The sequence below is a fragment of the Saccharopolyspora halophila genome (genome assembly GCF_039531955.1).
Classification (GTDB): domain Bacteria; phylum Actinomycetota; class Actinomycetes; order Mycobacteriales; family Pseudonocardiaceae; genus Saccharopolyspora; species Saccharopolyspora halophila.
On record NZ_BAAARA010000005.1, the window covers coordinates 1 to 176,445 of the forward strand.

162 protein-coding genes are annotated in these 176,445 nt (G+C 70.5%); 69 read left to right on the plus strand and 93 right to left on the minus strand.

Features of this window, described 5'->3' with window-relative positions:
• Positions 1-178: 178 nt before the first annotated feature.
• On the minus strand, positions 179-1,099 hold the full coding sequence (locus ABD289_RS10225; protein WP_344129241.1) for a DMT family transporter: 921 nt from the start codon (positions 1,097-1,099) through the stop codon (positions 179-181).
• Between the two features lie 73 nt (positions 1,100-1,172).
• Here ABD289_RS10225 and ABD289_RS10230 point away from each other — a divergent pair, with 73 nt between their 5' ends.
• Positions 1,173-1,742, plus strand: coding sequence for a TetR/AcrR family transcriptional regulator (locus ABD289_RS10230; RefSeq protein WP_344129243.1), 570 nt, complete (start codon positions 1,173-1,175; stop codon positions 1,740-1,742).
• Between the two features lie 46 nt (positions 1,743-1,788).
• On the opposite strand, the gene ABD289_RS10235 is transcribed toward ABD289_RS10230, so the two are convergent.
• Positions 1,789-2,343 carry a TetR/AcrR family transcriptional regulator C-terminal domain-containing protein gene (locus ABD289_RS10235; RefSeq protein WP_344129700.1) on the minus strand — a complete coding sequence of 185 codons (555 nt, stop codon included), beginning with the start codon at positions 2,341-2,343 and terminating at the stop codon, positions 1,789-1,791.
• A gap of 86 nt (positions 2,344-2,429) precedes the next feature.
• Here ABD289_RS10235 and bioB point away from each other — a divergent pair, with 86 nt between their 5' ends.
• The 4 genes from bioB to bioD are packed head-to-tail and all read left to right on the plus strand — an operon-like array spanning position 2,430 to position 6,557.
• Positions 2,430-3,491, plus strand: coding sequence for a biotin synthase BioB (gene bioB, locus ABD289_RS10240; RefSeq protein WP_344129245.1), 1,062 nt, complete (start codon positions 2,430-2,432; stop codon positions 3,489-3,491).
• A complete protein-coding gene (locus tag ABD289_RS10245; RefSeq protein ID WP_344129247.1) occupies positions 3,491-4,750 on the plus strand; it encodes an adenosylmethionine--8-amino-7-oxononanoate transaminase in 1,260 nt (419 codons plus the stop codon). The genes bioB and ABD289_RS10245 overlap by 1 nt, the downstream gene beginning before the upstream one ends.
• Positions 4,747-5,883 carry an 8-amino-7-oxononanoate synthase gene (locus ABD289_RS10250; protein ID WP_344129249.1) on the plus strand — a complete coding sequence of 379 codons (1,137 nt, stop codon included), beginning with the start codon at positions 4,747-4,749 and terminating at the stop codon, positions 5,881-5,883. Before ABD289_RS10245 ends, ABD289_RS10250 begins: the two co-directional genes overlap by 4 nt.
• Complete coding sequence (gene bioD, locus ABD289_RS10255; protein WP_344129251.1) at positions 5,880-6,557, plus strand: dethiobiotin synthase; 678 nt, start codon at positions 5,880-5,882, stop codon at positions 6,555-6,557. The genes ABD289_RS10250 and bioD overlap by 4 nt, the downstream gene beginning before the upstream one ends.
• A 564-nt stretch (positions 6,558-7,121) precedes the next feature.
• On the opposite strand, the gene gcl is transcribed toward bioD, so the two are convergent.
• From gcl to ABD289_RS10270, 3 genes are all read right to left on the minus strand, one after another.
• The gene (gene gcl, locus ABD289_RS10260; RefSeq protein ID WP_344129253.1) at positions 7,122-8,825 is read right to left on the minus strand and encodes a glyoxylate carboligase; all 1,704 of its coding nucleotides are present in this window, start codon (positions 8,823-8,825) and stop codon (positions 7,122-7,124) included.
• Positions 8,826-9,046: 221 nt separating this feature from the next.
• The gene (locus tag ABD289_RS10265; protein WP_344129255.1) at positions 9,047-9,925 is read right to left on the minus strand and encodes a 2-hydroxy-3-oxopropionate reductase; all 879 of its coding nucleotides are present in this window, start codon (positions 9,923-9,925) and stop codon (positions 9,047-9,049) included.
• Between the two features lie 20 nt (positions 9,926-9,945).
• Positions 9,946-10,743, minus strand: coding sequence for a hydroxypyruvate isomerase family protein (locus ABD289_RS10270; protein ID WP_344129257.1), 798 nt, complete (start codon positions 10,741-10,743; stop codon positions 9,946-9,948).
• Positions 10,744-10,908: 165 nt separating this feature from the next.
• On the opposite strand from ABD289_RS10270, the gene cmtR reads away from it, so the two are divergent.
• A complete protein-coding gene (gene cmtR / locus ABD289_RS10275) occupies positions 10,909-11,238 on the plus strand; it encodes a Cd(II)/Pb(II)-sensing metalloregulatory transcriptional regulator CmtR (RefSeq protein ID WP_344129259.1) in 330 nt (109 codons plus the stop codon).
• Entirely contained in the window at positions 11,235-11,921 is a 687-nt protein-coding gene (locus ABD289_RS10280; RefSeq protein ID WP_344129261.1) for a cation efflux transmembrane domain-containing protein, read from the plus strand. The genes cmtR and ABD289_RS10280 overlap by 4 nt, the downstream gene beginning before the upstream one ends.
• A gap of 43 nt (positions 11,922-11,964) precedes the next feature.
• Here ABD289_RS10280 and ABD289_RS10285 read toward each other — a convergent pair whose 3' ends face one another.
• From ABD289_RS10285 to ABD289_RS10295, 3 genes are all read right to left on the minus strand, one after another.
• Entirely contained in the window at positions 11,965-12,237 is a 273-nt protein-coding gene (locus ABD289_RS10285) for a hypothetical protein (protein WP_344129263.1), read from the minus strand.
• Between the two features lie 20 nt (positions 12,238-12,257).
• Positions 12,258-13,925 carry a sodium:solute symporter family protein gene (locus ABD289_RS10290; protein WP_344129265.1) on the minus strand — a complete coding sequence of 556 codons (1,668 nt, stop codon included), beginning with the start codon at positions 13,923-13,925 and terminating at the stop codon, positions 12,258-12,260.
• Between the two features lie 135 nt (positions 13,926-14,060).
• Positions 14,061-15,095 carry a LacI family DNA-binding transcriptional regulator gene (locus ABD289_RS10295; protein WP_344129267.1) on the minus strand — a complete coding sequence of 345 codons (1,035 nt, stop codon included), beginning with the start codon at positions 15,093-15,095 and terminating at the stop codon, positions 14,061-14,063.
• 349 nt (positions 15,096-15,444) lie between these two features.
• Here ABD289_RS10295 and ABD289_RS10300 point away from each other — a divergent pair, with 349 nt between their 5' ends.
• Both ABD289_RS10300 and ABD289_RS10305 read left to right on the plus strand, forming a co-directional pair.
• Positions 15,445-17,445: an alpha-L-arabinofuranosidase C-terminal domain-containing protein gene (locus ABD289_RS10300; RefSeq protein WP_344129269.1), complete on the plus strand. Its 2,001-nt coding sequence runs from the start codon at positions 15,445-15,447 to the stop codon at positions 17,443-17,445.
• Positions 17,446-17,502: 57 nt separating this feature from the next.
• Entirely contained in the window at positions 17,503-18,534 is a 1,032-nt protein-coding gene (locus tag ABD289_RS10305; RefSeq protein ID WP_344129271.1) for a glycoside hydrolase family 43 protein, read from the plus strand.
• A 236-nt stretch (positions 18,535-18,770) separates the two neighbouring features.
• Here ABD289_RS10305 and ABD289_RS10310 read toward each other — a convergent pair whose 3' ends face one another.
• Together ABD289_RS10310 and ABD289_RS10315 are read right to left on the minus strand one after the other, a co-directional pair.
• Entirely contained in the window at positions 18,771-21,542 is a 2,772-nt protein-coding gene (locus ABD289_RS10310; RefSeq protein WP_344129274.1) for an FAD-binding and (Fe-S)-binding domain-containing protein, read from the minus strand.
• A gap of 189 nt (positions 21,543-21,731) precedes the next feature.
• Positions 21,732-21,929, minus strand: a complete 198-nt coding sequence (locus ABD289_RS10315) for a hypothetical protein (protein ID WP_344129277.1) — start codon at positions 21,927-21,929, stop codon at positions 21,732-21,734.
• A gap of 254 nt (positions 21,930-22,183) precedes the next feature.
• Here ABD289_RS10315 and ABD289_RS10320 point away from each other — a divergent pair, with 254 nt between their 5' ends.
• Positions 22,184-23,857 carry an ABC transporter ATP-binding protein gene (locus ABD289_RS10320; protein WP_344129280.1) on the plus strand — a complete coding sequence of 558 codons (1,674 nt, stop codon included), beginning with the start codon at positions 22,184-22,186 and terminating at the stop codon, positions 23,855-23,857.
• Positions 23,854-25,593, plus strand: coding sequence for an ABC transporter ATP-binding protein (locus tag ABD289_RS10325; protein ID WP_344129284.1), 1,740 nt, complete (start codon positions 23,854-23,856; stop codon positions 25,591-25,593). The genes ABD289_RS10320 and ABD289_RS10325 overlap by 4 nt, the downstream gene beginning before the upstream one ends.
• A 22-nt stretch (positions 25,594-25,615) precedes the next feature.
• On the opposite strand, the gene ABD289_RS10330 is transcribed toward ABD289_RS10325, so the two are convergent.
• The 4 genes from ABD289_RS10330 to ABD289_RS10345 all read right to left on the minus strand — a co-directional run bounded on the left by ABD289_RS10330 (position 25,616) and on the right by ABD289_RS10345 (position 29,727).
• The gene (locus tag ABD289_RS10330; protein WP_344129287.1) at positions 25,616-26,437 is read right to left on the minus strand and encodes an oxygenase MpaB family protein; all 822 of its coding nucleotides are present in this window, start codon (positions 26,435-26,437) and stop codon (positions 25,616-25,618) included.
• Positions 26,438-26,562: 125 nt separating this feature from the next.
• Positions 26,563-27,321 carry a pectate lyase gene (locus ABD289_RS10335; RefSeq protein WP_344129290.1) on the minus strand — a complete coding sequence of 253 codons (759 nt, stop codon included), beginning with the start codon at positions 27,319-27,321 and terminating at the stop codon, positions 26,563-26,565.
• A gap of 84 nt (positions 27,322-27,405) precedes the next feature.
• The gene (locus ABD289_RS10340) at positions 27,406-28,842 is read right to left on the minus strand and encodes a sugar porter family MFS transporter (protein WP_344129293.1); all 1,437 of its coding nucleotides are present in this window, start codon (positions 28,840-28,842) and stop codon (positions 27,406-27,408) included.
• 108 nt (positions 28,843-28,950) lie between these two features.
• Positions 28,951-29,727, minus strand: a complete 777-nt coding sequence (locus tag ABD289_RS10345) for a glucose 1-dehydrogenase (protein ID WP_344129296.1) — start codon at positions 29,725-29,727, stop codon at positions 28,951-28,953.
• Positions 29,728-29,971: 244 nt separating this feature from the next.
• Here ABD289_RS10345 and ABD289_RS10350 point away from each other — a divergent pair, with 244 nt between their 5' ends.
• The 3 genes from ABD289_RS10350 to ABD289_RS10360 all read left to right on the plus strand — a co-directional run bounded on the left by ABD289_RS10350 (position 29,972) and on the right by ABD289_RS10360 (position 32,985).
• A complete protein-coding gene (locus ABD289_RS10350; protein WP_344129299.1) occupies positions 29,972-31,018 on the plus strand; it encodes a LacI family DNA-binding transcriptional regulator in 1,047 nt (348 codons plus the stop codon).
• Between the two features lie 72 nt (positions 31,019-31,090).
• The gene (locus ABD289_RS10355; protein ID WP_344129302.1) at positions 31,091-32,179 is read left to right on the plus strand and encodes a mandelate racemase/muconate lactonizing enzyme family protein; all 1,089 of its coding nucleotides are present in this window, start codon (positions 31,091-31,093) and stop codon (positions 32,177-32,179) included.
• Positions 32,180-32,208: 29 nt separating this feature from the next.
• Complete coding sequence (locus ABD289_RS10360; protein WP_344129305.1) at positions 32,209-32,985, plus strand: enoyl-CoA hydratase-related protein; 777 nt, start codon at positions 32,209-32,211, stop codon at positions 32,983-32,985.
• A 90-nt stretch (positions 32,986-33,075) separates the two neighbouring features.
• Here ABD289_RS10360 and ABD289_RS10365 read toward each other — a convergent pair whose 3' ends face one another.
• The gene (locus ABD289_RS10365; RefSeq protein ID WP_344129308.1) at positions 33,076-34,125 is read right to left on the minus strand and encodes an NAD(P)-dependent alcohol dehydrogenase; all 1,050 of its coding nucleotides are present in this window, start codon (positions 34,123-34,125) and stop codon (positions 33,076-33,078) included.
• 105 nt (positions 34,126-34,230) lie between these two features.
• On the opposite strand from ABD289_RS10365, the gene ABD289_RS10370 reads away from it, so the two are divergent.
• The 4 genes from ABD289_RS10370 to ABD289_RS10385 all read left to right on the plus strand — a co-directional run bounded on the left by ABD289_RS10370 (position 34,231) and on the right by ABD289_RS10385 (position 38,469).
• A complete protein-coding gene (locus ABD289_RS10370; protein ID WP_425564650.1) occupies positions 34,231-34,830 on the plus strand; it encodes a TetR/AcrR family transcriptional regulator in 600 nt (199 codons plus the stop codon).
• 385 nt (positions 34,831-35,215) lie between these two features.
• Positions 35,216-35,359: an SGNH/GDSL hydrolase family protein gene (locus tag ABD289_RS10375; protein ID WP_344129314.1), complete on the plus strand. Its 144-nt coding sequence runs from the start codon at positions 35,216-35,218 to the stop codon at positions 35,357-35,359.
• Positions 35,360-35,427: 68 nt separating this feature from the next.
• Positions 35,428-37,371 carry an aconitate hydratase gene (locus ABD289_RS10380; RefSeq protein ID WP_344129317.1) on the plus strand — a complete coding sequence of 648 codons (1,944 nt, stop codon included), beginning with the start codon at positions 35,428-35,430 and terminating at the stop codon, positions 37,369-37,371.
• Positions 37,372-37,713: 342 nt separating this feature from the next.
• The gene (locus tag ABD289_RS10385; RefSeq protein ID WP_344129320.1) at positions 37,714-38,469 is read left to right on the plus strand and encodes an IclR family transcriptional regulator domain-containing protein; all 756 of its coding nucleotides are present in this window, start codon (positions 37,714-37,716) and stop codon (positions 38,467-38,469) included.
• Between the two features lie 102 nt (positions 38,470-38,571).
• Here the strand turns inward: ABD289_RS10385 and ABD289_RS10390 are convergent, their stop codons facing one another.
• The 3 genes from ABD289_RS10390 to ABD289_RS10400 all read right to left on the minus strand — a co-directional run bounded on the left by ABD289_RS10390 (position 38,572) and on the right by ABD289_RS10400 (position 41,340).
• Positions 38,572-39,423 carry a glycine/sarcosine N-methyltransferase gene (locus ABD289_RS10390; RefSeq protein ID WP_344129323.1) on the minus strand — a complete coding sequence of 284 codons (852 nt, stop codon included), beginning with the start codon at positions 39,421-39,423 and terminating at the stop codon, positions 38,572-38,574.
• Between the two features lie 314 nt (positions 39,424-39,737).
• The gene (locus ABD289_RS10395; protein WP_344129326.1) at positions 39,738-40,385 is read right to left on the minus strand and encodes a response regulator; all 648 of its coding nucleotides are present in this window, start codon (positions 40,383-40,385) and stop codon (positions 39,738-39,740) included.
• Positions 40,386-40,389: 4 nt separating this feature from the next.
• Positions 40,390-41,340 (minus strand): sensor histidine kinase, encoded by a 951-nt coding sequence (locus ABD289_RS10400; RefSeq protein WP_344129329.1) that lies wholly within the window; start codon positions 41,338-41,340, stop codon positions 40,390-40,392.
• Positions 41,341-41,617: 277 nt separating this feature from the next.
• Here ABD289_RS10400 and ABD289_RS10405 point away from each other — a divergent pair, with 277 nt between their 5' ends.
• Complete coding sequence (locus tag ABD289_RS10405; protein ID WP_344129332.1) at positions 41,618-42,691, plus strand: acyltransferase family protein; 1,074 nt, start codon at positions 41,618-41,620, stop codon at positions 42,689-42,691.
• Positions 42,692-42,721: 30 nt separating this feature from the next.
• Here the strand turns inward: ABD289_RS10405 and ABD289_RS10410 are convergent, their stop codons facing one another.
• The 3 genes from ABD289_RS10410 to ABD289_RS10420 form a co-directional block, all read right to left on the minus strand.
• Positions 42,722-44,221, minus strand: coding sequence for an amidase (locus ABD289_RS10410; protein ID WP_344129335.1), 1,500 nt, complete (start codon positions 44,219-44,221; stop codon positions 42,722-42,724).
• Positions 44,222-44,605: 384 nt separating this feature from the next.
• Positions 44,606-45,139, minus strand: coding sequence for a lytic transglycosylase domain-containing protein (locus tag ABD289_RS10415; RefSeq protein ID WP_344129338.1), 534 nt, complete (start codon positions 45,137-45,139; stop codon positions 44,606-44,608).
• A gap of 405 nt (positions 45,140-45,544) precedes the next feature.
• The gene (locus ABD289_RS10420; RefSeq protein WP_344129341.1) at positions 45,545-46,003 is read right to left on the minus strand and encodes an RrF2 family transcriptional regulator; all 459 of its coding nucleotides are present in this window, start codon (positions 46,001-46,003) and stop codon (positions 45,545-45,547) included.
• A 160-nt stretch (positions 46,004-46,163) separates the two neighbouring features.
• Between ABD289_RS10420 and ABD289_RS10425 the strand changes: the two genes are divergently transcribed.
• Both ABD289_RS10425 and ABD289_RS10430 read left to right on the plus strand, forming a co-directional pair.
• The gene (locus ABD289_RS10425; protein ID WP_344129345.1) at positions 46,164-47,282 is read left to right on the plus strand and encodes an NADH:flavin oxidoreductase; all 1,119 of its coding nucleotides are present in this window, start codon (positions 46,164-46,166) and stop codon (positions 47,280-47,282) included.
• 73 nt (positions 47,283-47,355) lie between these two features.
• The gene (locus ABD289_RS10430; RefSeq protein ID WP_344129348.1) at positions 47,356-47,673 is read left to right on the plus strand and encodes a putative quinol monooxygenase; all 318 of its coding nucleotides are present in this window, start codon (positions 47,356-47,358) and stop codon (positions 47,671-47,673) included.
• A gap of 125 nt (positions 47,674-47,798) precedes the next feature.
• On the opposite strand, the gene ABD289_RS10435 is transcribed toward ABD289_RS10430, so the two are convergent.
• The 5 genes from ABD289_RS10435 to ABD289_RS10455 all read right to left on the minus strand — a co-directional run bounded on the left by ABD289_RS10435 (position 47,799) and on the right by ABD289_RS10455 (position 50,812).
• The gene (locus ABD289_RS10435) at positions 47,799-48,230 is read right to left on the minus strand and encodes an acyl-CoA thioesterase (protein WP_344129351.1); all 432 of its coding nucleotides are present in this window, start codon (positions 48,228-48,230) and stop codon (positions 47,799-47,801) included.
• Between the two features lie 28 nt (positions 48,231-48,258).
• Positions 48,259-48,705: a MarR family winged helix-turn-helix transcriptional regulator gene (locus ABD289_RS10440; RefSeq protein WP_425564642.1), complete on the minus strand. Its 447-nt coding sequence runs from the start codon at positions 48,703-48,705 to the stop codon at positions 48,259-48,261.
• Positions 48,706-48,714: 9 nt separating this feature from the next.
• Positions 48,715-49,557 carry a p-hydroxycinnamoyl CoA hydratase/lyase gene (locus tag ABD289_RS10445; protein WP_344129358.1) on the minus strand — a complete coding sequence of 281 codons (843 nt, stop codon included), beginning with the start codon at positions 49,555-49,557 and terminating at the stop codon, positions 48,715-48,717.
• A 180-nt stretch (positions 49,558-49,737) separates the two neighbouring features.
• Entirely contained in the window at positions 49,738-50,037 is a 300-nt protein-coding gene (locus ABD289_RS10450; RefSeq protein ID WP_344129361.1) for a thioesterase, FlK family, read from the minus strand.
• A 121-nt stretch (positions 50,038-50,158) separates the two neighbouring features.
• Positions 50,159-50,812, minus strand: a complete 654-nt coding sequence (locus ABD289_RS10455) for an alpha-ketoglutarate-dependent dioxygenase AlkB family protein (RefSeq protein WP_344129364.1) — start codon at positions 50,810-50,812, stop codon at positions 50,159-50,161.
• Positions 50,813-51,304: 492 nt separating this feature from the next.
• Here ABD289_RS10455 and ABD289_RS10460 point away from each other — a divergent pair, with 492 nt between their 5' ends.
• Complete coding sequence (locus ABD289_RS10460; protein WP_344129367.1) at positions 51,305-52,204, plus strand: MerR family transcriptional regulator; 900 nt, start codon at positions 51,305-51,307, stop codon at positions 52,202-52,204.
• Positions 52,205-52,629: 425 nt separating this feature from the next.
• Here the strand turns inward: ABD289_RS10460 and lexA are convergent, their stop codons facing one another.
• From lexA to ABD289_RS10490, 6 genes are read right to left on the minus strand one after another with little or no spacing between them, the layout of a single operon-like run.
• Positions 52,630-53,280 (minus strand): transcriptional repressor LexA, encoded by a 651-nt coding sequence (lexA, locus tag ABD289_RS10465; protein WP_344129370.1) that lies wholly within the window; start codon positions 53,278-53,280, stop codon positions 52,630-52,632.
• Positions 53,281-53,340: 60 nt separating this feature from the next.
• The gene (locus ABD289_RS10470) at positions 53,341-54,363 is read right to left on the minus strand and encodes a Gfo/Idh/MocA family protein (RefSeq protein ID WP_344129373.1); all 1,023 of its coding nucleotides are present in this window, start codon (positions 54,361-54,363) and stop codon (positions 53,341-53,343) included.
• Complete coding sequence (locus ABD289_RS10475) at positions 54,360-55,079, minus strand: ThuA domain-containing protein (RefSeq protein ID WP_344129376.1); 720 nt, start codon at positions 55,077-55,079, stop codon at positions 54,360-54,362. The genes ABD289_RS10470 and ABD289_RS10475 overlap by 4 nt, the downstream gene beginning before the upstream one ends.
• Positions 55,080-55,093: 14 nt before the next feature.
• Positions 55,094-55,894, minus strand: coding sequence for a carbohydrate ABC transporter permease (locus ABD289_RS10480; RefSeq protein ID WP_344129379.1), 801 nt, complete (start codon positions 55,892-55,894; stop codon positions 55,094-55,096).
• A complete protein-coding gene (locus tag ABD289_RS10485; protein WP_344129382.1) occupies positions 55,895-56,782 on the minus strand; it encodes a carbohydrate ABC transporter permease in 888 nt (295 codons plus the stop codon). It abuts the gene before it with no gap.
• A gap of 9 nt (positions 56,783-56,791) precedes the next feature.
• Positions 56,792-58,012, minus strand: a complete 1,221-nt coding sequence (locus ABD289_RS10490; RefSeq protein ID WP_344129385.1) for an ABC transporter substrate-binding protein — start codon at positions 58,010-58,012, stop codon at positions 56,792-56,794.
• Positions 58,013-58,232: 220 nt separating this feature from the next.
• Here ABD289_RS10490 and ABD289_RS10495 point away from each other — a divergent pair, with 220 nt between their 5' ends.
• From ABD289_RS10495 to ABD289_RS10510, 4 genes are all read left to right on the plus strand, one after another.
• Positions 58,233-59,264 carry a LacI family DNA-binding transcriptional regulator gene (locus ABD289_RS10495; protein WP_344129388.1) on the plus strand — a complete coding sequence of 344 codons (1,032 nt, stop codon included), beginning with the start codon at positions 58,233-58,235 and terminating at the stop codon, positions 59,262-59,264.
• Between the two features lie 33 nt (positions 59,265-59,297).
• Entirely contained in the window at positions 59,298-60,458 is a 1,161-nt protein-coding gene (locus tag ABD289_RS10500; protein WP_344129391.1) for a Gfo/Idh/MocA family protein, read from the plus strand.
• A gap of 10 nt (positions 60,459-60,468) precedes the next feature.
• On the plus strand, positions 60,469-61,476 hold the full coding sequence (locus ABD289_RS10505) for a sugar phosphate isomerase/epimerase family protein (protein WP_344129394.1): 1,008 nt from the start codon (positions 60,469-60,471) through the stop codon (positions 61,474-61,476).
• A gap of 647 nt (positions 61,477-62,123) precedes the next feature.
• Positions 62,124-63,131, plus strand: a complete 1,008-nt coding sequence (locus tag ABD289_RS10510; protein ID WP_344129397.1) for a glycoside hydrolase family 43 protein — start codon at positions 62,124-62,126, stop codon at positions 63,129-63,131.
• Positions 63,132-63,238: 107 nt separating this feature from the next.
• Here the strand turns inward: ABD289_RS10510 and ABD289_RS10515 are convergent, their stop codons facing one another.
• Both ABD289_RS10515 and ABD289_RS10520 read right to left on the minus strand, forming a co-directional pair.
• Positions 63,239-64,207, minus strand: a complete 969-nt coding sequence (locus tag ABD289_RS10515) for a hypothetical protein (protein ID WP_344129400.1) — start codon at positions 64,205-64,207, stop codon at positions 63,239-63,241.
• 119 nt (positions 64,208-64,326) lie between these two features.
• Positions 64,327-65,208, minus strand: a complete 882-nt coding sequence (locus tag ABD289_RS10520; protein ID WP_344129403.1) for a LysR substrate-binding domain-containing protein — start codon at positions 65,206-65,208, stop codon at positions 64,327-64,329.
• Positions 65,209-65,312: 104 nt separating this feature from the next.
• Between ABD289_RS10520 and kdgD the strand changes: the two genes are divergently transcribed.
• From kdgD to ABD289_RS10540, 4 genes are all read left to right on the plus strand, one after another.
• On the plus strand, positions 65,313-66,230 hold the full coding sequence (gene kdgD / locus ABD289_RS10525; RefSeq protein WP_344129406.1) for a 5-dehydro-4-deoxyglucarate dehydratase: 918 nt from the start codon (positions 65,313-65,315) through the stop codon (positions 66,228-66,230).
• The gene (locus tag ABD289_RS10530; protein ID WP_344129409.1) at positions 66,227-67,807 is read left to right on the plus strand and encodes an aldehyde dehydrogenase (NADP(+)); all 1,581 of its coding nucleotides are present in this window, start codon (positions 66,227-66,229) and stop codon (positions 67,805-67,807) included. Before kdgD ends, ABD289_RS10530 begins: the two co-directional genes overlap by 4 nt.
• Positions 67,808-67,825: 18 nt before the next feature.
• Positions 67,826-69,154 (plus strand): enolase C-terminal domain-like protein, encoded by a 1,329-nt coding sequence (locus tag ABD289_RS10535; RefSeq protein ID WP_344129412.1) that lies wholly within the window; start codon positions 67,826-67,828, stop codon positions 69,152-69,154.
• A 281-nt stretch (positions 69,155-69,435) separates the two neighbouring features.
• Positions 69,436-70,884 carry a GntP family permease gene (locus tag ABD289_RS10540; RefSeq protein WP_344129415.1) on the plus strand — a complete coding sequence of 483 codons (1,449 nt, stop codon included), beginning with the start codon at positions 69,436-69,438 and terminating at the stop codon, positions 70,882-70,884.
• Between the two features lie 46 nt (positions 70,885-70,930).
• Here ABD289_RS10540 and ABD289_RS10545 read toward each other — a convergent pair whose 3' ends face one another.
• Positions 70,931-71,977, minus strand: a complete 1,047-nt coding sequence (locus tag ABD289_RS10545) for an NADH:ubiquinone reductase (Na(+)-transporting) subunit F (RefSeq protein ID WP_344129418.1) — start codon at positions 71,975-71,977, stop codon at positions 70,931-70,933.
• Positions 71,977-73,197 (minus strand): cytochrome P450, encoded by a 1,221-nt coding sequence (locus tag ABD289_RS10550; protein ID WP_344129421.1) that lies wholly within the window; start codon positions 73,195-73,197, stop codon positions 71,977-71,979. The genes ABD289_RS10545 and ABD289_RS10550 overlap by 1 nt, the downstream gene beginning before the upstream one ends.
• 354 nt (positions 73,198-73,551) lie before the next feature.
• On the opposite strand from ABD289_RS10550, the gene ABD289_RS10555 reads away from it, so the two are divergent.
• Positions 73,552-74,508, plus strand: coding sequence for an AraC family transcriptional regulator (locus ABD289_RS10555; RefSeq protein WP_344129424.1), 957 nt, complete (start codon positions 73,552-73,554; stop codon positions 74,506-74,508).
• Between the two features lie 123 nt (positions 74,509-74,631).
• A complete protein-coding gene (locus ABD289_RS10560) occupies positions 74,632-75,012 on the plus strand; it encodes a hypothetical protein (protein WP_344129427.1) in 381 nt (126 codons plus the stop codon).
• Positions 75,013-75,028: 16 nt separating this feature from the next.
• On the opposite strand, the gene mftD is transcribed toward ABD289_RS10560, so the two are convergent.
• Positions 75,029-76,198 carry a pre-mycofactocin synthase MftD gene (gene mftD, locus ABD289_RS10565; RefSeq protein WP_344129430.1) on the minus strand — a complete coding sequence of 390 codons (1,170 nt, stop codon included), beginning with the start codon at positions 76,196-76,198 and terminating at the stop codon, positions 75,029-75,031.
• A gap of 363 nt (positions 76,199-76,561) precedes the next feature.
• On the opposite strand from mftD, the gene mdo reads away from it, so the two are divergent.
• From mdo to mftM, 4 genes are all read left to right on the plus strand, one after another.
• Positions 76,562-77,854 carry an NDMA-dependent methanol dehydrogenase gene (mdo, locus tag ABD289_RS10570; protein WP_344129433.1) on the plus strand — a complete coding sequence of 431 codons (1,293 nt, stop codon included), beginning with the start codon at positions 76,562-76,564 and terminating at the stop codon, positions 77,852-77,854.
• A 91-nt stretch (positions 77,855-77,945) separates the two neighbouring features.
• Positions 77,946-79,130 carry an AAA family ATPase gene (locus tag ABD289_RS10575; RefSeq protein ID WP_344129436.1) on the plus strand — a complete coding sequence of 395 codons (1,185 nt, stop codon included), beginning with the start codon at positions 77,946-77,948 and terminating at the stop codon, positions 79,128-79,130.
• A 21-nt stretch (positions 79,131-79,151) separates the two neighbouring features.
• On the plus strand, positions 79,152-80,669 hold the full coding sequence (locus tag ABD289_RS10580; protein WP_344129439.1) for a VWA domain-containing protein: 1,518 nt from the start codon (positions 79,152-79,154) through the stop codon (positions 80,667-80,669).
• Positions 80,666-81,571 (plus strand): mycofactocin oligosaccharide methyltransferase MftM, encoded by a 906-nt coding sequence (gene mftM / locus ABD289_RS10585; protein ID WP_344129442.1) that lies wholly within the window; start codon positions 80,666-80,668, stop codon positions 81,569-81,571. Before ABD289_RS10580 ends, mftM begins: the two co-directional genes overlap by 4 nt.
• A 51-nt stretch (positions 81,572-81,622) precedes the next feature.
• Here the strand turns inward: mftM and ABD289_RS10590 are convergent, their stop codons facing one another.
• Positions 81,623-82,066, minus strand: a complete 444-nt coding sequence (locus ABD289_RS10590; protein WP_344129445.1) for a MarR family winged helix-turn-helix transcriptional regulator — start codon at positions 82,064-82,066, stop codon at positions 81,623-81,625.
• Between the two features lie 95 nt (positions 82,067-82,161).
• Here ABD289_RS10590 and ABD289_RS10595 point away from each other — a divergent pair, with 95 nt between their 5' ends.
• Positions 82,162-82,695, plus strand: coding sequence for a phenolic acid decarboxylase (locus ABD289_RS10595; RefSeq protein ID WP_344129448.1), 534 nt, complete (start codon positions 82,162-82,164; stop codon positions 82,693-82,695).
• A 95-nt stretch (positions 82,696-82,790) separates the two neighbouring features.
• Here the strand turns inward: ABD289_RS10595 and ABD289_RS10600 are convergent, their stop codons facing one another.
• From ABD289_RS10600 to exaC, 5 genes are all read right to left on the minus strand, one after another.
• On the minus strand, positions 82,791-83,471 hold the full coding sequence (locus ABD289_RS10600; RefSeq protein WP_344129703.1) for a MadR family response regulator transcription factor: 681 nt from the start codon (positions 83,469-83,471) through the stop codon (positions 82,791-82,793).
• Between the two features lie 17 nt (positions 83,472-83,488).
• Complete coding sequence (locus tag ABD289_RS10605) at positions 83,489-84,847, minus strand: MadS family sensor histidine kinase (RefSeq protein WP_344129451.1); 1,359 nt, start codon at positions 84,845-84,847, stop codon at positions 83,489-83,491.
• Between the two features lie 14 nt (positions 84,848-84,861).
• Entirely contained in the window at positions 84,862-86,106 is a 1,245-nt protein-coding gene (locus ABD289_RS10610; protein ID WP_344129453.1) for an iron-containing alcohol dehydrogenase, read from the minus strand.
• Between the two features lie 217 nt (positions 86,107-86,323).
• Positions 86,324-86,704 carry a DUF779 domain-containing protein gene (locus ABD289_RS10615; RefSeq protein ID WP_344129455.1) on the minus strand — a complete coding sequence of 127 codons (381 nt, stop codon included), beginning with the start codon at positions 86,702-86,704 and terminating at the stop codon, positions 86,324-86,326.
• Complete coding sequence (gene exaC, locus ABD289_RS10620; protein WP_344129457.1) at positions 86,704-88,227, minus strand: acetaldehyde dehydrogenase ExaC; 1,524 nt, start codon at positions 88,225-88,227, stop codon at positions 86,704-86,706. Before exaC ends, ABD289_RS10615 begins: the two co-directional genes overlap by 1 nt.
• Positions 88,228-88,421: 194 nt before the next feature.
• Here exaC and ABD289_RS10625 point away from each other — a divergent pair, with 194 nt between their 5' ends.
• Positions 88,422-89,924: a helix-turn-helix domain-containing protein gene (locus ABD289_RS10625; protein WP_344129460.1), complete on the plus strand. Its 1,503-nt coding sequence runs from the start codon at positions 88,422-88,424 to the stop codon at positions 89,922-89,924.
• A gap of 27 nt (positions 89,925-89,951) precedes the next feature.
• Here ABD289_RS10625 and pqqE read toward each other — a convergent pair whose 3' ends face one another.
• The 4 genes from pqqE to pqqB are packed head-to-tail and all read right to left on the minus strand — an operon-like array spanning position 89,952 to position 92,894.
• Positions 89,952-91,043 (minus strand): pyrroloquinoline quinone biosynthesis protein PqqE, encoded by a 1,092-nt coding sequence (gene pqqE, locus ABD289_RS10630; RefSeq protein ID WP_344129463.1) that lies wholly within the window; start codon positions 91,041-91,043, stop codon positions 89,952-89,954.
• On the minus strand, positions 91,040-91,315 hold the full coding sequence (pqqD, locus tag ABD289_RS10635) for a pyrroloquinoline quinone biosynthesis peptide chaperone PqqD (protein ID WP_344129466.1): 276 nt from the start codon (positions 91,313-91,315) through the stop codon (positions 91,040-91,042). The genes pqqE and pqqD overlap by 4 nt, the downstream gene beginning before the upstream one ends.
• Positions 91,315-92,010, minus strand: a complete 696-nt coding sequence (gene pqqC / locus ABD289_RS10640; protein ID WP_344129470.1) for a pyrroloquinoline-quinone synthase PqqC — start codon at positions 92,008-92,010, stop codon at positions 91,315-91,317. The genes pqqD and pqqC overlap by 1 nt, the downstream gene beginning before the upstream one ends.
• A complete protein-coding gene (gene pqqB, locus ABD289_RS10645) occupies positions 92,007-92,894 on the minus strand; it encodes a pyrroloquinoline quinone biosynthesis protein PqqB (protein ID WP_344129473.1) in 888 nt (295 codons plus the stop codon). Before pqqB ends, pqqC begins: the two co-directional genes overlap by 4 nt.
• A gap of 479 nt (positions 92,895-93,373) precedes the next feature.
• On the opposite strand from pqqB, the gene ABD289_RS10650 reads away from it, so the two are divergent.
• Positions 93,374-94,285, plus strand: coding sequence for a LysR family transcriptional regulator (locus tag ABD289_RS10650; protein ID WP_344129476.1), 912 nt, complete (start codon positions 93,374-93,376; stop codon positions 94,283-94,285).
• Positions 94,286-94,398: 113 nt separating this feature from the next.
• Here the strand turns inward: ABD289_RS10650 and ABD289_RS10655 are convergent, their stop codons facing one another.
• Complete coding sequence (locus ABD289_RS10655; protein ID WP_344129479.1) at positions 94,399-95,346, minus strand: helix-turn-helix transcriptional regulator; 948 nt, start codon at positions 95,344-95,346, stop codon at positions 94,399-94,401.
• A gap of 90 nt (positions 95,347-95,436) precedes the next feature.
• On the opposite strand from ABD289_RS10655, the gene ABD289_RS10660 reads away from it, so the two are divergent.
• Positions 95,437-95,796 (plus strand): VOC family protein, encoded by a 360-nt coding sequence (locus tag ABD289_RS10660; protein WP_344129482.1) that lies wholly within the window; start codon positions 95,437-95,439, stop codon positions 95,794-95,796.
• A gap of 31 nt (positions 95,797-95,827) precedes the next feature.
• Here ABD289_RS10660 and ABD289_RS10665 read toward each other — a convergent pair whose 3' ends face one another.
• Positions 95,828-96,865 carry an L-idonate 5-dehydrogenase gene (locus tag ABD289_RS10665; RefSeq protein ID WP_344129485.1) on the minus strand — a complete coding sequence of 346 codons (1,038 nt, stop codon included), beginning with the start codon at positions 96,863-96,865 and terminating at the stop codon, positions 95,828-95,830.
• Complete coding sequence (locus tag ABD289_RS10670) at positions 96,862-98,205, minus strand: MFS transporter (protein WP_344129488.1); 1,344 nt, start codon at positions 98,203-98,205, stop codon at positions 96,862-96,864. Before ABD289_RS10670 ends, ABD289_RS10665 begins: the two co-directional genes overlap by 4 nt.
• Positions 98,206-98,300: 95 nt before the next feature.
• Here ABD289_RS10670 and ABD289_RS10675 point away from each other — a divergent pair, with 95 nt between their 5' ends.
• Positions 98,301-99,011: a GntR family transcriptional regulator gene (locus ABD289_RS10675; protein WP_344129492.1), complete on the plus strand. Its 711-nt coding sequence runs from the start codon at positions 98,301-98,303 to the stop codon at positions 99,009-99,011.
• A 1-nt stretch (position 99,012) separates the two neighbouring features.
• Here the strand turns inward: ABD289_RS10675 and ABD289_RS10680 are convergent, their stop codons facing one another.
• The 3 genes from ABD289_RS10680 to ABD289_RS10690 form a co-directional block, all read right to left on the minus strand.
• Positions 99,013-99,537 carry a flavoprotein gene (locus ABD289_RS10680; RefSeq protein WP_344129495.1) on the minus strand — a complete coding sequence of 175 codons (525 nt, stop codon included), beginning with the start codon at positions 99,535-99,537 and terminating at the stop codon, positions 99,013-99,015.
• 219 nt (positions 99,538-99,756) lie between these two features.
• The gene (locus ABD289_RS10685) at positions 99,757-100,620 is read right to left on the minus strand and encodes a DUF6807 domain-containing protein (protein WP_344129498.1); all 864 of its coding nucleotides are present in this window, start codon (positions 100,618-100,620) and stop codon (positions 99,757-99,759) included.
• Positions 100,605-101,705, minus strand: a complete 1,101-nt coding sequence (locus ABD289_RS10690; protein ID WP_344129501.1) for a Gfo/Idh/MocA family protein — start codon at positions 101,703-101,705, stop codon at positions 100,605-100,607. The genes ABD289_RS10685 and ABD289_RS10690 overlap by 16 nt, the downstream gene beginning before the upstream one ends.
• Positions 101,706-101,895: 190 nt before the next feature.
• Between ABD289_RS10690 and ABD289_RS10695 the strand changes: the two genes are divergently transcribed.
• The 11 genes from ABD289_RS10695 to ABD289_RS10745 all read left to right on the plus strand — a co-directional run bounded on the left by ABD289_RS10695 (position 101,896) and on the right by ABD289_RS10745 (position 116,082).
• Complete coding sequence (locus ABD289_RS10695) at positions 101,896-103,272, plus strand: MFS transporter (protein WP_344129504.1); 1,377 nt, start codon at positions 101,896-101,898, stop codon at positions 103,270-103,272.
• Positions 103,273-103,353: 81 nt separating this feature from the next.
• Positions 103,354-104,361, plus strand: a complete 1,008-nt coding sequence (locus ABD289_RS10700) for a LacI family DNA-binding transcriptional regulator (protein ID WP_344129507.1) — start codon at positions 103,354-103,356, stop codon at positions 104,359-104,361.
• A 141-nt stretch (positions 104,362-104,502) separates the two neighbouring features.
• Complete coding sequence (locus tag ABD289_RS10705) at positions 104,503-105,651, plus strand: Gfo/Idh/MocA family protein (protein ID WP_344129510.1); 1,149 nt, start codon at positions 104,503-104,505, stop codon at positions 105,649-105,651.
• Positions 105,648-106,805 (plus strand): dihydrodipicolinate synthase family protein, encoded by a 1,158-nt coding sequence (locus tag ABD289_RS10710; protein ID WP_344129514.1) that lies wholly within the window; start codon positions 105,648-105,650, stop codon positions 106,803-106,805. Before ABD289_RS10705 ends, ABD289_RS10710 begins: the two co-directional genes overlap by 4 nt.
• 5 nt (positions 106,806-106,810) lie before the next feature.
• Positions 106,811-107,644, plus strand: a complete 834-nt coding sequence (locus ABD289_RS10715; RefSeq protein WP_425564651.1) for a sugar phosphate isomerase/epimerase family protein — start codon at positions 106,811-106,813, stop codon at positions 107,642-107,644.
• A 185-nt stretch (positions 107,645-107,829) separates the two neighbouring features.
• Positions 107,830-108,636, plus strand: coding sequence for a glucose 1-dehydrogenase (locus ABD289_RS10720; RefSeq protein WP_344129519.1), 807 nt, complete (start codon positions 107,830-107,832; stop codon positions 108,634-108,636).
• Between the two features lie 101 nt (positions 108,637-108,737).
• Entirely contained in the window at positions 108,738-109,226 is a 489-nt protein-coding gene (locus ABD289_RS10725) for a SixA phosphatase family protein (protein WP_344129522.1), read from the plus strand.
• A 116-nt stretch (positions 109,227-109,342) separates the two neighbouring features.
• Positions 109,343-110,140: a thioesterase family protein gene (locus tag ABD289_RS10730; RefSeq protein ID WP_344129525.1), complete on the plus strand. Its 798-nt coding sequence runs from the start codon at positions 109,343-109,345 to the stop codon at positions 110,138-110,140.
• Between the two features lie 189 nt (positions 110,141-110,329).
• On the plus strand, positions 110,330-112,522 hold the full coding sequence (gene helR, locus ABD289_RS10735; protein ID WP_344129528.1) for an RNA polymerase recycling motor ATPase HelR: 2,193 nt from the start codon (positions 110,330-110,332) through the stop codon (positions 112,520-112,522).
• A gap of 258 nt (positions 112,523-112,780) precedes the next feature.
• Complete coding sequence (locus tag ABD289_RS10740) at positions 112,781-114,385, plus strand: GMC family oxidoreductase (protein ID WP_344129531.1); 1,605 nt, start codon at positions 112,781-112,783, stop codon at positions 114,383-114,385.
• 164 nt (positions 114,386-114,549) lie between these two features.
• Complete coding sequence (locus tag ABD289_RS10745; RefSeq protein ID WP_425564646.1) at positions 114,550-116,082, plus strand: UxaA family hydrolase; 1,533 nt, start codon at positions 114,550-114,552, stop codon at positions 116,080-116,082.
• 198 nt (positions 116,083-116,280) lie between these two features.
• Here the strand turns inward: ABD289_RS10745 and ABD289_RS10750 are convergent, their stop codons facing one another.
• Both ABD289_RS10750 and ABD289_RS10755 read right to left on the minus strand, forming a co-directional pair.
• Complete coding sequence (locus tag ABD289_RS10750) at positions 116,281-117,603, minus strand: MFS transporter (protein WP_344129537.1); 1,323 nt, start codon at positions 117,601-117,603, stop codon at positions 116,281-116,283.
• 143 nt (positions 117,604-117,746) lie between these two features.
• On the minus strand, positions 117,747-118,892 hold the full coding sequence (locus ABD289_RS10755) for a CaiB/BaiF CoA transferase family protein (RefSeq protein WP_344129540.1): 1,146 nt from the start codon (positions 118,890-118,892) through the stop codon (positions 117,747-117,749).
• Between the two features lie 129 nt (positions 118,893-119,021).
• Between ABD289_RS10755 and ABD289_RS10760 the strand changes: the two genes are divergently transcribed.
• The 4 genes from ABD289_RS10760 to ABD289_RS10775 all read left to right on the plus strand — a co-directional run bounded on the left by ABD289_RS10760 (position 119,022) and on the right by ABD289_RS10775 (position 123,545).
• A complete protein-coding gene (locus ABD289_RS10760) occupies positions 119,022-119,744 on the plus strand; it encodes a GntR family transcriptional regulator (RefSeq protein WP_344129543.1) in 723 nt (240 codons plus the stop codon).
• A 69-nt stretch (positions 119,745-119,813) separates the two neighbouring features.
• Positions 119,814-120,959, plus strand: a complete 1,146-nt coding sequence (gene solA / locus ABD289_RS10765) for an N-methyl-L-tryptophan oxidase (RefSeq protein WP_344129546.1) — start codon at positions 119,814-119,816, stop codon at positions 120,957-120,959.
• Positions 120,952-122,391 (plus strand): sodium:solute symporter family protein, encoded by a 1,440-nt coding sequence (locus ABD289_RS10770; RefSeq protein ID WP_344129549.1) that lies wholly within the window; start codon positions 120,952-120,954, stop codon positions 122,389-122,391. Before solA ends, ABD289_RS10770 begins: the two co-directional genes overlap by 8 nt.
• A complete protein-coding gene (locus tag ABD289_RS10775) occupies positions 122,388-123,545 on the plus strand; it encodes an NAD(P)/FAD-dependent oxidoreductase (protein WP_344129552.1) in 1,158 nt (385 codons plus the stop codon). Before ABD289_RS10770 ends, ABD289_RS10775 begins: the two co-directional genes overlap by 4 nt.
• Here ABD289_RS10775 and ABD289_RS10780 read toward each other — a convergent pair whose 3' ends face one another.
• From ABD289_RS10780 to ABD289_RS10795, 4 genes are all read right to left on the minus strand, one after another.
• Positions 123,546-124,235: a dienelactone hydrolase family protein gene (locus ABD289_RS10780; RefSeq protein WP_344129555.1), complete on the minus strand. Its 690-nt coding sequence runs from the start codon at positions 124,233-124,235 to the stop codon at positions 123,546-123,548.
• A 108-nt stretch (positions 124,236-124,343) separates the two neighbouring features.
• On the minus strand, positions 124,344-124,736 hold the full coding sequence (locus ABD289_RS10785; RefSeq protein WP_344129558.1) for a VOC family protein: 393 nt from the start codon (positions 124,734-124,736) through the stop codon (positions 124,344-124,346).
• Between the two features lie 24 nt (positions 124,737-124,760).
• Positions 124,761-125,126: a DoxX family protein gene (locus ABD289_RS10790; protein ID WP_344129561.1), complete on the minus strand. Its 366-nt coding sequence runs from the start codon at positions 125,124-125,126 to the stop codon at positions 124,761-124,763.
• A gap of 103 nt (positions 125,127-125,229) precedes the next feature.
• Positions 125,230-126,315, minus strand: coding sequence for a J domain-containing protein (locus ABD289_RS10795; RefSeq protein ID WP_344129564.1), 1,086 nt, complete (start codon positions 126,313-126,315; stop codon positions 125,230-125,232).
• A gap of 401 nt (positions 126,316-126,716) precedes the next feature.
• On the opposite strand from ABD289_RS10795, the gene ABD289_RS10800 reads away from it, so the two are divergent.
• The 4 genes from ABD289_RS10800 (at position 126,717) to ABD289_RS10815 (ending at position 130,086) form a co-directional block, all read left to right on the plus strand.
• The gene (locus tag ABD289_RS10800) at positions 126,717-127,196 is read left to right on the plus strand and encodes a cation:proton antiporter regulatory subunit (RefSeq protein ID WP_344129567.1); all 480 of its coding nucleotides are present in this window, start codon (positions 126,717-126,719) and stop codon (positions 127,194-127,196) included.
• 4 nt (positions 127,197-127,200) lie between these two features.
• On the plus strand, positions 127,201-128,337 hold the full coding sequence (locus ABD289_RS10805; RefSeq protein ID WP_344129570.1) for a cation:proton antiporter: 1,137 nt from the start codon (positions 127,201-127,203) through the stop codon (positions 128,335-128,337).
• Between the two features lie 77 nt (positions 128,338-128,414).
• Positions 128,415-129,311: a dihydrodipicolinate synthase family protein gene (locus tag ABD289_RS10810; protein WP_344129573.1), complete on the plus strand. Its 897-nt coding sequence runs from the start codon at positions 128,415-128,417 to the stop codon at positions 129,309-129,311.
• 1 nt (position 129,312) lies between these two features.
• A complete protein-coding gene (locus ABD289_RS10815; protein WP_344129576.1) occupies positions 129,313-130,086 on the plus strand; it encodes an SDR family oxidoreductase in 774 nt (257 codons plus the stop codon).
• A gap of 131 nt (positions 130,087-130,217) precedes the next feature.
• On the opposite strand, the gene ABD289_RS10820 is transcribed toward ABD289_RS10815, so the two are convergent.
• From ABD289_RS10820 to ABD289_RS10830, 3 genes are all read right to left on the minus strand, one after another.
• Positions 130,218-130,580 carry a hypothetical protein gene (locus ABD289_RS10820; RefSeq protein ID WP_344129579.1) on the minus strand — a complete coding sequence of 121 codons (363 nt, stop codon included), beginning with the start codon at positions 130,578-130,580 and terminating at the stop codon, positions 130,218-130,220.
• 262 nt (positions 130,581-130,842) lie between these two features.
• Complete coding sequence (locus tag ABD289_RS10825; RefSeq protein WP_344129582.1) at positions 130,843-131,268, minus strand: hypothetical protein; 426 nt, start codon at positions 131,266-131,268, stop codon at positions 130,843-130,845.
• Between the two features lie 142 nt (positions 131,269-131,410).
• Positions 131,411-132,418 (minus strand): Acg family FMN-binding oxidoreductase, encoded by a 1,008-nt coding sequence (locus ABD289_RS10830; RefSeq protein ID WP_344129585.1) that lies wholly within the window; start codon positions 132,416-132,418, stop codon positions 131,411-131,413.
• Positions 132,419-132,874: 456 nt separating this feature from the next.
• Between ABD289_RS10830 and ABD289_RS10835 the strand changes: the two genes are divergently transcribed.
• The gene (locus ABD289_RS10835) at positions 132,875-133,285 is read left to right on the plus strand and encodes a VOC family protein (protein WP_344129587.1); all 411 of its coding nucleotides are present in this window, start codon (positions 132,875-132,877) and stop codon (positions 133,283-133,285) included.
• Positions 133,286-133,480: 195 nt separating this feature from the next.
• Here the strand turns inward: ABD289_RS10835 and ABD289_RS10840 are convergent, their stop codons facing one another.
• Together ABD289_RS10840 and ABD289_RS10845 are read right to left on the minus strand one after the other, a co-directional pair.
• The gene (locus tag ABD289_RS10840; protein ID WP_344129590.1) at positions 133,481-134,290 is read right to left on the minus strand and encodes an SGNH/GDSL hydrolase family protein; all 810 of its coding nucleotides are present in this window, start codon (positions 134,288-134,290) and stop codon (positions 133,481-133,483) included.
• Between the two features lie 357 nt (positions 134,291-134,647).
• A complete protein-coding gene (locus ABD289_RS10845) occupies positions 134,648-135,049 on the minus strand; it encodes a hypothetical protein (RefSeq protein ID WP_344129593.1) in 402 nt (133 codons plus the stop codon).
• Between the two features lie 769 nt (positions 135,050-135,818).
• On the opposite strand from ABD289_RS10845, the gene ABD289_RS10850 reads away from it, so the two are divergent.
• The gene (locus tag ABD289_RS10850) at positions 135,819-136,280 is read left to right on the plus strand and encodes an STAS domain-containing protein (RefSeq protein WP_344129596.1); all 462 of its coding nucleotides are present in this window, start codon (positions 135,819-135,821) and stop codon (positions 136,278-136,280) included.
• A gap of 325 nt (positions 136,281-136,605) precedes the next feature.
• Complete coding sequence (locus ABD289_RS10855) at positions 136,606-138,165, plus strand: aldehyde dehydrogenase family protein (RefSeq protein WP_344129600.1); 1,560 nt, start codon at positions 136,606-136,608, stop codon at positions 138,163-138,165.
• 37 nt (positions 138,166-138,202) lie between these two features.
• Here ABD289_RS10855 and ABD289_RS10860 read toward each other — a convergent pair whose 3' ends face one another.
• Positions 138,203-138,730, minus strand: coding sequence for a GNAT family N-acetyltransferase (locus ABD289_RS10860; RefSeq protein ID WP_344129603.1), 528 nt, complete (start codon positions 138,728-138,730; stop codon positions 138,203-138,205).
• A 501-nt stretch (positions 138,731-139,231) separates the two neighbouring features.
• On the opposite strand from ABD289_RS10860, the gene idi reads away from it, so the two are divergent.
• The gene (gene idi, locus ABD289_RS10865; protein ID WP_344129606.1) at positions 139,232-139,807 is read left to right on the plus strand and encodes an isopentenyl-diphosphate Delta-isomerase; all 576 of its coding nucleotides are present in this window, start codon (positions 139,232-139,234) and stop codon (positions 139,805-139,807) included.
• A gap of 87 nt (positions 139,808-139,894) precedes the next feature.
• On the opposite strand, the gene ABD289_RS10870 is transcribed toward idi, so the two are convergent.
• The 7 genes from ABD289_RS10870 to ABD289_RS10900 form a co-directional block, all read right to left on the minus strand.
• Positions 139,895-141,178: a GNAT family N-acetyltransferase gene (locus tag ABD289_RS10870; RefSeq protein ID WP_344129609.1), complete on the minus strand. Its 1,284-nt coding sequence runs from the start codon at positions 141,176-141,178 to the stop codon at positions 139,895-139,897.
• A 159-nt stretch (positions 141,179-141,337) separates the two neighbouring features.
• Positions 141,338-141,976 carry a class II aldolase/adducin family protein gene (locus ABD289_RS10875; protein ID WP_344129706.1) on the minus strand — a complete coding sequence of 213 codons (639 nt, stop codon included), beginning with the start codon at positions 141,974-141,976 and terminating at the stop codon, positions 141,338-141,340.
• Between the two features lie 11 nt (positions 141,977-141,987).
• Complete coding sequence (locus ABD289_RS10880) at positions 141,988-142,461, minus strand: ribose-5-phosphate isomerase (protein WP_344129612.1); 474 nt, start codon at positions 142,459-142,461, stop codon at positions 141,988-141,990.
• Positions 142,458-144,176: a dihydroxyacetone kinase family protein gene (locus ABD289_RS10885; protein WP_344129615.1), complete on the minus strand. Its 1,719-nt coding sequence runs from the start codon at positions 144,174-144,176 to the stop codon at positions 142,458-142,460. The genes ABD289_RS10880 and ABD289_RS10885 overlap by 4 nt, the downstream gene beginning before the upstream one ends.
• On the minus strand, positions 144,173-145,639 hold the full coding sequence (locus ABD289_RS10890; protein WP_344129618.1) for an FGGY family carbohydrate kinase: 1,467 nt from the start codon (positions 145,637-145,639) through the stop codon (positions 144,173-144,175). Before ABD289_RS10890 ends, ABD289_RS10885 begins: the two co-directional genes overlap by 4 nt.
• Positions 145,636-146,694: a 2-hydroxyacid dehydrogenase gene (locus ABD289_RS10895; RefSeq protein ID WP_344129621.1), complete on the minus strand. Its 1,059-nt coding sequence runs from the start codon at positions 146,692-146,694 to the stop codon at positions 145,636-145,638. Before ABD289_RS10895 ends, ABD289_RS10890 begins: the two co-directional genes overlap by 4 nt.
• Positions 146,695-146,721: 27 nt before the next feature.
• Positions 146,722-147,408, minus strand: coding sequence for an HAD family hydrolase (locus ABD289_RS10900; RefSeq protein ID WP_344129624.1), 687 nt, complete (start codon positions 147,406-147,408; stop codon positions 146,722-146,724).
• Between the two features lie 122 nt (positions 147,409-147,530).
• Between ABD289_RS10900 and ABD289_RS10905 the strand changes: the two genes are divergently transcribed.
• The 3 genes from ABD289_RS10905 (at position 147,531) to ABD289_RS10915 (ending at position 152,279) form a co-directional block, all read left to right on the plus strand.
• Complete coding sequence (locus tag ABD289_RS10905) at positions 147,531-148,319, plus strand: DeoR/GlpR family DNA-binding transcription regulator (RefSeq protein ID WP_344129627.1); 789 nt, start codon at positions 147,531-147,533, stop codon at positions 148,317-148,319.
• Between the two features lie 181 nt (positions 148,320-148,500).
• Positions 148,501-149,856 carry an MFS transporter gene (locus ABD289_RS10910; protein WP_344129629.1) on the plus strand — a complete coding sequence of 452 codons (1,356 nt, stop codon included), beginning with the start codon at positions 148,501-148,503 and terminating at the stop codon, positions 149,854-149,856.
• A gap of 350 nt (positions 149,857-150,206) precedes the next feature.
• The gene (locus tag ABD289_RS10915) at positions 150,207-152,279 is read left to right on the plus strand and encodes a S9 family peptidase (protein ID WP_344129631.1); all 2,073 of its coding nucleotides are present in this window, start codon (positions 150,207-150,209) and stop codon (positions 152,277-152,279) included.
• A 70-nt stretch (positions 152,280-152,349) separates the two neighbouring features.
• Here ABD289_RS10915 and ABD289_RS10920 read toward each other — a convergent pair whose 3' ends face one another.
• From ABD289_RS10920 to cmk, 5 genes are all read right to left on the minus strand, one after another.
• Positions 152,350-153,420 (minus strand): sensor histidine kinase, encoded by a 1,071-nt coding sequence (locus ABD289_RS10920; protein WP_344129634.1) that lies wholly within the window; start codon positions 153,418-153,420, stop codon positions 152,350-152,352.
• Complete coding sequence (locus ABD289_RS10925) at positions 153,417-154,091, minus strand: response regulator (RefSeq protein WP_344129637.1); 675 nt, start codon at positions 154,089-154,091, stop codon at positions 153,417-153,419. The genes ABD289_RS10920 and ABD289_RS10925 overlap by 4 nt, the downstream gene beginning before the upstream one ends.
• Positions 154,092-154,188: 97 nt before the next feature.
• Positions 154,189-155,634, minus strand: a complete 1,446-nt coding sequence (gene der, locus ABD289_RS10930) for a ribosome biogenesis GTPase Der (protein WP_344129640.1) — start codon at positions 155,632-155,634, stop codon at positions 154,189-154,191.
• Complete coding sequence (locus ABD289_RS10935) at positions 155,631-156,302, minus strand: lysophospholipid acyltransferase family protein (RefSeq protein ID WP_344129643.1); 672 nt, start codon at positions 156,300-156,302, stop codon at positions 155,631-155,633. The genes der and ABD289_RS10935 overlap by 4 nt, the downstream gene beginning before the upstream one ends.
• Positions 156,299-157,012: a (d)CMP kinase gene (gene cmk / locus ABD289_RS10940; protein ID WP_344129646.1), complete on the minus strand. Its 714-nt coding sequence runs from the start codon at positions 157,010-157,012 to the stop codon at positions 156,299-156,301. The genes ABD289_RS10935 and cmk overlap by 4 nt, the downstream gene beginning before the upstream one ends.
• Before the next feature lie 207 nt (positions 157,013-157,219).
• Between cmk and ABD289_RS10945 the strand changes: the two genes are divergently transcribed.
• Positions 157,220-157,702, plus strand: coding sequence for a cation:proton antiporter regulatory subunit (locus ABD289_RS10945; RefSeq protein ID WP_344129649.1), 483 nt, complete (start codon positions 157,220-157,222; stop codon positions 157,700-157,702).
• A gap of 152 nt (positions 157,703-157,854) precedes the next feature.
• Positions 157,855-159,036, plus strand: coding sequence for a cation:proton antiporter (locus tag ABD289_RS10950; protein ID WP_344129652.1), 1,182 nt, complete (start codon positions 157,855-157,857; stop codon positions 159,034-159,036).
• A 107-nt stretch (positions 159,037-159,143) separates the two neighbouring features.
• Here the strand turns inward: ABD289_RS10950 and ABD289_RS10955 are convergent, their stop codons facing one another.
• The 16 genes from ABD289_RS10955 to ABD289_RS11030 form a co-directional block, all read right to left on the minus strand.
• Positions 159,144-159,908, minus strand: a complete 765-nt coding sequence (locus ABD289_RS10955) for a pseudouridine synthase (protein ID WP_344129654.1) — start codon at positions 159,906-159,908, stop codon at positions 159,144-159,146.
• Complete coding sequence (scpB, locus tag ABD289_RS10960) at positions 159,898-160,785, minus strand: SMC-Scp complex subunit ScpB (protein WP_344129657.1); 888 nt, start codon at positions 160,783-160,785, stop codon at positions 159,898-159,900. Before scpB ends, ABD289_RS10955 begins: the two co-directional genes overlap by 11 nt.
• Positions 160,782-161,681 carry a segregation and condensation protein A gene (locus ABD289_RS10965; protein ID WP_344129660.1) on the minus strand — a complete coding sequence of 300 codons (900 nt, stop codon included), beginning with the start codon at positions 161,679-161,681 and terminating at the stop codon, positions 160,782-160,784. The genes scpB and ABD289_RS10965 overlap by 4 nt, the downstream gene beginning before the upstream one ends.
• Positions 161,678-162,040: a hypothetical protein gene (locus ABD289_RS10970; RefSeq protein ID WP_344129663.1), complete on the minus strand. Its 363-nt coding sequence runs from the start codon at positions 162,038-162,040 to the stop codon at positions 161,678-161,680. The genes ABD289_RS10965 and ABD289_RS10970 overlap by 4 nt, the downstream gene beginning before the upstream one ends.
• Positions 162,037-162,972: a ParA family protein gene (locus tag ABD289_RS10975; RefSeq protein WP_344129666.1), complete on the minus strand. Its 936-nt coding sequence runs from the start codon at positions 162,970-162,972 to the stop codon at positions 162,037-162,039. Before ABD289_RS10975 ends, ABD289_RS10970 begins: the two co-directional genes overlap by 4 nt.
• 185 nt (positions 162,973-163,157) lie before the next feature.
• The gene (xerD, locus tag ABD289_RS10980; protein WP_344129669.1) at positions 163,158-164,105 is read right to left on the minus strand and encodes a site-specific tyrosine recombinase XerD; all 948 of its coding nucleotides are present in this window, start codon (positions 164,103-164,105) and stop codon (positions 163,158-163,160) included.
• Complete coding sequence (locus ABD289_RS10985) at positions 164,102-164,749, minus strand: NUDIX domain-containing protein (RefSeq protein WP_344129672.1); 648 nt, start codon at positions 164,747-164,749, stop codon at positions 164,102-164,104. The genes xerD and ABD289_RS10985 overlap by 4 nt, the downstream gene beginning before the upstream one ends.
• A gap of 127 nt (positions 164,750-164,876) precedes the next feature.
• The gene (gene pyrG / locus ABD289_RS10990; protein ID WP_425564648.1) at positions 164,877-166,577 is read right to left on the minus strand and encodes a CTP synthase; all 1,701 of its coding nucleotides are present in this window, start codon (positions 166,575-166,577) and stop codon (positions 164,877-164,879) included.
• A gap of 241 nt (positions 166,578-166,818) precedes the next feature.
• Complete coding sequence (locus ABD289_RS10995; protein ID WP_344129678.1) at positions 166,819-167,754, minus strand: copper transporter; 936 nt, start codon at positions 167,752-167,754, stop codon at positions 166,819-166,821.
• Positions 167,751-168,935, minus strand: coding sequence for a putative cytokinetic ring protein SteA (steA, locus tag ABD289_RS11000; protein ID WP_344129681.1), 1,185 nt, complete (start codon positions 168,933-168,935; stop codon positions 167,751-167,753). The genes ABD289_RS10995 and steA overlap by 4 nt, the downstream gene beginning before the upstream one ends.
• Positions 168,936-169,151: 216 nt before the next feature.
• Positions 169,152-170,927 (minus strand): DNA repair protein RecN, encoded by a 1,776-nt coding sequence (recN, locus tag ABD289_RS11005; protein WP_344129709.1) that lies wholly within the window; start codon positions 170,925-170,927, stop codon positions 169,152-169,154.
• A 100-nt stretch (positions 170,928-171,027) separates the two neighbouring features.
• Positions 171,028-171,924 carry an NAD kinase gene (locus ABD289_RS11010; protein WP_344129684.1) on the minus strand — a complete coding sequence of 299 codons (897 nt, stop codon included), beginning with the start codon at positions 171,922-171,924 and terminating at the stop codon, positions 171,028-171,030.
• A 31-nt stretch (positions 171,925-171,955) separates the two neighbouring features.
• On the minus strand, positions 171,956-172,786 hold the full coding sequence (locus tag ABD289_RS11015; RefSeq protein ID WP_344129688.1) for a TlyA family RNA methyltransferase: 831 nt from the start codon (positions 172,784-172,786) through the stop codon (positions 171,956-171,958).
• A gap of 4 nt (positions 172,787-172,790) precedes the next feature.
• The gene (locus ABD289_RS11020) at positions 172,791-173,018 is read right to left on the minus strand and encodes a hypothetical protein (protein WP_344129691.1); all 228 of its coding nucleotides are present in this window, start codon (positions 173,016-173,018) and stop codon (positions 172,791-172,793) included.
• A gap of 70 nt (positions 173,019-173,088) precedes the next feature.
• Positions 173,089-174,084, minus strand: a complete 996-nt coding sequence (locus ABD289_RS11025; protein ID WP_344129694.1) for an HAD-IIA family hydrolase — start codon at positions 174,082-174,084, stop codon at positions 173,089-173,091.
• Positions 174,084-174,920: a tetratricopeptide repeat protein gene (locus ABD289_RS11030; RefSeq protein ID WP_344129697.1), complete on the minus strand. Its 837-nt coding sequence runs from the start codon at positions 174,918-174,920 to the stop codon at positions 174,084-174,086. The genes ABD289_RS11025 and ABD289_RS11030 overlap by 1 nt, the downstream gene beginning before the upstream one ends.
• Positions 174,921-176,445: the final 1,525 nt, after the last annotated feature.

A 176,445-nucleotide genomic window follows, 5' to 3' on the forward strand; every position in this document is an offset into this window, starting at 1 on the left:
CGCCGACTCCAGCGTCATGGACCTCATCTCCAAGGGACTCAACACCTCCAGCGACGACTGACCGGTCGAGACAGACCCCGCCACAGGCGAGTGGCCAGGACGGCAGGACCGTCCTGGCCACTCGTGTTCGAACCGGCAGTCGCGCAGAGCCGTCGGGGCTTCCGCGAGCGGCAGGCACCTAGCTCGCGGTGTTCGCGGCGGGTCGGCGTTGCGCGCAGCTGCGATCGCCGCGGGCAACCGGCCTCGGCCGCAGCGCGATCACGCCGGCCAGGGCCAGCAGGAACCCGGGAACTGCGGTCACCTGCAGCGGCTGATCGAGCGCGGCGGCGCTCCAGGCCGCGGCCACGGACGGGGTCAGGAACAGCAACGCGCTGACGGCCAACGAGCCGGAGCGGTCCAGCACGAGCAGGTAGGACCCGTACCCGCCCACGAACGACACGACGACCAGCAGGACCTGCGTCACCCAGAACCCCGACCCGGCCGGCGGTGCTACCTCGCCACCGGCGACGGCGACGATCGCGAAACCGGCCAGCGCGGCGCCGGACTGCACGGTGAGCGAGTCCAGCAGGTCGTAGCCTGACGGGCGCGGACGCCGATCACCCAGCAGGGTCGCCAGGGCGAGCCCGGCCATACCCCCGACGACGACCAGAACGCCGAGCGGACCGCCTCCGGTACCGACGTCGGTGGCGACCACGATGGCGACCCCGCCGAAACCGGCCAGCAGCCCGAGCGCGCGGCGAGCGCCCAGCGGTTCGCGCGCCATCCGGCTGGTGATCACGGCCACGACCACCGGCTGCAACGAGGCGATCAGCGCGCTGGTGCCGGCGGGAACGCCGAGCGTGGCGCCGTGGAAGACTCCGGAGAGGTAAACGGCCTGGCCGAGCACGCCGAGGACGATCTCGCGGGCGAGGAACGCCCGGCCGTAGCGGCGACCGCGCGCCACCGCGATGACCAGCAACAACGCCGTGGTCATCGCATAGCGCCAGAACAAGGTGGTGTTGGCGGCTGCTCCGGTTTCCGCGGCGAGGCTGGCACCGACGAAGCCGGAGCTCCAGCACACGACGAAGGCAACGGGCAGGAGCGCGGAGAGAACTCGCATATCACGAAGTAACCACACCGGTAGGTATACTCGCAGTATCCACTTTGCGGACCCGGCCGACGGAGGAGCGACGATGGTGCGAGCACCGAATCCGGACACGCCTGCGGGCAGGAGGATCCTCGAGGTCGCCGGGACCCTGTTCTACGAGCGCGGCATCGGCGCGGTCGGCGTCGACCTGATCGCCGACGAGGCGGGCACCACCAAGAAGACCCTCTACGACCGATTCGGCTCCAAGGACGCGCTGGTCGCCGCCTATCTGCGCGACCGCGAGCAACGCTGGGAACGGTTCCTCGACGAGTGGTTCCGCACCCGCGCTCCCACGCCGGGACCGGAGCGGGTGGTTGCGGTGCTCGACGCCGAGGAGGCGTGGTGGGCGGGCAGCCGCCGGGGCTGCGCGTTCGTCAACGCCTTCGCCGAGCTGGGCGAGGAGGACCATCCGGGACGCGCCGTGCTGCGCGCGGGCAAGCAGCGGGCGCGCGCGATGTTCATCGCGCTGCTCACCGAAGCCGGCGTCGCGAACGCCGAAGCGCTCGGGGCGCAGGTGCACCTGGTCTACGAAGGAGCGATGGTCAACCTGACCGCGGGCGGCATGGACAGCGCCTTCGACGAGGCCAGAGCGGCGATCCGCGCACTGGTGGGCTGAATCGGCCGCGCCCGAGAGCCCCGTCGCGGCGAGCACCTCGGCACCTTCAGCCGGTCACCCGGCTGCGCAGGCCGTCGAGGACGAGCTGGATGCCGCGTTCGAAGTCGGCGGGCCCTCCTGGGGCGCGCTCGATCGCGCCCGCGCTCGCGGCCTGCAACGCGGTCTGCTCCTCGGCGGTGTGGCCGAAGACGAGGTGCAGCAGGGCCCGGGTGCCCACCCCGACCAGCTCGTCGGGCAGGCCGCCGTCGCGCAGCGCCTCGCGCAGCTCTTCGGCGGGTTCGCCCGCGCCGAGACCGAAGGTGTGCGCGGTGACGACCACCTCGGCGCCGTCGCGGTAGGCCAGCATCGCGTCGCGCAGCTCGCCGCAGACCTCCAGGACCCGCTGCTCCCACGCCCCCGCCCGGCGCGGGCGACGGCCGCGCGCCAGGATCTCGTCCGCGATCGCGGCCAGCAGCGACTGCTTGTTCGGCACGTGGTGGTAGAGCGCGCTCGGCTGCACCCCCAGTTCGGCGGCCAGCCGCCGCATGGTCAGCGACTCCAGCCCGTACTCGTCGAGCACCGCGATCGCGCGGTCCACGACATCGCTGCGGTGGTAGCGCACCCCTGCCCCTCTCATGTTGACCGATCTACCGACCCAGTCTATCTTGAACAGCGTTCAGGTGAACAGTGTTCAGGTAGGGAGCGACGATGGGCGGTACCTTTCAGCAGATCGCGGATCGGGTCCTCGCGGGGACACCGGCCACGCCCGAGGACGCGCTGGCGGTGCTGCGCGCGCCCGACGACGAGCTCATGTCCGTGGTGGCCGCCGCGGCCGAACTGCGCCGAGCGCACTTCGGCAACACCGTTAAGGTCAACTACCTGGTGAACCTGAAATCGGGACTGTGCCCGGAGAACTGCAACTACTGCTCGCAGGCGCTGGGTTCGAGCGCGCCGATCCTGAAGTACTCGTGGCTCTCGCCCGAGGAAGCTCTCGAGCAGGCAGGCGCCGGGCTCGGCGGCGGGGCGAGCCGGGTGTGCCTGGTCGCCTCCGGTCGCGGTCCGTCCGACCGGGACGTCGACAAGGTCACGTCGATCGTCGGCGAGCTCAAGGAGAAGCACCCCGGCGTGGAGGTCTGCGCCTGCCTGGGACTGCTGGGCGAAGGTCAGGCCGAACAGCTGGAGCGAGCCGGGGTGGACGCCTACAACCACAACATCAACACCGCCGAGAGCAACCACGAGAACATCGTCCAGACGCACACCTACGACGACCGCGTCGACACGGTGCAAAAGGCCAAGAGCGCGGGCATCTCACCGTGCTCGGGCCTGATCGCGGGCCTGGGCGAGACCGATGAGCAGCTCGTCGAGGCGCTGTTCGCGCTCAAGGAGCTCGACGCGGACTCGATCCCGGTCAACTACCTGATGCCCTTCGAGGGCACGGCGTTCGAGAACACCTGGGAGCTCACGCCCGCCCGCTGCGTGAAGATCCTGGCGATGGCGCGGTTCGTGTGCCCGGACAAGGAGGTGCGCATCGCCGGAGGCCGCGAGATGCACCTGCGGTCGCTGCAATCGATCGCGCTGCACGTGGCCAACTCGATCTTCCTGGGCGACTACCTCACCTCGGAGGGCCAGGACGCCGAGGCCGACCTGGCGATGATCCGGGACAACGGCTTCGTGGTGCTGGGTTCCGAGGAGGAACTGGCGCAGCGGGACCACCGGGACCCGGCCATCCGGCGCCGCGGCGCGGGCACCGATCTGCTGCCCAACGCCTGATGAGCACCGCGGACCCGCTCGCCTTCGACCGCGAGCACCTCTGGCACCCGTACACCTCGATGACCGATCCGGCACCGACGCGCCTGGTCACCGGCGCATCGGGCAGCCGGATCACGATCGACGGCGTGGGGCCGGTCGTCGACGGGATGGCGTCGTGGTGGTCGGCCATCCACGGCTACCGGCACCCCGTGCTCGACGATGCGCTGCGCGATCAGGTCGAGAACATGGCGCACGTGATGTTCGGCGGGCTCACCCACCGACCGGCGGTCGAACTCGCCCGGCGACTGGTCGAGGTGACTCCCGAGGGCCTCGATCGCGTGTTCCTGGCCGATTCCGGTTCGGTGAGCATCGAGGTCGCGATGAAGATGGCGCTGCAGTACCAGCGCGGTGCCGGTCGTCCCGGGCGGACCCGGTTCCTCACGGTCCGCGGCGGCTATCACGGCGACACGTTCGACTGCATGAGCGTCTGCGACCCGGCCGGCGGAATGCACTCGATGTGGTCGGACGTGTTGCCGCAGCAGGTCTTCGGCGAGCGACCGCCTCGCGAGAAGTCCGAAGTCGCGGCGTGGGCCGAGGGATTCCGGGAATTGGCCGCGTCGCAGGCGGATCAGCTCGCCGGGCTCGTCGTGGAGCCGCTGCTGCAGGGCGCCGGTGGGATGCGTCCGTACCCGGCGGAGTGCCTGCGGGTGTTCCGCGAGGTCGCCGACGAGCACGGCCTGGTGCTGGTCTTCGACGAGATCGCCACCGGATTCGGCCGCACCGGAACGTTCTTCGCCGCCGAGGCCGGTGGGGTGAGCCCCGACGTGCTCTGCGTCGGCAAGGCGTTGACCGGTGGCTACCTGACGCTGGCGGCGACGCTGTGCACGCCCGAGGTCGCCCGCGGCCTGTCGGACAGCGATTCCGGGGTGCTCATGCACGGGCCGACCTTCATGGGCAATCCGCTGGCCTGCGCGGTGGCTTCGGCCAGCATCGATCTGCTCGTCAACTGCGATTGGGCCGCCGAGGTCGGCCGGATCAACTCCGGGCTGCAGGCGCTGCACGATATCGACGCCGCCGACGTGCGCGTGCTCGGCGCGGTCGGCGCGGTCGAGCTCGATCACCCGGTGGACGCGGCGAAGGCCACCGAAGCCGCACTGGCGCACGGGGTTTGGCTGCGCCCGTTCCGCAACCTGATCTACACGATGCCGCCCTACGTGTGCAGCGACGCGGACGTCGCCACCATCTGCGCGGGCATCGCCGCCGCCGCGGAGGCGGGATGAGCGCCTGGGCCGAGTGGTTCACCGCGCAGCGGGCCGAACGCGAGGAGGCCGGCCTGCAGCGGACGTTGCGCCCCCGGGCGGCCGACGAGCAGGTCATCGACCTGGCGAGCAACGACTACCTGGGGCTGAGCGCTCATCCCGAGGTGCGCCGGGCTGCCGCGGACGCCGCGCTGACCTGGGGCGCCGGATCGGCCGCGTCCCGGCTGGTCACCGGTACCACCACGCTGCACGCCGAGTTGGAGCGCGAGCTGGCCGAGTTCACCGGGCACGAGGCGGCGCTGGTGCTGTCCACGGGCTATCACGCCAACCTCTCAGCGGTGACGGCGTTGGCCGGCAAGGACGCGCTGATCGTCTCCGACGCGCACGTGCACGCCTCGCTCATCGACGCCGCCAGGCTCTCGCGGGCTTCGATCGAGGTCGTCGCGCACAACGACGTGGCGGCGGTGCGCTCCGCGCTGGCCTCCAGCGGTAAGCGGGCGATCGTGCTGACCGAGTCGGTGTTCTCGGTCCTCGGCGACGCCGCCCCGCTGGCCGAGCTCGCCGGGGCGTGCGCCGATCACGACGCGCTGCTGCTGGTCGACGAGGCGCACGGGCTCGGCGTGCGCGGCGCGGGTGGCCGAGGGCTGGTGCACCAACTCGGCCTGGCCCGGCACCCGAACGTCGTGGTCACCGCGACGTTGTCGAAGTCCCTCGGGGCGATGGGCGGCGCGGTGCTCGGCTGCCCGGACCTGGTCGACCACCTGATCAACCGAGCGCGCCCGTTCATCTTCGACACCGCCCTCGCCCCGCCGGCAGCGGCGGGCGCGCTGGCCGCGCTCCGGCAGCTGCGCTCAGATCCCGCACTGCCGCGGCGGGTTCACCACCGCGGCGAGCGTCTCGCCGCCCGGCTGCGGGTTCCCGGATCGGCGGGCGCGGTGTTGTCGGTTCCGATGCCCGCTCCGCAGGTGGCCGTCGCCGCGCAGGCCGAGGCACTGGCCGAGGGCGTCCGAGTGGGCTGCTTCCGGCCTCCGTCGGTGCCCGATGACGTCTCGCGCTTGCGCATCACCACCCAGGCGGGCCCCGACGAACAGCGCTGGAACGAGGCCGTCGAGATCCTCGCCCGCGTCATCGAGGAACACCGGAGCCAGCAGTGATCACCATCGTCACCGGAACCGACACCGGAGTCGGGAAGACCATCGCGACCGCGGCGCTCGCGGCCACGTCCGGACCGGAAACGCTCGTGGTCAAGCCCGCTCAGACCGGGGTCGGCCCCGATGTTCCCGACATCTCGGTGGTCGAGCGTCTGGCCGGGTGCGCGGTCGCGGAGTTCACCCGGCTCGAGGACCCGCTCGCCCCGGACACGGCGGCTCGACTGCGCGGCGTCGAGATCCCGTCGATCGCCGAGCACGCCGCGCGGATCCGCGAGCTGGCCCGCACCCGCGACTCGGTCATCGTCGAGGGCTCCGGCGGACTCCTCGTCCGCCTGGACACCGCCGGGGGCACGCTGCTGGATCTCGCTCGCGAGCTCGCCGGGGAACAGCGCCTCGAGATCCAGGTCGTCACGCGCCCCGGCCTGGGAACGCTCAACCACACCGAGCTCACCGTCGCCGCCCTGCGCGCCCGCGGCCTCGAACCGGCGGGCCTGATCCTCGGCGCGGTCCCGCGCTCGGTCTCCCTCGCCGAAGAGCAGAACCGCACCGAACTCCCCCGCCTCACCGGACTACCGCTCACCGCGGCGATCCCCGAAGGCGCGGCGACCCTGGCACCGGACGTGTTCCGCAAGGCCGCGGCCAGCTGGATCACCGGTCGCTGTGACAGTTTTGCCTAAGGGGTGCTTGCAGAATGCGGTGGGGCCGCTGGTTCAGGTGGGGACTCAGCCTGCGCCGCCGCGGGTTCTCAGACGTCGTCGGGCGAGGACAGCCGCGGCGCCGCGCAGGTGGCTGCTCGAGCAGCGGATCCCGCAGCCCGGCGGCGTCTGAGGTTCCGCTCCCGGCACCGCCACGCAAACCGCAAACTGAAATGTCCCCAAAAACTGTCCGGGCAAAACGGACGTGCTCGCGGGGTCTCCGCGGGGGTCGCACCGCGGAGCGTTCGGGGTTCGCCGGGTGAGGTGTCCTCCGCCGAGGCGTCCGGCAGCGCGCGCTCGGCGGAGGACACTGGAGCGCCGGAACCCAGCGCCCCGGCCTGTCCCCGGTCGTTGCGTGCCTGCGCGAGGCCAGAGCCGGCCCTGCACGAGCAACCGACACCGCAACGTGTTCCGGCACCCGCACCAGCACGCAGCGAGCACGGGGACAGGTGTTCGGGGCGAGGTGCGCTCGCCGGGGCGTGATCCGGCGAGCGCACCTCCGTCGGACCGCGGGTCCGTTCCCGGCTTCCGGACCCGCGGCCCCGCTCAGGGGTTGGCGACCGGTTCCGGCTCGATCAGGGCGTCGATGCTGGTGCCCCGCGCCGTGGACGCCTCCCGTTCGATCATCACCTCGACCAGCACCGGACGGCTGGTGTTCACGGCCTCCTTGCGGGCCCACTCGATGGTCCCGCGCAGCTCACCGGGTTCGAACACGCGAGCGCCGGTGCAGCCGTAGGCTCGCATGAGAGCCACGTTGTCCGTGCCGTTCTCGTCGTAGTGGATGTCCACTTCGGTGTTCATGCCGAACCCGTCGGCCTCGGCCTGGCGGATCAGCCCGAGGTACTCGTTGTTCAGCATGATGATCACGAACGGCACGTCGTACTGCGCCGCGACCGCCAGTTCCTCGACGAGGAACTGGAACGAGTAGTCCCCGACCACCGCGACGACCTCGGCGTCCGGTTCCGCCGACTTCACCCCGATCGCGGCGGGGATCTCCCAGCCCAACGGCCCGGCCTGCCCGCACACCTGGTAGTGCCGGGGCAGCTGCGCCCGCTGGAACTGCCCGCCCCAGATCTGGTAGAGGCCGATTGCGGTGGTGAAGTAGGTCTCCGGCGGGAAGATCTCGTTGATCTCGCGGTACACCCGCGGCGCCTTGATCGGCACCGTGTCGTAGTCGTCCGGCCGGGTCAGCGTCCGCTTCAGCTCGCCGACGCGCCGCACCCACTCGTCGAAGCCCCGGTGCGCCTCGCGCTTTCGCGCCGCGTCGAGCAGCGCCTCCAGGAACAGCCGGGCGTCCGAGACCACCCCGAGGTCGGGGCCGAAAACCCGGCCGATCTGGGTCGGTTCGACGTCGACGTGGATGAACCGGCGTTCGCCGCGGTAGACGTCCAGCGCACCGGTGTGCCGATCGCCGAAGCGAGCACCCACGGCCAGCACCAGATCCGATTCCAGGAACGACCGGTTGCCGTAGCGCTGCGAGGTCTGGATCCCGGTCATCCCGGCGTAGAGCTCGTGATCCTCCGGGAAGGCCCCCTTGCCCATCAGGGTGACCTGCACCGGAACGCCGAGCAGTTCGGCGAGTTCGCGCACCTGCCCGGACGCCTCGGCGCCGATCACGCCGCCACCGGCCAGGATCAGCGGGCGTTCCGACTCGAGCAGCATGTCCAGCGCCCGCTCCACGCGCGGCGGGTGCGGTTCGAGTCGCTGCACCGGCAGTGGGGCGTCCAGCTCGGGATCCCACTCGATCTCCTGCTTCTGCACGTCCAGCGGCAGGTCGATCAGGACCGGGCCGGGCCTGCCCGAACGGGCGATCCGGAAGGCCTCGCGGAAGATCCACGGTGCCAGCGCGGCTTCCTTGACCTGCACGGACCACTTGGTGACCGGCTTGGCCACCTCGACGATGTCGACCGCCTGGAACGCCTCCTGGTGCAGCTTCGAGGACACCGCCTGCCCGGTGATGCACAGCATCGGGATCGAATCGGCCTGCGCGGTGTACAAACCGGTGATCATGTTCGTGCCGGCGGGCCCGGAGGTGCCGATGGCCACGCCGACGTTGCCGTTGGTGCGCGCCCAGCCGTCGGCCATGTGCGTGGCGCCCTCTTCGTGCCGCACGATCAAGTGCCGGATCCCGCTGTCCTCCATCGCCTCGTACAGCGGCAGGATCGCCGCTCCCGGGCACCCGAAGGTCACGTCGATGCCCTCGGATTCGAGCAGCTCGACAACGGCCCGCATGACAGGAACTCTGGCCATGATGTAAGACTTCCTCTCGGGTGCGCGCCTCTCGGGCGCGCACCAAGTTGGGAACGGGTCGGCGGCGTGGTTGCTTGGCGGCGCTAAGCCGCCGGCCCGTGACCGTCTTCGCCGGGGGTTGTGCTGGTCGATACCTCCTTCGAACCGCTCCCGCCCGCGGCGAGGCCGAGGTGCGTCCCCGGCCCGCGCCGCCGGGCGGAACCGGCCCGTCGCAGGAGCGGTCAGGAACTCGCGTTGAGCGCGGTGATCTGACGCAGCAGGCCGGAGTGGTCCAGCGACCCGTCGCCCTGCGCCACGGCGGCGGCGACCAGCTGGCTGACCAGCGATCCGAGCGGAATGCTCAACCCGGCGTCGCGCGCGGCGGACTGGACGATGCCGAGGTCCTTGTGGTGCAGCTCCAGGCGAAAGCCCGGGGCGAACTCCCGGTCGCGCATCTTGCCGCCCTTGGCGTCGAGCACCGCGCTGCCCGCCAGGCCCCCGCCGAGGACCTGCAGGCCCGCTTCGGTGTCGACGCCGTGGCTTTCCAGGAACACCAGCGCCTCGGCGAGCAGACCGATGTTGCCCGCGACCATCAGCTGGTTAGCGGCCTTGACCGTCTGACCGGCGCCTGCGGGACCGACGTGCACGATCGTCGCGCCGACCGGCTCCAGCACGTCCCGGGCGGCCTCCACGTCCTGGTCGGAGCCGCCGAGCATGATCGACAGCGTGCCGTCGATGGCCTTCGGCTCCCCGCCGCTGACCGGTGCGTCCAGCGCGCGGACCCCCTTCGCCGCGGCGGCCTCGGCCACGCGGCGCGAGACATCGGGACGGATCGTGCTGCAGTCGATCAGCAGCGTTCCCGCAGCGGCGTGCGCGAGCACACCGTCGTCGCCGAGCACGACCTCTTCCACGTCCGGCGAGTCCGGCAGCATGGTGAACACGACCTCGGCCCCGGACACCGCCTCGGCCACGGTGCCCGCGCCCTTGCCACCCGCCTCGACCAAGCGGTCGATCTTGGGCTGGCTCCGGTTGAAACCGGTGACCTCATGACCGGCCTTGACCAGGTTGGCCGCCATCGGACCACCCATGATGCCCAGTCCGACGAAACCGATCTTGCTCATTCGTCACCTCCGCGAAGTGTTCAGCGCCCGATCCAGCCGAAGCTGTCCGCACTGGCGCCGGTGGGTTTGTACTCGAGTCCGATGGGGCCGGTGTAGCCGACCGCATCGAGCTTGTCGAAGTAGTGCGCGAAATCGATGTCGCCGCTGCCGGGTTCGCCCCGGCCGGGGACATCGGCGATCTGCACGTGCCCGATGACCTCCGGGTGCTGCGCGAGCAGCGCGTCCGGATCGTCGCCGTTGGCCACCAGGTGGTAGATGTCGAACAACAACGCCAGGTTGTCGGCTCCCTCGGCGCGCACCCGGTCGATGACCGCCAGCGCGTCCCCCGCGGTCTTGAGCGGGTAGGCGTCCACGCCGCTGATCGGTTCGATCAGCACGGTTCCGCCGATGCGTCCCGCGGTCTTCGCCGCGCGCACCAGGTTCTCCGTGGCCAGCCCGTCCTGCGCGGCCGGATCGAGGCCGTCCACGCGATTGCCGTATAGCGCGTTGAACGCTCGGCAGTCCAGCCGCTCACCGATGCCGACCGCCACGTCGAGGTTGTCCACGAACTCGCTCGCCCGCTTCGGATTCGAGAGCACGCCGCGATCACCCGAAGGCAGGTCGCCACCGAAGAAGTTCAACCCGACCAGCGAGACCCCGGCGTCCTCGACCGCGCGCACGAACCTGTCCACGTCCCGGTCGCCGGGCACCGGCTCGGGGAACGGCCACCAGAACTCCACCGCGTCGAACCCGGCCGCCTTGGCCGCTGCCGGGCGTTCCAGCAAGTCGAGCTCAGCGAACAGGATCGAGCAGTTGACCTCGTACCGACTCGGGTCCATCGACACCGCCTCCGGATTTTCGTATCGCGAAAGTATTATTTCGTATAGCGGCACATTAGCGAGCCCGTGGTGATGTAGTCAAGGTCTCACCAGTGATTTTCAACAGAATGTTGATAGCGAAGCATGGGCTTCCAACAGTTCAGCCACGGCTGTACTGTTGGGCGCATGCTGACCTGTGAGACGCGCGAAGCCGCCATCGCCCGGCTCGGGCGGGCGATGGCCGACCCGACGCGCTGCCGGATACTGGTAGCCCTGCAAGAAGGGCCCGCCTATCCCGCGCAGCTGGCCGAGCGGCTCGGATTGTCCCGGTCGAACGTGTCCAACCACCTGTCCTGCCTGCGCGGCTGCGGGCTCGTGGTCGCGACCTACGCCGGCCGCAAGGTCCGCTACGAGCTCTCCGACATCCACCTGGCACACGCGCTCGACGAGCTGCTCAAGGTCGTCCTCGCCGTGGATCCGGGTCAGGAGTGCATCGACGACGAGGTGGCGACATGAGCGAGGAGACCCGACCGGTGAACACCACGGACGGCTGCGGCGACGACTGCTGCTCCGGCAGCTCCGCGGTCGCCGCCGGAGGAACCACCGATGCGCGACGAGGCGTGCTCGCCCGCAGGATTCGCCTGCTGGTCGCGGCCACCATCATCTACAACGTCGTCGAAGCGATCGTGGCCATCGGGGCGGGAGCCGTCGCGTCCTCGACCGCGCTGATCGGATTCGGCCTGGACTCGGCCATCGAGGTCGCCTCGGCCACCGCGGTCGCCTGGCAGTTCTCCGGGCGCGACCCGGAATCGCGAGAACGCGTGGCACTGCGCGTGATCGCGGTGTCGTTCTTCGCCCTCGCGGCCTACGTCACCGTCGAGGCGGTGCGTTCGCTGCTGGGCGCGGGCGAGGCGAGCCACTCCACCATCGGCATCGCCCTGGCGGCGTTGTCCCTCGTGGTCATGCCCGGCCTGTCCTACGCGCAACGCCGCGCCGGGCGCGAACTCGGCTCGGCCAGCGCCGTGGCCGACTCCAAGCAGACGCTGCTGTGCACCTACCTGTCCGGTGCGCTGCTGATCGGCCTGCTGCTCAACAGCCTGCTCGGCTGGTCGTGGGCCGACCCGGCGGTCGCACTGCTCATCGGTGTCGTCGCCGTCGTCGAGGGCCGCACGGCCTGGCGCGGCCAGCACTGCTGCTGATCACGGGTGCGGCCCGGCGAACCGCCGGGCCGCACCGGTGTCGTCAGTTCTCCGGGCGCAGCGGCCGGAGCTTGAGCCACAGGAAGAACACGGCACCGACGGCCAACATGCTCACCCCGGTCCACAGGTTGATGTTGACTCCCTGGGCCTTCTGGATGTCGGCGTCGCTGGCGAACACACCGATCAGTCCGATGAGGACCCCGTAGAACACGAAAAGCCCGCCGATCACGGCGCGAATATCGAACAGGCTCGAGGCCGTGCCGGAGCGCCGCTCCAGGTCGTCGAAGCGGGGCTCGTCCATCTTGCCTTCGGACATCGTCAGTCTCCTCCCGGCGATCACAGCGAGAACGGGACGTAGCACAGGGCCGCCAGCACGATGGCCCCCCAGCCCAGCAGTGCCGGGCTGCGGTACCACGCCTCGTCACCAGCGGAGTGCTCTCCCGTGGCCCGCACGGCACTCCGGGTGTAGACCAGGCCTTCCAGCTCGGCGTCGGTCTTCGGCGCGGTGGCCAGCGCGATCGGCACGCTGACCGCCACGTCCACCGCGAAGGCGATGATCGAGGCGACCATGTTGGCGCCCTGGTCGGTGCTGATCGCCACCAAACCCGTCTGGTAGGCCACGTAGAACGAGATCGGCGCCAAGGTGCCCAGGAGCAGTCCCCAGAAACCGGCCTTCGCCGTCATCCGCTTCCAGAACAGCGCCAGGATGAACGTGGCGAACAGCGGGACGTTGAAGAACGAGAACAGGGTCTGCATGTAGTTCATGATGTTGCTGAAGGACGCGGCGATGAACGCCGTGCCCATGCCGATCACCACGCCCACCGCGGTGATCACCCGCCCGACCGTGAGGTAGTGCCCGTCGGGCATGTTCGGCTTGATGTAGGCCTGCCAGATGTCGGTGGTGAACACCGTGTTGAAACTGGAGACGTTGGCCGCCATGCCCGCCATGAACGAGGCCATCAAACCGGTGACGGCCAGCCCGAGCACACCGTTGGGCAGCAGGTCGCGCATCAGCATCGGGATCGCGTCGTTGTAGTCGAAATCGCTGCCCGGCTTGCCGATCGTCGGCTCGATCAGCAGCGCGATGATGCCCGGCAGCACCACGATCAGCGGGATGAACATCTTCGGGAACGCCGCGATCAGCGGAGTGCGCCGGGCCGCCGAGAGGTTCTTGGCCGACAGGGAGCGCTGCACCTCGGCGAAGTTGGTGGTCCAGTACCCGAACGACACCGCGAAGCCCAGACCGAGGGTAATCGTCAGCCAGTTCGCACCGAGCGGGTTGTCCTGCCCGAAGCCTGTGTTGCCCCAAGCGGTCAGGAATTCGGGCCCGGGGCCGGTGGTGATCTTGTCGATGAGCCCGTCGAAACCGCCGATCCTGATCAGGCCCAGCACGGTCAGCGGCACCAGCGCGGCGACGATCACGAAGAACTGCAGCACCTCGTTGTAGATCGCCGAGGAAAGCCCGCCGATGACGATGTAGGCGAGCACGAAGACCCCGGCCACCACGATCGACGTCGCCAGCGGCCACCCGAGCAGGGCGCGCAGCACGATCGCCAGCGCGTAGAGGTTCACCCCGGCGATCAGCACCGAGGCCACGGCGAAGATCACCGCGCTGAGCAGGTGCGAGGAGGGGCTGAACCGCAGCAGCAGGAACTCCGGAACGCTGCGCACCTTGGAGTTGTAGTAGAACGGCATCATCACCAGACCGAGGAACACCATCGCCGGAATGGCCCCGATCAGATACCAGTGCACCGTGTAGGCGCCGTACTGGGCGCCGTTGGCGGCCATGCCGAGGATCTCGGTGGCGCCCAGGTTCGCCGACACGAACGCCAGCCCGGTGACCCACGCCGGCAGCGAGCGCCCGGACAGGAAGAAGTCCAGGCTGTTGTTCACGCTCCGCTTCGCCGCGAACGCGATGCCCAGCACCACGGCGAAGTAGGAGCCCAGGATGACGTTGTCCACCCAGTTCATGGACAGGCGTAAAGATTCCGCGTAGATGTGCATGCGTGTTCCCCGGAGTAGCAACAAGTCTTGCGAGAACGGGTTTTCCACAATCGGGCGAGGCGCGCCCCTCCCGGTGCGTTACGCGAGTCGTCCCGATGCTCTCCTCTCGTCGTCGAGTGAAGACCTGGCCGCGGTTCAGACGCTGCGCGGCCCCGTGCTCTCCCGGACGATCAGCTCCGCGGGCACCACGGTCCGCTGCTCGACCCGCTGACCCTCTATGCGGCCGAGCAGCTGGCCGAAGGTCTGCTTGCCGAGAGCGATGAAGTCCTGCCGCACCGTGGTCAACGGCGGGCAGAAGTAGGCGGCCTCGGGGATGTCGTCGAATCCGACCACCCGCACGTCGTCGGGCACCGCCACGCCCGCCTCGGAGAAGGCCCGCAGCACGCCGAGGGCCATCTGGTCGTTGGCCACCAGCACCGCCCCGACCGGATCGGGGTCGTGCAGCAGCTCCCAACCGGCGAGATAACCCGACTGCGGACTCCAATCTCCGCGCAGAACCGGGAACTCGGCCGCACCGCGAGCGGTGACCACGTCGCGCCAACCCGCCTCGCGGGAGCGCGACTCGTGCCAGCCGTGCGGACCGGCGACGTGCCGCACCGTCTCGTGCCCCAACGCGAAGAGGTGCTCGGTCGCGCGCCGCGCACCGTCCCGGTGGTCCACCGTGGACACCGGGACCGGTGATCCCTCGGCGTCGGCGACGGCGACCAGCGGCACGTCCTGCGAGACGTCGCGCAGCGCACGCGCGGTCGCCTCGTGCGGGGCGATCACCACCACGCCCTCGACGCCCTGCCCGCGCAGCCGGTCGAGCGCGCTGCTGATCTGCGCGTGCTCGGGAGCGTTGACGCTGGTGATCGAGACCGCGTAACCGGCGTCGCGGGCGGCGTTCTCCAGCCCGTAGAGCGTGCTCGCCGGACCGTAGAGCACCGAGTCCAGAGCAACCACGCCGAGCGTGCGCGAGCGCCCGGTGGCCAGCCCCCTGGCCAGCGAATTCGGCCGATAGCCGAGCTTCTCGATCGCTTCCAGCACGCGCAACCGGGTCTCGGCGCGCACCGCTCCGCTGCCGTTGACCACCCGCGAGACGGTCATGTGCGAGACCCCGGCCGCCGCAGCGACATCGCTGAGCCCGGGCTGCCTGCCGGACCCGGCCGCGCTTTCCGCTCGCTTCGCCATCCGGCACCTCGCTTCATCGACGACCGAACGGAGTGTTAGCGATAACACAACTGCCGTCAACCCCCGATTTGCGACGAACCGGGTTGGTTGCCGAAACGTCACCGGAACCCGATGCGGGCTTCCGTTGAGCGACAGCGAAACCGGCCATCCGGGTGGCCCCCGCCGGAGTCCGGGTTGACCGGATCGGGACCCGTCCGTACCTTCCGATCTCGGTCGCGCTGTTAGCGCTCACTTCGCACCACCCCGCCAGGTCGGCGACATCCACCCGATCGCACCCCGTGCCGCAGGCCTGACGAAGATTTCGCACGTTGTCCGAAATATCGAACACAGCCGTTCCGAGGAGATCAGGATGACGAGAGCGTTACCCTCCCGACGCGCCGAGAAGCGAAGGCGCGGACGGCGCTCCGCGCTGGCGCTGGCCTTGACCGGTTCCCTGGCCATCGTCCCGCAAGCCGCGGCGCAGTCCGCCGACTACGACCTCACCATCGAGCCCGGCCGCGAGGGACCCGCCATCTCCGACGAGATGTACGGCGTCTTCTACGAGGACATCAACCGCGCCGCCGACGGCGGGCTCTACGCGGAGCTGGTGCAGAACCGCTCCTTCGAATACGCCCCGGTGGACAACCCCGACTACACACCGCTGACCGCCTGGCAACCCGCGCAGCAGGGCGGATCGGCCGAGGTCGTCGACGACGCGGGCAGGCTCAACGAGCGCAACCGCAACTACCTCCGGCTCACCGCCGACGGCCCGCAGGGCTACGGCATCACCAACACCGGCTACAACACCGGGTTCGCGCTGCGGGAAGGAGCGAAGTACGACTTCTCGGTGTGGGCGCGCACCGACCAACCCGCGGGTACCGCGCTGACCGCGATGCTGCGCGACCCCTCCGGAGCCCCGCTTTCCCAGCCCTTGGAGGTCAACGTCCGAGGCGACGGCTGGGCGAAGTACACCGGCACGCTCACCGCCACGAGAGCCGACACCCGTGGTCGCCTGGAGGTTTCGGCCGCCGGGCCGGCGACCCTCGGGCTGGACATGATCTCGCTGTTCCCCCGGGAGACCTTCAAGGGCCGTCCCAACGGGATGCGCGCGGACCTGGCCGAGAAGATCGCCGCGCTGAACCCCGGATTCCTGCGCTTCCCCGGCGGCTGCCTGGTCAACACCGGAAGCCACCGGGCCTACGAGGCCCCGGATTGGGAGCGCGAGCGCTCCTACCAGTGGAAGGACACCATCGGCCCGGTCGAGCAGCGCGCCACCAACGCGAACTTCTGGGGCTACAACCAGTCCTACGGCCTGGGCTACTTCGAGTACTTCCAGTTCGCTGAGGACGTCGGCGCGATGCCGCTGCCGGTGGTGCCCGCGCTGGTCACCGGCTGCGGGCAGAACCAGGCCACCGACGACCCGGAGCTGCTGCAACGCCACATCCAGGACACCCTGGACCTGATCGAGTTCGCCAACGGCCCGGTGACCTCCACCTGGGGCGCCAAGCGCGCCGAGATGGGCCACCCCGAGCCCTTCGGCCTCACCCACCTCGCGGTGGGCAACGAGGAGAACCTGCCGGACGAGTTCATGGAGCGGTTCGTGCAGTTCCGCGACGCCATCCAGGCGCGGCACCCGGACATCACCGTCATCAGCAACTCCGGCCCGGACGACAGCGGCCAGGTCTTCGACCGCGCCTGGGAGCTCAACCGCCGGCACGGCGTGGACATGGTCGACGAGCACTACTACAACGACCCCGCCTGGTTCCTGGCCAACAACCACCGCTACGACTCCTACGACCGCAACGGCCCGGAGGTCATCCTCGGCGAGTTTGCCTCCGAGGACAACAAGTTCCACAACTCGCTGGCGGAGGCCGCCTACATGACCGGGCTGGAGCGCAACGCCGACGTGGTAAGGCTCGCCTCCTACGCCCCACTGCTGTCCAACGTGGACTACGTGCAGTGGAGCCCGGACATGATCTGGTTCGACAACGCCCGCTCCTGGGGAACGACCAGCTATCAGACCCAGAAGCTGTTCATGAACAACGTCGGCGACCGGGTGGTGCCCAGCACCGCCACCGAGGACCAGGCGTTCCGGCAAGTGGTCACCCGCGACGAGCGTACCGGCGAGCTGATCGTCAAGGTCGTCAACGCCCAGTCCTCGCCCGCGCGAACCCATCTCGACGTCGGAACGGACGTCGAACCCACCGCCAGGGTGACCACCCTGCAGGGCGACCCGGAGGCGGAGAACACCGCCACCGAGCAGCCCATCCGCCCCGTCGAAACCACCCTCGACAGCGCTGCCCGGGAGTTCGACCACACCTTCCCGGCCAACTCGATCACCTTCCTGCGGCTGCGCCCCGCGCAGTCCTGAACCTCCGGGGGTGCCGGGCGCACCACGCGCGGCACCCCCGGATCCTAGGAGGAACTGATGCAGGCACGGATCTCGCGCCGCACCGCGCTGGCCGCCGGCGCGCTCGCGCTCGGCGCCACTACCATCCCGGCCACGGCGACCGCAGCATCGGCGCGCTACGCCAATCCGCTCGTCCGCCAGCGGGCCGATCCGCACATCACCCGGCACACCGACGGCTTCTACTACTACACCGCGACCGTTCCCGAGTACGACCGCCTCATCCTGCGCCGCGCCCGCACCATCGGTGGCCTGACCGACGCCGAGGAGGTCGTGCTGTGGCGCCAGCACGCCGACGGACCGATGGGTGCGCACATCTGGGCTCCCGAGCTGCACCACGTGGACGGGCGCTGGTACATCTACTTCGCCGCAGGCGACGCCGAAGACGTCTGGCGGATCCGGATGTACGTGCTGGAGAACGCCGCCGCCGACCCGTACACCGGCGAGTGGGTGGAGAAGGGCCAGATCGTCACGCCCTGGGACAGCTTCGCCCTGGACGCCACCACGTTCGTCCACGGTGGAACCCGGTACCTGGCGTGGGCCCAGCAGGAACCGGGAATCGACAGCAACAGCAACCTCTACCTCGCGCCGCTGACCGATCCCTGGACCATCTCGGGGCCCCCGGTGCGGCTGTCGCGACCGACTTACGACTGGGAAACCCGCGGGCACGAAGTCAACGAAGGGCCGGCGGTCATCCAGCGCAACGGGCGGGTATTCCTGTCCTACTCGGCCAGCGCCACCGACGCGAACTACTGCCTCGGTCTGCTGACCGCCTCCGCCGACGCCGATCTGATGGATCCCGGGGCGTGGGCGAAGTCGGCCGACCCGGTCTTCCGCAGCAGTGCGGCGAACAGCCAGTACGGGCCGGGGCACAACAGCTTCACCACGGCCGAGGACGGCCGCACCGACCTGCTCGTCTACCACGCGCGGCAGTACCGGGAGATCGACGGCGAACCGCTGCTCGACCCCAACCGCCACACCCGCGTCCAAGCGCTGGGCTGGAAACCCGACGGAACCCCGGACTTCGGAGTTCCAGTGCCCGACAGCCGCTAACGGGTCCTTGCATCACGCGGCGGAGCCGGATGCGGTGCGGGACTCAGCCTGCGCCGCCGGCGGGTTCTCGGACGGCGCGGACAGCCGCAGCGCCGTGCATCGCCCACGCTCAAGTCGAGGATCCCGCAACCCGGCGGCGTCCGAGAACCACTCCCGGCACCGCCGCGCAAACCCGAACTGAAACATCTCGCGAACCCGGTCGGGGCGCCCGCTCTCGAACGAGGGGCGCCCCGCCGTCACAGCCGGGAAGCGAGGAGTTCGGCCAGGTGCACCGACGGGACCCCGGCGAGGTCCTCGAGCTGATGGCTGCAGGACATGCCATCGGTGAGCACGACCGCGCCGGGGTGCTCGCGCACCGCGGGCAGCAGGTGCGTCTCGGCCACGGCCTTGGAAACGTCGTAGTGACCGTTCTCCATGCCGAAATTGCCCGCCAGCCCGCAACATCCGGACACCTTGGTGACCTCCGCCCCGGCGTCGGCCAGCAGTTTCTCGTCGGCGGACCAGCCCAGGACCGAGGCGTGGTGGCAGTGCGGCTGGGCGACCACCTCGACACCGGTCAGGTCCGGCGGCGTCCAGTCCGTCTCCGCGAGGAGTTCGGCGAGCGTGCGCACTCCGCCGGCCACCGTCGCGGCCCGCGGATCGTCGGTGAGTTCCGTAGCGTCGGAGCGCAACGTCGCCAGGCAGGACGGCTCCAAGCCGATCACCGGCACGCCGGACTCGACGTACGGAGCGAGCACCGCCGCGCTCTGCTCCACGATCGCGCGAGCGTCGTCGAGCTGACCGGTCGTCACCCAGGTCAAGCCGCAGCAGGCGTCCTGCTCGATGACCCTGGCCCGCAGCCCGGCCGCTTCCAGCAGCCGGATGGCGGCGTGCCCGCGATCCGGCAGGAAGTGATCGGTGAACGAGTCGGCCCAGATCCACACGTCCGGCTCGATGCGCGAGTAGTCCCGCGCGCCCGCGCGCAGCGTCTTCGGGGCGAAGGCCGGGATCGAACGCCGCTGATCGATGCCCGCGACCGCGCGCGCGACACCGGCGAGCGGTGGCAGTTTGAGCATCGCGTTGGCCACTTTGGCCAGCGGGGCGGTGAGCTTGGCCCAGCGCGGCAGCCTGCCGAGCGTGTAGTGGCTGCGCGGGCGCCGCTTGCCCCGGTAGGTCTGGTGCAGCGCCTCGGCCTTGTAGGTGGCCATGTCCACGCCGGTCGGGCAGTCCGAGGCGCACCCCTTGCAGGACAGGCAGAGGTCGAGCGCGTCGTGCACGGCCTGGTCCCCCAGCCCGTCGACGACCGAGCCGTCGAGTGCCTCCTGCAGCACGCGGGCGCGTCCGCGCGTCGAGTCCTTCTCCTCGCGAGTGGCCAAATAGGACGGACACATCACGCCACCCGTCTTGGGCGCCACGCACTTCCCGACACCGGTGCAGCGGTGCGCGGCCTCGGACAACGACCCGCCGTCGTGGATCAGGCGCAGCCCCGGGGTGATCGACCGGCTGGGCCGGTTCGCCCGGACGTCGTCGTCGATCGGCGCCGGGTCGACCAGCACTCCCGGATTGAGCGCGTTGCGCGGATCGCAGATCTCCTTGACCGCGCCGAAGAGCCGGATGGATTCCTCGTCGTACATCATCGGCAGCAGCTCCGAACGCGCCCGTCCGTCACCGTGCTCCCCGGACAACGAGCCCCCGTGCGCGCCGAGCCTGCGCGCGCAGGCCGTCATGAACTCGCGGAAGACCGCATTGCCCCGCGGATCTCCCGGTGCGAAGGGGAAGTCGATGCGCACGTGCACGCAGCCGTCGCCGAAGTGCCCGTACGGCACGCCGTGCAGCCCGTGCTCGACCAGCAGTTCCTCGAACTCGCGCAACCAGGCGCCCAGCCGCGGCGGCGGCACCGCGGCGTCCTCCCAACCCGGGTAGGCCGGGCTCTCCAGGCTGCGCGCGGCGAGCCCGGCGCCGTCCTCGCGGATGCGCCACAACGCGGCGGCCTCGCCGGGTTCGATGACCTCGCGGTGATCCAGCGCCTCGGACGCCTTGATCACGTCGCCTGCCAGGGAAGCCGACTCGGCGCCCGCCACTTCGACGAACAACCAGCCGCCACCGTGCGGCAGCGCCGGGACCAGGGTGCCGTTGGCCTTGGCGAGGTCGACGATCCGCGCGTCCAAGCCTTCGCAGGCGATCAGCCGTCCCGGAGCGGCGTCGAGGATCGCCGGTACGGCGTCGGCGGCCTCCGCCATCGACGGATACCCGAGCACCACCAGCCGCCGATGCGGTTCGTCCTCGACCAGCTCGACCGTCGCCTCCTGGACCATGCCCAGGGTCCCCTCGGAACCGACGAGGAACCGCTCGAGCCGTCGCCCCTGTTCGGGCAGCAGGTGCTCCAGCGAGTACCCGCTGACCTGCCGGGAGAACTGCCCGAACGCGGTGCGGATGTGCGCGAGGTGGTCGTCGGCGAGCGCTTCCAGTGCCACGCGCACCTTGGAGTGCTCGCCGGTGCGCGCGATCTCACCGGTGCCGAACACGACCCGCAGATCGGTGGTGTTGTCCGCCGTCCGGCCGTAGCCCAGTGCTCGGGACCCGCACGCGTTGTTGCCGATCATCCCGCCGACGGTGCAGCGGGTGTGCGTCGAGGGATCGGGACCGAAGCGCAGCCCGTGCGGCGCCGCGGCGCGCTGCAGCTGTGCGTGCACGACCCCGGGTTGCACCGTGGCGGTGCGGGACTCGGGATCGATCGTCAGGATCTCGTTGAGGTGGCGGTGCGTGTCGACCACGATGCCCGGTCCGACGGCGTTGCCCGCGATCGAAGTTCCCGCGCCCCGCATCGTCACCGCGATCCCCAGCTCGCGCGCGGCCTCCAGAATCGCGGGGAGCTCATCGGGATCGCGCGGTCGCGCCACCGCCTGCGGCACGACCCGGTACAACGAGGCGTCCGAGGAGTACAGCGCCCGCGTCAGGCTCGCATCCGACGCGTCCTCGACCCCGCGCCGCCGCAGCTCGCCCAGGATGTCGGTCGATTCCACGCCCATCACATGCTCCGCTCACGACGTCCGACTGCGTTTCCGGCCAGCAACGGCGCTGCCATCGCGAGCTTCGACGTGCGCGATTTTCCGCCGCACCTCGAACGTACGCATGACACCCGCGCCGAACGGGCCACGGCACGACTCTAGATCGACATTCGCGCAAGCGGGAGGGCGACGGCGATCAGGTGCGGTCGGTCAACTGCCGGGGTCGACTTCCTCGTCGGACCTGCGGTGCCGCCCCGGCTTCGGAACGACCGTCTCGGCCGGCGCGCCGCGGAGGGCTTGCCAGGCCTTGCTCTCGGGCATGCCGAGGTCGCCGGTCTGCAGCCAGGGCCGGACGTTGCGCGCCGCCACGAGGGACTCCGAGATGACGCCGCGACGGGAACTACTCATGCTGATCATGGTTCACGACCGCATCGCGCACCTGCCAGTACGACACGTCATCCGGTCGGATGATCTCTGCAGCTCGCGGCCGTCCTGGCCGACCTGCGCGGTTCGAATCGATTTCACTCGACACTGAAGCGATAGCTGGCACAAAGCCGTTTTGCGGCCCTCCTGGGTGAGCGGATCGGCCGCTCCCGGTCGACGTAGCCTTACCCGTCGGCACCGGGGCATCCCGGTCCGGGAGCGCGGAAGGACGAGAACCGATGGCGGCAGGAGCGCGGCACGGGGCGCTCGGCAGCGCGATCCGCGGGCAGTGGCGGCGGGTGAGCGCCAGCGCCGTGCTGTCCGCGCTGCACCAGGCGACCGAGGCGCTGGTCCCGGTGCTGATCGGGCTCGCCCTCGACGAGGCCGTGACCACCGGCTCGCTCGCTCGATTCGGGTCGCTGATCGTCGCCCTGGGCGCGGTCTTCCTCGGGATCGCGCTGAGCTTCCGATACGGCGCGCGGTTCGGCGAGCGCGCGTCATACCTCGCCGCCCACGAGTTGCGGATGGACCTCGCCCGGCGGGTGCTCGATCATCGGGGCGGCGCCGAATCCGGGAGACTGCCCGGCGAACTGGTCAACATCGCCACCAACGACGCCAAGCGCGTCGGAGCCGCCAACCTCGTCCTGCCGATCGGGCTGGCCGCCTGCTGCGGACTCCTGGTCGCCGCCGGCGCGCTGCTCCGGATCTCCCCGCAACTCGGATCGATCGTGCTGCTGGGCACTCCGCTGCTGCTGATCGTCGCGCACCTGCTGGGCAAACCGCTGGAACGGCGCAGCGACTCGGAGCAGGAACGCGCTGCGCAAGCCTCCGGGACGGCCGCCGACCTAGTCTCCGGGCTGCGCGTGCTCAAAGGCATCGGCGCGGTTTCCGCCGCGGTGGAGCGCTACCGCGACACCAGCAGGAACTCGCTGCAGGCCACCGTCCGGGCGGCGCACGCCAAGGCGTGGCACGACGGCGGCATGCTGGTGCTGACCGGCGTGCTGATCGCCGTGATCGCGCTGATCGGCGGCCGACTGGCCGCCCGGGGCGAGATCAGCGTCGGCGAGCTGGTCGCCGCCGTCGGACTGGCGCAGTTCCTGCTCGGTCCGCTGCAGACCTTCTCCTTCGTCAACGGCGAACTCGCCCTCGCCCGCGCTTCCGCCAAGCGCATCGACGCGGTCGTCGGCTCGCGGGCCGCCGTTCAGGCGGAGGAGGCCGCGCTGCCCGAGCTCCTTCGCGGCCATCTGCGGGTGCGCGACCTCACCGGCGGGCCGCTGCGCGGGATCGGCTTCGAAGTCGGGCCGGGCACGCTCACCGGCGTCGTCACCGGCGACCCGCGCGTGGCGAACGCCCTGGTGGACTGCCTGAGCCGCGAGGCCGATCCCGCGTCCGGTTCGATCGAGCTCGACGGCCGCGACATCACCACGCTCGACATCCCGCAGTTCCGCGCCGCGGTGCTCGTCGCCGCCCACGACGCCGACCTGTTCGAGGGTTCCCTGCTGGACAACGTCACCGCAGGCGAGCAGCGCTCGGGGATCGAGGCCTCGCTGACCGCCTCGGCTGCCGACGAGGTCGTGCGCACCCTGCCCGAGGGAGCCGACACCGCGCTGGCCGAACGGGGCCGCTCGCTGTCCGGCGGACAACGCCAGCGCGTCGCGCTGGCACGGGCGCTGGCCGCCGAAGCGCCCGTGCTCGTGCTGCACGACCCGACGACCGCGGTCGACGCGGTCACCGAAACCCGCATCGCCGATGGCATCCGGAGCGTTCGGTCCGGTCGCACCACCCTGCTGGTCGCCACCAGCCCGGTCCTGCTCGCCGTCACCGACTCCGTCGTGTTCCTGGACGACGGCGCGGTCGCCACGCACGACGAGCTGCTGGCCGACGAGCGCTACCGGTCGGTGGTGCTGCCGTGAGCCTGCTGCCCACCGCTGGCAACGAGCGCGCCCGCGCGGCCGTCGCCGACCTGCTGCGCCCGCAACTCCGGGTCGTGCTGCGCGCGTTCGCCCTGCTGCTGGCCGCCACGGGTCTCGGACTGCTGATCGCACCGCTGCTGGGACGGATCATCGACGTGGTCGCCGAAGGAGGCGAACCTGCGGCCATCACCGCGCCCGTCCTGCTGATCCTGTTCGCCGTGCTCGCCCAAGGCGTGCTCACCGCGCGCGGGCTCACGCGGGTCGCCGAGTTCGGCGAGTCCGCGCTGGCGACGTTGCGCGAGAAGTTCGTCGAGCGCGCGCTGGGGCTTCCCCTGGAACAGGTCGAACGAGCCGGTTCGGGAGATCTCACCTCGCGCGTGGCCAACGACGTCGGCACCGTCGGCCAGGCGGTGCGCTTCGCGCTGCCGGAACTCGCCCGCTCCGGGTTGACCATCGCGCTGACGCTGGTCGCGCTGGCCGTGCTGGACTGGCGGTTCGCCCTGGTCGCGCTGGTGGTGGCTCCGATCCACGTGGCGACCGTGCGCTGGTACCAGCGACGCGCGGCGCCGCTGTACGCCGAGCAGCGGGTGGCCACCGGGGCCCAGCAGCATCAGCTCCTGGACACCGTCGGCGGTGCCCGCACGGTCCGGGCGTTCGGTCTCACCGCGGCGCACCAGGAGCAGGTGCGCGGGCGTTCCCGGCGAGCGGCCGAGTTGATGCTGCGCGGCGTCGACCTGCTGACCGGGTTCTACAACCGGCTCAACCTCGCCGAGTTCATCGGGCTGGCGACCGTGCTCACCACCGGGTTCCTCCTGGTCTCGAACGGACTCGCCACGATCGGCACGGCCAGTGCCGCCGCGCTGTACTTCCACAACCTGTTCAACCCGATCAACGCCGCCCTGCGGCTGATCGACGATGCGCAGGTGGCGCTGGCCAGCCTGGTGCGCCTGGTCGGGGTCGCCGACCTCCCGGAAGAGCCCACGACTTCCGCGAGCGCGCCGCGCGCGGACGGCTCGATCAAGATCGCGGAGCTCGGGCACGAGTACCGCGGCGGCCACCCCGCGCTGGAGAGCGTCGACCTGGAAGTCCGGCCCGGTGAGCGGGTGGCGCTGGTCGGCGCGAGCGGCGCGGGCAAGACGACGCTGGCCAAGCTGATCGCCGGAGTTCACCTCCCGACGAGGGGTTCGATCCACATCGGCGGTATCGGTCTGGACGAGCTGGGCCCGGCCGTCGGCCGCGAGGTCGCGCTGCTGAGCCAGGAAGCTCATGTGTTCGCCGGTCCGCTGGCCGAGGACCTCCGGCTCGCCCGCCCGCAGGCGACCGAGCCGGAGCTGCGCGCGGCGCTGCACCGGGCAGGCGCGCTCGACTGGGCCGATGCGCTTCCCGACGGGCTCGAAACCGTGGTCGGCGACGGTGGGCACCGGCTCACCGCCGCGCAGGCCCGGCAACTCGCCCTCGCCCGGCTGGCGCTGAGCGAGCACCCCATCGCGATCCTGGACGAGGCCACCGCCGAAGCTGGCAGCGCAGGCGCCCGGGAGCTGGAGGCCGCTACCGAGCGGGTCCTCGGCGAGCGGACCGCGCTGGTGGTCGCGCACCGCCTCAGCCAAGCCGCCGCGTGCGACCGGATCGTGGTGCTCGACGCCGGACGCGTCGTCGAGGACGGCACGCACGCCGAGCTCGTCGCCGCCGATGGCCGCTACGCCCGGCTCTGGCGGACCTGGACCGACGCCCGCTGAACCGAATGCGCCCGCGGCCCGCTCAGACCAGCGGCAGGCCTGCGCGAACGCGGCGCCGCAGGTCCCAGAGGAAGAAGTTGAAGGGGAAGCGCCGCAACGGCCCCGGCAGCCGCAGCACGACGGCGCCCACGGCCCTGGTCGCCCGATCGAATCGGCGCTGGTCCCGCGCCGTCCAGGGCAGCCGCATCTGCTCGCGGAAGACGGGTGGCAGGAAACCCGTGCTGAGGAAGCGGTTCAGCCGCGCGAACGGGACCCGCAGCGGCGCGGGCAGGAAGCGCAGTTCGACGACTCCCACGAGATGCCTGCGCACCGGCTCGTCGATCCGGACCCGGTCGAGCTGCTCGTCCCAGTACGCGGCGAACGACGCGCGGTCGGCCGGCCAGACCTCCGGCCGCACTTGCAGCGTCGTGCCCAGCGAGGCCGCGTCCGCGTAGACGGCCTCCCGGTGCTCCTCGGACAACCGGCGCCCGAGCAACGCCTCGTAGCCGTCCTCGAAGCCCTTGTACAGGCACGCCGCGACCCACAGCTGCAGCTCGCGATCGAAAGCGCTGTACTCGACCGGGCTGTCGGCGCCGGAGCGGACGTGGGCGTGCGAGCGGTTGACGGCGCGCCGGTAGGCCCGCTTTTCCTCCTCGGTTCCCATGGTGGCCACCGAGAGGTAGGTGAAGGTGGTGCGCGCGCGTTTCCAGGGATGCAGGAAGAGATTCCCGGAGTCCACCGTGCTCTCCACGACCCCGTGCCCGACGCCGGGGCGGGCCAGCTGCATGACCACGTTCGCCGCGCCCGCCATCAGCCCGGCACCGACGATCACCTCGTCGAACGCGCGCGTCCCGCGCCGGGTCATGACAGCCTCCCCGACCTCGTCGTACCTGGTCAGGCTACCAAATCCGGCGCGATCGAGATCGGTCCCGAACCGGGCCGGCCCCCGGAGCATCCGTCCGAAGACCGGCCTGCCGATGCGCTACCCGATCACTCGTACCGGATCTCGGCGGGATCGTAGCGGCACTGATCGCTGGGACCGCTGCCGATCTCCCCCGGTTCGCCGTCGGTGACGCCCTCGTACCAGACGCAGATGTCCATCCCGCTGTCGCCGACGACGGTGATGTCGTCGAAAGTGGCCGTGTCGCCGTAGTTGACGTTGATCCCGGCGAGCGCGGTGCCGGGCGCGGTGGCCGTGATCCCGGAGAGCTCCACGTGCCGTTCGGTCGGGTTGCTGCTGCAGTTGCCGCACGAGCGGTAGAGCTTGCCGAAATCGGACACCTCGAAGTTCCGGATGATCATCGTTCCGGGACCGTTGTGCTGGAACACCTTGTCGTCGGCGGCCGCGGCGCTACCGCCTTCGACGGTCATGGTCGCGGCCGGATCATCGGCGGCGAACGTGGCCGCGTCCTCGCCCACGTCCTCCCACACCACGTTGCTCAGCGTGCAGCTGCCCAGGCAGTGCACCCCGTCAGCCGCGGGCGCCCCGAGCACCACATTGGACAGTCGAGCGCCATCGGCGAGCTCGAAAATCGGCCCCTGGTCCTCGCCCTGGCCACCATCGCCGAGGTCGCCGGTTCCGTAGTAGCGCTCCCCCGCGCCGTCGAAGGTCTCCCCCGCCGCGACCTGGATCGTCTCGCCCACCGGGTGATCGGCTCGCGAATCGGCGGACGCGGTACCGGCGGCGGTCATGGCCAACCCCAGTGCGGCGAAACCCGCCACCAGCCGTCGAGAAAATCTACCGGACATCATCGTCCTCCCTGTAGAACAGCCAACCCGATCAACCTAGGAAAGCGCTATCCATCAGGTCAACACACCAATGGCGCAACGTCTTCACCGGACGGCATCGCGACCGCTATCGATCGCACCCCTGGAGACCTCGTCCAGGTTCGCCTTGAACCGGCCACGCCGCAGCAACGCCCGCTCGATCTCCTCCAATCCGCGACCGTTGGTCTCCGGCACCAGGAAGTAGACGAAGACCCAGCACAGCACGTTCATCAATGCGTAGATCGCGAACAGGCCGGTCCGGCCGATGGCCTCGATGGTGCTCAGCGCGGTCAACGCGATCAGGAGATCGAACACCCAGACGGTCACCGACGCGAGGCTCATCGCCAGCCCTCGCACCGAGAGCGGGAACACCTCCGGCCCGATCAGCCAGACCACGACCTGAATGCTGCCGCCGTTGAACGCGATGTAGGCGAGCAGGCCGATCACGACCACCCATTGCATCTCCGGTGAGAGCCCCGGCGACAGGAACGCCGATGCGAGCACCGCCATGCTCATCGCCGAACCCGGCAATAGCCACAGCAGGATCCGCCGCCGCCCGAGCCGGTCGACCAACAGCGTGCCGAGCGCGGCCGAAACGACCAGCGCGATGCCCACGCCGATACCGGTGAGCAGCGCAGCCGAGTCACCGAAGCCGGCATCGGTGAGCATCGTCGGCGCGTAGTAGACCATCGCGTTGATCCCGGTCAGCTGCGAGAACATCGCGATGCCGAAGCCGACCACGAGAGCCGGCCGCACCCAGCCCTTCAGCAATTCACGTCGCCCGCCATCGCCTTCGTTGCGTTCGATCTCCCGAATCTCACCGAGCTCCGCCTCGGTGTCCGCGTCCTCCGCGCGCACACGGGCGAGCACGCGGCGCGCTTCGTCGACCCGGCCCCGTTTGATCAACCACTGCGGTGTTTCCGGGAGGAAGAGCATCCCGAGGTAGAGCACGACCGCGGGGATCGCCGCCAGCGCGAACATCCAGCGCCAGCCCCCGTTCTCGGCCAGCCCGTAGCCGACCACGTAGGAGAGCAGCTGGCCGACGGCGACCATGAGCTGGAAAAACACCATGAGCCCGCCGCGGATGCGCGCCGGGGACAGCTCCGCGATGTAGACCGGAACCATTCCGGAAGCTCCGCCGACGGAAAGTCCGAGCACGAAACGGACCAGGATCAGCGATCCGACGTTGGGCGCCAGGGCCGCGAACACCGCGCCCGCGGCGAACACCACTGCCACGGCGAACAGGATTCTCCGCCGCCCGAACCTGTCCGCCAATCCGCCCGCGACCAGCGCCCCGACGATGGCGCCGACCAGGATCATGCTGGTCACGAGCTCTTTCATCTGCGCGTTGAGCGCGAAGTCCTCGCTGATCACCAACAGCGCGCTGGAGATGATGCCGGTGTCGTAGCCGAACAGCAGACCACCCAGCGCCGAGACCCCGGCGATCAGGTAGACGATGGGATTGCCACTGGCCGGACCGTTTCCGCGATCGGTCGGGGGCATGTCGAGATCCTTTCCGGCTGCATCGTTGAAGCCAGGGGCCGCGCGGCCGTCGGAACCCGCAGGCAGCGGGTTCCGCTCAGGAGCGAAACTCGTAGCTGCACGCCCGCTTCACGAAGTGACCAAGCCGCCGTCGACGTTGTAGGTCTGACCGGTGATGTAGTCCGAGCCCTCTCCCGCGAGGAAAACCGCCAGCGGCACCACGTCGGCGGGCTGCTCCGCCCGGCCGAGCGGAATGCTCTCGGACACGTCGGCGAAGTGCTGCCCGGGTTCCTTGCCGAGCAGCTCGCCGAACTGCCGATCGACGTCCTTCCAATACGGCGTGTCGACCACCCCGGGCGCCATCGCGTTCACCTGAACGCCGTGCGGCGCGGCGGCCAGAGCGACCGACTGGGTAATCGAGATGACCGCGGCCTTCGAAGCGCAATAGGCGGCGACCAACGCCTCGCCGCGACGTCCGGCGATGCTGGCCAGGTTGACGATCTTGCCGCGGCCCTGCCGCCGCATCGGCTCAAGGGCGGCCTGACTGCAGAAGAACAACCCGGTGACGTTGATCGAGAAGATCCGTTCCCACTCCTGCTGAGTGGTCTCCCACACCGGCTTGATCAACCCGACCCCGGCGTTGTTGACGAGCCCGTCGAGACGCCCGTGCTCCTCGACCACGCGCGAGACGAGATCTCTGGAGTCGGCCGGGTCGGCCACGTCGAGCCGTTCGGCCTGAGCACTGCCGCCCGACGACTCGATCTCCTCGACGACTCCCGCACCGCCGCGCTCGTCGAGATCGGCGACAACGACGTGCGCTCCCTCCGCGGCGTAGCCGAGCGCCATGGCCCGGCCCATGCCGGAAGCCGCGCCGGTGATGATGGTGATCTTGCCCCGCAGCTGCATGGCCTTCTCCTCGGTAGTCGACGTCGATGAACCGCAGCGCCGCGCGGTCGAGATGAGCGCTCCGCCCGAGTTCAACTTGTGAGCCCGGTCTCACCGGGCCCGTCGGGACGGCAGTAAACGATGGAAAACAGCCGGCCCGCAAGACCCCTGCGGGCACTTTTTTCCATCGTTTACTGAAGCACGAGGTAGAGTGGGCGCATCAGTGGATCCGCTCGCCGCGGGTCTGGGCGACAGGAGTACGCGCGTGTCAGATCCCGAGCCCCGGCCGAACGGGGATTCCGGAGCGGTGGCGACCAGCCTCAAGGACGTCGCCGCGCGGGCCGGTGTCTCGATCAAGACGGTGTCCAATGTGCTCAACGACCGCCCGCACATCTCCGCCGGTACGCGAGAACGCGTGCAGCAGGCGGTCACCGAACTCGACTACCGCCCGAACCCGGCCGCCAAGCTGCTCAAGAACGCGCGGACCGGGATCATCGCCCTGGCCGTGCCCGACATCGAGCTCCCCTACTTCGCCGAGCTGGCCGCCGCCGTGCAACGCGCCGCCGAGCGAATCGGGCGCACGGTCCTGCTGGACCAGACCGGCGGCGACCCGGAGAAGGAGCTGATGGCTGCCAAGGGCTTCCGGGCACACCTGATCGACGGCTTGATCCTCAGCCCGCTGGCGCTGCAGCCCGAACAACTGCGCGAGTGCGCGAGTTCGCGGCCAACGGTGCTGCTCGGCGAGCGCTTCTACGACGCGGCGGTCGACCACATCGCCATCGACAACATCACCGCGGGCAGGCAAGCCGTCCAGCACCTGCTCTCGCGAGGATTCCGCCGGATAGCGATGATCGGCGAGGACGACTTCTACCGAGGCCCCGTCGCACTGCGCAAGCAGGGCTATCTCGAGGCCCTGACTGCCGCGGGTATCGAGCCGGACCCGGTGTTGATGCGTCCGGCGGGCCATTTTCGGCGGTTTGACGGGATGCGCGCCATGGACGAGCTGCTGGCTGCAGGAACGCCGTTCGACGCGGTCTTCGCGTTCAACGACACGCTCGCGCTGGGCGCCATGCGATCGCTGGCCGACCACGGCTTGCGCGTGCCCGAGGACCTGGCCGTGGTCGGGTTCGACGACATCGAAGAAGGCCGCTACAGCACACCCCGGTTGACCACCGTCTCACCCGACAAGACCGGCATCGCCGAGTTGGCCCTCGAGCGTCTCGCCGGTCGGTTGTCCGGGGATCTCACTGCCGAGCCCGGCTTCGTCCCCGCAGCCCACCGATTGGAGGTGCGGGAGAGCAGCGGGGGTTGACGATTCGCCTTCGAGGCCGGAGCCTTCCGCAAAACTGCTTTGCCCCAAGCATTTCCACTGCAGGAGGTGGCCATGGCCGGTATCGAGTCCGTCCGCGCGGACCTGTACCGCATCCCGCTGTCGACCGCGCTCACCGATAGCACCCATGGCTCGATGGTCGACTTCGAGCTGATCGCGGTCCGGGTGCGCGACGAAGACGGCGTCGAAGGGCTCGGCTACACCTACACCGTGCACACCGGTGGCACCGCGATCCGCGCGATGATCTCCGACTACCTCTCCCCTGTCCTGCGAGGGCGGGATGCAGATCTCGTCGAACGCCGGTGGCAGGACATGTGGTGGGCGCTGCACTACGCGGGACGCGGCGGTCACGTGACCTCGGCGATCTCAGCGGTGGACATCGCGTTGTGGGATCTCAAGGCGATCCGCGCATCGGTTCCGCTCTGGCGACTGTTCGGCGGTTACGACCCGCAGGTGCCCGTCTACGCGGGCGGAATCGACCTGGAACTCCCGCTGCCGGAGTTGCTGGCGCAGTCAGATCGATTCCAGGACGACGGTTTTCGGGCGATCAAGATGAAGGTGGGCCGCCCCGATCTGCGCGAGGACGTGGCGCGGGTGGCCGCGATGCGCGAGCACCTCGGCGCGGACTTCCCGCTGATGGCCGATGCGAACATGAAGTGGACCGGCCAGCAGGCGGTGCGCGCCGCTCGCGTGCTGGAACCCCACGACCTGGTCTGGCTCGAGGAACCGACGGTTCCCGAGGACTTGGAGGGACACGCGCGGGTCGTGCGCGAGACCGGCTGCGCGGTCGCCAGCGGCGAGAACCTGCACACGCTCGACGAGTTCCGGCGAACCATCGAGGCCGGAGCGGTGACGCATCCGGAGCCGGACGTGAGCAACTGCGGCGGTTTCACCGTCTTCCGCCGGATCTGCGCGCTGGCCGAGGCCCACCAGCTTCCGGTGACCTCGCACGGCGTGCACGACCTCACCGTGCACGCCCTGGCCGCGGCGCCCAACCGGACCTACATGGAGGCCCACGGCTTCGGCCTCGAGGACTACCAGGCGCAGCCGCTCCGTCCCCGCGACGGCGTGGTGCAGGCGCCGGAACGCCCGGGACACGGCGTCGACCTGGACTTCGATCGCCTGGAGGCGCTCCGAACGTGACCCGGCGTTCGCGCTAGTACGGTGCGGGCATGGGTGACTACGCGCACATCCTGAGCAAGCGCGACGAGGACGTCGTCACGATCACGATGAACCGGCCGAGCAGGCGGAACTCGCTGTCCGAGGAGCACCTGTCCGAGCTGCTGGCCGCTTTCCGCGAGGCCGGCGAGACCGATGCCGCGGGAATCGTGCTCGCCGGCGAAGGTCCGGTTTTCTCCGCAGGGCACGACTTCGGTGACGTGGCCGAGCGCGATCTCGCCGGGGTGCGGGAGCTGCTCGAGCTGTGCACCGCGCTGATGGACGCGATCCAGTCCGCTCCGCAGGTGGTGCTCGCCCGGGTGCACGGGCTGGCGACCGCAGCGGGCTGCCAGCTGGTCGGCGCGTGCGATCTCGCGGTCGCCGCCGAGTCGGCCGGTTTCGCGCTGCCCGGCGGCAAGGGCGGGTGGTTCTGCCACACCCCATCGGTTCCGGTCGCTCGGAACATCGGCCGCAAGCGGCTCATGGAGATGGCGCTGACCGGCGATGTCATCGATGCGGCCACGGCACTGGAGTGGGGACTCGTCAACCGGGTCGTGCCCGATGCCGACCTGGACGACGCCGTCACCGAGCTGCTCGGGCGCGCCACCCGGGGCAGCCGAGCCAGCAAGGCGCTGGGCAAGCAGACCCTCTACGCCCAGCTCGGCCGCCCCGAGCGGGACGCCTACGCCATCGCCGTGGAGGTCATGGCGGAGGCTTCGCAACTCGCCGACGCGCAGGAGGGCATGGCCGCGTTCCTGGACAAGCGCCAGCCCGAGTGGCCGCAGAACTGACGTGGCCGCGGGCCCGGAAGGACCCGCGGCCACGAGCGCATCGCGGGCGGATCATCCGCACCGCTGCCCCGCGCCCGGGGGACGATCAGCTCACGCGCCGATGGTGGCGGTGTCGATCACGAACCGGTACCGCACGTCGCTGTTGGTGACGCGGTCGTAAGCGGTGTTGACCTGGTCGGCCGAGATCTTCTCGATCTCCGCGCCGATGCCGTGCTCGGCGCAGAAGTCCAGCATCTCCTGGGTCTCCGGCAGAGCACCGATCATCGAACCGGCCAGGGTCTTGTTGCCTGCGATCAGCGAGAAGGCGCTGTAGGACAGCGGCTCCCCGGGAGCGCCCACGTTGACCATGGCGCCACCCGGACGCAGCATGCTCAGGTAGGCGTCGACCGGCAGCTGGGCCGAGACCGTGTTGAGGATCAGGTCGAAACGGCCCTTGTTCTCGGCGAAGGTCGCCTCGTCGCTGGTGGCGAAGTAGTCCTCCGCACCGAGCTTGAGACCGTCCTCCTGCTTCTTGAGGCTCTGGCTCAGCACGGTGACCTCGGCGCCCATCGCGCTGGCGATCTTGACGGCCATGTGGCCGAGTCCGCCCAGGCCGACCACGGCGACCTTCTTGCCCGGGCCCGCACCCCACTGCTTCAGCGGCGAGTAGGTGGTGATGCCCGCGCACAGCAGCGGAGCCGCGACGTCGAGCTCGATGCCCTCCGGGATGCCGCAGACGAAGTTCTCCTGCACCACGACGTGCTGGCTGTAGCCGCCGTAGGTGTTCTCGCCGTCGAAGCCGACGCCGTTGTAGGTCTGGACGTTGCCCTTGACGCAGAACTGCTCGGTACCGGCCTGGCAGTACTCGCACTCACCGCACGAGTCGACCATGCAGCCCACGCCCACGCGGTCGCCGACCTGGTACTTCTCCACGTCCTCGCCGACGGCGGAGACCACGCCGGCGATCTCGTGACCCGGCACCATCGGGAAGATCGCCGACCCCCAGTCCTCCTTGACCTGGTGGATGTCGCTGTGGCAGATGCCCGCGAACTTGATGTCGATCAGCACGTCGTTCGGCCGCAGGTCACGTCGCTCGATCGTCGTCGGCGCCAGGGCTGCCCCCGGCGACTGCGCGGCGATAGCGTGCGTGATCGTGCTCATGAACCCTCCAAGGAAACGGACAACGGGCCATATGTGTAAGAACCCTCTTACATTGGAACGGGAGAGCACGCTTACGCATTCCCAACGACGAATGTGAGCCAGCACATGGGCGGCAAGTACCACCACGGCGACCTTCGCGCGGAGCTCGTGCGCGTCTCGCTCGACCTGATCGCCGAACGCGGCCTGGACGGGTTCTCGGTCGCCGAGATCGCGCGGCGGGCCAAGGTCAGCACCGCGGCCCCCTACCGGCACTTCGCCGACCGGGAAACCCTGCTCGCCGCGGTGGCGACCGACCTCGCCCAGCAGCTCGCCGACGAGGTCACCGAGGCGGCCGAGCAGCACGACGACCCGGTCGAAGGGCTGGCCGCGGCGGCCGGCGCGTACACCGCCAGCCTCATCCGCCGCCGCGCGGGCATGGAACTGATCAACGCCGAGCCGCTGCAGGGCGCGAAGTACGCCGAGCTGCACGACCAGACCCGCAGGCTCACCGACCAGTTCCTGCTCCGCTGCATGCAGGTCGCCACCCCGCCCCAAGCCCTGGAACTGATGGAGCAGCTGTTCACCCAAGCCCACGGCTACGGCACCTTCTGGCTCAACGGCGTCTTCACCAAACACGGCTACACCCCGGACCTGGTAGTCCGGAAATCCACCCAAGCTGCCAGGACCACCACCACCGGCCACCAAACCACTGACAGTTTTGCCTGAAACTGTCCGGACAAATCGGGCGCGAGGTCTCACAGTTTTAGGCAAAACTGTCAGCCCCCGCGCAGGACAGCGTCATCTAGCACCACAGGGACGTGGAGTGGTTGGCGGCGAGGGCCTCGATGCGGGCGATGAGGTCGCCGCGCAGCTCTCGACGAAGTCGATCGCGGCAGCCGTTTGCTCGCCGGAGACCGGCAGAACCACCAGCTGAGTGGGTGAGAGCCAGGGCGGGAAGGCGCCCGCGTGCTGTTCGACGAGATGAGCGACGGCGCGCTCGACGCTGGCCGGTGACAGTTTTGCCTGAAACTGTTGCGTGCGTTTGTCCGGACAGTTTTAGGCAAAACTGTCGCACCTCCGCTGGCGCCGCACCCACGGCCGGTTCGATGGCGTGACCGACTTCGACGCCGCCGTCCGCGACCCCTCGGCACCGGATCGCCTGGCCCCCGCCGCCGACGACGGAGATCACCTGCACCTCAACCCGAAGGGGTACGGCTTGCTCGCCGACGCCGTGCCTTCGCGATGGTTCCGGTGAGCGCGTGTTTGGGTGATCGGGTGCAGGGGTAGCCCGGTGGGCTGGCGGTATGCGATAAGGAGGCGTCCATGGCGCGGAATCTGGCGCACAAGCTCATCGCTTCGCACCTCGTCGAGGGCGAGATGTCGGTGGGAGAGCCCATCGGGTTGTCGATCGAGCAGACGCTCACGCAGGACGCGACCGGAACGCTGGTGATGCAGGAGCTCGAGTCCCTCCAGCTGGACCAGGCGCGCACCGAGTGCAGCGTGCAGTACGTCGACCACAACCTGCTGCAGGCCGACGAGCGCAACGCGGAGGACCACGAGTACCTGCGCACCGCGTGTCAGCGCTACGGCATCTGGTTCTCCAAGCCCGGCAACGGGGTCTCGCACCCGACGCACATGCAGCGCTTCGGCATCCCGGGCAAGGCGATGGTCGGCTCCGACTCGCACACCTGCGCGGCCGGCTCGCTGGGGATGCTGGCGATCGGGGTCGGCGGACTGGAGGTCGCGCTGGCGATCGCGGGCGAGCCGCTGCGGATCCGGATGCCGCAGATCTGGGGCGTGCGGCTGACCGGCGAGCTCCCGGAGTGGGTCTCGGCCAAGGACGTGATCCTGGAGATGCTGCGCCGCCACGGCGTCTCCGGCGGCGTCAACCGGATCATCGAGTACCACGGGCCGGGCCTGGCTGACCTGTCGGCGATGGACCGGCACGTCATCGCGAACATGGGTGCCGAACTCGGTGCGACGACGACCGTCTTCCCCGCCGACGACGCGGTGCGCGGATTCCTGCGCGCCGAAGGCCGCGAGCACGATTTCGAGGAGTGGCAGGCGGATCCGGAGGCGGAGTACGACGTCACCGACGAGATCGACCTGTCCGCTCTGGAGCCGCTGATCGCGAAGCCGTCAGCGCCGGACAAGGTGGTGCCGGTGCGCGAGGTCGCGGGTGAGCCGATCGGGCAGGCCGTCATCGGCTCGTCGGCCAACCCGGGGCTGCGGGACTTCGCGATCGCCGCCGCGATGGTCCACGACCGGCACAGCGCGCACACGGTGAGCTTCGACGTGAACCCGACCTCGCGGGAGATCCTGTCGGACCTGACCAAGATGGGGGCGACGTTCGACCTGATCGCCGCGGGCGCGCGGATCCACCAGTCCGGCTGCATGGGCTGCATCGGCATGGGGCAGGCGCCTGCATCGGGAACGAACTCGCTGCGCACGTTCCCGCGCAACTTCCCAGGCCGATCCGGTACGCCGGAGGACTCGGTGTGGTTGTGCTCGCCGGAGACCGCGACCGCGTCCGCGCTGACGGGCGTGATCACGGACCCGCGCGAGTCCGACCGGGCGTACCCGAAGCCGGATCTGCCGGCGCAGGCCTCGATCAACACCGCGATGCTGGTGCCCCCGGAAGCAGCCGAGCGGGCGCGCCAGATCGAGCCCGTCAAGGGCTCGAACATCTCGGCGTTGCCCGAGCTCGATCCGCTGCCGACGAGGATCGAGGCACCCGTGCTGCTCAAGACCGGTGATGACGTGTCGACCGATGAGATCTCCCCCGCCGGGGCTCGAGCGCTGCCGTACCGCTCGAACATCCCGAAGCTCGCGGAATTCAGCTTCACGCGGCTCGACCAGCACTACCCGCAGCGCGCCCGCGAACCGCACGTCGTGGTCGGCGGCGAGAACTACGGGCAGGGCTCCTCGCGGGAGCACGCCGCGATCGCCCCGCGCTACCTGGGGCTGCGGGTGGTCATCGCCAAGTCGTTCGCGCGGATCCACTGGCAGAACCTGGCGAACTTCGGCATCGTCGCGCTGACCTTCGCCGATCCGGCGGACTACGACGCGATCGAGCGCGACGACGTGCTCGTGCTGGAGAACCTGCCGGAGGCGTTGCGCTCCGGAACCGAGCTGGACGTCCGCGACGAGACCCGCGGTTTCCGGTTCCGCGCGCGGCACGCACTGTCCAACGACCAGGTCGAGTCGGTGGTGGCGGGCGGCGTGATCCCGAGGCTGGCGGCGGAGCGGGCGTCATCCCAGCGGTGATCGGTGCGGACGCCCCGCGCTGCGGGCGTCCGCGCTGGCGCACGACTCCCCCACCCGACAAAACCGCCGCCCGAACGGGCCCCGCACGGGTCTTGAACGGGCACAAGAGGTCCATGCGGTTTGCGGCGGCAGCCGCCGTCTCAAGTGCGGGACTCGACCGGCACCACCGCGGGTTCTGACGCGTCGTGTGGCGAGGACAGCCGTGACGCCGCGGTGGCTACTCGAGGAGCGGATCCCGCAGCCACGCGGCGCGTCAGGTCCGCTCCCGGCACCGCCACGCAAATCTCAAACCAGATACCTCCTAAGATCGCTGTTCACGAGAACCTACGTGGGGAGTGTCGAGTGCGTTCGGTGGAGCGGACCCTGGCGGTGCTGCGGGCGTTCTCCGCCGAGCGGGCGGAGCTGACGCTGACCGAGGTGGCGCAGGCCAGCGGGCTCGACCGGGCGGGCGCGCGGCGAATCCTGCTCGCGCTGGTCGACCTCGGCTACGTGCGGCACGAGCAGCGCCGCTTCGCGCTGACCCCGCAGGTGCTGGAGTTCGGGCACGCCTACCTGTCCAGCCGATCGTTGCCGCAGATCGCCGAGCCGCACCTGCGGCAGCTGACCTCGGAGCTGCGCGAGATGACGGCCCTGGCCGTGCTCGAGGACACCGAGATCCGCTACGTGGCGCAGGTCCCCAGCCCGAAGCTGCTCGGAGTGGAGATCCCGGTCGGCACTCGGTTGCCCGCGCACGCCACGTCGATGGGCAAGGTGCTGCTCGCCGCGGTCGCCCCGGAGCGACTGGAAGCGGGGTTGCGCACGGCGGAACTGCCCGCTCTCACCCAGCACACGGTGACCACCCGCAGGGAACTGCTGGCCGAGCTGGCCCAGATCCGCAAGCAGGGCTATGTGATCGCCGACGACGAGCTCGAGGAAGGACTGCGCGGCGTGGCGGTGCCGGTGCACGACGCGGACGGCCGGGTGTGCGCGGCGGCCAACGTGTCGCTGGACGTGCGCTCCTCCACCGAGGACGGGGTGCGCCGGGAGATCGTGCCGCTGCTGGCGGAGACGGCTGCCCGGATCGAGGCTGACCTGCAGCTGAGACCGCGGCACCGGTGAGCACACCGGCGCCGCGGTCTCGGACGGAGCGGGCGGTCACGTCGGTTGCCGCCCCTTGATCACGCGCGCCTGGCCCGATCGGATCGCCGAGCGCGCGAGCGCTCAGTCACCGGGTTCCTCGACGTAGCGCTTCTCCGCGACGTGGATGTAGAAGTCGGGCTCGTGCTCGGTGGCGGTCTCCTGGAAGTCGCCGTAGGTGTCGATGCGCTGGAAGCCGACCTCGTGCAGCAGACCGCGCACGTAATCGCGCCGCAGCGGGTACATGTTCAGGAAGTACTCGCCGCCGTCGTCGAAGGTGTACTTGTAGCGGGCCAGCCCGTCGTCGACGTGGTCGGGAACCGCGTTGACCTCTTCGCCGCAGTAGTAGTACGTGCTCTTGCCGGTGGCCTTGCCGTCGAGCAGCGCGTCGTAGTTGCGCTGGTCGAGGATCAGCACCCCGTCGTGCTTGAGCATCGCGTAGAACTCGGCGAGCGCCTTGCGCCGGTCGAGCTCGGAGAACAGGTGGGTGAACGAATTGCCCAGGCAGATCACCGCGTCGAACTCGCCGTGCACGTCGCGGTTGAGCATGCGCCAGTCGGCGTTGACCACGCGGAGGAGGTGACCGCCGTTCTCCAGGCCGTTGCGGAAGGCCTTGGCCAGCATCTGCGGGCTGCCGTCGACGCTTACGGTCTCGAAACCGGCTTCCAGCAGCTGCACCGAGTGAAATCCGGTACCGGTCGCGGCGTCGAGAACTCGGCGCGCACCGCGGGACTTGAGCTGATCGACGAAGAACCGACCCTCGCCTTCGGCACGCCGCGGCCAGTCGATCAGATCGTCCCACTTGTCGACGATGCCGCCGACGTACTCCTGGGCGTAGTGGTCGCTCTGCCGCACCGCGATCGGGTCGTCACCGAATTCCTGCTCGCGAACCTCGAATAATTCGTTCGCGCTCTCGACCTGAACGTCTTTCAACATGTCCCTTTCCTCGAATCGCTCGAAAATCGGCCGCGCGCTGCCGGGAAATATTCCGCACCGGAATTCCGACGTCGCGAACGACACTAATCGCGAGAAGGAACGGGGCAAGGCCTCGAAGCGCACCGAACCGCTGCCGAAGCCACCGGGCGCGCACCACCGGCGCGCTCGCCGCGGCGCGGTTGACCAGTGGAAAGCACCCTCCCGGCGAGCCCTCGGACCGCGCTCGAATCCATCCGCCGCCTCGTTCCCCGGGCGAACCCGGGTGTCGCTGAGCGAACAGGACGTGTCCCGCGCCCGATCGCGCGCACGGGCGGTCAGGGCTCGATGAGCCCGGCGCGAATGGCGTAGCGGGTGAGCTCGAGTCGGTCGCGCATGCCGAGCTTGGTCATCAGGTTCGCGCGGTGGCGCTCGACGGTCTTGACGCTGATGAACAGCAGGTCCGCGATGTCCTTGGAGGAGTTGCCCTCGGCGACCAGCTTGAGGATCTCCTCCTCGCGGTCGGTGATCGCCTTGTCCGGGAGCTCGCCCTGGGTCGCCCGGTCGACGTAGCTGCGGATCAAGGCCGTCACCGCCGCCGGGTACAGGAACGGCTCACCGCGCATCGCCGCCCGGCAGGCCTCCACGAGATCGCGGTCGGCCACCGACTTGAGGACGTATCCCGAGGCGCCCGCCTTGAGCGCTTCGAACAGGTACTCCTCGTTGTCGTACATGGTCAGGATCAGGATCCGCAGCTGCGGCAGCCGCTGGGACAGCTGTCGAGCCGCCTGCAGGCCGGTCAGCCGCGGCATGGCGATGTCCAGGATCGCCAGGTCCGGCGGGTCCTCGGTGGCGATGTCGATGACCTCGGCGCCGTCGCCCGCCTCGGCGACCACGGTCAGGTCCGGCTCGTTGTCGAGGATCATCCGCACGCCGCGACGGACCAGCGCGTGGTCGTCGGCCAGCAGGATCCGGGTCTCGGACATGGGTTCAGGCGCTCCTGTTCGGCAGGTGGAGGAGAACTTCGGTGCCGCCGTCCGGAGCATCGCCGATGGTCAGCTCGGCGCCCACCAGCAACGCGCGTTCGCGCATGCCGCGGATGCCGGCGCCCTCGGGTGCCTCGCCGATACCGCGACCGTCGTCGCGGACGCGCAGGCGGATTCCGTGCTCGTCGCTGCGCAGCAGCACGTCGAGGTGGACTGCGCCGGAGTGCCGGGTGGCGTTGGTGATGCTCTCCTGCGCCACCCGGTAGATCACCAGCTCGGCCGAGTCGTCCAGCCCGGGGAGTTCGCCGTCGACGCGGCATCGCGCGGCCAGTCCGGCGTGATCGCGGGCCTCGACGGTCAGCGACTTCAACGCGCTGGCCAGGCCGAGCTCCTCGAGGACACCGGGCCGCAACCGCCGCGCGATGCGGCTGATCTCGTCGAGGCTGTCGCGGGTGATCTCCTGCACCTGGTGCAGCGAGGTGGCCACCGCCCCCGGGGCCTCGTCGGCGACGTGCTTGAGCTCCAGCAGAACTGCGGTGAGGCTCTGGCCGACCTCGTCATGCAGCTCGCGCGCGATCCGGCGGCGCTCGGCCTCCTGCGCCGACAGCGCGCGGGCGTTGCTCGTGGCGCGTTCGGTCTCCAGGCGGTCGAGCATCGCGTTGAACGCGGAGATCAGCGCGGCGACCTCGCCGTGCCCGCTGACCGCGGGCCGGGAGGCGCCCGGCCGGAGCAGGTCCACCGAGGTCATCGCCCGGATGAGCCTGCCGAGCGGCCGAAAGCCGATGCGCAGCAGCACCAGGTTGGCCACCAGCATCGCCATCAGCCCGACCAGCACGACCACGACCTCCGCCGAGGAGACCGGGGCCGAGATGGTGGCCGGGCTGAGCATCAACACCGCAGCCGCGGCCACGAACACCGCCGCGTTGAGCAAGAAGATGCGCCAGAACAGCGACACCGCTTATCAGCCTCCTCCGCACGTCGTCGGGACAACTATCGCTGCGCCCCGACCGCCCGGAAGACCCGCCCCCGCGATCTAGGGGCCGACCCCAGATCGAAATGGGTGCTGCCACCGATGCGATACGTCCTCCGTTCGGGTGAGGATGGCGCGAGGGCGCCGGACGCGCGCCTGGTTTCGGGGGGCCGGACGCACGTCCGGCCTTCTGCTGCCCTGCGGACGGTGTCGTTCGTGCGCACGCCGCCGTGGGGACTTTGGGCACGGAGGACGAACGCAAGTGGCGAGCAGTCGTCGGAAGATCAGCTGGGACCTGGTACGCGCAGGCTGCGTGGTGCTGGTGATGCTCTACCACTCGACCAGTTTGAGCACCTGGCTGCACCCGGAGTTCGATCCGCGGCCCCTCACCTTCCCGTTCCAGGTCGGAGCCAGCATGCTGCTGGTGGTATCGGCCTACTTCGCCTGCGTGACCATCGGGCGCGGCTCGATGCTGAAGTACTGGTGGGGACGTGTCGCCCGGCTGCTGCCGTCGTTCCTGGCCGCGGTCGTGGTGATCTTCCTGCTGCTGCGGCTGTTCCCGATCGACGGCTGGTTCTACCCGGAGCTCCGCGATCTGCGGGCGAACCTGCTGATGCTGTGGCACTGGAAACCGCAGGACTACTGGTTCATCGACGGCTCGCACTGGACCGTGCCGCTGCAGCTGATGGGCTTCACGGCGGCGAGCCTGCTGTACGCGAGCCGCTGGGGGCACGGCAAGCGGATGATCGCCGTGATGTGGACGGCCGTGCTGCTGCCGCTGCTGCAGTGGCCGATCCGCGTGGACACCCCGCCCGAGACCTACCGGATGCTCGTCGACGGGTTCGGACTGCACAGATGGCACCTGTTCATCGCAGGCGTGGCCATCTGGATGTGGTCCACCCGGCGCATCGGCGACGGCCACTTCGCCGGGCTGCTGGTGGCGTGCATGACCGCGCAGGCGTTCCACAACTACGCCAACACCCCGGACGGCCTGGTCGCGGACTGGGGATCCACGATCGCGGTCTGGATCGGCATCTGCGTGCTCGCCGTCGTGGCGCGCGGCCCGGACTGGGACCGCGTCATCCCGCTGCGCGCCCAGCGCGCCGTGACCTGGTTCGCGGGCATCTCCTACGGCGTGTTCCTGATGCACCAGGCGGTCGGCTACGTCGTGATGCGCAAGCTGCAGGACCACGGCTTCGGCCCCGGGTTCCAGGTGCTCGGCATGCTGCTCGTCGGCACGTTGCTGGGCTGGGCCCTGACCAAGGTCGTCGAGAAGCCCGCGCACCGGTTCCTGATGAAGCCCTTCCAGCCCAAGCCCGACCGCGTCGCGGCCTGACCCGGGCGGAAGGCAACTTCGACCGAACGATCAGGCCGACGAGGACGTCGTGCCCCGCAAGCCCCCGGACAGCCCTCGCCACGGCGCGGCCCGCTCCAGCTGCGCGGCCAAGCGCAGCAGCAGCGACTCGCCGCGCAGCGGACCGACGAACTGCACGCCGAGCGGGAGGTCATCTGCCGTTCGGTAGAGCGGGAGGCTGATCGCGGGCCGGCCGGTGAGGTTGGCGAGCTGGGTGAACGGCACCCACGCGAGGTTGCGTTCGACGACCTGATCCACCACGCCGAGGTGCTTGAGCAGCTTCGTCGTGCCGGTGCGGAGGGCCAGCCTGCCCCCGGCCTGCTGCGCGGCGAGCATGTCCAGCGCACCGACGCGGATCGGCGGCTCGGACAAGGTCGGGGTCAGCAGCAGGTCGTAGGTCTCGTGGAAGGCGGCCAGCGCGGCGGTGTGCTCGCCGCGGCGCTCCTGCGCGGACTGCAGCTCGACCCCGCCGATGGACCTTCCCAGCGCCGCGAGCAGCAGGGTTTCCAGCTCGAAGCCCTCGTCCCCGGCACCGGTCTCGTGCTTGGCGCGGGCCACCTCGATGGCCTGGCCGACCATCCAGATGGTCAGGAAATCCCGGCCGAGCTGCCGGTCGTCGTGCGGTGGTGCGACCTCTTCGACCTGGTGGCCGAGTTCGGTGAGCAGCTCGGCGCTGCGCTCGACCGCGCGGACCGCTTCCGGGTGCGGGTCCGGGCGCAACGCGCAGCGCGTGGTGTAGCCGATGCGCAACCGGCCGGGCGGCACGTCGAGGCCACCGAGCAGCGAGTCGGGTCCGGCGGCGGCGTAGGGGCTCTCGGGCTCGTCGCCGATGATGGCGTCGAGCAGGGCCGCGGTGTCGCGGACCGTCCGGGAGATCACGCCGTTGGTGGCCAGGCCGCCGAGCGGCTCGCTGTCGCCCGGCCCGGACGGCACGAGTCCGCGTCCGGGTTTGAGACCGACCAGCCCGGTGCAGGCCGCGGGGATCCGGATCGAGCCGCCACCGTCGCTGGCCGCGGCCGCGGGCACGATGCCTGCCGCCACGGCCGCCGCGCTCCCGCCGGAGGAGCCGCCGGGAGTTCGCTCGAGATTCCACGGGTTGCGGGCCGCGCCGAGGAGATCGGACTCGGTGACGCCTTTGACGCCGAACGCGGGCGTGTTGGTCTTGCCGAAGATCACCAGCCCAGCGTCCAGCCAGCGCTGCACCACGGTGCTGGTCCGCTGGACGGGCCTGCCCTCGAACGCCCGGCACCCGTTCGAGGTCGGGAACCCGGCCAGGTGCTGGTGCAGGTCTTTGAGCAGGAACGGTACGCCCGCGAACGGGCCGGACAGGGATTGCGCGGCGCGCTGATCGGCGTGCTCGTCGAGGTGGCTGACGATGGCGTTGAGCTGCGGGTTCACCTCGCGGGCGCGTGCCCGGGCCGCGGCCAGCGCCTCGGCCGCGGTGACCTCGCCGCCGGCGATGAGCTCCGCAAGCCCGAGGCCGTCGTGCTCCAAGTATTCATCGACATCCACTGAGCCGTCTCCTTCGAAGTCGCGTCTCCCTCGATGCACAACGACCCGCGCGCGGCCGAGTCACCACCACTTCCCACGTCCTCGACGTCGTGGTGGGCTCGGTGGTGGAATCCGGGCTCTCCCCGGTGGAGGTCGGCGGCGGTTCGCTCGGCGAGGACGTCGATTCGGGCGGAGGTTCCGACGACGACGGCGGCTCGGATGGCGACGGCGGAGGCGTCGACCGCGACGAGGACGGTGGCTCCGCAGGTGGTGGCGGCGCCGGGGCGGGCTGCTGCGGCGGAGGAGGCTGCGCGGGTGCGGGCGCCGGTGCGGGCACCGGCGCCGGTGCAGGTGTGGGTGGGCGCGGCGGTGCGCCCGGGCCGGCCGGTGCCGGTCCCGCCGCGTTCAGCGGGGTCCCGGGTGGCACGTCGAGCAGCGAACCTCCCGGATCCGGACTTCCCGGCGGCAGCCCTTCGGTCGGCACACGCCGCGCGCGTAGCGATCGGCCCACGCCAGCACGGCGCTCGCGTACGCCTCGGACGGGTTGTAGCGGAAGACCGCGGCCGCCAGCCGCGCGCGATCGCGCAGGTTCGCGCCGCCGGCGCACAGATAGCGACCGGATACCAGCGACGCGTCGAAGACGTTGTGCGGATCGGCCCGGCTCGAGGCGTAGTCGCGCCAAGTGCTCGGGATGAACTGCATCGGCCCGACCGCGCGATCCCACACCGCGTCGCCGTCCAGCAGGCCGTTCTCGGTGTCGGGGATGGCCGCGATGCCCGGGCCGCCGTCGAGCCGCGGGCCCAGGATCGGCGAGAACGTCCGCCCCGAGCCGTCGACCTGACCCCCGGGCGTGGTTGGACTCGATCCGCCCGATGCCCGCCAGCACCGACCAGTGCAGCCCGCATCCCGGGTCGGGGGCCGCGAGCGAGTTAGCCGCAAGCTGATAGGCGGCCAGCGCGATGCCGGGAATCCCCAGCGTTCCCTCCGGCACCTGTCCGAGCCGCCCGGCCGAGCGCTCGAGGCCTCCTCGTTCCAGGTCGTCGTAGAACCCGGGGCTCAGCGCCCCGTCCTCGGGCAACCGTCCGTTGACACCCGGTTCGCGCGGGACCTTCGACGCCGGGCTGCCGGGCCGGGAGGGCTCGCCCTAGTCCTGCGGCTGGAGCGCGGTATCACCTTCGATCGCCATCATCGGCAGCAGCACGAGGGTTCAGCTGGTCACGGCGGTGAACCGTTCGCCGGTGAACATCGCCAACCCGCACCTCCCGCAGCACGACCACGGGACGGCAGCATTCGATCTTGAACGCGCCACCGGCGCCGCCATTCGGCGGAGCGCCCGTCAGCCGCTCACCGCGCGGAGAAACCGGAATCGGCGGAGTCGGCGTCGATCGAGCGGAACTCCCGGACGCTGTCGGCCAGCGTGCGGTCGCCGAGCGAGGCCAGCACGGCCTGTTCGGCTTCGGCGGTGAGACCTGCGAAGTAGCGGGTGGCGTTGGCGGTGGTCTCGCAGACGTGCTCGCAGTCGGGCGAGGCCCACAGCGGCTTGTCCCCGACCGCGCAGCGGTAGATCTCGGCGAGGGTGATCTCCTCGGGCGGGCGAGCCAGGCGTGCCCCACCGCCGCGCCCCTTGGTGCTGACCACCAGGCCGCCGGCCGTCAGCGGCACGAGGAGCTTGCGCACCAGGCTGGGATTGGTGCCGAGTTCCTCGGCGAACCGGGTGGAGCTGAGCACGGGCGATTCGCCCTCGGCGGCCATCGCCAACCGGATCATGACCTGCAACGCACGGCAGAACCGGATATCCAGCACGTTTCTCCACCCCCTCCCAGGACGGCGCGCAGTGTAGCAAGCCAGCCCACTCATAATAGCAACAGACACAGTTGCACTTCCTCAACCGATATCTGTACGTTTGTCATGCACACTTTAATGTCCGGGGCGCACCTGGACCGCACGACAGGAGACCCACGAGGTGACCACCCGCGCTTCGCAGGCATTGGCCCGCCCGTTCGAGCTCGGCAACATCACGCTGCCGAACCGGATCGTCATGGCTCCCATGACCCGCATGATGTCCCCCGGTGGCATCCCCGGCGAGGACGTCGCCGCCTACTACGGCCGCCGCGCGGCCGCGGGCACCGGCCTGATCATCACCGAGGGCACGCTCATCGATCACCCGCCCGCCGGGTTCAGCCCCGACATCCCGCGCTTCCACGGTGAACAGCAGCTCGCGGGCTGGTCTCGCGCCGTGGAGGCGGTGCACGCCGAAGGCGGCAAGATCATGCCGCAGATCTGGCACGTGGGCATCCAGCGCCCGGCCGGATCCGGCGCCTACCCGGACGCCCCGACCATCGGCCCGTCCGGCGTGGGGCTGGACGGCACGCCCGGTGCCGGTGCACCGATGACCCTGGGCGATGTCGACGACGTCATCCACGCATTCGCCGAGGCCGCCGCGCAGGCCGAGCGGATCGGGTTCGACGGCGTCGAGCTGCACGGTGCGCACGGCTACCTGATCGACCAGTTCCTGTGGGAGCGCACCAACCGCCGTACCGACGCCTACGGCGGTAACGCGGTGGAGCGCACCAAGTTCGCCGCCGACGTCGTGCGCGCCGTCCGCGAGCGCGTCGCCGCGGACTTCCCGGTGGTGCTGCGGTTCTCCCAGTGGAAGGCCGACAACTACGACGCCAAGCTGGCCGAGGGGCCCGAGGAGCTGGAGGCGCTGCTGTCCCCGCTGGCCGAGGCCGGTGTGGACTCCTTCCACGCCTCGGGCCGTCGCTACTGGGAGGCCGAGTTCCCGGAGGCCGACCCGGAGCTCAACATCGCGGGCTGGACCAAGAAGGTCACCGGCAAGCCGGTCATCACCGTCGGCTCGGTCGGCCTGGACCTGGCCTTCGACCCGGCGGCCGGCATGGGCTCGGGCGCTGGCGTGCAGAGCATCGAGCGACTGCTCGAGCGGTTCGAGAACGACGAGTTCGACCTGGTGGCCGTCGGCCGCGCTCTGCTGGCCGACCCGCAGTGGGCCGACAAGGTGCTCAACGACCGCCAGCAGGAGCTGGTGCCGTTCACCAAGGACGTGCTGAAGACGCTGCACTGACTTCTCGGCGCGGCTGCGTCCGGGCCTGTGCTTGACTGGCGGACGCAGCCGCATCCGCTCGGAAGGAACAACGATGCCGCGAGAAGTGGTCGTCACCGCCTTCTTCACCCCGATCGAGGGCAAGCAGGACGAACTGGTCGAGGTGCTGGCCTCGGTCATCCCGGACGTGCACGGCGAACCGGGATGCCAGTACTACGCGCTGCACGACGCGGGTGACGGCAAGCTCGCGCTCATCGAGAAGTGGGACTCCCAGCAGGCGCTGGAGGTCCACCAGCGCGCCGAGCCGATCAAACGGCTCAACGCCAAGGCCCAGGGCCTGCTCCAGGAGCCGCCGAACGTGACGGTCATGAACGCGCTGCCCCACGGCCACAGCGACAAGGGCAGTCTCTGAGGGCTGCTGCTGCGACCGGGGTTTGCGCTGCGGCGCCGGAGGACTCCGGAGGCAGCCGGCGGTATCCGCCGGCTGCCTCCGGAGATGCGTCGGTTTGCGGTGCGGGTGGCGGGACCGCGGACGGCTCAGTCCCGCACCAGGGTTTCCAGCGCCTCGCGGACGGAGTCCGGAACGGGTGTCGGGCGGCGGGTTTCGGCGTCGACGTAGACGTGCACCCACTTGCCCTCCGCCGCGCAGATCCCGTCCGCACCGAACAGGCCCAGCGCGTAGGTGACGCTGCTGCTGCCCAGCCGCGCCACCCGCAGCCCGAGCGTGACGTCGGACGGGAACCCGACCTCGGCGAAGAACCGGCACCCGGACTCGGCGACGACGTTGACCACCTCGCCCGCCGTCGGTTCCACCGCGGCGTTGGCGGCCAGCCAACCGTTGATCATGGTGTCGAACAGCTGGTAGTACACCGCGTTGTTCAGGTGGCCGTACATGTCGTTGTCGGCCCACCGAGTCGCGTAGACCTTGGTGGCCGGGAAGTCCTCGACTCGGGGCTGCGCTGTGCTCACCGCGCCATCTTCACACGAGCAGCCTCGCCTACCCCCGCCCGCTGAGCGCGTCGTGCGCGGCCTCCAGCCCCTGGCGGAAAACCGCCTGCTCGGACTCGGGAATCGCGCCGAGCAGCTCGGCCTCGATCTCGGCGACCACCGGATCGCAGCGTTGCAGCAGGTAGCGGCCGGAGTCGGTGAGGCTGATCAGCAGCACCCGGCGGTTCGCCGGATCGCGGTGGCGTTCGATGTGCCCGCGTTGCTCCAGCCAGCGCACCATCTCGTTCATCGTCTGCGGGGTGACGAACGAGCGGCGGGCCAGCTGCGCCGACGAGAGCCCCGCTCGCCTGCGCAGCACGGTGAGCGCGGTGAACTGCGTCGCGGTCAGGCCGAACGAGCGCAGCGCCTCGTCCATCCTCGCCCGGATCACCAGCTCCAGTCGTTTGACCAGGTACAACGTCAGCGGGGCATCAGACACGCCACCATCATCGCGCATCCCCGAGCATCAGTCGCGGGTGTAGGACGACAAGCCCGGGCGGAACGACTTCTCGTCCAGGAACTGCTGCATCCCGCGGCGCCTGGCCTGCTCGGTGTCCAGGAACTGGGCCTGCTCGAACTTCGCGTAGAGGTAGTCCTCGGCCTGCTCCCACGGCATCTCCTGGGCCACCTTGTAGCCGACCTTCGCCGCGCGCAGCACCTCCGGGTTCGTGGCGGCGAGCTTGGCCGCCAGCTCGCGGGTGCGCTCACGCAGCCGTTCGGCCGGAACCGCCTCGTTGACCAGCCGCATCTCGGCGGCGCGACGACCGTCGAAGGTCTCGCCGGTCATGATGAAGTACAGCGCGTCGCGCTGGCTGACGGTGGCGGCCAGCGCCCGGCTGACCACGCCCCCGGGCGGGATGCCCCAATTGATCTCGGAGAGCCCGTACTGCGCCCGCTCGTCGGAGATCGCCAGGTCGCAGGCCACCAGCGGGGTGAACGCACCGCCGAAGCACCAGCCGTTGACCATCGCGATGGTCGGCTTGGACCAGTTCGCCAGCCGCTTCCACTGCCACTCGGCGCTGGCGCGGCGCACCCGGGTCTGCAGCGATGGGTCGTGCGACTCGTCGACCTCGCGGAAGTACTCCTTGAGATCCATGCCCGCCGAGAACGACTCCCCCGCCCCGGTGAGCACCAGGACCTTGCAGCGCGGGTCGGCCTCGAGGGCGTCGAGGGTGCGCACCATCTCGTCGTTGAGCGCCGGGTTCATCGCGTTGCGCTTGTCCGGGCGGTTCAGCGTCACCCAGGCGATGCCCTCGTCGAACTCGACGAGGACGCTGTCTCCCCAGGAGCTTTCGTTGTGCGCGGGCATCCGGGCCTCCCATTAATCAGGTTTCCTGATTGTTTTCCGGAATGCTCGGCGGCCGAACGCGAACCGCGCAAGGGGTGGAGACCCACATCACCCCGCTTCGCCGCGCGGGAAGCGCGGGGGCGACGCTGGAGGACCCGCTCGTAGCCGTGCGCGAGCAGGCCGCACCAGGCTCCCCCTCGATCAGCGGCCGAGCCGCCGGTAGAAGCGATCGCGATCGACGACCGCGACCTCGTGGCGCAGCACCCCGGCCTGCTCACCGGTGTCCACGTTGACGGCGCGCGCCGTCCAGGTCGGCCGCCCGCTCACGGGATGCTGCCCCCGCTCCACCTCGATCCGAACCTGCTGGCCGGGCAGCGTCGGCGCGGTGTGCTCGTAGGTCCCACCGCGCCCCAGCATCGCGAACCCCTCGGGCACGTTCGGCGCCACGACCTCCCAGGTGGCGTCCTCGAGCATCGCGATGAGCGAGGCGGTCGCCCACACCGGTTCACCAGACCAAGATCAAAACTGAAGTGGACAATGGGAATCATTGCCATATGATCACCCGGCAGGTGGTGGCCCTTCGCTCCGGCGTGCGAGCTACGGCCTCCACAGTGGACCGGGTTCAGTCCATACCGGACTCCCGCAGCGTGATGTTGAGCCTGCCCGCGGCCAGCCCGATCGCCGGATCGGCGGTGCCGGGCCAGGTTCTCGGCACCCCGTGGTAGGCCATCCGGGACCGGCCGCCGAAGACGAACAGGTCACCGGAAGCCAGCTCGACGTCGTGCCACGGCCTGTTCCGGGTCTCGGTGTTGCCGAGGCGGAAGACGCACTCGTCGCCCAGGCTCAGCGAGACGACCGGCGCCCTGCTGACCTCGTCGCGATCCTGGTGCATGCCCATCCGGGCGTCCGAGTCGTAGAAGTTGACCAGCGCGACGTCCGGGCGGTACGCCTCGCCCGCAGCGGGATCGGCGTAGGCGTCGGAAACGGCCTGCCGCCCGAGCTCGGCGAGCCAGGACGGCAGCGGTTTCACCGGTGAGCCGTCGCCGTCGTCCACGGTTCTCGAGTAGCGGTACGGGTACCAGTGCCAGCCGAGGCAGACGGTGCGCACCGACATCCGCGCACCACTGGGCAGCCGGGCGGCGCGCAGCCCGGCAGGCGGTTCGGCCCACTCGCGGCATTCCCGCACCAGCCGCCGCTGCCACTCCGGCGACAACCAGCCGGGCACGTGCACCGCTCCGGGCGCGATCTCGGCGCGCGGACGCGGGAAGAGCTCCATCGGTGACGAGATTACTGCTCAGGAGCGCAGGAAGGACACCACGTCCTCGGCCCGCCCGGTGACCGAGCGCCCGACACCGGGCAGCACGCGCACCGAGGCCTGCGGAACCGACGCGGCAACCGTCGCACGGTCTCGGCGGTGTCGAACATGACGTCCTTCTCGCCGGCGATGACCAGCACCGGAATCCGAAGTCCGCGCAGCTGTGCGGCGGTGAACACCGGCAGTGGCTTCGTGCGCGGTTCGAACTCGGCGAAGACCGTGACCAGGTGGCCCAAGTACGGCCCGGCTCTTCCGGCGTCCAATCCTCTCAGTACGACCGCGAACAGCACCACGCATCCTTCCGTAAACTTCCCTATTGTTACATCCTTCCGTAGGGATCAGGGTATCGAGCGCGGTAGCTGCGGCTTGCGTGGAAGACGCCGGGTGATGCCCCGCACTCCCCGCAAGAATGGAGTTGAGTCTCCACCCGCTGGAGGGTTGATCGTGGTCGACGTGAGCGATCGGACCGAACTGTTCAGCATCGGCGAGCTGTCCCGGCGAACCGGGCTGGCGGTGCGCACCATCCGCTTCTGGTCGGACAGCGAGGTCATCGCGCCCGCCGGGAGATCGGCCGGGGGCTACCGGCTCTACGACTCCGCGTCCGTGGCCCGCGTCGAGCTCGTCCGGACGTTGCGCGAGCTGGGACTCGACCTCGACGCGGTGCGTCGGGTGCTGACCAGCCGGGACACGGTGCAGGACGTCGCCGAGGCGCACTTGGAGGCCCTCGACACCGAGATCCGCACCCTGCAGGTGCGCAGGGCGGTGCTGCGGTGGGTCGCTCGACGTGGAAGCACGACAGAGGAGCTGAGATTGATGAACGACGTGGCGCGCATGTCCGCCGACGAGCGGCAGCGCATCATCGACGACTTCGTCCGCGAGACCTTCGAGGGCGTCGAGGAGGCGGCACCGGGCTCGGAGATCGCCGAGGCCATGCGGACGATGCCGGCGCAGTTGCCCGACGACCCGAGCGCCGAGCAGGTCGAGGCGTGGGTGGAGCTGGCCGACCTGGTCGGCGACACCGGATTCCGCGATCGGGTGCGCGAGATGGCCGTGGCCGGTGCGCGAGGCGGCGGAGGGCCTTCCGTCGACCCGCAGCTGGTCTTCGACAACGTGCCCGCCGCGATGGCGGCCGGCATCGACCCGCGATCGGCCGAAGGGCGGGAGGTCCTGCATCGGATCATCGCTCCGGATACGCGGGCCGCGCGGCGCGCCGAGCTGGCCGACGAGCTCGCGACCTTCACCGACGAGCGGGTCGAGCGCTACTGGCAGCTGCTCGGCGTGCTCAACGGCTGGCCGGGAGCGCCCGCGCGGGTCCCGGCCTTCGAGTGGCTGATCGCGGCGCTGCGCGACTAACGGGTCCTTGCCGGACGCGGCCGAGCCGCTGCGGTGCGGGGACTCAGCCCGCGCCCCGGCGGGTTCTCGGACGCCGCCGGGCGAGGACAGCCGCAGCGCCGCGCAGGTCGCTGCTCGAGTCGCGGATCCCCCAGACCGGCGGCATCGGAGATTCCGCCACGCAACTCCCGAACTGGATATCTACTAAGGGGTCCTTGCAGGATGCGGCGGAGCCAAACGCGGTGCGGGACTCAACTCGCACCGCGGCGGGTTCCGCCGCGTCGTGCGGCGAGGACTACCGCGACGCCGGGTAAGACGGCTGCTCAAGAAGCGGATCCCGCAGCCACACGGCGGGTCAGAACCCGCCACCGGCACCGCCATGCAAGCCCCAGGCTGAACTACCTCCCAAGCGCCGGGCTGTCCTGCGCGCCGGGCTGTCCGCGACCTCAGACGTTGCGCAGGACCGAGACCACCGTTCCGAGGACGGCGGCTTCGTCGCCGTCGATGACCTCGTAATCGGGGTTGCGGGGCTCGAGGAACACGTGGCCGTTGCGACGGCGGTAGACCTTGACGGTGGCCTCCTCGTCGATCATCGCGGCGACGATCTGCCCGGAATGGGCCTCGGACTGCTGGCGGACCACCACGATGTCGCCATCGCAGATGGCGGCGTCGACCATGGAGTCGCCGCGCACCCGCAGGCCGAAGACGTTGCCCCGCCCGGTGAGCTCGCGCGGCAGGGTGAGCACGTCGTCGACGTGCTCCTCGGCAGCGATGGGCGCACCGGCGGCGATGTCGCCGACCACCGGAACCGGGACCGACGACTCGCGGGCCTCCTGCTGCGGTTCCTGCAGGAACAGGCGCACGTCGATGGGCTTGGACAAGGTGTTGCTGCGGCGCAGGAACCCCTTCTCCTCGAGCGCGGCGAGGTGGCGCGACACCGACGACGAGGAGCGCAGCCCGACGGCGTCGCCGATCTCGCGGCTGCTCGGCGCGTAGCCGTACTTGACCACGAAGTCCCGGATCACCACCAGGATGCGCTGCTGGCGCTCCGGGAGGACCGAGGTGTCCAGGTGCTCGAGTTCGTCGAATGCGGTCACCCGCGAAATGCTAACCGCCGCCCCCGAGCACCCCGCACCACGGTCCACAACGGACTCCCGTCAGGCCCCGGCGTCTCGCAGCACCTCCTCGACGCGCACCCTCGTGCGGCTCTCGGCGGAGGCGATGGCCGCGTGCACCATCGCGAGGCTGCGCAGGTTGTCGTGGCACTCGCCCATCGGCGTATCTCCGGTCCGCAGCGCGTTGACGAACTCGGCGAGCGATCCCTGCAGATCATCGCCAGGATAAGCAGCGGTGCCCGCGGGCTCCGCACCCTCCCGGAGCACTTCGGTCTCGGGTTCTCCCCCGCCGTCCCAGGTAGCGGTACCGTGCTCGGCCGACACCCGCCAGTTGCTGTTCCAGGAGGTCTCCAGCCCCGGACTGCACCAGGATCCGGTGTAGATGAAGCGGATTCCCCCGGTCATCTCGAACACCGCGGTGGTCGCGGCGTCGCCCGCGTACCAGCTCCAAGACGGGTTGAACTCCTCGCAGTACACCGCGATCGGGTCGGCATCGAGCACGAATCGCGCCGCGTCGAAGTTGTGGATGGCCATGTCCAGCACCAACGGGTGATCCATCTCCTCGCGGAACCCGCCGAAGTGCGGCGCCTTGAAGAACTCGTGGGTCAGGATGCCCACCCGACCCAGCCCGGCCGCCATCCGCTTGAGTCGCCAGAGGCCGGGATGGAAGCGGCGGTTCTGGCTGACCATGAACAGTTCGCCCGCGTCCTCCGCGGCCCGGACCAGCTTCACGGCCTCGGGCAGCGTCGCGGCCAGCGGCTTCTCGCCGAGCACCGGCAGGCCGAGTTCCAAGGCCTCCAGCGTGACCGGCAGATGTGCCACCGGCGCGGTCACGTCCACCACGGCATCGACCGCGCACCCCCGCGCGACCTCGGTCAGGGAGGTGCCGGTGACAACGCCATCCGGAGCGGCCGCGCGCGCCGCCGCTTCGTCGGCGTCGACGACGCACCGCACCTCGGCCAGTGCGCTCCGCTGGATGGCCTGCAGCCAGGCACGCCCCATCTGCCCCGCTCCGACGACCGCCAGCCGCAGGGGGCCGTCGTCGGCGATGGTCCGGAAGCTCACTCGAACCACCCCGCGGGCCGGTTCCGCAGCACCGGGCTCCGGCGCTCACCGGTCGGCACGGCCCAGCGCACCCCGTTGGCGATCACGCGCCGCACGTCCGGATGGTGGTAGACCGGGAACGCCTGGTCACCGGGACTGAAGAAGAAGATGCGCCCGTTCCCGCGGCGGAAGGTGCAACCGGACCGGAAGACCTCGCCACCGGTGAACGAGCTGATGAAGATCAGCTCGTCGGGTGCCGGGATGTCGAAGAACTCCCCGTACATCTCCTGCCGGTCGATCACGATGGGGTGTGGAACACCCTCGGCGATCGGATGTTGCGGGTCGACGGTCCAGACCACCTCCCGGTCCTCGGCGCTGCGCCAGTTCAGGTTGCAGGTGGTGCCGAGCAGCTTGCGGAAGATCTTGGACAGGTGCCCGGAGTGCAGGACGACCAGGCCCATCCCGGACAGCACGTGCCGCTGCACGCGCTCGACCACCTCGTCGTCGACGTCCTCGTGCGCCTTGTGCCCCCACCAGGTGAGCACGTCGGTTTCCTCCAGCACCGCCTCGCTGAGGCCGTGCTCGGGCTCGGCCAGGGTGGCCGTGCGCACCCGGGCGCCGGGATGGTGCTCGGCGACCGCCGCGGCGACCGCGCCGTGAATACCGTCCGGGTAGCGCTCGGCGACGTCGTCCTCGGTGGTCTCGTGGACGTTCTCGTTCCACACCGTGACCCGCATGGATGTTCCCTCCCTCATTTGACTGACCCTCCGCTGATCCCGGAGACGATGTGCCGCTGGGCGAAGACCAGCAGAACCGCCGCCGGCAGCGATGCCAGGACCGCGGTGGCCATCACCGCGCTCCAATCCGTGGTGTCGACGCCCAGGTAGTCGTAAATGCCCAAGGTGACCGGTTTGACGTCGTCGGTGGTGTTCAGCGTCAGCGCGAACAGAAAGTCGCTCCAGGCGAACAGGAATGCGAAGACACCGCCGGTGATGAGCGCGTTGCGGCACATCGGCAGCACCACGGAGATGAACGTGCGAAAGCGGTTGGCTCCGTCGACCATCGCGGCCTCGAGCACCTCGCCGGGCAGTCCGGCCATGAACGCGCGCATCAGCACCGTCACGAACGGGACGCCCAACGCCGCGTCCGCCGGGATCAGCCCCAGGTACGAATTGACCAGGTGCAGATCCACGTAGGCGTTGTAGACCGCGTTCGCCACCACGATGTCGGGCACCATCTGCGCCACCAGCGCGCCGAAGAGCACCAAGTGCATCCCCGGCAGCCGAAAGCGGCCGAGGGCGTACGCGGCGGGTGCGGAGATCGCCAGGCACAGCGCCGCCGCACCGAACGCGACCACCAGGCTGGTCAGCATCGCGCCGCCCTGGTCGCGCAGCGCCGCGACGAACCCGCCGAATCCGGCATCGGTGGGTACCGCGCTCAACGCGGCGAGGCCGCTGCCCGGCTGGAGCGCGATGTTGAGCATCCAGTACAGCGGGAACAGCAGCACGGCCACGATTCCCAGCCCCACGGCGGTCGAGGTCGCCGATCGCATTCAGCTCACCTCCTTGCGATTGGTGCGCAGGTAGATCACCGCGAAGACCAGGCAGGCGCCCATCAGGACGTTGCCCACGACCGCGCCGCGGCCGAAATCGAGGTTCATGAAGGAGTTCTGGAAGACCTGGGTGCTCAGCGACTCGGTCGAATTGGCCGGGCCGCCCCCGGTGAGCACCAAGATGATGTCCAGGACCTTCACCGTGGCGATGAAGCCGAGCAGCAGGACCACGGCCACCACGGGACGCAGCATCGGCCAGGTGATGCTGCGGAAGGTGCGCCACCGGCCCGCGCCGTCGATGGCCCCCGCCTCGTAGAGGTCGCTCGGGATCTCCTGCAGACCGCCGTAGAGGATCACCATGTTGAACGGGATCCCGATCCAGATATTGACCAGCACCACCGAGAGCAGCGCGACCTGCGGACTGCTCAACCAGGGGATGTTCTGGCTGATCAGACCGGTGGCGTGCAGGAACTCGTTGAGCACCCCGCCTTCCTGGTCGAGGATCTGGCGCCACACCATGCCCGCGGCCACCAGCGGAACGAGCCACGGAAGCAGCAGCAGCGACCGCAGCAACCGGGAAAGCGGGAAGTTGCGGCGGAAGTACAGGGCCAGCAGCAGTCCGATGCCGAACTGCCCGACCAGCGACCCGACGGTGAAGAGCACCGTGTTGACCGCAGCTCGACCGAAGACCGGGTCGGCGAAGACCGCTCTCCAGTTCGCCCACCCGACGAACGGGGCCTCCCCCGTGAAGAACGTGGCGGCGGTGTAGTGCTGGAAGCTCATCACCACGTTGTTGATCAGCGGATAGCCGAAGAACGCGGCGAGGTACACGATCGCCGGGAGCAAGAACGCCCACTTGGCGAGGCGGGAACGCGCGCGGACCGTCATGACGCCACCTCACGATCCCGAATCGACGTGCTGCTGGGCGCGTTCGAGCGCCTCCTCCGGCGTGGCGTTGCCCGAGATCGCCGATTGGATCGCCGTCCAAAGCGCGCGGGCGATGTCCGGCCAGCCGGTACCGATGCGCTCGGTGCGCGAACGGGCCGCCGGAGCGGTGTCGTAGAAGACCCGCAGGTCCGGAACCTCAGGCCGCAGCTCGGCGGCCGCGTCCGGCCGGCTGGGCACGCGGTTGGCGGCATGGGCAACGGCGATCTGGGCCTTCTTGGTGTTCATGCAGCGCGCCAGCTCGGCGGCCTTGCGTTCGCGCCACGGCTCGCTCTTCGGGATGGTCATGACCTCCCCGCCGAGAGCGGTCGCGGGCGGCGCGCCCGGACGCGGCACCGGGATCGGAACGACTCCCCAGTTCAGTCCCGGAGTCTCGCGGACCTCGGCGGCCTGCCAGCTCCCGTTGACCATCATCGCGAGCCGTCCGGCGGTGAACTGGTTCTTCACGTCGCCCTGTTCCCAGTTCATCACCGCCTGCGGGGCCGAACCCGAGCGCACCAGGTCCGTCCACAGCTGCAGCGCGCCGATCGCCTGCGGCGAGTCGAGCTCGCGTTCGTCGCCGCCGTTGGGCCACAGGAAGGCCAGGAACTGGTAGGCGCCCTCGAAGGAGGCGTACGCGCTGAACCCGATCCCCCGGTGCTGGGCGGTGGTGAGCTCGCGGGCGGCCGCGCGCAGTTCGTCCCAGGTCTTCGGTGGTCGCACCCCGGCCTGATCGAGGATGTCCCGGTTGTAGTACAGCGCCAGCGTGTTGACCGTGGGCGCGATGCCGTAGAGCTCGCCGCGGTACCGGCCGGTGGCGGCGATGTTCGGGGCGATCCCCTCGGCGCTGATGCCCAGGTCGTTGAGCGACCGCAGCGCCTGCGTGTCCGCGAACTGCGGCAGGTCCGGGTTGTCGAGCATCAGGACGTCCGGCATCGATCTCGACGAGGCCATGCGCAGCGCTTTGGGCACCAGCTGGTCGCCGCTCACGCTGTAGTGCCGCACCTTCATCCCGATCTGATCACCGCAGTCGTCGAGCTGCGCGGTCATCGCCGACCGCATCGGCTCGTCGCCGTGGTAATCCATGAACGTCAGCTCGGTCGGGTCCGGAGCCGCCGCGCAGCCGGAGGCCAGCAGCCCGCACAACGAGGCGGCCAGCCACGTTCGTCTTCGGATTCGCGCCTGCGGTATCAAACCGTCCTCCTGTTGCCTCGTTGCAATAGGGACTGAGTCAATCGAAGCGTTTCGATAGCCGCCGTCGAACACTTCGACGGATTTCCGGCTGGACGGCTGCGAATTCTGCGGAGCGAATAGCCCCCGCGTCAACACTTTTCGCGACCCGAAGGCTCGAATAGACCAGTACGCTTGCGCCAGCGGCTCAACGACCATAGCCTTCCAAGCCAACTGGTTTTCGATGCGCTTCGACTGGGAGCGGGAGGCACGCATGGTGTCGATCTCCGAGGTCGCCAAGGATGCCGGGGTCTCGGCCAGCACCGTGTCCTACGTGCTGTCCGGCAAGCGGTCGATCTCGGCGGAGACGCAACGTCGCGTGGAGACCAGCATCCGGCGGCTCGGCTACCGCCCGCACGCCGGTGCGCGCGCGCTGGCCAGCAGCCGCACGAACGTGCTGGCACTGGTCATGCCGCTGCGCACCGACATCCACATGCCCGCGATGATGCGGTTCGTGACCTCGGTGGTCACCGCCGCGCGCGAGCACGACTACGACGTTCTGCTGCTGACCAGCGACGAGGGCCCGGCGGGCCTGCGCCGGGTGGCCGACTCGGCGATGGCCGACGCCTTCCTGGTCATGGAGGTCGAGTCCGACGACCCGCGGATACCGGTGCTGCGGGAGCTCTCCCGGCCATCGGTGCTGATCGGCGTTCCCGACGACCCCGGGGGTCTGGCCTGCGTGGATCTGGACTTCGCGGCCGCGGCCAGGCGCTGCGTGGCCGAGCTGGCCGAAGCCGGCCACCAGGACATCGCGCTGATCGGTTCGCCACCGGTGGTCTACGAGCGCGGCACCAGCTTCGCGCAGCGCTTCCTGCGCGGATACGACGACGCGACTCGCGAGCACGGACTGCGCGCCGCGACGCGCGCGTGCGCGCCCGACTACGACGCGGTGGGCGAATGCCTCGAGGACCTGCTCACCGAACGTCCCGAGTTGACCGGGCTGGTCGTGCACAACGAGGCCGCCCTCGGCACGGTGCTGGCCGAGCTGCGCAACCGGGGCAGGAAGGTGCCCGAGGACATCTCCGTGGTCGCCGTCGGCCAGGACGCGGCGGCTCATCGCGAGGTACCGCTCACGACGATCCCGCTGCCGACCGAGGACATGGTGCGCATCGCCGTCGAGCTGTCGATGCGCGCGCTGAACGGATCGAACACGCCCGAAACGCGGTTGCTCAGACCGCAGATCAGCCCGGGCGAGAGCGTCGCGCAGCGGCGCTGACTCGCAATGCGGCGAGTGGAAGGGACACCAGAGATGCAGCCCAGCAAGCCCGCGCTCGGTGTGGGGATGATCGGCTACTCGTTCATGGGCCGGGTGCACTCGCACGCCTGGCGCAGCGCGGGTCGGTTCTTCGACCTGCCGATGGACGTGGAGATGAACGTGCTCGCCGGCCGGGACACGGTCAAGGTGGCCGAAGCCGCGAGGACGCTGGGCTGGCGAGCGTCCGAGGCGGACTGGCGACGCGTGCTCGACGATCCCGGGGTGCAGCTGGTCGACATCTGCACCCCGGGTTCCTCGCACGCCGAGATCGCAATCGCGGCCCTCGAGGCCGGAAAGCACGTGCTGTGCGAGAAACCGCTGGCCAACAGCGTGGACGAGGCCCGCGAGATGGCAGCTGCCGCGCGACGGGCGGTGCAGCGCGGCGTTCTCGCCGCGGTGGGGTTCAACTACCGGCGGCTGCCCGCCACGACTCTCGCTCGCCGCTTGGTGGAGCAGGGCCGCATCGGCGAGGTCCGGCACGTGCGTGCGCAGTACCTCCAGGACTTCGTGGCCGATCCCGATTTCCCGCTGGTCTGGCGGTTGCGGAAGGACCAGGCCGGTTCCGGCGCGCTCGGTGACATCGGTGCGCACATCGTCGACCTCACCCAGTTCATCACGGGCGAGCGCCTGACGAAGGTCTCCGGCACCACCGAGACCTTCGTGCGCAGCCGGCCGCTGCCGGACGGTTCGGGCCACGGCGAGGTGACCGTCGACGACGCCGCGCTGTTCCAGGCCCGGCTCTCCGGTGGCGGGCTGGCGAGTTTCGAGGCCACCCGCTTCGCCACCGGGCGCAAGAACGCGTTGCGCATCGAGATCAACGGCAGCGCGGGAAGCCTGGCCTTCGACCTGGAGCGGCTCAACGAGCTCGAGTTCTACGACGCCACCGAGGACGCCACCACTGCCGGGTTCCGCCGCGTGCTGGTCACCGAACCCGACCATCCTTACCTGGAAGCGTGGTGGCCGCCGGGCCACGGACTCGGCTACGAGCACACGTTCACGCACGAGATCACCGACCTGGTGCGCTGCCTGGCCGCCGAGGAGCAGCCGCGTCCTTCGTTCGACGACGGCCTGCGGGTGCAGCGGGTGCTCGACGCGGTCGAGCGGAGCGCCCACGACGACGGGCGTTGGACCGCCATCGCCGATGACGAGCAGTGAGGAGCGCACGATGCCGAAACCGGTCACCTTGTTCACCGGTCAGTGGGCCGATCTCCCCTTCGAGGAGGTCTGCCGCCTGGCGGCCGAGTGGGGCTACGACGGACTCGAGATCGGCTGCCAGGGCGATCACTTCGAAGTCGATCGCGCCGTCGCCGAGGACGACTACGTCGCGGGCAGACGCGAGATCCTGGACCGGTACGGCCTCCAGGTCTGGACGATCTCCAACCACCTGGTGGGCCAGGCGACCTGCGACCACCCGATCGACGAACGGCACCGCAACATCCTGCCCAAGCGGATCTGGGGAGACGGCGATCCGGAGGGAGTGCGCCACCGCGCGGCGGAGGAGCTGAAGAACACCGCGCGCGCCGCCCGCAAGCTCGGTGTCTCCACGGTGGTCGGCTTCACCGGCTCGTCGATCTGGCACGCGGTCGCGATGTTCCCGCCGGTGCCACCGGAGATGATCGAACGCGGCTACGCCGACTTCGCCGACCGCTGGAACCCCATCCTCGACGTCTTCGACGAGCACGGCGTTCGCTTCGCCCACGAAGTGCACCCCAGCGAGATCGCCTACGACTACTGGACGACCCACCGCGCGCTGGAGGCGATCGGTCATCGCGAGGCGTTCGGGCTGAACTTCGACCCGAGCCACTTCGTCTGGCAGGACTTGGATCCGATGACGTTCCTGTGGGACTTCCGGCACCGCATCTACCACGTGGACTGCAAGGAGTCGGTCACCCACTTCAACGGCCGCAACGGTCGCCTCGGTTCGCACCTGCCCTGGTCCGACCCGCGGCGCGGCTGGGACTTCGTCTCCACCGGCCACGGCGACGTGCCGTGGGAGCCGATCTTCCGCACGCTCAACTCGATCGGCTACGACGGCCCGATCTCGGTCGAGTGGGAGGACGCGGGCATGGACCGCTTGCAGGGCGCGCCGGACGCCTTGCAGTTCGTCCGGCGCCTGGTCGCCATCGAGCCCCCGGCCGAGTCCTTCGACGCGGCCTTCCGGACGGCGGACTGAGGAGCTATTCCGGTTCGCGGTGTGCGTGGCGGCGCGGGCAGCAGCGCACGCGGATATCGCCGCTTACCGAAACAACCCCCGAACGCCGCGCCGTCCCGCTCGGAGCGTTGTTCGCTGGGCGACAGTCGTTGTCGCCCAGCGAACCGGGCGCGCCGGGCGCTACGCGGTTTCGCCGCTCCGGATTCAGCGCGCTGAACGGCGAGTTCGCCGCTGCGCACCGGCGTGGACGACCACCGCATGACGCACGTCCCGGAGAGCGCGTTGTGGTCGGGCTTACGCTCCCGCCCAGTCCGGCCACCCCGCCGAGCGCGGTGGCCGTTCGACCTCGACGCGGCGGGAGGACGGCGACATGACCGGGCGCATTCGAAACCGAGCTCTGGCGGCGAAGGTGATGGATGCCGACGCCGCGGCGGCAGGCACACCCCGCACCTGCTGGGCGAGGCACCGTCCTGGCACCAGCGATTCGTGGCCACCGGAACGATGCGCCCGTGACCACCCGGACGGACTACAGCTTCGAACGCAACGCCGAATCGCCGGGATAGAACCGCTTCCGCTCCTCCGCCACCCACTGTGGACCGCGACGGATCCGCACGCGGGGAGGAGCGGCGCAGGTGGTCGGCGATGATGCGACGAATCGGCCTGGTGCGATGAGCCGGCGCTGGGTGCTGACCGGAATGCTGGTCGCCGGCGCGGCGCTGGCCACCGGCGGACGGGCCGGGGCGGCCGAGCACGCGAACCCGATCGCGTGGCGAAGGGCCGATCCGCACGTCCACAAGCACTCGGACGGCCACTACTACTTCACCGCCACGTTCCCCGAATCGGATCGGATCATCCTGCGCGCGTCCCGCACGCCGCAAGGCTTGCGCACGGCCGCTGAGCACGTGGTCTGGCGCAGCCGCGACAGCGGTGAGCTGAGCTCGCACGTCTTCGCGCCGGAGATCCACCGCATCGGCGGCTCCTGGTACATCTACTTCGCGGCCGGAGACGGCTCGGGACTGGGCAGCATCCGGATGTACGCGCTGGTCAACCCCTCCCCCGACCCGCTGACCGGGACGTGGACGGCGCGAGGGCCGATCGATACCGGGTGGTCGACGTTCTCGCTGGACGCGACCACCTTCACCCACCGCGGCAAGCGCTACCTGGCGTGGGCCCAGCACGACCGCGACATCGACAGCAACACCAACATCTACCTGGCACCGATGTCCGATCCGCTGCACCTCGCGGGACCGGCGGCGATGCTCTCGCGACCGACCTTCGACTGGGAACGGCGCGGGCACGCGGTCAACGAGGCCCCGGCGATGCTCTCGCGCGGCGACCGCCTGTTCCTGACCTACTCGGCCAGCGCCACCGACAGCAACTACTGCCTCGGGATGCTCAGCGCCGATGCCGACGCGGACCTGATGGATCCGGCGTCGTGGACGAAATCGCCCGACCCGGTGTTCGCGAGCAGCGACGTCACGGGCCAGTACGGACCGGGGCACAACTGCTTCACCGTGGACGAGGACGGCCAGACCGACCTCCTCGTCTACCACGCCCGGCCGTACGAGCAGATCGAAGGCGAACCGCTGCTGGATCCCAACCGGCACACCCGGATCCAGCAGCTGCACTGGAACCCGGACGGGACACCGCACTTCGGCATCCCGGTGCCGGACTGAAGCGCGCGGGAAGGTGCGAGCGCACGACCGGAGCAGCCCGCGAAGCAGCGGACACCGAACGAGCAGCTGCGCATCCCGTCGCCGCCTGCCCGCCGACCGGTTCTGGATCACGACCGGACCTCGGCCGAACCGGACCGGCCGTCGTGGAACGGGATTCGGCCCACATCGGTCACCGCCAGGGCGCAGATGGTCATCGTCCCGGCCGCGGCCAGGATCAGCGCACCGGCCACCGGCAGCACGCGCGCGAGCATCGGTGCCGCGCCGAGCGGATCGATGCCCACCAGGGTCGCGACGACCACGCTCACCGCGAAGGCGCCATAGCCCGCGCAGGCCAAGCGCACCAGGTTCAGCCGGGTGCGTTCGGAGCGGTCGGTGAAGCGCAACGACCAGGCGATCGCCGGGAGCACGAGCACGCCGTGCATGGTCGCCGCGTGGCCGGGCTTGAGCGTCGCGGTGAACGCGAAGGCTCCGCTGACCTCGCCCTGGGCCCGGGTGAGCACCTGCCCACCGGCCAGCATCAGCACACCGATCACCATGGCCGCCAGCAGCGACAGGAAACCGACCCGCAGCGCCAGGCGCATCCCCCGCTCGAGCTCGTCGTTGCGCCGCAGCGCACGCGCGGTCGCGAAGACGACCACCGCCACGATCACCACCGCGCCGGAGGCGGCGGCCACGGCCGAGAGCACGTCGAGCCCGGTGACCCGGTCCGGCGGGAGGAAGTGCGACGGCACCCGCCGCCAGGCCTGCATGGTGATGCCCGCGACCTCGACCACGCAGGCGGTGCCGAACGCCGCGAGCAGCCGCGAGCGGACGCGCGGGCGCATCGGCAGGAACGACAGAACCCAGGTCAGCGTGGCCAGCGTGAGCCCGAACGACAGGCCGAAGGTCATCGGTTTGCGCCAGGACAGCGGGCCGGTCCACTGCCCACCGGTCGCCAGCAGCACTCCGAGGTGGAAGACCCCGACCACCGCCAGCACGACCGCGACCCGATAGCAGGCGCGCTCGGCCCGCGAGCCGTCCCGGTACGCCGCGGCCAGGTCGGCACCGATCAGCGCCACCGCGGAAGCCCCGCGCATCTTGATCACCACCTGCGGGTCGCCGGATCTCGCCCTGGAGGGTTCCAGCGGTGGCGCTCGCCGACATCGGCCCGCGCGCGACGACCGGACTACGCACCACGACGTAGCCGGACTCCCGGCTACCCGTCTTCGCGCATCAGGTCCAGGAAGGTGTGCAGCGCCGGGTTGTTGTTGGTCTCGCGCCACGCCAGGTGGAGCTCGACGGGATTCGGGACGGGCAGGTGGACCGGGCGCAGCACGACGCCCTCCACGCGCAGCCGGGCCGCGGTGGCCGGGACCAGGGCGATGCCCAGTCCGGCTTCCACCAGGGCGAGGACGGTGTGCACCTGGTCGGCGTACTGGACGTAGGCCGGGCGCACACCGGCTTCGTGGAAGGTCACCGCCAGCAGGTCGTAGAAGTAGCGGGCTTCGAACGGCGAGTAGCCCACCACCTCGGCCTGGTGGAACGCCGAGAGCTCCAGCTCGCTCTCGGCGGCCAGCGGGTGCTCGGCTGGCAACGCCGCCAGCAGCGGCTCCGAGCGCAGCGCCCGCGAGTCGAGACCGGGCGGGACGGGCGGGCGCACCAGCCCGAGATCCAGCGAATCGGCCGAGATCCGCTCCAGCTGGTCGCGGGTGACCAGTTCGTGCAGCACGACCTCCACGTGCGGCAGGTGCTCGCGCGCGGTGCTCAGCAGGCCGCCCAGCAGCCCGTAGGCCGAGGTCGCGGTGAAACCGAGCCGCAGCACACCGGATCGGCCGCCGGTCACCCGGCGCACCGACTGCGCGGCCTCCTCCGCGTCGTGCAGCAGCCTGCGCGCGTCGTGCAGGAACGCGCGCCCGGCCGGGGTGAGGCGGATCGTGCGGCTGCCGCGGTCGATCAGGTCCACCCCGAGTTCGCGCTCCAGCTGCTGGATCTGCCTGCTCAACGGGGGCTGGGTCAGGTTCAGCCGCTGCGCGGCTCGGCCGAAGTGGCCTTCCTCTGCGACCGCGACGAATCCGGTCAGCTGGTTGATCGTGAACATCGATGCCGTTCGGGTATCAGTGGATGCGGTATCGGAGTTGGACGTGCATTGAATCTCGACTCTACCGTCACCTCCAACCGCTGAACGGATCTGGAGGAGAATCGATGCCCCGCTTCACGCCACCCGATGTCGCCGAACGACTCGCAGGCGGCTTGCTCTCGTTCCCGGTGACGCACTTCCGCGACGACCTCGGCTTCGACGAGTCCGCCTACCGGAACAACCTCGGCTGGCTCGGAGGTTTCGGCGCGGCTGGACTGTTCGCCGCGGGAGGCACCGGCGAGTTCTTCTCACTGACCCTGGGCGAGGTCGAGCAGGTGGTGACCGCCGCGGTGCAGGAGGCACCCGCCGGGGTGCCGGTGATCGCGCCCGCCGGGTACGGCACCGCGACCGCGACCGAGATGGCCCGCTCGGCCGAGCGCGCCGACGCGGACGCGCTGCTGCTGCTTCCGCCGTACCTGACCGCCGCCACGCAGGAGGGCCTGTACGCCCACGTGCGCGCGGTCTGCGAGGCCACCGAGCTGGGCGTGATCATCTACAGCCGGGCCAACGCGATCTACGACGACACCACCGTGGCGCGGCTGGCCGAGGACTGCCCGAACCTCATCGGGTTCAAGGACGGCGTGGGCGACATCGAGAAGATGACCCGCGTCTACTCGCGCGTCGGCGACCGGCTGACCTACGTCGGCGGGCTGCCCACCGCGGAGACCTTCGCGCTGCCGTACCTGGAAATGGGTGTGACCACCTACTCCTCGGCGATGTACAACTTCGTGCCCGAGTTCGCGCTGCGCTTCTACGACGCGGTTCGGCAGCGCGACCGGGCCACCGTCTACCGCTACCTCGACGAGTTCGTGCTGCCCTACTGCGACATCCGCAACCGCGGCGCGGGGTACGCGGTGAGCATCGTCAAAGCGGGCATGCGTTCGATCGGGCGCCCGGCCGGACCGGTGCGAACCCCGCTGACCGACCTGACCGCCGCCGAGCAGCAGATGCTCACCGAGCTGATCGAGAAGGTGCCCCGGTGACCGAACCGAGCGGAACGATGATCATCGCGGGTTCCCCCGTCACCGGATCGGGCGCGACGATCCGCGCGATCGACCCGAGCACGGGTGCGGCGCTCGAGCCCGCGTTCGCGCACGGCGACGCCTCCGACGTCCAACGCGCCTGCGCCGCGGCCGCCGCGGCCTTCGGCGACTACCGGCGGACTCCGCTGCAACATCGCGCGGAGTTCCTGGAACGCATCGCGGACAACATCGAGGCCCTCGGCGACGGACTCGTCGAGCGGGCGCATGCCGAGACCGGACTGCCGATCGCCCGGTTGACCGGGGAACGCGGCCGCACGACCGGACAGCTGCGGATGTTCGCGAAGCTGCTGCGCGACGGCGACCTCGAGGTGCCGCGCATCGACCCCGCGCTGCCCGAGCGCACACCGCCGCGCGCCGACATCCGCCAGCGGTGGGTGCCGCTGGGCCCGGTGGCGGTGTTCGGCGCGAGCAACTTCCCGCTGGCGTTCTCGGTGGCAGGCGGAGACACCGCCTCGGCGCTGGCCGCGGGTTGCCCGGTCGTGGTCAAGGGCCACGACGCGCACCCGGGAACCTCCGAGCTGGTCGCGCGGGCGATCACCGACGCGGTCGCCGAATCCGGGCTGCCCGCCGGGACGTTCTCGCTGTTGTTCGGCGACGGCCCGGATCTGGGCACCCGGCTGGTGACCGATCCGCGCATCGAGGCGGTCGGGTTCACCGGGTCCAGGTCCGGCGGGCTGGCGCTGGTGGCCGCCGCGCAGGCCCGGCCGAAACCGATCCCGGTCTACGCCGAGATGAGCAGCACCAACCCGGTGTTCCTGCTGCCCGGCGCCTTGGCCGAGCGGGCCGAGGAGATCGCCTCCGGATTCGTCGCGTCGATGACCTCCGGGGCGGGACAGTTCTGCACCAATCCCGGTGTCGTGGTGGCCGTGGAGGGCCCGGAGCTGGATCGCTTCCTCGCCTCCGCCACCGCCGCGGTGACCGGCGCAGCGGCGACCACCATGCTCACGCCCGGTATCGCCCGCGCGTACGCCGACGGCGTCGGCGCCCTGTCCGAGCACTCGGCGGTGCGAGTGCTGGCACGGGGGCCGGAGTCCGAGCTCCCGGTGGCCTGCCGACCGGCGCTGCTGGCCACCGACGCGGACAGCTACGTCGGCTCGGAAACCCTCCGGCAAGAGGTGTTCGGGGCTTGCTCGATCGTGGTCCGCTGCCGGGACGTGTCCCAGCTGCACGCGGTGGCCGAAGCCCTGGACGGGCAGCTGACCACCACTGTGCACGCCGCCGGGAGCGACCGCGCCGCGGCAGGCGAGCTGCTGGAAGTCCTGGAGCTCAAGGCCGGTCGGGTGCTGTTCGACGGTTGGCCCACCGGAGTGGAGGTCGGGCACGCGATGGTCCACGGCGGACCATATCCATCCACATCTGACTCGAGAACGACGTCGGTGGGCACGCGCGCCGCGGAGCGATTCCTCCGCCCGGTCGCCTACCAGGACGTGCCCACCGCACTGCTGCCGAGCCCGGTGCGCGAGGGCAACCCGGAAGGGCTGCTGCGGCGCGCCGACGGCGAACCAGGTAGGAACTGAAGCCCGGAGGCGACAACCATGACATCCGCTCCCGTGATCTCCGGCATGCGCGTGATCCCGGTCGCCGGGCACGACGGCATGCTGCTCAACCTCAGCGGCGCGCACGCGCCCTTCTTCACCAGGAACCTGGTGGTGCTCACCGATTCCGACGGCCGAACCGGGGTCGGCGAAGTGCCCGGCGGCGAGCCGATCCGGGGCACCCTCGAAGAGGCCGCCGATCTCGTCGTCGGCGAACCGGTCGCGCGCGTCCGGTCGGTGCTGCGCGAGGTGCACGCGCGCTTCGCCGACCGCGACTCCGGAGGCCGCGGCGCGCAGACCTTCGATCTGCGGATCACCGTGCACGCGGTGACCGCCATCGAATCGGCCATGCTGGACCTCCTGGGCAAGCACCTGGGCGTTCCGGTCGCCGAGCTGCTCGGCGACGGGCAGCAGCGCGAGCACGTCCCGGTGCTGGGCTACCTGTTCTTCATCGGCGACCGGAACAAGACCGATCTGCCCTACCGCAGCGAGCCCGGCGGGGATGACTGGCAGCGGTTGCGGCACGAGGAGGCGCTCACCCCGGAGGCGGTGGTGCGGCTGGCCGAGGCCGCCCGCGAGCGCTACGGGTTCCGCGATTTCAAGCTCAAGGGCGGCGTGCTTCCCGCGCACGCCGAAGCCGAGGCGGTCACCGCGCTGGCACGCCGATTTCCCGACGCTCGCATCACCCTCGATCCCAACGGCGCCTGGCGGCTGCCCGAGGCCGTCGAGATCGGACGCGGACTGCGCGACGTGCTGGCCTACGCCGAAGACCCCTGCGGCGCCGAGGAAGGTTATTCGGGGCGCGAGACGATGGCCGAATTCCGCCGCGCGACAGGTCTTCCCACCGCCACCAACATGATCGCGACCGACTGGCGCCAGCTCGGGCACGCGGTGCGCGCGGGCGCGGTGGACATCCCGCTCGCCGACCCGCACTTCTGGACGATGAGCGGGTCGGTCCGGGTGGCCCAGTTCTGCCACGACTGGGGTTTGACCTGGGGATCGCACTCCAACAACCACTTCGACGTCTCGCTGGCCATGTTCACCCACGTCGCGGCAGCGGCACCCGGTGAGATCACCGCCATCGACACGCACTGGATCTGGCAGGACGGCCAGCGGCTCACCCGCGATCCGCTGCGCATCGACGGCGGACTGCTCCCGGTTCCGGACCAGCCCGGGCTCGGCGTGGAGCTCGACGAGCAGCGCGTCGCGGAGGCCCACCAGCTCTACCTGGAACGCGGGCTCGGGGCCCGGGACGACGCGGCCGCCATGCGCTACCTCGTCCCCGGCTGGACCTTCGATCCCAAACGTCCAGCGCTCGACCGGGAGTGACGCCCGAGGCGATGGTCTCGACTCGCGGTGTGCCTGGCGGTGCGGGCAGCGAGCGCGCCCGCACGCGGCGCCGCGGCCGTCCTCGCCGGACGACGTCCGCGACCCCGCCGCGGCGCCCGCCGAGTCCCACACCGCCCGCGGCTACCACCGCACCCCGGAACAACTCGTAGAACAACTCGAAAACGCGCGGCCGCCGCCTTGTTCGCGGCCGCGAGAACACCGATCAGCGAACGGGCGGAGCCCGTCCGCCCGGCACCTGGCGCCCTGAACAGGAGGCAACGATGCCTACCGGATCGATGGATGTGTTGAACGCGGCCGCACTGGCGGCCGACGACCCGGCGACCGCGTGGTCGTTACCGCCGTGGGCACTGCTGGTGCTCGTCGTCGGCGGGATCGCCCTGCTCCTGCTGCTGGTCATGAAGGCGAAGCTGCACGCCTTCCTGGCCCTGCTGGTGGTCAGCATCGTGGTGGCGGTGGTGGCGGGCATCAGCCCGGCGGACATCCCGGAACTGCTCGAGGAGGGCATGGGCGAGACGATGGGCGAGATCGCCATCATCGTCGCGCTCGGCGCCATGCTCGGCAGGCTGATCCAGGAGTCCGGCGCCGCCGAGGTGCTCTCCGAGCGGATGCTCGCCGCCTTCGGGGAAAAGCGATCGCCGCTGGCAGTCGGGATCACCGCACTGATCTTCGGCATCCCGGTGTTCTTCGACGTCGGGTTCATCATCATGCTGCCGCTGATCTACTCGGTCGCGCAGCGCTCGGGTCGCTCGGTGATCAGCCTCGCGCTACCGGCCGCGGGCGGCCTGGCGATCATGCACGCGGTGCTGCCGCCGCACCCCGGCCCGGTGGCGGCGGCCGGCCTGCTGGGCGCCAACCTCGGCTGGGTGGCGATCATGGGCGTGGTCTGCGGGCTTCCCGCGTGGTTCATCGGCGCCTACCTCTTCGGTACGCGCATCGGCGACCGGCTCGGCACGCCGGTTCCCGCGCAACTCATCGGCGAGGCCCAGGAGCAGTCCGGCTCGCGCAGCGGTGGAGGCGTCGGCACGCAGGCGCGACCGTCGCTGGGCGTGACGGTATCGGTGATCTTGCTACCGGTGCTGCTGATCATGCTCAACACGTTCGCCGAGATCGTCTTCCCGGAGGGCGCTGTTCGCGAAACGCTGCAGTTCATCGGCGCCCCGGTGATCGCGCTGACCGTGGCCACCCTGCTGTCGTTCTGGGTCCTGGGCCTGCGCGGCGGGTTCGGCATGGAGCGCATCGAGAAGGCCGCATCGGCCTCGCTGGGCCCGGTGGCACTGGTGCTGCTCGTCACCGGGGCGGGCGGTGTCTTCGGCGCGGTGCTGGAGCAGAGCGGTGCCGGTGACGCGCTCGCCGACATGCTGGCGGGAACCTCGCTCCCGGTCGTCGTGCTGGCGTTCCTGATCGCGACCGCGCTGCGCGTCGCACTCGGCTCCAAGACGGTGGCCATCGTGACCACGGCGCCGATCGTCGCGCCGCTGATCACGGAGATGAACCTCTCGCAGCCGGAGACCGCTCTGGTGGTGATCGCGATCGCCGCGGGCGGCACAGTCCTGTCGCACGTCAACGACTCGGGCTTCTGGCTGTTCAACCGCTACATGGACCTCGACATCCGGGACACGCTCAGGAGCTGGACGCTGATGGAGACGTTCATGGGCGGCAGCGCGTTCGCGATCGCCGCGGCGATCAGCGCAGCGCTGGCGTTGACCTGACGGGGTCGGTGGTGCGCCCGGAGGGAGCCGGGCGCACCACCGTTGGTCACGGCGCCGCCGTGGCCGCGTGGGAGGCGTCGAGGAACTCCTCGCGGTGGATCCTGCGCGGTGCCATGCGGCGGCGTTTGAGCGCCTTGACACCGGCTTCGATCATCGCGGGTGGTCCGCACAGGTAGGCGCTCAGCCCCCGGCAGGACGGGAAGTCCTGCAGCACGACGTCGGTGACCATCCCGGTGGCACCGTCCCAGTCCTGTTCGGACAGGCAGGGCCGGTAGGTGAACCGGTCGTGCTCGCGCTCCAGGTCCCGGAAGAACTCGACGTCGTAGAGGTCTTGCTCGGTGCGCCCGCCGTGGTACAGGTGCAGCTCCGGCGCGAGGTCGTGCGTCAGCGCGTGCCGCACGATCGACTTCAGCGGCGCCAGCCCGGTGCCACCACCGATCAGGATCGCCGGTTCCTCCTGCACCACGGGCATCCCGAAATCACCGAGCGGTCCCTTGAGCTCGATCCGGTCGCCCAGCCCGAGGCTCCGGAACATCCAGCCGTCGGTGGCGACGCCACCCGGTGCGCGCCGGATGTGGAACTCCAGGCGGGAGGTCTCCGACGGCGGGTTGGCCATCGAGTACTGCCTGGCCACGTCCGAACCGGGAACCAGGATCTCGGCGTACTGGCCGGGATTGAACTCCATCGGTTCGTCGAGTTCGACGACCAGCAACCGGATGTCGCGGGCGATGTCGTCCAGCGCCACGACGGTGCCGACGTGGTCGCGCAGCTGGTGCCGGGGAACGCCGTCGTCCGGGTCGAACTGCTCGACCGGTTCCAGCACCAGCGGCGAGCGAGGCGTGGCCTGACAACCGAGCGCGATCCCGGCGGCGCGTTCCTCGGTGGTCAGCGTGTACTCCGAGGAGTCGTTGTGCGCCACCTCGCCGTCGAGGACCTTCATCTTGCAGCTGCCGCAGGTGCCCTGGGTGCAGGAGTGCGGCAACCAGATGTCGTCGCGCAGGCACGCTTCCAGGATCGACTGATCCGCCGGGCAGTTCGTGGTGCGCTCCAGCGATTGGATGCGCACCTGGTGGGAATCGGTCGGCGCGGACATCAGACCTCCCACTTGGCGTGCAGTTCCAGCGGGCCGCGGAAGCCCCAGCCCCAGAAGTCGACCTCGTGGTCGGGGTCGAACTCCAGGTTCGGGATCGCCTCGAACAGCTCTTCCAGCGCGATGCGCACGACCTCGGTGGCGAAGTAGGTCCCCGCGCAGGCGTGCTTGCCCGCGCCGAAGGCGAGGTTGGGCACCGGGGTGCGATCCAGGTCGAATGCGGCGGGCGAGGCGTAGTCGTTCTCGTCGTGATTGGCCGAGCCGTAGGACATCATCACCACCGAGCCCGCGGACAGCTCGATGCCGTCGATGGTCATGTCCTGGTGGTTGCGCCGGGCCACCGCCGACCAGATCGGCGAGGTCCACCGGACGCCCTCGGTGATCGCCTTGCGCACCAGCGACGGCTCGTCGATGACCCGTTCCAGCTGGTCGGTCCGGGTGAACAGGCCCGCGATGGTGGAGGCCATCGCGTGCCCCGGCTCCTGCATGGCGCCGAGCAGGAACACGAAGACGTTCGGGTAGATGACCTCGCGGTCGCGCACCTGGCCGGGCGGCATGCCGTCGTGCAACCAGTGCGACAGCGCGCTGTCATCGGGTTCCACCGCCCACTTGTCCAGCAGCGGATCCACCACGGCGCGGATCTCGGCCTTGGCCTCGTCGCCCGGGGTGAAGCCGTCCGGGTTGGCCCAGTCGCCGTTCTCGTCCACCCCGGCGTTGGTGAACGACACGCTGAGCTTGCGGAACCACTCGCGCAGCTTGTCCGAGCTCACCGACTGCAGCCCCATCAGGTCGCCGAGGCTGCGCACGCTCACCGGCTCGCAGTACTGCGCCACCAGGTCGGCCTTGCCGTCCTCCTCGAACTCGGCGAGGAAGCGGCGCGCGATCGGGCGCGCCAGATCGTCGACGTAGCGGTCGACCTCGCTGGGCTGCAGCCCGGGGTCCACCATCGCGCGCAGGTCGTCGTGCTCGGCCCCGTTGGCGTCCAGCACCGCCGGGTCGCCGAAGGTGCGCCGCCCGGCCGGGGCGATGACGCCCTCGAAGTCGCTGTCATCGGTCCCGGCGATGCGCTTGCACATCTCCTTGGTGGAGGCCACCCAGCAACCCAGCGCGGGCACGTAGGCCAGCGGGGCCTCGGAGCGCAACCGCTCGTAGAACGGATAGGGGTCGCGCTCCAGCTCCTCCATGGTCACGTCTGCGATCCAGCTCGGGGTCGTCATCGTCATCGCAGGTCTCCTCCGTCGAATTTCCGGTCGCGCCGGCCCCCGCTCGCAATTCGCGCGCAGGCGCGAATCGAACGCGGAATGGATTTCAGAACGTCTCAATCGGCCCGGATTCATAGCCGATTCGTTTGGTGGTCTCGAGAACGTCCGCAGCGGATCCGGGATCGCCGTCCGGTGTGACACCTGGGACGACACCACGAGCAGCGGGAGGCGTCGAGCCACCGAGCGCGGGTCCGGGACGGATTGCGCGACGAAATGGCCGTTCGCGTCCAGCGGTGCTTAACCTTTCGGTCGTCGACCGGTTTAATTCTCCGCAACCGAAGGAATCCGCAGCCGCCGGCTCAACGAGGAGGCGACATGGCTACCGGAACGTCGGCGAACGTCGTCCACCGGGCGGCGACGCGTGACTGGGGCGAGGCGATCCGCGCGGTCACCGGCGCCTACTTCCCGCACGAACTGCGGCCCGTGAGGCCCGCCGAACGACTCGACCTCGCGATGCACACGGTCGACCTCGGTCCGGTCACCGTCGGCCGGATCGGCTGGGGTGCCGACGTGGCCATCGAGTGCGCCTACCCGGACGCCTACGAGGTGAACATGCCGCTTTCCGGCAGCCTGCGGTCCCGGCACGGCGCGGACACCGTCGTCTCCACCGACGGCACCGGCACCATCTTCCCGCCCGACCGCACCACGCCGATCACTCGCTGGTCGGCCGACTGCACGGTCGTCGGCGTGAAGTTCGACCGCGCCCGCCTCGAACGCGAGGCCGAGCGGGTGCTGGCCACCTCGCTGCCCGGCGGGCTGAACCTGCCCAGCCAGATCGACCGCCGCAGCGCAGCCACCCGCGGCTGGCTGCACTTCGCGCGCACCCTGTCGGCCGATCTGCAGGGCATCAACGCGCTGCTGCGCAGCGACCTGCTGACCGCACAGCTGTCCAGCGCGCTCATGACCGGGTTCGTGCTGGCCATGCATCCGGACCAGGGCGCTTCCACCCCGGCGCGGCCCCGCATCGTCAATCGCGTCCTGGACCGGCTGCACGCCGATCCGGGCCACCCGTGGACGGCCTCCGAGATGGCCGGGATCGCCGGGGTGAGCGTCCGACGGCTGCAGGAGGGATTCCGCGAGTACGTGGGGGCGACCCCCTCGGCCTGCCTGCGCGACATCCGGCTGGACCGCGCCCACCAGGAGCTGCTGGCCGCCGAGGCGGTCACCGTCGCCGAGGTCGCGGCCCGCTGGAACTTCACCAACACGGGCCGGTTCGCGGCCGCCTACCGCCGCAAGTACGGCCACTCCCCTTCGGAGACCCTGCAGCGCTGACGAAGCCCGTCCGCAGCGGTGGGTCGGCGTTCAGGTGAGCCCACCGGGGGCGGCCAGCACGATGCTGCCAGAATCCCGGGCAGGCCGACCCGGGGGCAGGACCGTCAGGCATCGTGGGAGTTCGTGTTGCGCAAATTGATTCCGGGATTCGTCCTGGCGGCCGCGCTGTTCGGCCTGGCCGTGCTCATCGGCCCCCGGCTCACCTTGCACAGCGAGGTGCTGCACCAGGAGGCCTCCGCTGACGCGGGCGTGACCTACGGGCCCTCCGGAAGTCGACGGTCCAGCGACCTCCACCTGGTCAAGCTCTGGAACGTCACCGGTGCGCACTACGAACTCCACCTCGGTCCCGGGGCGAAGCACTACTACTATCCCGTCGAGGTGGGCTTCGGCTCCGCGGATCCCCGGATCCGCGAGGTCAGCTGGCAACCCGGCGGGGTCACAGTCACCTTCACCACTGCCGATTCCGTCCACGTGCCCGCGGACAACTTCAGCAGCGTCCGCTGATGGCCACGGGACTGGTTCAGGCCACCGGCACGGTGCGGGTGAAGCCCTCGGGAACGATCACGTCCTCCGGCGCCAGCTCGGCCACCGACGACTTGCCCAGCGCCATCAGCCCCGAGTCGATGCCGTCGCGGAAGATGTCGAGCACGTTGCGCACTCCCGCCTGTCCCTCGGCGGCCAGCCCCCACAGGTAGGCGCGCCCGATCAGCACCGCCTTCGCGCCCAGGGCCAGCGCCTTGACCACGTCGCTACCGCGCCGCACGCCGCCGTCGAGCAGCACCTCGACCTGGTCGCCGACGGCGTCGACCACCGCGGGCAGCAGGCGGATCGAGGCCGGTGTGGAGTCAAGGTTGTTGCCTCCGTGGTTGGACACCGAGATCGCGTCGGCTCCCACGTCCACCGCGCGGCGCGCGTCGTCCGGGCGCGTGATGCCCTTGATCGCCAACGGCCCGTCCCAGCGCTCCCGCAACCAGGCCAGGTCCTCCCAGGTGGGCGGCGGGGTGAACATCCACTCCCCGTAGGCGCCGAAGAACGTGGGCGCTTCCGCACCGGGCGGCACCATGTTCGGGGTGGTCAGGTCCGGCAGGCCGTGCCGCACGAACCCGTAGAGCCACCGCGGGCGCAGCAGGCCCTGCGGGGCGAAGCCGAGCTTGGTCCGCAGGTCCATCTTCTCCGGGATGGGCGGACTGCCCCAGTCGCGGCTGTGCGCGAAGCACCAGTCCAGGGTCAGGATCAGGCCCTTGGCGCCGGCCTTCCTGGCGCGCTCGGCGCGGGCCAGGACGCGCTCGCGGTCACCGACCCAGTACATCTGGAAGAAGGTCTCCTCGTTCGCCTCGATCACGTCTTCGATCGACCGGCTGGCGAACGAGGACAACCCCATTCCGACTCCGGCCTCCGCGGCCGCCCGCGCCACGGCGACCTCGCCGTCGGGATGCACGGCCTGCACGCCGGTCGGCGAGATCAGCACCGGCGAGGACAGCCGTCGACCGAGCACCGTGGTGCTCTGATCGCGCTCGGCGGGCAATCCCGCTATGTGCGGCGCGAAACCCAGTTCGCCGAAGGCCGCGATGTTGTCCTGCAGGGTGCTTCCGCGCTCGCTGCCCGCGACCAGCGCCTTGTAGACGGACTTCGGCAACCGCTTGCGGGCGCGCCGATGCGCCTCCGCGACCGTTTCGAACCACTGCGACATTGCGGGCTCTCCGTTCATCATCTCGGGCCTGTTCCAGCTCGGGCAGGTGAGCGCGCGGCCCAGCGTCCTCAGTGGCCCACACGCTAGGCGGCACCGCCACCGGGAGACGCCCTGCGACCGGGTTCGCCCGCCCCGTCCGTTCGAACAGGTGTGGTGCACCGACCTGTCCGATCGGTCAGGTACCGCCCCTCCCCGATCGTTCCGACCTGGCTACCGGAAGACCGGTCCTGCCCTCGCGCCGGTTCTCGCCGACGGTGCACCGCCGTAATTTTCAACACAACCGGATCCAACGCCGACGCCGACCGGAACCGGCCGGGAGACCGGAGACCAACGTGCAACGCCGCGCGTGGAAAGGACTGCCACATGCAGGTCGATGAGCTGCTCAAGCCGTTCCCGATCAAGGAGTTCCACCCGTTCCCGCGTGCCCTGATGGGGCCCGGGGCGCACGAGATGATCGGGCCCGAGGCGCTGAACCTGGGCTTCACCAAGACGCTGGTGATGACGTCGGGCCTGCGCGGTACCGACATCGTGCACAAGATCGTCGAGTCGATGCGCTACCACGGGCTGGAAGTGGTGGTCTACGACCAGGTGGAGTCCAATCCGAAGGACTACAACGTCATGGACGCCGTGACGATGTACCAGGACAACGCCTGCGACTCCTTCGTGTCCATCGGCGGCGGCTCCTCGCACGACGCGTGCAAGGGCGCGCGGATCGCGGTGGCCCACGACGGCCGCAACGTCAACGAGTTCGAGGGCTTCAACAAGTCGGAGAACCCGAAGAACCCGCCGCACATCGCGGTGTCCACCACGGCGGGGACCGGTTCGGAGACCTCCTGGGCCTACGTCATCACCGACACCACCACCGATCCGGACAACCCGCACAAGTACGTGGCCTTCGACGACAGCTCGGTGGCCACGCTGGCCGTCGACGACCCGGTGCTGTACTACGAATGCCCGATCGACTACACCGCGCAGTGCGGCTTCGACGTGCTCGCGCACGCCTCCGAGCCCTACGTCTCGCGGCTGGACTTCGCACCGTCGCTGGGCAACGCGCTGCACGCGGTCAAGATGACCGCGCAGAACCTGCGGCTGGCGGTGTGGAACGGCCAGAACCTGTCCGGCCGCGAGGGCATGATGTACGCGCAGTACATCGCCGCGCAGGCGTTCAACTCCGGTGGCCTGGGCATCATCCACTCCATCTCGCACGCGGTCAGCGCCTTCTACGACACCCACCACGGGCTGAACAACGCCATCGCGCTGCCCCGCGTGTGGGCCTTCAACATGCCGGTGGCCTACAAGCGCTTCGCCGAAATCGCCGAGGCGATGGGCATCGACACCCACGGCATGACCGATCCGCAGGCCGCCGACGCCGCGCTGAACGCCGCGATCCGGCTGCTGCGCGACGTGGGCATCACCGAGCGGTTCGTCGACATCGGAACCGACACCTACTCCAAGAACCGGCTGGGCAAGGGCCCGACGGAGTACTACGAGCGGCACAAGACGATCACCGGCGACGCCGCCGACGTCGATCGGATCACCAAGCACGTCCTCGGCGACGCCTGCACCCCGGGCAACCCCAAGGAGTGCACCTTCGACACCGTCCGTCCGGTGGTCGAGCACTGCATGACCGGTGATCTGGACGACCTGACCACCTGAACCTCCCGAGTCGCCGTGGCGCCACGCCTCCGACCTGCGTGGCGCCACGGTTTCCCACTCCAGCAACACTTCTCATCGGTGGAGGTGCGCAGTGCAGCAGGACGCCACGACCCAGCAGCCCGGCGACAAGCCCTTCGGTTCGGTCGAGGAGGTGAGCACGGGCTTCGCCGAGCACGGCTACATCACCGACCGCAGGCTGGCCACCACGGTCTACCTGCAGTCCAGATTGGACAAACCGCTGCTGCTCGAAGGACCTGCCGGAGTGGGCAAGACCGAGCTGGCCACGACGCTGGCCGAGGTGACCGGCCGAAAGCTGCTGCGGCTGCAGTGCTACGAGGGCCAGGACGAGAGCAAGGCGCTCTACGAATGGGATTACGGCAAGCAGCTGCTCTACACCCAGATGCTGCGGGACAAGATCAGCGAGATCGTCGCCGATGCCCCGGATCTGAGCACCGCCATCGACCGCATCGGCGAGCAGGACAGCGTGTTCTTCTCCGACCGCTTCCTGGCCGCCCGGCCGCTGCTGGAGGCCATCCGCGGCGAGGAACCCGCGGTGCTGCTGGTCGACGAGGTCGACCGCGCCGACGAGGCGCTGGAGGCGGTGCTGCTGGAGTGCCTGGCGGAGTTCCAGGTATCGGTGCCCGAGATCGGCACCTACACGGCCTCGACGGCCCCGTACGTCGTGCTCACCTCCAACAACACCCGTGATCTCTCCGCTGCGCTGAAACGCCGCTGCCTGCACCTGTTCCTGGACTACCCCGATCACGAGCGCGAGCTCGAAATCGTGCGGTCCAAGCGCACCGGGCTGCCGGAGAACCTCGCCGATCAGCTGGTCACCGTGGTCCGGCAGCTTCGCGAGCTCAAGCTGCGCAAGGCGCCCAGCATCTCGGAGACCATCGACTGGGCACGCACCCTGGCCGTGCTCGGTGCCGAGGAGCTCAACGCTCCCGTGCTCTCGGAGACGGTCAACGTCGTCGTCAAGTACGAGCGCGATCTGCAGCACGCGCTGGACGCGATCGGCGAGCTCACCGACCCCAACCGCCACGTGCCGGAACGCCTGCCCGGCAACGGGCATGGTCACGGACACGGACACGGGCACGGGCATTCGCACGACGACGAACACGTCGACGGGCGCGAGGTGCGGGCGGCCAAGGATCGACCGGGCAGGCACGACGAGGCCTACTACGGCTCCGCGAAGGGCGCGGGCGCCCCCGCGCAGCGCACCGGTGGCCAGGGGCAGCGCTCGTTCACCGCCGTCACGCGGCGCCAGTCGTAGGCCCACGGCAGGAGGCAGGCCATGGAATCCGCCCTGCACCGGTTCGTCCGGCTGCTTCGCCTGCACGGCATGCGCATCTCGGTCTCCGAGGCCACCGACGCGATGCGCTGCGCCGCCCAGCCCGGAATGCTCGACGACCGCGAGGCCCTGCGCGACGCGCTCAAGGTCGCGATGGTCAAGGACCGCCGCGACGAGGAGATCTTCGACGAGGTCTACGACGCGTTCTTCACGCTGCGACCCGTGATCGACGCCGACGAGGCGCACGAGCACGGCCACGAGCACGACGACCTCTCCGACACCGGGGATCTGCAGTCGCTGACCGCTTCTGAGGAACCCGCCGACACCCCGCAGAAGGGGCACAACCACGACGAACCGGTCGACATCCGGGACTACTTCGACCCGGACGACATGGCGCAGCAGTACAACCTGCACCAGGAGAGCAACAAGGTCGATCTCGCCTCGATGACCGACGAGATGGTGTTCTCCAAGGAGAACGAGCAGGGCGCCGGTTCGGTGCCCTCGGTGCAGCTGGAGACCGAGCAGCTGCACAACGCCGGAACTCCCGGGTCGCTCGCCGAGCACACCGGCAAGCGCATCGACACCCGGCTGACCATCGCCGAGGAGCAGACGCTGCTGGACTGGCTCTCCGACGAGGACGAGGACGCAGCCGAGTCCGGCGGCGGGCGTCCTGCGGCCGTTCTGGAGAACCTGCCGGAGATGCTCAAGCAGCACCTGGCCAAGCTCGCCGAGCTGGAGGACGCCGCGAAGGAGTCCCGCGAGGTCACCACCAGCAGGAAGGACCGCGTCGACGAGGGCGAGCGCCAGCAGCTCGAGGAGTCGTTGCGGCGGATCGTGCACAGCCTGCGGGGCGCGCCGACCAGCAAGCGGCGGAACACCCCGCGCGGGCGGGTGCATCCGGCGCGCACCATGCGGCGGAACATGCGCTACGACGGCGTTCCGTTCCGTCCGGTGACCGTCACGCGCGCCGAGGACAAGCCGCGCTTGGTGGTGCTGGCGGACGTGTCGTTGTCGGTGCGCTCCACCGCGCGCTTCACCCTGCACCTGGTGCACGGGCTGCAGGCGCTGTTCGCGCAGGTGCGCACCTTCGCGTTCGTCGACGACCCGGTGGAGATCACCGAGCTGTTCGCCGACCACCCGCTGGAGCGCGCGCTCGGGCTGGTCTTCGACGGCCTCCCGCAGGGCGGTGTGCTCGACGTCGACGGGAACTCGGATTACGGCGCCATGTTCGCCGGGTTCCTGGAGGCGTTCGGCAACACCCTCAACCGGCGCACCACGGTGCTGGTGCTCGGCGACGGGCGCGGCAACGGCAACGATCCGAACGTCGAGGCGCTCGCCGACATCTCGCGCCGCGTGCGAGAGACCATCTGGCTGACCCCGGAGCCCCGGTACTCCTGGCGCCTCGGCCGGTGCGATCTGCCGGACTACGCCGAGCACTGCGACCAGGTGCGCGTGGTGCGCGACCTGCCCGGGCTCGCGCACGCGGCGGAGACCATCTCGACCGGGGTGACCGGACGGTGAGCGCGTCCGAGCGCGTCGCGCCGCAGCACATCGATCCGCTGTCGCCCGCCTGCCGGGACCGGGCGGTGACCGTGCGCAGGCACGGCGTCACCTGCACCGGGAACGCGCAGGTGACGCGCACCCGGCACTTCTGCCTGCACCGGCGCGAGCGCCGCATCGAGATCACCCACTGGCTGCGCCCGGAGCAGCTGGACAACAACCTGTCCGGAATCCTCGCCGAGGAGCTGTTCGCACCCGGCTGGCTCAGCGGTGTCGAGATCTTCGAGCGGGTGTTCACCGGCGTGGTGCAATCGGCGCTCGACGATCCGCTCCGCGCCTGGACGATCTTCTACGACAACACCCTCGCGCGAATCGGCGAGTGCTGGACGCGGCCGGACGAGCGCGCCCCGCACTCCTCGATCGCCGACTTCGCCCCCGTCTACCGGCACGTGCTCGACCTCGCGCCGCCCGGCCGCGTGCTCGATCTCGGCTCCTGCTTCGGGTTCCTGCCGCTGCTCTTCCTCGAGAAGGGCCGGCACGACGTCATCGCCTCGGACCTGGCCCCGGGCAGCATGCGGCTGCTGGAGACCATCGCCGCTGCCCGCGGCCGACGAATGCACACCCTGGTGTGCGACGCGGGCCAGGTCCCGCTGCCGGACGGGTCCGTGGACACCGTCACCGCGATGCACCTGCTGGAACACCTGGAGCCGGCGCGCGGGGAGCAGGTCCTGGCCGAGGCCGTCCGCCTCGCCCGCCGCCGAGTGATCATCGCGGTGCCCTTCGAGGACGAACCGACCTCGGCCTTCGGCCACGTCCGCACCTTCACGACGGGGGACCTGGCCGACCTCGGGCGCCGCAGCGGCCACCCGCACGAGGTCACCGAGCACCACGGCGGCTGGCTCGAAATCCGGCTCGGCCGTTGACCTCTCGGCATCCGGACGGACGCGGGACCCGCGCTTGATCCGGCCCCGTCCTCATCCGCCGCGGCCGGATTCGAGTTCGGCGGTGAGGCGCCGCAGCACCGGGACGGCCTCGGCCATGATCGCGCGGTCGTCGGGTGACAGCCGGTCGATGGCCTCGGCCAGAGCGGCGGAGCTGGTCCGGTCGTAGCGGTCCAGCAGGTCGAGGGCCGTGTCGGTGGGCGCCAGCAGTACGCCGCGGAAGTCGCCGGGTGCCTGCTCGCGGCGCACCAGGCCGGAGTTCGTCATCGCCTTGACCAGGTTGCTCACCGTCGAGTTCGCCACGCCCAGCCGGCGGGCCGCCTCGCCCGGGCTCAGCGGGCCCGCGGCCACGAGGGCGCGCAGCAGCTCGATCTGCGCTTCCGGGAGATCGGGCAGTCCTTCGGCGTTCCGGGTGGCGCGGAGAACGGACCGGCGCAGCGGCCCCAACAGTCGGCTGAACTCGGCTGCGGTTTCCATGACCGACATCATAGCCCGTTCATTTTTGTCTCAAAATAGTTTTGTGGCAAACTCGAGGCGTGAGCGAACGCAACACGCACCCGAGGACCGATCCGATGAGCACACCGACATCCGTCGCCCGTCCCGTCCCGCCGCAAGACCTCTCCGGGCTGGTCGGCCACCGGTTCATCTACACCTACGCCAACGGCTGGCAGTACGAGATGTACGTGAAGAACGCGGAAACGATCGACTACCGCATCCACACCGGTCACGTCGGCGGCCGATGGGTCAAGGACCAGGAGGTCGACCTCGTGGCGCTGACCGAGGGCGTCTACAAGATCTCCTGGACCGAGCCCACCGGAACCTCGGTCGCGGTGAACGTGGTGCCCGCCGAGCGCGTGCTGCACGGCGTGATCTTCTTCCCGGACTGGATCCGCACCCACGGCGAGCGCACCGTGCTGTTCCAGAACGACCACCTCGACGAGATGCGCGCCTACCGCGACGCGGGCCCGACCTACCCGATCTACGTCGTCCCGGAGTTCGCCAGGATCACCCGCTTCGAGCACGTCGGCGAGAACGACGAGGACGTCATCTCCGTCGCACCCGGCGACCTCCCCGCGGGCTGGGCCGACCGCACCGAGCAGCGCTGAGCGGCGGAGCTCGAACCGACGGCGGATCCCGGAACCCGGCAGCGTCCGAGTTTCCGCCACCCGCACCGCCGCGCGCGGCGAACTGGAACAGCTGCTCAGATCAGCCGGAGCTTGCTCGCACCGTAGACGGCCTCCGCCCGGCTGGTCGCGCCCAGCTTGCGCATGATGTTGCGGACGTGGAACTTCACGGTGGTCTCGGAGATGAACAGCTTCGCACCGATGTCCCGGTTGCTCAGCCCGTGCGCGAGCTGGCGGAGCACGTTGAGCTCGCGCTCGGTCAGCCGGGGCTCGCTGCTCGGCGAATTCATCGACTCCACCATCGCCGCTGCGGAGCGGGAGTCGAAGGAGCTCTCCCTGCGGGCCACCGCGCGGATCGAGCGGACCAGCTCGGTGGTGTCCACGTCCTTGACGACGTAACCGCGCGCGCCGCGGTGGATGGCGTCGACGACCAGACCTCCGTCGAGGAACGTGGTCAGCACCAGCACGCCGAGATCCGGGTGCAGTTCGGTGAGCTGCCCGCACAGCTGCATGCCCTCGGTGTTGTCGCCGGTGGACAGCTTGAGGTCCAGCAGCACTATGTCCGGCTCGGCGCCGGACACGACGGCCAGCGTCTCGGCCGCCGTGGCGGCCTCCCCGACCACCTGCAGGTCGTCCTCGCGCTCGAGCACCGAGCGCAGGCCGTGCCGGACGATGGCGTGGTCGTCGACCAGCACGATGCGCACCTGGCCGGTCTCCGGCTCGCGCGGCCCGGGAACCGAGCCCGCCTGCGCGGCCATCTCGTTGCCGATACCGGTCATGACGCCACCTCCGGGGACGGCGACAGCGGAACTCGCAGCTGCAGCGTGACGCCGCCCAGCCGGGAGCGGCGAATGTTCAGCGTGCCGCCGAGCTCCGCTGCCCTGGCCGACATGTTGGCCAAACCGCGATGCCTGCCGGCCAGGTCCGTCGCCGAGGCCAGCTTCAACGAGCGCCGCAGCTGCGCCGGATCGCCGTTGCCGTCGTCCGAGACGGTCAGCCGCAGCTGCTCGGGCTGGTAGACCAGCTGAACCACGGCGCGGGTGGCCTCGGCGTGCGAGACGATGTTGAACAGCGCTTCGCCGGTCAGCCGCAGGATCGAGCTCTCGTCCTCCGGCGGCAGCGGCGCGGGGCTGCCCGCCACCCGCACCTCCACCTGCAACTCGCTGGACAGGTGCGCCGTGGACAGCTGCTTGAGCAGCACCGGCAGCGATCCCGGCGGTTCCTCGTCGCCGTGGTGCAACGCGTAGATCGCCGCGCGCAACCGTTCCACGGCCTGCTGGGTGAGTCCCTTCGCCGGGGCCAGCTTCTCGGCGACCTGCGCGGCCTCCGGGCCCATCTCGGCGAGCTCGGCGCGGCAGACCTCCACGGTCATGCCCGCGCTGAGCACGTACTGGGTCACGGTGTCGTGCAGCTCGCGCGCGATGCGGTGGCGCTCGTCGTCCAGCGCCTGGCGCTGCATCGCCTCGACCAGCCTGCGCTGCGTCTCCTGCAGTTCCGCGTTGCGGGCGGCCAGATCCCTCGCGTGCTTGGCCGCGGCCTCGGAGAGCTGTTCGGTTCGTCCGCGCAGCTGCGCGGCGGCGTGGAACAGGAAGGAGTTGTGCACCGCGACGGCGGCCTGGTTGGCCAGCACGCGCAGGATGGCCAGATCGGTGTCGGCGACCTGGACCCCGCTTCCGGGCCAGCCGACGATGCCGCCCACGGGTTCGCCGTCGAGCGTCATCGGGGCACGGACCCAGTCCGCACCACCGGGTTCCGTCTCGACCTCCCACGGGCGGGTGCGCACCGCGTCGAGCTGCTCGCGCGCCTCCGGCGGCAGGTCGGCTTCGTCGTCGATGAGTTCACCGCGGTGCAGCAGCAGGAAGCGCGGCCGGGCGGCCCGCAGCGCGCCGTCGGCGATGGCCAGCAGCAGCCGGTCGGCCTGCAGGTGCTCGGCGGCCGCTCGCACCACCGCCTCGACCAGCGTGCGCGGGCCCTCGACGGTGCGAACCAGCGCACCCGAGATCCGGTCCAGCGCCTGCACCGCGCATTCGAGCCGCTCGGCGGAGCGCAAGTACTCCGGGTAGAACGACCGCTTGCCCGAACGCAGCCCGGTGAGCACCCCGAGGTCGTCGCCGAAGTCCCCGTTGGCCGGCATCGCGGCACCGCCGTTCACAGCGCGGCCCGGAACAACCGGGCGATGTCGGCGGCGGTCGCGTCGCGCGGATTCGTGGTCAAGCAGGCGTCCTTGAGGGTGTTGCGGGTCAGCAGCGGGATGTCGGCCTCGGTCACGCCGAGCGAGCGCAGCGTCTTGGGCACCCCGACCACGTCGGCCAGCTCGCGCACCCTGTCGGCGAGTGCGCGCGCGATCTCCGGCGCGGGCACGCCGACCGTCTCGATGCCGATCGACTCGGCCAGCGCGATGTAGCGCTCGGCCTCGGTCTCGGCGTTGAAGCGGATGACGTGCGGGAGCAGGATCCCGTTGATCACCCCGTGCGGGGCGTCCAGCAGCCCGCCGACCTGATGGCTCATCGCGTGCGTGGCGCCGAGGATGGCGTTGGTGAAGGCCATGCCCGCCTCCAGCGCGCCCTGCGCCATCGCGATCCGGGGCTCGGCCTCGGTGGGCCGGAACAGGGTGCGGGCCAGGTTCGCGGTGATCAGCCGCGCGGCGTGCAGCGAGTACTGCTCGGTGAGCCGGTTGTGCGCGCGGGAGACGTAGGACTCGATGGCATGGGTGAGCGCGTCCAGCCCGGTGGCCGCGTTGAGCCAGTCCGGCATGGTGATCAGCAGCCGGGGGTCGACGACCGAGATCTCCGGGACCAGGGTGCGGCTGAGTATGGTGATCTTGGTGATGTGCTCGGTGTCGGTGATGATCGCGAACTGCGAGACGTCGGCACCGGTCCCGGAGGTCGACGGGGCCATCACCAGCGGCGGGATCGGGTGCACGACCTGATCGACGCCTTCGAAGTCGAGGATCCGCCCGCCGTTGCCGGACAGGATCGCCACGCCCTTGGCGGCGTCGATCACCGAACCGCCGCCGATGCCGATGATCACGTCGGCGCCGGACTCGACGTAGCGCCGGTGGGCGGCTTCGACCTCGTGGTCCTTGGGGTTGGGGGTGACCGCGTCCCACACGATCGCCGACAGGCCGACCTGCTCGAGGTGGCCGACGGCTTCGGCGACCCAGCCCGCTTCGGCGAGTCCGCCGTCGGTGACCAGGAACGGACGTCGCGCGCCCAGGCGGCGCGCGCAGTGCCCGAGCTCGGCCAGCGCGCTCGGGCCGAACACGATCTCCGGGACGTGGAACTTCGCGAGCCGGGACGGCTCGCACTCCGGGGACGCGACCTGCGGCCCCGGCAGCTCGGCCGCGGTGAGCTCCTCGTCGCGGGAGCTGGGCACCCGGCTTCGCACTGTCATCAGGCATCCTCCAGGCACCGGTGCGGGGACTGCGCTGCGCGCGCCTCTCGCCGGTCTCATCGGTGGGCCGCTCGGAATCCATCCTAGCCCGGAAAGTGACACGAACCACAGCAAGAGCCCCGGTTGTGTCCTGCATTCGCACCAACCGGGGACGGGCGTGCGGGGGCCGCCCGGCGGCGGACCCCGCAGTCGCCCCGGTCCGCGCGAACCCGGCGGATCACACGAGGCCGAAGGCCTCCAGCTCCCCGTCGGTGAGCAACCGGGAGCGGATCAGGAAGCGGACGCCCTCGGGAGCTTCCAGCGAGAACCCGCTACCGCGACCGGCCACCACATCGATGGTGAGGTGGGTGTGCTTCCAGTACTCGTGCTGCGCCGCCGACATCCACACGCCGATCGGCTCGGGCACGCCGTCCACCTCGAGGTCACCGAGGTGCACGTCGGATCCGCCGGTGCGGAACTCCCCGGCCGGGTAGCACATCGGCGCGCTGCCGTCGCAGCACCCGCCGGACTGGTGGAACATCAGCGGCCCGTGGGTGTCCCGGAGGCTGCGCAGCAGTTGCGCGGCCTCCGCGGACACCGCGACTCGCTCGAAGCCCATCAGAACAGGCCCAGCTTGTCCGGCGAGTAGCTGACCAGCAGGTTCTTGGTCTGCTGGTAGTGCTCCAGCATCATCTTGTGGTTCTCCCGGCCGATACCGGACTGCTTGTAGCCGCCGAAGGCCGCGTGCGCCGGGTAGGCGTGGTAGTTGTTCGTCCACACCCGGCCCGCCTGGATCTCGCGACCCGCGCGGTAGGCCGTGTTGGTGTCGCGAGACCACACCCCGGCGCCCAGGCCGTAGAGGGTGTCGTTGGCGGTCTTGATCGCGTCGGCGTAGTCGTCGAAGCGGGCGACCGACACGACCGGGCCGAAGATCTCCTCCTGGAAGATCCGCATCTTGTTGTGCCCCTCGAACACCGTCGGCTGCACGTAGTAGCCGCCGGAGAGCTCACCGCCGAGGTCGGCCTTCTCGCCACCGGTGAGGACCTTGGCGCCCTCCTGCTTGCCGATGTCGATGTAGGAGAGGATCTTCTCGTACTGGTCGTTGCTGGCCTGCGCACCGATCATCGTCTCGGTGTCCAGCGGGTGGCCCTGCTTGACCGCCTGGGTGCGCGCCACCGCGTCGCCCAGGAACCGCTCGTAGATCCCGCCCTGGATCAGCGCGCGCGACGGGCAGGTGCAGACCTCGCCCTGGTTCAGCGCGAACATCGCGAAGCCTTCCAGCGCCTTGTCGTAGAAGGCGTCGTTGCTGGCGGCAACGTCGTCGAAGAAGATGTTCGGGCTCTTGCCGCCGAGCTCCAGCGTGACCGGGATGATGTTCTCGCTGGCGTACTGCATGATCAGCCGGCCGGTGGTGGTCTCACCGGTGAAGGCCACCTTGCTGATCCGGTCGCTGGCGGCCAGCGGTTTGCCGACCTCGACGCCGAAGCCGTTGACCACGTTGAGCACACCGGGGGGCAACAGGTCGCCGATGATGCTCAGCAGCACGTGGATCGAGGCCGGGGTCTGCTCGGCGGGCTTGAGCACCACGGCGTTGCCCGCCGCCAGCGCGGGTGCCAGCTTCCAGGTGGCCATCAGGATCGGGAAGTTCCACGGGATGATCTGCCCGACGACGCCGAGCGGCTCGTGGAAGTGGTAGGCCACCGTGTTGTCGTCGATCTCGCCGAGGCTGCCCTCCTGCGCGCGGATCGCACCGGCGAAGTACCGGAAGTGATCGATGGCCAGCGGGATGTCCGCCGCCAGGGTCTCCCGGACCGGTTTGCCGTTCTCCCAGCTCTCCGCGACCGCGAGCGCCTCCAGGTTCGCCTCCATGCGATCGGCGATCCGGTTGAGCACCGCGGCGCGCTCGCCCGCGGACGCGCGTCCCCACGCCGGGGCGGCCCCGTGCGCGGCATCCAGCGCGCGCTCGACGTCGTCGGCCGTGCCGCGCGCCATCTCGGTGAAGGTCTCACCGGTCACCGGCGTGGGGTTGGCGAAGTACTGGCCCTTCGCCGGGGCCACGTACTCACCGCCGATGTAGTGGTCGTAGCGGGACTCGTAGGCCACCACGCTGTCCTGCGTACCCGGCGCTGCGTACTTGGTCATGCGCTGCCTCCTGCTCGTGGACGTCTGCCGTCCGCAGCAGCCTGACCCGCCCGACGTTGCAACGGGGTTGCACGCATCACACCGCCGATCGATGGCCTGATCGAACGGACGGTATTGCGCGCGCGGCCTTGTTCCCGCCCGAATCCGTGGTCATCATGACCGCGTCGACGCCGACGTCGAACAGTGGAGGCAGAGTGGAGCTCGACGAGGAGTGCCCTACCGCGACCGTGCTCGCGGATCCGCTCGAATACGCGTCCTTGCTGCAGCGCGTCTGGGACGCGGTGCTGCGCGGGGATCGCGCGCCCCGCTCCCCGAGGGAACTGGTCTCGGCGTCCTGGGAGCGGTCGCTGGCCGCCGACGTCAACCCGGACTCCTGCGAGGCGCCGGTGGTCTGCGAACGCGACCAGGTGCGCGACCTGCGCACCGAACACCCCCTCGCGGAGGCGATTCCGGTGCTGCGGCAGACCGTGCTCGACGTCGCCGACGAGGCGATGCACGTGATGATCGTGACCGATCGGGACGGGCTGATCCTGTGGCGCGAGGGCAACGCGGACGTGCAACGGCGTGCCGACCGCGTCCGGCTCAGCGAAGGCACCCGGTGGGCGGAGGAGGCCATCGGCACCAACGCGATGGGAACCACCCTCGCCGTCGGCAAGCCGGTGCAGATCTACTCCGCCGAACACCTGGTGCGCACCTACCACGACTGGACCTGCGCGGCGAGCCCGATCCACGATCCCGACAGCGGTGACGTGCTGGGATCGGTGGACATCAGCGGTCCGCTGCGCACCGTGCACCCGGCGATGGTGTCGCTGGTCAGCGCCGCCGCCCAGCTCGCCGAGAGTCACCTGCGCGCCAGGATGGCCGCCCGCGACGAGCGGCTGCGGGCCAAGAACATGCCGCACCTGCGGGCACTGCGCGGCGAGGCGGGGGCGCTGCTGACCGGAACCGGCCGGGTGCTGGCCGTCGAACCCGGGACCGCGGTGCGACTGCCCGAACGCGTCGACATCGCCGACGAGCGGGTCACCCTCGGCGACGGCCGGGAGGCCGTGCTGGAGCGGCTGGCCGAGGGCTTCCTGCTGCGGCTGCCGGGAACGACCACCACGCGGTCGCGGCCCCGGCCGGTGCTGTCGCTGTCGTTCCTGGACGCCGCGGGTCCGCGGGCGGTGCTGGACGGCCGCGAGATCCCGTTGTCGTTGCGGCACGCGGAAATCCTCACGCTGCTGGCGATGCGCCCCGCCGGCCTGACCGCGGACCGGCTGGCCCTGCAGCTCTACGGCGAGCGGGGCAACCCGGTCAGCGCCCGCGCCGAGATCCACCGGCTGCGCGCGCAGCTGGGCGAGCACGTCATCTCGACCAAGCCCTACCGGCTGCACGCCGAGGTCGACGCGGACTTCCTGACCGTGCGCGGCGCGCTGCGCGAGGGCGACGTCCGCGCGGCCGCCGAGTCCTACCGCGGACCGCTGCTGGAGGACAGCGAGGCGCCCGCCATCCGGGACGTGCGCGAGGAGCTGTTCGCCTCGGTGCGCAACGCGGTCCTCGACCGCGGGGACGTGGAGGCGCTGTGGTCGCTGTTCGACAGCCACCCCACCGAGGATCTGGAGGTGCTCGGGCAGCTGGCGCACCGGCTGCCGCACCACGACCCGCGCCGCCCGCTGGTCACCGCGCGGATGGCGCAGGTGCTCGCCGTCGAGCAGTGATCCGGGGCCGGCCGGGCGCGAACGGGCTCACCCGGGCGGTCGCCCGCGCCCGCGGTAGGCGGGTTCCGGGGCCGGCGCATCGCTGTTGGCCCGTTCGACGGCCGTGCGGATCAGATCGTGGTCCGGCGAGTACACGCAGACCGGATCGGTGCGCGCGGCGTCGCCGGTGAGCGCGAACGCCTGGCAGCGGCAGCCGCCGAAGTCGATCTCCCGGCGATCGCAGCTGCGACACGGGTCGGGCATCCAGTCGGTGCCCCGGAACGCCTGGAACGCGGGGGCTTCCTCCCAGATCCAGGCCAACGAACTGCTGCGCACCGAGGGGAACGACAGGGAGTCGATGTCCGCAGCGACCGGGCACGGGTAGACCATTCCGTCCGGTGCCACGGTGAACGCGCTCTGCGCCCAGCCGCCCATGCACGGTTTCGGGTAGGACTCGTAGTAGTCCGGCAGGATCCACAGCAGTTCCATCCGGCTCGCGAGCTCCTCCTTGCGGCGGCGGTAGACCGCCTCGGCCCCGGCGAGCTGCTCCCGGCTGGGCAGCAGCAGGTCGCGGTTGCGCAGGCCCCAGCCGTAGTACTGCGTGTTGGCCAGCTCCAGGCGCTCGGCGCCCCAGGCGTCGCACAGGTCGATGATCGCGTCCAACCGGTCGAGGTTGAGCCGGTGCAGCACCACGTTCATGTTCAGCGGCAGCCCGGCGTCGCGGATGATCCGGGCCGCCAGCGGCTTCTTGTCGAACCGCTTGCTGTCGGCGATCCGCTCGGTCGATTCCGGGGTGTCGCCCTGCACGCTGAGCTGGGCGCTGTCCAGCCCGGCGGCGACCAGTCCCTTCGCCCGGACCTCGGTGAGCCCGAGCCCGCTGGTGATCAGGTTCGTGTAGAGGTCGAGACCGGCCGCTTCGGCGACGAGTTCCTCCAGGTCGCCGCGCACCAGCGGTTCGCCGCCGGAGAAGTGCACCTGCACCACGCCGAGATCCGCGGCCTCGCGGATGACGCGCACCCAGTCGGCGGTGTCCAGCTCCTCCTCCCTGGCGCGCAGTTCCACCGGGTTGGAGCAGTACAGGCAGTGCAGCGGGCACTGATGGGTCACCTCGGCCAGCAGGCCGTACGGAGGGTTGGTCATACCGTCACCACCCAGCCACGTTCTCGCGCGTCGCGCAGGAACCCCAGCACGTCGTCGGCGAGTCCCGTGGTGTCGAAGTCGTGCTCCAGCTGCGCGATGATCTCCGCGGTGGTGCGGGTGCCATCGCACAACCGCAGGATCGCGGCGCTGGAGGTGTTGAGCTCCACCACCCGCTCGGGCAGCAGCAGCATGTCGGTCTCGCGGACCTTGTCGTAGCGGAGCTTGCCCTTGGGCACCAGCCGCGGCGTGGCGGTCGAGTTCGGCTCGGTCATCACGAACTCTTGCCGAAGGCGAGTTGCACGGAATCCAGCAGGCTCCACAGGACGTCGCACTTGAACTCCAGCGCCCGCACGCACGCCTCCTGCTGCTGCCGGGTCTCGGCGTTGTCGAGCACCAGGCCCAGCAGGTGCTCGATGTCGGCGGGCTGCTGGGTCAACCGCGTGCGGAAGTACTCCAGGCCCGCGTCGGAGATCCACGGGTAGTGCTCGCTCACGTCGGTGATCCGGCGGCTGAGCAGGTCCGGGGCGAACAGCTCGGTCATCGCCGAGGCCACCGCCTCCAGCCAGGGCTTGTCCCGGCAGAACTCGACGTAGGCGTCGACGGCGAACCGGACTCCGGGCAGCACGGTGCGGGTGTCGTGCAGCTCCGCGCGGGTGAGCCCCACCGCCTCGCCGAGCCGCACCCAGCGTTCGATCCCGCCCTCGGTGGTCTCGGTGCCGTCGTGATCGGTGATCCGCTTGATCCACTTCCGACGGTGCTGCGCCCCGGGGAGCTTGGTGAGGATGAAGGCGTCCTTGATCGGCAGGTTCAGCTGGTAGTAGAAGCGGTTCCGCACCCACCCGCGGAACTCCTCCTCGGTCAGGTCACCGGCGTGCATCCGCTCGTTGAACGGGTGCAAGTGGTGGTAGCGCTGCTCGCCGACCGCCCGCAACTCCGCCTCGAACTCCGCAGTCGTCCACGGTTTCAAAGCTCGACCTCCAAACCGGCGTAGCCCACCTCGATGCCCAGCTCCGCCAACCAGCGGTGTTCGGCGGTGTTCTCGTCGAGGATCGGGTTGGTGTTGTTGACGTGGATGTAGGTCTTTCGGCCGGGCAGCTCGGCCAGGCGCCGCGCGGAGCCGCCGGAGCCACCGACCGGCATGTGGCCCATGGACAGCCCCGGCTGAGAACCGGTGCCCTGGTGCCGCATCTCGTCGTCGGTGAAGAAGGTGCCGTCGCAGAACACGCAGTCGGCCTCGGCCACCTGCTCGGCGAACGCCTCGTCCCAGCGCGGGACCGTCGGCGCGTACACCGCGGTGCCGCCGGTGACCACGTCCCGCAGCAGGTAGCCGAGCTCCCACTCGGTCAGTTCCGAATCGCCCACGTAGCGCGGGGGTTTGCCGCCGGTCACGAACGGGGTCGCCTGCAGGCGCTCGTCCAGGTCGATCGGCTCGCCCGGTTTGACGGCGACCCAGTCGATCGTGGCGTAGTCCGACAGCAACCCCTGCACCGGGAAGTGCCGTTCGAGCGCTTCCAGCGCAGCGGACGTGCCGTGCACCGTCAGGTGCGATCCTTCGCGCAGCATCAGCAGGCCGATCGTGTGATCGAACTCCGCGTCGGTCAGCAGCACCCCGCGCACCGGGGTATCGCGCGGCCCCGGTCCCGGATGCAGGCTCGGGTCCGCGGCGATCTGGTGGTGCACGTCCGGGGTGGCATTGATCAGGAACCAGCGCTCCCCCGTTCCGGAGACCGCGAGCCCCGCGTGCATCGAGGACCGTCCCGGAGCGTCGCGGGCCCGGCGGCAGCCGCCGCAGGCGCAGTTCCACTGCGGGTAACCGCCGCCTGCGGCGACTCCGAGGCAATGCAGCAGCACCGGTCAGCTCCGGTGGAAGTAGCCGGTGGCCTCGGCGCAAACCTCGACGACGGTGTATTCAGGCTTTTCCCAGGTCATGCGATCCTCCCTAGATCGGCGTAGATGCTTCGAGCGTCATTGATCAGCGCTTTCGGTGACAACCCATCGGCAACCAGCGGGCGCCGATCACCGACCAGAGGTGTCGTTTCCGAGATGAGCGGTCGCCCTCCGCGAAGCGGACCGAATGCGTTCCGCATCGACCAATCGCAGGCCGACTCCGGTACGCACCACCGGAAGCGGATCTTCCGCTCTGCATTTCCCTCACCTGCACACTGTGCGCCTCGCACGGGCCCGCAGCGACCGCACGCGGCCACCGCGACCGGCGTTCGCCCGCTTCGCGGCCCGCGTTGATCTCGGTTCGGCGATTCCGGTGACGAATTCGCATTCCGCCCACCGATTCGAGGGATCTGCGCGAGCGCCACGACGATTAGCATTCCGCCATGCTGCTGCGGCAACTCGAATACCTCACGACTCTCGCTCGCGAGCGCCACTTCGCCCGCGCCGCCGACGCCTGCTACGTCTCGCAGCCCGCCATGTCCGCGGCGATCCACAAGCTCGAGGCCGAGCTGGACGTCCAAATCGTGCAGCGCGGCAACCGCTTCATCGGTTTCACCCCGGAGGGCGAACGGATCCTGCAGTGGGCCTACCGCATCCTGGCCGAGCGGGACGCCCTGATCGACGACGTCGGCACCATGCGGGAAGGCCTCAGCGGGCGGTTGCGCATCGGCAGCATCCCCACCGCGCTCTGCGTGGTGCCGATCCTGACCTCCCTGCTGTGCCAGGCCCAGCCGCACGTGCGGATCATGGTGACCTCGCAGACCTCGATCGAGATCCAGCGCGGCCTGTCGCAGTACGGTCTGGACGCCGGGGTCACCTACATCGACAACGAACCGCTGGCCAACGTGCGCACGGTCCCGCTCTACCCCGAGCGGTACCTGCTGCTCGCCGACGAGAACCAGCTGGCGGGCCGCACGAGCGCGACCTGGGCCGAAGCCGCCGAGTTGCCGCTGTGCCTGCTGACCGAGGACATGCAGAACCGCCGCATCCTCAACTCGGTCTTCGAGCAGGCGCTCGTCAACCCGCAGCCGGCGGTGGAGACCGACTCCATCAGCGCGCTCTACTCGCACGTGAAGGAGGGACCGTGGGCGACGGTCCTGCCGCACACCTGGCTGCTGCGCTTCGGCGTCCCGGACGGGATGCGCGCGGTCCCGCTCGCCGAACCGGACATCCGCAAGACCATCGGGATCGTCCTGCACGAGCGCGACCCGGAACCCATCCTGGCCAAGGCGCTCATCGACACCGCCCAGCGCATCGATCTGCAAGCGATACTCGATCTGCCAATGCACGACTAGGGGCTGTTCGGGGATCGCGCCCGTCGCGGTACGGGCCTCGGCCTCGCGCGGAACCCCCGACGTCTTCGCGGAGCACCGAGGCGCCGCAGCGCGAGCCGGTTTCCCCAGGGGTGCTAGGTCTGCGAATACCGGTCGAGGAGCTCGGCGGCGAGTTCCCGGATCCGGTCGCGCGCCTCGGGCGGATCGGTCACCGTGAGGTTGCCCGCGAACGGCAGCAGCTGGCGCACGTCCTCGAGCTCGCGGCACGCCACCGCGATCGCGACCCGGTCACCTCCGCCGGAGTCCCGCACCGTCAGGCGCGAACCGAGGATGCGGTGGGCGCGGTCGAGCTGATAGGCGTCGAGTACCGCGTGGATCTCGAAGGAGTCGAGCTCCTCCCAGCGCGCGGTCAGCTCCCGCGCCACGCCCTCGAGGGTCCGCCCAGATCGGAGCCGCCGCGGCACCCTGGTCGCCCGCCAATCGACGAGCCGTTCCAGCGAGTACAACCGCGCGACCCCGGAGCGGTCGGCGACCAGGTACCAGCGGCCCGCCTTGGCCAGCAGCCCGTAGGGATCTACCAGCTGCCAGACCGGTACGGCCGCTTCGGACCGCCGGTAGCGGACCCGCAGCCGCACGCCCCTGCGCACGTCACCGATGAGCGCGCTCGGTTCGGTTCCCCGGCGCTCGGGACCGAACCAGGGCCGGTTGTCGGTGGTGACGACGGCGCTGATCGGCAGCGGCGTCGCGGAGTTCCTGCGCGCCGCGATCTTCTCCCGCGCTCGACGAGCGTCGCTGGCCGCGCCCAGCTCGAATCGCTGCTCGTCGTCGAGCCCGTTCAGCGAGAGGTGGTCCCGATCGATCGGCGTCAGCCGTGACGTGTCCAGCGACCCCCCGGGCAGCAGCCGGACCCCTCCCCGGCGTCCGCGCTGGACCACCAGCGGGAAGCCCGCCTCCTGCAACCACTGGAGATCGCGCAGCGCGGTGCGCACCGACACTCCGGCCTGATCGGCGAGCTCGCCAGCGGTGAGCACTTCTCGGGACTGCAGCGCCAGCAGCAGGGCGAAGAATCGATCGGGGGTCACCTGCCAACCGTCCCATGAAACACGACGGGATCCGTCATGTTTGCCCGGCAGTCTTCGCGCGTCGCATCCGCAACGACCCGAGGAGTCCGCGTGCCGGTCCCGAACATGTTCATCGTCCACGTCGCCGACGTCGCGGCGTCGGCGCGCTTCTACTCGGACCTGTTCGACATGTCGCCGAGCTTCGAAAGCCCCCGTTTCGTCACGTTCGGCCTCGGCGGCGGCGTCGAGCTCGCGCTGTGGAGCGGGGCCTCGCAGGAGTCGGTTCCCTCGCGAACCGGCGAGGTGTGCCTGAGGCTGCCGGACGGGGCCGATCGCATCGACCGGTGCCACCGGGAGTGGACCCGCAAGGGAGTCGAGACCGTGCGCGAACCCCACGACGAGGTCTTCGGGCGCACGTTCGTCGTCGCCGATCCCGACGGCAACCTGATCCGGGTGGCACCGGTCGACTGATCCGCAGTCCGGCGCGCGGACGGGCGCTCGGCTAAGCGGCCGTGCACCCGTCCAGCCGCAGCATCACCTTGCTGCTGCCGGTGGCGCGGTCGGCGGCCGTACCCAGGGCCTCCTCCACCGCTTCGAGCCCGAAGGTGTGCGTGATGAGCGGTCCGACGTCCAGCCCGTCGCGCATCAGCTCCAGCGCCGCGGTGATCTCGTCGACGAAGCGGTACGAACCGATCCAGGTGAGCTCGCGGGTGACCAGGTCGCCGAGCGCGGCAGGCGCGGGATCACCCGGGAGGTTGCCCACCTGCACGACCGCGCCGCCGCGGGCGGTGGCGCGCAGCACCGGGCCGATGGCCGCGGGCACGCCCGAGGCCTCGAAGGAGAGGTCGGCATCGGTGGGCAACTCCTGCCCCGAGGACAGGTCGCGGGTCTCATCGGCGCCCATCCGCTCGGCGATGCCCAGCGAGGTGGCCGCGAGATCGCTCGCGATCACCACCGCACCCCGCCGCTTGGCCGCGGCCACCACGAGCGCGCCGATCGGCCCGCATCCGTTGACCAGCACGGTTCGTCCCCGCAGCTCGCCAGCTCGGTTGACGGCGTGCAGGGCCACCCCCAGGGGCTCTGCCAGCGCGCCGTGCAACGTCGAGACGCCCCCCGGCAGCGGCCGGATCTGCTCGGCGGGCACCGCTCGGTACTGGCTGAACCCGCCGTCGGTGTGCGGCTCGAACGCCGCCGAACCGAAGTAGCGCACGTGCGAGTGCAGGTTGCTGCGCCCGGCGATCCGCTCCGGTAGCGCCGGGTCGCCGACCAGTTCGGCCGGGTGCGCAGTCACCGCGTCACCGACCTCCAGGCCGGAGACCCCCGGGCCGACGGCGGCGATTCGTCCGGCGACCTCGTGGCCGAGCACCATGGGGTGCCGCAGCACCGCGGTCCCGGTGCCGCCGTGGCGCCAGTAGGAGATGTCGGATCCGCAGATGCCGCCCCACTCCATCGCCACCAGCACTTCACCGTCCCCGGCGACGGGATCCGGTACCTCGGCGACCCGGACGTCCCCCGCTGAGTGCGCGACTACGGCCTTCACAGCGCATCCTCCAGTCGAACCAGGTCGCGGCCACGCGTCTCGGGTGCCAACCAGGTGGCCACGAAGGTGATCAGCGAGTAGGCGATGAGCATCGCCGCGATCGGCCACCAGTGCTGGGTCCAGGCGGTGAGCCCGGCCGCCATCACCGGTCCCACCGCGGTCGCGAGCGTGCCGCCGATCTCCTTGGCCACGGCCAGCTGGGTGAACCGGTTGCGGGAGCCGAACAGCTCGGCCATCGTGACGCTTTCCACCGAGAACAGGCCCAGCACACCGATGTTGAGTCCGAGGATCATCGCGATGGTCAGCGCGATGACGTTGCCGCTGGCGATGGTGGCCATCATGGGCACCGCCAGCACCGCGGTGAGCAGGCTCAGCGCCAGGTAGGTGGGCCTGCGGCCGACCCGGTCGCCGAGCATGCCGACCAGCGGGACGGTGGCGAAGCCGAGGATCGAGCCGTAGACCACGGCGTTGGTCGGCACCGATCGTTCGATCAGCAGCGTCGAGGCGACGTAGCCGACCAGGAACGTCTGCACCAGACCCGAGTTGCCGGCCTGCCCGAAGCGCAGGCCCAGCGCGATCAGGAAGGAACGGCCCTTGCGCTGCTTGAACCCGGCCTCGATGGCATTGGAGGGCGCGTCGTCCTCGCCGGCCGCCTCGGTCCGCTCCTCGAAGACGGGGCTCTCCCGCAGGTTCGACCGCATCCACACGCCGAAGAGCAGCAGCACGAAGCTGAGCAGGAACGGCAACCGCCAGCCCCACGCGACGACCTGCTCCTCGGAGAGCACCGCGAGCAGCACCGCCCACAGCCCGGAGGCGGCCAGCGTGCCCGAGTTGGTGCCCAGCGACACCAGCGAGGAGACCAGTCCGCGTCGCTTGACCGGCGCGTACTCGACGAGCATCACGGTCGCGCCCGCGATCTCCGCGCCGGCTCCGAATCCCTGGATCAGCCGCAGCACGACCAGCAGGATCGGAGCCGCGATGCCGATCGTCTGGTAGGGCGGCAGCACGCCGATCAACGTGGTGGAAGCACCCATGATCGTGATGGTCAGGAACAGGACCTTCTTGCGCCCGATCCGGTCGCCCATCCGCCCGAAGTACACGGCCCCGATCAGCCGTGCCACGTAGCCGACGCCGTAGGTGGCCATCGCCGCGATCAGCCCGATCGCCGGGCTGACGTCCGGGAAGAAGATCTTGTTGAACACGATGGCGGCCGCCAGCGAGTAGAGCTGGAAGTCCATGAATTCCATCGCCGTGCCCAGCCAGCCCGACACGGCCGCCTTGCTCAGCTCGCGCGTGCTGCGACGCGCCGCACCCGGCGGCGACTGGGTGCTGTCGACCATCGTGGCTCCTTTGCTGCACGATCAAACTGCTATGTCAGTGCTGGTATACAAGCACTGATCCACCAGCCCGGTCAAGGTTGGATATGATTCGTCCCGTGGCCGATTCCAACAAGCAGTCCAACCGCCGCGTCATCTACGAGACGCTGCGCCGCAAGGTGCTGACCCTGGAACTGCGACCGGGCGAGTCGCTGTCCGAGAAGGATCTCGCCGCGGACCTCGGCGTCAGCCGCACCCCCGTGCGCGAGGGCCTGATCCTGCTGGCCGAGGACGGGTTGGTGCAAGTGTTCCCGCAGATCGGCTCGTTCGTCTCGCGCGTCGACATGCAACGCGTCACCGACGCCCAGTTCCTCCGCGAAGCCGTCGAGCTCACCGCGCTGGAGGACGTCCCGGAGAGCCCGGACGCCGGCCTGCTCGACGAGCTCGACGAGAACCTCGCCGCGCAGCGCTCCGCGGGCGAGGACGTCGAGGAGTTCTTCACCCTCGACGAGCGGTTCCACCACACGCTGCTGCGACTCTCCGGGCACGAGAGGGCCTGGCCAACGGTCGTATCGGCCAAGGGGCACCTGGACCGGGCCCGCAGGCTGGGCCTCTACGAATCCAGCAGCCCGCGGGTGTTCGCCGACCAGCACGTCGAGATCCTGGAAGCGGTCCGCCACCACGACCTCGCGCTCGCCCGCACGACCATGCGCCACCACCTGCGCGAGGTCTTCGCCGACGTCGAGCGCATCCGCGCCCGCAAGCCGGAGCTGTTCGCCTCGGAAGCCGGCACCGCCCCCGTGCGCAAGACCGTCACGGTCTGGGAGTGATTCACCCGGTCCGGCCGGAAACCTCGTCCACGACGTCGAGGACCGCGTTCCACGGCAAGTCCGAATCAGGGCCCGCGAGCACGTGGACCCCCGCGCCCCGCAAGGTCTCGACGTGCGAGCTCCACGCGGGATGCCGCGCGTGCGCGGCGTTGATCCGCGGGAACACCACGACGGGAACCGCCTGCTCCCCGACCGCCTCGCAGGCCGCGGTGAGCGCCTGGTTGTCCGCGATGCCGAGGGCGAGCTTGGCGACGACGTTCGCCGAGGCCGGGCACACCAGGTAGCAGTCGGCGGGTGGATGCGGGCGCGGCTCCGTCGGCAGCCGGGCAGCGACCCGGCACGGCAGACCGGTGACCCGTTCGATCTCGTCGCGCTCTCCGCAGTGCTCCAGCCAGCTCCCGGCCGTGGGTGTCAGAGTCACGGCCACTCGCCAGCCGCGAGCGAGCGCCGGTTCGACCAGCGACCGGCGGAGGCTCTCCACACCACCTGCACCGGAACCGATCAGCGCCAGATCTCGCGTGTGCACGCCTCGTTCCTCTCCACCCGGCTCAGAACTCCCGCGGGATCGTCGCGGTCACCGCCGGCCGAGCGGAAGCGGTCGATGGTCGGGAGTGCCGCGCCGCTCGCGGTCGGCCCCCGCGAGCGGCGCGGCGATCGTCACGGCGCCTCGTCCGCAGCGCGCGGCCACGGCACGCCGCGGGCCGGCCCGTCGATCCACCGAGGAAACCCCTCCGGACAGCAGAAATCAGGTGACATCATCGGTCTTCGAGCCCGGTCGTGCGGCTTCGGCCCAGGACGCGACCCGCTCCGCGTCCAGGACGCCGTCGGCGACGAGCGCTCGCAGACCCCGGGTCAAGGACTCGCCCGCGCCCAGCCGCACGGGCGCCACCGGAGCCAGCTGAGAGCCCACCCCGGGGTAGCCGTCGACCCGGACGAACCACGGATCGGCGCGGGTGGCGGTATCCGTCCCGGTCAGCGCCAGGGTGTAGTCGCGGTCGGTCCAGGCCACCCACGGGCTGACCGATCCGTGGATCTCGGACTCCCCGGCCGCCGTCGCGGCGAACACGCGTGGTTCGGCCACCGGGGGAAGCCGCCAGAACATGCCGCCGTAGCCCGCTCCGGTCCGGCCGTTGGTGGCCGGGCTGCCGAGCGCGATCTCGCGCTCGGTCGCGTTCGCGAGCGTGGTGGTCAACGACAGCTCCCAACCGGAATCGACGGGGCGGGCCAGCACGCTGCGGGATTCGTCCAGCAGCACCTCCCCGGCTCCGGAGCGCCAGCGCAGGCGTTCCTCGAAGCCGTCCGCGCGCATCACCGGAAACGACGCGTGCTCGATGCGCCCGTGGTCGTCCAGATCCACGTAGCCGCGGTCGCGCACGAAGGTCCGGCCGCCCCAGAAGTTCCAGCCGTCCACGTCCTGCAGCGCCACCGACAGCCCCAGGTGCCACGGGTGGTCCTCCGGATGGACGTCGGTGATCACTCGCCCGGCCAGCGTGCGAACGGGGTGCAGGTGGGGGCGGGGCCCCAGGTGCTCCGGAAGGTCGGCGCCGTCCGCGTGCTCGACGACCGCGACATCGTTGACCCGCAGCGGATCCATCATCGTCCCATCCATGCCAAATCCATCGTGGACAGTGCTGTCAGCTCGTGCGCGACCCGGACCACGGCTTCGGTCGCACCCGGAACGACGTGCAGCGGATGCTCGCGATCCCGTTCGACCCGCCGGTAGCGCGGAGCGATCTCCCGCGGCTCCGGAGCCGACCGCACGGCTTCCAGCACCCGCATGAACGGCCGCGTCGCTTCCGGCGGAACCAGCAACCGCGCACCCTCCCGGACGTGCGCGACGAGGTTCTCCAGGAGATCGGTGCTGCCGTGCTCGGTGCGCACTACCCCCTCGTCCGTCTCCAGCCGCACCCTCCCCCGGCGGTACTCCAGGACGATGCGGCCGCGCGCGCCGTGCACGATGACGTGCGGCTCCACCTCCCGCTCGGCGCACAACGTCGCCGCCACCGCGATCGGCGTGCCGCGCGCGGAGACCAACCGCAGGCAGGAGGTGTCGTCGGCCTCGATGTCGTTGGCCCGGTACAGCTCCACGTCGAGCTCGCGCGGTTCTCCGGCGCTCCCGTCGATCGCCAGGGCGTTGGCGATGGCGTGCGCGAACGGATTCGTCAGCGCGCCGTCGACAACGGGAATCCCGTCCAAGGTGCGGCATCCCGCCCAGCGCGCCCTGCCGTAGTAACCGGTGTCGCGCTGCCAGGCGCCCGCCGCACCGATGCCGCGGACCGCTCCGATCGCACCCTCGTCGATCAGCGCGCGCACGTGCGACAGGGCGTGCGAGCCGAGGCTCTGGAAACCGATCTGGCAGACCCGGTCGGTGGCTTCGAAACCCGCTGCCAGCCGCTCGAATTCGGCCAGAGTCGGCGCGGGCGGCTTCTCCAGCAGCACGTGCGAACCGTGCTTCGCCGCCGTCAGCGCCAGATCCACGTGGGTGTGGATCGGCGTGCACACCACGGTCACGTCCGGCCGCACCCGCTCGAGGAGCTCCTCCAGGTCCGCTGCCGTGGGCACGTCGGTCTCAGGCGGCCGCAGATCGCAGATCCCCGCCAGCCGCGCGGCCGGACTCAACCGCTCCAGATTGCGCAGATGCCACCGCCCGTGCCCGTGCACCCCGGCCAGCACGACGCTCGTCGCCTCGGTCATCGTTCCTCGCAAGTCCTCGGATCGTCGCGATCCTACCGAGCGGGAAAGCGCATTCCAAGGGTTCCGGGAAACCAGCGCCCGAGCGCCGTCGCGGTGTTGACAGGGGCGCCCACCCGGCTGCTCAATGGAAAGCGCTTACCCAAGCACCGGTATCGGGACAACGACGTGACCGCATGGCCGAGGAGCGACATTGACAAGCGAAACCGGGGAATCCCCACCCCGTTCCAGCGACGCCGCCCAGACCCGCAAAGCCGCCGCCAGCGGCTGGATCGGCAGCGCCCTGGAGTACTACGACTGGTTCGTCTACGCCCAGGCGGCCGCGCTGATCTTCCCGACGGTGTTCTTCCCGGAGGGCAACGCCACGGTCGCGCTGGTGTCCTCGCTGGGCACCTACGCGGTCGGTTACGTCGCGCGGCCGATCGGCGCGCTGGTCTTCGGGCACTGGGGTGACCGCCGGGGCCGCAAGAACGTGCTGGTCCTGGCGATGCTGATGATGGGCCTGTCCACGTTCGCGGTGGCCCTGCTGCCGACCTACCACCAGGTGGGGCTGCTGGCCCCGGTGCTGCTGGTGCTGCTGCGGTTCGTGCAGGGCTTCGCCGTGGCCGGCGAGCTCAGCGGCGCCAGCGCGATGATCGCCGAACACGCTCCGTTCGGCAGGCGCGGCTTCTACGTGAGCTTCAGCCTGCACGGCACCCAGGCCGGGCAGGTCATCGCCGCCGCCGTGTTCCTGCCGCTGTCGGCGGTGCTGTCCGACGAGGCGTTCAACTCCTGGGGATGGCGGATCCCGTTCCTGCTCAGCGCGGGGGTCGTGTTCGCCGGGTACCTGATCCGGCGCAAGGTCGACGAGACCCAGACCTTCTTGGAGAACACCGAGAAGCCCGCTCGCCCGCCGGTCGTCGAAGTGCTGCGCACCAGCGGCGCCGACGTGCTGCGCGCGATCTGCATGACCATGGTCAACGTGATCGGCGTGGTCGTGTCGGTCTTCGGCGCCGCCTACGCCACGCAGCCGGGCTACGGCATCGAGATGGACCGGAGCATCTACCTCTGGATCCCGGTGGTGGCCAACTTGGTGGCGTTGCCGTTCATCCCGTGGTTCGGCTCGCTGTCGGACCGCTTCGGCCGCCGTCCGATGATGATCACCGGCGCGCTGGGTTCGGGCCTGCTCTCGCTGGTCTACCTGTGGTCGGTCAGCCACGGATCGGTGCTGCTGACCATCGTGCTGGCGATCTTCACCTGGGGCATCTTCTACCAGATCTGCAACGCGACCTTCGCGTCCTTCTTCCAGGAGTTGTTCCCCGCGCGCACCCGCGTGACCGGCTTCGCCATCGCGCAGAACGTCGGCCTCACCCTCACCGCCTTCCTGCCCAGCATCTTCACCCTCGTCGCTCCCCCGGGTTCGGCGAACGTGCCGCTGGTCGTCGGCGGGCTGTGCCTGGGCATCACGGTGCTGGCGGCGGTGGCGGCCTGGACCGCCAGGGAGACGCACCGGGTCCCGCTGGAACAGCTCGGCGAACCGGACGCGGTCCCGCTGCCGCGCGAGGAGTTCGAGCGGCTGCGGGCCGGCTGACGCCACAGTGGACCGCGCGCCTGCCCGGGCGCGCGGTCCTGCCGTTATCCTGGGGCTCCGCAAACCCCAGGAAGGAGCGGTGTGCCCGCACGAGCAGCGACCCTTACCGATGTCGCCAAGGAGGCGGGGGTCTCCCTCGCCACCGCATCGCGCGCGCTCAACGGCAGCGACCGGGTGGTACGCGCCGAGCTGCACGCCCGCGTGCTGGAGGCCGCCAACCGGCTCGGCTACACCCCGAACGCCCAGGCCCAGTCGATGGCGCGCGGCTCCAGCGATCTGGTGGGACTGCTGGTCAACGACATCGCCGACCCGTACTTCTCCACCATCGCCGCAGGGCTGGCATCCGCCGCTGAGGAGCAGGGCCTGCTGGTGATGCTGTGCAGCACCGGCGGCGACCCCGGTCAGGAACTGGAACTGCTGGCCGCGCTGCGGCGTCAGCGGGGTCGCGCGATCGTGCTCGCGGGCAGCCGCATCGACGACCGCGCCCACCTGCGGAAGCTTTCCGAGCAGGTGGATCCGTTCATCGAGGCGGGCGGCCGCGTGGCCGCGATCAGCGAGCCGAAGCTGCCGGTGGACACCGTGGTGGTGGACAACAAGCGCGCCGCCCGCGATCTCGCGGTGCGCATCGGCGAACTCGGCTACCGGCGACCGGCCGTCCTGACCGGCCCGGACGAGCTCCTGGTCTCGCGCAACCGCCGCGACGGGTTCGCCGAAGGCTGGACCGGCGACGCACCGATCGTCGTCGCCGACGAATTCAACCGCGACGGCGGTTTCAACGCGATGCAGCGTCTGGTGGATTCCGGACCCGAGGTCGACTGCGTCTTCGCGGTCAACGATCTGATGGCCATGGGCGCCATGGCGGCCTGCCGCGACCGCGGCATCGAGGTCCCCCGGGACCTGGCGGTGGCCGGGTTCGACGACATCTCGACGCTGCGCGATGTCACCCCCGCGCTGACCACCGTCCGCCTGCCGCTGACCGAGATGGGCCGGATGGCGCTGGAGATGGTCCTCAACGATCCGGTCGCCAAACCCCGGCGGCGCAAGGTCCAGGGCGAGGTCATCGTCCGGGAGAGCACTCCGGCGCGCTGACCGCTGCGCCGTCGTCCCAGCGCTGCGGTTCGCACCTCGCCCGGCACCGGGATCCGGAACCTCGCGCGCGACCAGGCTTGTGTTGGCTCGTGGCTTGCGGCTACCGTTTTGGTAAGCGCTTTCCTAAGGAGCTGATGAGTCATGGCCGAGCGACGGTTGGGCGTCGTGATGAACGGCGTTACCGGGCGGATGGGTTACCGGCAGCACCTGGTGCGCTCGGTACTGGCGATCCGGGAGCAGGGTGGCGTCGAGCTCAGCGACGGCACTCGCGTGCTGCCCGAGCCCGTTCTGGTGGGACGCAACGCGGAGAAGCTGGAGGACATCGCCAAGCAGCATGGCGTGGAACGCTGGAGCACCGATCTGGAAACCGCGCTGTCGGGGACCGAGGAGATCTACTTCGACGCGCAGCTGACCTCGGTGCGCGAGTCGGCGATCCGGGCGGCCATCGCGGCGGGCAAGCACGTCTACACCGAGAAGCCGGTCGCCGAAGACGTCGACGGGGCGCTGCGCCTGTCCCGCCTCGCCGCCGATGCCGGCGTGAAAACCGGTGTGGTGCACGACAAGTTGTACCTGCCCGGACTGCTGAAGCTGCGCAGGCTGGTGGAATCGGGCTTCTTCGGGCAGATCCTCTCGGTGCGCGGCGAGTTCGGCTACTGGGTGTTCGAGGGCGACACCCAGCCGGCCCAGCGCCCCAGCTGGAACTACCGCGCCGAGGACGGCGGCGGGATGACCAGCGACATGTTCCCGCACTGGAACTACGTGCTGGAGAACCTGTTCGGCCGGGTCGAGGCGGTCACCGCGAAGATCGTCACGCACATCCCGCAGCGCTGGGACGAGCGGGGCGAGTCCTACGACGCCACCGCCGACGACGCCGCCTACGGCATCTTCGAGCTCGCGGGCGGGATCGTCGCGCAGATCAACTCCTCCTGGGCGACCAGGGTGCACCGCGACGAGCTGGTCGAGTTCCACGTCGACGGCACGCACGGCAGCGCGGTCGCGGGCCTGCACAAGTGCGTGGCCCAGCAGCGGATGCAGACACCGAAGCCGGTGTGGAACCCGGACCTGCTGGAACCGACCCCGTTCCGGCAGCAGTGGTACGACGTGCCGGACAACCAGGAGTTCGACAACGGCTTCAAGGCCCAGTGGGAGCAGTTCCTGCGCTTCGTCTGCGACGACGGCGAGCATCCCTACGACTTCGCGGCCGGGGCGCGCGGTGTCCGGCTGGCCGAAGCAGGGCTGGCCTCCTCGCGCGAAGGCCGCCGGATCGAGCTCGGTGAGGTGACGTCGTGAGCGCACTGCTGCTGCCCCGCTCCGACGGCACGTTCGTGGAGCACGCGGTCTCCGCGCCGCGCGACTGGCCGAAGCCGGAGGGTCCGCTGCGCAGCCGGGTGGCCTACGCCGCCGCGCACGTGGTTCCCCGGGTGCTCGGCGAGAACGTGCCCGGTGCCGCCGCCGACATCGACTGGGACGCCACGCTGGCCTACCGGCACCGGCTCTGGGAGTACGGCCTCGGGGTCGCCGAGGCGATGGACACCGCCCAGCGAGGCATGGGGGTGGGCTGGGAAGCGGCGGCCGAGCTGATCCGCCGCTCGGCCGCCGAGGCCCGCGCGGCGGGCGGCCGCATCGCCGCGGGAGCCGGCACCGATCAGCTCGCCGAGTGGACCGACGTGGAGGCCGTGCTGGCCGCCTACCGCGAGCAGTTCGAGGTCGTCGCGGGCAGCGGCGCCCGGGTGATCGTGATGGCCTCGCGCGCGCTGGCGCACGTGGCGCGTTCTGCCGAGGACTACGCGCGGGTCTACGGCACGCTGCTCGACGAGGCCGACGAGCCGGTGATCCTGCACTGGCTGGGCCCGATGTTCGATCCCGCGCTCGCCGGGTACTGGGGCAGCGCGGACATCCCGACCGCGACCGGGACGTTCCTGGACATCATCCGGGCCCGCCCGGACAAGGTCGATGGGGTGAAGGTCTCGCTGCTCGACGCCGAGCACGAAGTGGCGCTGCGCCGCGAGCTGCCCGAGGGCGTCCGGCTCTACACCGGGGACGACTTCAACTACCCCGAACTCGTCGTGGGCCAGGGCGCCGATCACTCGGACGCGCTGCTGGGCATCTTCGCGGCCATCTACCCGGCGGCCTCGGCGGCGATCCAGGCGCTCGACCGCGACGATCCGGCCGCAGCGCTGTCCATCATGGACAGCACGAAGGAACTGGGACGACACATCTTCCAGTCCCCGACCTACTACTACAAGACCGGTATCGCGTTCCTGTCCTGGCTCAACGGTCAGCAGCCGGGCTTTGCGATGGCGGGCGGTCTGCACTCGGGGCGTTCGGTCCCGCACCTGGCCGAGGTGTTCCGGCTGGCCGATCGAGCCGGGCTGCTGGTCGATCCCGATGCCGCGGTCGAGCGGATGCGCGGGTTCCTCGCGGTGAACGGGGTGGCGCAGTGACCGATCTGGGCAGGTTGTCGCTGAACATCGCGACCACCAAGAAGCTGAACCTGGCCGAGGCCGTCGACGGCGCCGCTCGCGCCGGGCTGCCCGCGGTCGGGCTCTGGCGCGACCGGGTGCACGAGGTCGGGCTGGACGGCGCGGCGAAGCTCGTCCGGGACGCGGGCCTGCGGGTCTCGACGCTCTGCCGGGGCGGGTTCCTCACCGCGGCGGACCCCGCCGGGATCGAGGCCGCGATGGAGGACAACCGAGCTGCGCTCGACGAGGCCGCGGCGCTGGGCACCGACTCGCTGGTCATGGTCGTGGGCGGCCTGCCCGAGGGCGATGTGGATCTCGCCGCCGCTCGGCGACGGGTCGCCGACCGGATCGCCGATCTCGTGCCGCACGCGCGGGATCGCGGGGTCCGGCTGGTGCTGGAACCGCTGCACCCGATGTACGCCGCCGACCGCGCGGTGATCTCCACCTTGGAGCAGGCGCTGGACCTGGCCGCCCCGTACCCGGCCGATGAGGTCGCGGTCGTGGTCGACACCTTCCACGTGTTCTGGGACCCCGCGTTGCCCCGCGCCGTCGAGCGCGCGGGCAGGGAGGGGCGCATCGCCTCCTACCAGGTCTGCGACTTCAACCTGCCGATCGCCGCCGACGCGCTGCTCTCCCGCGGCATGATGGGCGACGGCGTCATCGACTTCGCGCCGATCACCCGCATGGTGACCCAAGCGGGGTACACCGGTGACATCGAGGTGGAGATCTTCAACGCCGAGCTCTGGGACACCCCGGCCGAATCGGTCCTGCAAACCACGATCGACCGCTACCGCACCCTGATCCTCCCCCACCTGCACTAGCCAACCCCTTCCTCCGAAACCCCAACACCCTCACCCGATCGCTCCAAATCCAAGAAAACCCTCGAAAACCCACCCCCGAATTCCAGGGAATTCCGCACCCCGAATTCGCTGGAATTCGGGGTTGTGGAGGGGTGCGGGGTTCGGGTTAGCTTGCCTAGCAAGTGCTTGGTTTGGAGGAGGTTCGGATGGGGGTATCGCCGTTGTTCCGGTTGGACGGGCGTGTCGCGCTGGTTTCCGGAGGTGGGCGCGGCATCGGTGCCGCGACCGCGTTGGCGCTGGCCGAGGCCGGGGCCGACGTGGCCGTGCTGTCCCGCACGCCCGAGCAGATCGAGGAGGTCGCCGAGCGGGTGCGCGCGTTCGGGCGGCGGGCACTGGCCATCCCGACCGATGCCGGGGACGAGGAGGCCGTGGCATCGGCGGTGAACCGCTGCGCCGAGGAGCTGGGACAGCTGGACGTGCTGGTCAGCGTGACCGGCGGGGCGATGCCGCGGCCGTTCACCGACACCCACGACGGCGCGCTGCGCAAGTCCTTCGAGCGCAACGTCGTGGACGGCATCCGCCTGGTCCGCGAGGCGGTACCGCACCTGACCCGCTCGGAGGCGGGCAGCGTCGTGCTGGTCTCCAGCTCCACCGGCCACCTGTCCGGCCGCGGCTACCTCGCCTACGGCACGGCGAAGGCCGCCCTCGACCACGCGGTCCGGTTGCTGGCCGCGGACCTCAACCCGCGCATCCGGGTAAACGCGGTGGCTCCCGGCGCGATCCGCACCGAGGCGCTCGAGGTGGTGGCCAACGACCCCGAGCTGAAGTCCACGCTGGAGCAGCACACGCCGTTGCGCCGCATCGGCGATCCCGAGGACGTCGCGGCGGCCATCCTCTACCTGGCCAGCCCGGGCTCGTCGTACGTCACGGGTCAGGTGCTGGCCGTCGACGGCGGCCTGACCACCCCCAACCTCCCGATGCCCTTCCCGGACGTCGAACCCGCCGCCGAGTAGCGCGCGACGAGCGTCCGCCACGCGCCGTTCCACTACGCGTCACCTGAACCGGGTTGGGTACTGTGGACGAGGATTCAACGGCGAACTTAGTGGGATGCGACATGGCGGACGCCCGGCGGAAACTGATCCTGATCCGGCACGCGAAGTCGGCTCATCCCGACGGAGTCGACGACATCGAGCGGCCGCTGGCCTCCCGGGGCGAGAAGGACGCCCCCGCGGTCGGCCGGTGGCTGCGCGAGAACGCCCACGCCATCGAGGACGTGCACTGCTCGCCGGCCACCCGCACGCGGCAGACCTGGGAGCTGATCCAGTCCAAGCTCCCGGCCGGGCCGGTGGTGAACTTCGACGAGCGGATCTACGAGGCCTCCGGCACCGAGTTGCTCACCGTGGTCCGCGAGATGCCGGTCAACGCGATGACCGTCGCGATCATCGGCCACAACCCCGGGCTCGAAGACCTGGTGCAGCTGCTCACCGGTGAGCACGTCGAGCTCAAGACCGCGACCGTGGCGCTGCTGCACAGCGAGCAGGGCTGGGCGGACGCGGATGAATCCTGGGCCTCGGCCAGCACTTTCGCCAAGCCGCGCGGCTGACCGGCCGGGCTTCGCGCGAGACCGCTCCAGTGGTCCGGCGCACAAAAGCCGTGCCGCGCGGCCGAGCGCCTGCTGGAATCTGTGCCGACCGGGTTCGGCGAGTTCAAGGAGGACCGGTGGCCGCGACCAACGAGGCGTTCTTCCACCTGGACGGGGACCTGCTGGTCCCGTCAGCGCGCGCGGACAGCCCGTGGGCATCGGACATGATGCACGGGCGCCTGTTCGGCGGCCTGCTCGCACGAGCCCTGGAGCGCGAGCACGGTGCGCCCGACCTGCACTTCAGCAGGCTGACCGTCGACCTGTTCCGCAGCGCCAAGCTGGAACCGGTGCACGTGCGCACCCAGCGCGTGCGGGACGGGCGCCGCATCCGGGTGGCCGACGCGACCATCTACTCCGGGGACAAGGCGGTCGCTCGCGCCAGCGCCGTGCTGCTGCGCCAGGGCGCGCAGCCGCTGCACGAGGTGCCCAGCACTCCCGCCTGGTCGGCTCCCACTCCGGCCGAGCTCGGCCCGGCTCCGGAATCGCCGGGGAAGTGGGTCGCACCGTTCGACGTCTGGAAGGTCGATTCCGAGGGGAACCCGGTGGACTGGTCCGCGCAGTCCCGGCGCGCCTGGCTGCTCGACACCCGCGATCTCGTCGAGGGCGAGGCCATGTCACCGTTCGAACGCGTGGCCACCGCCGCCGATTTCGCCAGCCCGCTGGCCAACTTCGCCCCCAGCGGCGTGCTCGAGTTCATCAACGCCGACTACACCCTCACGCTGAGCAGGCTGCCGCTGAGCGAGGAGATCGGCATGGAGGCCACCGGGCACCTCAACGCCGACGGCGTGGCCACCGGGAACTGCACCTTCCACGACGCGAAGGGGCCGATCGGATACTGCACGATGTCGGCGGTGTCGAATCCGGCGACCGGGTAACGGACCGCCAGCGCAGCTCGAAGGTTCAAAACCGGAAGTGGAAATGTCCTGAAAAGGCTCTTCCCCGCATCCCGTGCTCATTTTACACGGGAGTCCCAACCTTGCGGCAATACCGGGGGTGTGCTGCACAATCGCTCGGCCGAATGCAGTTCTGGGGATTTCGGCCCGCAAGGTGATGAGGGGCTACCTGTGTCGAATCAGGAATACGTTGAAGAATTGCGCGCGGAACGCGACTACGTCGCCGCGCTCTACACGCGGCTGGACGCCGAACGCGCGCGGGTGCACGCCGCCCACAGCGCTGCGCTGCGCGGCAACGACCTCGGGCCGATGGAGCGCGATGTCGAGGTCCGCGCGCAGGCCAAGCAGCTCAAGCGGTTGGACGGGGTGGACAACGGGCTGTGCTTCGGCAGGATGGACGACCTGGCGGGCGAATCCTCCTACATCGGCCGGATCGGCCTGTTCGACGAGAACGACGAGTACGAGCCGCTGCTGCTGGACTGGCGGGCACCGGCCGCGCGCCCGTTCTACACCGCGACCGCCGCGCATCCGGAGGACATGCGCAGGCGCCGCCAGTTCCACACCCGCGACCGGCAGGTGCGCGGGTTCACCGACGAGGTGCTCGGCCGCCCGCAGGGCGACGAGAACGGGGACGCCGCGCTGCTCGCGGCGGTCAACGCGCCGCGCGGCGCCGGCATGCGCGACATCGTGGCGACGATCCAGGCCGAGCAGGACGAGATCATCCGGCTCGAGCACCCCGGGGTGCTCGTCATCGAGGGCGGACCGGGCACCGGCAAGACGGTGGTGGCGCTGCACCGCGTGGCCTACCTGCTCTACACCCAGCGGGAGCGGATGGAACGCCACGGCGTGCTGGTGGTCGGGCCAAACCCCGCGTTCCTGAACCACATCAGCCGGGTGCTGCCGTCGCTGGGCGAGTCCGACGTGGTGTTCACGACCACCGGTGGTCTGGTCCCCGGCATGCACGTCACGGCCGAGGACGGCCCGGAGGCCGCCCGGCACAAGGGCGCGCTAACGATCCTCGACGTGCTGGCGGCGGCCATCGCCGGCCGCCAGCGGCTCCCGGAGGAACCGCTGCTGATCGAGCTCGCAGACCTCGTCGTGCGCATCGACGCCGAGACCGCGGAATGGGCCAGGCAGGAGGCGCGCGACAGCGAGCTGCCGCACAACGAGGCACGCCCGGTCTTCCGCGACATCATCGAGTACGTGCTCACCGAGCGGGCGACCGCCCGGATCGGCAAGGGGTGGCTGTCCCGCGAGGACCGCGCGACCTGGGAGAGCATCCGCAAGGAGGTGCTCGCCGAGCTCGCCGAGAGCCAGCAGTTCGCCGACGCTCTCGATCGGCTCTGGCCGATCCTGACGCCGCAGAGCCTGCTGGCGCCGCTCTACGAGTCCCCCGAGCGGCTGCGCGCGGCCGGTGCACCGCAATCGCTGCTGCGCAGCGATGGAGCGGCGTGGACCGTCTCGGACGTGCCGCTGCTCGACGAGCTGGCCGACATGCTGGGGACGTCCGGATCGACCGCCGAGAGCACCGAGCGGGAGACCCGGGCCGAGGCCGAATACGCCGCGGGCGTGCTGGAGATACTCCAGGTGGATCGGCAGGATCTGATGGACGACGAGGACCACCTGCTCGCTCAGGACCTGGTGGAGGCCGAGGACCTCGCGCAGCGCTACGTCGAGCAGGACACTCGCGATGTCGCCGAACGCGCTGCGGCGGACCGCGATTGGACCTACCGGCACGTGGTGGTCGACGAGGCCCAAGAGCTGTCCGAAATGGACTGGCGGGTGCTGATGCGGCGCTGCCCGAGCCGCTCGTTCACGGTGGTCGGCGACCTGGCCCAGCGCCGCTCGCCGGCTGGAACGACCTCGTGGAGTTCGGTGCTGGAACCGTACGTGCCCGGCCGTTGGGCCTACCGGTCGTTGACGGTCAACTACCGCACCCCGGCGGAGATCATGTCCGTCGCGGCGGGCGTGCTAGCCGAGTTCGCTCCTGATGTCGCGGCGCCGGAATCGGTGCGCGCGTGCGGTGTCCGGCCGTGGTCCCGGCAGGTCGACGCGGCGGAACTCCCCACCGCCGTGGCGGAGTTCGTCCGGACCGAGGCCGCCCGCGAGGGCACCAGCGTCGTGATCGGGCCGCCAGGGGCGCCCGGGGCGGTCACGCCGTCGGAGACGAAGGGACTGGAGTTCGACGCGGTGCTGGTCGTCGACCCGCAACGCATCCTCGCCCGCGGTGCGCGCGGCGCGGCCGAGCTCTACGTCGCGCTCACCCGCGCGACCCAGCGACTCGGCGTGCTGCACCGGGACGACGAACTCCCGCCCGCGCTAGCGGGTTTGGCGCAGGCGCCCGCCTCGCTCACCGAGCGCTGACCGGACGACTCTCGGGCCGGGAACGGCCACCGGGACTCGGCAACGACTGGAATGCCTCGGCGAGGCGTTCACCGACGCGTTCCGGTGGTGTTCCGGTGGTGTTCCGCCCGCGGGAGGCGGCACCAGCGGCATCCGGACCGACGGGTCGAGTCTTGACTTGAGGTCATACACATAACCATGATCTGTATGACCGCCGCGGGTGGCAGCACGCAGGAGCGGCGCGGAGCAGTCAACGACGACCACTCGTAGGGAGTCCTCGTGAGCGATCCGGATTACATCGTCGTTGGAGCGGGCAGCGCCGGAACCGCGCTGGCCAGCAGGCTCGCCGAGCGCGGAGCCGAGGTGTTGCTGCTGGAAGCGGGCCGCAAGGACGACACCCCGCTGGTCGGCGTTCCCGGGTTGATCTCGCTGATGCACACGGTCCCGCAGCTCAAGAAGCAGGTGACCTGGAAGCAGAACTCGGTGCCGCAGAAGCACGCCGACGAGCGCGAGATCCCGATGACGCGCGGCAAGGTGCTCGGCGGGTCGAGCTCGGTCAACGGGATGCTGTTCGTGCGCGGGAACAAGGCCAACTACGACTCCTGGGCGGCCGAGGGCTGCGAGGGCTGGAGCTACGAGGACGTGCTTCCCGCGTTCAAGCGCCTGGAGAACTGGGAGGGGGGCGCCAGCGAGCTGCGCGGTGCGGGCGGTCCGATCGAGGTCACCAGGCAGCAGGACCTCACGCCGGCCTCGCAGCAGTTCATGACCGCGACGGCCGACACGCTCGGCGTGCGGCACATCGACGACTACAACGGCGCGGAGCAGGAAGGCGTCTCGGCCTTCCAGCAGAGCGCGCACCAGGGCCGCCGGTACAGCTCCTCGCGCGGCTACCTGACCAATCGCGAGTTACCCACCCTGCGGGTGCGCACCAACGTCCACGTGTGCCGGGTGGTCGTCGAGAACGGCAAGGCCACCGGCGTGGAGGTGCTGGACTCCAAGACCGGGCGCAAGCAGGTCCTGCGCGCGAGCACCGGGGTCGTGGTCTCGGCGGGAGTCATCGGCTCGCCGCAGATCCTGATGCTCTCCGGCATCGGCCCGGCCGGACACCTGCGCGACGTGGGCATCGACGTGGTCGAGGACCTGCCGGTGGGCGAGAACTTCCACGACCACCTGTTCGTGCCGATGTCGTTCCTGACCGACGGCGCCGTGCACCGCTCCACGCCGGGGCACCTGGTCGGTGGAATCGCCAAGGAGACCTTCGGCAAGCGCGGCGGCTCCTGGCTCGGCCGGACGCTGTTCGAAGCGGTCGGTTTCGTGCGCACCTCGCGCGCCCGCGACGTGCCGGACATGCAGATCCACACGATCCCGTGGAGCTACCCCACGCCCAACCAGGACGAGGACAAGCTGCACCGCCCCGACACCCGTCCGGCGTTGACGGTGTTCCCCACGCTGATCTACCCGGAGAGCCGCGGGCAGGTCCGGCTGGCCTCGGCCGATCCGGTCGCCTCCCCGCTGATCGACCCCGGCTACCTCAGCGACCCGGCCGACGTCGACTTCCTGGTCGAGGCCATCTCGATCATCCGCGAGATCATGGCGAACGAGGCCATCGCCGGCGACGTCAAGGGCGAGCTCAGCCCCGGGCCGGAGTTCACCGACGAGACCGCGCTGCGCCGCGAGCTGCCCCGGCGCATCCACTCCGTGTACCACCCGGTCGGCACCTGCCGGATGGGTTCCGACGAGCGCGCCGTGGTCGACCCGAACCTGCGGGTGCGCGGCGTCGACGGGCTGTGGGTGGCCGACGCGTCGATCATGCCGAGCATCACCGGCGGCAACACCAACGCGCCCTCGATGATGATCGGGGAGATGGCCGCCTCGCTGATCTGATGCTCCGCGCCCGCGACGGCGCGGCCCGCTGAAGGCCGATCCCGGACCGCGCTGCCGAATTGGGGAGCTCGGCGGAGACCGCGGTGACAACCTCTGTTCGCAACACTACGCTCGCGTTCACCAGCTAGAATGATTTTCATATATGTGAAGCGAGGGTGATCCGGTTGTCGTCGCCGACCTTGGACCAGTTGGGATTCCGCCTGCACGCCGACGATTCCGTGCTCATCGCGCGGCAGGACATCGAGCCGGGAACCTACGACGGCCTGACCGTCACCGCCCCGGTGCCACGCGGCCACAAGCTGGCCACCGCCCGCATCGCCGAGGGCGAGCCGCTGCGCAAGTACGGCCAGATCATCGGCTTCGCCGCGCGCGAGATCGCCGCGGGCGAGCACGTGCACACCCACAACGTCGACTACCACGAGTTCCAGCGAGAGCACGCCTTCGGCGCCGACGTCACGCCCACCGAACACGTGCCGGAGGCCGAACGCGCCACCTTCCAGGGCTTCGTGCGCCCGGACGGCCGGGTGGGCACCCGCAACTACCTCGCGGTGCTGACCTCGGTGAACTGCTCGGCCACCGCGGCGAAGCTGATCGCCCGGCGGGTGGAGGCCTCCGGGCTCCTCGACGACTTCCCGAACGTCGACGGCGTCTGCCCGCTGACCCACACGCTGGGCTGCGGGCACTCCGGCGCGGGCAACGAGGGCTTCGAGGTCCTCCGCCGGTCGCTGCAGGGCTACGCGGGCCACCCGAACGTCGCCGGGCTGCTGGTGCTCGGCCTGGGCTGCGAGGTCAACCAGGTCAAGGCGCTCACCTCGGACCTGGCGCTGCCCGAGGACATGCCGGTGCACGCGATGACCATCCAGGAGTTCGGCGGCACCAAGAAGACGGTGGCCGAAGGCGTCCGGCGCATCGAGGAGATGCTGCCGATGGCCAACGCCCACCAGCGCCGGACCGTCGGCGCGAACAAGCTGTCGCTGGCCATGGAGTGCGGCGGCTCGGACGCCTATTCCGGCATCACCGCCAACCCGGCGCTGGGCGCGGCCGCCGACCTGCTGATCCGCCACGGCGGCACCGCGGTGTTCGGCGAGACCCCGGAGATCTACGGTGCCGAGCACCTGCTCACCCGGCGAGCGGTGTCGCGGGAGGTCGGCGAGAAGCTGGTGGATCGCATCCACTGGTGGGAGCAGCACGTGCAGGCCGACGGCAGCTCGATCAACAACAACCCGTCCCCCGGCAACAAGGAGGGCGGGCTGACCACGATCCTGGAGAAGTCCCTCGGGGCGGCGGCCAAGGGCGGTACGACCAACCTCGTCGACGTGCTGCAGTACGCCGAGCCGATCACCGATCCCGGGCTGATGTTCATGGACACGCCCGGCTACGACCCGGTCAACGCCACCGGGATGATCGCAGGCGGCGCGCAGCTGCTGTGCTTCACCACCGGTCGCGGTTCGGCTTTCGGGTGCAAACCGGCACCGAGCATCAAACTGGCCACCAACACCCCGCTGTACGAGCGGATGACCGACGACATGGACATCAACTGCGGGGGCATCGCCGACGGCGAGCTGACGGTGGCCGAGATGGGTGAGCGGATCTTCCAGCACATCCTGCGCGTGGCCTCCGGCGAGGAGACCAAGAGCGAGGAGCTCGGTTACGGCGAGGAGGAGTTCGTGCCGTGGCAGCTCTCCACCGTGCTGTAGCCACCCGGGCTCTGCTGCGGGAGAGATGCTTCCGCTCGCGGTTCGCGGGGCGGCGCGGGGTTCGGAGAGGCCGCAGTTCGCGGTGCGCGTGACGGTGCAGGTAGCGGAATCTCGGCCGCCGGGCTCCGGGATCCGCGACCGAGCAGCGACGGTTCGGCGGTTTCCGCAGGCCACAAACCTGCGGAAACCGCCGCCGGGTCACGCCGCGACGGGCTCGCGGACCTCGCTGAGGTCCCAGCGGTGCCGGTGCAGGACGACCGGGACCTGTTCGCCGCGCCCCTCCGCGGCGAACACCTCGGCACGAGCGCGGCGCCACCACACCAGCGTGCGGAACGCGCCGAACAGCAGCAGTCCCACCAGCGCCAGCATCGCGACCCGGTATTCCGAACCGCCGGGCATCGGCTCGAAGACCTGCAGCATCAACCCGACCAGCAGCACCCCCAGCGCCGTGGCCGAATGTCCGCCCGAGTTCGCGACACCGGTCGCGGTGCCGACCTGGTGCAGCGGGTTGTAGTCGCGCACCAGGGCGAAGGCCACCGACGACACCGGACCGCCAAGCGCGAAGATCACGAACCCGACCGCGATCACCACCATCGGCGGATGCCCCTGCGGCCAGCCCAGCAGCACCACCCAGGTCAGCAGGTTCAGCGCCAGGTAACCCACGACCAGGTACATCCGGACCTCCGGACGCTTGCCGATCAGCCAGCCGACCATCGGTCCACCGGCCACCTGCCCGATGATCAGCAGGCTCAGCAGCACGCTCGCCGACGCGGCCGGCACGCCCAGCCCCTCGACGAGGTACGGGAAGCCCCACAGCAACGTCAGCGCACCGGAGACGAACATCGTGCAGAAGTGCGCCCAGAAGGCCAACCGCGTGCCCGGGATCGACCACGCCGCCTTGACCTGCGCGAGCACCGCTCCCCCGCTCTTGACCGGTGCGGCCTTCGGCGCGTTGTCCCGCACCACCGCGAAGGTCATCGTCGCGTAGCCCATGGTCAGCACACCGACCAGCAGGAACGTCGACGTCCAGCCCAGCATCCCGAGCGCGGCGGCCAGCGGGAAGGTGGCCGCGACGCCACCGATCGCTCCCAGCGCGCTGGAGATCGTGGCCACCAGCGCGTAGCGGCGCGCGGAGAACAGCGTCGCCACCAGCCGCAGGATGCTCACCCACAGCAAAGCATCGCCCAGGCCGAGCACGCCCCGGGCGAACAACCCCATCGAATACGAACCGGACAGCGCGAACAGCACCTGCCCAGCCCCCAGCAACAACACCGCCGCGGTGATCACCCGGCGCGGGCCGAAGCGATCCACCAGCAAACCGGTGGGAATCTGCATCCCGGCGTAGATGCCGACCTGCAGTACCGTGAACGCGCTCAGCGCAGCCGGACCGACGTCGAAGCGGTCCAGCGCCTGCGTTCCGGCAACCCCCAAGCTGCCCCTGTGAAATACCGCGGCGAGGTAGGCGACCACCGCCACGCTCCAGATCCACCACGCCCGACGCTGCGGCCGGTCGGCAGCCACTTAAATGACCTCCCTGAGAAAGAAAACACCTGAACGATCAAGCACTCTGCATGTCGTTCGGGAGCTCCCGATGGTTAGCCGGAATTCGAGTGCACTGCGCCACAACCGGAATAATGTCCTCTGTAGACATACATCGCGCGAGGTCAGCCGCGCCGCTCTTCGCCCAGTTCGGCCAGGATCTCCTCGGTGTGCTGTCCGATCTCCGGGATCGGGTCCATCCGCGGTTCGCGTCCCGGAACCGTCACCGGCGGCAGCAACGAGTCGACCGCGCCGACGGGGGTATCGACCTCGCGCCACCGGTCACGAGCGGCCAGCTGGGGGTGCGCGGCGAATTCGCGCATCGTGCGCATCCGCGCGTTGGCGATGCCCGCAGCATCCAGCCGATCCTCGACGTCCGCAGCGGTCAGCTCGGCGAAGACCGCCGCGATCACGGCCTCCAGGTCGGCTCGGTGCGCGACCCGCTCCGGGTTGCCCGCGAACCGCGGATCCACGGCGAGCCAGGGGCGGTCCAGGACCTGTGCGCAGAACTTCTCCCATTCCCGTTCGTTCTGCACGCCGAGGAAGACCTGCTTGCCGTCCCCGGCCTCGAACGGGCCGTACGGCGCGATGGACGCGTGCCGGGCGCCGGAGCGCGGCGGGGCCGCGCCGCCGTAGGAGGTGAAGTAGTACGGAAAGCCCATCCACTCGCCCAGCGCCTCGAACAACGACACCTCGAAGGCGGTTCCCGTCCCGGTGCGCTCGCGCTCGTAGAGCGCGGTGAGCACACCGCTGAACGCGTACATCCCGCCCGCGATGTCCGCGGTGGAGACCCCGGTCTTGGCCGGCTCGTCCGCGGAACCGGTGATCGAGACCAGCCCCGCCTCGCACTGCACCAGCAGGTCGTAGGCCCGCTTGTCGCGGTAGGGACCTGAGGTGCCGTAGCCGGACAGGTCGCACACGATCAACCGCGGGTCGCGACGGCGCAGCTCCTCGGCACCGAGCCCCAGCCGCGCGGCCGCGCCGGGCGCGAGGTTCTGCACGAACACATCGGCCTCGGCCAGCAGCTTGTCCATCGCACGGCGATCGCGCGGATCCTTGAGATCCAGCACGATCGATTCCTTGCTCCGGTTGATCCAGACGAAGTGGCTGGACAGACCGTTGACCGTCGAATCGTAAGCCCGGGCGAAGTCCCCTTCAGGCCGTTCCACCTTGATCACCCGAGCCCCGAGGTCGGCCAGCTGCCGCGTCGCGAACGGCGCCGCCACCGCCTGCTCCAGCGACACCACGGTCACACCCTCCAGCGGCAGCATCGCGCCTCCAGCGGTTCGCGCGGCCAATGCAACGGCGAGCATCGCCACCCGGCAGCGCGGTGTCAACGTTCATTCGACCGAAACAATCCAGTATTGACCGGTCAAATGCGCGGGGCTAGATTCCCGCTCGTGGCCAAACCCGCGTACCTCAGGATTCGCTCCGAACTGGAGGAGCGGATCCACTCGGGTGCGCTCCCACCGGGAACCCGGCTGCCCACCGAGGCGCAGCTGTGCGAGCAGTACTCGGTCGGTCGCGCGACCGCGCAACGCGTGCTGAGCGAGCTGGCGCAAGCGGGACTGGTGGAACGCCACCGGCGGCGGGGCACCTTCGTCGCCGAGGGTGCGCGGCAGGAGAACCTCCTGCGACTGGCGCACCCCACGCTGCACGGTCCGGAGATCCCCGGGCGGCACGCGGTGGATTCCGCCGCGGTCATCCCAGCCGTCGATGCCGACGTCGGCATGCCCGGCATCGACCCCGACACGCCGGTCAACCAGCTGCGCAGGCTCAAGTTCGACAGCTCCGGCGATCCGATCGCCGTCGAACTGACCGCCGTCCCGTTCAACCTGGCACCACGACTGCTCGACGAGGACCTCGAGCGGTTGACCGTCCACGACTACTTCGCACGAAACGACGTTCCGGCAGCCAAGTCCCGCGTCTACATCGACCCGGTGACGCTCGACGCCGACACCGCCCGGAGACTGGACCTCGCCGAAGGCCGTGCCGTGATCCGGCTGCGCCGGCTGACCTGGCTCGCCGACGGCGGTCTCGCCGAGGCCATGTGGCACATCGTTCGCCCGGACCTCGTCGAGTTCTTCGTCGAGCACACCATTCCGTCCACAACGGACTCCTGATCTCCTCCCGCACCTGACATCTCGCGGCACCCGTGCATCCGACGTGCCGCATCGCGAACAGGAGCGCTCATGCCCACTTCCCGGATAGCGGTGGTCGGCACCGGCATCATCGGTGCGATGACCGCCTGGCGGCTGGCCCTGCGCGGCGCCGACGTGGTCGCCTTCGACACCCATTCCCCCGGTCACGACCGCGGCGCCTCGGCCGGCGAGTCCCGGATCTTTCGCACCGCCTACAAGGAGGGCTCCTCCTACGTACCGCTGCTGCGGCGCTCCCAGGAGATCTGGCGCGAGCTGGAACGCTCCGCGGCCACCCGGCTGCTCACCTTGTGCGGCGGGTTGACCATCGGCTCACCCGACGATCCCGATGTCGCGGCCGTGCGCCGCTGCGCCGAGGAACGCGGCCTGGAGCACGAGGTGCTCGAGACGGCCGAGGCCAGTCGGCGGTTCCCGCAGCACCGGCTCGACGACGGCGAGGTCATGGTCCTCGACCCGGCCGCGGGCGTGCTGCGGCCGGAGATCGCGGTGCAAGCGGCACTGCTGGCGGCCGAAACCGCCGGAGCCCGCGTCCTACCCCGCAGCCCGGTCGACGCGGCCGGCGAAACGTCCTCCGGCTGGCGCATTTCCAGCAACGGCGCAGTCTTCGACGTCGATCACGTCATCTTTGCCCCAGGCCCGTGGGCACGGCAGCTGGACCCGTTGCGGAATCTGCCGGTGCAGCCCCGGATGCTGACCGCGTGCTGGTTCCCGGCTCGCGACGTCGCTGCGCACGAACCGGATTCGCTGCCGGTCGCCATCCGCAGGCACTCCGAGGCCGGTTTCTCCTGCTTCCCCGCGCTGGACGGCGTCTCGATCAAGATCATCCCGCACCACCTGGCGCGACCTGACGTGGCACGTCCGGAAGACCTGCCGCGCACCGCGAGCACCGAGTTCGCGCACGCGGCATCGCTGGCGGCGCAACGCCTGCTGCCGGGCGTGACGCCGCATCCGATCAGGATCACCACCTACGCCGAGGGCTTCACCCCCGACGAGCACGCGCTGCTCGGCGCCCTGCCCGGACACGACCGGGCCACGGTCATGACCGGGTTCTCCGGGCACGGCTTCAAACTCGCCCCCGTGCTGGGCGAGGTCGGCGCGGACCTCGCGCTCGGCGGCACCCCCGCGCACGACATCGCGCACCTCGATCCGCGCAGATTCGGGGAGGGCATCGATGACTAGTGGTTCCACCGGACAGATCGCCGGTCTAGCGATCACGAGCCTGCTGGTGATCGGCTTCGGGATCGCCATGTCCGTCTACTTCGGACGCAAGGCCAAGAGCTCGAAGGACTGGCTCTCGGCGGGCGGGTCGCTCCCGCTGATCGTCGTGATCGTCACCCAGTTCGCCACCGCCACCGGGGGTGGTGTGCTGATCGCGCACGTGGGGATCGGATATGCCTCCGGCTGGTCGGTGTTCGCCTACGAGGCCTGCGTGCTGATCGGCTTCCTCGTCCTCATGCTGATCGCCCGATGGCTGCGGGAACAGCGATTCACCACCCTGCCAGAGATCGTCACGCGCCTGTTCGGGGAGAACAAGCTGGTCACCGCCATCGCGGCGATGGCAGCGCTCGTCGTGCCGTTCGGCTGGCTGGCCACCCAGTTCGTCGCGTTCGCCCAGCTGTTCAGCAGGCTGACGGGAGCGTCGCCGACCGTCCTGATCCTGCTGATCATGGTGGCTTCGCTGTTCTTCGTGCTGCCCGGCGGGCTGACCTCGGTGGCCTGGACGGACTTCGTGTTCGGCCTGTTCATGATCGTGATGTCGCTGGGCGTGGCCGGTTACGCGATCCACCTGGCGGGTGGATGGGGTCAGCTCACGGCTTCGGTGCCGCAGCGATTGTGGGGCTGGCAGGGCGTGACCGCGGCCGGCTGGGAGCAGATCTGGCTGTGGGTGGCCGCGATCGTCCCCGGGACGTTGACCAACCAGCTGTACTACCAGCGGGTCTTCGCCACCAAGCGGGTCTCCGACGCCCGCCGCGGACTGGCGCTGTCCGGGCTGACCATGCTCATCGGCGGGGTCTACGCCGGTTGCATCGGGCTCGCGGTGCGCGCGATGAACCCCGGTCTGGCCAACGAGGAGGGCGCCACCGGCTGGCTGCTCACCCAGCTGCCCGGCTGGGTGGTGGTCGTCTTCGGCGCGTTCCTGGTGTCGACGATCGTGTCGACCACCGGCTCGGCGCTGCAATCGGTGGTGGCCAACCTGACCCGGGACGTGTACCAGAACATCGCTGGACGCGACGTCGACGAGCGGCGCACGGTGGCGCTGTCGCGGCTGATCACCGTCGGCGTCTCGGTGCTGGCAGCAGTGCTGGCGATCCAGTTCTCCAAGGCGCTGACCTGGCTGGTGGCCACCTACGCCTACTCGGCGGCGGTGCTGGCGGCGCCGATCTTCTTGGGATACCTGCTGCACACTCGGCGCCGGTTGACCCCGGCCGCGGCGATCGGCGGCATGCTGGCCGGGCTCGTGGGTTGCGCGGTCGCCCAGACGCTGGACACCGCGGTCCCGTACGCGGTGTACGGCATCGGGTCCTCGGCCGTGGTGCTCCTGGCCATCGCGTTCGGCTCGAGCGAGCGGACCACCGGGGTCCGCCGCGCAACGGAGGAGGAGAAGGCATGAAGGTAGCGGTCGTCGGGCTCGGCGTGCTCGGCGCGAGCGCCGCGCGCGCGTTGACGCTCGCCGGTGCCGAGGTGACGGTCTTCGAGCGCGAGGCGCCGCTGGCCGGCACGTCCGGGACCTCGTTCGCCTGGGTCAACTCGCACAGCAAGAACCCGCGCGCCTACCACGACCTCAACGTGGCCGGGATGGCCGAGCACGCCGCGTTGGCCGAGGACCCGGGTCCGAACCGGCCGTGGCTGGCCCAAACCGGCAACCTGGAGTGGGCGGCCGACGGGACGGGGATCGAACGGTTGTCGGCCGCCGTCGCCGAACTGCGCGCGCGGGATTACCCGGTGGAGTGGATCAGCCCGCGGCGGGCCCGGGAACTGGCCCCGGACCTGCGGGTTCCGGACACCGACATCGCCTTCTTCCCGACCGAGGGCCACCTCAACCCGGCGCTGCTGATGGCCAGGCTGTGGGGCGAGGCCCGCGCGAACGGCGCCCGGCTGCGGCGCGCCGAGGTCACCGCGATCGGCGAGTCGGGCGGCAAGGCGAGCTTGGAACTCGCCGACGGAATCCACGAGGCCGACGCCGTGGTCATGGCCGCGGGCAGGTGGACCGAGGCGCTCAGCACCACGACCGGTCACCGGGTGCCGGTGGCCGATCCCGAGGCCCCCGGTTCGGCCACCGTGGGCCTGCTCGGCTACACCGCGCCCGTACCGACCCGCCTGAACCTGGTGCTGACCACCCCGGTACTCAACGTGCGCCCGGAAGGCGGCGGGCGCCTGGTGGTCCAGGGCCTGGACCTCGACGCGGACGCCGATCCGGCCGATCCGCCGAGCGTCGGCGGTGAGCACGCGGCCGAGCTGTGCCGCAGGCTCGGCGACCTGCTGGCGGGCGCCGCGGACGCGAGGCTGGAATCGCTGCGGGTCGGGCAGCGCTCGGTGCCCGCCGACGGGCTGACCGTTGCCGGGTTCCTCGACCAGGGCTCGCGGATCTACGCGCTGTGCACGCACAGCGGGATCACGCTCGCACCGCTGCTCGGCAGGCTCGCCGCGCAGGAGGTGGTCACCGGGTCGCCTGCCGAGCAGCTGCACGGCTTCCGGCCGCAACGGCTGGTCGGGGCCGGTGATCTGCCTCCGCTGCGGCCCGCTCGCTTCGCCGGGCAGCAATGATCACGACGCCAGGTGGCGGCGGAGGAAGTCGATCGTGCGCGGCCAGGCGAGCTGAGCCGAATCCTCGTGGTAAGACGCCGGATTCCGGTCGTTGAAGAACGCGTGCCCGGCTGGGTAGATCTGGATCTGCGGCCGGACGTCGGACTGCTGCTGGATCGCCTCGCTCATCTCTCCGACCGCCTCGACGGAAACACCGCGGTCGTACTCGCCGAAGTGGCCGAGCATCGGAGCCGTGAGCCGGGAGAAATCGGTCTCGGTCGGCGACGGGATGCCGTAGAACGGCACTATCGCCCCGACTCGGTCACCCTCCTGGGCGGCGAGCACGATGGCGAACTTGCCGCCCATGCAGAAGCCGACCACGCCGACCGAGGAACCGGCGACCATCTCGTGGCCGAGCAGGTGGTCGACGGCACCACCGAGGTCGCGAGCCGCCTGGTCGACGGGCAGCTCCTGCATCATCCGCGCCGCTTCCTGCGGGTCGTGGGTGGTGTGCCCGCCGAAGAGGTCCGGCGCCAGCGCGACGAAGCCCTCCTCGGCGAACCGGTTGGCGACGTCGGCGACGTGGTCGGTCAGCCCCCACCACTCCTGGATCACCACGACTCCGGGCCCCGGCCGGTCCGGAACCGCGAGGTATCCGTAGGCGGTGCGGCCGTTGCTGCCGAACTCGGTGTTCTGATGCGGATTGGTCACGTCGGCGCTCCTCATCCCTACGAGCATGTGGACGCCGACCATCGTCTCTCCCGGTGCGCGCACCCGCACGCACCCGAGCACTCGCTCGGGTGCGTGCGCGGCAGGTCATCAGCTCATCTGCATGTGGAAGATCTCCCACTGGTGCCCGTCCGGGTCGGCGAAGCTGCGTCCGTACATCCCCTGCTCGTCCATGGGCGTGGCGATGTTCGACGCGCCTGCGCCACGGGCCTTCTCGACGAGTTCGTCCACCTGCTCGCGGGAATCGAGGCTCAGCGCCGTGATCACCTCGGTCGTCTTGGTCGCGTCGGCGACCTCCTTGTCGGTGAAGCCGCCGAAGAACGGCTCGGTCAGCAGCATCGCGTAGGAGTCCTCGCTGATGAGCATGCAGGTGGCGTTCTCGTCGGTGAAGTTCTCGTCGAACGAGAACCCCAGCGCGGTGAAGAAGGCCACCGAGCGGTCCAGGTCGCGGACCGGAAGGTTGATGAAGGTCTTGATGGGCATGATGACTCCCTGGTGGGTGAGTTCTCAGCGGGTGTTGTGCGGGTTTCCGCGCCGGGCCCAGGCGATGGCCACGAACGCGGCGAGCAGCAGGATCGGCATGATCGCCATGCCCGGTGTGCCGAAGGCGAAGATCTGGGTGATCGTCGCGCCGATCATCACGCAGGCCAGTCCTGCAGCCGCCAGACTGCACAGCCGCGGGATGAGCAGCCCGACCGCACCCAGCAGTTCCACCGATCCGGTGAAGTAGCGGAACCACTGGCCGAAGCCGACCAGGTCGAACATCTGCACCGCCGCCGGATCACCGAGCAGCTTGGGTACCGCGGCGAAGACGAAGAACGCCGCGAGCAACGCCTGCAGCACCCACAGACCGATGTTCAGCGCGCGCGGCACAGCTGGTTGCGTAGTGGTGACCATTGCTCTGCCCTTCTGGAGAAGAGGTCGTTACCGGATTCGACTCCGGGGCAGCGCGAAACTCATCGCCGTTCGGCGAAGTTCATTCCACCAGCTGGTCCAGCACCGCCGTGAACACCTCGCGGTCCACGGTCGTCGCGTCCTCCGCGAGCCAGCGGCCGACGTCGCGGACGAACTGCTCGGGCGTCATCGGCACCACCTGGTGCTCCGGCTGGTCGATGGTGGTGACCTCACCGGCACGGCTCGGGTAGATCAGCACCGCACCGCACACCTCCACCTCGGGCAGCAGTTCCTCGAAGGTCGCCACGCAGTCGCCGAGAACGCTCTCACCGCCGCGGAACGGATGACCGTTGCGCCACAGCTCACCCGCCTCGTCGACGGTGTAGTGGCCGGGAAGCCAGCTCTTGGACTCCACCAGCACCAACCGCCTGCCGCACAGGACCGCGTGATCGACGTCGATGAGCTCCTCGTCCGGCCGGGTCAACCCGTGGAACACCCGGACGCCGGGCAGTCGCATCAGGTACTTCGCGCACAGGTCCGCCGTGAGCACCTGGGCACGTTCGTGCTTGAGGTCGGGCATGCCGAAGATGCGCTGATCGCCGAACTCGGCGGTGAACAACCGGCGCGCGCGGTGCGCGTTGAGGTGCCTGCGCAGTAAGATCACCACCCCGGCGCCGGAACCGATCAACAACCCGACCCAGGTGGCCATCAGGGCCGTGTTGAGGTGCGCGGCCAGGCCCGCCACCAGCAGCAGCGACCAGGCACCGACCAGCGCGAGCGTCGGACCGCGCTTCGGACCGATCACCGGCAGGTAGCGCACCCGCGCCTCCGGGTCGACGAGATCCCACCACGGGATGTCGTCGAGCCGCAGCCGCGGCGGCTTGGGCACGTAGTCCGGGTCCTCGCCGAAGTCCCGCCCCGGGCGGCGCCGCGGACCCGCCGGCCGGGCGGCGCGCCGGGTCTTGCTCGCGCGCTTGCGGTCGTAGGCGGCGCGCCGCACCGGGTCGGCAAGCGTGTCGTAGGCCTCCTGCAACAGCCGGAAATCGCTGTCGCTGCCACCCACGTCCGGGTGCATGGTGCGCGCCAGCGTGCGATAAGCGGACTTCACCTCCGCCGCGCTGGCGTCCCGCCGCAGCCCGAGCAGCTCGTAGTAGTCGACTCCGCGCACTACCTTCCCCAGCCTCCCAGACCGCGCGGCAACACCTGCGCGGCAATGGTATTGCCTAGCGACCGATCATGATCAACCGAGGGCCGAATTCGGGCGGAAACGAAAAAACCCGCTGGCTGGGCCAGCGGGCTTCTCCACTCGGGCGGCCGAGACGGCCACGCGCCGTCCCTCCCTTTTGGCCACCCGGGAGCCGGGCACGGTTCGTCGAGTGGCGCCTGAACCGGCTCGGCTTGCTGCGCGGTGCATCACCGGAGCGATCCGGCCACCGCCGAGTTGGAAATCGATCACCCCGGGAGTAGGACCCGCGATGCGTTGCGGCCCACGATAACGGATCTGGCCGACTGTGGGGAGATGTTCGCGCCGGTCGGCGAGCAACCGGCCGCGGCCCGATGATGGGCCGCATGGACGTCAGCGAAGTGCTGCTGCCCGGGGTGGGACTCAGGTACGAGTTCACCACGTCCGACGGGCAGCACATCGGAGTGGTCGCGCACCGCGGCGGCGATTTCGAGTTCGTCTCCTATCCCGCAGCCGACCCGGACGAGGTGCATCTGCTCTTCCGGCTCACCGCCGAGGAGTCCGACGCGATCACCGAGATCCTCGGCGCCCCGCGCATCGCCGAGCGGTTCGCCGACCTGACCCGCGAAGTACCGGGCCTGAGCTCCGGGCAGGTGGAGGTCACCGCCCACTCACCGTTCGCCGGTCGCGTGCTCGGCGAGACCCGCGCGCGCACCCGCACCGGCACGTCGATCGTCGCGGTGGTGCGCGGCGAGGAGGTCATCGCCTCCCCCGGGCCGGACCAGATCCTGCGCGCCGGGGACATCCTGGTGGCCATCGGCACGCGGGAGAGCATCACCGGGGTGGAACGGATCCTGGCGGGTTGATCCCGTGCACACTTCCATAGCGCTGCTGCTGGAGCTGGGCGTCGTGCTGGTCGCGCTCGGCGCGTTCGGCTCGCTGACCAGGCGGTTCGGCGTGTCGCCGATCCCGCTGTACCTGTTGTGCGGACTTGCCCTGGGCGAAGGCGGGATCGCACCGCTGCCCGCGGCGGGCGAGTTCGTGGAGATCGGCGCGTCCATCGGCGTGGTGCTGTTGCTGCTCACCCTCGGCCTGGAGTTCTCCGTCGAGGAGCTCACCGTCACCCTGCGCAAGCACGTGCCCTCCGGCCTGGTGGACCTGCTCAACGCCGTCCCCGGGGCGGTGGCGGGCTGGTTGCTCGGGCTCGGGGCCACCGGGATCGTGGCGCTGGCCGGCGTGACCTGGGTTTCCTCGTCGACGATCGTGTCCCGGCTGCTCGGCGACCTGCACCGGCTCGGCAACCGGGAGACTCCCGCGGTTCTGTCGATCCTCCTGCTCGAGGACTTCGCGATGGCCGTCTACCTGCCGATCCTGGCCGTGCTGGCAGGCGGCGGCACCCTCCTGCAGGGTGCCGCGGCGGTGTCGGTGGCGGTCGGGGTGCTCGCGCTGGCGCTGATCACGTCGCGGCGATGGGGGCACCGGGTGGGCCGCCTGGTCGACGATCACGACACCGAGCAGCTGCTGCTGCGCATCGTCGGGCTCACCCTGGTGGTGGCGGCGCTGGCCGAACTGGCGGGTGCCTCGGCGGCGGTCGGCGCGTTCCTGGTCGGGCTTGCTCTGACGAGTCCGCTGGCCGACCGCGTCCGGACGTTGGTCGCTCCGCTGCGCGATCTGTTCGCCGCGGCCTTCTTCCTGGCCATCGGCTTCGCCGTCAATCCGGCCGCGCTGGTGCCGCTGCTCCCGGTGGCGCTGGCGCTGGCCGTGGCCTCGGCGATCACCAAGCTCGCGACCGGCTGGTACGCGGCCGCCCGCAGCGGCGCGGGCAGGCGGGGACGATGGCGGGCGGGCAGCGTGCTGATCGTGCACGGTGAGTTCTCCGTGGTCATCGTCGGCCTGGTGGCCACGCGAGGCGACCCGCTCGGACCGCTCGCGACCGGGTACGTGCTGATCCTGGGCATCAGCGGCCCGCTGCTCACCTGGTGGCTCGGGCGACCCGCGCGCGCTTGACCCGCGGTCATTCGACGTGCATAGGATTTCGCGGCGCTGCGCGGCGGTTTCCGCCCGCGCCGAGTGAGAGGTGGCCGATGCCGACGAACCCCCTGCAGCCGGGCGTGTGGGGCGTGGTAGCGACCCCGTTCACCGCGTCCACGATGGACGTCGACGAGGAATCCCTGGCGCGTCTGGTCCGGCACTACCGCTCGATCGGGGTGACCGGCCTGACCGTGCTCGGGGTGTTCGGAGAGGCCGTGCGGCTCTCGGCCGCCGAGAAGCGCGCGGTCCTCGAGGTGGTCGTCGACGCGGTGGATCTGCCGATCGTCGTCGGCGCTTCCGCCACGTCCCCAGGGCCGGTGATCGAGGAGATCGAGCCTGCCGTCGAGGTCGTCGGTTCCCTGTTGGCGGGGGCGATGGTGCAGGTCAACACCTCGGACCCGCGACTGCTGGCCGACCAGCTGAACACCGTGCACCGAGCCACCGGCGCCGGGCTGGTCGTGCAGGACTACCCGCTGGTCACCGGCGTGTCGATCGGCGCGCAGGCGCTGGCCGACGCGGTCGGCGAGGTCGAGTCCGCGGTGGCCATCAAGGCCGAGGCACCACCCACTCCCCCGGCGATCGCCGCGCTCGCCGAACGCACCGGCGCTCCGGTCTTCGGCGGTCTCGGGGGCGTCGGACTGCTCGACGAACTGGCCGCGGGCTCGGCCGGGGCGATGACCGGTTTCTCCTTCCCGGAAGGGCTGGTCGCCTGCGTCGACGCGTGGCGCTCGGGCGGATACCCGGCCGCGCACCGGGCCTACCTGCGGTACCTCCCGCTGGTGAACTTCGAGGCCCAGCCCCGCATCGGCCTGGCCATCCGCAAGGAGGCGCTGCGCAGGCGCGGCCTGCTCGCCGCGTCAGCGGTCCGGGCGCCCGCGCCGACCATGCCCGCGAGCATGAACGAACAACTGGATCGGCACCTGGCTGCCGTGGAACACGTGGAGAACTGAATTGGATCTGGGAATTTCCGGGCGCAACGCGCTGGTGTGCGCCTCGACCGGCGGCCTCGGCGAGGCCACGGCCCGCGCTCTGGCGGCCGACGGCGTCAACGTGGCCATCTCCGGTCGCCGCGGCGACCGGGCGAAGGCCATCGCCGAGGAGCTGCCGGGCGCGGTCGGCATCGAGGCGGATCTGACCGCCGAGGGCGGCGCCGAGCGGCTGCTGCAGGAGGCGACCGCAGCGCTGGGCGAGATCGACATCCTGGTGCTCAACGGTCCGGGACCGCGCCCGGGAACGGCCTCCGAGATGACCCCGGAGGACAGCGCCGACGCGGTGTCGAACCTGCTGCTGGTGCAGCAGAAGCTGGTGCGCGGCGTGCTGCCGGGCATGCGCGAGCGCGGGTGGGGGCGGATCCTGTCGATCGCCTCGAGCGGCGTGGCCGCCCCGATCACCGGGCTGGCGCTGTCCAACATCGGCCGCAGCGCGCTGGCCGCCTACCTGAAGAGCCTGGCCACCGAGATCGCCGACGAGGGCGTGACCGCGAACCTGCTGCTGCCGGGCCGCATCGCCACCGACCGGCTCACCGCACTGGACACCGCGACCTCCGAGCGCGAGGGGATCTCCTTCGACGAGGCCCGCGCGCGGGGCGAGGCGGCCATCCCCGCGGGCCGTTACGGGCAGCCCGCGGAATTCGGCGCCTCGGCGGCGTTCCTGTGCAGCGCCCACGCCGGCTACATCACCGGCACCATGCTCCGCTGCGACGGCGGTCTGGTCCCGACGCTGTGAGCCGAAGGTGGGGCCGCTCCGCGCGAGCGGCCCCACCTCTCGCGTCGGGGATCAGCCGGCGTCACCGCCTCCAACACCGGTAGACGGGCCTGCGCGTTCCGCCGAAATGCCGCACGCCTCCGACGCTGCCGTTACTGGAAGTTCTTCATGGTCTCCCCGGCTCGTGGGACCCCGGCCTGCAAATCGTTGAAATCCATCGCCGGTGTGATCTCGATACGGGCTCCGAGTACTTCGAAGAACGGTTCCACGATCGACGGAATGTGGGAAGTGTCCTGCATGTCGAACACGAAGTACGCGGTGCGCTTCCCGTCCGTCGGGCTGAAGAAAGCCGCCTCCGGTTTCAGCTGATCCCGGGCCCACTGCATGATCTTCGGCAACGTGCCGTCGCGGAACCCCTGGTTGCCCTTCTCCGTGTCGATCGAGACTTTCATGAGCATTCTCATGGCTTCCCCCCGTGGGCTGCACCGGTCCGGTGCGCGGCGCACCGGTTCCACACCGGGGCAGCACCTCCTCCCACGGTGGCCACCCGCGCGCGTCCTGGCCAATCGATCTGGGCACCGCTGCGCCGTTCAGCGGGCGCAGTCGGCCACCGCGCTGAGCATGCGCTCGCAGCGCACCGGCGAACCCGTGGGTGACGCTGCGATGCTCGCCGCGCGGGGAAACTGCGCCGTGCTTCCACGATGGTCTCGCGCAACGTCAGATCGGGCGAGGTTAGGAGTGGGCGCACGGATGCCCGGCGATCCCGCTAACGGATGCTCACATCCTTCTTCGAACTGTTTCCGTCAGTCGTTCTGCGGATTCGATGGCGCGCTGCCAGCCCGACGGCGGCCGGTCACCCCACCAGCGGTAACCGAGGCCGTCAACGTACGAGCACTCTTCCGGCGGAGCGCCGGCGATTCCTCCGTCGTAGAGGTTGCTGGCCTGCATCGATGACGTCGCCGCGCCGTCGTCGCCCGCGAGGGAGATCGGGAAGCCCGAGAGGTAATCGGTGAGCAGGTCGTCGAAGCGGGTGGCGACCATCCGTCCGCTATGGACGTAGCGGACGTAGATGGCGAGATCATCACCGACCCAGCACTCGTGGAACGAGTCCCCGCCGCGCCAAGCGAAGTGCCGGGCGACGGCATCCACCCACTGCTTCGCGAGATCCCGGAAGTGGATCTCCTCGGGAAGCGCACCGGACATCGAACACCACCTGAAGTCTCCCCGCCGAGCGACTGCCGAAGGACCGGTAGCCGCCGAAGCGGTCCGGATCGACGACCTGGACACCGTACCGGGGATCGCCTTCCCGGTTCAGCTTTCGCACCAGCGCGCACTCGCGTCCCGATCAGGGACCCGAGTCCGCGATCGCCTCGTCGTCGAGTACCAGCTCCGCGGGATCGAGCCGCGGCGACGGGGACGCCGGGGTGCCGTGCCCGATGCGCAGCAGGGCCTGCGGGTGCAGCCGGCCACCGAGCAGCCGCCGCAGCTCCTCCCTCGTCTCGTCGACCTCCACCACCTGCGAGATCTGCGAAGACACGAACCCCAGCGAGGTCGCGGTCAGCAGCATCCGTTGCAGCGCCTGTCCCGCCTGCAGTTCGGAGAGCCGTCCCGCGTGGTAGGAGCACACGACCACCATCAGCGGTTCGCTCTCGAAGTCCTTGCCCGGCACCCGCGGACGGGCCTGCCCCGCGGCGAAGTCCCGCAGCACCCACTGATCGTGCGGCTCGGGCTCCGGTCCGGCGGCTGCGGCGGGCACACCTTCCGACTCGCCTTCGGGTCGCCCGGTCCAGCGATCCAGCTCGGAGCGGAACTCCGGGTCGCCCAGTTGCGCGCGGTGCGCCCGGTGCACCAGCTCCTCCAGGGCGCTGAGCTGATCGCGGCGAATCACGTGCAGGTGGGAGCCCTCCTCGTGCACCGCGCGGGCCAGCGCGTGCTGGTCCTGCTCCGGCACCGGGGTGGACAGGAAGGGCCGTCGATTGCTGCGCCGCTTGGGAATGGCCCGGCACAGCCGGACCGCATCTGGATCCGGCGCGTCGCTGCGGCCCGCACGCACCTCGGCCAGCGCGGTCTGCCCGTGCAGCCGCGGCAGCAATGTCACGATCGGCCGCACCCCGGCGTGATCGAGCGCGATCCGCAGGTTCAGCAGCGCAGCTCCGCAGCCGAGCCGCAACTCCCGGTCCTCCGGATCGGCCACCGGCAGTCGGCTGCCCGGGTCGAAGTGCAGCTCGATCAGATGCGGCAGCAGCCGGAACCGCCACGGCTGGCGGTTGTGCAGCGACGGCGCCATCCCGGCCAGCCGCACGACCTCCTCGGCCCGCTCAGGTGCGAGCCCCATCGTCGAGGGGAAGACCATCTCCCCACCACCCCCTGCCGCTCCGGCTCCCCCAATGGTCGGACCCCACGGAGAGGACGGCCACCGGGCGGCACACCAGCGTGCGATGCGGGGCGTGGCGGGCAGTAGCGGTCGCCACGGCGTGATCGGGCGCGTCGAGGCCCGCATTCGAACCGGTGTTCTAGTATTGGGGTCGGTGACATCGAAGCGCCCGGTGCAGACGCCGCGCTCGGGCTTGCCGCGCGCTTCGCCTTCCTCTCTCCTCAGTGGTCCTTTCAGAAATGCGGCGGAGCCGCATGCGGTGTGGGGACTCAGCCGGCAACGCGGCGGGTTCTCAGACGCCGTCGGGCGAGGCCTGCGCGGCGCCGCGCAGGCCGCTGCTCAAGGAGCGGGTCCCGCAGCCCGGCGGTGTCCGAGGTTCCGCTCCCGGCACCGCCACGCAACCCCCAAACTGAAACGGCTCCTTAGGCTGAGCACATGGCCGATAACTCGCGCACCGGACTCCTGCCGATCTTGCACTACGACGACACGCGATCAGCGGTGCAATTCCTGACCGAGGTCCTCGGCTTCCGCCAGGAGGTCGCCGCATCGGACGCCGAGGGCGACATCGTGCATGCCGAGTTGGCGTGGCCCGGCGGCGGCGCGCTCGTCATCGGGGGCACCAAGCACACCGACGGCGTCCACGGACGAATGCGGGCAGGCAACAGCGCCATCTACTTGGCGACCGACGAGGTGGATCTCATCCACGATCGGGCTCGGGAAGCCGGTGCCGAGATCGCGGAAGCGCCCCACCGCGCGACATTCGGCTCAGGCACCGAGTCCTACGTCTGCACGGTGCGGGACCCGGAGTGCAACCTGTGGACCATCGGTACGTACCGCAGCGGGTAGACCTGCGCGCCGGCCGGCCATGAGCAGCACGCGACCTCCGGCCGTGCGCGCTCCAGACCGAGCGCATCAGGCGATGTTTCAGTTCGGGGTTTGCGCGGCGGTGCCCCGAACCCGAAGCAGGGATCGGGGCACCGCCGTGCCAGCTGGCGGTCGGCGACGCCGACGAACCGACCCGGCCCGTCGGCACGCGGCAGGTCAGCCGGTCACCGACTCCAGCACCGGGAGGTAGGCCTGGGCGTGGCCGTCGGCGTCCGGGTGGAAGGACTCCTGGAGCGGGTTGCTGGGGCCGTTGATCCACTCGTCCGCAGCGCACACGCCATGTCCCTCGAAGGCGTCGCGGGCGTCGGCGAAGGTGAAACCGGCCGCGGCGGCGCGGTCCGCGATGACCGCTGCCAGTTCGTCGGCTCCTTCGTTGATGCGCTGCCGCTTCGCCTCGGTGTAGAACGGGATTCCGCAGGCTCCCATTTCGTTGATGCGCGGGTAGCCGAGCACGACCACTTCGGCGTTGGGCGCGGCGTCGCGGATGTTGGCGTAGGTGGTGTCGAGCTTTCCGGGCAGTTCCTCGTGCGCCTTCTCGGTGGCCTCGGTGACCGCGGCGTCGCACGCGGCCTCGTCCCCGGTCACGCAGCGCGTCATGATGTCGACGAAACCGATGTCGTTGCCACCGATCGAAATGGTGACCAGGCTGGTGGCCGCGCTCAACGCGTCGAGCTGGTTCGCGTTGACGTCGTCGGTGACGGCGCCGGAGCAGGCGGCGAACTCGAAGCTCGAGGTCTCGTGGGAATCGGCCCACAACTGGGGATATGCCTTGGGACTGCGCAAGCAGTCGCCGCTGTCGTCGAAGTACTCCCGGGTGCCCACACCGGAGGCGTAGGAATCGCCCAGCGCGACGTAGTTCTCGGCAGCGCCGTCCGCGGTGGGCTCGGCCGAGGCCGGCGCGGCCGCGAAGGCGGCCACGGCGGTGAACGTGGTCAGGAAGCCGGCGAAATACCTTGCGTGACGCATGTTTTGCTCCGTTCCGAGCGGAGTTCGAATGCGTCACCAGTGAACGACCGGAACCCGAGGATTCGGGCGCCTTGGCGAATACCCGCCAGTAACACGACGGGCGGGCATCTCGGCGATTTCCCCGAATCCGCCGACCCAGCGATTTGCGCTGGCGTGCGGACCAATTCGCGATGATTCGATCGGGGCAACGAAGTTCGGGAAACCCGGCAAAACGCGCGGCACCGGACACGGCGCTGCCGATCCGACGACGAGCAACCGCCCCGCCGCAACCCGGATCACCGGGAAGCGGCGGGGCGGCGCGCGCTTCGAGCGTTACCGCACCGAGGCCGGTTGCGGCGGGAACCAGACCCCGCGCTCCTAGACGAAGAAATCGGTCTCCGCCGAAGCACCGCCCTCAGCGACCACGTCGCCGCTTCCGGCGAACGCGGTCTCGCCGAACGCGGTGTCGAACGAACCGGTGGAATCCACGCTCGCCGCAGCGCTGGTGTCGACATCCCCTTCCACGCCGGCACCCGCGGCCGCAGTCTCGGTCATGTCGAACTCCGAGCCGCTGGAGCCGGCGGCCTCGAAATCGGCCGCGGAGGTGACGTCGGATTCGAAGTCGCTCTCGGCTGCGCCGCTGAACCTGGCGTGCACGTCCTGGTCGGCTTCGGCCTTCGCCGCGGCGTTGGCACGAGCGATGGCTTCGGCGTCGAAGTCCGCGTCCGCGCTGAAGTCGGCCTGGGCGCTCATCTGGCCGTCGAAACCCGGGGTAATCATCTGAGAAGTGCTCCTGAACGAGGAAGCCGATGCCGATCAGCGGAATTTGTCACCGCATCCCGCACCAGCACGATCATGACGATTCCGAATCGTACAAGAGATACATTTCCGGCAAATGCGATCATGATCACAGTAACGCTCCCCAGGAGCGCGCGACGACCCATTCGCGGATTCCGCGGAGGCGGCGTGCGCACTGGAAACGCACCCAGCCGCGGCCTCAGAAAGGGGTGGACCCGAAAAGCGGAACAACGGTCTTCCATTTATTCGGTCCGCGGTGAGCCACTACCGCTTCCATGTCGAACCAAATCGTCCGGAACCGCGAACGACGGCAGCGAGGCAGCAAGAATTCCGCCTCCCGGAGAAGTCTCCACTACCGCGAGCACGCGGCCGATCCTCGCGGGCCGGGCCGCAAGGATCGGCCCGTCGGCCAGCCCTGGCGATGACGGTCGGCACCCTCAGCAGCTCCCCCGGCTCAGCGATAGCCACGACGAGGCGCGTCGTCCGCGCTCGCGGCACCGGCTCGTCTCCCCGGGCTCAGCGACCCCGCGCAGCGCCCGAGGCCGTTGCGCGACGCCCGGCGCTCGGCGTCGATCTCAGGCCCCGCAGGCGGCCCCACGGCCGACGAGAAGAGGATCAATACCCTCATTACCAGGGATTTTCACACGAAGGTGTTGTTCTCTCCAGGCGCGTCTCATCCGTCCTTAACGTGGGTAAGTAGAGCTGGCGACGAGACCGCTCCGATCCGTTCGCTACACCGGGGAGGCCCCGCATGATCGTCCGATCCGACCGCTCGGTACCGGCTTCACGCGCCAGCTACTCCCTCGTGCATCCTCGCCAGCCCGCCGACCCCCCGATGGGGAACGCGCACGGGCAGTACGAGACGAGGGCACGGCTGCGCGTGCGCTGGCCCCGTCCCGGGGTGGTCATCGTCAGCATCGAAGGTGTGCTGGATCTCGCGGCCCTGCCGCGCCTGACCGAGCTGATCCGCCAACGCTTGCGCGCGGTCTCGCTCGAGACGGCGGTGCTGGACTTCAGCGCTGTCGCGTACACCTCCAGCGTCGCGCTGGAACTGCTGGAGGCCGCCCGGCGGCGCTGCTCGCAGCGCGGCGGCGAGCTCCTGGTCGTGACCGGCAACGGGCCGATCGACCGGCTGCTGGAGATCACCGGCTGCGGGGCGATGTTCCGGCTGTACCCGGACGTGCCCACCGCCCTGACCCATACTCGGAGCTGACCCTCCGAATTGTTCGGCAATTCCGGACCTGCCCGGCCGCCCGGACGGATGGGGTTCTCCGCAGAAACGAGCGTCCGACGACGCGGGCGCACGTTCGCTGCCGCTCCGGGGATCGCTCTAACGCCTCCGACCGGCGCAGCGCACGAATTTCGAATCAGTTCAGAGCGGTTCTGCCGCAGTTCGAGCCGATTCCGATCGAGTCGTTCGCGGCGACCGAATTCCGGAAAACCAGCAAAACGCACGTACGTTTTGTAGTCGAATGCCCCGAGACGTGTCATAGTGCAACTCTCCCGGCACCCCATCCCGAAACTCATCAGGAGGGCGTATGACACTCCGGGTCCCCGAGCATTGCACCGCTGCGGCGGTGCTGGGACGGACCACCGCAGCGGTGCCGGAGGCTTTCGACGACGGCGTGCCGCGCAACCTCATCGACGGGCGCTGGCAGGCCAACGGCGAGCCTGCCGACCAGGTGTCACCGGTCGACGGCACCGTGATCTCCCAACTCCCCAAGCTCGACGCCGAAACGGCCGTCAACGCGGTGCACGCGGCCACCCGCGCGCACCACGCCTGGGCGCAGACCACGTTCGACCAGCGCCGCGCAGCGGTGCTCGAAGCGGTCGAGGCCATGTCGCAGCTGCGCGACGACCTCGCGCTGCTGCTGGCCTGGGAGATCGGCAAGCCCTGGAAGGCGGCGTGCGCCGACGTCGACCGCTGCCTCGACGGTGCGCGCTGGTACGCCGACAACACCGAGCGGATGCTCAGCCAGGACGTCGAGGGCGCGCCGCACAAGCGCCAGCCGCTACCGGGCCCGGTCAGCAACATCGCCAGCTGGAACTACCCGATGAGCGTGCTGGTGCACGCCGAGCTGGTGCAGCTGCTGGCGGGCAACGCGGTCATCGCCAAAACCCCCACCCAGGGCGGTGCGGTCACCCTCACCGCCGCGCACGCGCTGATGGCGCGCGCGGGGCTGCCCGTGACCTTGCTCTCGGGGGACGGCTCGGCCCTGTCGGATCCGCTGGTGCGCTCGCCGGAGGTGGGCGCGGTGGCGTTCGTGGGCGGCCGGTCCAACGGTGGCAAGATCGCCGCGCAGCTGGTCGACAGCGGCAAGCGCCACATGCTCGAGCAGGAGGGCCTCAACACCTGGGGCCTGTGGGAGTTCTCGGACTGGGAAGGTCTCGCGGCCCACCTGCGCAAGGGTTTCGAATACGGCAAGCAGCGCTGCACCGCCTATCCGCGATTCGTGGTGCAGCGCAAGCTCGTCGACAAGTTCCTGGCCACCTATCTGCCGGTGGTCCAGTCGGTGCGCTTCGGGCATCCGCTGGCCAGTGCCGACGACGAGCTCCCCGCGCTCGACTACGGTCCGCTGATCTCGGCGGCCAAGGCCACCGAGCTCGAGGGCAGGGTGCAGGAGGCGCTGCGGCACGGGGCGGTGCCGTTGCACCACGGCGACAAGTCGCAGGGATCCTTCATCGAGGGGCAGGACACCTCGGCCTACGCGGCCCCGGTGACGCTGCTGGCTCCGCCCGGCGCGAGCCGGTTGATGCACGAGGAACCGTTCGGTCCGGTGGACACCGTCGTGGTGGTCGACACCGAGGCCGAGCTGCTGGCGCAGATGAACGCCTCCAACGGCGCGCTCGTGGCCAGCATCGCCAGCGACGACGAGGCCTTCGCCGCGGATCTGGCCGAGCACGTGCAGGCCTTCAAGGTCGGCATCAACAAGCCGCGCTCGCGCGGCGACCGGGACGAGGCGTTCGGCGGTCGCGGGGCCTCCTGGAAGGGCGCCTTCGTCGGCGGGCAGTACCTGGTGCACGCGGTGACCCAGGGACCGCCCGGTGAGCAGCTCTACGGGAACTTCCCCGGCTACCACCGGTACCCGCAGACCTGATCGCGCGTGGTGATCCGCGCCGGGCTCCCGGCGCGGATCACCACGCGTCGCCTTCGCGAGCGTCGCACGTCAGGTCACCGCTGAGCTCGAGCGCGACGACCGGGTAAACCAAAACGCAGTCGTCCTCGTCGGCCGTCCGGACCGGGCCATCGGCAGTGGCGGCGAAGGTGCGCCCTCGCCAGGGCCACCAGCCCCGAGCCCGGTAGAACGGCAGAGCTTCCTCGCTGGCCCCGAGCGCGCCGAGCTCGTAATCGTTGCGGACGATCCGCTCGACCTCGGCCATGACTCGGCTGCCCACCCCGCATCGCCGGTGCGTCGGCGCCACGGCCACGCCCTCGACGTAGCCCGCGCGCACGGGGCGGTCGTCGCACCGCAGCAGACGGGGCACGACCGCGGCGAAGCCCACGAGATGGCGGCCGTCCCGGGCGAGCACGCAACTGCCGCCGAGGCAATGCCGCCAGTCGTGCTCGGTCATCTCGTCGAAGACCCGCCACAGCAGTGCGCGGGCCGCCCCGGAGGTGTCCGGAGCGAGCGATTCGACGCGCTCGACCCGCAATTCGGTCATGCCCCGTGGTGCGGCCTCGGCGGCGGTTCTTCGAGTCCCGCGCGCAGCGAGGAACCGGCTCCGGCGGCTGGGACTCGTTGCGCCGCACAGCTCGCCGGGCCGGTCCTTCCCTCTCCCCGCTCAGTCCGCTCCCCGCTGGACGCGCGGCACGGTGTCGGTGGCGAGCACGTCCACCGGTATCGATCGGTCCACCGTCCCGCGCTCCTCGAGCGAACTGGAGCACGTGGCGACGATAACCACCGCGACCGCGGCTCCGGTTCGGTTGACGAGAACTCGCCCGCTCGCGAACGCTTTCGCCGGTAACACGCTGTTACGTTGCGTTGCTGACGCCCCCGTTCGCGTTTTCCTGTTCTTCACGTCTTGGACCTGCTACGAAGGTCAGGCATAGTGGTTCCCCGGTCCCGGTCCGTGATCCAGATCGTATGGCCCGGCGTACACGCAGTGCAGTAACGTTCGCAGCCACTCGAAGATCACTTTCTCCCCACTCAGGAGGTAGCGCACGTGGAACAGGTGGTCCTGCTCGACGAGACCGGCGAGGCGATCGGCGTCGAGGACAAGGCGACCGTGCACCACCAGCGGACGCCACTGCACCTGGCGTTCTCCTGCTACGTGTTCAACGACCGCGGTGAGTTCCTGCTCACCCAGCGCGCGCACCACAAGCGGACCTTCCCGAGCGTGTGGACCAACACCTGCTGCGGCCATCCCGCGCCGTACGAGGAGATGAAGAGCGCGATCACCCGCAGGCTCGGCGAGGAGCTCGGCCTGCGAGTGCGCGGGCTGGAGCTCGTGCTGCCCGGCTTCCGCTACCGCGCCGAGATGGACAACGTCGTCGAGAACGAGATGTGCCCGGTGTTCGTGGCGTTCACCTCCGATTCCCCCACCCCGAACGCGGACGAGGTCGCCGAGGCCCGCTGGGTTCCCTGGAAGGAGTTCTCCACGGACGTGCTCGCGGACCGCACCGAGGTCTCCCCGTGGTGCAGGCTGCAGGTCGAGCAGCTCGACGAGCTCGGCGCGGATCCGGCGCGATGGCCCACCGGCGCACCCGTGCAACTACCGCCCGCGGCCCAGGTGGCCTGAGGAGCCGCATCGGTCCCGGAACCGCGCCGCAGCCGCAGGGGCCGACGTTCGACCCCTGCGGATGCGGCGCGCGGCGCCCCGCAGCGATCAACGACTGCCGCTGAGGTCGCGCGCCCAGCTCCACTCGCCCGGTTCGGGCGCGCCGACTAGCTTGAGACCCGCTCCGCGCAGCGTGCGGGCGATGGCCGTGTTCTCGACGTGGGTGTGCGCGATGAGCTCGGTGATGCCCAGCTCCGCGGCTTGCTCAACGAGCTGCTCGGCGAGCATCGCCCCCACTCCCCGGCATTGCCAGTCGTCGCGCACCAGCAGCGCCAGCTCGGCGGCGTCCCCGTCGTAGCTCAGATTGCCCATGCCCACGACCGCGCCGTCGGCGGTCACCGCGAGCAGGCACCGTCCCAGCGCCGGGGTCAGCAGGCGGCGCAGGCCATCACCACCCGCTCCGGGGCCGGGACCGAAGTAGCGGCCGTGGCGGGCGGCGGTGGAGCAGCGCTGGTGGAACTCCTCCACCACCTCGGCGTCCGCCCGGTCGGCGAGGCGCACCGTCAGCTCGGCACCCCGCGAGACCGCGACCGTGCGCTGCGCCGGAATCAGCCGCTCGCGGCAGTTCGCGGCCAGCTCGCTCATCGCGCGCGCTCGTGCGAACTCGGCGGGCGTGAACGCTCCGCCGGGGCGGCGCAGCACCAGCACGCCGCCACCGGGCTCGGCCAGGCACATCGCGTCCTCGGCGAGCTCCCCCGGCTGCGGCGAATCTGCTTCCTCCTGCCAGGTCACCTCGACCTCGCCGAGCAACGAGCGGAGGGCTCGCCCCAGGTCGGTGCTCCCGCGAACCAGATCATCGGCCAATTTCGCCGTCCTGGTCGGCACGTCGTCGAGCTCGCGGACATCGGCGCGGGAGACGGCCACGTCGTGTCCCCCGGCCGCCTCGATCGTCGCGACCAGGTCGCGGTGCCCGACCTGCGCGGGAACGTGCAGCAGCACCTCGTCGACGGCCCCGCCCGCGACCGGGTGCACCTGCATGGTCCGGATGTCCCCGCCCAGCGCGGCCAGCGCACCGGCCAGCCGGGCCAGGCGTCCGGGCCGGTCGGTCACCGAGGCCCGCAACCGCCACAAGCGCTGCGCCACGGGTGCCTCGGGCTCGGGTGGTGCCGGTAGTTCCTCCGGTAGCGCCGCGCCGCGCCGGCGGCGCCCCAGCATCCGCGCCCCGCCGATGCACAGCAGCGCCACGCCCACGCAGCACAGCACGGCCGTCGCCGCCGCCTGATCGCGCGTACCGGTGACGACCGCGTTGGCCGCCCCGGCGGTCAGGAACAGCACGGCCAGCTCGACGATCTCGCGGTCCCAGTTGCCTCGACGCTGCGCTCCGGAAGTCATGACCCCATGCTGGCGAGCCGAGATTGCCCCGGCTTGCACGGCGATGACAACCGCGTAAGGAGATGTTTCAGCCCGCGGTTCGCCCGGCGGTGCGAGTGGCGGGATCTCGGACGCCGCCGGGCTCCGGGATCCGCGACGCGAGCACGCCGGGAGGCGGGCTCAGCGAGGCTGCTGGCCGTAGGTGCGGAACAGCGGGGCGCAGCGCTCCAGTTCCCCGTCCGGCAGCAGCCGCGGCTCGCCCACCTGGGCCGCGGTCAGCCACAGCCGGCAGATCCACTCGAGCTGGGCCGCCCGGCCGTACGCCTTGGCGAGCGTGTCGGCGATGGTGATCGTGCCGTGGTTGCGCAGGATGCCGCCGGTGCGGTCGCGCAGCGCGGCCGACACCGACGCCGCGAGGGCATCGGTGCCGAAGGTGGCGTAGTCGGCCACGCGGACCGGCCCGCCGAAGTCGGCCAGCTGGTAGTGCACCGCGGGGACCTCGTCGCGCAGCAGGGACAGCGCCGTGGCGTGCAACGAGTGGGTGTGCACCACGGCCCCGGCCTCGTGGTCGCGGTAGGCGGCCAGATGCATCGGCAGTTCGGAGGTCGGCTTCAGCGCGCCGTCGACCACCGCGCCCGCCAGGTCGACCACCGGGACGTCCTCCGGCCGCAGCCGGTCGTAGTCGACGCCGGACGGCGTCACCGCGATCAGCTCACCGCTGCGGACCGAGACGTTGCCGGAAGTTCCGACGACCAGCCCGTCGTCGATCATCCGGCGCGCGAAGGCGATCACCTCGTCGCGTTGCTCGGCCAGTTGCACGCCACTCACCCCTAACAGGCCACCCCGGACTCGTAGCCGCCGATCGCCGCGACCTTGTCCGCCGAGGACGACGACTCGTCGAAACGGTAGTCGAGCCACTCGCCGGCGAGCCTGCGGGCCAGTTCCAGGCCGACCACGCGCTGGCCGAAGCACAGCACCTGCGCGTTGTTGCTCAGCACCGACCGCTCCACCGAGTAGCTGTCGTGCGCGGTGACCGCGCGGATGCCGGGCACCTTGTTGGCGCTGATGGCCACGCCGAGGCCGGTTCCGCACACCAGCAGAGCCCGGTCCGCTCGCCCGTCGGCGACCATCCGCGCGGCGCGCACGGCCACGTGCGGGTACGCGGTGTGCTCGTCGGATCCCACACCGACGTCGAGCACGCTCTCGATCCGCGGATCGGCCTCCAGATCGCGCTTGAGGGCGTCCTTGTAATCGATTCCGGCGTCGTCGGAACCGACCACGATGCGCCAGGATTGCTCGCTCACGCCGCTTCCTCCTGCTCTTCGAAGGTCTCGCCGATGCGGGTCAGGGCGAGCGCCAGCGACGTCGCGCCCGGATCGGGGGTTCCCACGCTTCGCTCCGCCAGCGGTCGCGCCCGCCCGGTGCGGGGCAGCAGGTCGGCCGTGTCGGCGGCGGCCTCGGTGGCCGCCTGAGCCGCACGTCGCCACGCGTCGGCACCGCCGGATTCGACGGCACCGCGCAGTTCGGTGGTGAACGGCCGCAAGGCGTCGACGAGGGTCTTGTCACCGGGTTCGGCACGCCCGAGCCGTTGCACCGCGGCGAGCGCTGCTTCGGCCCCGGCGGCGAGGTCCACGGCGGTGACCGCGCGATCGGCGGGCAGCAGATCGCCGAAGGAGCGCAACAGCGCGCCCCAGAGCACCCCGGAGGTACCGCCCGCCTTCGACGCCCACGCGTCACCGGCGGCCACCAGCACCGCGGCCGGCCCGACGCCTTGCGCCGCGATGGCCTCCGCCGCCTCGGCCGCCGCACCGCTGCCCCGCGTCATGCCCCGGCCGTGATCGCCGTCGCCCGCCACCGAGTCCATCCGGCCGAGCTCGTCTTCCCGCTCGCGCATCAGCTCGGCGATCGCGCGCAGCGCCCGCAGCACCGTCGCCGCGGTCCGCTGCCCCTCGGCCGGGGCCACCACGATCGGCTGCTCCTCGATCTCGCGGAGCTCTTCGTCGTCCTCGGCGCTGGCGCTCACGTCCGCGTTGCCCTTGCGGTACGCGGGGGTGTCGACAGGGGCCTGCCAGAGGCGTTCGAGCTCGTCGTCCAGCCAGGTCAGGGTCAGCGAGCAGCCGGCCATGTCGAGGCTGGTGACGAGTTCTCCCACCTCGGGGGCCACGACCTCCAGCCCGGCCTCGGCCAGCAACCGCGAGACGGTACCCCAGACGACGAACAGTTCCTCGTACTTGGTGGACCCGAGTCCGTTGAGGATCGCGGTGACCCGGCCGCCTTCGGTGGGCGCCTCCGCGAGCAGGCCGTCAACGAGGACCTCGGCCAGTTCCGCTGCCGAGGGCATCTGCTGCTCGGATACCCCGGGCTCGCCGTGGATGCCCAGTCCCAGGCCCATGCGCCCGTCCGGGACCTCGAACAGCGGGTCGTGCTGACCGGGAAGCGTGCAACCGTCGAAGGCCACCCCGAGGCTGCGGGTGCGCGCGTTGGCGCGCTCGGCGACCTCCACGACCCCGTCGAGGTCGTAGCCCTCCTCGGCGGCCGCGGAGGCGACCTTGAATACGACGAAATCACCGACCACACCGCGTCGTTTGGCCGACTCTTCCTGCGGGGCGCTGGCGATGTCGTCGGTGACGACCACGTTGTGCGCTCGAATCCCCTCGCGCCCGAGTCTTTCCACCGCGAGACCGAAGTTCATGTTGTCCCCGGCGTAGTTGCCGAAGGAGAACACCACCCCGGCACCGCGATCGGCGGCGCGAGCCACCGAGCAGGCGTCCTCGGCCGACGGCGAGGTGAAGACGTTGCCGATCACCGCACCATCGGCGAAACCCGGTCCCACGACACCGCAGAACGCCGGGTAGTGGCCGGATCCGCCGCCGGTCACGACGGCGACCTTGCCCCTGCGCGCTCGATTCGCGCGCACCACGCCGCCGGGGACCCGGCGCACGTGCTGCGGGTTGGCCGTCACGAAGCCGGTGACCATGTCCTCGGTGAACGACGCCGGATCGTCGAAAAGACGCGTCATGCGGTTGCTCCTCCCCAATGCGGACGGGCGCGGTCGATGGAGGCCAGGTACTCGCGATAGCCGCGCTCGTAGAAGGCCGCGGCCGCCGGATCGGGTTCGACCGTGCGGCGCGCGGCGGCCCACTGCTGCCGGTCCACCGGCTCTCCCAGGGAGTCCCACGCCGTCATCGCGGCTCCGCGGGCACCGACTCCCTCCTCGTGCGGGACGTGCAGCGGCCTGCCGAGCACATCGGCGAAGATCTGGCTCCACTCCGCCGATCTCGCCCCGCCTCCGCAGGCGGCGACCTGACCGGTGAGCCCGGCGGTTTCCAGGTTGTGCCGGGCCGCGTAGGCCACGGCCTCGCACATGGCGCGCACCATGTCGGCCCGGGTGGTCTCCAGCGACAGTCCGGTGAACTGGCCGCGCGCCTTCGCGTCGACGAACGGTGCGCGTTCCCCGGATGTGGACAGGAAGGACAGCGCCGAGACTCCGCCGGCACCGCGTTCGCTACCTGCCAGCAGGGATTCCAGATCACCGACGTCGTGGCCGACCGTGCTCAGCACCCAGTCCAGGTTGGCGGTGCCGACCATCGCGGGCATCACCCGCAGGTAGCGATCTGCCAGCGGCGTCGCCAGCCACATGCCCGCGGGCTCACCGCCGGGCTCGATGTGCACGTCGTCGCGCAGCACCTGACAGCCCAGCGTCGTCCCGATCACCAGGCTCGCGTCGCCGACGGCGCCGACCCCGGAACCGAAAGCGCAGGCGGGCAGGTCGAACGGACCCGCCGATACCGGTAAGCCCGCGGGCAGGCCGAGTTCGGCGGCCGCTTTCCCGCCCAGCGCGAAGAGCTGGCCGCGCGGAGCGGGTTCGGCGAGCAGCCTGCGGTGCTCGGCGAGCCCGCAGGCCCGGAGCGCTTCGTCCGAGTACGCGCGCCGCGGCACGTCGAGGAACGGCAGCGAGGCGTCGGAGGCGTCGACGGTGATCTCACCGGTGAAGCGCTGCACGATGGCGTCCACGCAGTATCCCGCGACGGCCGCTCGTTCCAGCCGGTCCGGCTCGTGCTCGGCCAGGTGCGCCAGCAGCGGCCCCGCCGAACCCGGGAACATCCCGGCTCCGGTGTGCGCGTAGACCTCCTGCTGCACGCCGGACTCCGCCCACTCCTGCAGTGCGGTGGCGGCGCGAGCGTCCAGCCAGGACAGCGCGTTGCCGACCGAATGCCCCGCTTCGTCGCGCAGCCACAGGCCGTCGCCCTGACCGGTCAGCGCCAGGGCCTCCACGGTCTCGCCCGCCTGCGCCGCCGCGGCCACGACCCGCTGGACGACGTGGACGACCGAGTCCACGACCTCGTCGAGGTCCTGCTCCACGCGTCCACCGCCCGGCCGGTGCAACGCGGAGCGCTTGCTGTGCGTGACCAGCGCCGAACCGTCGCGCCCCAGCAGGGACGCCTTGGTCACCGAGGTGCCGACGTCGACTCCGATGATCATGACCGCAGCCCTTCGAACCGGGCCAGCACGTCCGGGTTGGCCACGAAGCGCGGACGCAGGCCGTCGCAGAACCTGGCCACCTCTCCCGCGACGATGTCGGCGGCCCGGTGCGCGGTCTGCCGGGTCGCCCCCGCCAGGTGCGGGGTGGTGATCACGTTCGGGGCGTCGAACAGCGGCCAGTCCCGCGGCGGTGGCTCGACGTCGTAGACGTCGACGGCCAGGGCGCCGAGGTGACCGGATTCCAGCAGGCCGGGCAGCGCCGAGTAGTCCAGCAGGCCGCCGCGGGCGGTGTTGACCAGCACGGCGCCCTCCGGGAGCAGCTTGAGGTTGTCGGCGTTGAGCAGCTGCTCGGTGTCCCGGGTCAGCCGGGCGTGCAGGCTCACCACCGAACTGCGCCGCAGCAGCTCGTCCAGCTCGACCGGTTCCACGCCGTCGGCCGCGCTCCGGGCCGCGTCCGCGAACGGGTCGGCGACCAGCACGTGCGAACCGAAGGCCCGCAGCACGCGAGCCACGATGCGGCCGATGGCGCCGTAGCCGACGAGGCCGACCGTGGAACCCTCCAGCTCGAGGCCCGCGTTCTCGTAGGCGTAGTAGTCACCGCGCCAGTTGCCGTCCTTGAGCTCGGCGTCCGAGCCGGGGATGCGCCGCAGCGCGGCCAGGATCATGCCGACCGCGAACTCGGCGGCCGCCGCGGCGTTGCGCCCGGGCGCGTAGCTGACGATGACGCCGTTGTCGGTGGCCGCTTCGAGGTCGACGTTGACCGGGCCACCGCGGCAGACCCCGACGAACTTCAGGTTCGGGGCCTCGGCGAGAACCTTCGCGGTAAACGGGGCCATCTGGGTGGCCGCGATCTCGGCGTCGCCGAGCGCGTCGAGGACCTGCCGCTCGGTACCGCTCGCCTCGTCGACGTTTCCGACCCGGCCGAACGGCTCCACCGGCCACGGCAGGTGCAGCGTGCTGAACTCCAGGTCGTGGGATCCGGCGGTGCGGCGCAGCGCGTCGACGAAGACCTCGGGATGGACGAAGTGGTCACCTGCGGCCAGGACACTGGTCATGCGGACTCCTTTGTCGCGTGGAGGCGTTCAGTTACCCAGGCGGCTGATCAAGTGCGCGCGCACGTCGTCTAGGTCGGTGGCGACGTGCCCGGCCCCGGCCAGCGCGTCCTCCGCGGGCGGGTAATCGCCGTTGGGAATGGCGACCACCGCCATTCCCGCCGCGGCAGCGGCGCGCAGGCCGTTGCTGGAATCCTCCACCGCCAGACAGGCCTGCGGTGCGGTTTCGAGTTTCTCCGCAGCGGCGAGGTAAACGTCCGGGCTGGGCTTGCCCCGGGGCACCTCGGCGCTGGAGACCGTGGCCGAGAAGTGCCCGGTGAGGTCGTGCCGGTCGAGCACGGCATCGATGAGCCTGCGCGGCGCCGACGAGGCCAGCGCGATCGGCGCGTGCGCGGCGACCTCGGTGACCATCTTCTCGGCGCCGGGCAGCAGCTCGATCTCACCGGCGTCCAGCGCGGCGATCATGTCGTCGACCACCAGGCGCTCGGTCGACTCCACCCCCTCGGTGGCCCGGCTGAACTCGGCGAGGAAGGTCGCCCACTCCGGGGCGCTCATGCCCTGGACCTTCCGCGTCTGGGCTGCGGTCCAGGTCGCACCGCGATCCGCGGCGAACCGCGTCCACATCCGCTCCCACAGGTGTTCGCTCTCGACCAGGACGCCGTCCATGTCGAAGACGACCGCGCGGTGCGTGCCGTTCGGCCCGTCGGACTGGGTCATCCGTACCTCCCACCAAACGATGACGGACCAAAATTAACACCAGGACAGTTAAATGTCACTGGTTCAGTGATAGCCGGAAAGCCCTCCCACGTCGCGACGCACCGAGAAGGCAAGATGTCCCCATGGCGTCCGCACCCAAGAAGCAGTCACCCCGCCTCCTGCGGCAGCAGAAGATCATCGACCACGTGCTGTCGCAGGGCTTCGCCAGCGCCGCGGAACTGTCCTCGCTGACCGGTGTCAGCCTGATGACGGTGCACCGCGACCTGGACGACCTGGTCACCCGCGGGCTGCTGCGCAAGTACCACGGCGGCGTGTCGGCGCAGCCGTCCACGGTGTTCGAGTCCAGTTCGGACTTCCGCCTGCACACCCACACCGCGGAGAAGGAAGCCCTGGCCGCCGAGGCGATCCGGTTCATCTCGCCGGGGATGTCGGTGATGCTGGACGACTCGACCACCGCGCTCGCCCTGGCGCGCCTGCTGCCCGACGTCGGGCCGTTGACGGTGGTCAGCAACTACCGCCAGGTCCAGGAGGTGCTGCGCGACACCCCGGACATCCGGCTGATCGGACTGGGCGGCGAGTACTCGCGCACGCACGACTCCTACATCGGCCTGCCCTGCCAGGAGATGGTCAGCACGTTCTCGGTGGACATCGTCTTCCTGTCCATCTCGGCGATGAACGCGCGCCTGACCTACCACCAGGAGCAGGAGATCGTCCTGGTCAAGCGGGCGATGCTGGCCAGCGCCACGACCAAGGTGCTGATGATGGACGCCAGCAAGGTGGGTCGCTCGGCACTGCACCAGTTCGCCCCGGTCAGCGCCTTCGACCACACCCTGCTCGCCGGCGAGCTCGACGATTCGCTCATCGAGGAGATGCGCGAGCAGACCGACGTCCGCCACGTCAGCATGGCGTGACCACCCCGCGCGGGCACGCCCTCGCCCGGTTCGCGCGGAGACGGCATCGCGGGCACGCATCACCGCTCGGAACGATCCGAATTAACGTATTGCGTGTTAACTTAAACTGAGTGCATGATAGCGATCGCTCCTTGGCTGGGCGCGCACAGCGCCGGGCACTTCCGATCGCTTGGAGACAGTGATGTCCCGATCAACCTCTGCCGAGGCCGGTTCCGCGGCCACCGGCGGTTTCCTCGACCGCATCGGCATCCCCCGGAAGCTGGTCTGGGGTTTCGTCGCGGTGCTGATCTTCATGATCGGCGACGGCGTGGAGACCACCTTCCTGTCCGACTACCTGCAGCGCCCCGAGGGCGGCGCGCTGCCGGGCGCGACCGCCTCGTTCGCCACGGTGACGCTCTACGGCGTCGCCGCGATGATCGCGTCGTGGTTCTCCGGAACGCTCTCGGCGATCTGGGGCCCGCGCCGGGTCATGTGGCTCGGCGGTGCCTGGTGGATCTTCTTCGAGGTCATCTTCCTGTTCGTCGCGCTGCCGTCGCACAGCGCAGCGCTGATCGTGGCCGCCTACGGCATCCGCGGCTTCGCCTACCCGCTGTTCGCGTTCTCGTTCCTGGCCTGGGCGCAGGTCGCCAGCCCGACGAAGATGCGCGGCTCGGTCGCCGGTTGGTTCTGGTTCGCCTTCACCGGCGGTCTGCCCACCCTGGGCGCGGCGTTCGCTGCGCTGTCCATCGGCGGGTTCGGGCTCAGCGACTACGGCACGCTGGTGCTGTCACTGGTCGTGGTCACCATCGGCGTGCTGATCGGCTGCTTCGGCGTGCGCGAGGAGCACGGTCTGCGCCCGATCGCCGACGAGACGGTGCAGAACCCGCGCAGCCTCAAGCGCCTGGCCGAAGGCGTGGACATCCTGTGGCGCGACCGCCGCGTGCTGGCCGGTGGGCTGATCCGGATCGTCAACACCACCCCGCAGTACGGGTTCTTCGCCATGTTCCCGTTCACCTTCGGCCCCGCCGCTCCCGGCGGCGGGTTCCTGACCGCAGCCCAGGTGGCGACCCTGGCCTCGGTCGCCTACGGCGCCAACATCGCGGCGAACCTGTTCTTCGGCGTCTTCGGCGACCGGTTCGGCTGGCGGCGCACGGTGACCTGGTTCGGCTGCGTGGGCTGCGCGGTGGCCACCCCGCTGTGGTACTTCACCGCCATCGCCTCGCAGAGCTTCGCGATCACCGCCGCGTTCGGCGTGGTCTACGGGCTGCTGCTGGCCGGTTTCGTCCCGCTGTCGGCGTTGATGCCGTCGATGGTGGCGCCGAAGGACAAGGGGTCGTCCCTGGCGGTGCTCAACTTCGGCGCCGGTGGAGCCGCGTTCGTCGGCCCCGTGGTGGTCACCCTGCTGTACCCGCTGGTGGGCGGCGGTGGCGTGGCGATCGCCTTCTGCGCGATGTACCTCGCCGTCGGCCTGCTGTCGCTGCGGATGAAGGACGACAGCGACCCGGGCGAGCACGAGCGGGCCACCACTCCGGCCACCGCTGCGGGCGCCACCGCGTAACCGCGAGCACGAGCGGCCCCGGTGTCTCGATCGAGACGCCGGGGCCGCTCGTTCGTCACCCGAACCGAGAATCTCCCGAGCGCGCAACGGGTTTGACGATTCCCTCGGCGCCTCACCGGGATCCCGCGAGAACGGCAGCGCCGCAGGTGCGATAGGACTGTCCACAGCGGAGCACCCGGCCCCACCTCCCGAACCGGAAACACCCCCGTGCGCAGGCGGAACCTCGAATTCCAGTAGACCGTTCCGGCGACCCGCGCGGTCCCGATCACCATCCGCGAGGACACGAGCACCACCTGTCGTGTTTTGACCTGGCGGCGCACGAGCGGTTCGGTGATGGCAGGGTGGTTCGCATGTCGTCCGCATCGTTTCCTCGCCGAAGCGCCCGTACGCAGGGCTTCACCCTCGGGGCGCCGCGCAGCTTCACCGTCACCGGCGGCGGTGCGCGCGTGCTGTTCCTGCGGTCCTCCAGCGGGACCGACCGCACCACGGCCCTGTGGGCGCTGGACACCGCGAGCGGGCGGGAGCGCTTGCTGGCCGACCCGGCGCAGCTGCAGGCCGACGACCAGGTGACCGCCGCCGAACAGGCGCGCCGCGAGCGCGCCAGGGAGCGGGCGACCGGCATCACCGGCTACAGCACCGACCGGGCCGGCGATCTCGTGGTCTTCTCGCTGTCCGGGCGGTTGTTCGCCCTCGACGCCGCGACCGGTGAAGCGCGCGAACTCCCGGCCGAGCAGCCGGTGGCCGATCCACGTCCGGACCCGGACGGCGAGCGCATCGCCTACCTCGCCAACGGCGCGCTGCGGCTGATCGAGGCGGACGGGTCCCGCGACCGGGCCGTCGCCGAGCCCGACGGCGACGCCATCACCTGGGGCGCGGCCGAGTTCATCGCGGCGGAGGAGATGCAGCGCTCGCGAGGCTACTGGTGGGCGCCGGACGGATCGCGCCTGCTGGCCGCGCGGGTCGACGAGAGCCCGGTGGATCACTGGTACCTGGGCGACCCGAACCAGCCCGATCGCGAGCCGACCGCCACCCGCTACCCCGCCGCGGGCACCGCCAACGCGGAGGTCAGCCTGGCGGTGCTCGGCCTCGACGGCCAACGGGTCGACGTCGAGTGGGACCGCGCGACCTACCCGTACCTGGTCACCGCGCACTGGTCGCAGCACGGCAGCCCGCTGCTGGCGGTGCAGACCCGCGACCAGCGCACCCAGCTGGTGCTCGCGCTGGATCCCGCGACCGGCGCGACCACCGAGGTTCACCGCGACACCGACGAGCACTGGATCGACGTCTTCGCCGGCTGGCCCGCCTGGACACCGGGCGGCGAGCTGGTGCGCGTCGAAGCCGCCGAGGGCGCCTACCGGCTCGTCGTGGGCGGCGAGCCGTGGACCCGGGCACCGCTGCAGGTGCGCGGCATCGTCGACATCGGCGAGGACATCCTCATCACCGCCTCCGAGGAGGACCCGGCCGAGGTGCACCTCTACCGGGTGAGCGAATCCGGCCCCGAGAGGCTGACCAGCGGCTCCGGGGTGCACGTGGGCACCCGCGGCGGCGAGACGCTGGTGGTGGCCTCCGCGACGCTGGAGAAACCGCGCACCGACGTCGTGGTCTCCGAAGCCGGCGAGCGCATCGCCGAGATCACCAACCACGCGGCCGAGCACGAGCTCGACCTCGACGTGCGGCTGCTGCGGCTGGGTTCCCGTAACCTCCGCAGCGCCCTGCTGCTGCCCAGCTGGTACCGGCCCGGGGACGGCAAGCTGCCGGTGCTGCTGGATCCCTACGGCGGTCCGCACGCCCAGCGGGTGTTCGCCCGCCAGCAGGGCTACCTGACCTCCCAGTGGTTCGCCGACCAGGGATTCGCGGTGCTGGTCACCGACGGCCGCGGCACGGCCGGGCGAGGTCCCGACTGGGACCGCGAGATCTCCGGGGATCTGGCCGGAGCACCGCTGCAGGACCAGGTCGACGCGCTGCACGCGGCCGCCGCCGAGCACCCGGAGCTGGATCTCGACCGGGTCGCCATCCGGGGTTGGTCGTTCGGCGGATACCTGGCGGGACTGGCCGTGCTGCGGCGTCCGGACGTCTTCCACGCGGCCGTCGTCGGCGCCGGTGTCGTGGACTGGCGGCTCTACGACACGCACTACACCGAGCGCTACCTCGGCGACCCGAACTCCTCGCCCGAGGTCTACGAGGCGAACTCGCTGCTCGGCGACGCGGCCAAGCTCGAACGTCCGATGCTGATCGTGCACGGGACGGTGGACGACAACGTCGTGCTCGCCCACGCGCTGCGGCTGTCGGCCGCGCTGACCGCGGCGGGCCGACCGCATCAGATGCTCCCGCTGCCGGGAGTCAGCCACATGCCCACCGACGAGACCACCACCGAGAACCTGCTGCTGCTGCAGGTGGACTTCCTGCGCAAATCGCTGGGCTGAGCGCTCGCCGGGCCCCGGCCGACCACCACCGGGGCCCGGCGAGCGATCGTGCCGAATCGGTGGCGAAGACCTACCGCTGCGGCAGCGAGGCCACGAGTTCGAAGCCGCCCTCGTCGGAGTACCCGGCATCGAGGTGTCCGCCCACCGTGCGGACCCGCTCGGACAGGCCCTCCAGGCCGGCGCCACCGGAATCGACGGGTTCGGCCACCTCGCCGGGCGCGTCGTTGCTGACGACGATGCGCAGCGCGTCCGCCCGGCTGGTCAGGCGAACCCGGACCCCGGCGCCCGGCGCGTGCTTCGCCGCGTTGGTCAGCGCCTCCTGGACCACGCGATAGGCGGCGCGTTCGACCGCGCCCGAGACCTCGTCGGCGGCCAGCTCGCCGGAGAGCTCGACGTCGAGCCCGGAGGCCCGCGCCCGCGCGACGAGGTCCTCGATGCTGCTCGCCTCGGCCTGCTCGGTTCCCAGCCCGAGCGTCGAGCGCATCTCGCCGAGCGCCTGCCGGGACAACCCGCGCACCCGCTCAGCGGCCTGCCGCACCTCCTCGTCCCGGCTGCTGGCCTTCAGCGCGGCGGACTCGACGGCGATCAGCGTCACGTGGTGACCGACCGCGTCGTGGATCTCGCGCGCGATGCGGGCGCGTTCCTCCGCTCGCGCGGTCTCGGCCTTGGCCTGCAAGGCGACCTCGGTGGCCGCGGCCAGGTTCGCCATGTTCTCGGCGAGCCGCTCGCGCAGCGCCACCAAGGTGCCCAGCGCCGCCGGGGCACCCGCGGCGAGCAGCACGAAGCCGAAGGTCAGGGCCCACTCCCCGAGCATCAGCGACTGGTTCCACATCACCGGTGCGACCGCCACCGCGCAGATCAGCAGCACCCACACGGCCAGCTCGCGCAGGTGCGGACGTTCGCGCGCGAGCCGGAACATCGCCACCAGCATGGCGGCCCAGCCCAGCCCACCGGCCATCGCGGGCAGGCACAGCAGCACGCACGACCGCGGCCACCGGTGCCGCAACGGCAGCAGCAGCGCGGCGCAGATCCCGGAGATCGCGCCGTAGCCGACTGGATCCGGAGCGGCGAGCACCGCGGCGATCGGCAACCCGACCGCCAGCACCTCCAGCCCCGCGCGCCGCCACTGCGTGCCGATCATCGCTGCCCCGATCCGGAGACCCGCTGGGCGATGAGCGCGGCCTGCACCCGGTTCTCCGCGCCCAGCTTGGTCAGCACGGTGGAGACGTAGCTCTTCACCGTCGCCTCGGTCAGCCCCAGGCGAGCACCGATGTCGGCGTTGGACCGGCCGTCGGCCAGCAGCCGCAGCACCTGGCCCTCCCGGCCGGAGAGCCCGCGCACCAGCTGCGCCTCGCGCTCGCTGCCGCCTGCGGTGCGCAACCGCGGCAGCAGCCGGGCCGTGATCCGCGGATCCAGCACCGCCCCACCGGCCGCGAGGTCGTGCACCGCGCGGACGAGGGACTCCGGCTCGGCGTCCTTGAGCAGGAACCCGTTCGCGCCGAACTGCAGCGCATCGGAGACGTAGGCGTCCAGGTCGAAGGTGGTCAGCACCGCCGTGGCCGGTGCGCCGGGCTTGGTGAGCAGGTCGCGCAGCGCGGTCAGCCCGTCGATGCCGGGCATCTGCACGTCCACCAGCGCCACGTCCGGCTGGTGCTCGCGCACCACGGTCATCAGCTCACCGCCGTCGCAGGCCTCGGCGACGACCTGGATCGTCCCGTCCTCCTCCAGCAGGACCCGCAGGCCGCGGCGCAGCATCGCCTCGTCGTCGGCGAGCACGACGCGGACCGGGCGCGCCTCGTCGGTCGGCAGCACCTCGCCTCACCTCCCCGCGTTCGAGCACCGGTCCGCAGACTAACCGGGCGCGCCGGAAGCGGTGCACGCACCGCCCGTGCGCAGGGAGATCAACTGCTCAGCGGCGGCCCTTGCCCTTGCCCTTGCTCTTGTCGTTGCGCTCGCGCACCCGCACCGAGATCCGCACCGGGCTACCGGTGAAGCCGAAGGTCTCGCGGAACTTGCGCTCCAGGAACCGGCGGTACCCGGCTTCCAGGAATCCGGTGGTGAACAGCACGAGCGTCGGCGGCCTGCTCTGCGCCTGGGTGGCGAACTTGATCTTCGGCTGGCGACCGCCGCGCGCGGGCGGCGGGTAGGCCGCGACGAGCTCGTTGAGCCATCCGTTGAGACGACCGGTGGGCACCCGCGTGTCCCAGGACTCCAGCGCGGTGCGCAGCGTCGGCGCCAGCTTGGCCACCGAACGTCCGGTGCGCGCCGAGACGTTGACCCGCTCCGCCCAGCGCACCCGGATCAGATCGCGGTCGATCTCCTTCTCCAGCTGGCGCCGGCGGTCGTCGTCGACCAGATCCCACTTGTTGTAGGCGATGACCAGCGCCCGGCCCGCCTCGACGACCATGGTGATCACGCGCAAGTCCTGCTCGGTGATCGGCTCGGAACCGTCGATGAGCACGATCGCGACCTCGGCGGCCTCGATGGCGGCCTTGGTGCGCAGCCACGCGTAGTACTCGGTGCCGCTGGCGGTGTTGACCCGCTTGCGCATGCCTGCCGTGTCGACGAAGCGCCACACCTGGTTGTCGAGCTCGACCAGCGAGTCGACCGGGTCGACCGTGGTGCCGGCGACGTCGTGGACCACCGAGCGATCCTCGCCGGTGAGCTGGTTGAGCAGGCTGGACTTGCCCACGTTGGGCTTGCCGACCAGCGCGACCTTGCGCGGACCGCTGGAGGCGCCGAAGCTGTCCCGCGGGGTCTCCGGCAGCGCTTCCAGGACGCGGTCCAGCACGTCACCGGAGCCGCGGCCGTGCAGGCCGGACATCGGCATCGGCTCGCCCAGGCCCAGCGACCAGAGGTCGTGGATGTCGCCCGCGCCCCGCTGGTCGTCGACCTTGTTGGCGACCAGCAGCACCGGGCACTTCGAACGGCGCAGCACGCGGGCCACGGCCTCCTCGGTACCGGTGGCGCCGACCTTGCCGTCCACGACCAGCAGCACCGCGTCCGCGGTTCGCATGGCCATCTCGGCCTGCGAGGCCACCGAGGCCTGCAGGCCCTTGGCGTCGGGCTCCCACCCACCGGTGTCGACCACCGTGAAGCGGCGGCCGTTCCACAAGGCGTCGTAGGACACCCGGTCCCTGGTCACGCCCGGCTGGTCCTGCACCACGGCCTCGCGGCGCCCCAGCAGCCGGTTGACCAGCGTTGACTTGCCCACGTTCGGGCGGCCGACCACGGCCAGCACCGGCTGCGGGCGCGGCGCTTCCTCATCATCCAGCAGCACGCCCTGGTCGACTTCATCCCACTCGGACTCGTCGGACCACGTGCCGTCCAGACCTTCCAGCGACTCGTCGGTCACGCTTCGTTACCTCTCACATCGTCTTGGTTGCGGTCGGCGACCAGCCCATCCAGCTCGGCGATCAGCTCAACCAGCTCGTTGCGCACGGTCTCGGTGGCCTCGGTCAGCCCCGCGCGGCCCTTGCCGCTGGGCGGGGTGATCGGCTCCCCGAACAACACGTCGATCCTGCGTAACAGCCTACGGCTCCCGTCATCGGGACGCCGACTGCCCCGCACGGCCACCGGCAGGACCCGGGCGCCGGAGGTGCGCGCCAGCCACGCCGCACCGTTCTGCACGTTGTCGAGCTCCCCGGAACCGCGCGTGCCCTCGGGAAACACGCCGACCACGCCGCCGTTCTTGAGCAATCGCACGGCGGTAAGCAACGGCTGCCGATCCGGCTCGCCCCGCCGCACGCCGATCTGGCCGATGCGGCGCAGGAACCAGCCGAGCGGGCCCCGGAACATCTCCTGCTTGATCAGGAACACCGACGCGCGCGGCAGCATGCCGATCAGCAGCGGCCCGTCGAGCATCGCGCTGTGGTTGGCCACCAGCACCAGCGGACCCGTGCGCGGGATCCGGTCCTTGCCGTGCACCTTGACGCGGAACGGCAACCGCACGATGAACCGGGAGATCAGCCGCCCGATGAAGTGCAACCAGTGCCATCCGCCCTCGGGCAGGGTCCCGCTCATCGCCCTTCCCCCAGCAGATCGCGGCTCTCCACCAGCTTGTTCAGCTGTTCGACCACCCCGGCCACGTCCAGCTCGGTGGTGTCGAGCTCCATCGCGTCGTCGGCGCGGCGCAGCGGAGCGACCTTGCGCCCGGAGTCCAGGGCGTCGCGACGCACCACGTCCGCGTGGGTGCTGCCGAGATCGCCGTCCCGGCCCTCCGAGCTGTCCTGCTTCGTGCGGCGCAACGCCCGAGCGTCGCTGGAGGCCGTCAGATAGACCTTCAGACCGGCTTCGGGAGCCACCACGGTGCCGATGTCACGTCCCTCGACGACCACGCCGCCCGGTTCCTCCAGCGCACCGGCGATCAGCTCGCGCTGCGTGGCGACCAGCAGCTCGCGCACCTCGGCGACGGCCGAGACCGCCGAGACCGCACCGGTGACCTCCGGGCCGCGGATCTGCTGCTCGACGCCCTCGTCGTCGAGCAGCACCGCGGGCGCGAGCGGGTCGGTGCCCATGGTCAGCCGCGCGGCGCGCGCCACCCTCGTCACCTCGGCCGGATCGCCGGTGTCCACCTCGGCGCGCAGCACCGCCAGGGTCACCGCGCGATACATCGCACCGGTATCCAGGTAGGCCGCACCGAGCTCGGCGGCCAACCGCCGGGACACCGTCGATTTGCCGGTACCCGATGGACCGTCGAGGGCCACCACCCCACGAAGCCTGGCCTGCGCCACGTCGCCGTTCCTCCCGCTCCCGAAGACCTCACCGGCACGCGCCGGATCAGCCCTCCATTCTGCCCGGTCGCCACGCGCGCATCCCAATCGCGTCCGGTTGCGGGGCTCACCTCGCCAGGGCCGCGCGACCAGCGATGGCACGAACCGGACGACCCGCCCTCGCCCAGGGCGATCGAAATCGACAGCGGGGACGCCTAAGCTGCGGATGTGGACGTAAACGTGACTCCGCTGCCGGGGCTGGGCACCCGCCAAGACTTCACGACAGGATCCGGCCACCGCGTGGGCGTGATCACCTACCGGGACGGCCGGTTCGAGCTCATCGTCTCCGACCACGAGGACCCGGACAAGTGTGCCGCCTCGGTGGAGCTGGACAGCGCCGAGACCAGCACGCTGGCGGGCCTGCTGGGCGCTCCGCAGCTGGTCTCGGCGCTCACCGAGCAGCAGAGCGAGGTGGTCGGCGTGAGCACCTGGCAGCTGCCGGTCGCGGCGGGCACGCCGTTCGTGGGGCGCGAGCTCGGCGACACCGAGATGCGCACCCGCACCTCGGCGTCGATCGTCGCGGTGGTGCGCGAGGGCACGGTCCACCCGTCGCCGCGTCCCGACTTTCGGTTCGCCGCCGGTGACCTGGTCGTCGTGGTCGGCACCGCCGACGGGCTGCACGGCGCCGAGGAAATCCTCACCCACGGCTGAGCCAACGCGCCTGAAGGCCGCCGCGGTCGGGCGCCACCGACTCCGGCCTCCGCACTCGTTCCGGTCCGGCCCCGACCTGTTCGCGCGCCGATACCGCGCGCGGTGGTCCGGGGCCGCGCGGTGCGCGGCAGAACTCGAGAGGAACCACGACGGTGCACGACACGGCTATCTCCCTGATCGAGCTGGGAGCGGTCTTCTTCGGTCTCGGCATCCTCGGGAGGTTGGCCTGGAGGATCGGCATCTCCCCGATCCCGCTGTACCTGCTGGGCGGCCTCGCGTTCGGCGACGGCGGGTTGATCCCGCTGCACGGGATCGAGGCGTTCACCCAACTCGCCTCCGAGATCGGCGTCGTCCTGCTGCTGCTCCTGCTGGGGCTGGAGTACTCCGCGGGCGAGCTGGTCACCGGGCTGCGCCGTTCCTGGGTGGCCGGCCTGATCGACCTCGTGCTCAACGGACTCCCCGGCGCGCTCGTGGCACTGCTGCTGGGCTGGGGTCCGATCGGGGCGCTGGCGATGGCCGGCATCACCTACATCTCGTCCTCGGGCATCGTCGCCAAGGTGCTCGGCGACCTGGGCAGGCTCGGCAACCGGGAGACTCCGGTGATCCTGTCCGTGCTGGTTTTCGAGGACCTGGCGATGGCGATCTACCTGCCGATCCTCACCGCGGTGCTCGCTGGCGTGAGCTTCGTCGGCGGGCTCACCGCGGTGGGCGTCGCGCTGGTGGCGATCACGGTGGTGCTGGTGATCGCGCTGCGCTTCGGCAAGTACGTCTCGGCCGTCGTGGACAGCCCGGATCCCGAGGTGTTCCTGCTGCGGCTGCTGGGAGCCGCGCTGCTGGTCGCCGGCCTCGCCTCGCAGCTGCAGGTCTCGGCCGCTGTCGGGGCGTTCCTGCTGGGCATCGCGATCTCGGGATCCACCGCCCAGAACGCGACCCGGATGCTGGAGCCGCTGCGCGACCTGTTCGCAGCGCTGTTCTTCGTGGTCTTCGGCCTCAACACCGATCCCCGCCAGATCCCGCCGGTGCTCGCGGTGGCCCTGGCCCTGGCCGTGGTGACCAGCGCGACGAAGATGCTCACCGGCTGGATCGCCGCCCGCATGCAGGGCGTGGCCCGGATGGGCAGGTTGCGCGCGGGCGCGGCCCTGGTGGCACGCGGCGAGTTCTCCATCGTCATCGCAGGCCTGGCGGTCACCTCGGGCGCGGTCCAGGACGAACTGGCCGCCCTGGCCACGGCCTACGTCCTGCTGATGGCGATCCTGGGCCCGATGGCCGCCCGAGTGGTGGAACCGCTCGCCCGCAAACTGCTCCCCGGCAAACCCCGCACCAAGACCGCTTGACCAATCCCAGCACCGCGCGAGAGCGGCGTGACAGTTTTGCCTAAAACTGTGCGGCCTCAGCGCCCGAATGTCCTTGCAGTTTTAGGCAAAACTGTCGCCCGCTGACGTCACATGCCGACGATCTTGTAGAGGGAGCCGACCTCTTGCCGGTTGAGGGGCCTGATGGCACCCGGCCGCTCCGAGGTCAGCTGGATGTCGCCGATGCGGGTGCGGACCAGGCGCTCGACCGGGTGGCCGACGTGCTTGAGCAGGCGGCGCACGATGTGCTTGCGCCCCTCGTGCAGCACGAGCTGCACCAGGGCCTTGTTCTGGTTGGTGTCGACCAGCTTGAAGCTGTCCACCTTGGCCAGGCCGTCGTCCAGCTCGACGCCGTCGCGCAACCGCTTGCCCAGGTCCTTCGGGATCGGGCCGACGACCTCGGCCATGTAGGTCTTGCGAACCTCGTAGGAGGGGTGGGTCAGCCGGTTGGCCAGCTCGCCGTCGTTGGTGATCAGCAACAGGCCCTCGGTGTCCTGGTCCAGCCGTCCGACGTGGAACAGCTTGCCCTGGCGCTCGCGCAGGTAGTCACCGATGCACGGCCGGCCCTTGTCGTCGGACATGGTGCACAGGATGCCGGTCGGCTTGTTCAGCAGGAGGTGCGTCAGGTTGTTGTTGACCATCACCCGCGAGCCGTCGACGTGGATGACCGCGGTCTCCGGGTCCACGCGGGTGCCGAGCTCCAGGACGTGCTCGCCGTTGACCTCGACGCGGCCTTCGAGAATCATCTCCTCGGCCGCACGCCGCGACGCGACGCCGGCGCGGGACAGCACCTTCTGAAGGCGCTCCCCTTCCTGGTTCGCGGCTTTGTACGGGGCAGGGCGTTCAGACGTCATCGATCGAATCCACTTCGGGCAACAGGGGTGCGAGCGGCGGCAAGTCCTTCAGCGACGAAAGCCCCAGCCGTTCCAGGAACAGCTCGGTCGTGCAGTAGAGGGTGCCGCCCGTCTCCGGGTCGGTGCCGACCTCTTCAATCAGGCCGCGCCCTACCAGGGTACGGACAACGCCGTCAACGTTCACACCCCGTACCGCTGACACCTTGGCGCGGGTGACCGGCTGCCGGTAGGCGATGACCGCGAGCGTCTCCAGCGCGGCGCGGGTCAGCTTCGTGCGCTGCCCGTCGAGGAGGTAGCGCTCGACGTAGGCCGCGTACTTCTCGCGGGTGTAGAAGCGCCAGCCGTCGCCGATCCTGCGCAGGTCCAGGCCGCGCTCGTGCTCCGCGTAGGAGGCGGACAGCCGGTGCAACGCGGTGCGCACCCGCGCCACGGGCTGCTGGAGGGTGCTCGCCAGCAGCTCCTCGCCCGCCGGGATGTCCACGACGAGCAGCAGCGCCTCCAGCGCGGCGTCGAGGGCGTCATCGGAGGTGAGGTCCGGCGCACCGGAGGTCTCGGCCGCCGAGTCGGCGGCGTCGTCGGCGTCGTCGGCGTCGTCCGGCTCGGCGTCATCGGTGACGTCCGACTCGGCCCCGGCAGGAGCGGCATCCGGTCCGGAAACCGACTCCGGACCGCCGTCGGCAGCGGCCCGGTGCGCCTCCGCGGCTGCGATCGGCGAGTCCGCGGAGACCTCCGCGGCCTGGTCCTCGTCCGTCTCGGACGCCGTTGCCCCGGGCGCGCTCTCGGCCGGCCCCCGCGCCTCGGCGGTGTCTCGCACCGCGTCCGCGGCGTCCGGCTCAACCGCCTGGGACTGCGCCGCCCGGCCTTCCGGCTCGCTCACCCGTACTCCTCCTCGTCCTGGCTGACACGCTGCGCCTCGGCCTCGGCGCGGGCCTCTTCGAGGCTGCCGCCCGCCCACTGCACCTGCAGCTCTCCCAGCGGGCCGTCCTGCTCGAACTGCACCACCTGCTCCCGGTACAGGTCCAGCAGCGCCAGGAACCGGGCGACGACCTCGATGGTGTGCCCGCAGTCGGCCACCATCTCGGTGAACGTCATGCTGCCCTTCTCGGCCAGCCGCACCCGCAGCAGCGCGGCGTGCTCGCGCACCGAGACACCGTGCTGGTGGAGGTGGTCGAGGGACACCTCCGGCGGTGGCTTCGGCCGGAAGACCGACGCGGCGACCTCGGCGAACTTCCCCGGATCGACGCCGATCACCACTTCCGGCAGCAGGTTCTCGAAGCGCTCATCCACCGACACCGAACGCGGGTAGCGGCGCAGCGCTCCCGCCTCCAGCTCGCCGAACAGCGCCGCGACCTGCTTGTAGGCGCGGTACTGCAGCAGTCGCGCGAACAGCAGGTCGCGAGCCTCCAGCAGCGCGAGGTCGGACTCGTCCTCCACCTCGGCGGCCGGGAGCAACCGCGCGGCCTTGAGGTCGAGCAGCGTCGCGGCGACGACCAGGAACTCGGTCGTCTCGTCCAGGTCGGTCTGCTCGAGCGCACGGGTGTAGGCGATGAACTCATCGGTGACCTTGTGCAGCGCCACCTCGGTCACGTCGAGCTCGTGCTGCGAGATCAGCTGCAGCAGCAGGTCGAACGGGCCCTCGAAGTTCTCCAGCCGGACGGTGAACTTGCTGTCGCCGCCCTCGGAGCCGCCATCGGAATCGCTTGACGACGCCGTCTCCGGGTCGGCGGTCTCCGGCGGAGTGATGTCGGCGTCAGGGGTGGGAGCATCGGTCACTCGCCGGACTCCCGCAGGCGCCTGACCAGAACCGAGTCCGCGCCTTGCTCCTCGAAGTCGGCGAGCAGCACCGCCACCGCCTCGCGCACCACGCGCCCGCGGTCCACGGCGATGCCGTGCTCCGCGCGCAGCGCCAGCCGGGCCTGCTCCAACCTCAGCAACTCCTCGTCCGCCACGTACACGGTGATCTTCGAATCGTGCTTGCGCCGTCCGGAACCCGACCGCTTGGCAATCGCCCGCTCGTCCGCGGCGGGCTGCTCGGCCGGGGGTTCCGGTCGCGATTCGGCGTGCTGATCCGTCCGAGGAACAGTAGTACGGAACAATTCGGCTGCTCCGGGCAGGGCGACCCGTCGGGTCATCGAGCGATCACCTCGCGGGCGAGCTCCCGGTATGCCTGCGCACCGGCCGAACGCGGGGACCACCTGGTGATCGGTTCACCTGCCACGGTGGTCTCGGGGAAGCGGACCGTCCGGTTGATCACCGAGTCGAACACGATGTCGCCGAATGCCTCCACGACGCGCTGCATCACCTCGCGGGAGTGCAGCGTGCGCGGATCGAACATGGTCGCCAGGATCCCGCTGATCTCCAGCTTGGGATTGAGCCGCTCGCGGACCTTCTCGATGGTGTCGATCAGCAGGGCCACCCCGCGCAGGCTGAAGAACTCGCACTCCAGCGGGATGATCACGCCGTCCGAGGCGGCCAGCGCGTTGACCGTGAGCAGACCCAGCGAGGGCTGGCAGTCGACGAGGATGTAGTCGTACTCCTTCATCGCCTGGAACAGGACGCGCTGCAGCGTCTGCTCCCGGCCGACCTCGGCGACGAGCTGCACCTCGGCGGCGGACAGGTCGATGTTGCTGGGCAGCAGGTCCATGCCCTCGACCGTGGTGCGGCGCACCACGTCGGACATGCTCACCGACCGCTCCATGATCACGTTGTAGATGGTCTGGTCGAGCTGGTGCGGCTGAACGCCCAAGCCGACCGAAAGCGCGCCCTGCGGGTCGAAATCCACCAACAGCACGCGGCGCCCGTACTCCGCCAGCGCGGCCCCGAGGTTGATCGTCGACGTGGTCTTCCCTACGCCGCCCTTCTGATTGCACATCGCCAGCACCGAAGCCGGTCCGTGCTGGTCCAGCAGGGGCGGTTCCGGGATGTGCCGACGCGGCCTGCCGGTCGGACCGAGGCTGCGGGAGTGCGCGTGCTCGTCGCTCTCCCGGCCCGTCGTCTCGGGGGCGATGCTCAGGTCGACCGCGCCCCGGGGCCGCCCTGCGGCGGAGGGTTGCGGCATCGACATGGCGATCTGACTCCTTAGGTACCGGTGGCGATCGATCGCAGCCTAAGTGGCATTAACGACCTGCGGCAACGTGCCTCGCCGTGGTGTCGGAATTTGCGTGCGAGGATCACGTGATCCTCTTGTGATCAAGCTCTACCCGTTGTTCGCCGTGCCCGCATGCGGAAGTCGCGATCTCGCGTGCAACATCACCCCGAAAGGTGCGCGCGCGGGTGCGCCGTGGCGTAGACCTCCCGCAAGGTGTTGACGGTGACCAGCGTGTACACCTGCGTGGTGGTCACCGAGGCATGGCCGAGCAGCTCCTGGACGACGCGAACGTCGGCACCGCCTTCCATGAGGTGGGTGGCGAAGGAATGCCGCAGCACGTGCGGCGAGACCGACGACTCGATCCCCGCGCGCTCGGCCGCGGTTTTCAGCGCGTTCCAGGCGCTCTGCCGGGAAAGCCGGGTGCCGCGGGAGTTGAGGAAGACCGCCGCGCTCCCGCGCCCGCGAGCGAGCAGACCCGGCCGGGCGCGCACCAGGTAGGCGTGCAGCGCCTCCAGCGCCGGACGCCCGATCGGCACGAGACGCTGCTTGCCACCCTTGCCGTCGAGCAGCACGGTGCGGTCGGCGCTGTCGATGTCGTCGAGATCCAGGCCGACGGCCTCGGAAATGCGCGCGCCCGTGGAGTACAGCACTTCCAGCAGCGCGCGGCTGCGCAGTCCGCGCGGGTCGTCGCCGCCGGCGTGCTCCAGCAGTTTGCCGACGTCGTGCACGGACAGCGCCTTGGGCAACCGCTTCGGCGGGCTCGGCGGCGCGACCTCGCGGGCGACGTCGACCGGAAGCTGTCCCTCGGCGTGCGCGAACCGGTGCAAGCCCCGCGCGGCGACCAGTGCGCGCGCGGCCGAGGACGGCGCCATCGGCGGGCGTCCCTCGACCCCCTCGCGCATCCGGGTCAGGAACTCCGCCAGGTGGCCGGTGCGCACCTCGTCGAGCCCGGAAATCCCCTGCGCGGCGAGGAATTCCACGTAACGACGCAGGTCGCGGGAGTAGGAATCCAGGGTGCTGCGCGCGGTTCCGCGCTCGACCGCGAGGTGGTCGAGGTATTCCCCGACGGCCGTGCGCAATCGCGGCGGCAGCTCCTCGAAGCCCTTCACCGGGCCCCGAACCGGGTCGGCCGGTCGGTCCAGGGCGCGTCCGGCGGGCGCGTATCCGCGACGCCGTCGCGCACGGCCTGCGCGGCCAGCAGCCCGGCCACCGCGGGACCGTTGACGATCTCGCCGGAAAGCGCCAGTCGCACGGCCTCGGCCAGCGGCAGACGGTTGATCACCAGGTCGGCCTCCTCATCGCCGACCGCATCCGGGCGCAGCACCTCGGAGAGACCGGTGGCAAGGAAGACGCGCACGCACTCGTCGGTGAACCCGGGCGAGGTGGCCACGTCGACCAGCACCGACCACTCCGAGGCCGAGCAGCCGGTCTCCTCGGCCAGCTCCCGCTGCGCGGTGCGCACGGGCTCCTCCCCGGAGACGTCGAGCAGCCCGGCGGGCAGCTCCCACAACCGGCGGCCCAGCGGGTAGCGGTACTGGTGGATCAGCACGACCCGGTCGTGCTCGTCGAGCGCGACGACGGCCACCGCACCGAAGTGCTCGACGACCTCCCGGCGCGCGCGGCCGCCACCGGGCATGCCGACATCGTCGGCCCGCAACGCCAGGATCCGGCCGACGTAGACGTCGTCGCTGGCCAGCGTGGTGAATTCGTGCTCTCCGTCGGTTCTCGCGACCCCGCTACCCGTCGTGTCCACGCCTCCACCCTAGATCGGCGGAGCCTCCGGCGACTCGGTGTGGTGAGAAACAACGTCCCGACCGGCGGAAGAGCACGAACGGGCTCCCTCGCCGCGAGGGAGCCCGTTCGTGCAGCGGATCGACCGCTCAGGCGTTGGCCGGCTCGGTGAAGCTCTCCAGCTCGACCGGCAGGCGCTCGGCCGCCTGGTAGTCCACCGCGGCCTTGACGAACGCCGCGAAAAGCGGGTGCGGGCGGGTCGGGCGGCTCTTGAGCTCCGGGTGCGCCTGGGTGCCCACGAAGAACGGGTGCACCTCGCGCGCCAGCTCCACGAACTCGACCAAGCGGTCGTCCGGGGAGGTGCCGGAGAAGACCAGACCGGCCTTGCTCAGCTGCTCCCGGTAGGCGTTGTTGACCTCGTAGCGGTGCCGGTGCCGCTCGGCGATCTCGGAGCTGCCGTAGGCCTCGGCCACGATGGTGTCCTCGCCCAGCTTCGCCGGGTACGACCCCAGCCGCATGGTGCCGCCCATGTCGCGGTCCCCGGAGAGCACGTCGTGCTGGTCGGCCATCGTGCTGATCACCGGGTGCTGGCAGGGCTCCTCGAACTCGGTCGAGTTGGCCCGATCCAGACCGGCCAGCGAGCGCGCCGTCTCGATGACCATGCACTGCAGGCCCAGGCACAGCCCCAGCAGCGGGATGCCGTTGACGCGGGCGTAGCGGATCGCACCGAGCTTGCCCTCGATGCCGCGCACGCCGAAGCCGCCCGGGATCAGCACGCCGTCCATGCCCGACAGCGCCTGCGCGGCGCCCGCCTCGGTCTCGCAGGTGTCCGAACCGACCCAGGAGATCTCCACCTTGGCGCGGTGGGCGAACCCGCCCGCGCGCAGCGCCTCGGTGACCGACAGGTAGGCGTCCGGCAGGTCGACGTACTTGCCGACCAGCGCGATGCGGACCTTCTCGGAGGGGTTGTGCACCCGGTCGAGCAGATCGCCCCACACCGACCAGTCGACGTCGCGGAACGGCAACCCGAGGCGACGCACCAGGTAGGCGTCCAGGCCCTCGGCGTGCAACACCTTCGGGATGTCGTAGATCGACGGCGCGTCCGGGCAGGCCACCACGCCCTCGGTGTCGACGTCGCACATCAGGCCGATCTTGCGCTTGGTGTCCTCGGGCAGGTCGCGGTCGGCGCGGCAGACCAGCGCGTCGGGCTGGATGCCGATGTTGCGCAGCGCGGCCACCGAGTGCTGGGTCGGCTTGGTCTTCTGCTCGCCCGAGGGCGCCAGGAAGGGCACCAGCGAGACGTGCAGGAAGAAGCAGTTGTCCCGGCCGACGTCGTGGCGGACCTGGCGGCAGGCCTCCAGGAACGGCAGCGACTCGATGTCGCCGACCGTGCCGCCGACCTCGGTGATCACCACGTCCGGCGTGCGGCCGTCCTCGTCCGGTTCGGACATCGCCCGGATGCGGGCCTTGATCTGATCGGTGATGTGCGGGATGACCTGCACCGTGTCACCCAGGTACTCGCCGCGGCGCTCCTTGGCGATCACCGCGGAGTAGACCTGGCCCGTGGTGACGTTGGCGTTCTTGGTCAGAGCCCGATCGAGGAAGCGCTCGTAGTGACCGATGTCCAGGTCGGTCTCGGCACCGTCCTCGGTGACGAACACCTCGCCGTGCTGGAACGGGTTCATCGTGCCCGGATCCACGTTGAGGTAGGGATCGAGCTTCTGCATGGTCACCCGCAGCCCGCGGGAGGTGAGCAGTTCGCCCAGGCTCGAAGCCGTGAGCCCCTTCCCCAACGAAGAGGCCACGCCCCCCGTTACGAAAACGTGCTTAATCGTGCGTGCTTGCGGCACCAACAAAAGCTCCCCGTGGTCAAGCCGTCGCCTGGCTGGAATCTCTGCGCTGGCAGGACGGCTGGATCCGTCGCTCCCACGGAATTCCAGCCTAACGCACGACCACCGGGCCCCGCACCGAGACCCACCCGAAACGAGAACCTCCGGACCGGCAGGGTCAACCGCCGTCCAGTGGCTACCGACAGGTCAATACCGGCCACTCCGCGCACACCCGCTCGGCACCGCGGCGGGCGCGCCGTGCTCAGCCGCGCGTGTCCGGGACCGGACCTTGCGCCGAGCTCGCAACACCGTACTGCCCGGCCTTCCGGTCCGCCTGCTCGCGCGCGGCCAGCACGACAGCCACTCGCCCGGCTCCGGTGTCGGCGTTGTCGACGGTGGACAGGCTCGAGGTGATGGCCGGGTCCGCACGAGCCACGCCGACAGCGCCGGTGCCAGCGGCGGAACCGCTGGTCCCGGCCAGCACGGCGCCCTGCCCCGCGGCGTCGATCTGCCTGGCGAAGCGGGCCAGGATCGCGGCCTTGTCGCCCGCGTTCTCGCCGTCCTGGCGACCGCCGGTGAGCACCACCGCCAGCTGCGCGGGGCGCAGGCCCGGCGATGCCGCGGCGAAACCGCCGTCGGACAGACCCGCGAAGGCCGCCGCGCGAGCCTCCTCGCCGACCTGCGGCTGACCATCGGGCTTGAGCAGGCTCAGCGGCCCGATGAGGCCGCCGGCCTGGGTTCCCGGATCGGCCGCGGTGGGCAACTGCACACCGGCGGGCAGCAGCTGCGGGAGCACGCCCTCGAGCGACGAGGCGCGCTCCGGGTCGGACAGCGCTTCTCCCAGGTGCACCTGCCCGGTCATGTCCGCACCCGAGTCGCGCAGCAGCTGGGCGACCGCGTCCCGCTCTGCGTCGGGAACGTCGGCGGAGCTGATCAGCACCACGCTGCGCCCGTCCAGCTGGCCGCTGACCGCCATCGGGGCGATCGAGCGGTCGAAGCGGTCGGAGGTGGCGACCTGCGCCCGCAGGTCGTCGCGCTGGTCGCTGAGCCGGTCGACCCGCTGCTGCAGCTGCTCCTTCTGGTCGCCGACGCCCTCCAGCAGGCGCCCGGACAGCGAGCTGGAACCCAGCACCACCCCGACGGCCAGCGCCAGGAAGACCGAGGCGATCGAGACGATGTGATAGCGCACGGAGATCACGGCAACAGCCCCTTGAAGTAGGTCCCGGCTCCACCGGAGGCCTCGACGATCATGTCCAGCAGAGCGCTGCCGAGTCCGGAGATGACCAGCGCGACGCCGACGACCAGCAGCACCGCGAGCACCAGCAGCACCACGGCCGACATCGGTGTCCGGCTGCGCTGCAGCGTCGCCACCGCGCGCCCGTCGATGACCTTGCTGCCCAATCGCAGCCGGGTCAGGAACGTCGACGGGATGGAACCGGAGCGCCCGCGGTCGAGGAACTCGCTGAGCGTGGCCTGGAAACCGACCGTGACCACCAGATCGGCCTTGTGCGCGTCGGCGAGCAGCAGCGCGAGGTCCTCGGGATTGCCCGAGGCCGGGAAGGTCACCGCGCCCACGCCCAGGTCCTGGATGCGCTCCAGGCCGGGCGCGTGCCCGTCCAGGTGCGCGGGGATGACCAGTTCGGCGCCGCACTTGAGCGTGTCGGTGCCCATGGTCTCCGGGTCGCCGACGATGACGTCGGGCTGGTAGCCGGCCTTGCGCAGGCTCTCGGCACCGCCCTCGACCCCGACCAGCACCGGCCGGTACTCGCGGATGTAGCGCTTGAGGTTGCGCAGGTCGTCGGTGTGCTCGTAGCCCGGAGCCACCACCAGCACCTGCCGCCCCTCCAGCGAACCGGACAGCTCGGGCACGCCGACGCCGTCGAGGATCAGCGTCCGCTCGGTGCGCAGGAACTCGATGGTGTTGGCCGAGAACGCCTCGAGCTGCGTGGACATGCCGGCCTTGGCCTCGATGAGCTGATCGGCGATCGAATCGGCGTCCTGCTCGACACCGCGCGCGATCTCCTTGTCCCCGACGAAGATCCCGCCCTCGTGCAGCCGGATCTTGCCGCCGTCCTTGACCTGGTGCAGCACCTCGGGCCCGACGCCGTCGATGAGCGTGATGCCCGCGGCGATGAGCACCTCGGGACCGAGGTTCGGGTAACGCCCGGAGATCGACGGCGCCGCGTTGACCACCCCGGTGACCCCGGCCGACAGCAGCGCTTCGGCGGAACGGCGATCGAGATCGGCGTGATCGATGACCGCGATGTCACCGGTGCGGACGCGGCGCGGCAGATCGCCCGAGCGCCGCTCCACCCGGGCCACCCCGGCGAGTCCGGGCAGGTCCTCCTGCTGGCGAGTCAGCAGACCGCTGATTTTCATGCGCCGATGGTGACAAACCGATCACCGGTTGTTGCTCCGCCACGCCGTGACAGCTCCGGCGGATACCGCAACGGGAACTGATCCGTCCGGCCCAACGCCCGTCCGGGAGCGCTCCCGGATCAGCTCCGAGACCTGTTCCGGAATGCGACGGAACCGCTGCTTCGAGCGCGGGTCTCGACGCGCACCGCCGCGCGAAGCAGTCCCGCAGCAGTACACCTAGGACGTGCCCTTCTTGCCGCGACGCCCGAACTTCTGCTGGGTGAGCTTGTAGGTGTTCGCGGTCTCCAGGAGCTCCTCGGCGTGCGCGCGACCGGTCTCGGTGGAATCCATCCCGGCGAGCATCCGGGCGAGTTCGACGACCCGCTGCTCCTCGGCGACCAGGCGCACATCGCTGCGGGTCGTGCCGCTGTCCTGCCCCTTGTCGACCACCAGGTGCTGATCGGCGAAGGCGGCCACCTGCGGCAGGTGCGTGACGACCACGACCTGGTGGGTGCGCGCCAGCCTGGCCAGCCGCCTGCCGATCTCGATCGCGGCACGTCCACCGACACCGGCGTCGACCTCGTCGAAGACCAGCGTGGGCACGGTGTCCGCGTCGGCCAGCACGACCTCCAGCGCCAGCATCACGCGGGAGAGCTCACCGCCGGAGGCGCCCTTGTGGATGGGCAGCGCGGGAGCCCCGGAGTGCGCGATCAGCTGCAGCTCGACCTCGTCGATGCCGTCCGGGCCCGCGTGCACCGTCTTCCCGCCGACCGACAGCGCAGCGGCGTCGGAGGGGTCGGCCTCCTTGGGCTGCACGACGACCTGCAGCTGCGCCTGCGCCATCGCCAACCCGGACAGCTCCTCGGAGACCGCCTCGGCCAGACGGCCAGCGGCCTCGGCACGAGCGGCGCTGAGCTGCTCGGCGTACTCCGCGACCTGCTGGGCCAGCTCGTCCCGGCGAGCGGCCAGCTCGGCCAGCGCCTCCTCCGAGGTGTCCATCTTGGACAGCTTGGCGCGGGCGTCCTCGGCCCAGGCGAGCACGCCGTCCACGTCGGCCGCGTACTTCTTGGTGAGCTGCTTGAGCTCGGCCTGGCGGGCCAGCACCTGCTCCAGGCGCGCCGGGTCCGCGTCGAGCTTGTCGAGGTAGCTCCCGAGTTCGCCGCCGACGTCGGCCAGCACGGCCGCGGCCTCGGCCACCCGCGGTTCGAGATCGCGCAGCACGGGATCCTCGGAGGAGGACAGGCGGCGGCGAACCTCGCCGACCAGGCCGATCGCACCCGGCGCGTCCGAATCGCCGTCCGCCGAGCCGGAGAGCGCGTGCTGCGCCCCGCTCGCGACCTCGCGGAGCTCGTCCGCGTCGGCCAGCCTGCGCGCCTCCTCGACCAGCGCGGCGTCCTCGCCCGCCTCCGGGTTGACCGCCTCGATCTCGGAGAGCCCGTGCCGCAGCATGTCCGCCTCGCGAGCCAGCTCGCGGGAGCGCTCGGTGCGTTCGGTGAGCTCGCGGACCGCCTCGGCCCATTCGGCGCGCACCCGCTGGTAATCGGCCAGCACCCGCAGCACCGGATCGCCCGCGAAGCGATCCAGCACCGAGCGCTGCTCTCCTGGCCGCACCAACCGCAGCTGATCGTTCTGCCCGTGCACCGCGAGCACCTGCTCGGACAGTTCGGCCAGCACCGCGTTGGGCACCGAACGACCGCCGAGGTGCGCGCGGGAACGCCCGTCGGCGTTGACCGTCCGCAGCGCGATCAAGCCGCCGTCGTCATCGGGTTCGGCCCCGGCATCGGAGGCCACCTTGACCGCAGCGGAATCGGGCGTGGTCTGAAACCGGCCCTCGACGACCGCGCGCTGCGCACCGCTGCGGACCCGAGACGCGTCCGCCCGACCGCCACCGAGCAGGTGCAGTCCGGTGACCACCATCGTCTTGCCCGCGCCCGTCTCACCGGTGACCACCGTCAGACCCGAGTGCAGTGCGAGCGTGGCGTCGTCGATGACGCCCAGTCCCTGGATACGCATCTCCGCCAACACAACCTGCACCCTATCGACCCGAGACGCCCGATCCACCCCCACTGCGGCGATCACCACCGCATCGTTCTCCGCCCGTTGCCCGCGCCGGTCAGTCCTTCACCGGCCCTCGCCAGCCCTGGACGGGCAGTTCGAACTTGCGAACCAGCCGATCGGTGAACGGGGTGTCGTGCAGGCGGACGAGCCGAACCGGCTTCTCGCCCGCGACGATCTCGACCCGAGCGCCCGGAGGAAGATCGATATGACGTTGGCCGTCGCAGGTCACGACCGCGTGGTGACCGTGCTGATCGACCTCCAGGGCGACCACCGAGTCCTTGTCCACGACGAACGGCCGGGAGAACAGCGCGTGGGCGTTGCTCGGAACCACCAGCAGCGCCTGGACCTGCGGCCACACCACCGGGCCACCGGCGGAGAACGCGTAGGCGGTGGAACCGGTCGGAGTCGACACCAGCACGCCGTCGCAGCCGAAGGCCGAGAGCGGGTGCTCGTCGACCTCCACCACGGCGTCCAGGATCCGTTCCCGGCTGCTCTTCTCCACGCTGGCCTCGTTGAGCGCCCAGGTGCGGGCGAGCACCTCGCCGTCGAGCTTGGCGGTGACCTCGATGGTCATCCGCTCATCGACGTGGTAGCGGCGCTCCACCACCGCTTCCAGCGCTTCGTCGAGCGCATCCGAGTCGGCGCCCGCCAGGAAACCGACCCGCCCGAGGTTCACGCCGAACACCGGCACCCCGGCAGGCCGCGCGAGCTCGGCGGCGCGCAGCAAGGTGCCGTCGCCGCCGAGCACCAGCACCAGCTCGGTGCCCACAGCGGCGTCCGGGCCGGATTCGACGACCTCGCTGTAGTAGCAGTCGTTGCTCAGCTCCGGGACCTCTTCGGACAGGACCCGCACCAGCAGGCCCGCCGCGAGCAGCTGGCCCGCGACCTTCTCGGCGGTCCGCATGTTGTGCTGCCTGCCGGTGTGCACCACCAACAGCACCCGTCGAGTCAACTCCCACTCCCCTTGCCCCGGTGCCCCGGGATCAATGCTTCGTCGAACTCTGCGGACCTCGCTCCACCGCGGCGGTGACCAGTTCCCGGGCCCGTTCGGGGTCGGTATCGGCATCGGGCCGCAGCCACGCGAAGTACTCGACGTTGCCGGACGGTCCGGGCAGCGGACTGGCCACCACCGAGCGCAGGCCCAGACCGTGCTCGGCGGCGAAAGCCACGACCTCGAGCACCGCATCGGTCCGCAACGCCGCGTCTCGCACCACGCCACCCGAGCCTAGCCGCTTCTTGCCCACCTCGAACTGCGGTTTGATCATCGGTACCAGATCGGCGGAGTCGCCGGTGCACGCCACCAGCGCGGGCAGCACCAGCTTCAGCGAGATGAACGACAGGTCGCCGACCACCAGGTCGACCGGCCCTCCGACGTCCTCCGGGGTCAGCGCGCGCACGTTGGTGCGGTCGCGGATCAGCACGCGCTCGTCGGTCTGCAACTTCCAGACCAGCTGGCCGTAGCCGACATCGACCGCCACGACCTCGCTGGCCTCGCGGCGCAGCAGCACGTCGGTGAAACCGCCGGTGGACGCGCCCGCGTCCAGGCAGCGCTTGCCCGCGACCGACAGGCCCTCCGGTTCGAAGGCCTCCAGCGCGCCGAGCAGCTTGTGCGCGCCGCGCGAGGCCCAGCCCGGGTCGTCGACGTCCTCGGTGACCAGCACAGGGGCATCGGTCTCCACGGCGGTGGCGGACTTGCGGGCCACCATGCCCTTGACCTTCACCCGGCCCGAAGCGACCAGTTCGCTCGCGTGATCCCTGGACCGCGCCAGACCGCGGCGCACCAGTTCGGCATCCAGCCGTGCCCTGCGTGGCACTTGTTCAACTCCGGTTGGTGTTCGTGGACTGCAGCTGGTCGGCCTTCGACAAGGCCTCGGTGAGCGCGGTGTGCACCGCTTCGAAGCGCTGCACGTGTTCGGTGACGGGCAGTTCGCCCACCTGGCCGAGGTCGGCGACCGCCGCCTCGATCGCGTCGATCGCGGACTGGCCGTCGTCGGCCTGGCGCGCCAGCATGCCCGGATTGGGTGCCTGCGGCTCCGGAGAGGTCATGGCGGGTAGCTCCCCTCGATCATGTGCTGATCCAACGCTAGCCGAACAGGAGCGGGCCGATCCTGCCCGGTCAGTCCAATTCCAACGACCGCAGCGTCGCCCGCGCACGATCATCGGCGGCGCGCAGCGCGACCGGGCCGGCTCCCGCCGCCCATCTCGCCGCGCACAGCGCGCGCAAGGCGGCGAGTTCGTCGCCGTGCCCGGACAGCTCCAGCGCAGCACCGTCGGCCCGCACCGACCAGGTCGACTGCTCGGCGATGGCGAGGTCGTCGCCGAGCTCGTGCAGGCCGCGAAGATCGGCGGCGACGTGCGTGGGTCGCTCTTCCGGGACGGCTTCAACCAGGTCGCGCGGGGTGCTCACCCCGGTGAGCACCATCAACGAGGGCATCCCCGCCTTGACCGCGCCCGCGATGTCGGTGTCGAGACGATCGCCGACCATCAGCGGAGCACCGGCACCGGCCGAAGCGACCGCGCGGTCCAGTAGCGGACGCTCCGGCTTGCCCGCCACCAGCGGGTCCTGATCGGTGGCCGCGCGCAGCAGCTCGACCAGCGCACCGTTGCCGGGGAGGAGCCCGCGCTCGGTGGGCAGCGTGCGATCAGCGTTGCAGGCGACCCACAGCGCACCGGCGCGGACGGCCAGGCAGGCCTCCGCGAAATCGCGGTAGGTCAGCTCGGCGAACAGGCCCTGCACGACGGCCACCGGCTCATCGGCGAATTCCCGCACCGGCGTCAGGCCGACGCGCTCCACTTCGGACTCCAGCGCGGGCGCGCCGACGACGAGCACCCGCGACTTCTCGGCGAGCTTGTCGGCGAGCACCGCGGCGCCCGCCTGAGCACTGGTGCTCACCTCGCCGACCTCGGCGTCCAAGCCGAATCCGGCGAGGTGATCGACCACTGCCCGCGCGGGCTTGGAGGCGTTGTTCGTGACGTAGCGGACCGCCACGCCCCGGCGGTGCAGCTCCCCGATCGCCTCGAGGGCGCCGGGAGCGGCTTCACCACCGCGGTAGACCGTGCCGTCGAGATCCAGCAGCACGGCATCGTGGCCGTCGCGCAACGTCGCGCTCACTACCTCTGCCCGCCCCCTTCGGCCGCGTCCTCGGCTCCCGGCTCGTCGGAACCGTCGACGCCGGTTTCGGTGTCGGTGCCGGTGTTCGCTTCGGCGAGGTCTTCGTCGAGGTCGTCCTCGTCCTCGTCGAGGTCTTCCTCGTCGAGGTCGCCCTCGCCGGATAGGTCTTCGTCCTCGTCGTCCTCTTCGTCCTCGTCGTCCTCGTCGATGCCGGCGGCCGCTTCGGCCTCGCTGACGAGCTCCTCGACGACCTCCGGGCCGCCCAGCTGCACCGCCAGCTGCTCGAGCCGGTCCGGAGCATCCGTTTCCTCGTCGTCATCGGCGTGCGCCGCGTGCACGAACCAGGTGAAGGCGTCCCGCTCCCGGCCCGCTGCCAACAGGTTGTCGGCGTAGGCGTAGAACAGCCGCGCGCTCCACGGGTCCTGGCGCTTCGGGTCGAGCTCCGGAGTCTGCAAGCTCACCACCGAGGCTTCGACCTCGCCCAGGTCGCGGCGAGCACCTGCCGCGACGATGCGCAGCTCGATCTCGTCGTCCTTCTCCAGCTGCCGGGCCTCATCGCTGCGGACCACGTCCACGGCGCGCTCCGGGCGTCCCAGCGCGCGCTCGCAGTCGGCCATGATCGCCAAGTGGCCGGGGCCGCCACCGATGCGCCGCGCGGCGCGCAGCTCGGACAGCGCCTCGTTCCACTCGCCCGCCAAGTAGGCGGTCAGCCCGTTGGCTTCCCGGACCGAGGCGATCCGCGACGCCTTCTGCCGGGCGAAGCGCGCGTGTTCGAGGGCCTTCTCCGGCTCGGAGTCGAGCAGTTGCCCGGACGCGACCAGGTGCTTGGCCACCACGTCCGCACTGCCCTTGGGCAGGGCGAGCAGCTCGCGGCGGATCTCCGGGTCGAGCTCGGACGGCTCGGCGCCCTCCGGCAGCTCCGGCTCGGCAGGCTTCTTCTCGGCCTCTTCCTTGCGCGGAGCGTCCTTCGGCCTGCGGTCGGCGTCGTTGTTGAAGTCGCGCTTGCCGCCACGTCGGTCGTCGCGCTTGTCGTTGCGCCGATCGTTGCGACCCGCGTTGCCACCGCTATCGTCCCGCCGGTTGTCCCGGCGGTCATCGCGGTCGCGCGGCGGGCGATCGTCCCGGCGACGGTCGTCGCGGTTGTCCTTGCGGAAGTTCCCGCCCCGGTCGTCGCGACGGCCACCACCGCGGTCATCGCGCCGATCGTCGCGACCGCGATTGTCATTGCGACGGTCATCGCGATTGTCCCGGCGGAAGTTGCCGCCACGATCGTCGCGACCGCCACCACGCCGGTCATCCCGGCCAGCGTTGCCACCGCGATCGTCGCGACCGCCACCACGCCGGTCATCCCGGCCAGCGTTGCCACCGCGATCATCCCGCCGATTGTCCCGACGGTCATCCCGATCACGCGGCGGACGATCATCCCGATTCCGGAAATTCCCACCGCGATCATCGCGACCGCGATTGTCATTGCGACGGTCATCGCGATTGTCCCGGCGGAAGTTGCCACCGCGATCGTCGCGACCGCCACCACNGGAAGTTGCCACCGCGATCGTCGCGACCGCCACCACCGCGGTCGTCGCGGCGGTCGCCGCGATCGTCGCGGCCACCACCGCGCCGGTCGTCGCGGCGGAAGTTGCCTCCGCGATCACCACCGCGGTCGTCGCGGCGGAAGTTGCGGTCCCGGTTATCGCCGCGAGGGCCACCCCGGTCATCGCGACCGCGGTCATCCCGGCGCTTGTCCTGCCCCCGGTTGTCCGGCCGCCCGGCCCGGTCGTCGCGCCCCCGGTTGTCCTTGAACCGGCCGCCCTCGCGACCGCCGCGGTCGTCCCGGCGGTCGTCGCGGCGGCTGTCGTTGCGACGCGGGCCGCCCTGGCCGCCTCGGCCGGCACCGGCCCCGCGGCGTGGGTCGCCGCGCCTATCATCGGAACCGGACACCGAACCTCCTGAAGCAGAAAAAGACAAGACCTTACCAGGGTAGACGGACCCATTCACCGAACTCGGCAGGCGTCCACCAGACGTAGCGCAGCGCTCCGGCCCACGAGCCGGGGACGGCAGCAGGGCGAGCCACGCGGACGAGGAGCGCCGCCGGCCGGGCATGAAAGCACCGCGCCGGATTTCACCATCACAGTCAGCCGCTCCGAAAATCCCGGGACGTCGTACCTCCCCCTGCGCAGCCCGTTCGATCGGGTTGCGAGACAGGGCCGGGCCCACCACCGCTGATTCTACAGCTCACCGGGCACCGACAAGACGCCGGGACCCAGCGCGGAGCACGCCGGTGATCTCCGAGCGAGCGCAGACATATAAAGAAGGGAGGGGTGCGGTATCCAGGACCAAAAGCCTGGATACCGCACCCCTCCC

Bases quoted from the DNA above. Each gene is read 5' to 3' on its own strand.
- ABD289_RS10285 (WP_344129263.1), bottom strand. From the start codon at position 12,237: ATGTCCGAAGGCAAGATGGACGAGCCCCGCTTCGACGACCTGGAGCGG.
- exaC (WP_344129457.1), bottom strand. From the start codon at position 88,227: ATGACCAAGTACGCAGCGCCGGGTACGCAGGACAGCGTGGTGGCCTAC.
- ABD289_RS10290 (WP_344129265.1), bottom strand. From the start codon at position 13,925: ATGCACATCTACGCGGAATCTTTACGCCTGTCCATGAACTGGGTGGAC.
- pqqD (WP_344129466.1), bottom strand. From the start codon at position 91,315: ATGACCGAGCCGAACTCGACCGCCACGCCGCGGCTGGTGCCCAAGGGC.
- ABD289_RS10920 (WP_344129634.1), bottom strand. From the start codon at position 153,420: ATGATCGGCACGCAGTGGCGGCGCGCGGGGCTGGAGGTGCTGGCGGTC.
- ABD289_RS10360 (WP_344129305.1), top strand. From the start codon at position 32,209: ATGGGTGACTACGCGCACATCCTGAGCAAGCGCGACGAGGACGTCGTC.
- pqqE (WP_344129463.1), bottom strand. From the start codon at position 91,043: ATGACCAACCCTCCGTACGGCCTGCTGGCCGAGGTGACCCATCAGTGC.
- ABD289_RS10860 (WP_344129603.1), bottom strand. From the start codon at position 138,730: ATGACCGAATTGCGGGTCGAGCGCGTCGAATCGCTCGCTCCGGACACC.
- ABD289_RS10725 (WP_344129522.1), top strand. From the start codon at position 108,738: ATGGCGGACGCCCGGCGGAAACTGATCCTGATCCGGCACGCGAAGTCG.
- steA (WP_344129681.1), bottom strand. From the start codon at position 168,935: ATGAAAATCAGCGGTCTGCTGACTCGCCAGCAGGAGGACCTGCCCGGA.
- ABD289_RS10915 (WP_344129631.1), top strand. From the start codon at position 150,207: ATGTCGTCCGCATCGTTTCCTCGCCGAAGCGCCCGTACGCAGGGCTTC.
- ABD289_RS10975 (WP_344129666.1), bottom strand. From the start codon at position 162,972: ATGTCGATGCCGCAACCCTCCGCCGCAGGGCGGCCCCGGGGCGCGGTC.
- ABD289_RS10345 (WP_344129296.1), bottom strand. From the start codon at position 29,727: ATGCAGCTGCGGGGCAAGATCACCATCATCACCGGCGCGGCTTCCGGC.
- ABD289_RS10720 (WP_344129519.1), top strand. From the start codon at position 107,830: ATGGGGGTATCGCCGTTGTTCCGGTTGGACGGGCGTGTCGCGCTGGTT.
- ABD289_RS10810 (WP_344129573.1), top strand. From the start codon at position 128,415: ATGCCGACGAACCCCCTGCAGCCGGGCGTGTGGGGCGTGGTAGCGACC.
- ABD289_RS10310 (WP_344129274.1), bottom strand. From the start codon at position 21,542: ATGGGCGTGGAATCGACCGACATCCTGGGCGAGCTGCGGCGGCGCGGG.
- ABD289_RS10615 (WP_344129455.1), bottom strand. From the start codon at position 86,704: ATGGGCTTCGAGCGAGTCGCGGTGTCCGCGGAGGCCGCGCAACTGCTG.
- ABD289_RS10935 (WP_344129643.1), bottom strand. From the start codon at position 156,302: ATGAGCGGGACCCTGCCCGAGGGCGGATGGCACTGGTTGCACTTCATC.
- ABD289_RS11020 (WP_344129691.1), bottom strand. From the start codon at position 173,018: ATGACCTCTCCGGAGCCGCAGGCACCCAATCCGGGCATGCTGGCGCGC.
- ABD289_RS10355 (WP_344129302.1), top strand. From the start codon at position 31,091: ATGGCCGGTATCGAGTCCGTCCGCGCGGACCTGTACCGCATCCCGCTG.
- ABD289_RS10320 (WP_344129280.1), top strand. From the start codon at position 22,184: ATGGCGGCAGGAGCGCGGCACGGGGCGCTCGGCAGCGCGATCCGCGGG.
- ABD289_RS10855 (WP_344129600.1), top strand. From the start codon at position 136,606: ATGACACTCCGGGTCCCCGAGCATTGCACCGCTGCGGCGGTGCTGGGA.
- ABD289_RS10380 (WP_344129317.1), top strand. From the start codon at position 35,428: ATGGCGCGGAATCTGGCGCACAAGCTCATCGCTTCGCACCTCGTCGAG.
- ABD289_RS10265 (WP_344129255.1), bottom strand. From the start codon at position 9,925: ATGAGCAAGATCGGTTTCGTCGGACTGGGCATCATGGGTGGTCCGATG.
- ABD289_RS10475 (WP_344129376.1), bottom strand. From the start codon at position 55,079: ATGCGGGTCACGGTGTGGAACGAGAACGTCCACGAGACCACCGAGGAC.
- ABD289_RS10840 (WP_344129590.1), bottom strand. From the start codon at position 134,290: ATGCGTCACGCAAGGTATTTCGCCGGCTTCCTGACCACGTTCACCGCC.
- ABD289_RS10590 (WP_344129445.1), bottom strand. From the start codon at position 82,066: ATGGAAACCGCAGCCGAGTTCAGCCGACTGTTGGGGCCGCTGCGCCGG.
- ABD289_RS10270 (WP_344129257.1), bottom strand. From the start codon at position 10,743: ATGGACCCGAGTCGGTACGAGGTCAACTGCTCGATCCTGTTCGCTGAG.
- ABD289_RS10300 (WP_344129269.1), top strand. From the start codon at position 15,445: ATGACGAGAGCGTTACCCTCCCGACGCGCCGAGAAGCGAAGGCGCGGA.
- cmtR (WP_344129259.1), top strand. From the start codon at position 10,909: ATGCTGACCTGTGAGACGCGCGAAGCCGCCATCGCCCGGCTCGGGCGG.
- ABD289_RS10495 (WP_344129388.1), top strand. From the start codon at position 58,233: ATGCGCTTCGACTGGGAGCGGGAGGCACGCATGGTGTCGATCTCCGAG.
- ABD289_RS10835 (WP_344129587.1), top strand. From the start codon at position 132,875: ATGGCCGATAACTCGCGCACCGGACTCCTGCCGATCTTGCACTACGAC.
- ABD289_RS10365 (WP_344129308.1), bottom strand. From the start codon at position 34,125: ATGAGCACGATCACGCACGCTATCGCCGCGCAGTCGCCGGGGGCAGCC.
- ABD289_RS10545 (WP_344129418.1), bottom strand. From the start codon at position 71,977: ATGTCCGCGCCGACCGATTCCCACCAGGTGCGCATCCAATCGCTGGAG.
- ABD289_RS10850 (WP_344129596.1), top strand. From the start codon at position 135,819: ATGATCGTCCGATCCGACCGCTCGGTACCGGCTTCACGCGCCAGCTAC.
- ABD289_RS10245 (WP_344129247.1), top strand. From the start codon at position 3,491: ATGAGCACCGCGGACCCGCTCGCCTTCGACCGCGAGCACCTCTGGCAC.
- ABD289_RS10685 (WP_344129498.1), bottom strand. From the start codon at position 100,620: ATGGATGGGACGATGATGGATCCGCTGCGGGTCAACGATGTCGCGGTC.
- ABD289_RS10295 (WP_344129267.1), bottom strand. From the start codon at position 15,095: ATGGCGAAGCGAGCGGAAAGCGCGGCCGGGTCCGGCAGGCAGCCCGGG.
- ABD289_RS10430 (WP_344129348.1), top strand. From the start codon at position 47,356: ATGCCGCGAGAAGTGGTCGTCACCGCCTTCTTCACCCCGATCGAGGGC.
- ABD289_RS10755 (WP_344129540.1), bottom strand. From the start codon at position 118,892: ATGCTGCCGCTGGAGGGTGTGACCGTGGTGTCGCTGGAGCAGGCGGTG.
- ABD289_RS10670 (WP_344129488.1), bottom strand. From the start codon at position 98,205: ATGGTCGACAGCACCCAGTCGCCGCCGGGTGCGGCGCGTCGCAGCACG.
- recN (WP_344129709.1), bottom strand. From the start codon at position 170,927: ATGCGTATCCAGGGACTGGGCGTCATCGACGACGCCACGCTCGCACTG.
- ABD289_RS10520 (WP_344129403.1), bottom strand. From the start codon at position 65,208: ATGTTCACGATCAACCAGCTGACCGGATTCGTCGCGGTCGCAGAGGAA.
- ABD289_RS10825 (WP_344129582.1), bottom strand. From the start codon at position 131,268: ATGTCCGGTGCGCTTCCCGAGGAGATCCACTTCCGGGATCTCGCGAAG.
- ABD289_RS10845 (WP_344129593.1), bottom strand. From the start codon at position 135,049: ATGATTACCCCGGGTTTCGACGGCCAGATGAGCGCCCAGGCCGACTTC.
- ABD289_RS10970 (WP_344129663.1), bottom strand. From the start codon at position 162,040: ATGACCCGACGGGTCGCCCTGCCCGGAGCAGCCGAATTGTTCCGTACT.
- gcl (WP_344129253.1), bottom strand. From the start codon at position 8,825: ATGGCCAGAGTTCCTGTCATGCGGGCCGTTGTCGAGCTGCTCGAATCC.
- ABD289_RS10540 (WP_344129415.1), top strand. From the start codon at position 69,436: ATGCCTACCGGATCGATGGATGTGTTGAACGCGGCCGCACTGGCGGCC.
- ABD289_RS10315 (WP_344129277.1), bottom strand. From the start codon at position 21,929: ATGAGTAGTTCCCGTCGCGGCGTCATCTCGGAGTCCCTCGTGGCGGCG.
- ABD289_RS10885 (WP_344129615.1), bottom strand. From the start codon at position 144,176: ATGACGCGTCTTTTCGACGATCCGGCGTCGTTCACCGAGGACATGGTC.
- ABD289_RS10610 (WP_344129453.1), bottom strand. From the start codon at position 86,106: ATGACAGTGCGAAGCCGGGTGCCCAGCTCCCGCGACGAGGAGCTCACC.
- ABD289_RS10870 (WP_344129609.1), bottom strand. From the start codon at position 141,178: ATGACTTCCGGAGCGCAGCGTCGAGGCAACTGGGACCGCGAGATCGTC.
- ABD289_RS10510 (WP_344129397.1), top strand. From the start codon at position 62,124: ATGAGCCGGCGCTGGGTGCTGACCGGAATGCTGGTCGCCGGCGCGGCG.
- ABD289_RS10335 (WP_344129290.1), bottom strand. From the start codon at position 27,321: ATGTCCGGTAGATTTTCTCGACGGCTGGTGGCGGGTTTCGCCGCACTG.
- ABD289_RS10550 (WP_344129421.1), bottom strand. From the start codon at position 73,197: ATGACGATGACGACCCCGAGCTGGATCGCAGACGTGACCATGGAGGAG.
- ABD289_RS10595 (WP_344129448.1), top strand. From the start codon at position 82,162: ATGAGCACACCGACATCCGTCGCCCGTCCCGTCCCGCCGCAAGACCTC.
- ABD289_RS10910 (WP_344129629.1), top strand. From the start codon at position 148,501: ATGTCCCGATCAACCTCTGCCGAGGCCGGTTCCGCGGCCACCGGCGGT.
- ABD289_RS10505 (WP_344129394.1), top strand. From the start codon at position 60,469: ATGCCGAAACCGGTCACCTTGTTCACCGGTCAGTGGGCCGATCTCCCC.
- ABD289_RS10280 (WP_344129261.1), top strand. From the start codon at position 11,235: ATGAGCGAGGAGACCCGACCGGTGAACACCACGGACGGCTGCGGCGAC.
- ABD289_RS10900 (WP_344129624.1), bottom strand. From the start codon at position 147,408: ATGACCCAGTCCGACGGGCCGAACGGCACGCACCGCGCGGTCGTCTTC.
- ABD289_RS10555 (WP_344129424.1), top strand. From the start codon at position 73,552: ATGGCTACCGGAACGTCGGCGAACGTCGTCCACCGGGCGGCGACGCGT.
- ABD289_RS10225 (WP_344129241.1), bottom strand. From the start codon at position 1,099: ATGCGAGTTCTCTCCGCGCTCCTGCCCGTTGCCTTCGTCGTGTGCTGG.
- ABD289_RS10455 (WP_344129364.1), bottom strand. From the start codon at position 50,812: ATGGAGCTCTTCCCGCGTCCGCGCGCCGAGATCGCGCCCGGAGCGGTG.
- ABD289_RS10905 (WP_344129627.1), top strand. From the start codon at position 147,531: ATGGCGTCCGCACCCAAGAAGCAGTCACCCCGCCTCCTGCGGCAGCAG.
- bioB (WP_344129245.1), top strand. From the start codon at position 2,430: ATGGGCGGTACCTTTCAGCAGATCGCGGATCGGGTCCTCGCGGGGACA.
- ABD289_RS10580 (WP_344129439.1), top strand. From the start codon at position 79,152: ATGGAATCCGCCCTGCACCGGTTCGTCCGGCTGCTTCGCCTGCACGGC.
- ABD289_RS10895 (WP_344129621.1), bottom strand. From the start codon at position 146,694: ATGACCAGTGTCCTGGCCGCAGGTGACCACTTCGTCCATCCCGAGGTC.
- ABD289_RS10605 (WP_344129451.1), bottom strand. From the start codon at position 84,847: ATGCCGGCCAACGGGGACTTCGGCGACGACCTCGGGGTGCTCACCGGG.
- ABD289_RS10230 (WP_344129243.1), top strand. From the start codon at position 1,173: ATGGTGCGAGCACCGAATCCGGACACGCCTGCGGGCAGGAGGATCCTC.
- kdgD (WP_344129406.1), top strand. From the start codon at position 65,313: ATGCCCCGCTTCACGCCACCCGATGTCGCCGAACGACTCGCAGGCGGC.
- ABD289_RS10955 (WP_344129654.1), bottom strand. From the start codon at position 159,908: ATGACGTCTGAACGCCCTGCCCCGTACAAAGCCGCGAACCAGGAAGGG.
- ABD289_RS10485 (WP_344129382.1), bottom strand. From the start codon at position 56,782: ATGACGGTCCGCGCGCGTTCCCGCCTCGCCAAGTGGGCGTTCTTGCTC.
- ABD289_RS10250 (WP_344129249.1), top strand. From the start codon at position 4,747: ATGAGCGCCTGGGCCGAGTGGTTCACCGCGCAGCGGGCCGAACGCGAG.
- ABD289_RS10440 (WP_425564642.1), bottom strand. From the start codon at position 48,705: ATGCGCGATGATGGTGGCGTGTCTGATGCCCCGCTGACGTTGTACCTG.
- mftD (WP_344129430.1), bottom strand. From the start codon at position 76,198: ATGTCGCAGTGGTTCGAAACGGTCGCGGAGGCGCATCGGCGCGCCCGC.
- ABD289_RS10535 (WP_344129412.1), top strand. From the start codon at position 67,826: ATGACATCCGCTCCCGTGATCTCCGGCATGCGCGTGATCCCGGTCGCC.
- ABD289_RS10445 (WP_344129358.1), bottom strand. From the start codon at position 49,557: ATGCCCGCGCACAACGAAAGCTCCTGGGGAGACAGCGTCCTCGTCGAG.
- ABD289_RS10690 (WP_344129501.1), bottom strand. From the start codon at position 101,705: ATGACCGAGGCGACGAGCGTCGTGCTGGCCGGGGTGCACGGGCACGGG.
- ABD289_RS10330 (WP_344129287.1), bottom strand. From the start codon at position 26,437: ATGACCCGGCGCGGGACGCGCGCGTTCGACGAGGTGATCGTCGGTGCC.
- ABD289_RS10480 (WP_344129379.1), bottom strand. From the start codon at position 55,894: ATGCGATCGGCGACCTCGACCGCCGTGGGGCTGGGAATCGTGGCCGTG.
- ABD289_RS10500 (WP_344129391.1), top strand. From the start codon at position 59,298: ATGCAGCCCAGCAAGCCCGCGCTCGGTGTGGGGATGATCGGCTACTCG.
- ABD289_RS10515 (WP_344129400.1), bottom strand. From the start codon at position 64,207: ATGCGCGGGGCTTCCGCGGTGGCGCTGATCGGTGCCGACCTGGCCGCG.
- mdo (WP_344129433.1), top strand. From the start codon at position 76,562: ATGCAGGTCGATGAGCTGCTCAAGCCGTTCCCGATCAAGGAGTTCCAC.
- ABD289_RS10705 (WP_344129510.1), top strand. From the start codon at position 104,503: ATGGCCGAGCGACGGTTGGGCGTCGTGATGAACGGCGTTACCGGGCGG.
- ABD289_RS10775 (WP_344129552.1), top strand. From the start codon at position 122,388: ATGAAGGTAGCGGTCGTCGGGCTCGGCGTGCTCGGCGCGAGCGCCGCG.
- ABD289_RS10395 (WP_344129326.1), bottom strand. From the start codon at position 40,385: ATGTCCGAGACCCGGATCCTGCTGGCCGACGACCACGCGCTGGTCCGT.
- ABD289_RS10890 (WP_344129618.1), bottom strand. From the start codon at position 145,639: ATGATCATCGGAGTCGACGTCGGCACCTCGGTGACCAAGGCGTCCCTG.
- ABD289_RS10305 (WP_344129271.1), top strand. From the start codon at position 17,503: ATGCAGGCACGGATCTCGCGCCGCACCGCGCTGGCCGCCGGCGCGCTC.
- ABD289_RS10785 (WP_344129558.1), bottom strand. From the start codon at position 124,736: ATGCCCATCAAGACCTTCATCAACCTTCCGGTCCGCGACCTGGACCGC.
- ABD289_RS10370 (WP_425564650.1), top strand. From the start codon at position 34,231: ATGGGCGGCAAGTACCACCACGGCGACCTTCGCGCGGAGCTCGTGCGC.
- ABD289_RS10770 (WP_344129549.1), top strand. From the start codon at position 120,952: ATGACTAGTGGTTCCACCGGACAGATCGCCGGTCTAGCGATCACGAGC.
- ABD289_RS10830 (WP_344129585.1), bottom strand. From the start codon at position 132,418: ATGGTCTTCCCCTCGACGATGGGGCTCGCACCTGAGCGGGCCGAGGAG.
- ABD289_RS10650 (WP_344129476.1), top strand. From the start codon at position 93,374: ATGCTGCTGCGGCAACTCGAATACCTCACGACTCTCGCTCGCGAGCGC.
- ABD289_RS10800 (WP_344129567.1), top strand. From the start codon at position 126,717: ATGGACGTCAGCGAAGTGCTGCTGCCCGGGGTGGGACTCAGGTACGAG.
- ABD289_RS10600 (WP_344129703.1), bottom strand. From the start codon at position 83,471: ATGGCCGCGCAGGCGGGCTCGGTTCCCGGGCCGCGCGAGCCGGAGACC.
- ABD289_RS10340 (WP_344129293.1), bottom strand. From the start codon at position 28,842: ATGCCCCCGACCGATCGCGGAAACGGTCCGGCCAGTGGCAATCCCATC.
- solA (WP_344129546.1), top strand. From the start codon at position 119,814: ATGCCCACTTCCCGGATAGCGGTGGTCGGCACCGGCATCATCGGTGCG.
- ABD289_RS10390 (WP_344129323.1), bottom strand. From the start codon at position 39,423: ATGTTGAAAGACGTTCAGGTCGAGAGCGCGAACGAATTATTCGAGGTT.